This window comes from Nocardioides sp. NPDC051685, from assembly GCF_044453405.1.
In the GTDB taxonomy this organism is placed as follows: domain Bacteria; phylum Actinomycetota; class Actinomycetes; order Propionibacteriales; family Nocardioidaceae; genus Nocardioides.
Map to the genome: position 1 here is coordinate 349,162 of NZ_JBITCR010000001.1, position 166,290 is coordinate 515,451.

The 166,290-nt window shown below is 68.9% G+C and carries 165 protein-coding genes and 5 tRNA genes; 65 read left to right on the top strand and 105 right to left on the bottom strand.

The features are described 5' to 3' along the window. Positions 1-4 precede the first annotated feature (4 nt). From ACIA03_RS01720 to ACIA03_RS01735, 4 genes are all read right to left on the bottom strand, one after another. The gene (locus tag ACIA03_RS01720) at positions 5-1,378 is read right to left on the bottom strand and encodes an ABC transporter substrate-binding protein (RefSeq protein ID WP_396978624.1); all 1,374 of its coding nucleotides are present in this window, start codon (positions 1,376-1,378) and stop codon (positions 5-7) included. Between the two features lie 30 nt (positions 1,379-1,408). Next, positions 1,409-2,263 (bottom strand): carbohydrate ABC transporter permease, encoded by an 855-nt coding sequence (locus ACIA03_RS01725; protein ID WP_396978626.1) that lies wholly within the window; start codon positions 2,261-2,263, stop codon positions 1,409-1,411. A gap of 8 nt (positions 2,264-2,271) precedes the next feature. Further along, entirely contained in the window at positions 2,272-3,186 is a 915-nt protein-coding gene (locus ACIA03_RS01730) for a carbohydrate ABC transporter permease (RefSeq protein WP_396978628.1), read from the bottom strand. Positions 3,187-3,283: 97 nt separating this feature from the next. Next, positions 3,284-3,958 (bottom strand): dihydrofolate reductase family protein, encoded by a 675-nt coding sequence (locus ACIA03_RS01735; protein ID WP_396978630.1) that lies wholly within the window; start codon positions 3,956-3,958, stop codon positions 3,284-3,286. Between the two features lie 43 nt (positions 3,959-4,001). Between ACIA03_RS01735 and galE the strand changes: the two genes are divergently transcribed. Next, a complete protein-coding gene (gene galE, locus ACIA03_RS01740; protein WP_396978632.1) occupies positions 4,002-4,979 on the top strand; it encodes a UDP-glucose 4-epimerase GalE in 978 nt (325 codons plus the stop codon). Positions 4,980-5,116: 137 nt separating this feature from the next. On the opposite strand, the gene ACIA03_RS01745 is transcribed toward galE, so the two are convergent. From ACIA03_RS01745 to ACIA03_RS01755, 3 genes are all read right to left on the bottom strand, one after another. Next, complete coding sequence (locus ACIA03_RS01745) at positions 5,117-5,668, bottom strand: hypothetical protein (RefSeq protein ID WP_396978634.1); 552 nt, start codon at positions 5,666-5,668, stop codon at positions 5,117-5,119. After that, positions 5,646-6,089 carry a helix-turn-helix domain-containing protein gene (locus tag ACIA03_RS01750; RefSeq protein ID WP_045548440.1) on the bottom strand — a complete coding sequence of 148 codons (444 nt, stop codon included), beginning with the start codon at positions 6,087-6,089 and terminating at the stop codon, positions 5,646-5,648. The genes ACIA03_RS01745 and ACIA03_RS01750 overlap by 23 nt, the downstream gene beginning before the upstream one ends. A gap of 141 nt (positions 6,090-6,230) precedes the next feature. Beyond that, positions 6,231-7,187 carry an asparaginase gene (locus ACIA03_RS01755; protein WP_396978636.1) on the bottom strand — a complete coding sequence of 319 codons (957 nt, stop codon included), beginning with the start codon at positions 7,185-7,187 and terminating at the stop codon, positions 6,231-6,233. A gap of 28 nt (positions 7,188-7,215) precedes the next feature. Between ACIA03_RS01755 and ACIA03_RS01760 the strand changes: the two genes are divergently transcribed. Then, complete coding sequence (locus tag ACIA03_RS01760; protein WP_396978638.1) at positions 7,216-8,148, top strand: sulfite exporter TauE/SafE family protein; 933 nt, start codon at positions 7,216-7,218, stop codon at positions 8,146-8,148. Between the two features lie 157 nt (positions 8,149-8,305). Here the strand turns inward: ACIA03_RS01760 and ACIA03_RS01765 are convergent, their stop codons facing one another. Together ACIA03_RS01765 and rfbB are read right to left on the bottom strand one after the other, a co-directional pair. Beyond that, on the bottom strand, positions 8,306-9,688 hold the full coding sequence (locus tag ACIA03_RS01765) for a sugar nucleotide-binding protein (protein WP_396978640.1): 1,383 nt from the start codon (positions 9,686-9,688) through the stop codon (positions 8,306-8,308). Beyond that, positions 9,689-10,687, bottom strand: coding sequence for a dTDP-glucose 4,6-dehydratase (gene rfbB / locus ACIA03_RS01770; protein WP_396978642.1), 999 nt, complete (start codon positions 10,685-10,687; stop codon positions 9,689-9,691). A 94-nt stretch (positions 10,688-10,781) separates the two neighbouring features. Here rfbB and rfbA point away from each other — a divergent pair, with 94 nt between their 5' ends. Then, positions 10,782-11,654 carry a glucose-1-phosphate thymidylyltransferase RfbA gene (rfbA, locus tag ACIA03_RS01775; protein WP_141794967.1) on the top strand — a complete coding sequence of 291 codons (873 nt, stop codon included), beginning with the start codon at positions 10,782-10,784 and terminating at the stop codon, positions 11,652-11,654. A gap of 67 nt (positions 11,655-11,721) precedes the next feature. Here the strand turns inward: rfbA and ACIA03_RS01780 are convergent, their stop codons facing one another. Beyond that, on the bottom strand, positions 11,722-12,093 hold the full coding sequence (locus ACIA03_RS01780) for a phosphomannose isomerase type II C-terminal cupin domain (RefSeq protein WP_396978644.1): 372 nt from the start codon (positions 12,091-12,093) through the stop codon (positions 11,722-11,724). Positions 12,094-12,234: 141 nt separating this feature from the next. After that, the gene (locus tag ACIA03_RS01785; RefSeq protein WP_396978646.1) at positions 12,235-13,401 is read right to left on the bottom strand and encodes a nucleotide sugar dehydrogenase; all 1,167 of its coding nucleotides are present in this window, start codon (positions 13,399-13,401) and stop codon (positions 12,235-12,237) included. An 89-nt stretch (positions 13,402-13,490) separates the two neighbouring features. On the opposite strand from ACIA03_RS01785, the gene ACIA03_RS01790 reads away from it, so the two are divergent. The 5 genes from ACIA03_RS01790 to cysC all read left to right on the top strand — a co-directional run bounded on the left by ACIA03_RS01790 (position 13,491) and on the right by cysC (position 18,214). Further along, positions 13,491-13,769 (top strand): helix-turn-helix domain-containing protein, encoded by a 279-nt coding sequence (locus ACIA03_RS01790; RefSeq protein WP_396978648.1) that lies wholly within the window; start codon positions 13,491-13,493, stop codon positions 13,767-13,769. Next, the gene (locus ACIA03_RS01795) at positions 13,769-14,620 is read left to right on the top strand and encodes a HipA N-terminal domain-containing protein (protein WP_396978650.1); all 852 of its coding nucleotides are present in this window, start codon (positions 13,769-13,771) and stop codon (positions 14,618-14,620) included. Before ACIA03_RS01790 ends, ACIA03_RS01795 begins: the two co-directional genes overlap by 1 nt. Positions 14,621-14,775: 155 nt before the next feature. After that, the gene (gene cysD, locus ACIA03_RS01800) at positions 14,776-15,690 is read left to right on the top strand and encodes a sulfate adenylyltransferase subunit CysD (RefSeq protein ID WP_396978652.1); all 915 of its coding nucleotides are present in this window, start codon (positions 14,776-14,778) and stop codon (positions 15,688-15,690) included. Next, positions 15,690-16,940, top strand: a complete 1,251-nt coding sequence (locus ACIA03_RS01805; protein WP_396978654.1) for a sulfate adenylyltransferase subunit 1 — start codon at positions 15,690-15,692, stop codon at positions 16,938-16,940. Before cysD ends, ACIA03_RS01805 begins: the two co-directional genes overlap by 1 nt. An 83-nt stretch (positions 16,941-17,023) precedes the next feature. Continuing rightward, entirely contained in the window at positions 17,024-18,214 is a 1,191-nt protein-coding gene (cysC, locus tag ACIA03_RS01810; RefSeq protein WP_396978656.1) for an adenylyl-sulfate kinase, read from the top strand. 9 nt (positions 18,215-18,223) lie between these two features. Here cysC and ACIA03_RS01815 read toward each other — a convergent pair whose 3' ends face one another. Next, entirely contained in the window at positions 18,224-19,375 is a 1,152-nt protein-coding gene (locus ACIA03_RS01815) for an FAD-dependent oxidoreductase (RefSeq protein ID WP_396978658.1), read from the bottom strand. A 109-nt stretch (positions 19,376-19,484) separates the two neighbouring features. Here ACIA03_RS01815 and ACIA03_RS01820 point away from each other — a divergent pair, with 109 nt between their 5' ends. Continuing rightward, positions 19,485-20,063, top strand: a complete 579-nt coding sequence (locus ACIA03_RS01820; RefSeq protein ID WP_396978660.1) for a TetR family transcriptional regulator — start codon at positions 19,485-19,487, stop codon at positions 20,061-20,063. Between the two features lie 208 nt (positions 20,064-20,271). Here ACIA03_RS01820 and ACIA03_RS01825 read toward each other — a convergent pair whose 3' ends face one another. The 6 genes from ACIA03_RS01825 to ACIA03_RS01850 form a co-directional block, all read right to left on the bottom strand. Then, complete coding sequence (locus tag ACIA03_RS01825) at positions 20,272-21,096, bottom strand: 3-keto-5-aminohexanoate cleavage protein (protein WP_396978662.1); 825 nt, start codon at positions 21,094-21,096, stop codon at positions 20,272-20,274. Positions 21,097-21,214: 118 nt separating this feature from the next. Beyond that, on the bottom strand, positions 21,215-21,514 hold the full coding sequence (locus tag ACIA03_RS01830; RefSeq protein ID WP_008360673.1) for a DUF1416 domain-containing protein: 300 nt from the start codon (positions 21,512-21,514) through the stop codon (positions 21,215-21,217). Further along, on the bottom strand, positions 21,514-22,362 hold the full coding sequence (locus tag ACIA03_RS01835; protein WP_396978665.1) for a sulfurtransferase: 849 nt from the start codon (positions 22,360-22,362) through the stop codon (positions 21,514-21,516). The genes ACIA03_RS01830 and ACIA03_RS01835 overlap by 1 nt, the downstream gene beginning before the upstream one ends. Positions 22,363-22,398: 36 nt before the next feature. Further along, positions 22,399-22,860, bottom strand: coding sequence for a DUF4395 domain-containing protein (locus tag ACIA03_RS01840; protein ID WP_396978667.1), 462 nt, complete (start codon positions 22,858-22,860; stop codon positions 22,399-22,401). 242 nt (positions 22,861-23,102) lie between these two features. Continuing rightward, positions 23,103-23,564, bottom strand: coding sequence for a thioredoxin family protein (locus ACIA03_RS01845; RefSeq protein WP_396978669.1), 462 nt, complete (start codon positions 23,562-23,564; stop codon positions 23,103-23,105). A 29-nt stretch (positions 23,565-23,593) separates the two neighbouring features. After that, positions 23,594-23,884 (bottom strand): MerR family transcriptional regulator, encoded by a 291-nt coding sequence (locus ACIA03_RS01850; RefSeq protein WP_396978671.1) that lies wholly within the window; start codon positions 23,882-23,884, stop codon positions 23,594-23,596. Positions 23,885-23,980: 96 nt separating this feature from the next. Here ACIA03_RS01850 and ACIA03_RS01855 point away from each other — a divergent pair, with 96 nt between their 5' ends. Then, the gene (locus tag ACIA03_RS01855; RefSeq protein WP_396978673.1) at positions 23,981-24,415 is read left to right on the top strand and encodes an Hsp20/alpha crystallin family protein; all 435 of its coding nucleotides are present in this window, start codon (positions 23,981-23,983) and stop codon (positions 24,413-24,415) included. A 93-nt stretch (positions 24,416-24,508) separates the two neighbouring features. Here ACIA03_RS01855 and ACIA03_RS01860 read toward each other — a convergent pair whose 3' ends face one another. Then, complete coding sequence (locus ACIA03_RS01860) at positions 24,509-24,778, bottom strand: MoaD/ThiS family protein (RefSeq protein ID WP_396978675.1); 270 nt, start codon at positions 24,776-24,778, stop codon at positions 24,509-24,511. 120 nt (positions 24,779-24,898) lie between these two features. Here ACIA03_RS01860 and ACIA03_RS01865 point away from each other — a divergent pair, with 120 nt between their 5' ends. The 6 genes from ACIA03_RS01865 (at position 24,899) to ACIA03_RS01890 (ending at position 32,052) form a co-directional block, all read left to right on the top strand. Next, positions 24,899-25,645 carry a response regulator transcription factor gene (locus ACIA03_RS01865; RefSeq protein WP_045549627.1) on the top strand — a complete coding sequence of 249 codons (747 nt, stop codon included), beginning with the start codon at positions 24,899-24,901 and terminating at the stop codon, positions 25,643-25,645. Positions 25,646-25,654: 9 nt separating this feature from the next. Further along, the gene (gene mshD / locus ACIA03_RS01870; RefSeq protein ID WP_396978678.1) at positions 25,655-26,473 is read left to right on the top strand and encodes a mycothiol synthase; all 819 of its coding nucleotides are present in this window, start codon (positions 25,655-25,657) and stop codon (positions 26,471-26,473) included. A gap of 11 nt (positions 26,474-26,484) precedes the next feature. Further along, positions 26,485-27,471, top strand: a complete 987-nt coding sequence (locus ACIA03_RS01875) for an ADP-ribosylglycohydrolase family protein (RefSeq protein WP_396978680.1) — start codon at positions 26,485-26,487, stop codon at positions 27,469-27,471. Positions 27,472-27,551: 80 nt separating this feature from the next. Next, entirely contained in the window at positions 27,552-27,842 is a 291-nt protein-coding gene (locus ACIA03_RS01880) for a hypothetical protein (protein ID WP_396978682.1), read from the top strand. After that, positions 27,835-31,158 (top strand): putative T7SS-secreted protein, encoded by a 3,324-nt coding sequence (locus ACIA03_RS01885; protein WP_396978684.1) that lies wholly within the window; start codon positions 27,835-27,837, stop codon positions 31,156-31,158. The genes ACIA03_RS01880 and ACIA03_RS01885 overlap by 8 nt, the downstream gene beginning before the upstream one ends. A 3-nt stretch (positions 31,159-31,161) precedes the next feature. Further along, entirely contained in the window at positions 31,162-32,052 is an 891-nt protein-coding gene (locus tag ACIA03_RS01890; RefSeq protein ID WP_396978686.1) for a hypothetical protein, read from the top strand. A gap of 61 nt (positions 32,053-32,113) precedes the next feature. Here ACIA03_RS01890 and ACIA03_RS01895 read toward each other — a convergent pair whose 3' ends face one another. The 5 genes from ACIA03_RS01895 to ACIA03_RS01915 form a co-directional block, all read right to left on the bottom strand. Beyond that, the gene (locus ACIA03_RS01895) at positions 32,114-32,419 is read right to left on the bottom strand and encodes a WXG100 family type VII secretion target (protein WP_396978688.1); all 306 of its coding nucleotides are present in this window, start codon (positions 32,417-32,419) and stop codon (positions 32,114-32,116) included. Beyond that, on the bottom strand, positions 32,412-32,735 hold the full coding sequence (locus tag ACIA03_RS01900; protein ID WP_396978689.1) for a WXG100 family type VII secretion target: 324 nt from the start codon (positions 32,733-32,735) through the stop codon (positions 32,412-32,414). The genes ACIA03_RS01895 and ACIA03_RS01900 overlap by 8 nt, the downstream gene beginning before the upstream one ends. Positions 32,736-32,823: 88 nt before the next feature. Continuing rightward, positions 32,824-33,783, bottom strand: a complete 960-nt coding sequence (locus tag ACIA03_RS01905) for a YgfZ/GcvT domain-containing protein (protein ID WP_396978691.1) — start codon at positions 33,781-33,783, stop codon at positions 32,824-32,826. Positions 33,784-33,792: 9 nt separating this feature from the next. After that, complete coding sequence (locus tag ACIA03_RS01910) at positions 33,793-34,224, bottom strand: Fur family transcriptional regulator (RefSeq protein WP_396978693.1); 432 nt, start codon at positions 34,222-34,224, stop codon at positions 33,793-33,795. Positions 34,225-34,229: 5 nt separating this feature from the next. After that, complete coding sequence (locus ACIA03_RS01915) at positions 34,230-34,733, bottom strand: FABP family protein (protein ID WP_396978695.1); 504 nt, start codon at positions 34,731-34,733, stop codon at positions 34,230-34,232. Between the two features lie 60 nt (positions 34,734-34,793). Between ACIA03_RS01915 and ACIA03_RS01920 the strand changes: the two genes are divergently transcribed. Both ACIA03_RS01920 and ACIA03_RS01925 read left to right on the top strand, forming a co-directional pair. Then, the gene (locus tag ACIA03_RS01920; RefSeq protein WP_396978697.1) at positions 34,794-35,153 is read left to right on the top strand and encodes a DsrE family protein; all 360 of its coding nucleotides are present in this window, start codon (positions 34,794-34,796) and stop codon (positions 35,151-35,153) included. Between the two features lie 105 nt (positions 35,154-35,258). After that, a complete protein-coding gene (locus ACIA03_RS01925) occupies positions 35,259-37,883 on the top strand; it encodes a hypothetical protein (protein ID WP_396978699.1) in 2,625 nt (874 codons plus the stop codon). A gap of 109 nt (positions 37,884-37,992) precedes the next feature. On the opposite strand, the gene ACIA03_RS01930 is transcribed toward ACIA03_RS01925, so the two are convergent. Further along, entirely contained in the window at positions 37,993-39,039 is a 1,047-nt protein-coding gene (locus ACIA03_RS01930) for an alpha/beta hydrolase (protein WP_396978701.1), read from the bottom strand. Between the two features lie 122 nt (positions 39,040-39,161). Here ACIA03_RS01930 and ACIA03_RS01935 point away from each other — a divergent pair, with 122 nt between their 5' ends. From ACIA03_RS01935 to ACIA03_RS01945, 3 genes are all read left to right on the top strand, one after another. Beyond that, complete coding sequence (locus ACIA03_RS01935; RefSeq protein ID WP_396978703.1) at positions 39,162-41,357, top strand: RNA degradosome polyphosphate kinase; 2,196 nt, start codon at positions 39,162-39,164, stop codon at positions 41,355-41,357. 81 nt (positions 41,358-41,438) lie between these two features. Beyond that, positions 41,439-42,056 (top strand): DUF47 domain-containing protein, encoded by a 618-nt coding sequence (locus ACIA03_RS01940; protein ID WP_396978705.1) that lies wholly within the window; start codon positions 41,439-41,441, stop codon positions 42,054-42,056. A 9-nt stretch (positions 42,057-42,065) separates the two neighbouring features. Continuing rightward, the gene (locus ACIA03_RS01945) at positions 42,066-43,067 is read left to right on the top strand and encodes an anion permease (protein WP_396978707.1); all 1,002 of its coding nucleotides are present in this window, start codon (positions 42,066-42,068) and stop codon (positions 43,065-43,067) included. Positions 43,068-43,160: 93 nt separating this feature from the next. On the opposite strand, the gene pstB is transcribed toward ACIA03_RS01945, so the two are convergent. The 5 genes from pstB to ACIA03_RS01970 all read right to left on the bottom strand — a co-directional run bounded on the left by pstB (position 43,161) and on the right by ACIA03_RS01970 (position 48,193). Then, entirely contained in the window at positions 43,161-43,934 is a 774-nt protein-coding gene (gene pstB, locus ACIA03_RS01950; protein ID WP_396978709.1) for a phosphate ABC transporter ATP-binding protein PstB, read from the bottom strand. A 9-nt stretch (positions 43,935-43,943) separates the two neighbouring features. After that, positions 43,944-44,999 carry a phosphate ABC transporter permease PstA gene (gene pstA, locus ACIA03_RS01955; RefSeq protein ID WP_396978711.1) on the bottom strand — a complete coding sequence of 352 codons (1,056 nt, stop codon included), beginning with the start codon at positions 44,997-44,999 and terminating at the stop codon, positions 43,944-43,946. After that, on the bottom strand, positions 44,996-45,952 hold the full coding sequence (pstC, locus tag ACIA03_RS01960) for a phosphate ABC transporter permease subunit PstC (protein ID WP_396978713.1): 957 nt from the start codon (positions 45,950-45,952) through the stop codon (positions 44,996-44,998). Before pstC ends, pstA begins: the two co-directional genes overlap by 4 nt. A gap of 100 nt (positions 45,953-46,052) precedes the next feature. Next, a complete protein-coding gene (locus ACIA03_RS01965) occupies positions 46,053-47,150 on the bottom strand; it encodes a phosphate ABC transporter substrate-binding protein PstS (RefSeq protein ID WP_141794934.1) in 1,098 nt (365 codons plus the stop codon). 176 nt (positions 47,151-47,326) lie between these two features. Continuing rightward, a complete protein-coding gene (locus tag ACIA03_RS01970; protein ID WP_396978716.1) occupies positions 47,327-48,193 on the bottom strand; it encodes an NUDIX domain-containing protein in 867 nt (288 codons plus the stop codon). Positions 48,194-48,243: 50 nt separating this feature from the next. Between ACIA03_RS01970 and ACIA03_RS01975 the strand changes: the two genes are divergently transcribed. Next, a complete protein-coding gene (locus tag ACIA03_RS01975) occupies positions 48,244-49,377 on the top strand; it encodes a hypothetical protein (protein WP_396978718.1) in 1,134 nt (377 codons plus the stop codon). A 7-nt stretch (positions 49,378-49,384) separates the two neighbouring features. Here the strand turns inward: ACIA03_RS01975 and ACIA03_RS01980 are convergent, their stop codons facing one another. The 4 genes from ACIA03_RS01980 to ACIA03_RS01995 form a co-directional block, all read right to left on the bottom strand. Further along, the gene (locus tag ACIA03_RS01980) at positions 49,385-49,531 is read right to left on the bottom strand and encodes a hypothetical protein (RefSeq protein ID WP_165111317.1); all 147 of its coding nucleotides are present in this window, start codon (positions 49,529-49,531) and stop codon (positions 49,385-49,387) included. 224 nt (positions 49,532-49,755) lie between these two features. Further along, positions 49,756-49,959, bottom strand: a complete 204-nt coding sequence (locus ACIA03_RS01985; protein WP_045548871.1) for a cold-shock protein — start codon at positions 49,957-49,959, stop codon at positions 49,756-49,758. Between the two features lie 368 nt (positions 49,960-50,327). Beyond that, positions 50,328-50,403: transfer RNA gene (locus tag ACIA03_RS01990), tRNA-Lys, on the bottom strand. A 31-nt stretch (positions 50,404-50,434) separates the two neighbouring features. Continuing rightward, the gene (locus ACIA03_RS01995; protein WP_396978721.1) at positions 50,435-51,304 is read right to left on the bottom strand and encodes a helix-turn-helix domain-containing protein; all 870 of its coding nucleotides are present in this window, start codon (positions 51,302-51,304) and stop codon (positions 50,435-50,437) included. 148 nt (positions 51,305-51,452) lie between these two features. On the opposite strand from ACIA03_RS01995, the gene ACIA03_RS02000 reads away from it, so the two are divergent. Next, positions 51,453-52,142, top strand: a complete 690-nt coding sequence (locus ACIA03_RS02000; RefSeq protein ID WP_396978723.1) for a TetR/AcrR family transcriptional regulator — start codon at positions 51,453-51,455, stop codon at positions 52,140-52,142. A 67-nt stretch (positions 52,143-52,209) separates the two neighbouring features. On the opposite strand, the gene ACIA03_RS02005 is transcribed toward ACIA03_RS02000, so the two are convergent. The 7 genes from ACIA03_RS02005 to ACIA03_RS02035 form a co-directional block, all read right to left on the bottom strand. Further along, positions 52,210-54,060, bottom strand: coding sequence for a bifunctional metallophosphatase/5'-nucleotidase (locus tag ACIA03_RS02005; protein ID WP_396978725.1), 1,851 nt, complete (start codon positions 54,058-54,060; stop codon positions 52,210-52,212). 107 nt (positions 54,061-54,167) lie between these two features. Then, positions 54,168-55,487: a M20 family metallopeptidase gene (locus ACIA03_RS02010; protein WP_396978727.1), complete on the bottom strand. Its 1,320-nt coding sequence runs from the start codon at positions 55,485-55,487 to the stop codon at positions 54,168-54,170. A gap of 84 nt (positions 55,488-55,571) precedes the next feature. After that, the gene (locus ACIA03_RS02015) at positions 55,572-57,047 is read right to left on the bottom strand and encodes an amidase (RefSeq protein ID WP_396978729.1); all 1,476 of its coding nucleotides are present in this window, start codon (positions 57,045-57,047) and stop codon (positions 55,572-55,574) included. Between the two features lie 19 nt (positions 57,048-57,066). Continuing rightward, positions 57,067-58,677 (bottom strand): AbgT family transporter, encoded by a 1,611-nt coding sequence (locus ACIA03_RS02020; protein ID WP_396978731.1) that lies wholly within the window; start codon positions 58,675-58,677, stop codon positions 57,067-57,069. A gap of 106 nt (positions 58,678-58,783) precedes the next feature. Then, entirely contained in the window at positions 58,784-59,842 is a 1,059-nt protein-coding gene (gene mgrA / locus ACIA03_RS02025; protein WP_396978733.1) for an L-glyceraldehyde 3-phosphate reductase, read from the bottom strand. Continuing rightward, positions 59,839-60,246 (bottom strand): DoxX family protein, encoded by a 408-nt coding sequence (locus tag ACIA03_RS02030; protein WP_396978735.1) that lies wholly within the window; start codon positions 60,244-60,246, stop codon positions 59,839-59,841. Before ACIA03_RS02030 ends, mgrA begins: the two co-directional genes overlap by 4 nt. A gap of 475 nt (positions 60,247-60,721) precedes the next feature. Continuing rightward, on the bottom strand, positions 60,722-61,564 hold the full coding sequence (locus tag ACIA03_RS02035; protein ID WP_396978737.1) for an LLM class flavin-dependent oxidoreductase: 843 nt from the start codon (positions 61,562-61,564) through the stop codon (positions 60,722-60,724). A gap of 115 nt (positions 61,565-61,679) precedes the next feature. Between ACIA03_RS02035 and ACIA03_RS02040 the strand changes: the two genes are divergently transcribed. From ACIA03_RS02040 to ACIA03_RS02050, 3 genes are all read left to right on the top strand, one after another. Next, positions 61,680-62,000 (top strand): hypothetical protein, encoded by a 321-nt coding sequence (locus ACIA03_RS02040; protein ID WP_396978739.1) that lies wholly within the window; start codon positions 61,680-61,682, stop codon positions 61,998-62,000. Between the two features lie 13 nt (positions 62,001-62,013). Further along, positions 62,014-62,514, top strand: a complete 501-nt coding sequence (locus ACIA03_RS02045) for an AAA family ATPase (RefSeq protein WP_396978741.1) — start codon at positions 62,014-62,016, stop codon at positions 62,512-62,514. A 304-nt stretch (positions 62,515-62,818) separates the two neighbouring features. Continuing rightward, positions 62,819-62,891: transfer RNA gene (locus tag ACIA03_RS02050), tRNA-Arg, on the top strand. 81 nt (positions 62,892-62,972) lie between these two features. On the opposite strand, the gene ACIA03_RS02055 is transcribed toward ACIA03_RS02050, so the two are convergent. Continuing rightward, positions 62,973-63,512, bottom strand: coding sequence for a hypothetical protein (locus ACIA03_RS02055; protein ID WP_396978743.1), 540 nt, complete (start codon positions 63,510-63,512; stop codon positions 62,973-62,975). Positions 63,513-63,762: 250 nt separating this feature from the next. On the opposite strand from ACIA03_RS02055, the gene ACIA03_RS02060 reads away from it, so the two are divergent. Then, positions 63,763-63,975 carry a hypothetical protein gene (locus ACIA03_RS02060; protein ID WP_396978745.1) on the top strand — a complete coding sequence of 71 codons (213 nt, stop codon included), beginning with the start codon at positions 63,763-63,765 and terminating at the stop codon, positions 63,973-63,975. Between the two features lie 50 nt (positions 63,976-64,025). Here ACIA03_RS02060 and dmpG read toward each other — a convergent pair whose 3' ends face one another. Genes dmpG through ACIA03_RS02075 form a run of 3 tightly spaced genes read right to left on the bottom strand, consistent with a single transcriptional unit; the run spans position 64,026 to position 66,822 of the window. Further along, positions 64,026-65,045 (bottom strand): 4-hydroxy-2-oxovalerate aldolase, encoded by a 1,020-nt coding sequence (gene dmpG / locus ACIA03_RS02065; protein WP_396978747.1) that lies wholly within the window; start codon positions 65,043-65,045, stop codon positions 64,026-64,028. A gap of 2 nt (positions 65,046-65,047) precedes the next feature. Continuing rightward, entirely contained in the window at positions 65,048-66,001 is a 954-nt protein-coding gene (locus ACIA03_RS02070; protein ID WP_396978749.1) for an acetaldehyde dehydrogenase (acetylating), read from the bottom strand. 5 nt (positions 66,002-66,006) lie between these two features. Beyond that, entirely contained in the window at positions 66,007-66,822 is an 816-nt protein-coding gene (locus ACIA03_RS02075; protein WP_396978751.1) for a 2-keto-4-pentenoate hydratase, read from the bottom strand. Between ACIA03_RS02075 and ACIA03_RS02080 the strand changes: the two genes are divergently transcribed. After that, positions 66,821-67,663 (top strand): IclR family transcriptional regulator, encoded by an 843-nt coding sequence (locus ACIA03_RS02080; protein WP_396978752.1) that lies wholly within the window; start codon positions 66,821-66,823, stop codon positions 67,661-67,663. The two genes, ACIA03_RS02075 and ACIA03_RS02080, sit on opposite strands and share 2 nt — an antisense overlap. Before the next feature lie 16 nt (positions 67,664-67,679). Here ACIA03_RS02080 and ACIA03_RS02085 read toward each other — a convergent pair whose 3' ends face one another. From ACIA03_RS02085 to ACIA03_RS02110, 6 genes are all read right to left on the bottom strand, one after another. After that, the gene (locus ACIA03_RS02085) at positions 67,680-67,958 is read right to left on the bottom strand and encodes a hypothetical protein (protein ID WP_396978754.1); all 279 of its coding nucleotides are present in this window, start codon (positions 67,956-67,958) and stop codon (positions 67,680-67,682) included. Between the two features lie 79 nt (positions 67,959-68,037). Continuing rightward, a complete protein-coding gene (locus tag ACIA03_RS02090) occupies positions 68,038-68,571 on the bottom strand; it encodes a GNAT family N-acetyltransferase (RefSeq protein WP_396978756.1) in 534 nt (177 codons plus the stop codon). A 49-nt stretch (positions 68,572-68,620) separates the two neighbouring features. Further along, complete coding sequence (locus ACIA03_RS02095) at positions 68,621-69,697, bottom strand: PDR/VanB family oxidoreductase (RefSeq protein ID WP_396978758.1); 1,077 nt, start codon at positions 69,695-69,697, stop codon at positions 68,621-68,623. Continuing rightward, a complete protein-coding gene (locus ACIA03_RS02100) occupies positions 69,694-70,614 on the bottom strand; it encodes a metal-dependent hydrolase (protein WP_396978760.1) in 921 nt (306 codons plus the stop codon). Before ACIA03_RS02100 ends, ACIA03_RS02095 begins: the two co-directional genes overlap by 4 nt. After that, the gene (locus ACIA03_RS02105; protein WP_396978762.1) at positions 70,611-71,450 is read right to left on the bottom strand and encodes an alpha/beta fold hydrolase; all 840 of its coding nucleotides are present in this window, start codon (positions 71,448-71,450) and stop codon (positions 70,611-70,613) included. Before ACIA03_RS02105 ends, ACIA03_RS02100 begins: the two co-directional genes overlap by 4 nt. 146 nt (positions 71,451-71,596) lie before the next feature. Then, complete coding sequence (locus ACIA03_RS02110; protein WP_396978764.1) at positions 71,597-73,039, bottom strand: NAD(P)/FAD-dependent oxidoreductase; 1,443 nt, start codon at positions 73,037-73,039, stop codon at positions 71,597-71,599. A 313-nt stretch (positions 73,040-73,352) separates the two neighbouring features. Between ACIA03_RS02110 and ACIA03_RS02115 the strand changes: the two genes are divergently transcribed. From ACIA03_RS02115 to crcB, 3 genes are read left to right on the top strand one after another with little or no spacing between them, the layout of a single operon-like run. After that, positions 73,353-74,297, top strand: coding sequence for an ATP-binding protein (locus tag ACIA03_RS02115; RefSeq protein WP_396978766.1), 945 nt, complete (start codon positions 73,353-73,355; stop codon positions 74,295-74,297). 18 nt (positions 74,298-74,315) lie between these two features. Further along, complete coding sequence (locus ACIA03_RS02120; protein ID WP_396978768.1) at positions 74,316-74,792, top strand: fluoride efflux transporter FluC; 477 nt, start codon at positions 74,316-74,318, stop codon at positions 74,790-74,792. Next, positions 74,789-75,157 carry a fluoride efflux transporter CrcB gene (crcB, locus tag ACIA03_RS02125; protein WP_396978770.1) on the top strand — a complete coding sequence of 123 codons (369 nt, stop codon included), beginning with the start codon at positions 74,789-74,791 and terminating at the stop codon, positions 75,155-75,157. The genes ACIA03_RS02120 and crcB overlap by 4 nt, the downstream gene beginning before the upstream one ends. A gap of 7 nt (positions 75,158-75,164) precedes the next feature. Here crcB and ACIA03_RS02130 read toward each other — a convergent pair whose 3' ends face one another. Beyond that, a complete protein-coding gene (locus tag ACIA03_RS02130) occupies positions 75,165-75,521 on the bottom strand; it encodes a metallopeptidase family protein (RefSeq protein WP_396978772.1) in 357 nt (118 codons plus the stop codon). Positions 75,522-75,546: 25 nt separating this feature from the next. After that, positions 75,547-75,879 (bottom strand): WhiB family transcriptional regulator, encoded by a 333-nt coding sequence (locus ACIA03_RS02135; RefSeq protein WP_396978774.1) that lies wholly within the window; start codon positions 75,877-75,879, stop codon positions 75,547-75,549. A 297-nt stretch (positions 75,880-76,176) separates the two neighbouring features. Between ACIA03_RS02135 and ACIA03_RS02140 the strand changes: the two genes are divergently transcribed. Next, positions 76,177-77,223, top strand: coding sequence for a hypothetical protein (locus ACIA03_RS02140; protein WP_396978776.1), 1,047 nt, complete (start codon positions 76,177-76,179; stop codon positions 77,221-77,223). Between the two features lie 81 nt (positions 77,224-77,304). Here the strand turns inward: ACIA03_RS02140 and ACIA03_RS02145 are convergent, their stop codons facing one another. The 7 genes from ACIA03_RS02145 to ACIA03_RS02175 form a co-directional block, all read right to left on the bottom strand. Next, positions 77,305-78,039, bottom strand: coding sequence for a hypothetical protein (locus tag ACIA03_RS02145; protein ID WP_396978778.1), 735 nt, complete (start codon positions 78,037-78,039; stop codon positions 77,305-77,307). 657 nt (positions 78,040-78,696) lie between these two features. Further along, positions 78,697-78,770 (bottom strand) — tRNA-Asp (locus tag ACIA03_RS02150). Between the two features lie 76 nt (positions 78,771-78,846). After that, positions 78,847-80,640 (bottom strand): hypothetical protein, encoded by a 1,794-nt coding sequence (locus ACIA03_RS02155; protein WP_396978780.1) that lies wholly within the window; start codon positions 80,638-80,640, stop codon positions 78,847-78,849. 58 nt (positions 80,641-80,698) lie between these two features. Next, complete coding sequence (locus ACIA03_RS02160) at positions 80,699-81,514, bottom strand: ABC transporter ATP-binding protein (RefSeq protein WP_396978782.1); 816 nt, start codon at positions 81,512-81,514, stop codon at positions 80,699-80,701. Between the two features lie 41 nt (positions 81,515-81,555). Next, the gene (locus ACIA03_RS02165; protein ID WP_396978784.1) at positions 81,556-82,332 is read right to left on the bottom strand and encodes an ABC transporter permease; all 777 of its coding nucleotides are present in this window, start codon (positions 82,330-82,332) and stop codon (positions 81,556-81,558) included. Beyond that, complete coding sequence (locus tag ACIA03_RS02170) at positions 82,329-83,138, bottom strand: ABC transporter permease (protein ID WP_396978786.1); 810 nt, start codon at positions 83,136-83,138, stop codon at positions 82,329-82,331. Before ACIA03_RS02170 ends, ACIA03_RS02165 begins: the two co-directional genes overlap by 4 nt. Then, positions 83,135-84,106 (bottom strand): ABC transporter substrate-binding protein, encoded by a 972-nt coding sequence (locus ACIA03_RS02175; RefSeq protein WP_396978788.1) that lies wholly within the window; start codon positions 84,104-84,106, stop codon positions 83,135-83,137. The genes ACIA03_RS02170 and ACIA03_RS02175 overlap by 4 nt, the downstream gene beginning before the upstream one ends. A gap of 203 nt (positions 84,107-84,309) precedes the next feature. On the opposite strand from ACIA03_RS02175, the gene ACIA03_RS02180 reads away from it, so the two are divergent. Continuing rightward, positions 84,310-85,053 (top strand): IclR family transcriptional regulator, encoded by a 744-nt coding sequence (locus ACIA03_RS02180; RefSeq protein WP_396978790.1) that lies wholly within the window; start codon positions 84,310-84,312, stop codon positions 85,051-85,053. 46 nt (positions 85,054-85,099) lie between these two features. Here the strand turns inward: ACIA03_RS02180 and ACIA03_RS02185 are convergent, their stop codons facing one another. The 4 genes from ACIA03_RS02185 to ACIA03_RS02200 form a co-directional block, all read right to left on the bottom strand. Next, positions 85,100-86,188: an alpha/beta hydrolase fold domain-containing protein gene (locus ACIA03_RS02185; RefSeq protein WP_396978792.1), complete on the bottom strand. Its 1,089-nt coding sequence runs from the start codon at positions 86,186-86,188 to the stop codon at positions 85,100-85,102. Between the two features lie 133 nt (positions 86,189-86,321). Next, positions 86,322-86,960 (bottom strand): response regulator, encoded by a 639-nt coding sequence (locus ACIA03_RS02190; protein WP_396978794.1) that lies wholly within the window; start codon positions 86,958-86,960, stop codon positions 86,322-86,324. Next, positions 86,957-88,090: a MacS family sensor histidine kinase gene (gene macS / locus ACIA03_RS02195; protein ID WP_396978796.1), complete on the bottom strand. Its 1,134-nt coding sequence runs from the start codon at positions 88,088-88,090 to the stop codon at positions 86,957-86,959. Before macS ends, ACIA03_RS02190 begins: the two co-directional genes overlap by 4 nt. A 108-nt stretch (positions 88,091-88,198) precedes the next feature. Further along, positions 88,199-88,271 (bottom strand) — tRNA-Glu (locus ACIA03_RS02200). Positions 88,272-88,386: 115 nt separating this feature from the next. Here ACIA03_RS02200 and ACIA03_RS02205 point away from each other — a divergent pair. The 3 genes from ACIA03_RS02205 to ACIA03_RS02215 all read left to right on the top strand — a co-directional run bounded on the left by ACIA03_RS02205 (position 88,387) and on the right by ACIA03_RS02215 (position 93,349). Continuing rightward, positions 88,387-88,460 (top strand) — tRNA-Phe (locus tag ACIA03_RS02205). A 125-nt stretch (positions 88,461-88,585) separates the two neighbouring features. Next, positions 88,586-92,020: an SCO7613 C-terminal domain-containing membrane protein gene (locus tag ACIA03_RS02210; RefSeq protein WP_396978798.1), complete on the top strand. Its 3,435-nt coding sequence runs from the start codon at positions 88,586-88,588 to the stop codon at positions 92,018-92,020. 33 nt (positions 92,021-92,053) lie between these two features. After that, positions 92,054-93,349 (top strand): hypothetical protein, encoded by a 1,296-nt coding sequence (locus ACIA03_RS02215; RefSeq protein WP_396978800.1) that lies wholly within the window; start codon positions 92,054-92,056, stop codon positions 93,347-93,349. A gap of 40 nt (positions 93,350-93,389) precedes the next feature. On the opposite strand, the gene ACIA03_RS02220 is transcribed toward ACIA03_RS02215, so the two are convergent. Continuing rightward, positions 93,390-93,581: a DUF3073 family protein gene (locus tag ACIA03_RS02220; protein WP_141794898.1), complete on the bottom strand. Its 192-nt coding sequence runs from the start codon at positions 93,579-93,581 to the stop codon at positions 93,390-93,392. Positions 93,582-93,872: 291 nt separating this feature from the next. Here ACIA03_RS02220 and ACIA03_RS02225 point away from each other — a divergent pair, with 291 nt between their 5' ends. Further along, complete coding sequence (locus ACIA03_RS02225) at positions 93,873-96,005, top strand: PhoX family protein (RefSeq protein WP_396978802.1); 2,133 nt, start codon at positions 93,873-93,875, stop codon at positions 96,003-96,005. A 68-nt stretch (positions 96,006-96,073) separates the two neighbouring features. On the opposite strand, the gene purM is transcribed toward ACIA03_RS02225, so the two are convergent. After that, on the bottom strand, positions 96,074-97,141 hold the full coding sequence (purM, locus tag ACIA03_RS02230; RefSeq protein WP_396978804.1) for a phosphoribosylformylglycinamidine cyclo-ligase: 1,068 nt from the start codon (positions 97,139-97,141) through the stop codon (positions 96,074-96,076). A gap of 14 nt (positions 97,142-97,155) precedes the next feature. Then, positions 97,156-98,673, bottom strand: a complete 1,518-nt coding sequence (purF, locus tag ACIA03_RS02235; RefSeq protein WP_396978806.1) for an amidophosphoribosyltransferase — start codon at positions 98,671-98,673, stop codon at positions 97,156-97,158. A gap of 179 nt (positions 98,674-98,852) precedes the next feature. On the opposite strand from purF, the gene ACIA03_RS02240 reads away from it, so the two are divergent. The 3 genes from ACIA03_RS02240 (at position 98,853) to ACIA03_RS02250 (ending at position 104,616) form a co-directional block, all read left to right on the top strand. Further along, the gene (locus ACIA03_RS02240) at positions 98,853-100,745 is read left to right on the top strand and encodes an ATP-binding protein (RefSeq protein WP_396978808.1); all 1,893 of its coding nucleotides are present in this window, start codon (positions 98,853-98,855) and stop codon (positions 100,743-100,745) included. A 47-nt stretch (positions 100,746-100,792) separates the two neighbouring features. After that, the gene (locus ACIA03_RS02245; protein ID WP_396978810.1) at positions 100,793-102,637 is read left to right on the top strand and encodes a sensor histidine kinase; all 1,845 of its coding nucleotides are present in this window, start codon (positions 100,793-100,795) and stop codon (positions 102,635-102,637) included. 173 nt (positions 102,638-102,810) lie between these two features. Beyond that, the gene (locus ACIA03_RS02250) at positions 102,811-104,616 is read left to right on the top strand and encodes a sensor histidine kinase (RefSeq protein ID WP_396978812.1); all 1,806 of its coding nucleotides are present in this window, start codon (positions 102,811-102,813) and stop codon (positions 104,614-104,616) included. A 66-nt stretch (positions 104,617-104,682) separates the two neighbouring features. Here ACIA03_RS02250 and ACIA03_RS02255 read toward each other — a convergent pair whose 3' ends face one another. Together ACIA03_RS02255 and ACIA03_RS02260 are read right to left on the bottom strand one after the other, a co-directional pair. Further along, a complete protein-coding gene (locus ACIA03_RS02255) occupies positions 104,683-106,047 on the bottom strand; it encodes a dipeptidase (RefSeq protein ID WP_396978814.1) in 1,365 nt (454 codons plus the stop codon). Positions 106,048-106,056: 9 nt separating this feature from the next. Continuing rightward, on the bottom strand, positions 106,057-106,413 hold the full coding sequence (locus ACIA03_RS02260) for a sterol carrier family protein (protein ID WP_396978816.1): 357 nt from the start codon (positions 106,411-106,413) through the stop codon (positions 106,057-106,059). Positions 106,414-106,476: 63 nt separating this feature from the next. Here ACIA03_RS02260 and ACIA03_RS02265 point away from each other — a divergent pair, with 63 nt between their 5' ends. Genes ACIA03_RS02265 through ACIA03_RS02275 form a run of 3 tightly spaced genes read left to right on the top strand, consistent with a single transcriptional unit; the run spans position 106,477 to position 108,546 of the window. Continuing rightward, a complete protein-coding gene (locus ACIA03_RS02265) occupies positions 106,477-107,202 on the top strand; it encodes a hypothetical protein (protein ID WP_396978818.1) in 726 nt (241 codons plus the stop codon). A 10-nt stretch (positions 107,203-107,212) separates the two neighbouring features. Next, positions 107,213-107,989, top strand: coding sequence for a serine hydrolase (locus tag ACIA03_RS02270; protein WP_396978820.1), 777 nt, complete (start codon positions 107,213-107,215; stop codon positions 107,987-107,989). A gap of 8 nt (positions 107,990-107,997) precedes the next feature. Continuing rightward, on the top strand, positions 107,998-108,546 hold the full coding sequence (locus ACIA03_RS02275) for a GNAT family N-acetyltransferase (RefSeq protein WP_396978822.1): 549 nt from the start codon (positions 107,998-108,000) through the stop codon (positions 108,544-108,546). On the opposite strand, the gene ACIA03_RS02280 is transcribed toward ACIA03_RS02275, so the two are convergent. Continuing rightward, complete coding sequence (locus ACIA03_RS02280) at positions 108,529-109,482, bottom strand: helix-turn-helix transcriptional regulator (RefSeq protein WP_396978824.1); 954 nt, start codon at positions 109,480-109,482, stop codon at positions 108,529-108,531. The two genes, ACIA03_RS02275 and ACIA03_RS02280, sit on opposite strands and share 18 nt — an antisense overlap. A gap of 297 nt (positions 109,483-109,779) precedes the next feature. Between ACIA03_RS02280 and ACIA03_RS02285 the strand changes: the two genes are divergently transcribed. From ACIA03_RS02285 to ACIA03_RS02295, 3 genes are read left to right on the top strand one after another with little or no spacing between them, the layout of a single operon-like run. Then, positions 109,780-110,799 carry an ATP-binding cassette domain-containing protein gene (locus ACIA03_RS02285; RefSeq protein WP_396978826.1) on the top strand — a complete coding sequence of 340 codons (1,020 nt, stop codon included), beginning with the start codon at positions 109,780-109,782 and terminating at the stop codon, positions 110,797-110,799. Further along, positions 110,796-111,602: an ABC transporter permease gene (locus ACIA03_RS02290; protein WP_396978828.1), complete on the top strand. Its 807-nt coding sequence runs from the start codon at positions 110,796-110,798 to the stop codon at positions 111,600-111,602. The genes ACIA03_RS02285 and ACIA03_RS02290 overlap by 4 nt, the downstream gene beginning before the upstream one ends. 42 nt (positions 111,603-111,644) lie before the next feature. Next, positions 111,645-113,132, top strand: coding sequence for a DHA2 family efflux MFS transporter permease subunit (locus ACIA03_RS02295; RefSeq protein WP_396978830.1), 1,488 nt, complete (start codon positions 111,645-111,647; stop codon positions 113,130-113,132). A 4-nt stretch (positions 113,133-113,136) separates the two neighbouring features. Here the strand turns inward: ACIA03_RS02295 and ACIA03_RS02300 are convergent, their stop codons facing one another. Both ACIA03_RS02300 and ACIA03_RS02305 read right to left on the bottom strand, forming a co-directional pair. Beyond that, on the bottom strand, positions 113,137-114,138 hold the full coding sequence (locus tag ACIA03_RS02300) for a CAP domain-containing protein (protein ID WP_396978832.1): 1,002 nt from the start codon (positions 114,136-114,138) through the stop codon (positions 113,137-113,139). 44 nt (positions 114,139-114,182) lie between these two features. Continuing rightward, positions 114,183-114,917 (bottom strand): TetR/AcrR family transcriptional regulator, encoded by a 735-nt coding sequence (locus tag ACIA03_RS02305; RefSeq protein WP_396978834.1) that lies wholly within the window; start codon positions 114,915-114,917, stop codon positions 114,183-114,185. A 103-nt stretch (positions 114,918-115,020) separates the two neighbouring features. Between ACIA03_RS02305 and ACIA03_RS02310 the strand changes: the two genes are divergently transcribed. Further along, positions 115,021-115,770 carry a DUF2306 domain-containing protein gene (locus tag ACIA03_RS02310; protein ID WP_396978836.1) on the top strand — a complete coding sequence of 250 codons (750 nt, stop codon included), beginning with the start codon at positions 115,021-115,023 and terminating at the stop codon, positions 115,768-115,770. On the opposite strand, the gene purL is transcribed toward ACIA03_RS02310, so the two are convergent. Then, positions 115,689-117,977: a phosphoribosylformylglycinamidine synthase subunit PurL gene (gene purL, locus ACIA03_RS02315; protein WP_396978838.1), complete on the bottom strand. Its 2,289-nt coding sequence runs from the start codon at positions 117,975-117,977 to the stop codon at positions 115,689-115,691. The genes ACIA03_RS02310 and purL overlap by 82 nt on opposite strands. Positions 117,978-118,033: 56 nt before the next feature. Then, positions 118,034-118,678 (bottom strand): hypothetical protein, encoded by a 645-nt coding sequence (locus ACIA03_RS02320; RefSeq protein ID WP_396978840.1) that lies wholly within the window; start codon positions 118,676-118,678, stop codon positions 118,034-118,036. A gap of 183 nt (positions 118,679-118,861) precedes the next feature. Here ACIA03_RS02320 and ACIA03_RS02325 point away from each other — a divergent pair, with 183 nt between their 5' ends. After that, positions 118,862-120,253: a sulfatase-like hydrolase/transferase gene (locus tag ACIA03_RS02325; RefSeq protein ID WP_396978842.1), complete on the top strand. Its 1,392-nt coding sequence runs from the start codon at positions 118,862-118,864 to the stop codon at positions 120,251-120,253. 137 nt (positions 120,254-120,390) lie between these two features. Beyond that, the gene (locus tag ACIA03_RS02330; RefSeq protein ID WP_396978845.1) at positions 120,391-121,743 is read left to right on the top strand and encodes a glycoside hydrolase domain-containing protein; all 1,353 of its coding nucleotides are present in this window, start codon (positions 120,391-120,393) and stop codon (positions 121,741-121,743) included. A gap of 46 nt (positions 121,744-121,789) precedes the next feature. Here ACIA03_RS02330 and ACIA03_RS02335 read toward each other — a convergent pair whose 3' ends face one another. From ACIA03_RS02335 to ACIA03_RS02360, 6 genes are all read right to left on the bottom strand, one after another. Then, positions 121,790-122,410 carry a hypothetical protein gene (locus ACIA03_RS02335; protein WP_396978847.1) on the bottom strand — a complete coding sequence of 207 codons (621 nt, stop codon included), beginning with the start codon at positions 122,408-122,410 and terminating at the stop codon, positions 121,790-121,792. A 2-nt stretch (positions 122,411-122,412) separates the two neighbouring features. Then, on the bottom strand, positions 122,413-123,003 hold the full coding sequence (locus tag ACIA03_RS02340) for a hypothetical protein (RefSeq protein ID WP_396978849.1): 591 nt from the start codon (positions 123,001-123,003) through the stop codon (positions 122,413-122,415). A gap of 7 nt (positions 123,004-123,010) precedes the next feature. Beyond that, entirely contained in the window at positions 123,011-124,807 is a 1,797-nt protein-coding gene (locus tag ACIA03_RS02345) for a M91 family zinc metallopeptidase (protein WP_396978850.1), read from the bottom strand. Between the two features lie 10 nt (positions 124,808-124,817). Further along, on the bottom strand, positions 124,818-125,237 hold the full coding sequence (locus ACIA03_RS02350) for a hypothetical protein (RefSeq protein WP_396978852.1): 420 nt from the start codon (positions 125,235-125,237) through the stop codon (positions 124,818-124,820). A gap of 101 nt (positions 125,238-125,338) precedes the next feature. Further along, positions 125,339-125,845 carry a general stress protein gene (locus tag ACIA03_RS02355; protein ID WP_396978854.1) on the bottom strand — a complete coding sequence of 169 codons (507 nt, stop codon included), beginning with the start codon at positions 125,843-125,845 and terminating at the stop codon, positions 125,339-125,341. Between the two features lie 24 nt (positions 125,846-125,869). Continuing rightward, positions 125,870-126,421: a TetR/AcrR family transcriptional regulator gene (locus ACIA03_RS02360; protein ID WP_396978856.1), complete on the bottom strand. Its 552-nt coding sequence runs from the start codon at positions 126,419-126,421 to the stop codon at positions 125,870-125,872. A gap of 173 nt (positions 126,422-126,594) precedes the next feature. Here ACIA03_RS02360 and ACIA03_RS02365 point away from each other — a divergent pair, with 173 nt between their 5' ends. After that, positions 126,595-128,034, top strand: coding sequence for an MFS transporter (locus ACIA03_RS02365; protein ID WP_396978858.1), 1,440 nt, complete (start codon positions 126,595-126,597; stop codon positions 128,032-128,034). A gap of 91 nt (positions 128,035-128,125) precedes the next feature. After that, entirely contained in the window at positions 128,126-129,481 is a 1,356-nt protein-coding gene (locus tag ACIA03_RS02370) for a glycoside hydrolase domain-containing protein (protein ID WP_396978860.1), read from the top strand. A 124-nt stretch (positions 129,482-129,605) separates the two neighbouring features. On the opposite strand, the gene purQ is transcribed toward ACIA03_RS02370, so the two are convergent. Together purQ and purS are read right to left on the bottom strand one after the other, a co-directional pair. Next, complete coding sequence (gene purQ / locus ACIA03_RS02375) at positions 129,606-130,274, bottom strand: phosphoribosylformylglycinamidine synthase subunit PurQ (protein WP_141801401.1); 669 nt, start codon at positions 130,272-130,274, stop codon at positions 129,606-129,608. After that, the gene (purS, locus tag ACIA03_RS02380; protein WP_141794869.1) at positions 130,271-130,522 is read right to left on the bottom strand and encodes a phosphoribosylformylglycinamidine synthase subunit PurS; all 252 of its coding nucleotides are present in this window, start codon (positions 130,520-130,522) and stop codon (positions 130,271-130,273) included. The genes purQ and purS overlap by 4 nt, the downstream gene beginning before the upstream one ends. A 79-nt stretch (positions 130,523-130,601) precedes the next feature. Here purS and ACIA03_RS02385 point away from each other — a divergent pair, with 79 nt between their 5' ends. Together ACIA03_RS02385 and ACIA03_RS02390 are read left to right on the top strand one after the other, a co-directional pair. Then, on the top strand, positions 130,602-131,846 hold the full coding sequence (locus ACIA03_RS02385; protein ID WP_396978863.1) for an MFS transporter: 1,245 nt from the start codon (positions 130,602-130,604) through the stop codon (positions 131,844-131,846). Positions 131,847-131,951: 105 nt separating this feature from the next. Then, entirely contained in the window at positions 131,952-132,566 is a 615-nt protein-coding gene (locus tag ACIA03_RS02390; RefSeq protein WP_396978866.1) for a hypothetical protein, read from the top strand. Between the two features lie 43 nt (positions 132,567-132,609). Here the strand turns inward: ACIA03_RS02390 and ACIA03_RS02395 are convergent, their stop codons facing one another. The 3 genes from ACIA03_RS02395 to ACIA03_RS02405 all read right to left on the bottom strand — a co-directional run bounded on the left by ACIA03_RS02395 (position 132,610) and on the right by ACIA03_RS02405 (position 136,248). Further along, positions 132,610-133,581: a hypothetical protein gene (locus ACIA03_RS02395; RefSeq protein ID WP_396978868.1), complete on the bottom strand. Its 972-nt coding sequence runs from the start codon at positions 133,579-133,581 to the stop codon at positions 132,610-132,612. A 101-nt stretch (positions 133,582-133,682) separates the two neighbouring features. Next, positions 133,683-135,245, bottom strand: a complete 1,563-nt coding sequence (locus ACIA03_RS02400) for a long-chain fatty acid--CoA ligase (RefSeq protein WP_396978869.1) — start codon at positions 135,243-135,245, stop codon at positions 133,683-133,685. 94 nt (positions 135,246-135,339) lie between these two features. Further along, a complete protein-coding gene (locus tag ACIA03_RS02405; protein ID WP_396978871.1) occupies positions 135,340-136,248 on the bottom strand; it encodes a phosphoribosylaminoimidazolesuccinocarboxamide synthase in 909 nt (302 codons plus the stop codon). Between the two features lie 65 nt (positions 136,249-136,313). On the opposite strand from ACIA03_RS02405, the gene ACIA03_RS02410 reads away from it, so the two are divergent. Both ACIA03_RS02410 and ACIA03_RS02415 read left to right on the top strand, forming a co-directional pair. After that, entirely contained in the window at positions 136,314-136,910 is a 597-nt protein-coding gene (locus tag ACIA03_RS02410; protein WP_396978873.1) for a hypothetical protein, read from the top strand. Beyond that, positions 136,910-137,509: a nucleoside deaminase gene (locus tag ACIA03_RS02415; RefSeq protein WP_396978875.1), complete on the top strand. Its 600-nt coding sequence runs from the start codon at positions 136,910-136,912 to the stop codon at positions 137,507-137,509. Before ACIA03_RS02410 ends, ACIA03_RS02415 begins: the two co-directional genes overlap by 1 nt. A gap of 11 nt (positions 137,510-137,520) precedes the next feature. Here the strand turns inward: ACIA03_RS02415 and ACIA03_RS02420 are convergent, their stop codons facing one another. Continuing rightward, the gene (locus ACIA03_RS02420; RefSeq protein WP_396978877.1) at positions 137,521-138,729 is read right to left on the bottom strand and encodes an MFS transporter; all 1,209 of its coding nucleotides are present in this window, start codon (positions 138,727-138,729) and stop codon (positions 137,521-137,523) included. An 86-nt stretch (positions 138,730-138,815) separates the two neighbouring features. Here ACIA03_RS02420 and ACIA03_RS02425 point away from each other — a divergent pair, with 86 nt between their 5' ends. After that, entirely contained in the window at positions 138,816-139,148 is a 333-nt protein-coding gene (locus tag ACIA03_RS02425) for an ArsR/SmtB family transcription factor (protein WP_396978879.1), read from the top strand. Here the strand turns inward: ACIA03_RS02425 and ACIA03_RS02430 are convergent. Next, a complete protein-coding gene (locus tag ACIA03_RS02430) occupies positions 139,145-139,732 on the bottom strand; it encodes an antibiotic biosynthesis monooxygenase (protein WP_396978881.1) in 588 nt (195 codons plus the stop codon). The two genes, ACIA03_RS02425 and ACIA03_RS02430, sit on opposite strands and share 4 nt — an antisense overlap. 58 nt (positions 139,733-139,790) lie before the next feature. On the opposite strand from ACIA03_RS02430, the gene ACIA03_RS02435 reads away from it, so the two are divergent. Next, positions 139,791-140,108 (top strand): antibiotic biosynthesis monooxygenase family protein, encoded by a 318-nt coding sequence (locus ACIA03_RS02435; protein ID WP_396978883.1) that lies wholly within the window; start codon positions 139,791-139,793, stop codon positions 140,106-140,108. Here the strand turns inward: ACIA03_RS02435 and ACIA03_RS02440 are convergent. The 3 genes from ACIA03_RS02440 to purB are packed head-to-tail and all read right to left on the bottom strand — an operon-like array spanning position 140,095 to position 142,881. Beyond that, the gene (locus ACIA03_RS02440; RefSeq protein WP_396978885.1) at positions 140,095-141,012 is read right to left on the bottom strand and encodes an oxygenase MpaB family protein; all 918 of its coding nucleotides are present in this window, start codon (positions 141,010-141,012) and stop codon (positions 140,095-140,097) included. The two genes, ACIA03_RS02435 and ACIA03_RS02440, sit on opposite strands and share 14 nt — an antisense overlap. 40 nt (positions 141,013-141,052) lie before the next feature. Then, on the bottom strand, positions 141,053-141,445 hold the full coding sequence (locus ACIA03_RS02445) for an NUDIX domain-containing protein (RefSeq protein ID WP_396978887.1): 393 nt from the start codon (positions 141,443-141,445) through the stop codon (positions 141,053-141,055). 5 nt (positions 141,446-141,450) lie between these two features. Further along, positions 141,451-142,881, bottom strand: coding sequence for an adenylosuccinate lyase (gene purB / locus ACIA03_RS02450; protein WP_396978889.1), 1,431 nt, complete (start codon positions 142,879-142,881; stop codon positions 141,451-141,453). Positions 142,882-142,920: 39 nt separating this feature from the next. Here purB and ACIA03_RS02455 point away from each other — a divergent pair, with 39 nt between their 5' ends. After that, on the top strand, positions 142,921-144,135 hold the full coding sequence (locus ACIA03_RS02455) for a DUF4032 domain-containing protein (protein ID WP_396978891.1): 1,215 nt from the start codon (positions 142,921-142,923) through the stop codon (positions 144,133-144,135). Positions 144,136-144,161: 26 nt separating this feature from the next. Here the strand turns inward: ACIA03_RS02455 and ACIA03_RS02460 are convergent, their stop codons facing one another. From ACIA03_RS02460 to ACIA03_RS02485, 6 genes are all read right to left on the bottom strand, one after another. Continuing rightward, positions 144,162-144,440, bottom strand: coding sequence for a hypothetical protein (locus tag ACIA03_RS02460; RefSeq protein WP_396978893.1), 279 nt, complete (start codon positions 144,438-144,440; stop codon positions 144,162-144,164). A gap of 92 nt (positions 144,441-144,532) precedes the next feature. Then, a complete protein-coding gene (gene purD / locus ACIA03_RS02465; protein ID WP_396978895.1) occupies positions 144,533-145,843 on the bottom strand; it encodes a phosphoribosylamine--glycine ligase in 1,311 nt (436 codons plus the stop codon). A 9-nt stretch (positions 145,844-145,852) separates the two neighbouring features. Continuing rightward, entirely contained in the window at positions 145,853-147,136 is a 1,284-nt protein-coding gene (locus ACIA03_RS02470; RefSeq protein WP_396978897.1) for an adenylosuccinate synthase, read from the bottom strand. A 165-nt stretch (positions 147,137-147,301) separates the two neighbouring features. Then, positions 147,302-148,282, bottom strand: a complete 981-nt coding sequence (locus tag ACIA03_RS02475; RefSeq protein ID WP_396978899.1) for a helix-turn-helix domain-containing protein — start codon at positions 148,280-148,282, stop codon at positions 147,302-147,304. A 135-nt stretch (positions 148,283-148,417) separates the two neighbouring features. Next, on the bottom strand, positions 148,418-149,872 hold the full coding sequence (gene lysS / locus ACIA03_RS02480) for a lysine--tRNA ligase (protein ID WP_396979876.1): 1,455 nt from the start codon (positions 149,870-149,872) through the stop codon (positions 148,418-148,420). Positions 149,873-149,965: 93 nt separating this feature from the next. Further along, positions 149,966-150,379 carry a DUF3151 domain-containing protein gene (locus tag ACIA03_RS02485; RefSeq protein ID WP_141794848.1) on the bottom strand — a complete coding sequence of 138 codons (414 nt, stop codon included), beginning with the start codon at positions 150,377-150,379 and terminating at the stop codon, positions 149,966-149,968. A 62-nt stretch (positions 150,380-150,441) separates the two neighbouring features. Here ACIA03_RS02485 and ACIA03_RS02490 point away from each other — a divergent pair, with 62 nt between their 5' ends. Then, entirely contained in the window at positions 150,442-151,914 is a 1,473-nt protein-coding gene (locus ACIA03_RS02490) for an MFS transporter (protein ID WP_396978902.1), read from the top strand. On the opposite strand, the gene ACIA03_RS02495 is transcribed toward ACIA03_RS02490, so the two are convergent. The 4 genes from ACIA03_RS02495 to fbaA all read right to left on the bottom strand — a co-directional run bounded on the left by ACIA03_RS02495 (position 151,911) and on the right by fbaA (position 156,638). After that, complete coding sequence (locus ACIA03_RS02495) at positions 151,911-152,570, bottom strand: cache domain-containing protein (protein ID WP_396978904.1); 660 nt, start codon at positions 152,568-152,570, stop codon at positions 151,911-151,913. The genes ACIA03_RS02490 and ACIA03_RS02495 overlap by 4 nt on opposite strands. Beyond that, entirely contained in the window at positions 152,567-153,289 is a 723-nt protein-coding gene (locus tag ACIA03_RS02500; protein WP_396979878.1) for a FadR/GntR family transcriptional regulator, read from the bottom strand. The genes ACIA03_RS02495 and ACIA03_RS02500 overlap by 4 nt, the downstream gene beginning before the upstream one ends. A gap of 436 nt (positions 153,290-153,725) precedes the next feature. Beyond that, entirely contained in the window at positions 153,726-155,426 is a 1,701-nt protein-coding gene (locus ACIA03_RS02505; RefSeq protein WP_396978906.1) for a fibronectin type III domain-containing protein, read from the bottom strand. Positions 155,427-155,615: 189 nt separating this feature from the next. Further along, the gene (gene fbaA, locus ACIA03_RS02510) at positions 155,616-156,638 is read right to left on the bottom strand and encodes a class II fructose-bisphosphate aldolase (RefSeq protein ID WP_396978908.1); all 1,023 of its coding nucleotides are present in this window, start codon (positions 156,636-156,638) and stop codon (positions 155,616-155,618) included. Positions 156,639-156,800: 162 nt separating this feature from the next. On the opposite strand from fbaA, the gene ACIA03_RS02515 reads away from it, so the two are divergent. From ACIA03_RS02515 to ACIA03_RS02525, 3 genes are all read left to right on the top strand, one after another. Further along, entirely contained in the window at positions 156,801-157,940 is a 1,140-nt protein-coding gene (locus ACIA03_RS02515) for a hypothetical protein (RefSeq protein ID WP_396978910.1), read from the top strand. Continuing rightward, on the top strand, positions 157,937-158,428 hold the full coding sequence (locus ACIA03_RS02520; protein ID WP_396978912.1) for a SigE family RNA polymerase sigma factor: 492 nt from the start codon (positions 157,937-157,939) through the stop codon (positions 158,426-158,428). Before ACIA03_RS02515 ends, ACIA03_RS02520 begins: the two co-directional genes overlap by 4 nt. Positions 158,429-158,762: 334 nt before the next feature. Then, positions 158,763-159,539, top strand: a complete 777-nt coding sequence (locus tag ACIA03_RS02525) for a septum formation family protein (protein WP_396978915.1) — start codon at positions 158,763-158,765, stop codon at positions 159,537-159,539. 75 nt (positions 159,540-159,614) lie between these two features. Here the strand turns inward: ACIA03_RS02525 and ACIA03_RS02530 are convergent, their stop codons facing one another. Beyond that, positions 159,615-160,304, bottom strand: coding sequence for a TrmH family RNA methyltransferase (locus ACIA03_RS02530; protein WP_396978917.1), 690 nt, complete (start codon positions 160,302-160,304; stop codon positions 159,615-159,617). Positions 160,305-160,408: 104 nt separating this feature from the next. On the opposite strand from ACIA03_RS02530, the gene ACIA03_RS02535 reads away from it, so the two are divergent. Continuing rightward, positions 160,409-161,149, top strand: coding sequence for a DedA family protein (locus tag ACIA03_RS02535; protein ID WP_396978919.1), 741 nt, complete (start codon positions 160,409-160,411; stop codon positions 161,147-161,149). Here ACIA03_RS02535 and ACIA03_RS02540 read toward each other — a convergent pair. Beyond that, the gene (locus ACIA03_RS02540) at positions 161,146-162,312 is read right to left on the bottom strand and encodes an aminotransferase class I/II-fold pyridoxal phosphate-dependent enzyme (RefSeq protein ID WP_396978921.1); all 1,167 of its coding nucleotides are present in this window, start codon (positions 162,310-162,312) and stop codon (positions 161,146-161,148) included. The genes ACIA03_RS02535 and ACIA03_RS02540 overlap by 4 nt on opposite strands. A 99-nt stretch (positions 162,313-162,411) precedes the next feature. On the opposite strand from ACIA03_RS02540, the gene pyrE reads away from it, so the two are divergent. Together pyrE and ACIA03_RS02550 are read left to right on the top strand one after the other, a co-directional pair. Further along, a complete protein-coding gene (pyrE, locus tag ACIA03_RS02545; protein WP_396978922.1) occupies positions 162,412-162,948 on the top strand; it encodes an orotate phosphoribosyltransferase in 537 nt (178 codons plus the stop codon). Positions 162,949-163,013: 65 nt separating this feature from the next. Further along, positions 163,014-163,688: a DedA family protein gene (locus ACIA03_RS02550; protein WP_396978924.1), complete on the top strand. Its 675-nt coding sequence runs from the start codon at positions 163,014-163,016 to the stop codon at positions 163,686-163,688. Here the strand turns inward: ACIA03_RS02550 and ACIA03_RS02555 are convergent. From ACIA03_RS02555 to ACIA03_RS02565, 3 genes are all read right to left on the bottom strand, one after another. Beyond that, the gene (locus tag ACIA03_RS02555) at positions 163,685-164,344 is read right to left on the bottom strand and encodes a hypothetical protein (RefSeq protein WP_396978926.1); all 660 of its coding nucleotides are present in this window, start codon (positions 164,342-164,344) and stop codon (positions 163,685-163,687) included. The genes ACIA03_RS02550 and ACIA03_RS02555 overlap by 4 nt on opposite strands. A gap of 27 nt (positions 164,345-164,371) precedes the next feature. Further along, positions 164,372-165,427, bottom strand: a complete 1,056-nt coding sequence (locus ACIA03_RS02560) for a hypothetical protein (RefSeq protein ID WP_396978928.1) — start codon at positions 165,425-165,427, stop codon at positions 164,372-164,374. A gap of 142 nt (positions 165,428-165,569) precedes the next feature. Next, positions 165,570-166,115 (bottom strand): chloramphenicol phosphotransferase CPT family protein, encoded by a 546-nt coding sequence (locus ACIA03_RS02565; RefSeq protein ID WP_396978930.1) that lies wholly within the window; start codon positions 166,113-166,115, stop codon positions 165,570-165,572. Positions 166,116-166,290 lie beyond the last annotated feature (175 nt).

The window sequence follows — 166,290 nt, forward strand, 5'->3', positions numbered from 1 at the left end:
TTCATCAGACGTGCGGCTTGACCTGGTCGGTGTAGATCTTCTCCAGCGCCGTCTTCAGGCTGTCCATCTCGGTCTGGACGTCCTTGTTCTCGGTGAGGATCGAGGCCATGTGGTTGGCCATCTCCAGGTCGCCACCGGGCAGGAAGACGCGGGCGTAGTCCTGTGACCGGGTGTTGGGGAGCTGGTCGATCGCGACCTGCGCCTGCGGGGTCTTCTTCAGGATCGCGGCCGGGTCGGCGGACTTGCGGATCGGCACGTAGCCGGTCGCCTCGGAGAACTTGATCGCCTGCTCGGGCTCGGTGAGGAACTTGATGAAGGTGCCCGCCGCCAGCTGCCGCTCCGGGCTGATGTCCTTCGGGATGCCGACGCCCGAGCCGCCGGTCGGGCAGATCCGCTCCGTCTCCGCCGGGCCGGCGGGCAACGGGGCGACACCGACGTCGAACTTGGCCGAGGCGATCGCGGTGATCAGGTCACCGGTCGAACCCACGGTCGCGCTGGCGACACCGGCCGCGAAGTCCTGGATCTGGTCGACCCCTGCCACCCCGGCGACCTTGTCCTTGTAGACCCAGTCCTTGAGGAAGGAGAGCGCCTCGATCGCCTCGGACGAGTTGCAGGTGATGTCGAAGGACTCCTCCTTCGACCAGCACCCGCCCCAGCCCCACAGGTTGTTCTGCAGGGTCCAGCCGGCGTAGCCCGCCAGGGCCGGGAACTGGAAGGCGAACTTCGCGCCGCTGGCCTGGGCGAGCTTGGTCTTCCACTCGCCGAACTCCTCCCAGGTCTGCGGACCCTGGTCGGAGAGCCCGGCCTTCTTCCAGTGGTCCTTGTTGTAGTAGAAGAGCGGCGTCGAGCGGGCCCACGGCACCGCCCAGTGGGCGTCGTCGTAGAGGTAGTCGCCGAGCAGCGAGTCGACGTAGTCGTCGGTGTCGAACTCGAGCGCCTCGAAGAGGGAGTCGAGCGGGATGATCTGGTCGTTCATCTTGTAGCGGAACCACCACACGTCCGACAGGTTGATGATGTCGGGCAGGTCGCCACCGGTCTGCGCGGTCTGGAACTTCTGCGCGATCTCCTCGTAGTCGGCGCCGGCCGTGACCAGCTTGACGGTGATGTCGGACTGGGAGGCGTTGAAGGCGTTGACGATCTCGGTGCTGACCTTGATCGAGTCACCCGGGTTGGAGGTCCAGAAGGTGACCTCCTTGGCCGGCTTCACGCCGCTGAAGTCGATCTGCTCGACCTTGGTGGTGGCCCCTCCGCCGCTGGTCGAAGGCCCGCCACCACAGGCGGAGAGCGCCGCCGCGGAGATGCCCAGGGCGCTGAGGCCGAGGAACCGTCGCCGGTCCAGGATCAGACCCGAGCGATGCAGGTTGGACGAGGTGTTCATGGTGCATCCCTTCCCTGTCTTGGCGAGACGTCAGCCTTTGACGCCGCCTTGGGTGAAGCCGTTGACGATGTGGCGCTGCAGGAACGCGAAGACGGCGAGGATCGGCAGCAGCACCATCACGGTGCCGGCCATCAGGACCCCGAACGAGCTGGCCGCGGACTCGCTGTTCTGCAGCAGCGTCAGGCCGCGTGGGAGCGTCATCATCTCGGGCTCGGAGATGATGATCAGCGGCCACAGGTAGTCGTTCCACTCGTAGACCACGTTGACCAGCGCCACGGTCGCGATGCTGGGCAGAGCCATCGGGACGACGTGATGCCACAGCCGCTTCCAGTGGCCGGCGCCGTCGAGGTGAGCCGCCTCGATCACCTCGTAGGGCAGCTGCATGAAGGCCTGACGCAGCAGGAACGTACCGAAGCCGGTGCCGAGGCCCGGCAGGATGATGCCCCAGTAGGTGTTCTCGCCGCCGAGGCTGCTGATGAAGACGTAGTTGGGCAGCGCGGTGACCTGCGGGGGCACCATCATCGTGGCCAGCACGCCCCAGAAGACGTACTTCTTTGCGGGGAACTCGCAGAAGACCAGGCCGTACGCCGTCAGGATCGCGAGCAACACCTTCAGCCCGGCGCCGACGACCGTGACGATGCCGGAGTTGAGGAAGAGCCTCCCGAAGGCGACCTTCTGCGCGGCCTCGGAGTAGTTCTCCGGCTTCCAGACCTCCGGGAAGACGACCAGGTCGGTCGTCGCCAGGTCGCCCGGGCCCTTGAAGGAGGCCAGGATCATGTAGCCGAGCGGCAGCACCACGATGAGCACCGCGAGCAGCAGCACCAGGTAGTCGCGTACGGTCAGCGGCGTCAGCCGCACCTTGCGTGAGGGAGCAGTCGTGCTCATCGAGTGGCTCATCGGTAGTGGACCCGCCTCTCCACGACGACCAGCTGGACGAGCGTGAGGACCACGAGGATCGCGAAGAGCACCGTGGAGAGCATCGCGGAGTAGCCGGCCTGGCTCTGCTCCTTGAAGCCGGTCAGGTAGGCATCGAAGATCAGCGTGCGGGCACCGCGGCCGAGCTTGTCCATCGCGATCAGCAGGTCGAAGGCCTGCAGGCTGTTGAGGATCGTGGTGACCATCAGGAAGAACGTGGTCGGCGAGAGCAGCGGCAGGGTGACCTTGAAGAACCGCTTCGCCGGGCTGGCGCCGTCGAGCGCCGCCGCCTCCAGCAGGTCGCCAGGCACGGCCTGCAGGCCGGCGAGATAGACGACCGCGGCGTAGCCGAGGTTCTTCCAGACGTAGACGATGATCACCATCGTCAGCGTCCAGGGCGGCGAGTTGATCCACTCCGGGCTGTTCAGGCCGACGTCGCGCAGGATCGCGGAGAGCGCCCCGATGTTGGGGTCGAAGATGTAGAGCCAGGCGAGGCCGACGCCGTAGCCGGAGAGGATGTAGGGCGCGAAGACCGTGGCCTGCGCGAACCCGGCCCCGGGAAGCTTGCGGTTGAGCGCCAGCGCGACGCCCAGACCCAGCGCGAGCGTGAGGCCGACGGTCGCGACGGTGAAGATCCCGGTCGTGGTCAGCACCTTGCTCGCCTCACCGGAGGTGAAGAAGTCGCGGTAGTTGCCCAGCCCGACCGGCGTCGCGAACTTCGAGCCCAGCGTCCAGTTGAGCGTCGAGTAGTAGATGTTCTGGAAGAGCGGGCGATAGATGAAGACCGCGATCAGGGCGACGTTGGGCAGCACGAACGCCAGAAAGATCAGCCACTCCCGTACGCGTCTTCCCGAGAGTGCCTGACGTGGTCGCTTGGTGGTGACTGCCGTCATACCTGGCACGATCGGTGAGTCAAGCGGCTGGGTCAGACCTCGTCAAGAGTAAAACTCTCGGTCTCAAGATTTCGTTACCGGAAACTGATCGTGAACGTCATCGGTTTACGAGCCAACGTCCGAGCAACGTGCCGTCGTGCTCGATGAGGGACGCCAAGGACACCGGTACGTCGATGTGCGGCCCGGTCACGATCCGCCGGCCGTCGCCGGCGAGGAGCTTGGGTGTGATCGTGTGGCAGAGCTCGTCGACCAGGCCGGCCTCGAGCAGGGAGCCGAGCAGGGTCGGCCCGCCCTCGCAGAGCACGTGCCGCATGCCCTCCTCGCGCAGCCTGGCGAGGAGCGCGGCCAGGTCGACCTCCGAGGTGCCGGTGACGTAGACGTTCTCCTCGCCGATCTCCTCGCGCGCGGCGTCCAGGCCGGGCGCCTCGGCCACGGTCGCGAGCCGGACCGCGCCGGGCTCGCGGCCGCGGAGCTCGTCGGGAACCCGGCCGCGGCGGGAGACGACGACGATCGGCGCACCCTTGGCGGTGTAGGTCTCGGCGATGGCGGTCCCCGCCCCGACCAGGACCGCGTCGGCGAGATCGCGCAGGACGTGGAAGACGTCGACGTCGACGGCGTTGTTGACCGTGCCGGAACGGCCGTCCGAGCCCGTCGCCGCACCGTCCAGGGAGCTCACCATGTTGGCCCGCAGCCACGGCAGTCGAGGAGGTGTGTAGATGGCCCGCAGGCCTTCAGGGGTCGTCGGGTCACCGTCACCGTGCAGGAGGATCACCCTGCCAACGTTAGGCGCTGGGACCTGCCGCTATCTTCTTCGCATGAGTTGGTTGGTAACCGGAGGCGCGGGCTACATCGGATCGCACGTCGTGCAGGCGCTGCTCGACGCGGGCATGGAGCCGGTCGTCATCGACGACCTGTCCTCCGGTTTCGCGAAGTTCGTGCCCGACAACGTCACGTTCGTCGAGGCGACGCTGCTGGACAAGGCGGCGATCGAGCAGGCGATCACCGACAACGGGGTCGAGGGAGTCATCCACCTCGCCGGTTTCAAGTACGCAGGTGTCTCGGTGCAGCGGCCGCTGCACACGTACGCACAGAACGTCACCGGCACCGCCAACCTCCTCGAGGCCATGGTGGGCACGGGCGTCGACAAGCTGGTCTTCTCGTCCTCCGCCGCCTGTTTCGGCACCCCCGACGTCGACCTGGTCACCGAGACCACGCCGACCAACCCGGAGAGCCCCTACGGCGAGTCGAAGCTGATCGGCGAGTGGCTGATCGCCGACGTGGCGCGTGCCGAGGGCCTCTCGCACACGAGCCTGCGCTACTTCAACGTCGTCGGCTCGGGTTCGAAGGACCTGTACGACACCAGCCCCCACAACCTGTTCCCGCTCGTCTTCGACGCGCTGGCCAAGGGGAAGACGCCGCAGATCAACGGCGACGACTACCCCACCCCCGACGGCACCTGCGTACGCGACTACGTGCACGTCGCCGACCTCGCCCACTCCCACGTCGTCGCCGCCAAGCGGCTCGCCGAGGGCAAGGACCTCGAGCCGGTCTACAACCTCGGCTCGGGCGACGGCTCCTCGGTGCGGCAGATCATGGATGCCATCCGCGAGGTGACCGGCATCGACTTCGAGCCCGTCATCAAGCCGCGCCGTGCCGGCGACCCCGCCCGCATCGTCGCCACCGGTGAGCTCGCCCGGCGCGACCTGGAGTGGGAGATGCGCCACGACCTGCGCTCCATGGTCGCCACCGCGTGGGAGGCCCGCCAGACCGCGGGTGCCGACTACCCGAGCTGATCTCGGGGCGGTTCCTTCGTCAAGGTATGCAGCAAAACGCACACATCCCTCGCGGAACTCCGCGAGGGATGTGTGCTTTCGTCGGCATACCTTGCGACAGGCTCAGGACATCGCCATGACGAAGGAGCAGGCCGAGATCAGGCCTTCTTGGCAGCCGTCTTCTTGGCCGGGGCCTTCTTGGCGGGAGCCGGCTTCTCGGCCGGAGCGGCCTCGGCCTTCGGAGCCTCGGCCTTGGGGGCCTCGTCCTTGGGCGCCTCGGCCGGGGTCTCAGCGGTCTCGGACTTCTTGAACTTCGCGACGAAGGTCTCGCCCCGGGTGGCGAGCTTGTCGTAGGTGCCGGTGGCGGAGTCGGTGGTCTCGTCGAGCTTGGCCTTGACGGTGGTCTTCAGCTTCTCGGGAAGGACGGTGTACTGCTCCTTGGCCAGGGCCGGGAGGGTCTTCGGGTCGAAGCCGGTCACGGTGGCCTTCGCAGCGGTCGCCTTCTCGGTCGCCTGGGTGCGGTACGCGGTGGCCTTCTCGGTCGCCTTGGCGCGGGCGTCGGTCAGCTTGGTGGTCGCCTCGGAGCGGTAGCCGTCGACCTTCTTCTGCAGGTCGGTGGCGAGGTCCTTGACGGTCTCATAGGCCAGGTCGGCGACGCCGGCGACGGCGTTGAGGGGCTTGGTGGTCTCAATCTTGGGCAGCGTGGGCATCTGGGTTCTCCTCGTGATGGGGTTCTTCGTCGGTTTCATCGGCGGCCGGCGCATCGGCGGTGACACGACTGTTGAGAGCAAGGAACGAGTGGTAGACGTCGAGCAGCGAGTGCTTCTGCCGCTCGGTCAGGCTCGGATCGGCGAGCACCGCGAGCTCCACGGACCCTCCGACGTTGGAGTCGGGGCTGAGGATCCCGGCACGGACGTAGACCTGCTCCGCCGAGATCCGCAGCGCCTTGGCGATCTGCTGGAGGACCTCAGCCGATGGCTTGCGCAGACCACGCTCGATCTGGCTGAGGTAGGGGTTGGACACGCCTGCCTGGTCGGCGAGCTGACGCAGAGACATCTCGGCCGAGATCCTCTGTTCCTTCAGATACTCGCCGAGCGTGCCGACCGCACTCGTGACCTTGCTCTTGACCATGACTCCAGTGTGCTAACAATTGCTAGCAAACACAAGCCCTGAGCGACAGAAGTGACACACATCACCCACTAGTTGCTTCGTCAACCGGCGGAAACACACCTGAAACCGGAAGCGCGGCCTCGCTAGCGGGCCGCTAGCAGCTCACAGCAGCGCGCGGATCTCCCCCACCCGACGCCCACCGCCGAGGATCGCCGCTTCGCCGGTCGCCCGCAAGGCGTCCGCGTCGACCCCCTCCAGGTCACCGACCCCGTCCCGCAGCAGCGCGGCGGCCATCACCACCGGTCGCGCCCGGTCGCCACCGTCGTCGGCCTTCAGCGCCCAGGCACGGCCGTCGGGCAGCGCGACCACGTAGACCGCCTCGGCACCCAGCTTGCCGATCAGCCCGGGTACGGCCCGGTGCAGCGCCACCTCGTCGCGGGAGGTGCCCGAGACGTACTCGGGGTGTGAACGCATCGCCTCGGCGACCCGGGCCGCCGGGCCGTCGACCGCCGAGCCGATGGTCGAGAACGCCCGCGCCAGCCCGGTCAGCGACGTCGACAGGGCCGGGGCCCCGCAGCCGTCGACGGTGACGTACGCGGCCTCGCCGGTGCACGCCTCGAGCACCTCCTGGATCCCCTCCTGGAGGGGGTGCGTCGGGTCCAGATAGCCCTCCAGCGACCAGCCTGCGGCGACACAGGTGGCGAGCATCGCGGCGTGCTTGCCGGAGCAGTTCATCGCCAGCCGGGTCTTCGGCTCGCCGCGACGCAGTGCCTCCTCGCGCGCCTCGACGCCGAACGGGTAGTCCTCGATGTTGCCGAGCGCCGACTCGTCCAGGCCGACGGTGGCGAGGATGCGGCGTACGCCTTCTTGGTGGAACGCCTCGCCCGAGTGGGAGGCGCAGGCCAGGGCGAGCAGGTCGGGAGGCAGATCGAGGCCGAGGATCACCATCGCGAGGGCCTGGACCGGTTTGTTCGAGGAGCGCGGGAGGATCGGCGACTCGACATCGCCGAGCGACCACTCCACGCTGCCGTCGGCCGCCAGGGAGAGGGCGGATCCGTAATGGTGTCCCTCGACGAAGTCGGAGCGGACGATCTCGGCGAACGGCACGGGTGCTGGCATGGGGGCGAGACTATGTGAGAGTTGCCCCGTGTTCGCCGACCTACTCACCCAAGACGCGTTCAGCGTGCTCGTGGTCAGCTTCGGTATCGGCATCGTCGTCGGGCTGACCGGCATGGGCGGTGGCGCGCTGATGACGCCGGCGCTGATCTTCCTCGGCGTGCCTCCGACGACCGCCGTCGCCAACGACCTCGTCGCCGCCTCGGTCAACAAGTCGGTCGGGGCCGCGGTGCACTGGCGGCACGGCTCGCCCAACATCCGGCTGGCGACGTACCTGATCATCGGCTCGGTGCCGTGCGCGTTCCTGGGCACCTTCGTCCACAAGCTGGCGCCCGGCGACACCGATCACTTTCTCAAGATGATCCTCGGCGGTGCGCTGCTCTTCGCCGCCGCGTCCTACATGTTCCGGATGTATCTCCAGCTGCGCCAGGTCGCCGCCGGCAACGTGGCCCCCGAGGACGACCCCGACCTGAAGCCGCTGCTCACCATCTTGGTCGGCGCGCTCGGCGGCCTCCTCGTCGGCATCACCTCGGTCGGCTCCGGCTCGGTCATCATGATCGCGCTGCTGCTGATCTACCCGACGCTGTCCGCGGTCAAGCTCGTCGGCACCGACCTGCTCCAGGCGGTGCCTCTGGTCATGGCCGCCGCGATCGGCCAGGTGATCAACCACGGCGTCGACTGGGCGGTGCTGATCCCGCTCATCCTCGGCGGCACCCCCGGCACCTTCCTCGGCTCCCGGATGGCGCGCTGGGTCTCCCAGTCGGTCATCCGGCGCGGCATCGTCATCATGCTCACGCTCTCCGGGGCCAAGATGCTCGGCGCCGACGCCACCTTCCTGCTGCTCCTCGGCGGCGCGATGCTGCTCCTCGGCCCGCTCCTGTGGGGATTCATCCGCCAGTCGCGCGGCCTGGCCCCGTTCGACAACAACGCCGCCGCCTGGCGGCTGCCGGAGCGCTCCGAGTAGTACGCCCCGCCGAGTCGGCGCAACTGCCCCAGATTCAAGCGCCCACTCGGCGCATCTGTCTCACCATGAGTCGCCGAGTCGGCGCGTTTGTCCCACCGGTTGGGGCAGATGCGCCGACTCGGCGCTCCGTTGCGGGGCAGACGTGCCGACTCGGCGGTCAGGCCTTCAGGTAGCGGCGCAGCGCGTCGAGGTGGTCCTCGGGCTCGAAGCCGGTGGCGGTGAGCTTGTCGAGGGACATCACCGAGTTGAGGGGCCGCGGCGCGACGCCCTCCTTGCCCGCGAAGTAGGCCTCGGTCGAGGTGGCGCCGACGTCGGCCCCGTCCCGTCCCGACAGCGCGAACACCTCGGCGGCGATGTCGCGCCACGAGCACGGGTCACCGGCGTTGGTGCAGTTGTAGACCCCGTACGCAGCCCCGGACCGCAGCAGGTGAGCGGTGGCCGCGGCGAGCGTGTCGGTGAAGGTGAGCCGGCCGATCTGGTCGTCGACCACGGTGGGCGAGACGCCCTTCTCGGCGAGAGCCGCCATGGTGCGTACGAAGTTCTTGCCGTCGCCGACGACCCAGGATGTGCGCAGGATGTAGTGGCGGGAGGTGCCGGCGACGGCGATGTCGCCGGCAGCCTTCGACTGGGCGTAGACACCGAGGGGCGAGACCGGCTCGTCCTCGGTGTGCTCGGTGGCGGTGCCGTCGAAGACGTACTCGGTCGAGTAGTGCACCAGGGTCAGCCGGTGCTCGGTCGCGACCCGGGCGAGCAGCGCCGGCGCGGTCGCGTTGGCGGCCCAGGCGGTGCGGCGGCCGTCAGGGGTCTCGGCGACGTCGACGGCGGTGTAGGCGGCGGCGTTGAGGATGAGCTGGTAGTCGGCCCACGGCCAGGCCGCGACCGCCTTCTCGTCGGAGATGTCCAGCTCGTCGAGGTCGACCGCGTCCGCATCCGGGAAGACCGCGGTCAGGGCTCGGCCGAGCTGGCCGTTGGCGCCGATGATCAGCGTCTTCTTCGGCTTCATCGGGGTGATCTCGGCCAAGCGCGGGTTCACGAGGTCCTTCGCGGAGATCTCGGCCGACTCCAGCGGGATCGGCCACGAGATCGCGGCGGTCTCGTCGGCGAGGTTGAGCGCCGGGTAGGCGGACCCGGGCCGCCAGTGGTCGTTGACCAGGTAGGAGTAGACCGTGCGGTCCTCCAGCGCCTGGTAGGAGTTGCCGACGCCACGGGGCACGAAGACCGCGGTCTCCGGGCCGATCTCGACGGAGAAGGTCGTCCCGAAGGAGTCGCCCTCTCGCATGTCGACCCAGGCCGCGAAGACCCGTCCGCACGCCACCGAGACGAACTTGTCCCACGGCTCGGTGTGGATGCCGCGGGTCGCGCCACGCGCGGCGTTGAAGGACATGTTGTTCTGCACCGGCCCGAAGTCGGGGAGCCCCAGCTCCACCATCTTCTCGCGCTGCCAGTTCTCCTTGAACCAGCCGCGGGCGTCGCCGTGCACGGGCAGGTGGACTACCAGCAGACCCGGGATGGCCGTCTGCTCGACGAAGAGGTCAGACATTCACTGCCCCTTCGCGGCGTACTTGGCTTCGGTCTCGTGCTTGAGCGGCGACCACCAGGCCTCGTTCTCCTGGTACCAGGAGATCGTCGCGGCCAGGCCCTTGTCGAAGTCCTGGTACTTCGGCTCCCAGCCGAGCTCGTTGCGGAGCTTGCCGGACTCGATGGCGTAGCGGCGGTCGTGGCCGGCGCGGTCGGTGACCCACTCGATGTCGTCCTCGGGCTTGCCGAAGTGACGCAGGATCGCGCGGACGACGTCGACGTTGGACTTCTCGCCGTCGGCGCCGATCAGGTAGGTCTGCCCGATCCGGCCCTTCTCCAGGATCGTCCAGACCGCCGAGGAGTGGTCGTCGGTGTGGATCCAGTCGCGGACGTTGAGCCCGTCGCCGTAGACGCGCGGCCGGCGGCCCTCGATCACCTCGGTGATCTGGCGCGGGATGAACTTCTCGACGTGCTGCCAGGGACCGTAGTTGTTGGAGCAGTTGGAGATCGTCGCGCGCACGCCGAAGGAGCGCACCCAGGCGCGGACGAGGTGGTCGGAGCCGGCCTTGGTGGCCGAGTAGGGCGAGGACGGCTGGTAGGGCGTGTCCTCGGTGAAGCGTTTGGGGTCATCGAGGTCGAGGTCACCGTAGACCTCGTCGGTGGAGACGTGGTGGAAACGTACGTCGTGCTTCCGGACCGCCTCCAGCAGCTGATAGGTGCCGACGATGTTGGTCTGGACGAACGGCGCCGGGTCGGAGAGCGAGTTGTCGTTGTGCGACTCGGCCGCGTAGTGCACCACGGCGTCCGACTCCGCGACCAGCGGTTCGACCACCGCGGCGTCGGCGATGTCGCCAACCACGAGCCTCACCCGGTCCTCCGGGAGCCCGGCCAGGGATGCCTCCGAGGAGGCATAGGTCAGCTTGTCGAGCACCGTCACGTACGCATCGGTGTTGGCCACGAGGTGGTGCACGAAGTTGGAGCCGATGAACCCGGCCCCACCAGTCACAAGAATCCGTCTCACCGGTTCATCGTAGGCAGAATTAACCACCCGGTGGTCGCCTCGCCCCGGTGGGTTCCCTAGAACGTGGGGTGAACATCCGTAGGATCAAGGGACCATGAAGGGGATCATCCTGGCCGGCGGCACCGGCTCACGTCTGCACCCGATCACGCTCGCGATCAGCAAGCAGCTGATGCCGATCTACGACAAGCCGATGATCTACTACCCGCTGACCACGCTGATGCTGGCCGGGATCCGGGACATCCTGGTGATCACGACGCCCCACGAGGCCTCCGGGTTCCACCGGCTGCTGGGCGACGGCAGCCATCTCGGGGTCAACATCAGCTATGCCGAGCAGCCCTCACCCGACGGCCTCGCCCAGGCGTTCACGATCGGCGCCGACGTCGGCTTTCTCGACGAGTCCGAGGACGGCGTCGGGCTCGTCCTGGGCGACAACATCTTCTACGGCCCCGGCCTCGGCACCCAGCTGGCCCGGTTCAAGACGATCACCGGTGGCGCCGTCTTCGGCTACCGCGTCGCCGACCCGCGCGCTTACGGCGTCGTCGAGTTCGACGAGTCCTTCAAGGCCGTCTCCCTCGAGGAGAAGCCGGAGCGGCCGAAGAGCCCGTACGCCGTCCCCGGCCTCTACTTCTACGACAGCTCGGTCATCGAGCACGCCCGCAACCTCAAGCCGTCCGCGCGCGGGGAGCTCGAGATCACCGACCTCAACCGGATCTATCTCGAGGCCGGCACCCTCTCGGTCGAGGTGCTGCCCCGCGGCACCGCCTGGCTCGACACCGGCACCCTCGAGGACCTCAACGAGGCCGCCAACTTCATCCGCGCCATCGAGCACCGCCAGGGCACCAAGATCGGTGCTCCCGAGGAGGTCGCCTGGCGTCAGGGCTGGCTCTCCGACGAGGAGCTCGCCGAGCTCGCCCAGCCGCTGCTGAAGAGCGGCTACGGGAAGTATCTGCTCGGTCTGCTGGGCTGACCTCCACCGACCTCGAAATAGGACGTACGCGGCGGGGCACTGCCCCGCCGCGTACGTCTTTCGGGTCTCAGGCCGTCGCGGTCTTCTCGGCCTCGGCGCGGCCGAAGTCGTCCTCGAGCCGGACGATGTCGTCCTCGCCGGTGTAGCCGCCGCGCTGGACCTCGATGATCGAGAGCGGCTCGTCGGTCTCGTTGCAGATCCGGTGGGCCTGGCCGACGCCGACGTCGACGGACTCACCCGGGCCGGCGACGGTGGTCACGCCGTCGATGATGCAGGTCGCCTTGCCGTAGATGACCACCCAGTGCTCGGAGCGGTGGGTGTGGGTCTGGTAGGAGAGGCGGCTGTTGGGCAGCACCTCGATCCGCTTCACCTTGTAGCCCGGACCGATGTCGATGACGTGCCACGAACCCCAGGGGCGGGTCTCGGAGTCACCAGCCATGATGTTGCCTCATTCCTAGACACTGAACAGAAGACGCGACAATAACTGTACGCATCCGCGCACGGTTCATCGCGAGACGATGTTCACCGGTCCGTTACCCGTAGGTCGTCCACCGGTGCCGATCTCACCGCTCGGAGCGGCTCAGTCCCGCCCGTAGATGTCGCGGGTGTAGACCTTGTCGGCGACGTCGGCGAGCACCTCGGTGCGCCGGTTGGCGATGATCACGTCGGCGCGCTGCTTGAACTCGTCGAGGTCCTTGATGATCTCGGAGTTGAAGAACGCCGGCTCGTCGAGCTCGGGCTCGTAGATGACCACGTCGACGCCCTTGGCCTTGATCCGCTTCATCACGCCCTGGATCGAGGACTCCCGGAAGTTGTCCGAGCCGGACTTCATGATGAGCCGGTAGACGCCGACCACCTTCGGCTCGCGCCGCAGGATGTCGGTGGCGACGAAGTCCTTGCGGGTGGTGTTGGCCTCGACGATCGCCGAGATGAGGTTCTGCGGGACGTCTTGATAGTTGGCCTGCAGCTGCCTGGTGTCCTTGGGCAGGCAGTAGCCGCCGTAGCCGAAGCTCGGGTTGTTGTAGTGCGAACCGATCCGCGGGTCCAGGCCGACGCCCTCGATGATCTGGGTCGTGTTGAGGCCGTGGGTGGCGGCGTAGGTGTCGAGCTCGTTGAAGTAGGCGACCCGCAGCGCCAGGTAGGTGTTGGCGAAGAGCTTGATCGCCTCGGCCTCGGTGGCACCCGTCATCAGCACCGGTACGTCGGGCTCGAGGGAACCCTCGAGGAGCAGCTCGGCGAAGCCCTTCGCGGCTGCCGAGTCGTCGCCGACGACGATGCGGGAGGGGTGCAGGTTGTCGTGGAGCGCCTTGCCCTCACGCAGGAACTCGGGGCTGAAGAAGAGCGTCGCCTCGGGGTGCTGCTCACGCTTGGCCGCGATGTAGCCGACCGGGATGGTCGACTTCACCACGATCGCCGCCTCGGGCGCGTAGCTCACCGCGTCGGCGATCACGCCGTCGACGCTGGAGGTGTCGAAGTAGTTCGAGGCCTCGTCGTAGTTCGTCGGGGTGGCGACGATGACGTAGGCGGCGTCCGCGTAGGCGTCCTCCTTGTCGAGGGTCGCGCGCAGGTCGAGCTCCTTGGTGGCCAGGAAGCTGGTGATCTCGGCGTCCTCGATCGGCGTCCTGGCAGCGTTGACCAGGTCGACCCGCTCCTGGGAGATGTCCAGGACGACGACCTCGTGCTTCTGCGCGAGCAGGACGGCGAGCGACATCCCGACGTAGCCCACGCCGACAACGGTGATCTTCATGTTCGGACTGTAAGCAGCGGTTCGAGCGGGGTCACAGCGACTTCGGCCATCGATGTTCCCGTACGGGAACATCGCGTAGAGTGTTCACCGTGCCGTCGCCCTACCTGACCTCACCGGCCGCCTTCGGGTCGGCCGTGCGCGCGGCCCGGCGTCGCGCCGGTCTCACCCAGGAGGAGCTGGCGCACCGTGCCGGCGTGGGCCGGCGGTTCGTGGTCGACGTCGAGTCCGGTCACCCGCGCGCCGAGCTCGGCAAGGCCCTCGCGCTGCTGGAGGTCCTCGACGTCTACCTCGCGCCCGCACAGCTCTCCCCGATCGCCCCGCCCCTGGAGGACGTCGACCTCGACGCCGTCCTGGCCCACTGCCTCTGATGCGAGAGCTGTACGCCTTCGCCGGCCGCCGCCGGATGGGCACCTTCCGCCAGGTCGGCGACCAGGTCGACTTCACCTACGCCGAGACCGCCGGTCCCACGCCCATCTCGCTCTCCCTCCCCCGCACCGGCCCGGCCCTGTCTCCGGGAGCCGCCCGCGCCTGGCTGGACAACCTGCTCCCGGCCCGTGAGGACGTACGCCGCCGATGGGCGCGCGAGCGAGGCCTGCCCGACACCGAGCCGATGACGCTGCTCGCCTCCTACGGCGACGACCTCGCCGGCGCCGTCTCGCTCTCCGCCGACCCCGATCTGCCGTGGCGCCGGGCGCCTCATCCCGTCGAGGCGCCGCTGCCGGAGATCGCGACCCGGCTCGCGGCCCTGCGCAACGAGCCCACCTCGTGGCTCGACCAACGGGCCCGGCCACGGTTCTCCCTGGGTGGTCACCGGGGGAAGTTCGCGCTGCGCCGGGCCTCGGGGAAGTGGTTCTGGCCGACGTACGAGCATCCGTCGACGCACATCCTGCGGCCGACGACGGCCGAGGAGGCCACCGTGCGGATCGCGGACCTGGGGCGGGCCCGGGCCGCCGGGATCCCCGCCACCCGCACCGAGCTGATCACCTTCGGCGCCCAGGCAGCCCTCGTCGCCGAGCGCTGGGACCGGCTCGGCGGCCGGCGCATCCATGCCGAGACCCTCCGGCAGGCCCTCGGACTCCGGCCGGACGAGGACCCGGATCCCGGCGGCGTACGCGAGCTGTTCCTCCGTCTCGGGCTGACCCGGGAGCCGGCCGGCGACATCGACACGATCGCCTTCCTGCTGGCCGGAGACCGGGTCGTGGTGGCGCCGCGGTATTGAGGCATCTCACCGTGCGGGTGGCGTCACCGGATGGCCACCCGCTGCTGCGTACACTCGGATTCCAGCCCACGCGGGGATGGGACAGTTCGCCGTGCCGTGGAAGCCGCCACTAGCATGGGCGCCTCAACCTGACGGAGAGGTCCTCTGGTTCCGTAATGACTGCAACACACGCCGACTACCGGCTCAGCCAGCTCGACCAGCTGGAAGCCGAGTCGATCCACATCTTCCGCGAGGCCGCGGCAGAGTTCGAGAAGCCTGTCCTGATGTTCTCGGGCGGCAAGGACAGCATCGTGATGCTGCGACTTGCGGAGAAGGCCTTCTTCCCTGCCAAGATCCCGTTCCCGGTCCTCCAGATCGACAACGGCCTCGACTTCCCCGAGGTCGCCGAGACCCGTGACCGCTGGGTCAGCCGTCTGGGCGTACGCCTGGTGATCGCGAGCATCGATGACGCCATCGCGCGCGGCATCGTCGTCGACGACGGCAAGACCTCGCGCAACCGGCTCCAGACCCCCACGCTGCTGAACGCGATCGAGGAGAACGGCTTCACCGCCGCCTTCGGTGGCGGTCGCCGCGACGAGGAGAAGGCGCGCGCCAAGGAGCGCGTCTACTCCCACCGCGACGAGTTCGGCCAGTGGGACCCCAAGATGCAGCGCCCCGAGCTCTGGTCGCTCTACAACGGCCGCCTCCACGAGGGCGAGCACATGCGGGTCTTCCCGATCTCCAACTGGACCGAGCTGGACATCTGGGACTACATCGGCCGCGAGGGCATCGAGATCCCGTCGGTCTACTTCGCCCACCAGCGCCGGGTCTTCGAGCGCGACGGCATGCTGCTGGCCGAGACCCCGCTCAACCCTCTGCGCGAGGGCGAGGTCGTGACCGAGCGTACGGTCCGCTACCGCACCTGCGGCGACGTGACCCTGACCGGCTGCGTCGAGTCGACCGCCGCCACCATCCCCGAGATCATCGAGGAGGTCGCCGCCGCCCGGGTCACCGAGCGTGGCGCGACCCGCGGTGACGACCGGTTCTCCGAGGCCGCCATGGAGGACCGCAAGAAGGAAGGTTACTTCTGATGGCCATGGACCTTCTGCGGTTCGCCACCGCCGGCTCGGTCGACGACGGCAAGTCCACCCTCATCGGGCGGCTGTTGTTCGACTCGAAGTCGATCTTCACCGACCAGCTCGAGTCGGTCGAGAAGACCTCGCAGGACAAGGGCCACGGCTACGTCGACCTGTCGCTGCTGACCGACGGGCTGCGCTCCGAGCGCGAGCAGGGCATCACCATCGACGTGGCCTACCGCTACTTCGCGACGCCCAACCGCAAGTTCATCATCGCCGACACCCCGGGCCACGTGCAGTACACGCGCAACATGGTCACCGGTGCCTCGACGGCCGACCTCGGCCTGGTGCTCGTCGACGCTCGTCACGGCCTGACCGAGCAGTCACGCCGTCACGCGGTGCTGCTCTCGCTGCTGCGCGTGCCCCACCTGGTCCTGTGCATCAACAAGATGGACCTCGTGGACTACTCCCAGGAGGTCTACACCAAGATCTCGGCCGAGTTCACCGCGTTCGCGACCAAGCTCAACATCCCGGACCTCGAGGTCATCCCGATCTCGGCGCTCCAGGGCGACAACGTGGTCCAGCGCTCCGAGAACATGTCGTGGTACTCCGGTCCCACGCTCATGCACCACCTCGAGCACGTCCACGTCGCCTCCGACCGCGACCTGGTCGACGTGCGGCTGCCGGTGCAGTACGTCATCCGGCCGAAGTCCGACGACCACCACGACTACCGCGGCTACGCGGGCCAGGTTGCCGGTGGCGTGCTCAAGCCGGGCGACGAGGTCATGGTGCTTCCCTCCGGGATGACCAGCAAGATCGCCGGGATCGACCTGTTCGACAAGGAGATCCCCGAGGCGTTCCCGCCGATGTCGGTGACCGTCCGCCTCGAGGACGACGTCGACGTGAGCCGCGGCGACATGATCTCGCGGGTCAAGAACGCGCCCGAGCCGAGCCAGGACATCGACGCGATGATCTGCTGGATGACCAACGCCCCGCTGCGTCCGCGGCAGAAGCTGGCCATCAAGCACACCTCCAACTCGGCGCGAGCGCTGGTCAAGGACATCCAGTACCGCCTGGACGTCAACAGCCTCCACCGCGACCTGGAGACCAAGGAGCTCGGCCTCAACGAGATCGGCCGCGTGCAGCTGCGCACCACCAAGCCGCTGCTGTGCGACCCCTACTCGAAGAACCGCACCACCGGCTCCTTCATCCTCATCGACGAGGCGACCGGCGTCACCGTCGGCGCGGGCATGATCAACGACTGATCAGCCGGACGATCGACTCATCGGGCGGCGCACTCCGGCTTCGGGGTGCGCCGCTCGCCATCTCAACCCGACCAGGTGATCTTGTGCCTCAGCAGTTCTCTCCCACGCCGCGCGAGCTCGACGACATCGAGCTGATCGTCTCCGGCGCCCTCCCGGGTCCGCTGAACGAGCCCGGGTCGCCGTTGACCCTCTCCCTGCCGTCCGCGGTGGCCGCCGCCGCGGCCGAGGACGGCGCGGTGGAGATCGTCGACCCCGAGGGTCTTCCGCTGGCGCGCGTCACCTGGCCCGCCGGCGAGGTCACCGGCCTCTCCTCCCCCGCCTACGGTCCGTTCCGGCGGCTCCATCTCACCCCATCGCAGGCCCGCGAGGCGTACGCCGGGAGGACGGTCGTCCCGGTCACCGACGCACTCACCACCGCCGAGATCGAGGAAATCGCGACCCTCGGGCCGGTGCTGCTGCTCGCCCTCATCGGCCACGGCACCCCGTCGCTCTCCCCCGTCGCGCTGCTGCGCGCGTCGTTGCTGGCCGCGGAGGCCCTGCCCGACGCGGCCGTCGTCGCGGTGCCGCTGGCTGCTCACGACGACCCCGAGGCCGACCATGCGCTCGGCGTGGCGGTCGTGGCTGCGTACGCGGGTGGGGATGCGGTCCACGCGCTGGCCTCTCCGGCGTCGGACGACTATCCCGACGCCGTCGCCGCGATCATCGACGCCGACCAACCCACCCCTGAGGAGCAGGGCCTGGTCATCTTCTTCACCGGCCTGTCCGGCTCCGGCAAGTCGACTCTCGCCCGCGCCCTGATGGACAGGATCCTCGAGCAGGGAGCGCGCACCGTCACCTCGCTCGACGGCGACGTCGTGCGCCGCAACCTGTCGGCCGGGCTGACCTTCTCCAAGGAGGACCGGGAGACCAACATCCGCCGGATCGGCTGGGTCGCCGCCGAGATCTCCCGTCACGGCGGCCTCGCCGTCTGCTCCCCCATCGCCCCCTTCGACTCGACCCGCCAGGACGTCCGCGGGTTCGTCGCCGACGCCGGCGGCGCCTTCTTCCTGGTCCACGTCGCCACGCCGCTGGAGGAGTGCGAGCGACGCGACCGCAAGGGCCTCTACGCCAAGGCCCGGCGCGGCGAGATCCCCGAGTTCACCGGCATCTCCTCGCCCTACGAGGAGCCGGCCGACGCCGACGTACGCGTCGACACCACCGGCCGCTCGATCGACGAGGCCCTGGAGGACGTCATCACCGGACTGCGCGAGGCCGGCTACCTAGACCTCGCCTGAGCTCCACTCTCAGCGGTCGCGGTAGACGAGGCCGGACAGGCGCCAGGCGAGCATCGTGCGAAAGCGCGGGATCCTGGTCAGCGTCGACAGCACTGCGTTCCGTACGCTGCGCCGCAGTCCGTGCGCGATGCCGAACCGGGTCAGCCGGTCGGAGAGCGCGATGACCTCCTGGGCGACCGGCCGGCGGCGGGCAGCGTAGTCGTCGAGCGCCGTGTCGTCGCCGTGGGTGATCGTGGCGACGAGGGCGTCACCGAGGACGACCGCGTCCTGGAGGCCGGTGTTCATGCCCTGGCCGCCGGCGGGGCTGTGCACGTGGGCGGCGTCGCCGGCGATCAGCACCCGTCCGGCGCGGTAGGCGTCGGCGACCCGGTGGTGGACCCGGAAGCGGGATCCCCACACGATCTCGGTGACCTTCACCGGGCTCCTGGTGCCACCGCGCCGGTCGAGGAGGCCCTGGACGTAGGCGACGTCGGGCTCCTCCGGCGCTTCGGGGACCGGCGCCACGAACCGGAACGAGCCGTCGGGCAGGGGTGCGGAGACCAGCGTGCCTTCGGGTGAGAAGTAGAGGATGACCTCGTCGTGCGGCAGGTCGCCCTCGATGCGTACGTCGGCGAGGCTGAACGACTCGGCGTACTTCCCTCCCGGGAACCCGATCCCGGCCCGGTCGCGGACGGTGGAGTGCATGCCGTCGGCGCCGACGAGGTAGCGGGCCCGGATCTCGGTGCCGTCCTCGGTGATGGCGGTGACGCCTTCACCGTCTTGGCGGAGGTCGACGAGGGTGAGCGGGCGGCGTACGTGACCGCCGAGCTCGTTGAGGCGCTCGAGGAGGACGCGCTCGGTGACCGCCTGGGAGACCATCAGAGCGTAAGGGAAGTCGCTGGGCAGGTCGTCGAAGCGGATCGGCACCAGAACCTTGTCGCGGTCACGGATGGTGAAGCGGGGTGCCTCGACGCCCTCCTCGACCAGTCGCTCGGAGACGCCGAGGTCGGCGAGGACCTCCAGGGTGCGGGCGTGGACGACCGCGGCACGGGAGGTGTTGTCCCCGGAGGCCTGGTTGTCGATGACGGTGACGTCGATGCCGGCCGCGGCCAGCTTGGCCGCCGCCGCCAGCCCGGTGGGGCCGGCGCCGGCGACGAGGACATCAGTGGTGATGGTGGACATGATGCTCTCCTTGCTCTCGCTTGGTCAACACGTGTTGGCCAACTGGTGTTGACCACGGTAGCGCCGCGTCGTCATTGACGTCAACAGGCGTTGGCCTACACTTGTTGGCATGACCGACACGCGCCGATCCGGCGCCGAGAGCCGCGAACGCATCCTCGCTGTCGCCCGCGAGCACTTCGCGCGGCAGGGATACGACCGCACCACCATCCGCGCGATCGCCTCGGAGGCGCAGATCGACCCGTCGATGGTGATGCGCTACTTCGGCAGCAAGGAAGAGCTCTTCACCGCCGCCGCGGCGATCGACCTGGCGCTGCCCGACCTCACCGAGGTCCCCGTCGAAGACGTCGGCCGGACGATGGTCACCCACTTCGTACGCATGTGGGACTCCGACGGCACCCTGATGGCACTCCTGCGCCGTGCCGCCTCGGACCCGGCCGCGGCGGAGCAGATGCGGAGCATCTTCGCGGCCCAGGTCGCCCGCGCCGTGGCCCCCGTGTGCCCCGACCCGTCCCAGGTGCCGCGTCGCGCCGCCCTGGCCGCCTCCCAGCTCCTGGGCATCGCACTGACCCGCTACGTACTCGTGCTCCCACCCATCGTCGACATGGACGCGGACGAGATCGTCGAGTGGGTCGCCCCGACGATCGACCGCTACCTCACCGCCGACCCGGCGCAACTGCCCCGCCCCTAACAGCCGAGTCGGCGCAAATGTCCCGCAAGAACCCGCCGAGTCGGCGCAAGTGCCCCAGCCCGAAGAGCGTTCGCAGCGGAGACCGGAACAGATGCGCCGACTCGACAACCAGAACCGAGACAGACGCGCCGACTCGGCGGCTTGAAGCGAGACAGACGCGCCGACTCGGCGGCTTGAAGCGAGACAGACGCGCCGAGTCGGCGGGTGGTTACCGCTTCAAGCCGAGGAGGGCCCAGGCTTCGTCAGTGGTCATGGGGGTGCGCTGGGCGACCGCGGCGGCCTCGACGGCACGCTCGACGAGCTGCCGGTTGGCGTCGACGGGGACCCCCTTGGCGAGGGTGAGGACGTCCTCCATCCCGACCCGCAGGTGGCCACCCATGGCCAGCGAGGTGAGCATGACCGGGAGGGTCGAGCGGCCGATGCCGGTCGCCGACCACGAGGTCACCTCGGCCGGCAGCGCGGCGACAGCCGCCACCAGGGCCGCCGAGGTGCCCGGCATGCCGCCGGGAACGCCCATCACGAAGTCGACGTGGACCTTGCCGCCGGCGGGCAGCCCGTACTTCGCCAGCAGCCGCTGCAGCGCGGCGACGTGGCCAAGATCGAAGAGCTCGAACTCCGGCACCACACCGCGCTCCTGGGTGAGCTGATAGAGCTCGGTGATGAACGGCCACGGGTTGGAGAAGACGTCGTCGCCGAAGTTGGTGGTGCCCATGGTCAGCGAGCACGAGTCCGGCCCGGCGTCGAGCACCTTCAGCCGCATGTCCAGGGGATCGTGGACCGAGCCACCGGTGGAGAGCTGCACGATCAGCTCGGTCTTCTCGTGGAGCGCGTCGACCGTCTCGGTGAGCCGTCCGAGGTCGAGCGTCGGCGCGTGGTCGTCGTCGCGGATGTGGACGTGGATCATCCGCGCCCCCGCCTCCTCGCACTCGACGGCCGTCGCCACCAGCTCCTCCAGCGTCGTCGGCAGCTGCGGGTAATCTTCCTTCGCGGTTTCCGCCCCGGTCGGCGCCACGGTCACAAGAAGTCCAGTCACCCGAACAATCTAGCGCCATTCAAGCGATCCGCCGCAATATCTCCATCACCTGATGACGAAAACGACGTGGGAGCCCCGGCGTCAACCAGTGACACCGGGGCTCCCACGTCTGGGATCGTCAGCCGATCGGGATCGTCACCTCGGCGACGTTGCCGACCGCGGCGTGGACCTTCTTGTCCACGGGCTCGGCCTTCGGCGCGAGCGTACGCAGCGTCCACTCGCCGTCGCCGGCGAAGAACCGGAAGTGGCCGGTGGCCGAGGTGGGCACCTCGGCGGTGAACTCGCCGGTGCGGTCGAGCAGCCGGACGTACGCACCGTGGACCGGCTCGCCATCACGGGTCACCTGACCCTGGATGACCGCCTCCTTGGCGACGTCGACGCCGGCGAGCGAGAGCCCGCCCTCAGTCGCGCCGCACATCAGGCGACACCCGGCTCGTCGCCGGTCACGACCGGAACGCCGACGAGGGAGCCGTACTCGGTCCACGAGCCGTCGTAGTTCTTCACGTTCTCCTGGCCGAGGAGCTCCTTGAGCACGAACCAGGTGTGCGAGGAGCGCTCACCGATGCGGCAGTAGGCGATGGTGTCCTTGCTCCAGTCGACGCCGGCCTCGGTGTAGATCTCCTTGAGCTCCTCGTCGGAGCGGAAGGTGCCGTCGTCGTTGGCCGCCTTGGACCACGGGACGTTGGCGGCGGTCGGGATGTGACCGGCGCGCTGGGCCTGCTCCTGCGGGAGGTGGGCCGGGGCGAGGAGGCGGCCGGCGAACTCGTCGGGCGAGCGCACGTCGACCAGGTTCTGGGTGCCGATGGCCTCGACGACCTCGTCGCGGAAGGCGCGGATCGAGTGGTCCTGCTCCTGCGCGGCGTAGGTGGTCGCCTCGCGAGTGACGGCCTCGTCGGTCAGCTCACGGGAGTCGAGCTCCCACTTCTTGCGACCGCCGTCGAGCAGCTTGACGTCCTGGTGGCCGTAGAGCTTGAAGTACCAGAACGCGTACGCCGCGAACCAGTTGTTGTTGCCGCCGTAGAGCACCACGGTGTCGTCGTTGGCGACGCCGCGCTCGGAGAGCAGAGCGGAGAACTGGTCCTTGTTGACGAAGTCGCGACGGACCTGGTCCTGCAGGTCGGTGGTCCAGTCGAGCTTGATCGCACCCTTGATGTGGCCCTTGTCGTAGGCCGTGGTGTCTTCGTCGACCTCGATCAGCACCACCTTCGGGTCATCGAGGTGCTCCTCCACCCACTGGGCGGAGACGAGGGAGTTCTCGCGGGTCATCTAGGTACCTTTCGTTGTGTGTCTTGCGTTCAGGGGTCAGGCCGACGGGGAAAGACCCAGTCGCCTGATCAGCAGGTAGAGCTCGCAGCCGAGGCAGAACCGGAAGACGGCATTGAGCACGGCCGCGACGAGTGCGAGGCCGAGGGCGATCTGCGCCACGAGCGTGGCGCTGACGAGGTAGCCCACGAGCGCGACCAGGAGGAAGGCGAGGCCGACCCCCTGGGCGAATCGGGGCGGTGCCGGGTCCTCAAGCTCGTCCGGCGCACCGAGGCGGGGACGTACGAACTTCTTGAAGAGCCAGGCATGTGGGGTCCGCTGAACGCCGAGACCTGCCCCGATCGCGAAGAGCACGGTCTGGATGACCGTGACCACCAGAGCCCATGGCTGCGGGAGCAGCAGAGCCAGGAGGATCACGACCACGGTCAGCGCCGCGGTGAACTGCGGGCCACGAGGGTCGATTCCGGCCTGTGTCGCCGTCTTGCTCGAGGTCTCAGACATAGGTGTGCTCCTGCGAGAGTGAAGGGGAGGTCGTCAGGACGAGCCTGACAGGCGAAAGCGATCCCCGGTGTCGACTGGGTCGACAAATCTCAGGGAATCAGCGGCAGGAACGACACAGCGCCGAGCGCACGCGGCAGTGATCCACTGCGCGGCGCTTGGTCAGCATGGTCGAGAACATGCGATGACAGTAGCGCGATGCTCGACGGGCACGAAACGAATGTCTCAGAATACGGACCGACGTGTCACGATTCGAGATCGTAGGCCGGGATCGCGCTCAGCACCTGCTCCTTGCGCGGCGCACCGGAGGCCCGGGCGACCTCGTTGCCGGCACCGTCCAGCACCAGCGTCGTGGGAGTTCGCAGGACATCGAGGCGGCGAACCAGGTCGAGGTGGTGCTCGGCGTCGATCTCGATGTGAACGACCCCCGGAACGATCTCGGCGACCTCGCCCAGGATCCTCCGGGTCGCCCGGCAGGGTGCGCAGAAGGCGCTGGAGAACTGCACGAGCGTCGCGCGGTCACCGAGCTCGGCCTCGCCCAGCGCATCGGTGACCGCATCCCAGGCGTGCGGCTCGGGCGCGTGATCCTCGTGGCTCACATGGAGCTCCTTCGTGCCTCGGAAGCGGCCGTCGGTGAGCAGCCGGAACAGCCCGAAGGCGAGCGCGACAGCTATCGCGATGACGGCGATCCAGGCTCCGGTGCTCATAGACCTATTGAACCGGTAACCCGCCCCGCTCATTCCCCCGAGGCGCGCCGAAGCCTCTCGTTGACCGCTTTCAGGCGGCATACGTCCTCCTCCAGGGCCAGCACACGGGCGATGCCGGCGAGGTTGAGTCCGTCGGCGAGCAGGTCCCGGATGCGGACGAGCCGCTCGATGTCAGCGACCGAGTAGAGCCGGGTGCCGCCCGCGGTGCGCGCAGGGTCGACCAGTCCCCGGCGCTCGTAGACGCGGAGGTTCTGGATCTGCATCTCGGCCATCTCGGCGGCCACCGAGATGGCGTAGACAGCCCTGCTTCGCTCCGTCACAGGATCGATTCTGACATGTGGGGTTGAAATTCCCTAGACACTGGAATATATAAAAGGTGTATCCGCTGATATAGATCCCGTGAGGAGGGAATCATCATGCTGATCCGAAGCACGGACCCATTCCGCGAGTTCGACCGCATCACCCAGCAGCTGCTGGGCGGCGGCACCACCAACCGCCCTGCCGTGATGCCGATGGACGCCTGGCGCGAGGGCGACCGGTTCGTCATCGAGTTCGACCTTCCCGGTGTCAGCCCGGACACCATCGACCTCGACGTCGAGCGCAACGTGCTCACCGTCAGGGCCGAGCGGGTCGCCAAGAACGGCGACTGGCAGATGCTGGCCAGCGAGCGCGTGCGCGGCACCTTCAGCCGTCAGCTCGTGCTCGGCGACAACCTCGACCTCGAGCACATCGAGGCTGCGTACGACGCCGGCGTGCTGCGCCTGGTCGTGCCGGTCGCCGAGAAGGCCAAGCCGCGCAAGATCCAGATCGCCACGAGCTCCCAGCCGGAGCCCGCCGCGATCGAGAGCTGAGGAGCCAGGTCGAGCACCGGCTGAGTCGTGCCCGACCCGGCAGGCCCTTACGCAGGTGAGTCACCGGGCGCGGGCTCCCCAGCCACCTGTGAACTAGCCCCCCGCGAACGGGGGGAGGAACTCGACCGTCGACCCCGGTGGGATCTCGATCCCGCCGGGGTCTCCCGTACCCGCCGGGCGGTCACCGATCAGGGCCGAGCAGACCTTCAGCACCTCGGGGAGGCGGGTGTCGGCGTGCAGCTCCGCGGCGCGGCGTACGACCTCTTCCAGCGTCAACGGGCCGTCGACCTCGAACCGGTCCGACGGCGTGCCGGCCGCTGACTTGGCCGCAGCCCAGTAGCGGACCTCTATAACGTTCGTCACTTTCTCGTGGACAACCTTCCTATGTCACCGCAAGGTTTCGTTAATATGGTGCAACGATCACCTCACCGAGGCTCAATGTTGCGTTTCGGTGCTCCTCACATCCGGACCGAGAGGCACCCCATGAGCTCGCTTCTGTTGTTGACCAGTTCTCTCCAGCCCTCGGCAGACGTCCTTCCCGGGCTATCGCTCCTCGGCCATCAGGTGAAGATCCTTCCTGCTGAAGGTAGCGCGCTCCTCGAGGCGCCCGACTCCGACCTGCTGCTGGTGGACGGTCGGCAGGACCTCGCGCAGGCCCGTGACCTGTGTCGCCTGATCCGCACCACCGGCACCGACGTCCCCGTTCTGCTGATCGCCACCGAGGGTGGCCTCGCCGTCGTGTCCCACGACTGGGGCATGGACGACGTCGTGCTGCACACCTGCGGCCCGGCCGAGCTCGAGGCTCGGATCAAGCTCGCGATCGGCCGCATCTCGGCGGCTCGCGACGCCTCCGACCCCGAGGCCCACGTCATCCGCTCCGGCGAGGTCGTCGTCGACGACGCCACCTACACCGCCAAGATCGGCGGCCGCCCGCTCGACCTGACCTTCAAGGAGTTCGAGCTCCTGAAGTTCCTCGCCCAGCACCCGGGCCGCGTCTTCTCCCGCCAGCAGCTGCTGCAGGAGGTGTGGGGCTACGACTACTTCGGCGGCACCCGCACCGTCGACGTCCACGTACGTCGCCTGCGCGCCAAGCTCGGCCCGGAGAACGAGACCCTCATCGGCACCGTCCGCAACGTCGGCTACCGCTTCGTGCTGCCGTCGAAGAACAACGAGGCCGCCGCCGACGGCGCCCGGCTGACCCCGTCTCCTCGCCTGGGGGCCGACGCCTAGGCTGCACCCATGGCACTCACCGTCGAGCAGCTCCTGGCCATCGCGAAGGCGACCGAGGCGTACGACGGCGTGGCGCCGCTCGACGAGGCGACCCTCCTGACGCTGCGCAACCGACCTGAGGACGCCACGATCTGGGGTGACGTACGCGGGTTCGGGCTCTTGATCGGCACCGAGCTGTCGCTGGTGGTGCTGACCCAGCATCGCGGCGTCGGCCTGGGGCGACAGCTGCTGCTTCGCGCGCCGTCGCTTCCCGCCGGGACCACGGCGTGGTCGCACGGTGACAACCCCGCTGCAGCCCGGCTGGCCGCCGGCCAGGGTTGGGAGCGCACCCGTGAGCTGTGGGTGATGCGGCGTCCGGTCGCCGGTCTGCCGCCAGCTCCGGAGACCCCGGAAGAGATCCTCGTACGCGGCTTCGAGCCCGGCGACGAGGCCGAGCTGCTCCGGGTCAACGCCGCCGCCTTCGCACACCACCCCGAGCAGGGCTCGCTGGACGAGGCCGGGCTGCGGGAGCGGATGTCGGAGCCCTGGTTCGACGCATCGGGGCTGATCACCGCCTGGGAGGGCGAGAAGCTCCTGGCCTTCCACTGGACGAAGCGTCACAGCGAGACCGAGGGCGAGGTCTACGTCGTCGGCGTCGACCCCGCGGCCCAAGGTCGCGGCCTCGGCAAGCTGGCCACCCTCCTCGGGTTGCACCACCTGGCCACCACCGGGGTCGAGCGGATCCATCTCTACGTCGAGGGCGACAACACCCCGGCCGTACGTCTCTACGAAGGGCTCGGGTTCACCCGTGCCGCGGCGGACACACACGTCCAATACACGCGCAGCTAGTCTCTGGTCGCGTGGAGCTGACCCAATCTCATCTCACTCAGCCTCAGAGTGACCGGGCCGTCGGGGCCATCGTCGGGACCGCGGTCGCGGATGCGCTCGGGGCGCACTACGAGTTCGACCGGCCACCGCTCGGGGCGGACGAGAAGGCGCAGATGCTCGGTGGCGGGCTCGGCCCGTTCGCACCCGGGGAATGGACCGACGACACGACGATGGCGTGGTGCATCCTCGATGCGGCGGCCGCCGGCCACGATCTGCGCACCGACGAGGGGCTGACCGCCGTCGGCCGCAACTTCCGGGAGTGGTCGGAGTCGGAGCCCAAGGACATCGGCAACCAGACCGCCCGGGTGCTCAACACCGCCGGCCCGTCGCCGACCGCCGCGCAGCTGCGGCACGTCTCGGAGAAGCTGCACGAGATGACCCGGCACACGGGCGGCAACGGCTCGCTGATGCGTACCGCACCCGTCCCGCTCCGCTATCTCGGCGACCGCCCGGCCGTCGCCGAGGCGGCCGCGGCGGTGAGCGCCCTGACCCACTGGGACGAGCACGCGCAGTCGGGGTGTGCGCTGTGGTCCCTGGCGATCGAGCACGCGGTGATGCACGGCGAGCTCGACGTACGCTCCGGCCTCTCCCTCCTCTCCCCCGCCGAGGCCACCTTCTGGACCGAGAAGCTCGACGAGGCCGAGACCGAACCGCCGGCGACCTTCAACCCCAACGGCTGGGTCGTCACCGCGCTCCAGGCCGCCTGGTCCTCGATCGCACAGACCCCGGCCACCGGGCCCGAGCACTATGTCGAGGCCCTGAACACCGTCATCCGGATCGGCAACGACACCGACACCACCGCCGCCATCGCCGGCGGCCTCCTCGGCGCCCGCTGGGGCGCCTCCGCCATCCCCGCCGAGTGGCGCAAGCTCAGTCACGGCTACCCCGGCATCCCCGGCGACTTCCTGATCACCTTGACCCACGACGCGATCCGAGCAGGGCTGCGCGCACAGTCCTGACGGGTTATTCTCAACCACGTTTCGTTGTCATTCGGGGGGCAAGCGTGGCGTATGAGTTCGGGGTCGATTTCGAGTCTTTGATGACGGCCGCCACCGGGCTGAACGACACGATCGAGGCATTGAAGAAGAAGGACGTCGAGGACTTCGTGCCGACCTCGGACATGCTCGGCAGCGACGAGGTCTGGTCAGCCGTCGAGGAGTTCAAGGACCGCTGGGAAGAGGGCCTCAACAACCTCTCCGAGGACGTCACGAACATGGCAGGCACGCTCGGCAAGGTGGCCGCCAACTACGCTGAGCTCGATTCGAGCGGCGCAGACCTGATGAAGACCGCGCTCGCCGCTGCCCGCGATCTCGGCGGGCACGATGCCTGACTTCGAGATCAAGGGTGATCCCGGCGGCATCCGCTCCAGGGCCCGCACGATGGTCAAGAAGGCCGACCTGTTCAGCGGCACCGGCTCCGCACTACGTGACCTGGACACGAAGGAAGGCTGGTACGGCCGCTCTGCGGATCGCTTCGGTGACAAGAACGACCAGGAACCGTCTCGCTGGTGGGAGGCCGGCGGTGCATTCCGCTCCGGCGGCGCCGCGCTCAATGCGTACGCCGATGCCCTCGAGCACGCCCAGAACGAGGCCAGACGCGCGAAGGAGGAGTATCAGCGCGGCGAGGATGCCACCCGGGAGGCCAAGGCTGCGTACGCCGAATACGAGGGCCGCTACAACAAGCTGAAGTCGCAGGCGATCGCCGACGGCCTCGCGTATCCCTGGGCGAAGGAGGCGTTCACCGATCCCGGTGACGAGCTCCGCAAGAACGCCCTGGAGATCTTCGCCGCCGCCAAGCGCGGTCGCGAGGACGCCGCTCGCATCTGTGCCGTCGACGTACGCAGCGCCTGCCGCAACGCTCCCGAGAAGCGCAACTGGCTCGAGAACGCGCTGCATCATGGGGCCGAGGTGGCTACGGGTGCCGGCGAAGCTGTGCTCGACCTGGTGAAGATCGCCTTCTACGGAAGCGTCGCACCCGCCCTCCCGATGGTCTACTCGTTCGAAGGTGCTTTGACGGATCTCGGCCTGGTCGACGGTCGGACCACTGAGGAGATGCTCGCGAAGGCAGAGCTCACCGCCGAAGACGCAGAGAACATGTGGAAAGCCGCGAAGAAGGACCCGAAGGCGTTCGGGGAACAGCTCGGCAAGGGCCTCATCGACTGGGACACCTGGGCCGACAACCCAGCGCGCGCGATTGGCCACCTGGTCCCCGACATCGTCGCCGGTATCCTCACCGGTGGCACCGCCACCGCCGCCTCGCGGGGCCTGAGGATGGGCGCCGACGCCATCGACGCCGTCAATGACATGAGCCGTGCGGCCGGCGGTCTCAACCGCGCCGCTGACGCCGTCGACGCTCTTGGCGACTCGATGAACGTCACCAAGAAGCTCTTCGGCAGCGGCGTCCCGACGCCTGATGTTCCCGACCTCGAGGCTCCGAACGCGCGCGGGATCGACGCTCCAAGGACCCCCGACAACCCAGGGACGTCTGGCGTCTCCGAGGCTCTTCGTGCCCCGGCAGGCAGCGCTCCCGATGCGCCCGCCGTGCATGGTTCGACCCCAGAGTCACATGCAGCAACGCAGCCAACTCATGGATCTGCGCCGAATCCGGATTCCTCAGCGGCCCCGGACCTTCCCGGCCACGGGACGCCAGGCTCGGACTCGTCCAACAACCCGATGAACCATCTCGAGTCCCGGCTGGGCACGGTCTCGGACACGAGCCATAGCTTCCTGGAGAACAGGCTCGGCGGACTCGGTGACGTGACTCCAAGCCCCGCTCCCCACGACACGCCGCACTCACCGCTCGGGGACGACCCGACGCGACCTGTTCACGGGGCCGACCTCGACGACAAGTCCGCCTTAGGTGACGATTCTCAGGCCGACGATCGGTCACGTTCCGACCCCACCCACGATGGCGGCGGAGATGCGAGCGCCAACCACGACGTCGACTCACACGACGCGGCGGATGGGGGGCGAGTCCAGCCCGGCGAGGATCCGGTGCACGTCGATGACCACGTCAAGCCCGAGGAGAAACTCAACCGGGACGACTATCCCAACACCCAGGACTACGCCGGCGAGGCTTACAACAGGATCAACCCGTACCTGCGCGGTGAATACGACACGGCGCCGTTCATGGATGCCGACGACATGATCGTTGGCGTCAAACGCGAGCTCGACTCGCTGCCACCGACCCAAGAGGTCAGCCACCGCGGCATGTACATGGAACGCTCGGCGGTCGATCGCCTCTTCGGTGGAGAACGCTTCTCCGACCCGGCGTTCCTGAGCACGACCAAGTCGCCAGACGTCGCCAGCAATTGGGTCGACGAGCTGCACGACAACCGCAGCCCGGATGCCGCCCCGAGGGACAAGGTCCTGTTGCGGGTCGAGGGCCACTCCGGCCGGGACATCAGCGACATATCTCTGAACCCGGGCGAAAAGGAGATCCTCTTCAAGCCCGCCACGGAGTTCGACGTCGTCGGAAGACACTGGAACGACGCGGAGGGTCGCTGGGAGATCGACCTACGCGAGGTCGGCCACCCAGACCCCGGTGGCTCACATGCCGATGACCTCCTCGACGGCTCCCGCCCTGACAGTCACGCCGACGGTAGCCACACCGACCCCGACGCGGATTCACCCGAACATGCCGATTCCAACGACCCGGAGAGCTCCACGACCGATTGGCCCTCTGAATGGGGGACCGGCCAGTACGACCCACTGCTCGACGGCCACTTTCCACACCTTCAAACTCCAGAGCCGATGCTTGATAGCATCAAGAATGTCAATGAAGTTGGATATTGGGCAGACCCCGATCGATACGGAAACAATTGCCATAACGTCGTCGAGGCTCTGGAACTACGAGCGCGCGGGTACGATGTCACGGCCGCACCAACGGTTCAGAGCGTACGATTCGAACAACTTACCGAGGGACAACTCGGGCCCGTCAACATGGTTGACTCATTCGAAGGTAGACATCTCCCAAATATCGCGTCCGATTGGCGCGCGCCGGATGGCTCCGCGGGGAAATTCGAGTTCCTGAGCGATTACAGCAAAGAGAGTCCCGGGGAGGCTCTGTCAAAAATGACCGAGTCTTGGCCAGACGACGCGCGAGGTTTCATCTCGGGACAGTGGAAAGACGGAGGCGCCCACATCTTCTCGATCCACAAGGGACCCGACGGCATCGAACTCATTGACGGACAAATAGACAAGCCGGACGCCTCAGAATATCTAGACATGATGCGATTCAACGAACGATCTGTTGAACAGCCCTGGGCGGACCTGCGCGTGATGCGCATCGATAATCTCGAGCCGACCGAGCACGTTCTTGGGTCAGCTCGTCCTCGCACCATGGATGAGTACCATGAAGCCGTCGCGTGGGGCGAAGCGATTCATCACGGTGATCCTGCCGGCTTGCCAAGTGAGAGCGTTCAGCGAGAAATCACCGCGCATGCCACCTGGCGCGAACGCAACGAAGAACTCATCGAGCATTTCCGCGAGATCGCAAGCGACCCATCGAAGTCCATTTCCGAGCGAAATGAAGCAGCAGGAATGATACCTTCACTTCAGGATCAGATCCACAGAATGGAATGGGGGAAGTATCGATTCCTCACCGATCTTCACGAAGCCAAATTCAATCTTGGAGGGCCAGGTTAACAGATGCTGACATTCGACGAGGCGCGAGGAATTCTATTCGAGTTCCTGCAACGAAACCCTCCCGGAATCTCGGGGACTCTCTATGTCGCCCCAGATGGGTTTGAAGACTCGACCCATTACATGCCCGCATACGGCGCACGAGAGTATTTCGTCGATGGTATCGAGGCGCACGTCAGGCTCGACAACACGGTTTCCTTTGTCGATAAGGAAACCGGTGTGATCACTCAGAAGTACCGGTTCGACTGCTTGGACAAGATCCGTGCAATGACACCGATCCACGGGTCCGACACGATCGGTACAATAGACCCGGAGCGCTATACGGTGACGCCGCGAACCAGCCCCCGTTCCAAGGTGTCAACACCGCCACCGCCACCACCTGCCCCCACCCCGGCCCCCACACCGCCCGCTGACCCGATGTTGGAGAAGGCGCGGGCTCTGGTGGAGGAGCTCCGGCGGGTGCCATCCTGGTGGGGTGTGAGTTTCCGCGGCTTCACCCGGGAATCACAGTTCGGGCTCGGCACGCGGAGCACAGTTGCGAGAGGACTCGTGCCGGCGTCACGCAACCTCCGGATGGCGACCGAGAACTACACCTGCGCCGGGGCGTACGCGATCGTCGGCCCCGACGGCCGGGCGATCGAAAGTATCGCGATCAAGGACGAACAGGAAGTCGTGTTCCTGCCAGGCACGTTCTTCCAGTTCGTCGGCGACTTCGAAGTCGCCGGGTTCCCGATCCGGCTGGTCAACCAGACCACCATCAACCCGGCCGACCGGGCAGAGGTCGACTGGGACAACATCCGCGCCCGCGTCGCGACCCTCCACGAGTACGAGACCAAGAAAGTCAAAGGCAACTACCGCATCCACACGCCGGGCAAGTTCATCGGCGACATCCACTGACCACATCATTGCCAGGTGAAGGAAGATTCGTTCACCCGCGACGACGTCCCTGCCACATGGGTCAGCCGATGGCGGCGACGTTGCGGGCCTCGGTGTCGTGGACCTTTTCTACGTATTGCCCGATCGCCTTGCCGATCTCGCGCAGGGCTTCGGCCGAGCGGTGGCCGGCCACGACAAGATCCTTCTGGGCCTCGTCGTGAGCCTGGCGAGACCGGTCTTGACCCGTGGTCTCCCAGCCGCCGATCAAGGCGTTGACATCTTCGGCCATACGGTCGAAGAAGGCCTTCAGCTCATCGGCCTTCCCGATCAGCAGCTGATTGATCTCCATCAGGTCGGTCTCGTCCGCTTCCAGCGTCACCTCAGCCACGTGCGTCTCCCAACCTGGCATCCATGTCGGACGGGAGCGCCCGCTCCAGCGCCTGACCCGACGCGGCAACGCCTTCGTCGGCGCCCCGGAAGATCATGTCGACGGCATAGAGGCCGGCAGCGTACTCAGCCATCGACTCACCGAGCTTCGCTGTGTTCTCGAACCAGAGGTTGATGGCTTCCCCGAAGCCTTGCGCAGCGCTGCCCTTGAACCGCTCCGTGCTGCCCTCCAGCTTCCCGCCGAAGTCGGTCAGCAGCTCATGGAGCTCGCTGATGCGCGCCTCGACCAGCTTCGCCGCCTGGGTCTGTTGACCCACGACGATCCTCATCTCACCCATTCCGAACCCCCGAGCATGTTAGTGACCGCAGCCAAGCATCCCGGATGCGTAAGCGGGTTGGCCAGGCCTACCGCAGCGGGCGGATGTGGAGGCCGATCTCCGGGTCGACGAGGACCTCCTGAGCGACCGGCATCCCGTCCACGACGAGCTGCGCGTCCACTGGTACGTTCCGCTTGACCAGCCCCAACGCGATCGGGCCGAGCTCGTGGTGCCGAGCGGACGACCCGACGAACCCCACCGTCTTCTCCCCGAAGACGAGCTCAGAGCCAGCGACAGGCAGCCGGTTCTCGGAGCCGTCAAGGTGGAGCAGGACCAGGCGCCGCGGCGGACGGCCCAGGGTGTGGACGCGGGCGACCGTCTCCTGGCCGCGGTAGCAGCCCTTGTCGAGGTGGACCGCATACTCCGCGCCGACAACGTCCGCGGACCCCGGCACCCAGCCGACCTCGTTGGGGATCGTGCGCGCATCCGTGTCCACGCCGAACCGGGGCTCGCCACGCTCGATCCGGAGAGCCTCGAACGCCCAGAACCCGCAGGCGGGACCCGCGGCAGCGGCGTACGTCTCCAGGGACTCGCGCGGGACGAAGGAGTAGCCCTGCGCCGGACGCCACACGGACGCCTGCGACGTCTCGAGCGTCACCGTCACGTCGGACCAGAACTTCATCCGCTCCAGGTAGCCGACCAGCGCCGCACCGGCGCCCGGCTCGGTCCACGCCAGGAAGGCGGAGCCGTCGTCGACGCCGGAGAAGAAGTGCTCGACATGTCCCTGCGGGGACAGGATCAGGGCCGAGGTCCAGACTCCCGGGGCCAGGCCCTCGAACGCCTGCGAGGTGAGCGAGTGCAGCCAGGTCAACCGATCGGGCCCACCCACCCGCACCACGTCACGATGGGAGAGGTCGACGAAGCCCTCGCCCGAGGCCAACGTCCGCTGCTCCAGGTTGAACGATCCGTAGTGCGCGGCGACGGGTGCGTCGGCACCATCGCCGGCGACGGCGCCGGGCAGGGACAGAAGCGGGCTGGCAGTCATCATGCTGTGCTCCTACGTGGGCTCGGAAGAACAGTCGACGCACGCCCCGAAGACAGTCAGATGAGCGACGTCTGCCTCGAAGGCGTACTCCTCACGCAGCCGCTCGCAGATACCGTCGGCCACAGAGGGGTCAACACTGGTGACCTTCTGACACTTCCTGCAGACCGCATGAAAATGCGGACGCCCTGAGACCGAGTGGTAGGTCGAGGCGCGCTCACCCAGGTGGGCGTGGCGCACCAGGCCCAGCTCCTCGAGCACCTCGAGGTTGCGATAGACGGTGGAGAGGTTGATCGCGGAGGACGACTCGCGTACGACGGCGAGCACCTCCTCGGGGGTGGCGTGCCGCAGCCGCTCGATCGCACCGAGGACCAGCTCGCGCTGGGGCGTGAGGCGGTAGCCCTTCGCCCGAAGGGCCTCGCGCCAGTCCTCAGCGGCCTCGGTCATCGCGACTACTTGGTGACTCGCTTGAGCCGCGCCCACAGGTGCGGCTGCAGCGCCTGATCCATCGCGGCCATGTCGTACGCATAGAGCAGGTCGCCCTCGACGTTGCCGTAGAGACGCTTGCCGGCGGTGTATTCCTTCGCCGTCTCCGTGCGGGCGACCGCGTCGGTGGTGACTTCGAGCTTGCCGCCCTCGGCCTTGCCGTACCACACCTCGACGATGCCGGAGCTGTGCGTCATCACCCACTCGACCTCGCCCTCGGGGCGGAAGCGGACGAAGCCGGTCTCCAGGGCCGCGTCGCGCACCTTCTCCCCCGTCTCGGGGTCGATGATCCACGAGCGCGCGAAGTAGTGGAAGAACGGTCGCCCGTCGTGGGTGAAGATCAGCTCCTGCCCGAACTCGAACTTGTCGATCGTCGGATAGTCACCGTGCCCGTTGCCCTGCCAGGTGCCGAGCATCCACGCACAGGGACCGGCGTCGGGGTGAAGGTTCTCCGGAAGTTCGAAAGCCACACACTGAGTTTAGGCGGTACGTCGGCTACGACCCGAAACGCAGGCGCTAGTGTGCTCGGCATGCAAGAACTCGTGGTGAAGGTGACGGTGGGCGCCGAGGCGCCCGAGCGTACGAACCAGGCCTTCACGGTCGCCTCGGCGGCCGCGACGGCCGGCGCGAAGGTGTCGCTGTGGCTCACCGGTGAGGCGACGTGGTTCGCGGTGCCCGGGCGCGCGGAGGAGTTCACCCTGGAGCACGCGGCGCCGCTGCAGGAGCTGATCGGGCTGGTCATCGAGGCCGGCCAGGTGACCGTGTGCAGCCAGTGCGCCTCCCGTCGCGACCTCTCCGAGGAGGACCTGATCGACGGCATCACCATCAAGGGTGCGGTCGTGTTCGCCGAGGAGATCCTGCGCGACGGCGTCCAGGCGCTCGTCTACTGACCTCGCCGCCAAGGAGAACTACACTTATGTAGTTCCAGGTAGCGGGCGTGTTAAACCTTTCGGAGACTCCACACGCCGCCTACTTGGCCGTTAGCATTCACCCTCGTGAGCACGCAGACCCCCAGTGGCAAGTGGTGGAGCCGGGATTCGGCCGCCCAGCCGGGTGAAGACGAGGACCTGACGGCGCGCGCTGCGGAACTGGCCCGCGCGGCCGCCGCAGCCGAGTCGCTTCGCATCGCAGCCGAGCAGGCGGCAGCCGAGCAGGCGGCCGAGCGGCTGGTCGCCGAGGAGTCCGCCGCCCAGCACGCAACCGCCCGCGCCAAGGCAGACGAGACCGCCAAGCTCCACGCCGAGCTGGCCGCCGACGCCCACCAGGCTCGCGAGGTCGCGGAGAAGGCAGCCGAGGAGTACGCCCGCGCCAGGGTCGAGGCCGAGAAGCTCGCCGACACCCGTGCCAAGGAGCGCGCCGAGGCCGAGGAGGCCGCGGTCGCCAGGGGCAAGGAGCTGGAGGCGGCCGAGCGCCGCCTTCTCGAGGCGGCCCGCACCGCCGAGGAACAGACCCGCGCACGCACCGAGGCCGAGGAAGCCGCCCGAGCCAAGGCCGAGGAAGCCGCCTCCGCAGCCGCCTCCGCCGCCGAGGCGCACACGAAGGCAGCCGAGCACGCCGAGCTGGCCCAGGCCGCCTACGCCGCGCGCAGCGTCGCGGAGGCCGCCGCCGAGGACCGCCTCGAGGAGATGGACGAGCTCCGCGACGCGCTTGCCGCAGCCGAGAAGGCTGCCCGCAAGGCCGCCGACGAGGCCCGCAACGCCTACGAGGCACGCAGCGAGGCGGAGGCCGCCGCCGAGGCCGCCTACACCGCCCGCGCCGCGGCCGACACCCGTTCCGAGGAGCTCGCGCGGATGCGCGAGGAGGCCGACGCTGCCGCGGCCGGCCGAGCCGACGAGGCGCTGGCCGCGTTCACCGCGCGCCAGGCCGCCGAGCAGGCCGCCAACGACCGCGCGACCGAGGCCGAGAAGGCCGCCGCTGCCCGCATCACGGCCGAGGAGTCCGCGGTCGCGATGGCGACGCAGGCCGAGCGGGCCGAGCAGGCCCGTAAGGACGCCGAGGCTGCGGCCGAGGCCGCCTATGCCGCCGCCGAGGCCGCGGCCACCGCCCGCGCCGAGGCCGAGGAAGCAGCGAAGGAGGCCTTCGAGGAGCGCAAGGCCGCCGACGCCAACGCCGAGGACCACGCGATGACCCGGGCCGCGGCCGAGGCCGCGGCGGCCGATCAGTACGCCGTGGCAGCCGAGGCACTTGCCGCGCGCACCGAGGCGGAGGAGGCCGCGCTGCGCGCCTTCAAGGCCGCCGACGCCGCCAACGACGCCCGTCTCGAGGCCGAGAAGAGCGCGAAGCAGTACGCCGAGTTCGCCGCTGCCGCAGCACACGAGGCCAACGAGAACGAGGAGCGCTACCGGCAGCTCACCGAGCTCGCCTCCCAGGCCGAGCAGGCCGCCGAGTCCGCCAACCTCGCGCGGATGGCGGCCGACCAGCGCGCCTCCGAGCACGCCGATCTCGCGGTGCAGGCCCTGGAGGGCCGTCGCGCCGCCGAGCGTGCTGCGACCGAGGCCAACGAGGGTCGTCGCGCGGCGGAGTCTGCGCTGCGTGCCGCGCACGAGGCGATGACCGAGGTCGTCACCGCACAAGCCCGTGAGCGCGAAGAGGCCGAGCGCCGGATGACGGAGATGATGAACCGTCTCGCCGACGTCCAGGAGCAGGCCACCGAGGCCGTACGCCTGCGGGCCGAGGCGGAGGAGGTCGCCGGCCAGAAGGCGATCGACCGCCAGGCTGTCGAGGCCTCGATCCTGCACAACACCGAGCTCGTCGAGCAGGCCATCGTGGATCGACAGATCGCCGAGCGCCGCAGCGCCCAGCTGGCCAAGCAGCTCGCCGACCTGCGCGAGGCCGTCATGCTCGCGGTCAAGGGCGGCAGCACCAACAAGCGTGCGATGCAGGCCCTCGAGCTCACCCTCGCGGCGACCCCGGTCCCGCCCGAGGCGAGCCTCCCGATCCCGGACGCCCCGGACGAGCCACTCGTGGTCGAGCCCCTCGCGCCCGTCGAGACCGCCAAGGCCACCGCGCCCGCGCCGGTCGACTCATCCTCGCCGACCGCCGGTCCGCCGACCGCCCCTGTGACGCTGCCCGAGCGGCCGTCAGGCAAGAAGCAGACCACCAAGAAGCAGGGGTCGTCCAAGGAGCCGCTCCCGGAGCCGACGGCCCTGCCCGACACTCCCAGCGACTCGCTCCCCCAGCGCTCGAGCGGCTGGCTGGCCGCGGTCAAGCTCGCCGAGTCCGGCAGGTTCCCCGGCGCCAAGATCCCCGGCGCCGGCACCTCCGAGCCCATCCAGGCCGCCGAGGACGCCGCTGTCGGCGAGACGGAGGGCGACCCCGTCGGCACCAAGCAGCTGACCGTCCGCACCTTCCACCCCGAGGACGGCTCGCTCATGACCGAGAGCACCGTGACGGTCACCGAGGAGGGTGTGCTCGACGTACGCAAGGACGAGCAGACCCACACCTACGACCTCTACGACACCCACACCGACATCACCATCAAGGGCGAGCCGGCCACCGACGAGTGGGTCGTCGAGTTCAACACCGACGAGGCCGGGGCGGTCCAGGTCGACAAATCGATGGTCGACCCCGAGGCGTTCCAGCGGGAGGTACTCCGCTGGCGCCCCGACATGGCCGGCTGAGCGTCGTCCCAGCACGCACCCGGCGGCGTTGTCGTCGGTCGACGGCCAACCCCAGGCCGCCTTCCCTCCTCCGCCTTGCCGGGCACGCACTGGGACGACGCTCAGCTCCTTACAAGTTGTCCTTCAGCACTCGAGCGATCTCGAGGACTGCCGCGCGTGCCGTACGCCCGGCGCCGACCACGTTCAGGAACCCGTGGATCTGGTCGGCGAAGCGCCTGTGCGCGACCTTGACCCCGGCCTCCTCGAGCTTGGCGGCGTAGGCCTCGCCCTCGTCGCGCAGCGGGTCGAAACCCGCGGTCGCGACGTACGCCGGGGCGACCCCGCTCGTCGGGATCTCGGCGTGCAGCGGAGCGTGGCGCGGGTCGCGCCGGTCGGTGCCCTCGGGCAGGTAGTTGTCGGTCGCCGCCGCGATGAAGTCGGCGGTCAGGTAGAAGCCCTCGCTGAGATCCTCGCGGCTGCGGGTGGCCGCCTCCGACTGCGTCACCGGGTAGATGAGCAGCTGGAACGCACAGGCCTCGCCGACCGCGAGCGCGACCCCGGCCGCCAGGTTGCCGCCGGCCGAGTCGCCGCCCACCCCGATCCGGGCCGGGTCCGCACCGAGCTCGGCCGCATGCTCGACCGCCCAGCGGAAGGCCGCGACCGAGTCGTCGTACGCCGCCGGGAACGGTGACTCCGGCGCCAGCCGGTAGTCGACCGAGAGCACCTTGACCCCCGACTCGCTGGCCAGCAGCCGGCAGGGAGCGTCGTGGGTGTCGAGGTCGCCGAAGATGAAGCCACCGCCGTGCAGGAAGACCAGCAGCGGAGCGTTGCCCGAGACGCCCTCGGGGCTGTAGAGCCGCGCCTTGAGGCCCGCGACCCAGAGCTCACGCACCGACCCGATCTCCTGGTGACCACCGCCGAGCTGCGACTGCCGCAGCAGCGCCACCCGCCCCTTCGGGATCGGCAGCGTCGACGGGTCCGGCTCCCCCGACACCTTCAGCAGCGCGAGCATGATCTGCGTGTCCACCGCGAGCGTCTGCCCGTCGTACGTCACCGGCTTGCCGACGATCCGCCGCTGCACCGCAGCCGGCAGGTTCATCGCCGTCGTGAAGGCAGGCTTCTTCACCTGCACCAGCAACGGATCGATCAGGGACGACGCACGCGCGAGAATCGACATGCGCCCAAACTACCGGTTATCAGGGACATCGTGTAACAGGTAGTTCGCCAGATGACCGGACCAAAGGCCAGAGTTCGGATCATGTCTCCCGCTAGGTCACGCAAGTGAGTCACACTAGCCCCATGAGTCTCGACCCGCAGGCCCCCACCCGCTCGGCCGAGGACACCGTGAGCCTGACCGCGGTTCCCGACCAGCCGTTCGACGTCGAGCCCGAGTACATCCCGGACCACGAGGCGCTGGCCGAGGTCGAGAAGTACGAGGACCGGTTCCTCGACCGGGAGCTGTCCTGGCTGCGATTCAACGAGCGGGTGCTGGAGCTGGCGGAGGACGACACGCTGCCGCTGCTGGAGCGCGTACGCTTCCTGGCGATCTTCACCTCCAACCTGGACGAGTTCTTCATGGTCCGGGTGGCCGGGCTCAAGCGGCGGATCGCGGCAGGGGTGGCCGTGCGAGCCGCCTCCGGGCTGATGCCGCGCGAGGTCCTCGAGGTGATCTGGCGGACGACGCGGGAGCTCTCCGAGCGGCACGCCGCGGTCTTCCGCGACAAGATCAAGCCGGCGCTGCTCGAGGAAGGCATCCAGCTGCTGCACTGGGAGGACCTCACCCCCGAGGAGGTCAAGGCCTGCAAGAAGCTGTTCAAGGAACGGGTCTACCCGGTGCTGACGCCGCTCGCGGTGGACCCGGCGCACCCGTTCCCCTACATCTCCGGCCTCTCGCTCAACCTCGCGGTGCGCCTGCGCGACCCGAAGACCAAGAAGAAGCACTTCGCCCGGGTGAAGGTCCCGCCGATCTTCAGCCGCTTCGTGCCGCTGGGCAACGACCGCTTCGTGCCGCTGGAGGAGGTCATGCGGGAGCGACTGCAGAAGCTCTTCCCGGGCATGGAGATCATCGAGGTGCACACCTTCCGGGTCACCCGCAACGAGGATCTCGAGGTCGAGGAGGACGACACCGAGAACCTCCTCACCGCGCTGGAGAAGGAACTGCTCCGGCGGCGCTTCGGCCCTCCCGTACGTCTCGAGGTGCAGGAGTCGATGACCGACTCGACCCTCGACCTGCTGGTCTCCGAGCTCGGCATCTCCGACAAGGAGGTCTTCCGGCTGCCCGGCCCGCTCGACCTGCGCGGGCTGCACGGCATCGCCGACATCGACCGCGAGCAGCTGAAGTATCCCGCCTTCGTGCCGAGCACCCACCCGGCCCTGGCGCCCGTCGAGAGCGCCGCGCCGGTCGACGTCTTCAAGGCGGCCCGCCGTGACGACGTACTCCTCCAGCATCCCTACGACTCGTTCGCGACCAGCGTGCAGCGCTTCATCGAGCAGGCGGCGGCGGACCCGCGGGTGCTCGCGATCAAGCAAACCCTCTACCGGACCTCCGGCGACTCCCCGATCATCGACGCCCTGATCGACGCGGCCGAGGCCGGCAAGCAGGTGCTGGTGCTGGTCGAGATCAAGGCGCGCTTCGACGAGGTGGCCAACATCCGCTGGGCACGCAAGCTCGAGCAGGCCGGCTGCCACGTGGTCTACGGCCTCGTCGGCCTGAAGACCCACTGCAAGCTGGCGATGGTGGTGCGCGAGGAGCCCGACGGCACGATCCGCCGCTACACCCACATCGGCACCGGCAACTACAACCCGAAGACCTCCAGGCTCTACGAGGACATGGGGCTGATCACCACCAACGAGGAGATCGGCGAGGACGTCGCCCACCTGTTCAACAACCTCTCCGGCTGGAGCCGGGAGGCGACGTACGAACAGCTCCTGGTCGCCCCCGGCAACGTACGCAACGGCCTGATCGAGCAGATCCACGCCGAGATCGCCCACCATCTGGCGGGGCGTCCGGCAAGGATCCGACTCAAGGCCAACTCGGTGGTCGACGAGGCGATCATCGACGCGCTCTACCTGGCCTCCCAGGCCGGCGTGCCCGTGCAGCTGCTCGTGCGTGGCATCTGTGCGCTCCGTCCGGGCGTGGAGGGGCTCAGCGAGACCATCGAGGTGCGTTCGATCCTGGGCCGGTTCCTCGAGCACTCCCGGATCTTCTGGTTCGAGAACGGTGCCGCCGACGACGGGGACGGGCCGAACGCCTGGATCGGCTCGGCCGACATGATGCACCGCAACCTCGACCGCCGGGTCGAGGCCCTCGTACGCCTCCCCACCCCCGAGCTCGTGGCCGAGGTGGGCGCACTGTTCGACCTGGCATTCGAACCGACCACGGACGCCTGGGTCCTCGGGCCCGACGGAACCTGGACCCGAAACCACGCTCCTGACCATCTGCAGGCGATGCTGATCACACGACAGCGCCAGCGCAGGCGCGCCGCGGCAGGCTGAACACGCCCCTGGCTTTCGTCGTGTCAAGCGGACTCGCCTAACATGAGCCCGCAGGTCTGCCCATCCAGCCAGGAGCCCCCCGTGCGTTTCCGAATCCGACCGGTCGACACGTCGTTCTACGACCTGTTCGCCGAGTCTGCCAACCACCTCGTAGGCGGTGTGTCGCTGCTCGCCGAGATGCTCAGCGACAGCGCCGACCGTGAGGACGTCGCGCGACGCATGCGCGACGCGGAGCATGCCGCCGACGAGACCACCCACGAGCTGGTCAAGAAGGTGAACTCGACCTTCGTCACGCCGTTCGACCGCGAGGACATCTACGCCCTCGGCTCCGGTCTCGACGACGTGATGGACTCGATGGACGAGGTTGTCGACCAGATCTTCGTCTACGGCGTCAACATCCTGCCGCCGGAGCTCTCGGACCAGGTCACCGTGCTGCAGCGATGCGCCGAGCTGACCGCCACCGCGATGCCCAAGCTGCGCTCGATGAAGGAGCTCTCCGAGTACTGGATCGAGATCAACCGTCTCGAGAACCAGGGCGACAAGAACCACCGTCGCATCCTCGCCAAGCTCTTCTCCGGAGAGTACGAGGCGCTCGAGGTCCTGAAGCTCAAGGACATCGTCGAGTCTCTCGAGGACGCGATCGACGGCTTCGAGAAGGTCGCGAACATCGTCGAGCAGATCGCCGTCAAGGAATCCTGAGCCTGCTCAATGGAACTCGCCATTGTCATCGCGGTGGTCGTCGTCGCCCTGGTCTTCGACTACACCAACGGTTTCCACGACGCCGCCAACGCCATCGCGACCTCCGTGTCCACGCGCGCGCTCACGCCGCGCATCGCCCTCCTGCTCGCAGCGGTGATGAACTTCGTCGGCGCCTTCCTGGGCCAGAAGGTCGCCCACACCGTCTCCGACACCATCACGCCACCATCAGGCGCCCATGGTCTGACCGTCGTGATGGCAGGCCTGCTCGGCGCGATCGCCTGGAACCTGATCACCTGGTACTTCGGTCTGCCCTCGTCCTCGTCGCACGCGCTCATCGGTGGTCTGGCCGGCTCGGCGATCGCCGCCGGCGCGTTCGTCAACTGGATGACGGTGCTGGAGAAGGTCGTCATCCCCATGTTCGTGTCCCCGGTGGTCGCCTTCGGCCTCGGGTTCGGCGTGATGCTCGCGATCATGTGGATCTTCCGCCGCACCAACCAGCACCGGGCCCAGAAGGGCTTCCGGATCGCCCAGACGATCTCGGCGGCCGCGATGGCCCTCGGTCACGGCCTCCAGGACGCCCAGAAGACGATGGGCGTCATCTTCCTCGCCCTGGTCACCGGTGGCTTCCTCTCGGCCGACGCCGATCTCCCGTTCTGGGTGATCGCCGCCGCGGCGACCGCGATCTCCCTCGGCACCATGTCCGGCGGCTGGCGCATCATGCGCACCCTCGGCCGTCGGATCATCCACCTGGACCCGTCCCGCGGCTTCGCCGCCGAGTCGGTCGCCGCCTCGGTGCTCTACACCACGGCGTACGTCTGGGAGGCTCCGATCTCGACCACCCACACGATCACCTCGGCGATCATGGGTGTCGGGGCGACCAAGCGGTTCTCCGCGGTCCGCTGGGGCATCGCGAAGTCGATCGTCGCCGCCTGGGTCTTCACCTTCCCGGCGGCCGGTGGCGTGGCAGCCCTGACCTACCTGATCTGCCACTTCATCTTTCAGCTGCCGTAGACGACAACACGCCGAGTCGGCGCATCCGACCCCTCTCGCTCGCTTCGCTTCGCGAGACACGGGGTCAGATGCGCCGACTCGGCAGAGGCTGATTTACCCGAAACGACCCGAGATGTACGCCTCGGTGTCCGGGTTGTCGGGCTTGGTGAACATCTGCTTGGTGGGGTTGAACTCCACCAGGTGACCCGGCTGACCGGCGGCCTTCAGGTTGAAGAAGCCGGTGTCGTCGGAGACACGAGCGGCCTGCTGCATGTTGTGGGTGACGATCACGATCGTGTAGTCGGACTTCAGCTCGTGGATGAGGTCCTCGATCGCGGCGGTCGAGATCGGGTCGAGCGCCGAGCACGGCTCGTCCATGAGCAGCACCTCGGGCTGGACCGCGATCGCGCGGGCGATGCAGAGCCGCTGCTGCTGGCCGCCGGAGAGCCCCATGCCGGGCTTGCCGAGACGGTCCTTGACCTCGTTCCACAGGTTGGCGCCGCGCAGCGCCTTCTCCACGATCGCGTCCGCCTCGGACTTCTTGATCCGCTTGGAGTTGAGCTTGTTGCCGGCGAGCACGTTGTCGTAGATCGACATCGTCGGGAACGGGTTGGGCCGCTGGAAAACCATGCCGACCTTGCGGCGCACGGCCACCGGGTCGACGTTCGGACCGTAGATGTCCTGGCCGGCGATCGAGATCTTGCCCTCGACGTACGCGCCGGGGATGACCTCGTGCATCCGGTTGAGGGTGCGCAGGAAGGTCGACTTGCCGCAGCCGGAGGGCCCGATGAAGGCCGTCACCGACTTCGGCTTGATGGACATGGAGACGTCCTCGACGGCCTTGAAGTCGCCGTAGAAGATGCTGGCGTCCTTGACTTGGATGGACATGTGTTTCTCCTAGCGCCCGGTCTTGGGGGCGAAGATCGTGCCGACGATACGGGCGATGAGGTTGAGGACCATGACGAGGACGAAGAGCACCAGTGCTCCGCCCCAGGCGTACTCGACGCCCTTCGACGTGGCCTCCGACAGCTGGGTGTAGATGAAGACCGGCACGGTCATCATCGGGCTGTCGTCGAAGGCGTTGGTGTTCATGTTCGGGTTGAACCCGGAGGCGACCAGCAACGGCGCGGTCTCACCGATCACGCGCGAGATCGCGAGCACGACGCCGGTGACGATGCCGCCGATGGCGGTCGGGAGCACCATCCGGGTGATGGTGCGCCACTTCGGCACCCCGAGGGCGTACGCAGCCTCCCGCAGGTCGTCGGGGACCAGCTTGAGCATCTCCTCGGTCGAACGGACGACGGTCGGGATCATCAGCAGCGAGAGCGCGACACCCCCGCCGAAGCCGAAGCGCGTGCCCGGCCCGACGATCAGGGTGAAGAGCGCGAACGCGAACAGACCCGCGACGATCGATGGGATGCCGGTCATGACGTCGACCAGGAAGGTGATCGCCTTGGCGAGGCGGTTGCCCTTGCCGTACTCGATCAGGTAGATCGCGGTCATGATGCCGATCGGGATCGAGATCAGCGCGGCGATGCCGGTGACGATCAGGGTGCCCGTCAGCGCGTGGTAGAGACCGCCCTGCTCGTCGCCGGTGACCGAGCGCATCGAGTAGGTGAGGAACTCCGGGCTGATGGTCGCGGCACCGCGGGCGATGACCATGTAGACCAGCCAGATCAGCGGGATGACCGCGACGCCGAACGCCGTCCACACGAGCCCGGTGACGAGCTTGTCGGTGGCCGAGCGCCGGTTCTCCACCAGCAGCGCCCAGAGCGGGTAGCCGATCAGGAACCCGAGCACGCCGATGACGACGGCCCCCACGATGCCCATGCCGAGCACCAGCGCCAGGCCGCCGAGGGCGACCGCGGCGACGCCGACCAGCCACTGGGCGCCTCGCGGGAGCGTGGCGTGGGAGAGCTTCGTCTCCTCGTTCGAGAAGTCTGTGGTGCTCACTTGGCCCTCCCTCGGGCGACGATCCAGCGGGCGAAGGCGTTGACCAGGAACGTGAAGGCGAACAGCACGAGGCCGGTCGCGATCAGCACGGAGAGCCGGTCGGGCGTGCTCTCCTTGTAGCCCTGGGCGATGTGCGCCGCGATGGTCTGCGGGTTCTGGGTGCCGACGATGAACAGCGAGACGACGACCTTCGGGGAGGCGATCATCGCGATCGCCATCGTCTCACCGAGCGCACGACCGAGGCCGAGCATGACCGCGGAGACCATGCCGGAGCGGGCGTAGGGGAAGACCGCGTAGCGGACCATCTCCCAGCGGGTGGCGCCGAGCGCCAGCGCCGCCTCCTCGTGCAGTCGTGGCGTCTGCGCGAAGACCTCGCGGCAGATCGAGGTGATGATCGGCAGGATCATCACGGCGAGCACGATCGAGGCGGTGAACAGCGTGCGACCGTTGCCGGAGGGCTGACCGTCGAAGAACGGCAGCCAGGCGAGGTGCTCGGCGAGCCAGGCATGCGCCGGCACCAGGTAGGGGCCGAGCGCGACCGCGCCCCACAGGCCGAAGACGACCGACGGCACCGCGGCGAGCAGGTCGATGACGTACGCCACCGGGACCGCGATCCGACGCGGCGCGTAGTGGCTGATGAACAGGGCGATCGCCACGGAGAACGGCACCGCGATGATCAGGGCCAGGACGGCGGCGTACATGGTGGCGAACAGCAGCGGGACCACCAGGCCCAGGAACGAGCCCTGGCCGGCGTAGTGCTGTGCGTCCACGTTGAAGCCCGGGATGCCCTCGATCCCCAGGAAGATGAAGACGGCTGCCAGCGCGACCAGGATCAGGGCGGCAGCGGTCACGGCAAGGCCTCGGAAGACGACATCACCCACCGAGCCACGGCCGGACAGCTCCGACTTCGGGTCAACGCCAGGGTCGGCGCCGGGGTCAGCGGCGACAGTCACAAGGCATTCCTCGACTTTCTTGTTTCGGTTCTCAAGACAGCCGTACGGGCGGCGGCCGTAGCCACCGCCCGAACGGCGATCACGTCAAACTTAGCGGCACTTACTTGATGGCACCGACGAGGTCGAGAGCCTTGTCGGCGGTCTCGCGGTCGAGCGGCGCGGAGCCGGCCTCCTCGGCGGAGACCTTCTGGCCGTCCTCGGAGAGGATGTACTCGAGGTAGCCCTTCACGTTGGCGGCGTCCTCGGCGTTCTCGTAGGTCGGGCAGGCCAGCAGGTAAGAGACCAGCACGACCGGGTAGACGCCGGCCTCGGTGGTCGTGCGGGCGACCTCGACGGCCATGTCGTTGTCGCTCAGACCCGCCGGCTTGGAGGCGGCCAGGATCTTCGCCGCGGCCTCGGCGGTCGGCTCGACGTAGTCCTCGCCGACCTTGATGCTGGCGACGGTGAGGTCGTTCTCACGCGCGGCGGACTCGTCCATGAAGCCGATGTAGCCGGCACCCTGCATGGCGGTCACGACACCGGAGGTGCCGTCGGCACCCTCGCCGACCTTGATGCTGGCGGGCCACTCACCGTCGGGCTCCTCGGCCCAGCCGCCGGCCTTCGAGAGGTAGTCGGTGAAGTTCTCCTGGGTGCCCGAGTCGTCGGAGCGGTGGACCGGGGTGATCGCAGTGTCCGGAAGCTTGGCGTCCGGGTTGAGCGCGGTGATCGCGCTGTCGTTCCACTTGGTGATCTTGCCCGAGAAGATCCCGGAGAGGGTCGCGGCGTCGAGCTTCAGCTCGTCGACACCCTCGACGTTGAACGCAACGGCGATCGGCGAGACGTACGCCGGGACCTGGATCGGGTCGCCGCCACACTTCTTCTTGGCGCCGGAGAGCTCGCCCTCGTCGTCGTTGAGAGCCGAGTCGGTGCCGGCGAAGAGGTAGCCGCCGGAGATGAAGCCTTCACGACCCGAACCGGAACCCACGGGCTCGTAGACGACACTGAGGTCGGGGTTCGCGTCCTGGATGCCGGCGACCCACGCCGCCTGGCCCTTCTCCTGCGAGGAGGCTCCGCCACCCTTGATGGTGCCCGAGAGGGTGCCTTCCCCGTCGCTGTCACTGCCCTGCTCGTTGGCAGCGCCGCAGGCGCTGATCGCAAGGGCGAGGGCCGCAGCCGTGATGCCCGGGACGAGTGCCCGGCGCAGCGAGGTGGTGTTCACGCAAGTCTCCTGATGATGATGCAGTCGTTTCGGAGTTGTCGCGATGACCGTAAGGAGCCGAGGTGGACGGGAAACTCGGCGAAGGTGAACACAGGCTGAACGAGGAAAACAAAGTCGGTGGCAAATCGATGTCAGTTTCGGGCACAGGAGATGAACAGGTCGGCCTCAAGCCTCTGTCAGGCCTGAAATGCCTCGGCAGCCCGCACCTCACCCGCGCGCACGTGCAACACCATCAGCTCGCCCTTCGCCAGCTTCGGGTCCCGCACACCCAGCCCGTCGAAGACCCACGGCAGCACCGGCCGGTGCGTGCAGATCACCGTCGGAACCGCCAGGTCGCGCAAGGTGTCCGCGGCCAGGGCGGACACGCTACCTTCCTCCGCACCCTCCTCGCTGAGCAGTCTCATCTGCGCAGGAGCGAGGCCGGCGAGCCCGGCGTAGGGCGCGACGGACTGCACGCACCGGGCACTCGTCGAGGTGATCACCCGGCGGACGTCGTAGGCCATCAGCAGGCCGGCCAGCGTGACCGCCTGGGCCCGTCCGGTGTCGTCGAGCGGCCGCTCCTCGTCCGCACGGGACCAGGCCGAACGGCCGACGGCCGACCCGTGGCGGAGGATCACGAGGGGCGTGGTGGGGTGGCGTACGTCCTCGGCCTGCCGCAACGTGTCCCGGTCGTGCGGGTAGGTGAGCCGCTCGCGCGCCTTCTCCACCGATAGCCACTCGACGTCGTCGATCTCGTCGTTGATCTGGTAGCCGTCGACATCGTCGTCGGCACCGGCAGCGGTGCGGCCCACCCAGTAGTGGACCACCTTCTGGCCCGCCTCGACGGGATAGCGCTGCGGGCTGAGCGGGTGGCCGAGCGCGACCCGGAGGCCGGTCTCCTCCCGCACCTCGCGGATCGCGGCCACCGGCACCGTCTCACCGGGATCGACCTTCCCCTTGGGAAAGGACCAGTCGTCGTACTTGGGCCTGTGGACCAGCGCCACCTCCGGCAGGTCGTCGTGCTCGCGAAAAACCACTACGCCGGCGGCTGGGATCTCGGGCATGGGCACAGGGTATGTCGGATGGGTGGCCGGTTCGTCTAAGGTTCGTCGGGATGCTCCGCACCCCCCAGCTTCTCGACCGCCCCAGGATGTGGGCCGGCCGGTCATCCAGAGTCGTACGCGCCCACCCCCTGTTGACCATCGTGGTGGGCGTCGTCGTCGTTGCGCTCGTCGTCGTCCTGGCTCGCGCCTGGGCGACCCGCGGCGGCGACCTCGACGAGGCGCTGCGGCTGTCCCCCGCCGAGGCGACGCGGGTCTCGTTCACCGACTGGGCGGGCATCCGAGAGCGTGTCGGCGCCGACCTCGATGCCGACTCCACGCCGGAGGAGGTGCACGAGATGATCGACGACGCCTACACGAAGGACCTCACCTCGACCTCGGTGCTGCCCGACGCCTCGGGCCTGCTGCAGCAGCACTTCGGCTGGTCACCGGCGACCCTCGACTGGGAGCTCTACACCCAGTCGACCGAGGGCGCGCTGATGGTCGGGCACCTCACGGACATGGACACCGACCATCTCGTCGATCAGCTCACCTCGATGGGGTTCGCCGCCCCCGACGACGATCCCGCCGACGGCGGCGTCTGGGACGGCAGCCTGGTCCCCTTCTCCACCTTCACCGACTCCGGGATCGACTCGACGATCTCCCCGCAGCTCACCTACATCGCCTTCCTGCCCGAGCACGACCTGATCCTGGCCTCGGACGGCCGGCGCTACCTGAGCGACCAGGTCGAGGGGCTCGGCGACGGCGACCTGCACGAACCGATGACGGAGGCGGCCGACCGGCTCGGCGACCCCCTCTCGGCGTTCATCTACGACGGCGACTTCACCTGCAGTGAGATCGGGCTGAGCGGCGCCTCGGCGGCCGACCAGGACCAGGCTGACGGCCTCGTCGACGCCGCCGGCGACATCAACCCGATCGCGGGCTTCGCGATGGCGGCCGAGCCGAGTGGGGACGTACGCGTCGCGATGTCGTTCGAGAACGACGACCAGGCACGTACGAACGCCGACACCCGGGCCAAGCTCGCCGTCGGCCCGGCACCCGGTCAGGGCGGCACGTTCGACGAGCGGTTCAAGCTGGGGAAGGTCGCGGCCGAGGACGAGGTCGTCACCATGCAGCTTCAGCCGAAGAACGGCACCGCCGTGCTCTCCGACCTCGCAAACGGGCCACTGCTCTTCGCGACCTGCTGACGGGTCGTCAGGGGATGATCCCGAGGATCCGGTCGATCTCTTCCTGGGAGAGATGATCCTCGGACTCGCTGGCGGCGACGATGAGGTTGGTGGTGAGCTCGACCTCGAGGAGCAGCTCGGGATCTTCCAGCGTCACATCGAACTGGTCAGCCACGCCCGCCGCCTCCTCACGTCACTCAAAGCTCGTCTTCACATCATCGCCCAGTCTCGGTGGATCTGGGCGCTGATCCACTAATAACCATCAAAAGTTGTCACATCAAGCGTGACACAGAGGCCTGAGAGGGCCTCAATCAGACCACGAGGCCCCAGCCGTGCGGCTGGGGCCTCGTTGCAGATGATCAGTGTCGGCTCACGCCGAACCCGAGATCGTCTTGCTGATCAGAGAGGACGAACGTTCTCCGCCTGCGGGCCCTTCGGACCCTGGGTGACGTCGAACTCGACCTTCTGGTTCTCGTCCAGCGACTTGTAGCCGTTGGTCTGGATCGCAGAGTAGTGCACGAAGACGTCGTCGCCGCCGTCCTCCTGCGCAATGAAGCCGAAACCCTTCTCGGCGTTGAACCACTTAACGGTGCCCTGAGCCATCTGCTCGTTACTCCTTAGTCGGGGCGAGAGGCCACCAGGTTCGGTAGCCCCGCATCAGGGGCGGGTGACACGTCGCTCCGACCTGTGTTCCCGAACCGGGGTCCGGGCGGGCACAGAGCAGAAACGCCGTTGGATCACAAACTCCGCAGGCGTCAGACCTTCTGGAACTTGCACCTGTTGCGGGAGTGAGACTAGCAACTCACGAGCCTGTGCGAACCCCCCTTGACCGATCGTTTTACGCGCGAGGCGATGAAGGTTGTGCAACGGAGCCGTGAAACCGCCGGTCAGAGGGGAGGTACACCGACGGTTTCCGGACCTGTTTTCCGGACAGCAGAAGACCCCCGCCCGGCTCGGGCGGGGGTCTGGTCTGGTAGGCCGTGTCGGTCTCGAACCGACGACCCATGGATTAAAAGTCCACTGCTCTACCAACTGAGCTAACGGCCCGCCGGGAGTCTACCGGAGCAGCCGCCGTCTCCTATTCGTGGTCGCCCGGCGGCGTCGAGGATCTTCCGCGTTCGCTGATGATCTGTGCGCATCGCTCGGCGGCGACCGCTCCCGTCAGCGCATGCTCGAGCAGGAGCTGCGTCCAGCGCTCGTAGCGGGCGACCTCGACCGGATCGGCGATCTCGAGGTCGCCGGCGCTGGTCTCGAGGGTGACGATCCGGTCGCGCTGGTCCCAGCCGTGCTGGACCAGGACGGGGAAGCTCTCGAGGGGGACGATCCCGATCGTCGCCTGGGTGCTGGTCGCCAGCTTGGCGATGTGCTCGATCTGGGCACGCATGATGCCGGGCGAGCCCACCAGATGATGGAGAGCCGCCTCGCCGACCAGGATGGTGATCGACCGTCCGGCTTCGTAGAGGATCGCCGATCGGCGCAGTCTCGCCGCGATCACATGGGAGACCTCGCCAGGATCCTGGTCGCGCACACCACCCGCGAGCGCCAGCAGCGCTCGCGCGTAGTCCGGAGTCTGCAACAGCTCGGGGACACTGTGAGGCTGGTAGCTGGTCAGGAGCTTCGCGGCCACCTCGGTCGCTGCGTACGCCTCCTGGTGCTGCTCCGCGCCGCCGTCGGCCTGATGGGCGTGGCGGAACGCGGCGTGCTCGTGGTCGGCCCGCGCACGCAGCGCGAGCAGCATCTCCTTGTCGGCACCCACCGCGGCCGCCCAGGCACGGACCTCGGCCTCGGAGACGGACTGCCGGCCGGACTCGATCTTCGACACCTTCGGCTGGGACCAGCCCGAGCCCAGCGCCTCTGCCAGACCGGCTCCGGTCAGGCCCGCGGCGCGACGGGCATCCCGGAGCGCCTCGGTCAGTGCTTCACGGGCTCGACGGTTGGGGCGGGGCACGGCGACAGCCTCCTTCGACGGGTTCGTCCGAGCTTCCATCGTGCCTGATGGGCATACCTCGCGTCCAGATGCACATCACGATTGGCAGGATCGAAATATTATGCTCTACTGGATCCGGGGTCGACGTCGACAGGAAGGCAGGGCCTCGATGAGCATCCGACGAACCCATCCCGGACGACCGCGCCTCGTCCCCTCGAGCACGGCCGCCCCACCCCGCGAGCAGGTGCTCCACGCCGCGGCGCAGCTGTTCGTGACCAAGGGTTTCGCGGCCACCTCGACGCGGGAGATCGCCGACAGGGTCGGGATCAGGCAGGCATCGCTCTACTACCACTTCACCGGCAAGGACGAGATCCTCGCCGAGCTCCTGGAGCGATCTGTCCGACCCACCGTCGACCGGATCGAGCAGATCGAGCGGCTGACCGCGTCCGAGAGCCCCGAGACCGCGCTCTACCTGCTGGCCCTCATCGACGTCCACACACTCGCCGAGGCGCCGGACAACATCGGCATGCTCGCCACCCACCCCGACGTCACCAGCAGCGAGGCCTTCGACGCCTTTCGAAGCACTCGTGCCGAGCTCGCGGAGGCCTACAGGCGGATCGCCAGCCGGGCCGCTGGGCCCGCCATCGCCGCGGCAGCCGAGCCGATCGGCGAGATGCTCATGCATCTGGTCGAGGTCACCACCACCCTCCGCAGCAGCGGCGTGCCGATCGACGACGCGACCGCTGCCACCATCGCCGCGACCTGCCTGCGCGCCTGCGGAGTCCCCGAAGGTCGCATCGCTCCGGCTGCCTCGTCCGCGGCGACCCTCGCCGACGGACTGTCGAGGAGCCCGGACTGACGCAGGACAGCGGGCCCGACCGGCTCAGAGCTGGTCGGGCCCGCTGCGTACGAAAGGATGTGCTTTCTCAGTGGGTTCCGGTGATGCGGTCCAGCGCGCCCGGGGTGTAGGGCGAGTTGGCCTCCAGGTAGGCGGCGAAGGCGTCGATGTCGAGACCGCCGTAGTAGGGGTCGGTGCCCTTGGTGAAGGCTGCGAACGCGTCGCCGCCGCCCTGCAGGAAGTTGTTGGTCACGACCCGGTAGGACGCGGCCTTGTCGATCGGCTGGCCGTTGAGCGTGACCGAGCCGTCGACCGGACCCGAGGGGCTGATCTGGTAGGAGAAGCCCTTCGAGACCTGCAGGATCTTGTGGGAAGCGGCATTGGTGCCGGTGACCTGCTGGGTGAGCAGGTCGTAGATGTCCTGGCCGGTCATGGTCAGCGAGACCAGGTAGTTGTTGAACGGCTGGACCGTGAACGCCTCGTCGTAGGTGACGTCACCGACGGCCTCACCGTAGGGCGAGTTGGCTGCGGTCAGGTCGGCACGGATGCCGCCCGGGTTCATGAACGCGATCACCGGCGTCTGCCCGTTGACGACCGTCGACTGGTCGGCGAGCTGGGCGTCGGCGATCAGGTCACCGAGGGCGGACTCACCGGAGGCGTTGGTGGTACGGGTGACGTCACCGGAGATCGAACCGAGCACCCGGGAGGCGATCGGGGTGACCAGCTCCTTGTAGGTGTTGATCAGCGCGGTCTGGTCCGGGGCCTTGGCCACGTCGCGGGTGACGAGCAGGTTCGAGCCCTTGACCGACGAGCGGACGATGTCGCGCGACTTGAGGTTGTACTTCAGGTTGGTCTCGGTGTAGAGCCGGCCGAACGACGAGGCCGAGGTGATCAGGCGGGACTTGCCCTCGGGGTCCGGTACGTCGCAGACGTAGGGGTTGTGGGTGTGCCCGGTGACCACCATGTCGATCTCCGGGTCGAGGTTCTGCGCGATCGGCAGGATGGGCGAGCCGGCGACCATCTCGCCGCCGCCCTCGCAGGTGTAGTCGTACCTGGCGTTGACGTCGTAGACCGTCCCGGTGGCCGGGTCGGTCCACTTCTCCTTCGGCAGGTTGGCACCCTCGTGGATCAGGGTGACGATCGCCTTGACGCCCTTCTTCTTCAGCTTCGGCACGAGCGCGTTGGCGGTCTCGACCTCGTCCTTGAAGGTGAGGCCCTTGACCCCCTCCGCGGTGACGATGTCGGGAGTGCCCTCCAGGGTCATGCCGATGAAGCCGATCTTGACGCCGTCGACCTCCTTGATCGCGTACGCCGGCAGGATCGTCTTGCCGCTCGCGTCCTCGGTCACGTTGGCGGCCAGGATGTCGAAGTCGGCGCCGGCGTACTCGTGGGCGGCGCAGGAGTTCTGGTTGTCCTGGCCGTCGCCGTCCTCGATGCAGCCACCGTCGGCGATGCGCTGGAGCTCCTTGTAGCCCTCGTCGAACTCGTGGTTGCCGACGGAGGTCACGTCCAGGCCGAGCTTGTTGAGCGCCTCGATCGACGGCTCGTCATGGAAGGCGGCCGAGAGCAGCGGCGACGCCCCGATCAGGTCGCCGGCGGCGACGGTCAGCGAGCGGTCGTGGCCCTTGCGAGCCTCCTCCAGGTGGGAGGCGAGGTACTCCACGCCACCCACGTTGACGGTCTCATCGACCGGCTTTCCGGTGGCCGGGTCGATGTGGTGGCCGGTGACCAGGCGCCCGCTCGATCCCGACGGCGCCTCGAGGTTGCCGTGGAAGTCGTTGAACGAGAGCAGCTGGACATCGACCAGGTTCTTCCCCGACCTTTCAGAACTGGGCTGCGCCGAGGCAGAGTTCGCTATCGGGGTGGCGACCGCGACGGCCGCGAGAGCGACTGCGGCGACGGCCACAGCGGGGCGAAGTCTTCGGGTGTTACGAGGCATTGCGGGGCTCCCCATCTCAGTGTTCGACGAAGGGAACGATGCCCCTTCGGGTTCCGATTGTGAAGAGGTAATCGCGTTACCGCTGCCGAATCGTCATCAACCGTTCATCACCCGAAAAATTCGGTAACGTCGACCGCTCCCCCGGCTTCCTCGAACTCGTCACGGACGCGCTCCCGCAGGTTCGCGTCGGACAGGTAGTCGGCGGCCACCCCGGCGAGACCGTAGGCGGCGTCGACGAGCACCTCGTCGGCGTACGGAGTGACCGCGGCAGCGGCGAACTCGCGGCTGTGCAGCGACACGTCGGGCTCGGCGATCTTGACCATCGCATGCAGCCCCGGGACCCGGAAGGACACGTTGCCGAAGTCGGTGGACCCGGCGAGCAGGTCTGGGACGACGCCGGGCGCGAGGACGGTGTGGTTGCGCTCCTGGTAGCGGCGGTTCCAGGCCTGCGCGAGCCCGGTGTTGTTGCGGATCGGCAGGTAGACCGGCGAGTCGTCCCAGCTGAACTCGACGCCGCAGCCGGTCATCAGCGCCGCGCCCATGGCCATCTCCTCCAACCGCTGGGACAGGATCTTGAGCGTCTCGGGGTAGGCGGAGCGTACGTAGAACTCGATCGAGGCATGCTCCGGGATCACGTTGGGGCGCAGGCCGCCGTCGGTGATGATCGCGTGCACCCGGTCGGTGGGCGGCATCTGCTGCCGGTTGAGCGCGACCCCGGTGTAGAGCAGATTGGCCGCGTCCAGGGCGTTGCGCCCCATGAACGGCTGGATCGAGGCGTGCGCCGGCACCCCGACGTACGTCACCTTCAGCTGCCTGCGGCCGAGGAAGACCGGCTCGGAGCTGTCGTAGGTGAACGGGTGGACCATGATCGCCGCGTCGACGCCCTCGAACGCACCCTGCTGCGCCATCAGCTCCTTGCCGCCACCGCCCTCCTCGGCCGGGGTGCCGAGCCAGATCACGCGGCCGCCGAGCTTGTCGATCACGCTCGCGATGGCCAGGAACGCGCCCACGCCGACGGTGGCGATCAGGTTGTGGCCGCAGCCGTGACCGATGCCGGGGAGCGCGTCGTACTCGGAGAGCACCGCGATCGTCGGCCCGTCCTTGGCGCCGCCCGCCGAGGCGTAGAGGGCGGTCGGGAGGCCGTAGGCGCCCCGTGCCACCTCGATGCCGTGGGCCTCGACGAACTCCGCGAGCCCGGCCGCGCTGCGGTGCTCCTCGAAGCCGGTCTCCGGGTGCTCGGCGAGGTCATGGGAGACGGCGACGAGCTCGGGGCCGAGGTCGGCGAGCCGGTCGCGGATCGCGTCGAGGATGCCACGCGGGGCTCCGGCCGCGTCGGTCTCGACGGCCTTCGTGACGAGCGCCTTGGCGTCCGTCTCGTCGCGTAGCTGGTTGACCAGGAACGGGTTCGGCTGCTGCGGCTGCGTCATGCCGCCAGAGGCTATCGGTGACATGTCACCAACCCCGGCGCAGGCATCGCCCGGCAGACGAAACTTTCTTTCACCGCACCGGGATCAGAGGACCGGCCAGAGCTCCGCCCACGGCTTCGCCTGCTCCAGCTGGGCGGCGACCTGCAGCAGCAGCCCGTCGTCACCGAGCTGGCCGGAGAGCTGGACGCCCAGCGGCAGTCCGGCCGCGGTCCGGTGGGTCGGCACCGAGATCGCCGGCCGCCCGGTCATGTTGGCGAGCTGGGTGTAGGGCACCCAGCCGAGGTTCTCGTCAACCAGCTGGTCGATCATCCCGGTGGCCCGCATGATCCGCCCGCCGTGCACCTTGTGAAGCACTCGCGCTGCGGTCTGCAACGCCTTGGGCGTGGTCAGCTGCCCGACCTTCAGCGGCGGCTTCGCCAGCGTCGGCGTGAGCAGCAGGTCGTACGTCTCGTGGAACTCGCTCAGGCGGCGTACGTGGTTGCGGCGGTTGATGTGCGCGAGCTCGACGGCGACCACTCCCCCGGCCCGGCCGAGCTCGGCCACGGCGAGGGTGTCGGCCTCGAAGTCGGCATTCTTGGCACCGACCCGGAGCTTGGCCTCGGCGACCTCGGCGGCCGCCGAGGCGAACCAGATGGTGAGGAAGTCGCGACCGAGCTCGGCAGCGTCATAGGGCGCCTCGACCTCCTCGACCTGGTGGCCGAGCGCTTCGAGGGCCTTGGCCGCGTCCTCGACGGCCTCGATCGCCTCCGGGTCGGGTGCGGTGATCGAGGACGTCGAGGTGAATCCGATCCGGAGCTTGCGCGGCGCGGTCGCGATGGCCTCGGAGAAGGTCACACCGAGGTGCGGCGCGTGGATCATCGCCGTCGGCCGGTCGCCGACGAGCGCGTCGTAGAGCCCGGCCGCGTCGCGCACGGTGCGGGTCACCACGCCCTGGACGACGAAGCCGTTGGAGGCGTCCAGGTCGTGTGGGCCCAGCGGCAGCAGCCCGCGGGTCGTCTTCAGCCCGACCAGGCCGTTGCAGGCCGCCGGGATCCGGATCGACCCGCCGCCGTCGTTGGCGCCGGCCGCCGGCACGATCCCGGCGGCCACCGCGGCCCCGGAGCCGCCCGAGGAGCCGCCCGGCGTGTGGTCGGTGTTCCACGGGTTGCGCGCGGGCCCGAACAGCTCCGGCTCGGTGATCCCCTTCGACCCGAACTCCGGGGTGTTGGTCTTCCCGAAGATCACCAGACCGGCGTCCAGCGCGCTCTGGGTGAAGTAGGAGTGCTCCTCGGCGACGTCGTCGACGAGGGCACGCGAGCCGTAGGTCGTGGGATGCCCCTGATACTCCTGGGCCAGGTCCTTCACCAGGAACGGCACCCCGGCGAACGGCCCGGTCGGGCCGTCGCCGGCGACCTGGGCGTCGGCCTCCGGGATGTCCGCGACGATCGCGTTGATCCGCGGGTTCACCGCCTCGGCCCGCTCGCGCGCCGCGGCCAGCACCTCGGCCGCGGTCACCTCCTTGGCAGCGACCAGCTGCGCCAGCCCGGTGGCGTCGTACGTCAGATACTCATCGACCCGCATGAGCGCAGGCTAGGGCATTTCAGTCCATCCGTGGGCTGACTCCCGGTCCGACGTCGAGCCCGCCGAAGTAGAAGACCACCAGCACCAGCAGCCAGGCGACCCAGAACGGGACCACGAACGGGAGGGTGCGGGAGATCAGGGTGCCGAGACCTGCTGTCGGTTCGTACTTCCTGATCATCATCAGCACGACGAACATGTAGGGGTTCATCGGAGTGATCACCTGGGTCGCGCTGTCGCCGATGCGGAAGGCGGCCTGGGTGAAGCCGGGCTCGAAGCCGATCAGCGCGAACATCGGCACGAAGACCGCGCCCATGATCGTGTACATCGACGATCCGCTGATGATGAACAGGTTCAGGATCGAGCACAGGATGATGAAGCCGATGATCACCGGGAAACCGGTCAGGCCGGTGCCCTGCAGTCCGTCGGCGCCGACCTTGGCGAGCGCGGGGCCGACGTTGGACCAGTTGAACAGCGCGATGAACTGCCCGAGCATGAACGCCAGCACCAGGAACGGCGCCATCTCCTTGATGCCCTCGCCCATCACCTTCGGCACGTCGGCGGCGGTCCTGAGGGTGCCCGCGACGAACCCGTAGACGATGCCCGGGGCGAGGAAGAGCACGAAGGTGATGAAGACGATCGAGTCCATCAGCGCTGACTCCGGCAGGAAGTTCCCGTCGTCGTTGCGCCAGGGCGAGCCCTGCGGGACCACTGCCAGGATCATCGCGACCACCAGGACCGTGCCGGTCGCGATCGCGGCCCAGAACGCCTTGCGCTCCTGGGGCGTGAGCTGGGCCTCCAGCGGCTGGCGGTGGCTCCTCAGCGCCGCGGCGACCTCTTCGTCGTTGCTCTGGAAGCGGTCCTCGGCCTCGCCCTCGACCTCGTCGGTCGGTACGTTCTGGCGGACCATCCTCGGCTCGAGGACCCGGTCGATGATGAAGCCCGCGACCAGCGCGAGGACGATCGCCGAGGCGATGTTGAAGTAGTAGTTCGAGACCGGGGTCACCGCGGCGCCCGGATCGGGTAGCGTCGAGGTCACGGAGTTGGTGATCCCGGAGAAGAGCGCGTCCAGGCTGGTCACCACGAGGCTGGTCGAGTAACCGGCGCCAGTGGCGGCGAACCCGCCGACGAGCCCGGCCATCGGGTGCCTGCCGGCTGCTTTGAACACCGCGGCGGCCAGCGGCGGGATGACGATCATCGACGCGTCCGCCATCACGCTCGCGGTGACGCCGACGACCCCGAGGACGTACGGCAGCAGCCACCTCGGCGCGGAGGCCAGGGTGAGGCGGATGGCCGCCGCCAGCAGCCCCGTCCGCTCTGCGACCGTCACCGCGAGCAGGATCGTCACCACGGTCAGCAGCGGCGGGAACCCGATGAAGTTCGCGCCGATGTTGACCGTGAACCAGGTCAGCCCCTCCGCGGTGAAGAGCCCGTTGATCACGAGGGGCTCGTCGGCGCCCGGGAGGGTCACCTGGGCGTCCATCGCAGCCAGGAGCGTTGAGACGACTCCGACGACCAGGAACAGGATCAGGAACAGGATGAACGGGTCCGGCAACTTGTTGCCGGTCCTCTCGACCCAGGCGAGCACCCGGTCGCCTCGCGTCGACACGTGCGGTTCAGTGGTTGCGGACATACGGCTCTCCTACCGAGTCGGAGCGTGGGGTCGCCTGCAACAACGAAGGCCCCGCGACGGTAGCAAATCCGCATCCCGGACCAGCGCGGTTCAGCTGGTTCGTAGGTCAGTTGAAGATCTCGCGGTGATCACCATGAACCCGGTCGCGCTTCCACAGGTCGATCCCGGTCGCGGTGGCGTACTCGTCGATCCTGGCCAGCTCCTCGGTGGTGAGCTCGGGTCCGGCGAGCGCACCGAGGCAGTCGGTGACCTGCTCGGGGCGGGAGGCGCCGATGACGACCGAGGTCATCCGGGGGTCCCGCAGCGCCCAGGCGAGTGCCATCTGGGCGAGCGTCTGGCCGCGGTCTTCTGCGAGAGCGTTGAGCGACTCGATACCGGCCAGCGTCTCGGACGTGAGCGCCTCGGGAGTCAGGAACCGAGCCTTGGCCGCACGCGAGTCCTCGGGAACACTGCCGCCGAGATACTTGTTCGTCAGCAGTCCCTGCGCCAGCGGCGAGAACGAGATGGCACCCGCACCGACCTCGTCGAGGGTGTCCAGCAGGCCGTCGGTCTCGAGCCAGCGGTTGAGGATCGAGTAGGACGGCTGGTGGATCAGCAGCGGGGTGCCGAGGTCGCGCAGGATCGCCGCCGCCTCGCGGGTCAGCGTCGAGGAGTAGGAGCTCAGCCCGACGTAGAGCGCCTTGCCGGACCGCACGATCTGGTCGAGGGCGCCCATCGTCTCCTCCAGCGGCGTGCTGGGGTCGGGACGGTGGTGGTAGTAGATGTCGACGTAGTCGAGCCCCATCCGCTTCAGGGACTGGTCCAGGCTGGAGATCAGATACTTCCGCGAGCCGCCGATCTTCCCGTACGGCCCCGGCCACATGTCCCAGCCGGCCTTGGTCGAGATCACCAGCTCGTCCCGCAGCCCCGCGAAGTCGCCGCGCAGGTGGCGGCCGAAGTTCTCCTCCGCCGACCCGTAGGGCGGGCCGTAGTTGTTGGCCAGGTCGAAGTGGGTGATGCCCGCGTCGAAGGCCGTACGCAGGATCGCCCGCTGCCGCTCGAACGCCAGGTCGTCACCGAAGTTGTGCCACAGCCCGAGGCTGACCGCGGGCAGGTCCAGGCCGCTGTGCCCGGTCCGCCGATACTGCATCGCGTCGTAGCGCGACTCGGCAGGAACGTACGTCATGCGTCGCTCTTCTTTCCGGCGCGCAGCGCCACCTTGATCATCGGCAGCTGCAGCGGCAGCCGCGCGACCGTGCCCGCGAAGAAGGCGCCGGACTTGGGCGTGCGCTTCCGGTTCGCCCGCTTCCCCGCATCGACGCTCATCTGCACGTTGGCCGGGAACACACCGACCAGCAGCGCGGCACTCGCCAGCCCCGCGATCCTGCGGGTCTTCGGGTGCAGCAGCCCCAGCCCGCAGGCGATCTCCGCGATCCCGGAGATCTCGACCACCTTGCGCGCCTCCGGCAGCTGCGGCGGGACGATCGGCTCGAAGACCTGCGGTCTCACCAGATGCAGGGTCCCCGATCCCAGGAACAGCGCGGCCAGACCGACCAGCGGCAGGTCGAGAGAAGAAGTCTCATTGCTCACGGGACGACTCTGTCACGTTCGCCCAACCAGGGAGCCGTGGAGTCACCCAGTGACCTCAGGACTCCCGGGATCCGCTCAGCTCCGCTCCCACGGAATGCCCCGCCCTCAGATTGGCAGTGAAGGTGCGGATGTCGTCGACCAGACCCCGATGAGCACCATCGGCGGGAACCTCGCGCTCGACGATCTCAGCAATGTCCGCCAGAACGTCATCGACCAGCGACTCCGCACCGCGGAGCCGCCACGAGGCGACCCACCTCCGCTACTACGACATCGTATTCGTGAATCGCGACTACGGAATCGTCGTCAAACTACTGTGACTCCGATTCCGTAGTCGCGGTGGGTGTTACGAGGTCGTGATTCGGACGGTGCCGGAAGTAACGGCCCTGCGGGTCGATCCACTCACCGTCGACGTCGCTCCCCGATCAGGCCGAGCAGCGCAACCAGGGTGCCGCGGTGAACCTCATCGACCCCGACCTCAGCCATGACGCGGCGGACCCTGGCGCACCTTCTCCAGCAACGTCTCGGGGGTCGTGGTCTCCGGATCCCACCACGACTCGATCCACCAGGTGGCGCCGGCGTCGGCGCGTGCGCGCGCGAGGTCGGCGTCCTGCTCACGATCTCCGGAGAGCTGACCGGGCGTGACGATCTCGAACGGCTTCTCTGCCTCGGCGTGGGCGCTCAGCCACTGGCGCAGGGCCGCGATCTCGGCCGGCCCGGGCTCGTCCATCGAGCTGCGGATCTGGGCGACGATACCGTCCCAGCGCAGCGTACGTTGCAGGTTCTTGGCCGGGGGACGCTCGACGTCCCACACCCCGACCGGCCATACCGGGATCCGCCCGTTGACCGGCGGCTCGGGGAAGACCATCTCGCCGACGTGGGTGTGCGTGCCGTCGAAGGCGAACGGCTCGCCGCTCCACGACCGCTCCAGGAAACCGAGCAGGTCGTCGAGCAGCTCGGCCCGCTCCTTGAGCCCGGTCAGCTGCCCGTCGACCGAGGTGTAGCCCTGATCGTCGAGCACCCCGACGCCCACCGGCAGCACCAGCCGCCCACCCGAGAGATGGTCGATCGTCAGCGCCCGTTGCGCGAACTCCCACGGCCGATGCCGCGGCGCCGCGAACACCATCGCGCCGAGCGTGATCCGCTCGGTGACCGCGGCCACCGACGCAAGCACCGCGAACGGGTCCCAGGTCGGCCCGAACGGCCCCATGCTGATCGCGTCCCAAGTGAAGAAGCCGTCCCAGCCGTGGGCCTCCGCCTCGCGGGCGAGCTCGACATGCTGAGTGGGCGTACCGAAGCTTCCGACGAATCCGTACTTCATATCCCTCACGCTAGACGCGTCCGCCGACAGTCCGCTTGACCGTTCTTGCCGGCCACTCCCTGCCCAAGGACGCAAACCGGTCGAAACTCCGGGCACTGCCCGATACGTTCACAGCATGGCTTCCGCGGAGCGTCTCGAGATCTCGCAGGTCGCAGCAGGCCGGACACATCGGCTACGGGCTGTCGTGTTGCACGGCGGCACGTCCCCCGAGGTGGCGCGGATCCCGGGCGAGGACCATCCCGACGTGGCAACATACGCCGCCCAGGATGCCGCAGAGCGCCTCGCCCATGTCGCCGACCGTGGCGGTGGTGTCGCCTGGTGCAACGCCACACCTGGCGGTGCTGCTGTCTTCACGCACCTCGGGTTCGCCACGGTAGGCCTGCCGTGGGAAGACCCCGAGTTCGGTCCGAACGTCCGGATGCGGCGTACGGTGTGAGGCGGCGATCGCGATGGGCATCAGGAACTATCTCGTCGAGGGCGTCTCCGGCGCCGGGAAGACCGCGGTCTGCGACGAGCTGCGTCGGCGGGGACACCAGGCGATCCATGGTGATCGCGAGCTCGCCTACCGGGGCGACCCGGAAACGGGTCTGCCCGCCGAACGCGACGACGCCATCGGCGAGCACATCTGGGACGTCGCCCGGGTGCAGGAACTCGTGGCCGACCGGACCCATCCGGTGACCTTCTTCTGCGGTGGGAGCCGGAATCATTCGAAGTTCATCGGCCTCTTCGACGGCGTCTTCATCCTCGAGGTCGATCTCGAGACGATGCTGCGGCGGATCGACGAGCGGGTACGAATCGACCCGACCGACTGGGGCGGCCAGCCCGAGGAGCGGGCGCTGAGCATCCGGCTGCACGAGACGAAGGAGCAGGTGCCGGACGGCTGCGTCGTCGACGCCACCCGACCGCTCGTTGACGTGACAGACGAGATCCTCCGTCGGATCGGCGTGTAGGGATAAACCGTTGGCGACCTCACCGGGTTGCGGCCTAGCGTTGTCCCACAACCTCCGGCGCCCTGCCGGACCAGCGAGAGGAGAGGCCGTGAGAACCGACATGCATGTCGACGCTGCGCCTACCTCCTCCGCCCTGCGCCGCTGGCGACGACCGCTCTGACAGCCCGCCCGTCGGCGCGGAACGCTGCCACTTTCGTACGCCGCACCTGGGTCTGCCAGCGGATAGGCGTATCAACGCGGGTGTCCGGCGACGCCATGGGCTTCATAAGCCCAGAGGCCCTGGTTCGGCTCCAGGCCCCGCAACGCCCTCGTGGTCCAACGGATCACGACGCCGGTCTACGAAACCGGAGATGGAGGTTCGACTCCTCCCGAGGGCACACCGGCTCACCCGCCGCCAGGCATGTGTAGGCGTGCCCACTGGTAGTGGACGTTCTCCTCACCGCTGAAGAGATCCGTGGTCAGACGTCCTTCATGCGGCATTCCTCGCCGCAGGCCTTCATCGCGCCCGTCCAGCCGTTGCGTCTCAGGATCCTGGCGATCCGGGAGGCCGTCTGGCACGGGGTGTCGAAGACCTGGTGGAAGCGGAGGCGGGCGGTGCTCGAGCCGACCGACGCGAGATCGTCGAGAGCACGGTCGGCGTCACGGCCCTGGTCGCGCCACGAGTCGTGGCCCAGGGCGCCGTCGAGCTCGACGACGAGGTGGTACGCCACATAGTCCACGTCGCGGAACTGGGTCCCGGCCGGACCCGACCGGAGCGCCTGACGAGTGCCGACAGGCAGGCCGTGGGCGCGCTCGACCTTGGCGAGGTAGCCATGCTCGAGCACCGAGTGCGTGCCCGCCTCGAGGTCGTCTATCAGGCCGGCCAAGAGCGACCGGCGGCGGATCGACGGGTAGCGGTCGAGCGCGGCCCGGAGGGAGTCCGCGGTGACGTACGTCCTGCTCGCCACTCCTGCGAGCAGGGCGATCGCGTCGATCTCCTTGGTGGATTCGTGGGCCATCGCGAGCGCGTTGTCCTCGACCGCGAGCCGGGGCGGCGTACCGCCATAGGCTCGCTGCTCCAGCCCCCGTCATCCGGTGGATGACGATTCCGCTCTGAGGCCGGATCCGGCGGCTGTGGTCGATGGCGACGTGGATCGGGGAGCCGTCGTCGCGCCCCCGAGGTTCCTCGACGCTGGTCCAGCACAGGTAGGCCGGCTCGGCGTAGAGCACAGCAGCCCAGGCGCGCTGACGCCATGTCATTGGGCCGGCGTGATCGACGTAGACCCGCGGGTGGACGCGCCGGAGCTCCTTGCGACGCAACCGCCGCTCGATGTCGGTCTTCGTCACCCCACCGGCGGTCAGCTGGGCGTGGCTCGCGACCCCGTCCTGCATGAGCAGATGAGCCCGAAGCAGCCGAGCATCGTCCTCACGCTTCTCCCGCGCCTGCCGATCATCGAGACCCTCGCCCATGAGGCATGGTAGCCCTGGGAGCGTCAGGCGCACCACGTACGCCTGACACTCCCAGGGTTGCCTCAGACTGCTTCGCGTTCCGCCAGCTTTGTCAGGCAGATGTCTACGATCATGTCCTCCTGGCCGCCGACGAGGCCGCGGCGACCGCACTCCATGAGGATGTCGCGGGTGTCGACGCCGTAGCGGGCGCTCGCGTTCTCCGCGTGGCGGAGGAAGGACGAGTAGACGCCGGCGTAGCCCATGGTCAGGGTCTCGCGGTCGACGCGGACGGGGCGGTCCTGCAACGGCCGGACGATGTCGTCGGCGGCGTCCTGGAGCTTGAACAGGTCGCAGTTGTGCTTGAAGTCCGACAGGTTGGCGACGGCGATGAACGCCTCGATCGGGCAGTTGCCGGCACCGGCGCCATGACCGGCCAGGGACGCGTCGACCCGGTAGACACCGTTCTCGACCGCGACGACCGAGTTGGCCACCGACAGCGAGAGGTTCTCGTGGGCGTGGATGCCGATCTCGGTCTCGTCGTCGAGTACGTCGCGGTAGGCGCGGGCGCGGTCACGGACGTCGTTCATCGTCAGCCGGCCGCCGGAGTCGGTGATGTAGACGCAGTGCGCGCCGTAGGACTCCATCAGCTTGGCCTGCTCGGCGAGCTGCTCGGGCGGAGCCATGTGCGAGAGCATCAGGAAGCCGGAGACGTCCATCCCCATCTCCCGAGCGGCGGCGATGTGCTGAGCGCTCACGTCCGCCTCGGTGCAGTGGGTCGCGACCCGCACCGAGCGAACCCCCAGGTCGTAGGCGCGCTTCAGGTCGTGGATGGTGCCGACGCCGGGGAGCAGCAGAGTGGTCAGGCGGGCGTTCTTGATGACCGAGGCGGCCGCCTCGATCCACTCCCAGTCGCTGTTGGAGCCGGGACCGTAGTTGACCGAGCCGCCGGTCAGGCCGTCGCCGTGGGCGACCTCGATGGCATCGACGCCGGCCTCGTCGGCGGCGATGACGATCCGCTTGACGTCCTCGGGAGTGATCCGGTGGCGTACGGCGTGCATGCCGTCACGGAGCGAGACTTCCTGGATGTAGATGGGCGTGCTCATCGTCAGTTCTCCTTCGCGGCCGCGATGCGCTCGGCCATCTGCAGCGCGGCCGACGTCATGATGTCGAGGTTCCCGGCATAGGCCGGGAGGTAGTGCGCGGCGCCCTCGACCTCGAGGAACACCGACACCTGATGGGTCGGCCGGGCCTCGTCGGCCGAGGCGAGCAGTGTCTCCACCGGCTGGTCATCGGGGATCGGATGGACCTGGACCTTCTGCTTGAGCCGGTAGCCGGGCACGTACGCAGCGACGTCACCGACCATCTTCTCGACCGACTCGGTGATCTCCGCGGTCAGCTCCTCGAGGGAGCGGGATCCGCCCTCGACCAGCGCGAAGACGGTGTCGCGCATGATCAGCGGCGGCTCGGCGGGGTTGAGGATGATGATCGCCTTGCCGCGCTTGGCGCCACCGACCTGCACGATCGCACCCGAGGTGGTCTCGGTGAACTCGTCGATGTTGGCCCGGGTGCCGGGACCGGCGGAGCGGGAGGAGATCGAGGCGACGATCTCGCCGTAGGCGACCGGCACGACCCGCGCGACCGCGGCCACGATCGGGATCGTCGCCTGCCCGCCGCAGGTCACCATGTTCACGTTCGGTGCGTCGATGTGCTCGTCGATGTTGACGGCGGGGATGACGTAGGGCCCGATCGCGGCGGGGGTGAGGTCGATCAGCCGCTTGCCGTAGGGCTCCAGCGCGGCCGCGTTGGCGACGTGCGCCTTGGCCGAGGTCGCGTCGAAGACGATCTCGATGTCGTCGAACCCCGGCAGCCCGATCAGCCCCTCGACGCCGTCGGAGGTCGTCGCGAACCCGAAGCGTTCCGCGCGAGCCAGACCGTCGGAGGACGGGTCGATCCCGACCATCGCGCCCATCTCCAGGTGCTGGGACGTACGCATCACCTTGATCATCAGGTCGGTGCCGATGTTGCCCGATCCGATGATCGCCACTTTCGTCTTGCTCATTGAGGTCACTTCCCTACGCTGAAGGTCACCGAGCCGAGGCCCGACACGGTGGAACGAACGGTGTTGCTGGGGACAATCGGCCGCATCGGCCCGAGCGCTCCGGAGAGGATGAGCTGGCCGGCACGCAGCGGCTCACCGAAGTCACGCGCGTAGCGAGCCAGCCACTGGACCGCGTTGACCGGGTCGTCCAGGCACGCGGCCCCGGTGCCGGTCGAGACCTCCTCGTCGTCGATCGACATCGACATGGTCACGTCGCGGGGCTCGAACTCGTCCAGCCCTCGGCGCTCGGTCCCGAGCACGTAGGCGCCCGCGGAGGCGTTGTCGGCGACGGTGTCACCGAAGGAGATCTTCCAGTCGGCGATGCGCGAGCCGCAGATCTCGATCGCGGCGACGGCGTAGTCGATGGCCTCCCGGACCTGGTCGTAGGAGAGATCGCCGTCTGCCAGGTCGTCAGCGAGGACGAAGGCGATCTCGGCCTCGGCCCGCGGCTGCAGGATCGCGTCGGCCGGGATCACGTCACCAGCCCCGTACGCCATGTCGTCGAAGAGCACGCCGAAGTCCGGGGTGTCCACGCCGATCTGCTCCCGGACCGCCTGGGAGGTCAGTCCGATCTTGCGACCGACGATCGTGGCGCCGCCGGCGACCCGGGCGGCGGTGAGCCGCTCCTGGATCGCGTAGGCGGTCACGAGGTCGGTCGCGTCGAGCAAGTCCCGCATGGGCGGCACGGGGATGCCCGTGGCCGCGGCGGTCAGCAGCCGGTCGGCGGCGGCCACGACGGCAGCGTCATCGGCGACATCGGCCGGGGAGGTCACTTCGTTCATGCCCCCACGGTCTCAGCAGTCGGGCCGGATCAGGTGGGCCGCCGTCCCGCTGACCGGTACGGTGATCCACATGCCGCACCAGCCTGCCGACCTCGACACCGTGCTCGGCAAGGCGGTGACCATCCTGCGTGCCTTCACGGTCGACGACCAGGTGCTCTCCCTGGCCGAGCTCGTCCGCCGCACCGGACTCCCGAAGGCGACCGTCCATCGCGTCGCCGGCGACCTCGTCACCAACCGGCTCCTGGACCGCACCAACCTCGGCTACCGCCTCTCCGGCGGCCTCTTCGAGCTGGGCATGCGCGCTTCGGTCGAGCGCTCCCTCCTGGAGCTGGCGATGCCGTTCCTCCAGGATCTCTACGAGCGCACCCACGAGACCGTCCACCTGGGCGTCCGCGAGGGCCACGACGTCGTCTACGTCGCCAAGATCGGCGGCCACCGCCAGGCGAAGACACCTTCCCGGCCGGGCGGGCGGATGCCCGTCCACTGCACCGCGATCGGCAAGATCCTGCTCGCCTACTCCGACCCCGAGGTGCAGCAGGAGGTCCTCAGCGGACCCCTCGAGCGGCGTACGCCGCACACCATCGTCGCGGCCGGCCTGCTGGAGCGGCAGCTCACCGCCGCGCTCGAGAACGGCGTCGCCTTCGAGCGCGAGGAGTCGGCCGCCGGCCTCCAGTGCGTCGCAGCCCCGGTCCTCGCCGAGGGCGGCGACAGGGCCCTCGCGGCGATCAGCATCACCGGCCCCGTGGGCCGCTTCCGGCCCGAGGCTCATGTGACGCTCGTCCGCGCGGCCGCCCAGGGCCTCTCCAGCCTGGCGAGCCGCCGCCGCTCCCTGTCCAGCTGAGACTGTCCAGCTGAGGTCAGTCGGTGCGCGCCGGTGGCAGGTCGGCCAACCGGGCGTCCGGATGCGCCCGGACCGCGTCGAGGAGCTCCAGCCAGCCCCGGCCGACCTCGTCGAGCCTGTCCTCGGAGACGAGCCGGAAGGCCGCGGCCCGCAGCACCTCGACACCCACCTCGGGCGTACGCCCGGTGGAGCGCAGCCCGGTCAGCACCTCCTCGACCAGCTCGGTGGGCGCGGCTGACTCACCGGCCAGCGCCCACTCCAGCTCCCCCTCGGTGGCGACACCCGACTCGCTCACGCGGCCACCTCCGTAGCGCAGGCGCCAGAATACGAAGGAGGCCGCGTGATGGACTCGATGGTCGCTCGCTGACGCTCGCTCACAGCTTGATCCAGTAGCGCCGGGTGAGCCCGTAGCCGTACGCAGCCGCGTCGATGACGTCCTGGAGCTCCCCGCCCTGGGACTCGATCGTCCGTGCGGAGGCCGTGTTGTCGTCGTCGCAGGTCAGCAGCACCCTCTCCAGGCCGAGCCCGCGAGCCTCGTCGAGGACCAGCCCGAGGGCCCGCGCGGCGTGGCCCCGCCGCCGGGCCGAGGAGCGCACCGAGTAGCCGATGTGGCCACCGACGTTCTCGAGGAACTCGTTGAGCGCGTGCCGCAGCTGGATGAACCCGACGACCTCGGCGCCCTCGGTGATCCAGAACGACGAGGCGTGCACGCGCCCGGCGGGCGGCGGCACCGTCAGGTCCCGGTCGCGCGCCGTCTTCTCGACCAGCCGCTCGCACGCCTCCCGGCTCACGTCGGCGGCCTCCTCGTCGGGGATGGAGGCACCGTCGACGTGGGCCCCACCGAACTCGGCGACACACGCCGCCCAGGAGTCGTAGAGATCGATGGTGGGAACGGTGAGCGCAGTCATGTCGCACAGGACACCAGCCCGCGGCCCGCCGAGCAAACCGTTAACGGCCTCAGCCGTCGATCACCACGGTCCCCTTCGCGCGGGAGACGCACAGGATCATGTGGCCGTCGCGCTCGTACTCGGCCAGCGCGTGGTCGCGGTGCTCGACCTCACCCTCCAGGACCCGGACCCGGCAGGTGCCGCAGAACCCCTGCTGGCAGGAGTACGCCTGCGCCGGCCGCACCCGGCGGACCGCGGTCAGCGCCGACTCGGAAGCGCCGACCTCCACCTCGACGTCGGAGTCGCCGAGGCGTACCCGGAACGGGCGGCCGCCGAGGACCGGCGGCGGCGAGAACCGCTCGTAGTGGAGCGTGTCGATCTGCGGGTCGGGGATCTGCGCGCGGATCGCCTCGATCATCGGCATCGGCCCACAGCAGTAGAGCGCCGCGCCCTCGGGCGCCATCGAGATGATCTTGGCCGCGTCAGGAACGCCCATCTCGTCGTCGGGCCACAGCTGGATCTCGTGGTCACCGACGATCTCCCGGATCTCCTCCAGGAACGGCATCGTCTCGCGCGAGCGCCCGGTGTAGACGAACTCGTACGGCACACCCCGCCGCACCACGTCGCGCAGCATCGGCAGGATCGGAGTGATCCCGATACCGCCGGCGACGAAGAGGTAGCCGGCGGGCGAGTCGACGAACGGGAAGGCGTTGCGCGGCCCCTTCAGGACGAGCCTGTCACCGACGGCGAGGAAGTGGGCCTCCACCGACCCACCGCCTCCGCCCGCGGTCGGTTCGATCCGCCGCACGCTGATCCGGTAGGCGGAGAGGTCGTCGGGATCGGAGTTGAGCGAGTACTGCCGCAGCCGCCCGCTGGGCAGCACCACGTCGACGTGCGCACCCGGGTCCCAGGCCGGCAGGTCGCCGCCGTCCTCACGCTCGAACCAGATCGCCTTGACGTCGAGGCCCTCCTCATCGATCCGGCTGACGCGCACGTGCAGGTCCCGGTCGATCCGCCCGAGCGGTCTGCGGCGTCGCCAGGAGCGGTAGGCGGCCTTGGTCCAGTAGCCCCCGACGATCGCCTCGAAGCCCCGGTAGAGCTTCGAGGCGGGGATGTCCGGGACGCTGTAGTGCGCCGGCTTACTCACTGGCCCTCCGCGATGGCGTCGGCGCGCAGCGCCGCCGGCGACTTGGCCAGGTAGCTCACCGCCTGAGCGGTCGAGCCCTCCTTGGACGGGTCGTAGCCGGGCAGGAAGAACTTCCACGTCGCCCACCCGATCCGAACGATCCCGGGCACCAGCCCGCGACGCTCGGCGTCGATCAGCTTGAGCAGCCCGGCCCTGGGCCGCTTGGCGGGATCGGGCTCGGTCGGGTCGTTGTTCATCAGGAAGCTCGCGCCACGCCACCACAGGACGAGCAGCGCGGTGCCGCCGAGCAGGTAGGAGCGGATCCGACGGGAGTAGCGCCCGTCGACGTGCTGGAAGACGTCGTAGGCCACGTTGCGGTGCTCGACCTCCTCGGCACCGTGCCAGCGCAGCAGGTCGAGCATCGTCTTGTCGGCGCCGATCTCGTCGAGCGCGGGCGAGTTCAGCACCCAGTTGCCGAGCACGGCGGTGAGGTGCTCGAGTCCCGCGATGATCGCGGCGCGCTCGATCAGCCACTCCTCCTTGGCCCGGCCGGTCAGGTCGCGGTCACCCAGGATCTTGCGGAACAACGCCTCGATCTCGGCCGCGAACGGGCGTACGTCGAGGCCGTTGTCGGTGAAGTAGTCCTGCACCTCCTGGTGGGCGGCGGCGTGCACGCCCTCCTGACCGATGAAGCCGATCACGTCCTCGCGCAGCTGGTCGTCCTCGATCAACGGCAGGATCTCGGAGAACACCTTGACGAACCACCGTTCGCCCTCGGGCAGCAGCAGGTGCAGCACGTTGATGTAGTGGGAGGCGAAGACCTCGCCCGGGATCCACACCAGCGGCAGACGGCTCCAGTCGAACTTCACGTTCCGCGGGTGGAGAGCCACCTTGGCGGGCTCGTGTCCCCGCTTGCTCTCCTTCGTCTTCTCGCTCATCGCACACCCTCCTTCTCGATGAAGGCCACGATCTCGCCCGCGACCAGCTCAGGTTCCGTCGCCACCACCCAGTGTCCGCCCTCGATGACCTGGGTGACCAGGGACGACGCGAACGCCCGGGGCGCCTCGGTCTGCAGCGGCACGGTCACGTAGGCGTCGCCGCGCGGGGCGATCACCAGCACCGGCACCTTCGTCGGCCGCGGCTCCGGACGGAGCAGCTTGCCGAGGAAGTTGGCGCGGTAGAGCTCGACCCCGTTGACCTGGTCCTTCGTCGGCCGCGACCCGCCGCCGACGAACCGGGCGAGCAGCCCCGAGCGCACCATCGCCTCGGGCAGCAGCGGCAGCTGGAACGCGAAGACGTACCAGGAGTGGGCCAGCTGCCGCAGCGTGCTCCCGAGGTGTGTCCGCTCCCGCAGCCACGTGGTCGCCATCCCGAGGTCAGGCCCCGAGATCGAGACGTACGTCGCGATCCGGCTGCCCAGCGCCGGGTCGGTCACCGACTCCCAGGTCTGGATGGAGCCCCAGTCGTGCGCGACGACGTGCACCGGCGCATCGGGCGAGACGGCGTCGAGGACAGCCTTGAAGTCGGCGGAGAGCTGCGCCAGGCGGTAGCCGGCGGTCGAGTCGGGAACCCCCGACTCCCCCGTGCCGCGTACGTCATAGGCGACGACGTGGAAGCGCTCGGCGAGCACCTTCGCGACGCCGTCCCAGACGGTGTGGTTGTCGGGGTAGCCGTGAACCAGCACCACCGTCGGCGCGTCGGCCGGCCCCCGCTCGTAGACCGCGAGCGTCAGCCCGTCCGTCGTGTCGACCAGCCGTTTGGTCACCAGGGTCACGCGTCCTCCTACGTTCGCGGGTGTCTCATCAACAGATTAATGTGACACCGTGTCCGCAAACAATAGCAAGCATGGATCTTGGATCCCGGAAATGACCCCGGCCCGCCGCAGACCATGTCTGCGGCGGGCCGGTCAGGAAGCAGCGGCTACGAGGCGCTGTGGGAGTCGGCCAGGCGCGACTCCTCGGCGGCCTGCTCCTCGAGCTCCTTGCGGCGGCGCTCGACCTGCAGAGCGACCTCGGTCGGGTCGTCGATGAGGGCGGCCATACCGCCCGGGACGCGTTCCAGCGCCTCGCGGGCGAAGATCTGCTGCATGGTCGTGGTGCGCTCCGAACGGTCCTTGCCGATGAAGGACATCATCCAGTGCAGGGTCGCGGTGAGCCGGTTGCGGAACCCGGTCATGTAGGCCAGGTGCACCACGAGCCAGCCGAACCAGGCGAGGATGCCGGTGAGCCTGAAGTTGCCCATCATCAGCACCGCGTTGAAGCGGGAGATGGTGGCCATCGAGCCCTTGTCGAAGTACTTGAAGTCGCCGGGCTCCGGCTTGTCCTTCAGGCGGGCCTTGATGGTCTTGGCCGAGTGCTTGCCACCCTGGATCGCGACCTGGGCGACACCGGGCAGGTGGTTGAGGTTGATCATGTCGCCGACCACGAAGATCTCGGGGTGGCCCGGCAGGGTCAGGTCGGGGTTGACCGCGATCCGGCCCGCACGGTCGAGCTCGGCACCGGTCTGCTCGGAGAGCGTCTTGCCGAGGGAGGAGGCCTGCACGCCGGCGGCCCAGATCTTCGCGATCGAGCCGATCCGCTGGGTCTTGCCGTCCTTGAACTTCATCTCGATGCCGAACTCGTCGACGTGGGTGACCATCGCGCCGAGGACGACCTCGACACCGGCCTTCTCCAGCGCCTTCTCCGCCTTGGCACCGAGCTTCTCGCCGAACGGCGGGAGCACCTGCGGCGCGGCGTCGACCAGGACCACCCGGGCCTTCTCGGACTGGATGTGGGTGAAGTCCTTCTTCAGCACCCGGCGGGACAGCTCGGCGATCTGGCCGGCCATCTCCACACCGGTCGGACCGGCACCGACGACGACGAAGGTGAGCAGGTCACCGATCGGCTCACCGCGCGAGGCGGTCAGCTCGGCGATCTCGAAGGCGCCGAAGATACGGCCGCGCAGCTCGAGCGCGTCGTCGATCGACTTCATGCCGGGCGCGAACTCGGCGAAGTGGTCGTTGCCGAAGTAGGACTGCCCAGCGCCGGCGGCGACGATCAGCGAGTCATAGGGAACGTCGATCTCCTGGTTGAGAATGCTCGCCTTGACCGTCTTGGCCTCGGTGTCGATCTCGTCGACCTCGCCGAGCAGCACGGTGGCGTTCTTCTGCCGGTGCAGGATGTCGCGGGTCGGCGGAGCGATCTCGCCCTGCGACAGGATCCCGGTCGCCACCTGGTAGAGCAACGGCTGGAACAGGTGGTGGGTCGTCTTCGCGATCAAGGTCACCTCGACGTCGTCGCGGCCCTTGAACGCCTTCGCGGAGAAGAGCCCCCCGAAGCCGGAACCGATGATGACGACCCGGTGCTTTGCCTGGTCCGCTGACATTGCCTAATCCCCTACCTCAAACGAGATCTTTTGAACGTTCCACCTCATATTCTGAACCATCCCGGCGGATCTGTTCATTCCAGGGCGCGACTACTTCGTCACAGTCGCCGGACAGCCCCCGAGCATGCGTTCCTCCCGCGTGTCCGTTACCGAGTCGAAACCCGCTGACTTTAATCTGTGAGGGTGGCCGGGACCTTGTGCCCTAGTCGTCCATGGCCCGCATCAGACACCTTCAAGTGCGGAAAATTCTTGCAACGAACAGCACACAACGAGATCGTGTGTATGCCGACCCGCGAGATCGGAGGAGGAGACCATGCCGTTGAGCCGGCCGGCTCTCCTGCTCCGCACCGGTTCCCGCGCCGTCCAGGACGCCCGTGCCTGGGCCCGCGCGGCCTGCAGAGAGATCGACCGCACCGACCTCGTCGAGTGCGCTGAGTTCGGTGTCTCCGAGCTCGTCTCCAACGCGCTCTTCCACGGCACCGCGCCGGTCACGATCCGGATGCGCGGCACTGTCCACCACCCCCGCATCGAGATCCGCGACGCCTCGACCGAGCCGCCTCTCCTGCCTGTTCCGCTCGCCCTCGACGACGAGGACGAGGTGCTGCTGACGGTCGGCCGCGGCCTCTCGATCGTGGCCAGCGTCTCGGACGCCTGGGGCGCCGACATCGACGCGTCCGGCAAGACCGTCTGGTTCACCCCCGCGGCCGAGATCGACGAGGGCGACGGGGTCGAGGGCGTGATCACCGGGCCTGCGGGCGCACCGCCGAAGCCCGAGCGCCTCGGCACCGAGACCGTCGAGGTCAGCATCCTCGGCGTACCTCTCGCCCTCTACCGGGGCTTCCAGCACCACTTCCGGGAGTTGCGGCGGGAAGTGCGGCTCCTCTCGCTCGCCCACGCCAACGACTACCCGCTCGCCGCCAGCCTCTCGGCCCTCTTCGGCTCGCTGGAACGCCAGCTCCTCGACGGTCTCGGCCACGGCCAGCTCTCCGGGGTGATCGGGTCGAGCCCGGGCAGCGACCGGGAGACGGCTGACCTGCACGTACGCATGCCGCGGTCGGCGGCCGAGACGGTGCGCCGCTTCCTCGACATGCTCGACCTCATCGACGAGTTCTGCCGCCAGGAGCGCCTGCTCGTCCTGGCCCGTTCCCCCGAGCAGATCAGCTTTCAGCGCTGGTTCCTCGGCGAATACCTCACCCAGGCCGCCGGCGGCCGCCCCACCCGGTGGAGCGCGGCCCAGATGGCCGGCCCCCGTTTCTAGAAGCCGTACGCTGGCCGCGTGCTGCGTGACCATGGCGACCTGCTCGCCCCCATCGCCGCCGGCGGAGCGCTCGGCTCGCTCGCCCGCTGGGGCCTCGCGACCGCCCTCCCCCACAGCGATGGCGCCTGGCCGTGGGCGACGTTCCTCACCAACGTCACCGGCTGCCTGCTGCTGGGCGTGCTGATGGCGTTCGTCCTGGGCCCGTGGTCAAACACCCGCTACCTGCGCCCGTTCCTCGGCGTCGGCGTCCTCGGTGGCTACACCACCTTCTCGACCTACGAGCGGGAGACGTACGTCCTGGCCGGTCATGCGCCCGCGCTCACACTGATCTACCTGCTCGCCTCCGTGGTCGCCGGGATCGCCGCCGCCTGGCTCGGGCTGACGCTCGGCCGGGTCGTCGTGCTCGACAGCGGCCGCGAGGTGGTGGTCGACGGCATCGACCCCGATCTGTATCCGGACCCGGCCCCGAACCCGGGCCGAGGAGAGGACCGATGACCGCGCTCCTGGTCCTGCTCGGCGGCGCCATCGGCGCGCCGGCGCGCTACGTGACCGATCTCTACGTCCGGCAGTGGACGGGTGCCGACTTCCCCTGGGGGACGATGGCGGTCAACGCCGTCGGCTCCCTCCTGCTCGGCCTGCTCGCCGGGGCGGCCGCGGGCGGCGTACTTCCGGCGTGGGTGCTCACCCTGGCCGGCACCGGGTTCTGCGGGGCGCTGACGACGTTCTCGACCTTCTCGTACGAGACCGTCCGCCTGGCCGAGAGCGGACAGTGGCGATCGGCCGCCCTGAACGTCCTCGGCTCGCTCGCGATCGGGACCGCTGCGGTCAGCCTCGGCTGGGTGATCGGGTCGACGCTCTAGACCGCGCCTAGGCCCAGCCCAGCTCGTGGAGCTTCTCGTCGTCGATGCCGAAGTGGTGGGCGATCTCGTGGATGACGGTGATCCGGATCTCGGCGGCCAGCTCGGTTTCGTCGGCGCACATCTGCTGGAGCGGCTGGCGGAAGATGAAGATCCGGTCCGGCAACGTCAGGCCGTAGAGGTCGTTGCGGTCGGTCAGCGCCACTCCGTCGTAGAGACCGAGGGTGTCCTGAGGTTCGCCCTCGGGCGGCCACTCCTCGACGAGCACGACGAGGTTGTGCACCTGGGCGGCCAGCTCGTCCGGGATGGCGTCGAGCGCCTGGTCCACGAGTGCGTCGAAGCGCTCTGGGCTTATCTCAATCCCCACAGGAGCTATTCTGCCGGGTGACAGGCTACGCCGCACCCACCGAAGTGTTTTTCCGCAGGTTTGCGCGAGCCTGGCGCTCCAGGTCCCGCTGGTGGAGCTCTCCGTTGCGCGGGCGGCCGCGGGTGCGCTTGCGTGCGACGACGATTCCCTCGTAGAAGACCTCGCCGCCCCACACGCCGTGGGGTTCCTGCCGGGCGATCGCGCCCTGCAGACAGGAGCGCTGCAGCGGACACGTACGGCACAGCTCCTTGGCCCGGTCCGCATCCGCGCTGGTCGCGGCGAACCACAGGTCGCCGTCCTCGATCGCGCACGGCAGCTCGCTCCAGTGCACGCCGGTCGTCTCTCTTGCCGTCGCCACAGGCGAACCAGTCATCACAGCCCCATCCCCTCGCTGATCCCCGTCGTCAGGGATACCCACCGAAGAGGGTGGTCGGCTGGCCTGTCAGTTTTCTGTCAATAGGTAGGTGCTTGGAGCGATCCCGCAGAGTTGAGGTGTCATCTACATCAGGGGATTCCACAACTTCGCGACCCTGCTGGTACAAACTGTCCACACTAAGGGGAGGAAGGGCTAGGGTTTGCGACCATGCGCTCAATGAAAAGGGCCTCGGCGTCCATCACCGTGGGCCACCGACCGGTGGAGGATTTCCACCGACGGATGGCGCATGATCCCAACAGCCGAGCCACCGCCTCGGAGACCCGCGACTGGCTTCTGGTGAAGTCGCTGCTCCAGCCCGGTGAGGTCCAGTGGGCCCGGGTGGCGGTCAGGTTCCCCCATGAGGGCAATGCCTCGGGTCACGCATTCCTGACCGACCGCCGGGTCATGTTCGAGTTCCACGAGCGCGTGTTCTCGGTCAACCTGGCCGTGCTCACCTTCATCGGCGTTCCTCCGCCGCCCAGCCTGGGCGACTTCATCATCGAGGCGCTGGTCCCCGGCTCGTCCTACTCCACGACGATGAAGATCCGGGACAAGGACGCCTTCCACGACTTCTTCCCGACCCTCGACTACGCCGCGCGAGCCGCCGGCGCGCAGGTGACCGTCGACGCCAGCTGGGGCAGCGAACATGGCGCCGCGAACCCCTACGGTGCGCCCGCCCCCAACAACTACGGTGTCGCACCGGCCCCGGGGGCATACCCGCCGCCGGGCTCCTCCTACCCGAACACCGGCTCCTACTACCCCAACCAGGGCCCGTACGGCACCAACACCGGCGGCTACGGCCAAGCACCGAACACCGGCGCCCAGCGCGCCGTCGGCGGCGCTTACGGTGGTCAGATCGGAGCCCAGCAGCGGGCCCGCGAGGAGGCCGCGCTGATCGAGGCCAACCTCGCCCACGCGCTCCCCGCGTTCCTGCACGAGGGCGAGTCGATCCTCGCCGGGGCCGACATGATCCAGAACATGACCGACGTCGAGATGAAGGTGATGGCCACCGAGTCACGCCTGATCGTCGTCGAGGGCAACATCCTGTGGGCCTCTCCGCTGGAGCACACCCACGTCATCTACGCCGGTGGCGAGCGCAGTCACCTGCGTCTCCTCGCGGAGCGGGTCACCGAGACGATGGCGCTGACCCCCGGACCGCCGACGGCGAACCCGTCCGACCGGCGCCGCCTCGTGCTGCGTACGCTGCGCGACGCCGCTGCCGGCGAGCAGCTGCACAACCACCTGACCACCAACGGTGGCCAGGTCTTCGACGCCTGGCCCGAGTAGCCGGCCGCTGCGTACGGCCTTCTTCTTCGGATACGACGAGAGCCCCAGCCGATCGGCTGGGGCTCTCGTGTTGGTCGTAGATCAGTCCTGCGGGTTGAAGAACAGGCCGAGGGCGATCGACCAGACGACGTGCCACAGGTAGACCGCCAGCACGGTGCCCCACCCGAGGTTGATCGAGAAGAAGCCCGGGTCGATACCGATCATGGACTCCGGGTGCAGGGCCGGGATCCACCAGCCGCAGGAGGCGGTGGCAAGGAACATGCCCATGCCGAGCGAGCGCGCGAGGTTGCTCGAGGTGGTGTGGGTCTTGCCGAGCCACGGGAAGATGATCAGCGCGTACGCGAGCGCGAAGACCATGCCGTTGAAGTAGTGGAAGCCCATGCCGGACCACCACTGCATCGATGCGAAGTTGGCCTCGTTGGCGGTGGCCGACGGCGTCAGGATCATGCCGTTGAACATCGCGAAGTCCAGCGAGGTCTCCATGATGCCGAGGCCGTAGACCCAGTAGCCGAACATCGTGGCGAGCTGAGTGGCGGCGAAGCCGGCCACGAGCGCACCGATGAGGCGGTTGTTGTTGACGAACTGCGGCCAGTGCGTTCCGGTGGTCTGTGCCATCACGGCCGGCTGCTGGATCGCCGGCTCCTGATACTGCGGCTGGGCCTGGGACTGCTGCGGACGCTGGTCCCAACCGAGGGCGGAGGGCTGCTGCTGCGCGGGGGCGGCCGGGGTGCGGTAGGCACCGTTCGTCTGCATCCGCGACGCAAGCTCGTCCGCACTCGCCGCATGGGGCGGCCGATGCGGGTAGTACGACGACATGGTGGTGTTGCCTCCTGAATACCGAACGTCTTAGTCGTTCCCCCGTGCCATGCCGAGTTGCGACGTCGACACAAGCGGCAGAATCCTCTCACGAGAGCACAGCAGCCCGCACGTTACCGTCAAATCGGCTTATATCCCACAGGGTCGAACGGCCCGAACCGGGGGTGAGATCGAGGGGACCTCTGGCCCGAGACTCCTACCGAAGCAGGACGACCACCCTCCCACGCACACGGCCCCTCGCGCTCGCCACCGCCCGGCGTGTCCCGCCCTCCCGGAACAACACCCGACCCACAAGTCACACCAACGGAAACAAGACCCTCCAGCCACACCAAACAGGGTCAAACCGCGTACCCATCGACCGCGCCGAGAACTGTGTGGTCTCGACACGCCTCCGCCTAGCGGCTCCGGCGGCTCGACCAGCGAGCGAACGATCACCCCGCGCAGCCAGGGCGTGCAAAGAGCCCCCGTCCGACACACCACACCGCGGAACTAAGGGGGTGCGGGGGATATCCCCCGCCGCGGCCGAAGCTCTGCCGACACATCACCCCGAGCAACTAAGGGGTGCGGGGATATCCCCGCCGCGCGCGGAGCGCGCCATGTAAATGGCGAAGAGGACGCGGTCGCTATAAGCGACACACGTCCCCTCTGATTCGTCCGCGACCCTGACGAGACTTGAACTCGCGACCTCCGCCGTGACAGGGCGGCGCGCTAACCAACTGCGCTACAGGGCCTTGTTGTTTCCGCTCTCTGCGGCAACGGGAAAAACATAGCCCATGGGTGCGGGGGATTCACAATCGGGGACGCGTCCTACTCCTCGAAGGGCTCCTCGCCCTTGGGTTCCTCGTCGGTGAGACCCTCCACGAGGCGGTTCTTGACCATGTAGGCCATCGCCCGTTCGGCGGCGCGGGCCTTGCGCCGGAGGGCCTCGACGCCGGGGGCCTTGTCGTCGCTGTAGGCGGCGAGCCGGGCGACCTCGCGCCCGGTCTGCCGCTGGATCTCGGACATCGCGAGCCACACGCCGAGGTCCTGCTCGAGGCCTTCGCGGGACCGCAGGATCGCGGCGGTGAGGAGCTGGATGACGGTGACCTCGACGTCCTCGGCGGTGGACGAGCTGGAGACGAGGGTGGCGGCGATGGTGCCGGCGCCGGTGGTGGTGATCGCCCCGGCGGTGACGAGTCCGCCGACCATCCCGCCGGGCCCGAAGGCGGAGAGCGCGCCGATGATCGCCGCTCCCCCGGCCAGCCCGGCGGGGGCGGCCAGGGCGAGCCCGATCGGTCCGGCGACGAGCACCGCGGCGCCGATCCCGATGCCGACCCACAGCTTCCACTGGTCGACCGGGTAGACGGCCTTCGACGCCGACTGCATGGCGATGTGCAGGTTCTCGCCGAGCCCTCCTCCGAGTCCCATCCAGACCGTCAGGTCGTGGAATGCCTGGCGGCGTACGTCATCGGGGACGTCGATCTCGTAGGGCCGAACCGGGTTGGCGGTCGCCAGCGCCACCAGGGCGAGGACGGCCTCCTCCTTGGAGAGCTGGGTCAGCGGCTTGGGCCGGGGCAGGTCCCGGTCACCGGGAGTGTCTGGTGAGACACGCAGGTCGAGGAGCTGCTGAGGGATGCGTACGTCATCGGTCTGGTAGTTCTCGATCACCCTCTCCAGGACCTCGTGCTGGACGACGCGGAGGGCGGCGCCGAATCGCTCCTGGGTGGCACCCTTGAGGTGGTCGCGCAGGAACTGGGCGTAGGCGAGCCACAACGCCAGACGCACCTCGAGCGAGTTGAGGGCGACGTCGGGGGTGCCCTCGACGACGGCGACCTCCTTGCTGAGGGACCCGAACAGGGCGCGGCCGATCGCGGTGGCGACCGGCTTGGAACGCAGGTAGGTCGTGGTGCGGTGGTCGAGGCCGAGCCCGACCTGGAGGTCGAGGGCCCAGGGGAAGTGTCGCCAGATGCCGCGCAGGCCGGTCACCGCATCGCCGTTGCTCCAGACGTTGACCCACCAGCCGACGTGGTCGACCGGCGCCTTCATCTCCAGCCGGTCGGAGTCCTCGTGGAGGTTCGGGTGGGCGGCCGGGCTGCCGATCGTCACGAGCCCGGTGACCGTCAGCTTCGGCGGGAGCCGGCGCAGCAGGTCGATCGCGATGATCGAGCCGAGACTGTGGCCGACGATGACGATCTCCCCCTCCTCGGGGAGCTCGTCGAGGACCATCCGGAGCGTACGTGCCCGGATGCCCGGCTTGGTCACGTAGTTGTGGGCCTGGCGGAGCACCCGGAGCACGATCGGCGCCAACGAGTCGGTCACGCCGACCGGCGAGGCGGGTACGGGTTCGCCCAGGATCATCTCCAGCTCGGCGGTCGCGCGCTCGACGCGGCGGCGTACGTTCCGCTGCTCCTCGGCACTCAGTCTCGGGGTGGTGACCGGCGGGATCTTGATGGTCTTGTCGCCGTCGTCGGTGCGCAGCACGTCGGGATACTTCGGCGCGATCACCTCGACCTCGTCGAGCCCCGGGTAGCCGGCATCCCGCAGCGAACTGTCCAGAGCACGGCGCCAGGCGTCGCGGGGGTCGCCGTTGCCGACGCCGTGAAGGTAGAGAAGCGAGACCACGTAAGAATACTGCCAGGGCCGGCCCGTGATCCGTTGTCACGACGGGACTGCCCTGACGTCAGTCGACAGCTGAGGTCGTTGACCGCTCTCCCCGCTTGGCTGCCTGGACCAGCGAGTAGACCTCGGCCCGCAGCTCGGCGAACCGCGGAGAGGAGCGGGTGGTCAGCTGGTCGCGCTCGACCGGAAGGTCCACATCGACCACGTCGAGCACCACGGTGGGCCGCGCAGACAGCACGACGACGCGTTCGGCCAGGTAGACCGACTCCTCGATGTCATGGGTGACGAACAGCACCGTGATGCCCAGGCGCGACCACAGCGATCTGACCAGATCCTCGAGGTCAGCACGGGTCTGCGCGTCGACGGCTGCGAACGGCTCGTCCATCATCAGCACCTTGGGCTCGTACGCCACCGCCCGCGCGATCGCGACCCGCTGCTGCATGCCTCCGGAGAGCTCCCACGGGTGGGAGTCGGCGAAGTCGATCAGGCCGACAGCGTCCAAGGAATCCGTGACGAGCTTCGTTCGCAGATGCTTCGCCAAGCCCTTCTCCTTGAGCGGGAGCTCGACGTTCTGGGCGACGGTGAGCCACGGAAAGAGGCTGCGACCGTACTCTTGGAAGACCACCGCCATGTCCTTCGGGGGCCCGGTGACCTTGTTTCCGGCGAGGACCACCTGTCCCGACGTCGGCGCAAGCAGACCGCCGATGCAGCGCAGCAAGGTCGTCTTTCCCGCGCCGGAAGGCCCGACGATGCAGACGAACTCCCCCGGCTTCACTGCAAAGGTGAGTTCGGCGATCGCCTCCACGCCCCCCTGACGGGTCTGGTAGGTCTTCTTCAGCGCCTGCACGTCGAGCACCGGCTCGGTAGGGGTCGCCATCTGATCTTCCTCGGTGACGTCAGTAGTTGTGGACAACAGGATCAGCCTTTCCTCTCGGCTGCACGCAGCCCGTGGTACCACGCCAGCGCGCGACTCTCGACCAGGCGGAACACGAGCGAAAGGATCACGCCGATGACCCCGAGCAGCAGAATCCCACTCCACATCTGAGGCATCGCGAACGCGCGCTGGAACTGGATGGTGGTGAATCCGAGACCGTTGGTCGCGGCGAACATCTCGCTGATCACCATCAGGATCAGACCGATGGAGAGAGCCTGCCTGCACCCGGCAGCGATCTGGGGACTGGCGCCGCGCAGCACCACCGTGCGCAGCCTCGTCACCAGCCGGAGGCGGTAGGCCGCGGCAGTGTCGGAGTACACCGGGTCGATACTGCGTACGCCCTCGATGGTGTTGAGCAGGATCGGCCACACGCACCCGACGGCGATCACCAACACCTTCGTCAGATCGGTGGTGCCGGCGATCAGGACCAGCACGGGCACCAGCACCGGCGGCGGGATCGCCCGCAGAAACTCCAGCGGCGGCTCGGTGATCGAGCGGAACCCGGAAGAGGAGCCGGCCAGGATACCAAGACCGACACCGACCACTACGGCGACGGCGTAGCCCCCGAGCAGCCGCAGCAGGCTCGGCACGACGTCTGTGGTGATCCGGCCTTCGAGCCACGTCTCCGGGAAGACTCCGACGATCTCGCGCAGAGGCGGCCAGAAGAAGTTGGTGCTTGCATCGGTCACGACCCACCACAGGCTGATGAGCAGGACCGGGAGCGTGAGTAGGGCCGCGGCCCTCTGGAGCAAGGCCGTCATACCGCCGTCTCCCTTCGCTGAGAGGGATGCCAGCGCATCGTGCGACGCTCGATCCAGCGGGCACCCAGGTTGACCGTGACACCGAGGATCCCGGTCACGATGACGATCGCATAGAGCTTGTCCACCGCGCCGGAGGACTGAGCCACGGCCAGCCGGTTGCCGAGGCCCGGGCTGCCGATGATGAGCTCACCGGACACCTCCAGGACCAGTGCAACCGCAGCCGCCAGGCGGAACCCGGTCATCACGTACGGCAGCGCTGTGGGCCACAGCACCGAGCGAATCCGGCGTACCGCCGAGAACCGGAACGACCGGGCGGTGTCACGAGCGACCGGGTCGACGTCCTGAGTGCCGTAGAGCACCTGGACCAGCATCTGCCAGAAGCTCGCGTAGACGACGAGGATGAGCGTGGCCTGCATCTGGCTGCCGTAGAGCACGACGGCGAGCGGGATCAACGCCACCGACGGAATCGGCCGGAGGAACTCAATGGTCGAGGCCGTCATCGTACGAGCGATCCCGACGGTGCCGATCAGCAGACCGACCAGGATCGCAGCGCCGCAGGCGATCGCCAGACCGATCGCCCAACCCCGCAGGGTCTGGCCGAGTGCGACCCAGAACTCGACAGTGACGACCAGGTCGGCAAGGCCACCCATCATCGCGCTGAAGGGCGGGAAGAACCGGGGGTCCACGACCCCGATGCGAGGCACCAGCTCCAGGAGGAACACCAGGCCGGCGACCCCGGCAAGCCCGCGGGCGACGGGCGAGCTTCCGATGCTCGCCCGCCACCCGACCACTGAGGTGGCGCTCACTGCAGCAGTGCTCCGATGTCGGGCTTCGACTTCAGCGCGCCGTCGGTCACGGCGAGGTCGCCGAGCACCGTGAACGAGTTCTCGTCGATCGTGCTCGACCACTTCGGCAAGGTGATCTTCGCGGCCGCATCCGCGTCGAGCTCGGTGTACGTCTGGATGATCGCCCGCGCTTCGTCGGGGTTGTCCTGGGCATAGTCCAGCGACTTGTTCAGGGCGGCAGTGAAGCGCTTGACCAGATCCGGGTCCTCGGCGAGGACCTTCGGCGAGGTGAAGTACGCCGCGATCATCAGGTTCGGGTCGGTCTCGGCGAAGTTCCACACCACCGGCTTGGCCCCCTGCCCCTTCGTGATGGTCAAGAACGGCTCCACGACCCACGCCGCGTCGACCTGGCCGTTGGCCAGAGCACCCGGCATGTCGGGGAATGCGAGCTCGACGTACTTGACCTTGGTCGGGTCGCCACCGGCATCACGCACGGCCTTGTTGATCGTCGTGCTGCCGATGTTGTTGAGGGTGTTGACAGCGACGCTCTTGCCCTCCAGGGCAGCAGCGTCGGCAATCGTGCTGTCGCCCGGCACCACGACGGCGCCGAAGTCCTTGCCCACCTCACCGGTCGTGCTGTTTCCAGCGGCTACGACCTTGACTCCGAGGCCCTGCTCCGACGCCACCATCAACGAGGTCAGGTTCGAGAACCCGAACTGGAACTGGCCCGAGGCCACACCGGGAACGATCGCGGCGCCACCCTGACCTGTCTCCAGGGAGAGGTCGATGTCCTCGTCCTTGAAGAAGCCCTTGTCCTTGCCGAGATAGATCGGCGCCACGTCGACGATCGGAATCACCCCGACGTCGACCTTGTCCGGCCCCGAGCCACCGGTCTTGTCCTCACTCGCGCCACCGCCGCACGCGGCCAGCGCAGCCGCAGCGGTCGCCACAGCGATCAACGACCCCAGCGTCGTCTTCCAACGGGTCATCGTTCATCCCTCCCTCGGGCCGGGGCCCATTCGACGCGGTCGCTCTCGGCCACGTCTCCAACTTGGTCACATCGGACGAATGTGATTTGCATCTCACGAATCCGGGCGTCACCCTAGACGCACCAAGGACCTGGCAGGAGTTCTGGTTTCCACTGGGCGAGAAGGGCATCGCAAAATTGGCCGGCAACAGCTCCGTACGAGGAATGAGCGTGACGTCCCGGGCTCTCACCGTCCTCGGAGCCTTCGATGCCAAGCACCGTGCGCTCACCCTCAGCGAGATCGCTCGCCGGGCGGACCTGCCCGTCGCCACGGCGCACCGGCTCCTGGCCGACCTGACCGCCTGGGGAGCAGTCAGCAAGCGCGACTCCGGGGAGTACGTCATCGGCCGCAAGCTCTGGAGCATCGGGCTGCTGGCACCGGTCGAGACCGGACTGCGCGAACTTGCCTCTCCCTACCTTCACGACCTGTACGGAGCCACCTTCGCCACCGTTCACCTCGCGGTCCGCGACCGGCTCAGCGCCCTCTATCTCGACCGGCTCGGCGGCCATGCCTCGGTGCCCGTGGTCAGTGCCGTTGGGGCGCGGCTCCCGCTGCACACCACAGGCGTCGGCAAAGTGCTGCTCGCGCACGCGCCCGCCGACGTGCGGAACGACGCACTCGCCAGGCTGGAGCGGTTCACCCCCTACACGATCACCCATGCGGGCTTGTTGGCCAGCCAGCTCGACCAGGTCCTGGAACGCCACTACGCCACCACGAGCGAGGAGATGACGCTCGGCGCCTGCTCGATCGCGGTACCGATCGCCCGAGGCGACTCAGTGGTGGCTTCGTTGGGGGTCGTGGTTCCCAACCTCAACCAGGAGGCGCAGCTGGTCAGCGCCATGCAGGTAGCGGCACGCGGGATCGAACGCGAGCTGGCCACCCTTCCGACCAGTGGACACTCGACCTAGAACACGTCGTGGTGGCACCCGCTCACGCGGGCGCCACCACGTGGCATCACGGACGTGCCTTCGCCTCCACTCCCATGCTGCGGTAGAGGAACCGCGCCACGAGATCGACACTCGGGACGGTGCCCGGGCGCAGGCCATCAAATGACCTGGTCCGGCAGGAGTGCCGGTCGACCTGGTTCACAACCTGCCCGACCACCGGCGCCTCGCCCGGAGCGTCGATGTAGTCGTAGGTGTGGTCGGGGCCATCGACCAGGTGGAACTCCGCAGCCACACAGTTCTCAGCCAAGGCTTCGAAGAGCACCTCAGACTGCCCCGGCGGCAGGAGCTGGTCGTGCGTGCCGTGGAACATCAGGAACGGCGGGTCGTCCGGGGTGACGTAGTTCAGCGGGTTCGCCAGGTCGGCGCTGGTGCACGCGGGGTCGCCGATCCCGGTCGGGTAGCCAGTGCATCCGGTCAGTATGGACTCCGGGGAGGACGGCACACTGTGCTCGAGCACCGAGTACTCCGTCGCCTGTGAGTCCATCAGCCGAAACGCGGTCGGCGGCGCGAAGGTGACGACCGCCTGCACCTCGCTGGATACGCCGGTCACTCCGGTCGTTCCTTCCAGGTCGGGGCCGACGTTGTTCGCTGTTCCGGCGATCGCCGCGGTCCAGGCCCCAGAGGAGAAACCTCCGATGGCGAACCGGTCAGGGTCGAGCCCATAGGTGTCGGCGTTCGCCCGGAGATATCGGATCGCGGCCTTGATGTCATGGAGCTGACCGGGAAACTGCGTCTGCGAACTGGAACGGACGCTCACGCCTGCGACCGCAAAACCGTACGGGTTGAGTCGCTCGGCCCAGGCTGCTCCCGAGCTCTTCCCCGTGTCGGCGAACCAGGCGGAACCCTCGGTGTAGATGAACAGGGGCAGCGGCTTGTCGGCCCGCCGAGCAGGCAGGTAGATGTCGAGCAGGTTGCCCTGAGTCGTCTCCGGCACAGGTTCGGTGTAGGCGATGTCGGTATGGGCTTCCGGCGGCAGCAGAGCGCGATCCGCTCGCGCCGGGTCGGCCGACCCCGCGAACGTCGTGGCAGCGGCAAGCCCGACCGTGGCCAGGGACACCGCGACCCGTCTGGCCACCGCGGTCCTCGGGTTTCTCATCTCTTGACTCCATCCTCAGAGCGCAGCAACACACTGCGACAGCGCATGATCAGCGACACACTGACGCCGCGCGCGCGGATCCCACCAGGGACGTTTCTCGTTCAGTGGAAGGAGCAGGAGTTTCGAGCGACACCTATTCGTCGAGTCCCTGCTCGATGGCGTAGCGGGTGAGCTCGACGCGGTTGTGCATCTGCAGCTTGCGCAGGGTGTTCTGGACGTGGTTCTGGACCGTGCGGTGGGAGAGGACGAGGCGGTCGGCGATCTGGCGGTAGCTCAGGCCCTTGGCGACGAGCTTGAGGATCTCGGTCTCGCGGTCGGTGAGCGTCGGCTTGTCGCCGCACACCTCGGTGGCGGCGCTGTGCTGGAACTCGCCCAGGACCAGGCCGGCGAGGCCGGGGGTGAAGACCGGGTCGCCGGCGGCCACGCGGCGGACCGCCTCCAAGAGCTCGTCGCGGGAGGCGGACTTGACCAGATAGCCCGTGGCGCCCGCCTTGACCGCGGCGAGCACGTCGTTCTGCTCGCCCGAGGCGGAGAGGATCAGGACCTTGGTCGTCGGGCGCAGCGAGACGATCTCGGTGGTCACCTGGACGCCGTCGGGCTCGGGGATCTGCAGGTCGAGCACCACCACCTCCGGCCGGGTCGCGGCGAACCTGGTGATCGCCTCCCGGCCGGTGCTGGCGGTGGCGACGACCTCGTAGCCCGCACCTGCCAGGTCGCGCTCCACCGCGTCGCGCCACATCGGGTGGTCGTCGACGACCATCACTGTGCTCATCCATCCACTCCTGTTCGGGGGACCGTGAGCTCCCACTCGGTCCCGGTTGCTCCGGTGATCAGCTCTGCCTTGCCGCCGAGGTCCTCGATCCGGCCCCGGATCGAGCCGACGATGCCCAGCCTGCCGTCGTGCTCCGCCTCCACGATGCGGCCTTCGGGAATGCCCGGGCCCTCGTCACGCACCGAGACCTCGACACGGTCGGGAAAGGCCTGCAGGAGCACCCAGGCGCGGGCGTCCTCACCGACATGGCGACGTACGTTGTCCAGGGCTGCGCGGGTCGCGGCGACGATCTCCTCGGCCGGATGTGCCGGCATCTCGACGGCGGTCGCGGGTCCCGACACGGTCACGGAGCCGGTCTCGAGCTCGGCGAGCGTGGCGGCCAGGTCCGTCATCCCGGCGGCCGGGCCGCCGCCCGGCTGCTCGCCGCGGATCAGCGACCGCAGCTCTCGCTCCTGCTCCCCCGCCAGCCTGCCGAGCTCGGCGGCATCGCCACCCAGCTCACCGCCGCGGCGCTGGACGAGGGCCAAGACCTGCAGGACACCGTCGTGGACCACCCGGGCGAGCCGCGCCCGCTCCTCGGCCCGTGCAGCCGCGCGCTGCGCCTCGTCGCGCTCGAGGGCCATCCGCTGCACCGACTCGCACATGTAGCCGACCACCGGGCCCCCGATGACCAGCAGGAACGCGTTGCCGTAGATCGACTGGTCGATCTCCTGCCGTAGCCCGAGGTCGACGGCCGCCAGCGCCACCCCGGCCAGCAGACCCCCGATCCAGCGGTAGTGGATCGCGCACGCGAGCAGCGCCCCGCTCACCCAGAACCCCGGCACGCTCGCCTGGAACCCGGGCCCCTTCACCAGCGGGGTGACCAGCAGGAGCCCGAGCGCCATCACCAGGTCGGCACCGACGAGCAGCGCCGTGCGGCGGCTCGGCGCTGCGTACGCCCAGACGACGAAGGCGGTCCAGCCGACCATGACGAGCGCACAGACCAGCGCGGCCACGGGCGGGTCGAAGTTGGCGGCCCGGTAGATCGTCAGCCCGACCGCGTTGATGAGCACCACCACGCGCAGCACCGCGAGAGCACGGAAGAGCCGGCTCTCGACCTCGATCGCCGCAGGCGACGTCCACGCGCTCACGGTCGAAGTGTCGCACCAACTCTGCGGCGTACGCCCTCGGATCTGAGTATCTGTACGGATACCGGCGGTGCCGCGCGATATCCAGACTCGAGTCATGGAGAGACTGTGTACCCCCTACCGGATTCGAACCGGCGCTACCGCCGTGAAAGGGCGGGGTCCTGGGCCGCTAGACGAAGGGGGCCTGCCGGGACATCCTAGAGGGCTGCGTCCTAGGCCACCAAAGCGAGGCCGTACGTCCGTGTGCGGGTCCCGATTCGGAACGTCGCGGTCGCTTCCGGTAATGTTTCACCTCGCTTGGGCAGGTAGCTCAGTTGGTACGAGCGATCGCCTGAAAAGTGATAGGTCGGCGGTTCGACCCCGCCCCTGCCCACAAGCAGCAACCGGCTTCGACCTGCAACTATGGGTCGAAGCCGGTTGTCATTCTGGATCAAGTCTCAGCGCACACCCTGCGTTTCCCGCACACGCTGCGGCGGAACTACGCAAGGATGGTTGGCTGTGAAGTACGCCGATCCTGGTCGCTGCCCCGACTGCCGGGAGGCCTTCGAGCCCGGCACCAGCCCGTGCCCGCACTGTGGGCTGCCCCTGGAGAACGCCGTCGCCCAAGAGCTCTACGGGACGCTGCTGCGGGCCGACGTACTCATGACCCGGTTGCGCTCGATCCGCGAGGAGGCCAGCCGAGCCGCTCGACGGACCCCGCCGCCGGCCCCGGCGCCGCTGCCGGCCGCGCCGCCTGCGGCGCCGCCGCAGATCCAGCCCGAGCCCGTCGCCACACCGCTCGCGGCTCCGGCAGCTCCGGCCGCGACCGCCGTCGCGGGACCTGCGGCGTTCCCGGGGGCTCCGCTGGCCCGGCGGGCGCCGATCACGGTGCCGTTGATCCTGGTCGGTGTCGGTGTGCTCTTCCTGCTGGTCGCGGGCGTCATCTTCCTCGCCGTCGCCTGGGCCGCGATGGGTCTCGGCGGCCGCACCACGATGCTGCTGGTCTTCACCGCACTCTTCACGATCGGCGGCGCGCTGCTGATGCATCTCGAGCTGCGCGCCGGCACCGAAGGCGTGTGGACCCTGGCGCTGGGACTCCTCGCCCTGGACATAGCCGGGATGAAGTACGCCGGTTGGCTCGATGGGGCCGACTGGGACCGTGGCTTCCTGGTGATCGTCGGCATCGCCGTCTTCCTGGCAGGCACCGCGATGTCCCTGGTCGGCGCCCGCAGCGAGAAGCTCGACTCGGTGATCGGGCCACAGGTGGCGGCCGCGGCCGGTGTGCTCACCGCCCTGATCGGCCTCGAGCTCATCTCCGATCTCATCTGGTTCCCGCTGATCGCCGCCGTCATCGCGCTCGTCGTGGTGATCGTCGCCAGCAAGACCGACCTCCAGGCGCTGACCATCGGGTCGATGGTCGTGATGGCGGGCTTCTGGCTGCTGCTGATCGTCCGCGGCCTGGCCGACCCGGCCCTGACCGGCTCCGAGCTGCTGCGCGGCGGCACCCTGCCGCTGCTGCTCGGGGCCGCAGCCGTGCTGACGGTCGTGGCACTGCTGTTCCCGCTGCCCAAGGACGCGAAGGTGGCGATGGTCGGCGTCTCGTTCCTGATCACCGCCTACACCTTCACCCAGCCGGCCCTCGACGACGGCGCGATCACCCTGACCGTCGTGGCCGTGATCGTCACCTTGATCGCCGCCGGTGCCCTGATGACCCTCCCCCGGCCGTGGCGCTGGGCGGCCGCGGCGTTGACGCCGTACGCCGCCGGCCTGAGCATCACCGTGCTCATCCTGACGGTCTCGGCCGCCGTCCGGCTCGCGGCCGTGCCCTGGACCGAGTCCGCGTTCGACGCGGTCACCGGTCCCGAACCGTTGCTGCCGGGGTGGCTGACGCAGCCGGCGCAGCTCGCGATCCTCGCCCTCGGCACCGCCTGGTTCTACCGGGCCAACCCGCCCGCGTTCCGCACCTACCGACCCACGATCGGCTGGATCATCATCGCCGGCGGTCTCTCCGGGTTCGCGGTCACGGCCGCCTGCTACGGCGCCCCGCTGCTGGTCCCGGCGCTGCTGCTGCTCGGCGTCGCCGTCGCCCTCGCCTGGTGGGCGGAGCGGCGGCCACGGCTCGTCGCCGCCGGCATCTTCGGCGTGGTCGCGCTGGCCACCGCGCTGCCCAGCGACCTGCTGACCGTGGTCGTCGCGCTCGCGCTGGCGGGCGTGGCTGCGTACGCGGGGCAGGGTCTCGTCGGCGCCGACCGCGAGGTCACCGCCAGCTACTCCGCCGTGACGCTCACCCTCGGCCTGTGGTCGCTCGCGCCGCTGATCGACGTGGAGCGGCAGTGGGCCGCGTGCGTGATCGTCACGGTCCTCGGGCTGATCACGTTCTTCCGCTTCCGGGCGTCGGGCTGGTGGGCGACCGTGGCCTGCGCCGCGATCTCGATCGGGATCGGCGCGGTCGACGTCACCTGGGCTGCGGTCATGCTGACCCTCGCCACCATCCTCGCCGCGGCCATCGGCCTGCATCACCGCCAGCCTCCCGCGCTGGCCGTGGCGGGCACCGTCGGGATCGGCGCGGCCACGGCCGCGGTCCTCTCCGGAGACGTTCAGGCCCTGGTCGTGACCGTCATCCTCACCGCCCTCGCCGTCCTCGTCGACCGCATGCAGTCCGCCACGACCAGGGAGGTCGCGACCGCCTACTGGATCCTCGCCCTGACCGCCGCCGTCTGGCAGGCGGCCCGGCTGGCCGACGTCGATCGCCCCTACACCGCGGTGGTGGTCGTCGTCGCGATGGGCGTCATCGTGCTCGTACGCCGCAGCCCGGCCATCGAGGCCGCGGCCGCCACCGGTGCCGCCGTGTCGATCGGCCTGGGCGCCTTCGTCGACGGCTGGACATTCGACACCGACTGGCTGGCGATCCTGCTGCTGATCGCCGGGGTCATGTGCATCGCGACGATCCTGCGTCACGAGCCGCAGCAGTCCGGACCGCGGCTCACGATCGCCGGTCTGCTCGGGCTGGGCTCGCTCGGCGCCGCCTTCGGCAACGATCTGCTCGCGCTGGTGGTGGCCGGGGTGCTCACCGCCGCGGCGATCGCCGTGGACCGGCTCACCCCGGAACAGCAGGCCAAGGCCGTCACCGCTCCCTACTGGATCATCACGCTGACGGCCTTCTGCTGGATGTTCGCGAACCTCAACGACATCACGAAGCCGCACGCCGCGGCCGGGATCATCGTCATCCTGGCCGCCGTCACCGTCTTCCGGCTGCTGCCTTCGGCCGAGATCGCCGCCGCGGTCGCCGCGGTCGTCACGATCGTGGTCGGCACGGTCAGTTTCGGTCCGACGATCGTCCTGACCCCCGATGGCCCTGCCGTGACCGGGACGCGCGGCGTCGATCTCCCCTGGCTGAGCATCCTGCTGGTCCTGGCCGGCGCCGCCGTCTCGGCGCACGCGATCGCTCACCACGAGCGCCGCTGGCTCGGCTGGGTCGGCGCCTCGCTGGCCACCGTGGCGCTGTGGATCCGGCTGGCAGACACGTCGACCGCCACCTGGGAGGTCTACACCCTGCCGCCCGCGATCGCGCTGGTCGTCTTCGGCGTGGTCAAGCTCCGCCTCGACCGGGAGGTCGCCTCACTGCCGGTGCTCGGACCGGGTGTCTTCCTCGCGCTCATCCCGTCGGTCCCGGCAGCCCTCCAGGATCCCGTCTCGATGCGGACCGCCGTGCTCGGCATCGCCTGCCTGGCCTTCATCCTCGGCGGTGCCTGGCTGCGCTGGGCGGCACCGCTGGTCGGCGGCGCTCTGGTCGCCTCCGTCCTCGCCCTGGCGCAGATGCCCTCGGCGGAGTCGCTGCAGCAGTGGTGGGTCCTCGGTGCGGCCGGGCTCCTGCTGCTCTTCCTCGGCATCACCTGGGAGGCACGTCTCCACGACCTGCGGCGAGCGACGGCCTATGTCCGGGGGCTGCGTTAGGGCGGTGGCCACGCGCCCGGAAGACTGGAGCCGATGTTTCCCGAATTCGAGATCGTACGTCGCCAGCGCCCCGTCACGATCGCGGTCGAGTCCACCAGCCCCGCCCGGCCCGCGGCCAACGCCGCGATCGAGGCTGCCTGTGACGGCCCGGTCTCGCTGACCTTCACCTCGGGTGGGGATGTGCTCACCGGGAGCTACGACGGACGGCGGATCTCGTTGGAGGTGACGACCGGGTCGCGGCGTACGTCCCACGCGAGCCGGCGCCACGGCCGGGCCGGCCGCGGGGTCGCCCGGTTCGCGCTGACGCTGACCGGGACGATGCTGACCGCGCTGACCCAGGGGGACGGGGAGTGGGTGGCCAGAGCACGGGTCGACCTCTCCGAGCTCGGGATCGAGCCGCGTGAGCCGGCGTGGCTCGCCGGCCTGACCGCGAGCCACGAGGGCTCTGCCGAGGACGTGCGCACCGGCGCGTTCGGGCAGCTCGGCCTGCGCGACATCCGCGTCGTGACGTACGCCGAGGGCTCGCCGTTCCGCGACGACGACGGCACCCTGCTGCTCACCGCCACCAGTGCCGGGCCGGGCTTCTTCCCCACGGCGCACACGTCGGTGTGGGCGCTGGACCCGGTGACGTACGATTTCACCCATCGCGGCGCGCTCTACTTCCGCCGGGAGGGACTGGTCCAGGGCGACCACGCGACCCATCTCGTGCGCGACGGCGACGAATGGCTGGTCGCGACGAGCACGTGGGCCTCGTTCAAGGCACCGGACAAGACCGACCCGAGCAAGCCGTGGAACCCGGTCGGCGTCACCATCGCCCGCTCGCGCGAGGACCTGACCAGGGGCGAGCACGTTCTCGACGCGAGCCCGCTCACGCTGCCCACGGACGGGTCAGTCGGAGTCTGGGACCCCCACCTCGTCCGCCACGACGGCGAGTGGCTGGTCGGCTACGTGAGGGCGGAGAGGTACTTCGAGTTCCACCCCGTGCTCGCCGGCGGACCGAGTCTGGACGCACTCACCCTGCGGGCAGCACGAACCGACCGGAGAGCCACCGAGGGCACCACGCTCGTCCCGCTGGGCGGCACGTTCGTGGTCGGCGCCAGCGACGGACGCGACAATCCGCGTCGCGTCCGTGCTCGCTACCCGATCTTCGACCTGGACCTCAACGAGGTCGCAGAGCTCCGCTCGACCTACGTCTCGAACCTTCCGTGGCCCACGCTGATCCCGGTCGGGGACGAGTGGTTGCACGTCGCCTTCGACGGCACGCCTTACGGCGGCCGGCTACCCGGCTACGGCACCCACGGGGAGGTTGCGATCAGCCGATCGGTCTGAGGGATGTCGACCAAGACGTTGCCGCCGTGGCCGACCAACCCTAGTCGCGCGAGGATCCCGCGTCGTAGTCCGACCAGTCGTCGTAGTCGTCCGGCTGCTGATCGGACTTCTGACTGGTGTCTTCATCACCGTGAAGTTCGCGCGCAAGGGCCCCGAAGTCCGTCTCATAGGTCCGGTACTTCAGGTCGCGTGCGACCTTCGTCTGCTTGGCTTTCGCTCGGCCGCGCCCCATAGGGTCCAGCCCCCTCGTCGCACTTGGCCGGGATAGTCCCGGGCTGTTCACAGGTTTCTCGTAGGGATAACGCTACCGGTTCATCCCAAGAATCCGCACGCCGGGGTGTCGAAAATCCGTTCGCTGGCAGCGAATGTTACTGACGTCACACGATTCCGGGCCTGATGAGTCGTCATTCGCCGTTCACCTCGCCGACAGATTGCGGGGCCGGGCGGTTGACTCGCCGCACATAGCCTCCCTTCCGATTCTTGGGAGACCTGACACAACCCCCGCGTCTTGAACGGAACTGCAGTGACCGAACTGAGCGACATCCAGACCGACACCGCCTGCCCCTCGTGCAGCGACGAAGGTGCCCCCGCCGTGACGAACGGCCGCCGCACCATGCTGTCGCTGCTGCCCATGAGCGGCCACACGCGCGGCAAGCGCAGCGCCGTGACCTGCGCCCTCAAGTGCGACAGCGCGTGCGCCAAGCCCGCACCCAACACCTCCGACAACGGCTACTTCCGTGACATCGCCGGCAAGGCGCTCAGCCGCCGCCACGCACTGGGTCTCGCCGGTGCGGGCGCCGTCGCCCTCGCCGTCGGCAGCAGCGGCCTCGCGGCCGCCGCCAGCCCCGTCCAGGCGGGTCTCGCCGCCGGCCGCGGTTCGGGGGGACGTACGAACCTTCCGTTCAAGGCGATCACCCCCGTCGCGGCCACCGAGGACACCTTCGTGGTGCCGCAGGGCTACACCTGGGACCCGATCATCCGCTGGGGCGACCCGATCCTGCCCGGCGGCGTTCCCTTCGACGTCAACAGCCAGACGGCCGAGAAGCAGGCGCTCGCCTGGGGCTACAACAACGACTACACCGACGTCATCGTGACCAACAAGGCCGGCACCAAGGCCCTGCTGTGCTGCAACAACGAGTACGTCAACCCCAACATCATGTTCCCGCCGGACCTCGACGCCACCGAGCAGCTCGAGATCGCGATGGCCGCCCACGGCTTCGGGATCGTCGAGCTCGAGCGCTCCGCGCCGGGTGAGAAGTGGACGTACGTCCCCTCGGCTCCGAAGAACCGCCGCATCACCGCCTCCACCCCGTTCAAGATCACGGGCCCGGCCGCCGGCAGCGACCTGCTCAAGACCGCCGCCGACCCGACCGGCACCGTGGCGCTGGGCACGATCGGCAACTGCTCCGGCGGCACCACGCCGTGGGGCACGATCCTGTCGGGCGAGGAGAACTTCAACGGCTACTTCCACGCCACCGGCACCTCGGCGGAGGAGAAGCGCTACGGCCTGGCCGACAAGCCGTCGACGTACGGCTGGGAGGCCATCGAGCCGCGCTTCGACGCGCGGAGCGCCGACTACGCCAACGAGCCGAACCGCTTCGGCTACATCGTCGAGATCGACCCGACCGACCCGACCTCGACGCCGAAGAAGCACACCTCGATGGGCCGCCTCAAGCACGAGGGCGCGAACGTCATCGTCGCCAGGAACGGCCACGTGGTGGCGTACATGGGCGACGACGAGCGCTTCGACTACCTCTACAAGTTCGTCTCCAAGGGCCGCTACAACCCCAACGACCGGCGCCGGAACCTCACCCTGCTCGACGAGGGCGACCTCTACGTCGCGCGCTTCCACGGCGACTCGCCGGCGAGCGAGATCGACGGCACCGGCACGCTGCCGAGCGACGGCAAGTTCGACGGCTACGGCCAGTGGATCCCGCTGGTGAAGAACGGCCGCAGCCAGATCGCCGGGATGAGCGTCGAGCAGGTGCTCGTCTACACGCGCCTGGCCGCCGACCAGGCCGGCGCCACCAAGATGGACCGCTGCGAGGACGTCCAGCCCTCGCCGAAGACCGGCAAGGTGTACGTCGCCTGCACCAACAACTCCCAGCGCGGCACCACGGGCAAGGCCCCGGCCGACGAGCCCAACCCGCGCAACACCAACCGGGACGGTCACATCGTCGAGATAACCGAGGACGACGGCGACCACACCTCGCGCGTCTTCCGGTGGAACCTCGTGATCGTCGCCGGCGACCCGTCGGTGAACGGCTCGACCTACTTCGCGGGCTACCCGCAGGACAAGGTCTCGCCGATCTCCTGCCCGGACAACGTCGCCTTCGACTCCGAGGGCAACCTGTGGATCTCCACCGACGGCGCCCCGAGCTCGATCCAGAAGCTCGACGGGCTCTTCAAGGTCCCGCTCGCGGGACCCGAGCGCGGCCACGTCCAGCAGTTCCTCGCCGTCCCCCGCGACGCCGAGACCTGCGGGCCGGTCATCCACGACCGCGACGGCTCGGTCTTCGTCGCCGTCCAGCACCCGGGTGAGGAGGGGACCTGGGAGGCTCCGAACTCCCGCTTCCCCGACTACGTCGAGGGCACCGCCGGCGAGGGCGAGTTCGCCGGCCCGCGGCCGGCGGTCGTGCAGGTGCGCAAGGCCTGAGAAACGCCGAAGGGCGCCGGAGCTTCCCGCTCCGGCGCCCTACGTGCTTCGAGAGGTCCTGCGACGCCTCAGGCGTTCCAGCCCGCGTACGCCCCGGTGAGCTCGACCTTGCCACCCTGGGTGTCGGTGACCTCACCGGCGGCCCAGGCGCGGATGTCGTGGCCGGCGAGGATGCGTACGGCCTCGTCGACGTCCTCGGGGTCGATCAGCGCGACCATGCCGACGCCGCAGTTGAGGGTCATCTCCAGGTCCTGCAGGGCCACGGAGCCGGTGCGCCGGACGAGGTCGAAGACCGGGGCGGGGGTCCAGGTGGTGCGGTCGATGCGCGCGGAGAGCTCCGCGGGCATGACCCGCTCCAGGTTGGCGGCGAGGCCGCCACCGGTGACGTGGGACATGGCGTGGGTCTTGGTCCCACGGGCCAGCTCCAGGCAGGCCTTGGCGTAGACGCGGGTCGGGGTGAGGAGCTCCTCGCCGAGCGTACGGCCGAACTCGGCGATCTGCGCGTCCAGCGTGTAGGCGCCGGAGTTGAGCAGCACGTGGCGGACCAGGGAGAAGCCGTTGGAGTGCAGGCCGGAGGCCTCCATGGCGAGGACGACGTCGCCCGCCTTCACCAGATTGGCACCGAGCAGGTTGTCAGCCTCGACGACGCCCGTGGCCGCGCCGGCCACGTCGTACTCGTCGGCCGCCAGCAGACCCGGGTGCTCGGCGGTCTCGCCGCCGACCAGCGCGCAGCCGGCCTCGACACAGGCCTCCGCGATGCCCTTGACGATCGCCGCGACCCGCTCCGGGACGACCTTCCCGGTGGCGATGTAGTCGGTCATGAACAGCGGCTCGGCGCCGCAGACGACCAGGTCGTCGACGACCATGCCGACCAGGTCGAACCCGATCGTGTCGTGCTTGTCCAGCGCCTGCGCGATCGCGACCTTGGTGCCGACACCGTCGGTCGAGGTGGCCAGCAGCGGCCGCTCGTACGCCTTCAGCGCCGAGGCGTCGAAGAGACCGGCGAAACCGCCCACCCCACCGAGCACCTCGGGGCGCCGGGACTTCTCGATCCAGACCTTCATCAGATCCACGGCGCGGTCACCGGCATGGATGTCGACACCTGCGGCGGCGTACGCGTTCTGGCTCTGGGTCACTGGTGGATCTCCGATCACGGGTTGTTCAGGACCGGAAGGGCCTTGCCCTCGGTCGGGGACTGCAGCGAGACCTCGAGGAGGTGCTTGCCGAGCATGCTCTCGTCGGGCAGCTCTACGGGGTATTCGCCGGTGAAGCAGGCCGTGCAGAGCGCGCTGCGCTCCTGGCGGGTCGCCGAGATCATCCCGTCGAGGGAGATGTACCCGAGCGAGTCCGCACCGACCGAGGCGGCGATCTCGTCGACGGAGAGACCGTTGGCGATCAGCTCGGCGCGGGTGGCGAAGTCGATGCCGTAGAAGCACGGCCACTTGACCGGCGGCGACGAGATCCGCACGTGGACCTCCAGGGCGCCGGCCTCACGCAGCATCCGCACCTGGGCGCGCTGGGTGTTGCCGCGCACGATCGAGTCGTCGACCACCACGACCTTCTTGCCGCGCACCATGTGCTCGAGCACGTTCAGCTTGAGCCGGATGCCGAGCTGGCGCAGGGTCTGCGACGGCTGGATGAAGGTGCGTCCCACATAGCCGTTCTTCACGAACGCCTGACCGAAGGGCAGTCCGCTCTCCAGGGCGTAGCCGGTGGCCGCGGGGATCCCCGACTCGGGCACCGGGATGACCAGGTCGGCGTCGACCGGGAACTCGCGGGCCAGCTCACGGCCCATCTCGACGCGGGACTCGTGGACGTTGCGGCCGGCGATGTTGGCGTCCGGGCGGGCCAGGTAGACGTACTCGAAGACGCAGCCCTTGCGATCGGTCTCAGCGAACCGCACCGAGCGCAGACCGGACTCGTCGATGATGATCATCTCGCCGGGCTCGACCTCGCGGACCACGCTCGCGCCGACGGTGGCCAGGGCGGCGTCCTCGGACGCGATCACCCAGCCGCGGTCGAGGCGGCCGAGCACCAGCGGGCGGATCCCCTGCGGGTCACGCGCGGCGAAGAGGGTGTCCTCGTTCATCCACACCAGCGAGAAGGCGCCGCGGATGGTCGGCAGCACCTCCAGCGCACGCGCCTCCAGCGAGGAGTCGGGGTGGTAGGCGAGCAGCTCGGTCAGCAGCGAGGTGTCGTTGGTCGACACCGGTGCGTGGCGGCCTTCGGCGTGCTCGGGCAGCACCTCGACGGCGGCGCGCATGTCGGCGACGTTGATCAGGTTGCCGTTGTGGCCGAGGGCGACCGAGCCGTCCGGCGTCGGCTTGAAGATCGGCTGCGCGTTCTCCCAGACCGAGGCCCCGGTGGTGGAGTAGCGGGCGTGGCCGATGGCGACGTGGCCCTTGAGCGAGTCGAGGGTCGGCTCGTCGAAGACCTGGCTGACCAGACCCATGTCCTTGTAGACCAGGATCTGGCGTCCGTTGCTGACCGCGATACCCGCCGACTCCTGGCCACGGTGCTGCAGGGCGTACAGGCCGAAGTACGTCAGCTTCGCGACGTCCTCGCCCGGCGCCCACACACCGAAGACTCCGCAGTGGTCCTGAGGACCCTGATCGTGGGGGTCGAGGGCGGCGGTGAGCCGGCCGTCGCCACCCTTGCGTCGGGACACGTGCCTACCTGAGCTGGTGAGGTTGACCACGGCATCGAGTGTAAGGCCGCCCTCGGGCGATCACCGAACCCTTGACCGTCCTGTAAGAGTGGTCACATGAACGTCTCGGGATCATGATTGCAAAGAACTATCTACGTCCGCCCTACCGCCCGGGACGCTCTTCCCGGATAATCGCCCCGATGACTTCTTCAGCGCCCCCGCCCGCCGGTGGTCACCGACTGACGGTGCCGCCAGGATTTGCCCCACCGCCGTTGGGTGGCGGGAAGCGCGCCAGAAGCGACCTCACCACGACGATGACGACGATCACCACCGATCTGGCGGAGATCGGCGGCCTGCTCACCCCCGGCGAGGACCTCTCCGATCTCCAGCTGATCGCCGACAGCCTGACCGCGCTGGCGGGTTTCGAGATGGCCACGATCAGCGTGGCCCGGGCCGACGGCAACCTCCACATGGCGGTGGTCTCGGGCCAGGACTCCGCACGCGCCGACCTGCTCGGCATCGTCACCCCGATCGAGCGGCTCGAGGCCGAGCTCGCCCGGGCCGACGACTGGGGCATCTTCAAGTTCGTCCCGGCGGAGCGACTGGACCCGACCGACGACGTGTATGGCTGGATCCCGACGATGACGACGATCGATGCCGCCGGCGCCTGGAACCCGCTCGACCTGCTGGTCGCGCCGCTGCGCGATGACGCCGGCAGGCTCCGCGGGACCCTGATCGTCGACGTCCCGACCGACGGGCTACGTCCCAACCCTGAGAAGCGCGCCGTGCTCGGCCGCCACGCGATGCAGGCACAGCGCGCGATCCTGCTCGCCCTGGAGCGTGAGGAGCTCTCCGAGCAGGTGCGCCTCGCCGAGGCCGCCCGCGACGTGATCCGCCGCGCCGGCCGCGAGCTGGACCCCGACGGGATCCTCAACTCCCTGAGCACCGGGCTGGTCGACGTGCTCGACCTGACCGACTTCTGGCTGCACATGTCCAAGCCGGGCGGCCGGGGCATCCGCACCAAGGTCTACCGGGAGGACTTCAAGCTCCCGATCGAGGACCTGACCAGCCCGTTCATGGTCGACTACGGGCAATACCTCTGGGACCAGCGCAGCATCACCGTCCAGACCCCTGAGGGCGCCGAGCGGCTGCCCCACCCCGACCCGGTGGCGCAGCAGCGGATCACCGAATGGGTCCGCCGCTACAAGGTCGGCTCGATCGTCGGGGTCCCGATCGGGTCCGGCCAGACGTGGTACGGCGCGATGCTCCTCTGCCGCGGCCCCGACAAGCCGCACTGGAGCGAGCTCGAGCTGATCACCGCCGCCGACCTCGGCCGCGACTTCGGCCGTGTGGTGCACAACTCCAGGGCGTACCTGCGGCAGAAGGCGGCGGTCGACTCCCTGCGCGAGCTCGAGGCCCACAAGAGCCGACTGATCGCGACGGTCGCCCACGAGCTCAAGAACCCGCTCTCCGCGTTCCGGTGGAACATCGAGTCGCTGCCCTACGCGGAGTCCGAGGAGGAGTACGCCGAGGTGCTGACCGCGCTCACGCGCAACCGCGATCGCACCGAGAAGATCGTGGCCGACCTGGCGATGCTGTCGAAGGTCTCCGACCCCGACCACCTGCCGACCACGGTGCCGATCCAGGTCGCGCGCGTGCTCGAGGACGTCTACACGCATCTCAGCGCCGAGATGCCCCCCAGCGATGCCCACGAGCTCGTCTTCGAGATGCCGGCCGACGACGTCTACGTGACCCTGGCTCCCGGCGACCTGGACCGAGTGGTGATCAACCTGGTCACCAACGCGATCAAATACAGCCCCGAGGGCGGTCAGGTCATCGTGAGCACGCGCACCAGTCCGGGCTGGTTCGAGCTCCGGGTGACCGACCACGGCCTCGGGATCTCGCCGGAGGATCAGGACCGGCTCTTCACCGAATTCTTCCGTTCGACCAACCCGAAAGCGCTCAAACAGCCAGGCACCGGCCTCGGTCTGACCATCGTGTCTCGAATCGTCAGTCGCCGCGGCGGACTGATATCCGTCGACTCGACCCCTGGCGTGGGAAGCACATTCCGTGTGACGCTGCCCATTGTTTAACCTTACGCCCCGGGAACGGGTTGCATTTTCAGCTCGGCGGAGAACTCATGACCAGTACGCCCTCAGAGGGTCCGGACGTGCCAGACGGCGCCTCCGAGGCGTACCCGACCCCGGACCCCGGTCTGCAGCTGATCGCCGAGGGGGTCACCGAGCTCGTCGGCTTCGGCGCTGCCGTCATCAACATCCGCCGAGGTGACGAGTTCGAGATCGTCGCCGCCTACGGGGACGAGACCGGTCACACCGTCGACGGCGACATGACTGTCGCCGAGATGCTCGGCACCCGGTTCCCGGTCTCGGTAGTCACCGACCTGCTGGACATGTCGGTGGACTGGGGCGACATCAAGTTCGTCCCCCACGAGAAGAACACCATCGGCGAGGCGGAGGGCTACTGGGTCCCCGACACCGACGAGGACATCCTGAAGGACCCGCAGGACTGGCATCAGCTCGACGAGCTCCTGGCTCCCTTCTACGACGAGAACGGCGAGCTCGTCGGCGTCCTCTCGATCGATCGCCCGACCAACGGTCGCAGGCCCGGCCGGCGGCAGCAGCGGATCCTCAACCGGTTCGCCCGCCAGGCGAGGCGAGCGGTGCTGCTGACGCTGCAGCGCGAATACCTCGAGGAGCGGGCCAACAACCTGCTCGAGGCGCAGAGCTTCCTGCGCGAGGCCAACTCCCAGCTCGGTCTCACCGGGGTGCTCGAGGCCACGCAGGAGGCGATGAGCCGAGGTCTCGACGCGGACGGGCTCTATGTGCAGGCCCAGGACGGCGAGGGCGGGTCCGTGGTCTATGCCTCGCCCGGCCTCGGCTGGAACTCCACCGACAGCAGCAACATCGCCGCAGGCCAGGCCTACCAGGCCACCCGGCTGTGGCACGACGGCCAGCACGCCATCGTCAACCGCGACCTGCTTCGGCACTCACTGCAGCAGGGCGATGTGGAGCAGCGGAAGTACGCCAGGCTCGGCCTCGAGTTCCTCGACGCGGTCGACGCCGACTCGCTCCTGGTCGTACCGATCGGCGTCGAGACCACCGCACTGGGCCACCTCGTGCTGCTGCGTGGCTCGGGACGGCCGCGCTGGACGGACGCCGAGGGGCGGCTCGCGATGGAGTTCGGGCGCGACTTCGGGCGCATCGTGCTCACCTCCAACGCCTACACCCAGGAGCGTGACCTCGCCCAGCGGCTCGCGACCGCCGACAAGGTGCACAGCCGGCTCATCGAGTCCGTCGCCCAGGAGCTGCACAACCCGCTCACCGCCCTCACCACCGGCATCGACGCGATGCGCCACGAGGACCGCGGATCGACGACCTGGTTCCAGCAGGTCGGCAACCTGATCAGCCGGTCCGACCAGCTGGTCGCGATGGTCGACGACCTGCTGCTGTTCTCCCGCTTCTCCGACCCCTCCTCGCGGCCGACCCTGACCCACGTCGACCTGACCTCGCTCCTGCAGGAGATCTTCGAGCAGAGGACGTACGAGTCCGAGAAGCGTGGCATCGAGATGAGCATCGACGTGCCTTCTCGCAGTGTCTACGTGCTGGGCGACCGCAGCGAGATCAAGGCGGCGATCCTCCGCCTGGTCGACAACGCGCTCGTCTACACCCATCGCGGCGGCCATGTGCGGCTCTACATCGTGGAGAGCGCCAGCGAGGCGGCGATCTCGGTGACCGACAACGGGGTCGGCATCCCCGCGGCCGAGCAGATGCAGGTCTTCACCGAGTTCTACCGCGGGACCAGCCAGGCGATCGGCGGCCGGAAGGGCGTAGGCCTCGGTCTCAGCATCGTCGACCGGGTCGCGCGTCGCCACGACGGCCGCGTCACGCTCCGCTCGGAGCCGGGCACCGGCACCCGCGTCTCGCTGGTCCTGCCGTTGGCCCACGACGCGACCTCACTTGGTTAACCGAACGTCACAATCTGGTCGAGACAGCGACCGACGGCTGCACAGGGCGGGCGATTCGTGCAACACTCCGTGGTGCCCAGGTCCTCAGGACTGCCACGCCGTTGCAACACTCGCCGTGACCGACCTCACTGAGAGCAAGGATGCCCCCACCACAGCCAGTTGATGCCCTCGACGTGCCATCGCGCACGTCGAGCAGGATGGCGCTGCCGGTGGTCGATCCGGCCCTGCAGATGATCGCCGAAGGCATCTGCGAGCTGCTCGGTTTCGGCATCGCCGCGATCAACGTGGTCCGCGGCGATGAGCTCGAGGTGGTGGCGGTCCACGGCTTCATCAGCGGCCTGAACGCACACGGCCAGCGCGAGACGGCCGAGGAGATCCTCGGCACCCGATGGGCCCTCGCCGACCTGCGCGACAATCTCGCCCGCGGTGAGAACTGGGGCGCCTGGCGGTTCGTCCCGCACGAGCGCGTGCACCTTCACGAGGGCAGCTGGGTCTCCACCACCAACATGATCGACGCGGCGGACGCCTGGCATCCTCACGACATGCTGATCGCGCCGATCCTCGGCGACGACGGCTCCATCCAGGGCTGTCTCTCGGTCGACATGCCGGTCAGTGGTCGCCGGCCCGACTTCACCCAGCAACGCGTGCTCAATCGGTTCGCGAAGCGCGCCCAACGCGTCGTGCACGGCTACCTCGAGCGCGAGCGGCTCTACGAGCGCGCCGCGAACCTCGAGACCGCCAAGGAGTTCCTCCGCGACGCCAGCTCCAAGCTCAGCCTCGCCGACGTGCTCGACACCAGCCACGACGCACTCATCCGCGGCCTGGGCGCCGACGGCATCTGGATGGCGACCAAGGGCCCCCACAACGAGATGGTCGTGCACTCGACCCCGGGCCTCAACTGGGACCCCGACCCGGGCCTGGCGTCCCTCACCTCGAGGAACACCTCCCGATACTGGGCTGAGGGCACCTACTCGATCCTGTCCCGCGAGCGGATCACGAGCTCCCCGGAGTGGGGTGAGCAGGCCGCCGTCGCCGACAAGTTCTTCGAGACCCTGGGCGCGGACAGCGTCCTGGTCGTGCCGGTCGGGGCCGACCACGAGTGGCTGGGCCACATCGTTCTCCTCCGCGCGCCCGGGCGGCCCATCTGGTCCGACGCGGAGGGCCGGCTGGCCATGGAGCTGGGTCGCGACTTCGGACGCATCGTGCTCACCGCCAACGCCTACACGCAGGAGCGCGACCTGGCCCACCAGCTCGCCGACGCCGACCGCGAGCGCAACCAGCTGATCGAGGCGGTCGCCCGCGAGCTCAGGATCCCGGTCAACGCACTCGGCACGTCGCTGAACGCGCTGAGCGCTGAGCAGGCGAACACCCTGCCGTGGATCGTTCAGGTGGAGACGCTCACCGTACGCAGCGCCCAGATCGAGGGCATCGTCAGCGACCTGCTGCTCCTGTCCCGGATCCGCGACCCGGCCAACGCCCCCGGCGAGACCACGATCGAGATCTCCGAGATGCTCGACGACGTCCTCGACGAGCTCGATCCCGACGCCGCTCAGAAGGACATCGAGTGCGTCCTGACCACACCGACCGGACCGGCGTACGTCGTCGGCGACCCCCGCGAGCTGCGCGCCGCCTTCCTGCACCTGGTGAAGAACGCGCTGACCTACAGCTACCGGGGCTCGCGGGTGCAGGTGATGCTCTACAGCGCCGGCAACGAGGTCACGATCATCGTCGCCGACGCCGGTGTCGGCATCGCCTACGAGGAGCAGTCCGAGGTCTACAAGCCGTTCTACCGAGGCTCCAACTCCGCGCTCGGTGGTTCGCGCGGAGCTGGGCTCGGTCTGACGTTGGTCGATCAGATCACCAGCCGCCACCACGGGTTGGTCGAACTCGACTCCCGCCCCGGCGAGGGCACCCGGGTGGCGCTGACGCTGCCTGGTGTCCAGCTGGCGCGGCGGATGTTCACCGAGGTAACTCGGTGAACGCGCACTGCCTTCGCGGAGCTCCACGAAGGAAGTGCCACTCGACCGAGGTGACTCGGTGAACGGTCAGCGGCTCCCCAGCTTCTGGAGCAGCAGGGCCTCGGCGACGACGACCTTCTTGAACTCGGCGAGGTGGAGACCCTCGTTTGCGCCGTGGGCGCGGGTGTCGGGGTCCTCGACGCCGGTGACGAGCACGCTGGCCTGCGGGAAGGCCTCGAGGAACTCCGCGATGAACGGGATCGAGCCGCCCACACCCATGTCGATCGGGGCGGTGCCGTCCCAGGCCTCGGTGAAGGCGGCGCGGGCCGCGTCGTAGGCCGGGCCGGTCGCGTCCAGGGCGATCGGCTCACCGGTGTCGACGACCTTGGTGGTCAGCTCGGCGCCCCACGGGACGTGCTTCTCCAGGTGCTTGGTGAGGGCGGCGACGGCGTTCTCGCCGGAGTCGCCGGGGGCGATCCGGATGGTGACCTTGGCGCGCGCGCTCGGGGACAGCGTGTTCGAGGCACCGTCGACCTTGGGGGCGTCCAGACCGGTGATGGTGATCGCCGGCTGCGTCCACATCCGCTCGACGGCGCTGCCCTTGCCGACCCACTGCAGGCCCGCGATGGCACCGGACTCGGCACGGAGCCGCTCCTCGGGGTAGTCGACGTCGGCCGCCGGACCGGAGACGAGCCCCTCGACCGCGGGCGCGCCGTCCTCGTCCCAGAGGGTGTTGAGGAGGCGTACGAGGGCCATGATCGCGTCGGGGGCCAGACCGCCCCACATGCCGGAGTGGACGGCGTGACCCAGGGTGCGGAGCTCGACGTCGACACGGATCAGACCGCGCAGCGAGGTGGTCAGGGCCGGGACGCCGATGTCCCAGTTGCCGGAGTCGGCGATGACGATGACGTCGGCCTTCAGCTTGTCCTGGTACTTCTCGAGCAGCTGGGGCAGCGTGGCAGAAGCCACCTCCTCCTCACCCTCGATGAAGAGGCGGACGGTGACCGGGAGGCCACCGTTCTCATCGAGGCTGGCCAGGGCCCGGATGGCGCCGATGTGGGCGGCGATGCCGGCCTTGTCGTCGGCCGCACCGCGCCCGTAGAGGCGGTCGCCCACCTCGGTGGGCTCGAACGGCGGGGTGTCCCAGTCGGCGTGGTCGTTCTCGGGCTGGACGTCGTGGTGGGCGTAGAGCAGGACCGTCGGGGCGCCCTCGGGACCCTTCTTCTCACCGACGATGGCAGGCGGGGCGCCGTCGAAGGCGCGCACGATCTCCACCTCGAAGCCCTCGGCCGCGAAGAGGTCGCGGGTCTTCTCCGCGCTCTTCTCGACCTCGCTCAGGCGCGCGGGGTCCGCGCTCACGGACTCGATCCGCACCAGGTCCTCGAGGTCCTTGCGGATCCCGGGGAAGAGGTCTTCTACACGGGCCTTGATGTCTTCGGTGGAGAGGGTCATAGGGTGAGATTACAAGGGCAGGTAAGCCGACAGGTCGGTGCGTTCTCCCGAGGCCCTCACCCGGGCCTGATCGACGGCGTCGGACCAGGTCATCGCCCCGGTGGCGAGCGCGATCCAGGTGGCCGCGTCGGTCTCGATCACCGCCGGCGGAGTGCCACGGGTGTGCCTGACCCCTTCGACGCACTGCACCGCGGCGTACGGCGGGACCCGGACCTCGACGCTCCTGCCGGGCGCGCGCTGCTCGAGCACGGCGAGGAAGTGCTTGGTGAGGAGCCGTAGGTCGGCCTTGGCAGGCTCCTCGGCGCGTACGCGATCCAGAGCAGCGGCCACGTCGGCGGCGGCCGCGGGCTTGAGTCGAGCTGGCACGTCGCCACCCTATCTGCGGCAGTTGCCCACCGTGGCGGCGCGCGACCACTACGCTCCCGTGACGTGGGACTGGAGAGACTCGAGTCGGAGATGGTGCTGAAGACCGTCGAGACGCTGCACGGACGGATCGCGGCACGCTTCCCCGACCGGGGCCTGGTGAAGGTCGCCGAGGAGCTGTCCGGCCTGATCCGCGAGTCCTCCGGTGTCGGCGACCGGCTCCGGAGACGGTTGCTGTGGACGCGCGCGGTCTCTCGCGTGCTGATCCTGGCCGTCCTCGCGCTGACGCTGGTCGCCATCATCTGGGGCCTCGCGACGGCGTTCAGCGACGAGACGCTCACCGGTGTCCAGTGGCTGCCGCTGATGGAGAGCACCGTCAACGACCTGATCTTCGCCGCGGTCGCGATCTTCTTCCTCTACACGATCCCGGAGCGGCTGCTGCGGTCGCGGGCGCTGAGGCTGCTGCACCGGCTGCGCTCGCTGGCCCACATCATCGACATGCACCAGCTCACCAAGGACCCCGAGCGACTTCGTACGGGATTCACGCCGACCTCGGCCAGCGTCCGGCTCACCCTCGACGCCGACGAGCTGATCCACTACCTGGAGTACTGCTCGGAGCTGCTCAGCCTCGTCGGCAAGACCGCCGCGCTGTGCGCCGAGGACTCCCAGGACAACGTCGTCCTGGACACGGTCAGCACCGTCGAGGGCCTCACCGTCGATCTCTCCCGCAAGATCTGGCAGAAGATCCAGGTCGTCGGCGAGCTGCGCGAGGAGCAGTCGTCCTCCGCCTAGGCTCCGTTTCATGAGGTCACAGACGGATTGGTCGATCCTCGCGGTCGAGGCCGACTCCGGGGAGGTGCTCATCGAGTCCGACCCGGATCTGCTGCTGCCGACCGCCAGCGTCGGGAAGGTCTTCCTGCTGCACCACCTCGCCGAGCTGCTCGACGAGGACGACTCGCTGGGACAGCTGTTGCTGCGCAAGGACAGTGTCAAGCCGGTCGCCGACAGCGGGCTGTGGCAATACCTCGACATCCCCGCCCTGACCATGACCGACTGCGCCCGGCTGGTCGGCGCCGTCTCGGACAACCTGGCCACCAACGTGCTCCTCGACCACGTCGGTCTCGCTCCGGTCCAGGCGGTCGCCTCTCGGCTCGCCCCGGGTGGGTCGATGCTGAACGACTCGGTCCGGGACGTACGGACGCCGGCGGACCCGCCGACGCTCTCCCTCGGCTGTGCCGCCGACTGGGTCGCCTACTTCCGTACGCCGCACCCGACCGTCATGTCCTGGCTGGCGCCGGCCACCGACCTGTCGATGGTCTCCTCCGCCTTCGGCCTGGACCCGCTGGCCCACGCCGACCCGGCCCTGGGTCTGCGGGTGTGGAGCAAGACCGGCACCGACGACGGCGTCCGCGCCGAGGTCGGGCTGCTCGACGTGGCCGGCCGGCGGGCGGCGTACGCGGTCATCTGCCGCTTCGAGGGCGAGGTCGTCCCGGTGCTGGGTCAGATGCGGGCGTACGGCACGCTGCTCCTGGATGCGCTGCGGGACGGCTACCATCCAGGTTCCGGTCCGGCTCAGTAGGAGAACAGTTGTTCAGCATCGACCTCGGAAACGGCGCGGAGATGGTCCTGCGCGACCGATCGACCGACTTCGCCGTCCACAAGCTCATCAACGCCAACCTCGACCACCTCCGCGAGTGGGAGCCGTGGGCGCACGGCAACCAGACCATGCTGAGTGTCGCCGGGTTCGGCACCTACCTGCTGAACCAGTGGGTGAAGGGCGAGGCGATCCCGTGCGTCATCCGCCAGGACCGCGAGGTCGCCGGCGCCACCACGGCGCGGATCAACCTCTACGAGAAGTCGGCCACGATCGGCTACTGGCTGGGCGAGGCCTTCGAGGGTCGTGGCCTGGTCACCCGGGCCGTCTCGGCGATGCTGGACACGCTCTTCAACGAGTACGACATCGCCCGGGCGATCATCGACACCTCCGTCCACAACAAGCGCAGCCGCGCGGTCGCCGAACGTCTCGGCTTCACCCACGAGGGCACCATGCGCGGCGCTCAGGCCTATCCGGGCGAGCGCCGGGACCTGGTGGTCTACGGGCTGCTGCGCGAGGAGTGGCTAGGGCGTCGAGCCTGAGCGGACGAACCGCTCCCCCGCCTGCTTGACCATCTCGGCCAGCTCGGCGGGCTGCTCGACCGTGAAGTCGGCGTCGACGCCGGCGAGGATCATCATCGGCCAGCCCAGATCGTCGGCCTGCATCCGCAGCCGGCAGCCGCCCTCGGCGGGCTCGACCTCGCCCCAGCGGCCCACCCGCCGCGCGACCACGTCGGGCTCGACGCGGAGGTGGACGCAGATGTCGTGGGCAGCCGGACGGGAGCGGATCCCCGCCTGCACGTACGCCGCCGCGTCGCCACCGGGGATCTCCCGCGGGCGGAACGTCTGGCCGGTGGTCGTCGGGTCGCTGACCCGGTCGACGCGGAAGGAGCGCCAGTCCTGGCGGACCCGGTCGTAGGCGAGGAGATACCAGCGGTTGCCGAGCGACACCAGGCGGTGGGGCTCGACGCGGCGCCGGGTCGGCTCGGCCTCGGGCGCCTGATAGGTGAAGGTGAGCGCCTCGTCGTCGCGGCAGGCCTGCGCCAGGATCCCGAGCACGCCGGCGTCCAGCGGCACCCGGCCGCCCCAGGGGATCGAGTCGGTCTGCGAGGTGACCGCGTCCATCCGCCGCCGCAGCCGCGGCGGCATCAGTGCGACGACCTTCCCCAGCGCCTGGGCGGAGACGTCCCCCATCCCCGCGACCATGCCGGCGGCCGCGGTGCGCAGCCCGACGGCGATCGCGACCGCCTCCTCGTCATCGAGGAGCAACGGCGGCAGCGCGTTGCCGGCCCGGAGCTGGTAACCGCCGGCCACCCCTCGGGTGGCGTCCACGTCATAACCGAGATCGCGCAGCCGCTCGATGTCGCGCCGCAGCGTGCGATCGCTGACCTCGAGGCGTACGGACAGCTCCGTGCCGGGCCAGAAACGATGGGTCTGCAGCAGCGAGAGCAGCTGCAGCATCCGGGCGCTCGTGCTCATGCCGCCACCTCCGTAGCGCAAGCGCCATCATACGGACGCGGCGGCATGACAGATCGGATTGTCGCTCGCTGACGCTCGCTCATGCCGTCGACCTTAGGCCTCATTGCGGCCAGGTAGTGGCCTGATTCCGGAGGGAACCTGGCCCGAGCCCGCGCGACGGTCGGCTCGCCCCCTCCTCGAGCCGACCGTCGTCGCGCTACTCCCCTCTTACCCATTCGTCGGACTTCTAAACCGGTTCTCGCAAGAATTTTTCAAAAGCGGACAGAAACTGGCCGGATGACTTCAGAGGCTGGAGACATGACGAACCACACCAACCAGCGGCCGGTGATCCGCACCGAGGCTCTGACCAGGCACTTCACCAGAAGCAAGAAGACCGTCGAGGCCGTACGCGGGCTCGACCTCGAGATCCACCAGGGCGAGCTCGTCGCCTTCCTCGGCCCCAACGGAGCCGGCAAGTCGACCACCCTGCGGATGCTGACCACCCTGATCCCGCCGACCTCCGGCACCGCCGAGGTCGCCGGCCACGACGTCGTCCGCTCGCGGGCGTCCGTCAGGCGGTCGATCGGCTACGTCGGCCAAGGCAACGCGGCGGCCTTCGTCCAGCGCGGCCGCGACGAGCTGATGTCGCAGGCTCGCGCCCACGGCATCCCGCGCGTGGCTGCGAAGGCGCGCATCGAGGAGCTGCTCTCCGCCTTCGACCTCCAGGAGTACGCCGACCGGCCGGTCCAGACGCTGAGCGGCGGCCAGCGGCGGCGGCTCGACATCGCGATCGGGCTGCTCAACCATCCCGAGGTGCTGTTCCTCGACGAGCCCTCGACCGGCCTCGACCCGCAGAACCGCGCCAACCTGCAGGAGCAGATCCGCCGACTCCACCAGGACGGCACCACCATCGTGCTCACCACCCACTACCTCGAGGAGGCGGACGCGCTCGCCGGGCGCGTGATCGTCATCGACCACGGGGTGGTGATCGCCGACGACACCGCCACCCGCCTCAAGGAGAGGCTCGGCGACCTGATGCTCCTCGGCTTCGCCACCGAGGCCGACGCCACGACTGCCGCCGCCCGCGCCGAGTCGGCACTGACCGGCCCGACGCTCATCGAGCGGGACGGGACGCAGGTCTCGATCCGTACGCCGCGCGGCGCCGACAGCGCCCCGGCCCTGGCCATCGATCTGGCCGCCCACGGCACGCCAGCGATCCGGATGGAGGTCCACGCCCCCACCCTCGACGACGTCTTCCTCGACCTGACCGGCCGCAGCCTGCGCGAGTCGGCCGAGACCACCGAGTCCATCACCCAGACCGAAGGAGCAGCAGCATGACCACCCTCACCGTCCCGGCCGCACAGGTCCGACACACCACCCGGGTGCCGAGCAGGCCGACCGGATTCCTCACCGACACCTGGACCGTGCTGCTCCGAGAGCTCACACCCAAGCTTCGCCAGCCGGCCTCGATGCTCTTCGCGATGATGCAGCCGCTGGTCTTCCTGGGCCTCTTCGCGCCGCTCCTGCCCGACGTCGAGAACGGCAGCGCGCTGCAGTGGTTCGTGCCGGGCATCGTCGTCATGACCGCGCTGATGGGCGCCTCGATGACCGGCGCCGACCTGACCGCGGAGATCCGCTCCGGCTCCCACGAGCGGCTGCTGGTCTCGCCCCTGTCCCGGCCGTCCCTGCTGGTCGGACGGGCCCTGAAGGAGGTCGTGCCGGTGCTGTTCCAGACGGCCGTCATCCTCGCCGTGGTGACCCCGTTCAGCTTCGACCTCCACCTCGGCGGGGTCCTGGTCGGAGCCGTCATCGTCTCGCTCTTCGCGATCGGCCTGGGCGCGCTCAGCTTCGCTCTCGCCACCGCCGCGAAGGAGCAGGACTGGGTCTTCTGGACGGTCCAGCAGATGCTGATCTTCCCGCTGCTGCTCCTCTCCGGCGTCCTCCTCCCGCTCGACGGCGCACCCGGCTGGCTGCGGTTCCTCAGCGACATCAACCCGATGACGTACGTCGTGGAGGCGGAGCGGGCGCTCTTCGCCGGTGAGTTCCCGGCCGATGTCGTCATCGGCGGCTTCGTCGCGGCGGCAGCCGTCGCGGCGTTCGGGGTGCTGGTCGGCGTACGGACCATGGAGAAGTCGAGCTGAATCTCTTGACCTCAAGTCAACTTCAGGTTCGAGACTGAACGCATGACTCGACAGCCCAGCCCGACAACGATCGTGCTCACCGTCATCGCCGGCACGGTGATGATCCCGATCGACATCACGATCGTCGCGGTCGCGATCGCCCGTCTCTCCCAGGAGACGGGCGCTTCGCTGCCGGTGATCCAATGGGTCGCCACCGGCTACACGCTCGCGCTGGCGACGGTCATCCCGGCCGCGGCCTGGGCGATCAGCCGGTTCGGCGCCCGCCAGGTGTTCCTGACCGCGATCGGTGTCTTCACCCTCGGCTCCGGCCTGGTCGCGGCGTCGTGGAACGTCGAGTCGCTGATCGCGTTCCGGGTGCTGCAGGGGCTCGGCGGCGGCTTCGTGATGCCGGCCGCGATGACCCTGACGCTGCGCTCGGCACCACCCGAGGAGCGCGGCCGACTGATGGCCCTGATGGGCCTGCCGGTGCTGGTCGGTCCCGTCTTCGGACCGGTTCTCGGCGGCTGGCTGCTCGACACGATGTCGTGGCGGTGGATGTTCCTGATCAACCTGCCGCTGGGCCTGCTCGGTCTCGTCCTCGGGATGCGCAACCTCCCGCGGCTGGAGCGGGGACCGAGCGCCCGCCTGGACGTACGCGGCCTGCTCCTGCTCCCGCCCGCGATGGCGCTTCTGGTGCTGGGCACCTCCTTCGCCGAGGGCACCCTGCTCGACGCCCAGGTGCTGGTCCCGATCGGGGCCGGGATCGTCCTCGTGGCGCTCTTCGTCCGGCACGCGCTCCGCGCCGCGGCACCGCTCCTGGACATCCGGCTCCTCGGCCGCCGCCTCACGGGTGGCAGCGCCGCGCTGCTGGTCTGCTTCGCCGGCGGCTACTTCGGCTCGATGATCCTGGTGCCGCTCTACTGGCAGGTCGTCCGCGGCGAGTCCGCCACCACCGCAGGTCTGCTGATGGCTCCCGCAGGCGTCGCAGCCGGAATCATGATCCAGATCTCCGGGCGCCTCATCGACCGCTTCCCGCCGCTGCCGGTGATCGGCTCGGGCATCGTCGTCTCCACCCTGGGCTTCGGCGCCCTGGCCCTCCAGCTGAGTGCCGACGCCCCGATGCTCGCCCTGGCCCTCACCCACATGGTGGCGACCGCGGGCGCCGGGTTCGTGATGCTGCCGACGATGACCATCGCGACCCGCTATCTCGAGGACAGCGCCATCCCGGCCGGCTCGACGCTGATCAACGTGATGAACCAGGTCGCCACGGCGCTGTGCACCGCCGGCGTCTCCGTGCTCCTGGCCGCCGCCCTCTCGGCCCGTCTCCCCGGGCTGGGCGGCGACGGCATCGGAGCGCTCAGCGCGGTGTCGCCGGCCGAGCTCGATGCCGTCGCACCGCTGGCCGCCGAGGCTCTGCGCGTCGCCTTCTGGCTCCCGGTCACGATGATGGCGATCTCGGCGGCGGTCGCGTTCGTCGTCTTCCGGCGTACGTCCTCGGCTCGGACGGCACCGGCCGAGGACCGTCAGCCCGTGGCCGCGGTCGCCGACTAGGTCGCTACCACTGGCGTCGGGTGCCGGGATACGGGTGGGGGCGGCCCGGGACGGGACGGCCGGGAACGGGGTAGCCCGGGTAGCCGGGGTGGGGCCGAGCGGGAGGGACCGCACCCCGGTGGACCGGGCCGCCGCCGGGGTAGGGTCCAGCCGGCCTCCCCGGCCGAGTCGCCTCGAGGTCGCGCCGGCGTCGATCGCGACTCCGGCGCCGCGCCAGCAGGAACGCGCTGAGCAGCCCGAGCGCGGACAGCCCGAGCACCGCGACGGCCATCTCGACGTAGCCGATCCCGAACAGCCCGCTCGAGACAGCAGTCGGACCGTCGGAGGCGTCGGTGAAGGTCACCGGGCCGGCCGTCTCCGAGTCGTCCCCGGGCAGGGCCGCGCTCGACTCCGGCGAGGACGGTGACGCCGAGGCCGACGTCGAGGGCGATGCCGCAACGGACGGCGTACGCGACGGGGCCGGCGACGCCGTCGCCGACTTCTTGGGCTTCGAGGTCTGCCGAGGAGTCGGCGCCTCGGTCGTCGCGGGCGCGGTCGGCGCCTGCGCGGTGGCCTCCGGTGTCGCGGTCGGGCGCACGCCCCGCGGGTATTTCGCGAAGACCTGGACGCCCCAGCTGGTGCCGTCGACCACCACGAACGCGATCCCGATGTGGGTGTAGTCGCCCAGGATGTTGGCGCGATGCCCCTCGGAGCTCATCCAGCCACGGTGCATCTCGGCCCCGGTCGGGTAACCCATGGCGACGTTCTCGCCGATCCCCTGCCAGCCCTCCGGCACCTGCTCGGCGAGGTCGGGGTTGTGCGAGAGCTCCCCGTCGGCGGCGATCTTGTAGGCCCACTTCCGCGCCAGCCCGTCGAGGGCGGAGTCCCGCGTCAGCGGGTCCAGACCGGCATCGGCACGAGCGGCGTTCGCGAGCCGCTTGATCGTGCCGCCCTCCCCTGCGGAGGCCGGACCGGCACCGACGAGCAGCGCGGCTGCCGCCAGCAACAGGGCAAGGACAACGGACACGGGGCGATGCAGGTGGGGGAACATCCCCGCCAGGGTATCGACCTTTACTTGGGGGCGCCGCGCTCGATGTGGCGCTCGATGTGGGCCGCGATGCCGGCCATCAACAGGCTCTGCCCGAGGGCCGACGGATCGTCGGAGTCGGATCCCTCACCAGGCGAGGCCGGCCGCCAGGTGGCCATGGACGCCATCAGGTTCGGGAACCGCTCCGGATCGGCGTACGTCACGAGCATCTGCTCGAAGGAGGCATAGGGGTTGTCCGGTTCGGACAGCGCCGCCTCGACCTCGATCTTCGCCTCGCCCACGGCGTACTGCGCGACGATGCCCAGGATCGCCAGCTTCTCCTCCGCGGGCAGTGTGACGTCGCGCAGATAGTAGAAACCCAGGTCGATCCAGGCCAGGCGCTTCGGACCGGGGAGCGTGGCCGCGATCGGCAGGTCCAGGAACCATGGCTTGCGCACCGCCAGGTCGACCTGGGCGCGCATCCAGGCCGCCAGACCCTCGCGCCATTCCAGGTCACGGTCGGGCTCAGGCAGGTCGGCACAGAGCCGGTCGGCGAGCAGGATGAGCAGCTCGTCCTTGTTCTTCACGTGCCGGTAGAGCGCCATCGGCGAGCAGCCGACCGCCTCGGCGACCCGGGCCATCGAGACGGCGGCAAGGCCCTGCTCATCAGCGATGACATAGGCGGCCTCGACGATCTGGGCGACGCTCAGCGCCGGCTTCGGGCCACGCCGGCCGGCCGGAGGCTTGCCCCACAGACGAGGGATCAGGTCAGAACTCATCGCGTCCATCATGCCCTGCTCCTCCCCGAAACCGATTGACCGCCCATCCGATCTGCGTATTCTATAAACAGTTAACGTCATACGCTATTAGATCGGACGGCCCATGAGCACAACGACAAGACCTCTGACCCGCCCATGGTGGCTGTTCCCGCTGGGCGCGGCGACGGTGATCTTCCTGGTCTCGGCGCTGCCGCGATACGTGGGTCTGGACCCGTCACAGTCGCTGGTCGCCACCGACCGCGGGCCCGCCTTCTATCCCGCCCTGGTGACGCACATCTTCTTCGGCTCGGTGATGCTCTGCTGCGGCGTACTCCAGCTGTGGCCGTGGCTGCGCGCCCACCACCCGAAGGTGCACCGCTGGACGGGGCGGACCTATGTGGTCACCGGCATCCCGACGGGCGTGGCGGCGCTGGTCACCAGCCAGTTCCCCGCCGCCGGACCGGCGCAGCAGGTCGGCAACACCTTCCTGGGCGTGCTGTTCCTGCTGTTCACGGTGCTCGGCTACCGCGCCGCCCGGCAGCGGCGCTTCAAGGACCACCGCGAGTGGATGTACCGCAGCTACGCGATGGCGTTCTCGATCGTCGCCAACCGCTTCTGGGGCATGGTGCTGCTCATGATGTTCGTGCCCGAGGTCATGACCGGCGCCGACATCGGCACCGAGGACCCGACCCTCGCCAGTGCCGCCGCGGCGTCTGCCTGGGTCAGCTGGGTCGTGAACCTGCTGATCGCCGAGTGGATCATCCACCGGAAGCCGCGGCGGCGAGGGAACCGTCAGGCCAGCGCGTCCCGCAGCGTCGAGCGCCAGACGCCGGTGAGCTCCTCGAGCGGGATCTCGACGGCGCCGCCGTCGTAGGAGATCTGGTAGGCGGAACCACCGGTCACACCGAGCTTCGTCGCCGCGACCCCGTTGCGCTCGGCCAGCGAGGTGAGCCGCTCGACGTCGTCGGCCTTGACGGTGACGATCGCGCGGGCGACCGACTCCGAGAAGAGCGCGACGAACGGGTCGCCGGCGATCGTGACGGAGACGCCGATCCCCGACGACATCGCCGGCTCGGCCAGGGCCTGCATCAGGCCACCGTCGGAGAGGTCGTGGGCGGAGGTGACGAACCGTGCCTCCAGCAGCAGCTCGGCGAGCGCCTTCTCGGCCGCCAGGTTCACCTTGGGCGGCAGGCCACCGAGGTGACCGTGCACGACGTGGGCCCACTCCGAGCCGGAGAGCTCCTCGTGGGTCTCACCGAGCAGCACGACGACCTCGTCGGCTGCCTGGAAGTCCGAAGGCGTACGCGTGGTGACGTCCTCGATCACGCCGAGCGTCGCGACCACCGGCGTGGGGTGGATGGCGACCTCACCGGTCTGGTTGTAGAGGGAGACGTTGCCGCCGGTGACCGGGATGCCGAGCTCGAGGCAGGCGTCCTTCAGGCCGCGGGTGGCCTCGGCGAACTGCCACATCACGTCGGGGTCCTCCGGGGAGCCGAAGTTGAGGCAGTCGGAGATGGCCAGCGGCTTGGCGCCGACGGAGGCGACGTTGCGATAGGACTCCGACAGGGCGAGCTGGGCGCCGGCGTAGGGGTCCAGCTTGGCGAAGCGCCCGTTGGCGTCGGTCGCCAGGGCGACACCGAGGTTGGTCGACTCGTCGACGCGGATCATGCCGCCGTCGGACGGCTGGGACAGGACGGTGTTGCCGCGCACGTAGCGGTCGTACTGCTCGGTGATCCAGGACTTGTCGCACAGGTTCTCCGAGGCGACCAGCTTCAGGATCGTCTCGCGGAGCTCGTCGGCGGAGGCCGCACGCGGGAGCTTCTCGGCGACGTCGGCCTGCAGCGCGTCCTGCCACGACGGGCGGGCGTAGGGGCGCTCGTAGACCGGGCCGTCGTGGGCCACGGTGGTCGGGTCGACGTCGACGATGGTCTCGCCATGCCAGTCGACGCGCAGCCGGCCCTCGCCGGTGACGGTGCCGATCACGGCCGCCTCGACGTCCCACTTGGCACAGATGTCCATGAAGGTCGCCTCGTCCTCGGGCGCGATGACCGCCATCATCCGCTCCTGCGACTCGCTCATCAGGATCTCCTCCGGAGCGAGCGTCGAGTCACGCAGCGGCACCCGCTCGAGGTGCACGTGCATGCCGCCGTCACCGGCGGCGGCGAGCTCGGAGGTGGCACACGAGATGCCGGCCGCGCCGAAGTCCTGGATGCCGCGGACGATGCCGGCGGCGAAGAGCTCGAGGGTGCACTCGATCAGCAGCTTCTCCATGAACGGGTCGCCGACCTGGACGCTCGGCCGCTTCGCGGGGCCGTCCTCGTCGAACTCGACCGACGCCAGGATGGAGGCGCCGCCGATGCCGTCGCCGCCGGTGCGCGCGCCGTACATGATCACCAGGTTGCCGGCACCGCTTGCCTTCGCGAGGTGGAGGTCCTCGTGGCGCAGCACACCGACGCAGAGCGCGTTGACCAGCGGGTTGCCGAGGTAGGAGGCGTCGAAGACGGCCTCACCACCGATGTTGGGCAGACCGAGGCAGTTGCCGTAGTGACCGATGCCGGACACGATCCCGGGCAGCACCCGGTGGGTGTCCTCCTCGGAGAGCGGACCGAAGCGGAGCGGGTCCATCACGGCGACCGGTCGCGCGCCCATCGCGAGGATGTCGCGGACGATGCCGCCGACGCCGGTCGCGGCACCCTGGTGGGGCTCGACATAGCTCGGGTGGTTGTGGGACTCGACCTTGAAGGTGACCGCGTAGCCCTGCCCGACGTCGAGCACGCCCGCGTTCTCGCCGATGCCGGCGAGCATCTTGCCGGCCGGGGTCTCCTGCGGGATCTCGCCGAACTGCTTCAGGTGCACCTTGGACGACTTGTAGGAGCAGTGCTCGGACCACATCACCGAGTACATCGCCAGCTCGGCACCGGTCGGCCGGCGCCCGAGGATGCGGCGGATCTCGGCGTACTCGTCCTCCTTCAGGCCGAGCTCGGCCCAGGGCTGCTCGCGGTCGGGGTCACCGGCAGCGTGGTGCACGGTGTCCAGGAGCGGAAGATCGGACGCAACGGCAGCGGACGAAGTCTCGGTCACGGGCAGAAATCTACGTCAGAAGTGCCCAATCCCCCGAGTCGTCACCCGGGCGCCGATCATCTGGGCAGCCCGCGCCACTCCCGCAGGTCGCGGATCTCACCGAACTCCTCGAGCGCCTGCCGGGCGACCTCGCCGTCCCCGGCGTAGGCGGCGACGCCCCAGCCGTGTCCCTCCACCATCTCGGCGGTGACCCAGGACGCCTCGCCGTGCGGGGTGGGCAGCCGCCGCGGACGCCAGGAGAGCGACATGGCGCCGTCGGGGCGCTGCTCGATCCTCGGGGTCGAGCCGGTGGTGGCGTACTTCTTCTGGCCCGTCTGCCACGTGCTCCAGTAGGCGTAGTGGAGGTGGACCCGGCTGCCCCGCCAGGTCATCGAGCACTCGACGAAGAGGTCGCGCCGGCCGGTCTCGGCGCGGGTGCACTCGCCGCTCCGGGCGGCATCGTCGTAGCCGGGGAAGACCCACCTCATGCCGTCCTCGCCGCGTGGGTCCGGGCACCGGGTCAAGGATCCGGAGCCGTTGCCGTCCCAGCAGACGTAGGGCGTGTTGGGCTGCTTGGTGGTCGAGCTGACCTGGTCGGCGACCGCGAACGGCCCGCCCACCTGGCCGCCGTAGGCGACGTGGATGATCCCGGCGACCGTGAGCGCGAGCAAGACGGTGATCGCGAAGAGGACCGGCGTCACCCGATCACGTCGCTGCTGCACAGGTCCCCACCCCCTTTGCGATCCGTTCCTTTACCAAGTTAACGCCGCCGCACGGCTTTGGTTAGGGCCCATCAACCCGCCAGGACCAACGTCCCGGACGTCCGTCACCCGAGACTTCCGATCATCGACCGAGCCGCCCTCTAGTCTTCTATTCGTAGTTATTCACTAGAGAAAGGCCACACGGTGTCCTCCCCCAGCACGTTCAGTCGGCGCAGCCTCCTGGCAACCGGGGCCGGCGCGGTCGCCGCCACCGGCCTCGCCACCCCCACCAACGCCGCCGCCGAAGAGCCGTTCAAGGCCCGTAAGGTCAACCGGCCCCGGCGCAGGCCGAACCTCCTGATCATCCTGGGCGACGACCTCGGCTGGGCCGACCTGTCCGCCTACGGCTCCCCGGACATCAGGACGCCCAACCTGGACCGACTGGCAGCCTCGGGCGTGCGGTTCACCGATGCCTACTCCGCCTCCTCGGTCTGCTCCCCCACCCGCTTCGGGCTCTACACCGGGCGCTATCCCGGTCGCCTCGCCGGCGGGCTGCCCGAGCCCATCTCGTCGCCCAACAAGCTCCACGGCATCCCGCTCGATCATCCGACGCTCGCCTCGCTACTGAAGGAGCAGGGCTACGCGACGGCCCTCTTCGGCAAGTGGCACTGCGGCTACCTGCCCTGGTACAGCCCGACCCGGGTCGGCTGGGACGAGTTCTTCGGCAACTTCTCCGGCGGGCTCGACTACTTCTCCAAGATCAACCACAACGGCGACCACGACCTCTACGAGGACGAGGTGGAGGTCGAGGACCTCCGCTACTACACCGAGATCGTCACCGAGAAGGCCGTCAGCTTCCTCGAGCGCGACCACGACGCCCCGTGGCTCCTGAACCTCAACTTCACCACCCCGCACTGGCCCTGGGAGGGACCCGAGGACAAGGCGGTGAGCGATGAGCTGACCGCCCGGATCGAGGACGGCGAGAAGGGCGTGCTCTTCCACAACGACGGCGGCTCGCTGGCGACGTACAAGACCATGGTCGAGGACCTCGACCAGTCGATCGGCCAGGTCATCAAGGCCCTCGAGCGCACCGGCCAGCTCCGCGACACCGTGGTCTTCTTCGCCAGCGACAACGGCGGCGAGCGGTTCTCCAACGTGTGGCCGTTCACCGGCGCCAAGTCGGGGCTCAACGAGGGCGGCATCCGGGTGCCCACCATCCTGAGCTGGCCCGGCACCCTGCCCGGTCGCCAGGTCAGCGACGAGCCCGTGGTCACGACCGACTGGACCGCGACCTTCCTGGAGCTCGCCGGCGCGACGCCGGCGGCGGACTACCCGCTGGACGGCACCAGTCTGGTCCCGCTCCTCTTCGGTGGCCGGCCGCGCGAGACCCAGGACCTCTTCTGGCGGATGCGCGGTCAGCGGGCGCTGCGCCGCGGCTCGCTGAAGTATCTGCAGCTCGACGGCACCGACCACCTCTACGACCTGAGCGAGGACGTACGCGAGCAGGCCGATCTGGCTCGGAAGCGGCCCGAGGACCTGGCGGAGCTCAAGGCTGCCTGGGAGAAGATCAACGAGACCCTGCTGGCGTACTCCTGAGACGACCGGAGCGAGGTCGAGCGGCGAGCTTGCTCGTCCGCTCGCGCCGAGCGAGGGAGTAACCGAGCGAAGCTCGGACGTATGCCTGGGCGAGTCCCCTGGTAACTGAGTGACAGTTGTGACTACCGTGACGAAATATGCGGGACTCCACCAGGTTCAAGTACGTCAGACGGGCACTCGGCGCGAGCCTGATCTCCGGCGTCGTCGGCGTCGCGGGGCTGGCAACACCCAGCCCCGCGGCGGCCGCGAACCCGGTCACCCCGGGCAACTTCACCGGCTACGGCTTCGACCAGTGCCAGGCGCCGTCACAGGCGGCGATGGACCGCTGGTGGAAGCACTCCAACTTCGGCGCGGTCGGCATCTACATCGCCGGCAACTCCCGCGGCTGCCGCAACCAGACCAATCTCAGCGCGACCTGGGTGCGCACCCAGCAGGCCCGCGGGTGGCGACTCCTGCCGATCACGCTCGGTCCGCAGGCATCCTGCAACCCGCACTTCCCGCGCTACCGCGACGACCCGCGGATCAGCGCCAACTCGACCGACCAGTACGCGACCGCCAAGCGCCAGGGCGTCGCCCAGGCCAACGCGACCGTGGACGCCGCCAAGCGCTACGGCATCGCCGCCGGGAGCACGATGTTCTACGACCTCGAGGGCTTCGACATCGGCAACAAGCGCTGCCGTGAGTCGGCGATGTGGTTCGCCTCGGCCTGGAGCTACCGGATCAAGAGCCTCGGCTACCGCCCGGGTCTGTACTCGAGCGCGTCGTCCGGGATCAAGGCGATGTACGCCGTCTGGCACGCCCAGCCGCGCGGCTTCGTCTACCCCGCGGACCTGTGGATCGCCGACTGGGACGGCCGCGCCGGCACCTCGACCCGCTACATCCCCGACTCGCCCTGGAACCCTCACAAGCGCGTCAAGCAGTACCGCGGCCCGCACAAGGAGACCCACGGCGGCACCACCATCGAGATCGACTCCAACTTCGTCGACCTCGGCCGGGGCTCCTACGCGCGACCGGTGACCCACTGCGGCGGCGTGCCGGTCAGCTTCACCAGCTATCCCGCCCTCAAGCCGCGCACCAGCTCCTACACCCCCTCGCCGATCTACACCAAGGCGCTCGAGTGCATGCTCCGCGAGCGCGGGAACTTCGGCGGGCCGATCGACGGGACGTACGACCGCGGGTTGGTGAGCTCGATCAACGCCTGGCAGCGCTCGCACGGGCTGACCGTGCGCAAGACGTGGACCCAGGGTGCCTGGAAGACGCTGTGGGCGGCGAACAGCCGTCCGCTCCTCAAGCGTGGCTCCGCCGGCGAGAGCGTCCGCGACCTCCAGCGCGCCCTCAGCGCCACCTCCGCACCCGAGCGTCCGAAGATCACCGGCGTCATGGACTGGAACACCCAGGTCGCCCTCGTCGCCTACCAGAAGCGCCTCGGCCGCACCGCGACCGGCATGGCCACCGAGGTGACCTGGTACGACCTGGCCCACGGCCGCTGAGTTCGAGGTCGTGAAGCTGAGCGTGACCTATGAGCCACGCTCAGCTTCACAACTCCTCGGGCGCCGAGCAGAACAGGTGCTGCTCGGCGCTCGCGTGTCCGACGGTCTGCATTCCGTCCTCCTCGGTCCGCGGCGTCATCGATTCGGGGAAGGGTGAGGAGACCACGCCCAGGCAGAACCTGACCTCATCGACATCGCTAGGGATCGACAACGGCCCAGATCCGAAGTCGCTTCCGAACGGATGGAACCAGGTCAGCGGCACGGCAGACATCACATCGCCCTCGACAGTCTCACCCGGCGCCACCTCCGTGACTCCGACTCGCGGAACCGACTCCCAGGTCTGGTCGGTGTCGGGGAACCCGAAAAGCGCCTGCGACAACAGCACACCGCCACCGGCATCCTCGGTGACGTACGCCGCGTCCTCCCGGTAGCGGACGCCGGCCCCAGCCGCCACCCCCGGGCGGTTGACGAGCATCAACGGCTTGTCACCGCCGTTGGCGAACCGGTAGCTCACTTGGACCCCGGTCTCGCCGACTGTCACGTCGGCATCGAACGTCGCCTCCGGGGACGGCGCCGGGCCCGTAGGACCGAACTCGCCGTAGGGCGAGTCCTCAGCGCACCCGCCGAGTGACATCAGCAGTGCCACCACCAGTACGCCGGCGCGCATCATCAGTCCAGGGACGTCGGATCGGAGCAGAAGATCTGCTGGGCCTCGGCGGCCGAGTCGGAGTGGGCGAGACCCGTCACGTCGGCCGGCACACCGTCGGGGTAGAGGTCGCGGAGGTCGAGGACACCGACGCAGAAGATGACCTCCTCGACCGGGTCCGGAAGCCCCGGGACGGAGTCGTCGTCGAACGGTCGATACTCCTCGAGCGGCAACGGCACGCGTACGTCCCGCTTCAGCTCCTCACCCGCAGCGAGCTCGACCCAACCGACCGCCGGCATCTGGGCGAACGTCTTGTCGTCGGGCAACGCGAAGACCCGCTTGCTCACCTCGGCCCTGCTCCCACCGCTGCCCAGGACGTAGACGGTGTCGGCCGACTCCGGCTGCAGCGCCCCGTTGGCGTACGTCGGCACCGAGTCGATCACGTAGACATCGGTGTCCGCGTCGTTGACCACCCGATAGCTGATCTCGAGCGCATCGCCGGCCGTGGCGATCTCTGACTCGAACCGGACCCCGTCGATCTTCCGCTCCCCCTCGGGAGCCTTCGCGCAGCCACTCATCATCAGACCTCCCGCCGTCAGCAGTGATGCGAGCATCATCAACCTAGTAGTGGTCACGGTGCGGAGCTCCCATCTCGTCGCGGAGACCGTTCTCGGTGTAGACGTACGGGTGGTCCGGGTCGATCCGCTCGGGCGTGCTGGGGTCGTTGTCGTGATCGACGGGAAGACCGGCAGCCTCACGCTCGCGGTTGTTCGTCCCCTGGTTCTCGGGGTCGTCGCCGTGATATTCGCCGGGCTCGAGCGTGTCGTGCATGTAGTCGTAGACGTGCGCCATCTCGTGGTAGAGCACCGCGACCGGCGGGCCGTCGACGGGCGTCTGGGGCGCACGGTTGCCGGTGTTCATCGTGTCGATGTCCGGCATGTACTCGATCTCGTTGCCGCCCATCGGCCCGTCGGACGCCGAGCTGTTCGGTGTGTCACCGACGTACTCGCGGATGGTCAGGTTCTCCTGCCCGATCCCGAACACGCCCGAGTCGTCGTGCCTCCGGTCCAGCGCGGCGAGCATCTGCTGGCCGGTCGGCGACGCGGCCAGCATCTCGAGGTCGGCGCGGGTCCGGGCGACGAACTCCGGCGAACCCTCGATCTTGATCCACTCCGGGACCTCGGTGATCTGGACCGTCACGTGCTGCTCGACGTCCTCGTCGGTGTCTCCGGACTCGCTGTGGGCCTTGTCGTCACCCGAGCCCCCGTAGGTGGTGTCGGTCCCCCGCCCGGCGTACGTCACGTCATCGCCGGCGCCGCCGTGAATCCGGTCGTTGTCGTCACCACCGGAGGCGATGTCGTTGCCGTCGCCGCCGACGAGCAGGTCGTCGCCATCTGCCCCTTCGAGGTAGTCCTGGCCGCGACCACCGCTGATCCGGTCGTTTCCGGCCATGCCGTAGACGGTGTCGTCGCCGCCCGCTCCGGTGGCGAGGTCGTTGCCGCCCTGGGCGTCGATGTAGTCGCGATCGGTGCCGCCCGAGACGCGGTCGTCGCCGTCGCCGGCAAAGATGTGGTCGCGGTCCTGGCCACCGAGGATGCGGTCGCTCCCGCTGCCGCCGTTGAGCCGGTCGTCACCTCTGCCGCCGAGCAGCGTGAGGTTGACGTTGGTGCCCTGCGGGACGTTGATCTCGTCGTTGCCCTCGCCGGCGCGGATGACGATCTCGTTGCCGGGTGGCACCTCGTACATCTGACCGTTGACGGTGACGACCTGCTTCCCGGTCAACGGGTTGATCCCGACCGTGACCACGTCGTCGCCGCTGCCGGTGTTGATGTACGTCTTTCCGTCGACGTTGATCATGCCGACCGAGTCCACGTCGGCGGGGAGGTGGAACGGGTCCTGTCCGGACTCGGCGATCGCCGCCATGCTCGTCGACAGCCCCTGCCAGGCAGCGGTGGTGTCGATCAGCACCTGCCGATCGGCGTTGAGGTCGCGATCGAGGCCGGTCCGGAGCTCGGAGGCACGCGCGATGGCGTCGGTGACCAGCTTGCTGTCCTCGGGGGACTCGGGCTCGAACCGGATGTCGCCCGACGGGCTGCCCTGGTGCGGGATGTGGGCCACGGTGGCCCAGGACTGGTCGAGGTGGCCTTGGGCGATGCGTACGGTGCCGGCGATCCTGGCCATGGCCGCGGACGCCTTGTCGGCGAGCTCGCGCGCCTTGTCGAGGTCGGTCAGGAGCGTCTTGCGGTGCCCCTCGTAGGACTCGGCCGTCTGTCCCTCCCAGTCGGCGATGACGTCCTTGGAGCCGCTGATGAACGCCTCGGTGACGCCGTCGAGCGCCTTCGCGACGGAGCTCCAGCCACGCGACGCGTCGTCGATCGAGGCCGCGTCGTCCCACAACTTCCAGGTGCCTTCGGACATCTCGTGCTCCTCAGCGCGGGGTCGGGGTGGGGCCGGGCGACGGGCTCGGCGTGGGCGAAGGCGGCTTCGGACCCGGAGTCGGCTCCGGCGGTCGCGGAGTCGGCCCCGGGGGCAGCGAGTTGCTCGACCGGGCGGCCCGGGCGACCTCCTCGTCGGTCGCGGAGATGTCGAACGCGCACAGCATGAGGGCGTCGGCATCCGCCTCGAAGACGGCCGCGAACGACTCGAGCGCGCTGGACGCGGCCTCGACCAACGGCCCGTGGGCAGCCGTCGTGTCGTAGCCACCCTGGGTGTTGCCGGCGTCGCGCGCGGCGACCTGGAGCGCGCCGGCGTTGTCCGTGGTCGCACCGGTCAGGTCCATCGCCCAGTCGATGCAGCGGTCGGCGAGCTTGACGAGCTCGTCGGGACGTACGTTGATCTGAGATGACATCGGGGCCTCCCTCTTCAACGGAGTTCTTCCCCGGAACACGCGTGGCTACACACGAACGCCGCGCCCATCTCATCATCCGAGACAGGCGCGGGGGTGGGCGCTCAGGAGAAGGGGTTGGGGAGGGCGCCGGGGAGGCCGGCGAGGAGCTCGCGGGCACGGGCGGCGACCTTGTGCTCGACGAGGACCTCGTATTTGGCCGGCACGATCATCTTGACGCTGGAGAAGTCGCGGGTGCCGCGGGTGGCGGCGTAGCCGATCAGCGACCAGACGAGGCCGAAGACGACGCCGAGCAGGACGGTCGAGAGCAGGATGAAGAGGAAGTTGTCGCCGCCGAAGAGCGACATGATCAGGCCGACGAAGACACCGAGCCAGGCACCGGAGAGGACACCGGCGAGGGCGACCTTGCTCCAGGTCAGGCGGCCGGTGATCCGCTCGATCTGCTTCAGCTCGGTGCCGACGATCATGCAGTTCTCGACCGGGAACTCGTGGTCGGAGAGGAAGTCGACCGTCTTCTGCGCGGCCGCGTAGTCGTCATAGGTCGCGAGCGACTGGGGAAACTCCAGCTTCAGCGGGCTCTGCGGGCCGCCGACCGGCGAGGTGAAGGACATACGCCCAGTGTGCCCCAGGGAAGGTCAGTTCTTGAGGACGCCGTTCGCGATGACATCGAGCATGGGACGTACGTCCTTGGGGTCGAGCGAGGACTGGTCGGCCATGGTCGCGACGCCGCCCAGGAGACGGCACACGTCGAGGTTGTCGACACCTTCACGCAGCGCGCCTTGGTCGGCCATCTCCGTCAGGACGCTCTCGTTGGCGTCGGCGTAGGTCTGGCACTTGGTGCGCAGCGGGGAGTCAGCACAGCCCAAGGAGGCCGTGATCTTGGCGGCGGCGCCCTGGTGGCGGGTCAGCAGCGCGACGTACTCCTCGAACCAGGCGAGCAGCTTCTCCCGGCACCCGCCCTCGGTCGCCATCGCCTTCTCGACGTGGGCGGAGACCTCCTCGATCCAGGTGGCCATGATCGCCTCGTGGAGGGCCTCGCGCGTGGGGAAGTGACGGTAGAGGGTGCCCGGGCCGACGCCTGCGCGTCGAGCCACCTCGTCGAGGGGTGCGTCGAGACCACGCTCCTTGAAGACGGCGTGGGCGACCTCGATCAGCCGCTCGCGGTTGCGCTGCGCGTCGGCTCTCATCCAGACCTCCTCAGTGGCTCCCGCGGCTCTGCGGGGCCTCAAGTTAACAGCAAGCACCGCTCCCGCATCTAAATGCGTTGCTAACCGGAGACACTCTCCGGTAGTGTTCTGGTCAAGCGGAGACTTCCTCCGCTTCACTGTACTCCAATTCCGTCTCCAACAGGAGCTCTCGAATGACATCCACCGTGGCACCACCCAAGCCACCCGCGGCCGCCAAGGCCGCCGGCGCCGGGATCGCCCTGGTCCTGGTCGCTCAGCTGATGATCGTGCTCGACGCGGCGGTCGTGAACGTCGCGCTCCCCCGGATCGCCGACGACCTAGAGTTCACCCCCGCAGCACTCACCTGGGTGCTCAACGGCTACACCCTCGCCTTCGGCGGCCTGCTGCTGCTCGGCGGTCGTCTCGGCGACGTCTTCGGCAGGCGGCGTACGTTCGTCGCCGGTCTTTCCGTCTTCACCCTCTTCTCCCTGGCCGGCGGGCTCGCGCCGACCGACGACCTGCTGGTCATCGCCCGCGCGCTGCAGGGCTTCGGTGCCGCGATCGCCGCACCTCAGGTGCTGGCGCTGCTGACCACCTCGGCGAAGGACGAGGCCGGCCGGGCCCGGGCGATCGCGCTCTTCGCGGCCGTCTCCTCCAGCGGTGCCTCGATCGGGCTGATCCTCGGCGGCATCCTGACCGACATCGCGTCGTGGCGCTGGACGCTGTTCATCAACGTACCGATCGGGCTCGTCGTGCTCGCCCTCGTCGGCCGCCTCGTCTCCGAGACCGCCCGCCGCCCGGGACGCTTCGACGTCGTCGGCGCGGTGGCCGCCACCGGCGGTGCGGCCGCGATCGTCTGGTCGCTGATCGGCGCTCCCGAGCACGGCTGGACCTCCGTACGCACCATCGGCGGCATCGTCGTCGGCCTGCTCCTGCTGGTCGCCCTCGTGCTCACCGAGCGCCGGGTCGCCCACCCGCTGCTGCAGCTCCACCTCTTCAACAGCCACCGCCGGGTCGCGGCGTTCATCGCCGCGGTCGGGCTGGTCGGGGCTCAGTTCGCGACGTTCTACCTGACCGTGATCTACCTGCAGGGTGTGCTCGGCATGGGGCCGCTCGCCTCGGGGCTGGCGTTCCTTCCGCTCACCCTGATGATCTTCGCGATGTCCCGGATCGCACCTCGCATCGCAGCCCGGATCGGGATGCCGCGGGTGCTGGTCCTGGGTGCCACCGGCCTGACCGCGTCGTTCGTGTGGCTGAGCACGCTGTCGGAATCGAGCTCCTACGCCGGCGCCGTGCTGGCTCCGTTCCTCCTCAACGGTGCCTTCGCCTCGCTCGTCTTCACCTCCACCACGGCCCTCGGCTTGGAGGGTGTCGACCCCGCGCACGCCGGCTCGGCCTCGGGTCTGGTGCAGACGATGCAGCAGCTCGGCGGCTCGATCGGCCTGGCCGTGATCGCCTCGGTCTACGTCGCCAACGGCACCCCCGGCGAGGTCGTGCCGGGCATGCGTGAGGCCTTCTACGCCGCAGCCACTCTCGGCGCGCTCGGGATCATCGCGTCGCTGAGCGTCGTGCTCCGGCGGCCCGCCGGGACGCGTGCCTACGTCGCCGGGCCGGCGGCGGTCGAGGTCGACTGAGCCGTCACCTGTGGCATCGGGGACATTGGACCCTCGACACGAGTCGTTCGACCTCTGCCACTTCAGGTCACGGATCTGATAACTACACACCATGAGGGGCTTCACCAGACACGGGTACGCCCGGCGCATCCTTGCCGTCGGCGTCATCGCAAGCATCCTGACTGTCGCGGGGCTGGCTTCGGCCGGCCCCGCGACAGCCGCCAACCCGGTCACCCCGGGCAACTTCACCGGCTTCGGCTTCGACCAGTGCCAGGCACCGTCGCAGACCGCGATGGACCAGTGGTGGAAGGACTCGAACTTCACCGGCGTGGGCATCTACATCGCTGGCAAGTCGCGTGGCTGCCGCGTCCAGACCTACCTCTCGGCGACCTGGGTGCGCAACCAGCAGGCCCGGGGCTGGCGGCTGCTGCCGGTCACGCTCGGCCCGCAGGCATCGTGCAACCCGCGCTATCCCCGCTACGGCGACGACCCGAAGATCAACCCCGACCCTGCCGACGGTTACGCGGCGGCGAGGCGTCAGGCGATCAACGAGGCCAACGCGGCCGTGGCCGCGGCCCAGGCGTACGGGATCGCGGCGGGCAGCACGATGTTCTACGACCTGGAGGCCTTCGACATCACGAACCGGACGTGTCGTGAGTCGGCGATGTGGTTCATCTCGGCCTGGAGCTACCGGATCAAGGTGCTGGGCTACCGCTCGGCGATGTACTCCAGCGCGGCGTCGGGGATCAAGGCGATCTACGACGTCCTGCGCGCCCAGCCGGCGGGGTTCACCTATCCGGCGGATCTGTGGATCGCCGACTGGGACGGCAAGGCGAACACATCCACGACCTACATCCCCGACTCGGTGTGGAGCGACCACGACCGCGTCAAGCAGTATCGCGGCGGCCACGACGAGACCCATGGCGGTGTCACGATCAACATCGACACCGACTACCTCGACGTCGGCCGCGGCTCCTATGCCCCGGCGGTCGTCAGGTGTGGCGGCGTACGCGTCGACTTCGACTACTACCCCGACCTCCAGCCGGCGACCAGCAGCTACACCCCGCCGGCGGCGTACGTGAAGGCGCTCAAGTGCATGCTCAGCACCCGGGGCACCTTCGACGGCGTGATGAGTGGCTACTACGGCTCCGCGCTACGGGCCGCGGTCCACGACTGGCAGCGTACGCACGGGCTGGTCGTCCGGGACCTGTGGACCAGGGGCGCTTGGAAGACGCTGTGGGCCGCCAACCGGCACCCGATCCTCAAGCGCGGCTCCGCCGGGGACCAGGTCCGCGACCTCCAGCGCGCGCTCAACTCCACCACCCGGACCGAGGAGCGGGTCAAGGTCACCGGTGTCCTGGACTGGACCACCCACGTCGGCCTGACCAACTACCAGCGACGCCTCGGGCGCACCGTCAACGGCTTCGCGACGGACATCACCTGGTATGACCTCTCGCACGCCCGCTGAGGTGTTCCTTCGTCAAGGTATGCAGCCGAACGCACACATCCCGCGCGGAACTCCGCGCGGGATGTGTGCATTGACCTGCATACCCTTCGACAGGCCAGGACACCGCCTTGCTGGAGGAACCTCCTCAGGCGAAGGCCTTCTCGGCCAGCGAGGTGAAGAACCCGAGACCGTCGGTGCCGGATCCGGTGAGGGTCTCGACCGCGTGCTCGGGGTGGGGCATCAGGCCGACGACGTTGCCGGCCTCGTTGGTGATGCCGGCGATGTCGTTGACCGAGCCGTTGGGGTTCACGTCGAGGTAGCGAGCGACGACGCGGCCCTCGTCCTCGAGCCGCTTGATGGTGTCGGCGTCGGCGACGTACTGCCCCTCGCCGTTCTTCAGCGGGACCACGATCTCCTGGTCCTGGGTGAACGCGGAGGTCCAGGCGGTCGAGGTGTTCTCGATGCGCAGCTTCTGGTCGCGGCAGATGAACTTGAGGTGGTCGTTGCGCAGCAGGCCCCCGGGGAGCAGGTGGGACTCGACGAGCATCTGGAAGCCGTTGCAGATGCCGAGGACCGGAAGACCCTTCTGGGCCCCCTCGATGACCTCGGTCATGATCGGGGCGAAGCGGGAGATGGCACCGCAGCGCAGGTAGTCACCGTAGGAGAAACCGCCCGGCAGGATCACCGCGTCGACGCCCTGGAGGTCGTGGTCGCCGTGCCACAGCGCGACGGCCTCGTTGCCACCGACGCGGACGGCGCGCTGGGCGTCGACGTCGTCGAGCGTGCCCGGGAAGGTGATGACGCCGATCTTCACTTCGCCGGCTCTTCCACGCGGACGACGTAGTTCTCGATCACCGTGTTGGCCAGGAAGGTCTCGGCCAGCTTCTCGATCTGGGCGAGCGCGTCGTCGGTGACCTCGGGGATCTCCAGCTCGAACCGCTTGCCCTGACGGACCTCGGTGACCCCGGTGAACCCGAGCCGCGGCAGGGCGCCGAGCACGGCCTTCCCCTGCGGGTCGAGAATCTCGGGCTTGGGCATGACGTCGACGACAACGCGAGGCATGGCTGCAGTCTAGGTGGGCCATACGCCGCTCACCTAAACCGTTCGCCCCTGCCCCGCCCGCTCTTTACGATCGCTCCTCGTGCGCCATCTGCTGATCGACATCACGCCGTTGCGTACGTCACCCGCTTTCCGCCGGTTCTTCATCGGGCGGGCGGTCTCGGGGCTCGGTGGGCAGGTCTCGGTCGTCGCAGTGATGTACCAGGTCTGGGAGTCGACCCACAGCCCGTTCTGGTCAGGCAGCGTCGCCCTCGCCCAGCTGGTCCCGATGCTCACGATCGGGCTCTGGGGCGGCTCCGTGGCGGACCGCGCCGACCGGCGCTCGATCCTGATGGCCACGACCGTCGTCCAGCTCACGCTGGCCCTGCTGCTGGTCGCTCAGGCACTGTGGCTCGGCATTTCACCCGCATCGATCGGGCCCGTCCTGGCGCTGGTCGGGCTGATCGCCGCCACCGGCGCGGTCGCCGCCCCCGCGGGCATGGGCGTGATCCCGCGCCTGCTCCCGGCCGACCAGGTCGCCGCGGGGCTCGCCCTCAACCGGCTGAGCTTCCAGGGATCGATGCTCCTGGGTCCGGCGCTGGGCGGTGTGATCATCGGCTATGCGGGTCTCGAGATCGCGTACGCCGTCGACGCCGCCTCCTTCGCCGCCGGCTTCCTCGGGGTCCTCGGCCTCCCCGCCCTCGCTCCGGCCGCCGGCAAGAGCGGCGGCGGAGTCCTGGAAGGACTGCGCTTCGCCGCCACCCAGCCCGTCGTACGCGGCGTGCTCCTCGTCGATCTGGCGGCGACCGTCCTGGCCATGCCGGTGAGCCTGTTCCCCCTGATCAACGACGAGCGGTTCGGCGGCGACCCACGTACGCTCGGGCTGTTCCTGACCGCGATCGCGGTCGGTGGCGTCGCGGCCTCCCTCGTCTCGGGCTCGTTCACCCGACGCAGCCGTCCGGGCGTGATCACCATCACCGCCGCCGCCGTGTGGGGCCTCAGCCTCGGTGCGGTCGGACTGGCCACGTCGCCGTGGCTCTGCCTTGCTCTGCTCGCCGTCGCCGGAGCCGCCGACTCGGTCAGCGTGGTCACCCGCGGCACGCTCATCCAGCTCGCCGTCCCCGACGACCTGCGCGGCCGGACGGCCGCGATCGAGATGATCGTCGGCGTCGGCGGGCCCGAGGTCGGCAACCTCCGCGGCGGTGCCGTCGCTCAGCTGACCTCCGGCTCGTTCGCCCTGGTCAGCGGTGGCATCACCTGCCTGCTCGCGCTGGCCGCCGCCGGCGCCACCTCGCGCGAGATGCTCCGATTCCAAACACCGTCGCGGCGTGAGCGACCCGGCGGGTGACCGCCGGGCTTCACACCCCGTGCCGGCCGGCGGTCCCGCAATGACATGGCCCGCCACGTCCGGACACGCGATGATTCTGTGCTCGTGGAGACTGGAGATCCCGTGATGCGCACACCACGCATACGGCTCAACAAACGTGCAGAGCGTCGCAACCATCTTGTGAAGGTCACGCTCGGTGTCGCACCACTTGCTGCCTTACTGATGGCCCGGGCGTTCGGCGCCGAGGGCAGAGCCATCGAGGTCCTGATCACCGTGGTCGTGTCATGGGCTCTGATCGCGGTCGGGATCGCCCTGGTCACGGCGATGATGACCCGGCGCCGACGCGTCCTCGCCGGGCGCATTCTTGCAGCCCATCCCGATGCCGCCGTCGTCACGGGGTTCGCATCGAAGGGCACCAGGGGTCACGCACGGGCGCTGGGTGTGAACCTGGTCGGCCTCAACAACGGTGCGGCGATCGCTCTCGGCGTCCGTCCAGGTCTCATCGAGGTCTGGGGTATGGGCGACACGGAGCCGAGATGGATCCTCGACCGGAGAGCGCGAGCTTTCCAGGTGCGAGTCGAACGGCTCCCTCACGCCAACCGCACCCTCCTGGGCATCCGGATCGCCGACGGTCACGCTTCCGTCGAACTCATCCCAGCCGACCGAGCCGGGCGGATCGCCGCGGTCGAGGCGGCTCTCGACGCCCTCGGCGTGGATCGCAACGATCACATCGGGCCGTAGGTCGAAGATCGCAGTCACTCGGTGGCTGCGATCTTCGAGCTGGTCACGCAGTGTCCGCCGGACAGTCCGGGCACGAGCGAACCTGACCGTCCCAACCCCCGAGCCGAAGCAGCTCACCGATGCGAGCCGCCGTCCGGCAAGGGTCACCGAGCACCTGGCCGTAGGTCAGCCGAGCAGTCCGAACCTTGCGGGCGACGGCAGCATCCAGATCACGAGCGTGGTCGGCGTCTCGAGCTGCAGCGCTGCCGTGGAAGGCACGGCCGTCGAGCTCCACGACCAGCCCGTACGCCGCATAGACAACGTCACGCTCAACCGAGACGCCCTGGATCGAGTCGGCGACCTGGCGCTCGCCCGCCGGCAGACCATGGGCACACTCGACGCGGCGGAGGTACTCCCGTTCGAGGACCGAGCACGCGCCGGCCTTCAGGTCCTCGAGCAGCTCGGTCAGAAGGCTCCGGTCGGTCAACCGTTTGCGGTAGCCGAGAGCCTGAATCAGGGCCGATGCCGTCGCAGCCTTGGTCTGAACGAGGTCGGCAAGCATCGAGAACGCTTCACCCACATCACTCCCCTCGGCTGCTGCGTCGATCGCCGCCTCAGCGAGCAGCTGCCGGGGCGGGTAGGCGGCCCAGTCGACGTACCCATCGAACCGAGCGCGCCGCCGGACGATCACGCCATCGGGTGCGCGCACGGTGCGATTCATCGGAACCATCACCTCGATGGGACCTCGCTCCGGCGGCTTCGGCAGCGCCGAGCGACCCGTGAGAGCAGCTGGCCAGCACACCAGCACTGCCGCCCAGGCACGCTGGCCCCACGTCGGATTGCCGGTGTGATTGACGTAAACCCCGGGATGGATCGCGGCGAGCTCGCGATTGCGTACGAGGCGACGGATGTCATGGTCCTGGGCATGGAGCTCACGCAGCTGTCTCCTCGAGATGACCCCGCCCTGGACCTCGTCGCGCAGCCGCTCCATCCCGTCACGGTCGAACGGCTGCTTCGCATTCCCCGAGTGGTCCACACCGTCCGTTCTACCCCAACGCTTACCCGTAAACTCGAAGATCGCAGCCACCACGTGACTGCGATCTTCGAGCTACGGCACCTGCCGGCGTACGGAATGTCCTACTTGAGCTCGCGCTTGAGGATCTTGCCGGTGGCGGTCATGGGGAGGGCGTCGACGATCTCGACGATGCGCGGGTACTTGTAGGCCGCCATCTGCTCCTTCGACCAGGCGACGATCTCCTCGGAGGTCGCGGAGGCGCCGGGCTTGAGGACGAGGACGGCCTTGATCTCCTCACCGTGGGAGTCGTGCGGGACGCCGATCACGGCGGCCAGCGAGACCGCCGGGTGGGTCAGCAGGACCTCTTCGATCTCACGCGGGTAGACGTTGAAGCCGCCGCGGATGATGAGCTCCTTGGCTCGGTCGACGATGTAGTACCAGCCGTCCTCGTCACGCTTGGCGAGGTCGCCGGAGCGGAACCAGCCCTCCGAAGTGAGCACCTCGGCGGTGGCCTCGGGGCGGTTGTAGTAGCCCTTGAAGATGTTGTGGCCCTTGATCGCGATCTCGCCGATCGCGTCGGGGGTCCACTCGATGTCGTCCCACGACGCCGGATCGATCAGGCGCATCTCGACACCGGGGATCGGGACACCGATCGAGCCCGGACGTACCGGCTGGCCGTAGAGCGAGAACGACGCCACCGGCGAGGTCTCGGAGAGGCCGTAGCCCTCGAGGATGGTGACACCGAAGCGCTTCTCGAACTCCTTGTGGATCTCGACCGGGAGGGCCGAGCCACCGGCGGCGGCGACGCGCAGGTTCTTGGCGAGGGTGGCCACGTCGATGTCCTCGGAGAGGGCACCGAGGAGCCCCCAGTACATGGTCGGCACGCCCGCGAAGAAGCTCACGCTCTCCTTGAGCATCGTCGCCAGCGCGGCCGCGGCGTCGAAGCGGGGCAGCAGCACGACGGTGCCGCCGAAGGCGATCGCACCGTTCTGCACGACGGTCTGGCCGAACGCGTGGAAGAGCGGCAGCACGGCGAGGTAGGTGTCGGGCCGCTCGGCGTCGGCGCCGAAGAGCTCGGCACCGGCCAGTGCGTTGTCGCGCATGTTGCGGTGGCGCAGCTCGGCGCCCTTGGGCTGGCCGGTGGTGCCGGAGGTGTAGAGGATGACCGCGGTGTCGTCCTCGTCGGTGGCCACGGTGTCGAAGGTCGGCGGCTGGGCCCCGATGCCCTGGCCGAGGGTGGTCACACCCTCGATCGGCGACGCGGCGGTCGGGTCGGCGGTGATCAGGAAGAAGTTCTCGACCCCGGCCTCCTGCGCGCCGGCGTGCGCCTCCGCGCCGATGGCGAGCTCCGGCGTGCCCTCGAAGGCGAAGAGGGCCTTCGCGTCGGAGTCCTTGAGGTGGTAGGCCACCTCGCGTCCCTTGAGCAGCACGTTGAGCGGCACGACGGTGGCTCCGGCCTTGAGGATGCCGAAGTAGACCATCGTGAAGTAGGGCAGGTTCGGGCTCATCAGGGCGACCCGGTCACCCGCGCCGATGCCCTTGCTCGCCAGCAGGTTCGCGACCTGGTTGGCGGCGCCGTTGACCTGCGCATAGTTCAGACGGACGTCTCCCAGCACGATCGCGGTGCGCTCGGGATAGTTCGCCGCGGAGTCTTCGAGCAGCGAAGCAAGGTTGTACGTGGACACATGGCCTCCAGTCGTGTGCGTGTTACGCGTCACAAACCTACCCGCAAGTAGGCCCGCAGGAAACCGAGTCCAGGTTATTAGTGCGACACGCGTCTCAGAATCGGTGGCCGGTGAGCTTCTCGTACGCCTCCACGTACTTCGCCCGCGTGCGCGCGACGATCTCCTCGGGCAGGTCCGGCGGCGGACCGCCGGCGGCGCGGTCCCAACCGGACTCGGGCGAGAGCAGCCAGCGGCGGATGACGTCCTTGTCGAAGCTGGGGATCGCGGCGCCCGGGTGCCACTGGCTCGCGTCCCAGTAGCGAGAGGAGTCCGGGGTGAGCACCTCGTCGGCGAGCACGATCGTGCGGATGCCCAGGTCGTCCTGGCGTACGCCGAACTCGAACTTCGTGTCGGCCAGGATGAGGCCGCAGCCGCGGGCGATCTCGTCGGCACGCTGGTAGACCGCCAGGGTCAGCCGGCGCACCGCGGCGGCGTCGTCCTCGCCGATCAGCTTGGAGATGTATTCGTAGGTGACGTTCTCGTCATGGTCGCCGAGCTCGGCCTTGGTCGCCGGGGTGAAGATCGGCGGGGTGAGCCGGGAGCCGTCGACCAGACCGGCCGGGAGCCGGATGCCGCAGACCTCGCCGGTGCTCTCGTACTCACGCAGGCCCGAGCCGGTCAGGTAGCCGCGCGCGACGCACTCGACGGGAAGCATGTGGAGCTTCTGGGCGACCACCGCGCGGCCGGCCACCGACTCCGGCACGTCGGTCGAGAGGACATGGGTCGGCACCAGGTCCTCGAACTGCTCGAACCACCACAGCGACAGCTTCGTGAGGATCTCGCCCTTGTCCGGGATGACCGCGTCGAAGACGTGGTCGAAGGCCGAGATGCGGTCGCTGGCGACCATCAGGAGCTGGCCGGCGTAAGGACCCTCCTCCAGCTCGTAGAGGTCGCGCACCTTGCCGGAGTGGAGGTGCTTCGCGCCCGGGATCGCCGGCGCCGGGGGGATGTTGAGTTCAGCCACAGGATCAGCCTAAGAGACGACTAACTGCGTGCTACATCTCCGCCCGCTGTGGCATGGTTCGAACCATGGCCGAGACAGCTGATCAGATCTACGCCCGCGTCCAGGCCGGCGGCCACCTGCCCGCGCCGAGCGTGACCGAGTGGGACGTCTTCCCGTGGGTCGTACGCGACGGGCAGATCGCCCCCAAGCCCCTCGCTCCCCCGGCCCCCGAGGAGCCTCGCAGCGGCGAGGGCGGGGTGGACTGCAACCTGTGCGCCACCGACCGGCCCGACGTGATCTGGCAGGACGAGTCCTGGCGGGTGAAGCACCTGAAGCAGTCCGGACTGCCGGTGGTGCTGATCCTCGAGCCGCTCGAGCACTACGACCTGCCCGATCTCGACGAGCACCAGGCCGCCGAGTTCGGTGTCCTCACCGTGCGGCTCGTCCGGATCATCGAGAGCCTGCCCAACATCGCCCGCTGCCACGCGATGCGGATCGGCGACGGCGCCGAGCACCTGCACATGTGGTTCCTCGCCCGCCCGAAGGACCTGCTCTCGATACGTGGCAGCTTCTCGCCCGACTGGGACGACATCCTGCCGCCCGGCCCCGAGGAGATCTGGCGCGCCGACCTCGCCGAGGTCGCCCGCAAGCTCGCCACCCACGGCGGCGAGGCCCTGGTCTGATGGACCTGACCGACGAGTCGGACGTACGCCGCCTGCTGGACGTGATCGAGCAGGAGATCGTCCCGCTGACCCGTGCCGGGGTGGCCGCGGGCAACAAGATCTTCGGCGCCGCGATCCTGCGCCGCGCGGACCTGTCCCTCGTGGTGGCCGAGACCAACAACGAGACCGAGAACCCGCTGTGGCACGGCGAGATCCATGCCATCAAGCGCTTCTTCGAGCTGCCGGCCGAGGACCGGCCCGCGCCGGCCGACTGCCTGCTGCTGGCGACCCACGAGCCGTGCTCGCTGTGCCTGTCGGGGATCGCCTGGTCAGGGTTCCCCGAGTTCGCCTATCTCTTCAGCCACCAGGACTCGGCCGACTCCTTCGCGATCCCCTACGACCTGGCGATCCTCAAGGGCGTCTACGCCGTCCCCGATCCCGACCGCGACGAGGCCGACCCGGGGCGCGACCTCTACAACCGCACCAACGCCTACTTCACCAGCAGCGGCCTCGCCCCGCTCGCCGACCCCGAGCAGCTCGCCCGGCTCAGCCGGACCTACGACGAGCTCTCGGCGGCGTACCAGGAGCGGAAGGGTGGCGGCGCGATCGCCCACCCCTGAGGCGCACCCGCTCAGTCGCCGCTGCGCCAGCGCAGCAGCCCGGCGGCCACGGAGAGCACCGCCACGACGGTGCCGTAGACGTAGGTCGTGGCCGCGAGCCCGAGCTGTGGCGTGAGCACCCCGGCGATGACGGCGGGGATGCCGAAGGCCAGGTAGGACACGATGAAGATCACCGCGAAGACCTCCGCCCGCTCATGGGCGGGGAGGAGCGGCATGATCGAGCGCAGGATGCCGAAGAAGGCCGTGCCGAAGCCGGTGCCCGCGATGACCACCGCGACGAGGTACGCCGCCACCGAACCGGTCAGGAGGGCGAGCAGGCTGAGCACGGTGCCGGCGGCCAGCGCCGCGGTGCCGTAGAGCGTCGTCGTCCGCGCCGAGCGGTGCCGGAAGACGTACGACGCCAGCCCTCCCGCGCCGGCGAGGGCGCCGATCGCCAGCCCCTGCAGGATGTGGTTGGTCGCGCCCAGCTCGGAGCGCACGATCGCGGCGCCGAGGGAGAGGAACAGCCCACCAGTGGCCCAGCCGGCGAAGATCGCCGGGACACTGCGGGCGAGCAGGCCCCGGATCACCGGCGGCACCGCGATCCGCGGACGCAGCGAGGCCACCAGGCCCTCGTGGCGGGGCGCGGTCTCGGGCACGAGCCAGACACCTGCCGCGAGCAGCAGGGACAGCAGGACGAGGGCGTCGAAGACGATGGACCGGGCGTCGCCGGCCATCTCCATGGCCACGCCCGCCACGACGGCACCGACCGCCAGGCCGACCATCGGAGCGACGGCATTGGCCACCGCCGCGGAACCAGGTCGCGACGGCCGCTCGAAGTCGGTCACGGCGGCCGACAGGGTCGAGAGCAGCAGCCCGCTCGCGATCCCTTGCAGGATCCGTGCCTCGAAGAGGGCGGCGGCGGTATCGGCACCGCGGAAGATCAGGAAGCTGGCCGCCAGGAGGACGAACCCGACGGTCACCACCGGCCGCCGGCCGACATGGTCGGAGACCGAGCCGAACACGAGCAGCGTGCCGAGCAGGGCAACGGCGTAGACGGCGAAGACCGCCGTCATCACCCAGGGCTGGAGCCCGAGGCCCACCTGGAGGTCGGGATAGAACGGCGAGGGGGCGCTGGCCCCCGCCATCATCAGCACGACCGCCCCGAGAGCCACCCCGGCCCCGAGCCGCCGCCCCGAGACGGCGTCCGTCGTCACGCCGCTCACTACCTCTGCCGACATCACCACTCCATCCATCGTTCGAATTTTTTCGAACCTTTCGTTCGAGAGTACGTGCCTTCCGTCGACTGTGCAACTATTATCGAACCATGAGTTCTTCCCCGGACCTTCCGCATCCTGAGCGGTCGGAGATCTCACTGACGACCGTCCTCTTCGCGCTCAGCGACCCCGAGCGGCTGGCGATCGCCCGCCAGCTGGCCGACGGCCCGCTCGACATGGCGGAATGCCAGCTGAGCAGCCCGGACGTGCCGAAGTCAACCAAGTCGCACCTGATGAAGGTGCTGCGTACGTCCGGGGTGGTCCGCAACGAGGCCAACGGCCGTGGCCGGCGCCTCTCGCTGCGGCGCGAGGACCTCGACGCCCGGTTCCCGGGGCTCCTCGACGCCGTGCTCTCCGCCGAGGCGAGCGGCCCGCGGCCCTAGCGGTCGGCGCCTCGGCGCCAGGGAGCGGGCCGGCCGTGCAGGAACCACTCCATGTTGCGGGTGATCCACGGCAGCCCGGCGTACGTCATGAACGGCAGCGTCACGACCATCACGCCCAGCACCTTCAGCGGCAGCGCCCAGCCGGCCACGAGCGGCCCGAGCGCCCAGTTGGCGAGCAGGCTGACCGGGTAGAACATCAGGAAGATCGTGATCGTCTGCTTCCACCGCGGCGGCGCCGACGCGACCCCGGAGACCTGCTCGACGTCGTAGGTGCTCGGCGGGTCGAACCAGCCCTCGATGCCCGTACGCCGCTCGATCCGGGTCTCCTCGACGAACGGCTCGCCCGCGCCCAGCCACCAGCCGCGCTGGCGGCTGTTGTCCCACCGACCCAGGGTCTCGTGGGAGTCGAACCGGTAGAGCAGGTGCCACTGGTCGGAGTCGGGCGACGGCCGCACCCAGCCCGCGCCGAGGAAGCCGGGGAACTCGCTGGCCAGCCGGATCCCCGCCTGCATCCAGGCGACCATCTCGTCGCGGCGCTCCACGGAGACGCGGCGGGCGATGGTCACGGTTACCGGGTCGGACATGCCGTCCATCGTCGCAGGCACGTACGCCTCGTCCCCAGCCCTCGCATAGGTTTGCGGCATGTCTGTGGTGAAGATCAATGCAATCCAGGTTCCGGCCGGTGCGGGCGCCGAGCTCGAGAAGCGGTTCGCGGCTCGGGCCGGGACGGTCGACAAGTCGCCGGGCTTCCTCGGCTTCCAGCTGCTGCGCCCGGTCGCCGGCGACGACCGCTACTTCGTCGTCACCCACTGGGACTCGGAGGAGTCCTTCGCGGCCTGGCGTGACGGCGATGCCCGGGCCGCCCACGCGACCCCACCGGGCGAGGCGCCGCGCAAGCCGGTCTCCACCGGAGCCGACCTGCTGGAGTTCGAGGTCGTGCTGGACGTCAAGCCTGCCTGAGGTCGGGGGCGTCAGAGACGTCAGAGACGCCGGGGATGCTGACGCCGCCTCGACGCACCAAGGACTGTTCGCCGCGCTGGACGACCTTGTAGAAGTGCTCGCTCCTCCCCCGCAGCAGCGGCGTGGGAGCGAGGAGCGAGAGACGGCCGTGGGCGAGGCGGCTGGCGGTGCGTACGGCCCGCCATCTCGCCTCGGCCGCGGCCGACCACGGGATGCCATAGTGCTCGCGGACGATCGGCGGGAGGCTGCCCTGGACGACGGTCCGGAGCGTCTCGGAGGTCGGGGTGCCACCGGGGAGGTGGTAGCCGGCGGTGCCAGCGATGTGGCGTCCGACCAGGCGGGCCTCGTCGACGAGATGCGGCTCGTCCGACGACAGCCAGGCGTCGAACCGGCGACGGAAGTCGGGATAGGACGCCGGCGCGGCTTCGGCCGGCATGCCGAAGAGACCCGCCCAGGTCACGAATCCGTCGAAGAGCTCCTCGCGCTCGTGCGGGCGGAGCGGACGGACCAGGGCGTCGTACATGAACTCGACCGAGTCGAGCGCAAACGCCGCCGTCCACCACATCAGGCCGGGGTCTGCGGCCGAATAGTGCGCACCCACCGGGTGCGCGGGGCCGCCGTCGACCTCCATCGTCCCGTCGACGGGTACGTGGCGGCGCGCGGTGAACGCGAGCGCCCGGTCGGCGTCCTCGGTGGTGCCGAGGAAGACCGTCTCCATCAGCCGAGCGGTCAGCGCGAGCCGGGTGTAGGGCGTCGCTCGGTGGGCCGTGTGCTGGGCCGTGCCGACGAAGAGCCGCGGGTGCAGACCGCCGATCACCAGCGCCCGCTGTCCCCAGGTGAGGCCGACCGCCCGCTGACGCATCGCACGGACGACCATCGAGTTGGCGGCGAAGTACCCGGACATACCGACAGTCTGCCACCGGGCGCTGGCCGGCCGTCGGGGTTCAGGCGGGCTGGAGGGCCGGGACGACGTACTCCCTGGTCAGCGGGGCGAAGTCGGCGCCGTCAGTGATCTCGGCCAGGCTCGCCCAGCGCAGCTCCGCGATCTCGGCGGCCGCGTCCGGCGTCACCTCGCCGGCCCAGGTGAAGACCGTCGAACGCACCAGATGACCCGGCTCGTTGGCTGCATCCGCCTCGAACTCACCGAGCAGCGTGAGCTCCTCGACCCGGAGACGTACGCCGAGCTCCTCCGCCACCTCGCGGACGGCCGCCTGCGCGGCCGACTCCCCCGGCTCCAGCTTCCCGCCGGGCAGCATGAAGCTCACGGTGCCGTTCTTGCGGACGGTCAGCATCCGGCCGTCACCGTCGCGGAAGACGACCGCCGCGACGGTGATCACGGGACTCAGAGGATCTCCCCCGGCGCGTAGGCGGCGGCCTCGGGGTGGCGGGCGGTGACGGCCTCCACGCGGCGTACGACCTCCTGGACCTGCGCGACGGCGGCACCGGTGAACTCGATCGGCTCGGCGACCAGCGACTGGATCTGCTCCTCGGTCAGGCCGAGGCGGGGGTCGGCGCCGAGCTTGGCGAAGACGTCGTTCTCGGCCTGTCCCTTGCGCATCGACAGCGCGGTGCCGACGGCGGCCTCCTTGATCGCCTCGTGGGCCTCCTCGCGGCCGACGCCGTTGCGGACGGCGGCCATGAGCACCTTGGTGGTCGCCAGGAACGGTAGGTAGCGGTCGAGCTCGCGCTGGATCACGGCCGGGAAGGCGCCGAACTCGTCGAGCACCGTCAGGAAGGTCTGGAAGAGGCCGTCGGCGGCGAAGAAGGCGTCGGGGAGCGCGACGCGGCGCACGACCGAGTCGGAGACGTCGCCCTCGTTCCACTGGTCACCGGCAAGCTCGGAGATCATCGACAGGTAGCCGCGCAGCACGACCGACAGGCCGTTGACCCGCTCGGTGGAGCGCGAGTTCATCTTGTGCGGCATCGCGCTCGAGCCGACCTGGCCCTCCTTGAAGCCCTCAGTGACCAGCTCGTTGCCGGCCATCAGCCGGATCGTGGTCGAGAGGTTGGAGGGGCCTGAGACCAGCTGGACCAGCGCGGAGACGGCGTCGAAGTCGAGGGAGCGCGGGTAGACCTGGCCGACGCTGGTGAAGACGTTCTCGAAGCCGAGGTGGGCCGCGACCCGCTCCTCGAGCTGGGCGAGCTTCTCCGCGTCACCGTCGAGCAGGTCGAGCATGTCCTGCGCGGTGCCCATCGGGCCCTTGATCCCACGCAGCGGGTAGCGGGCGATGAGCTCCTCGACCCGCTGGAGCCCGACGAGCATCTCGTCGGCGACGGTCGCGAACCGCTTGCCGAGCGTGGTCGCCTGGGCTGCGACGTTGTGGCTGCGGCCGGCCATGACGGTGCTCTCGTGCTCGGTCGCCAGCCGCGCCAGGCGGGCCAGCGTCGCGACGGCACGGTCGCGGATCACCTTCAGGCTGGAGAGGACCTGGAGCTGCTCGACGTTCTCCGTCAGGTCCCGCGAGGTCATGCCCTTGTGGATGTGCTCATGGCCGGCCAGCGCGGCGAACTCCTCGATCCGCGCCTTCACGTCGTGGCGGGTCACCCGCTCCCGGGCCGCGATCGAGTCGAGGTCGACGTCCTCGACGACCTTCTCGTACGCCTCCACGACCCCGTCGGGGACGTCGATGCCGAGATCCTTCTGAGCCTTGAGCACCGCGATCCAGAGCTGGCGCTCCAGCACGATCTTGTGCTCGGGACTCCAGATCCCAGCGAGGTCGGCAGCGGCATAGCGGTTGGCGAGGACGTTGGGCACCACAGTCACGGTGGACATTCTCCCATGACCTGCGCGCCACCCCACTAACGTGGCGGTATGGCCCTGCGGATGCTCGCCAGCCGGCCCGATCCGGCCCTCTACACCTTGCCCTGGTCGCTCCCCCTGGAGGAGTGGCCGGACGACGTCGTCGTGCCGTTGGCGCGCGGCCTGAGCCGCCATGTCGTACGCATCGTGCGCGTGCGCGGCAACATCTACGCCGTCAAGGAGACCCAGGCCGACATCGCCCGGCGCGAATACAACATGCTGCGCGAACTGCAGCGCCTCGGGCTGCCGACAGTGGTCGCGAAGAGCGTCGTGACCGGCCGCAAGGACCGCGACGGCAACGACCTCGGCGCCGCGCTGATGACCGACCATCTCACCTACTCGCTCCCCTACCGCGCGCTGTTCGAGCGGGGGCTCGCAGCCGACCGGCTCCCGGCGCTCATCGACGCGCTGGTCGTCCTGCTCGTACGCCTCCACCTGGCCGGCTTCTACTGGGGCGACGTGTCCCTGTCGAACGTCCTCTTCGTCCGCGATGCGGCCGGATTCGCCGCCTACCTGGTCGATGCCGAGACCGGGGAGCTGAAGCCCGAGCTCTCCGACCGGCTGCGGGAGTACGACCTCGACGTCGCCTACCAGAACATCTACGGCGAGCTGCTCGACCTGCAGGCGAGCGAGTCCCTGCCGGAGGCCTTCCCGATCGACGCGATCGTCGAGCGGCTGCAGGACCGCTACGACGCGCTGTGGCGCGAGCTCACCGAGGAGCAGGTCTTCTCCGCGGAGGAGATGTGGCACATCGAGCAGCGCATCGAGCGCCTCCACGACCTCGGCTTCGACGTCGAGGAGCTCGACATCACCACCAGCGAGGACGGCGCCACGGTCGCACTCCGCCCGCGGGTGGTCGAGCTGGGCCACCACCGGCGCGAGCTGCGTACGCTGACCGGGCTCGACGTCCAGGACGCCCAGGCACGGCGGATCCTCAACGACATCTCCGCCTTCCGCGCCACCCGCGAGCTCGGCGACCTGCCGATCGAGGTCGCCGCCGGCCGCTGGCTGCGCGAGATCTACGAGCCCATCGTCGCCATGCGCCCACCCGGCGCCGCCGCCAAGCTCACCCCGGCGCAGATGTTCCACGAGATCCTCGAGCACCGCTGGGTGCTCTCCCAGTTCGCCGGCGAGTGGGTCAAGCTCATCAACGCCGCCGAGTCCTACTACGAGGACGTCATCGCCCACCGCCCCGACGAGGCAGTCACCCCGCCCGCCGAGGACTGAGCGCGCGGGCGGGCGGCTCGGGCGGGTCAGGTCCTCCGGATCGTCACCCGGCCGGCCTTCAGGTCGACCCCGTGGGGCGGGTCGTCGCCGTCGGGCGAGGGGATCACGTGGCCGATGTTGTCCTGCTCCTTGAGCTCGCGTGCGGCGCGGGCGTTGCCGGGGTCGAAGACGTCGATGAAGTTGCCGAGGCCGTCGCCGAGCCCGGCCGAGACGCCACGTCGGGAGGAGCGGAGCGCCTTGTTGCAGGCCGCCACCAGCAGTCCGAGCAGCAGCAGGAAGGCAGCGCCGAACACGACCCAGGTCATGCAGGAGAGCCTACTCAGCGACTGTGACAGAGGGTCCGACCTTGTGAACGATTCACAAGGTCGGACCCTCTGTCGTAGTCGGCCGAGATGCCTTAGAGCAGCGAGGCGCCCTCGACGACGCCGAGCGGCTCGGCGGCGATGTCGGAGCGCCGCTGGAGACCGTCGAAGGTGATCAGGTCGGCGGCTGCGTATGCCCGCGAGCGCGCGTCGTCGATGTCGTAGCCCTTCGCGCGGACCGCCAGCACGCGGCCGCCCGCCGTGACCAGGTGGCGGTGGTCGGGCTCCTCCGGCGTGGAGGCGTCCACGATCGCGGTGCCGGCGTGGATCACGTCGACGTCGTTGATCGAGTTGGCGTTGCCGACACCGGTGATGACGTCGCCCTTCGAGGACGACTCCGGGTAGCCGGCCGAGGCCAGCACGACGGTGACCGAGGCGCCGTCGGAGAAGGTCGGCGCCTCGACGGTGTCCAGCGCGCCGGTGGCCGCCGCGAACAGCAGGTCGCCGAGCGAGGACTCCAGGAGGGCGAGCACGGGCTGCGAGTCGGGGTCGCCGAAGCGGCAGTTGAACTCGATCACCTTCGGACCCTTGGCGGTCAGGGAGAGCCCGACATAGAGGCACCCGACGAACGGGGCGCCGCGCTTCTCCATCTCGGCCAGCGTCGGCTCCACGACGGTCGCCAGCACCACGTCGGCCAGGTCGGGCTGTGCCCACGGCAGCGGCGAGTAGGCGCCCATCCCGCCGGTGTTGTTGCCCTTGCCGCCGTCGAAGATCCGCTTGAAGTCCTGGGCCGGCTGCAGCGCGTAAGCCCGGGTCCCGTCGCAGATCGCGAACAGCGATACCTCGGGGCCGTCGAGGAACTCCTCGATCACGACCCGCTCGCAGCCGGCCGCGTGCGCGAGCGCCTCCTCGCGGTCACGCGTCACGACGACGCCCTTGCCGGCGGCAAGGGCGTCGTCCTTGACGACGTACGGAGCGCCGAACTCGTCCAGCGCGGCGGCCGCCTCCTCGGCTCCGGTGGTCGAGCCTGTCGAGACCACCCGCGAGCCCGCGGTCGGCACGCCGGCCGCGGACATCACGTCCTTGGAGAACGCCTTCGACCCCTCCAGCTGTGCGGCGTCGCCGGAGGGCCCGAAGACGGCGATCCCCGCGTCGCGCACGGCATCGGCGACCCCGGCCACCAGCGGCGCCTCGGGCCCGACGACGACCAGGTCGGCGCCCAGCTCGCCGGCCAGGGCAGCGATCGCGGGACCGGACATGATGTCCACGTCCCGGAGCGTGGCGAACTCCGCGATCCCGGGGTTACCGGGCGCGGCGTGCACCTCGTTCCCCTCCTGGGAGAGCTTCAGCGCGAGCGCGTGCTCACGACCACCGGTGCCGACGACGAGGATCTTGCGAGAAGTCACGCGCCAACCTTAGGTCAGCGAGTTGATGATGACCGTCTCGTCGCGGGCCGGGCCGACGCCGATGACCGACATCGGGCCGCCGGAGATCTCCTCGACGAACTTCACGTACGCCTGGGCGTTGGCCGGGAGGTCGCCGAACGACCGGGCGCCCGAGATGTCTTCCTTCCAGCCCGGAAGCGTCTCGTAGATCGGCTTGGCGTGGTGGAAGTCGGACTGGTTGACGGGCATCTCGTCGTGACGGACGCCGTCGACGTCGTACGCCACGCACACCGGGATCTCGTCGAGGCCGCCGAGCACATCCAGCTTGGTGAGGACGAAGTCGGTGACGCCGTTGACGCGGGCGGCGTAGCGGGCGATGACGGCGTCGTACCAGCCGCAGCGGCGCGGACGGCCGGTGGTCGTGCCGAACTCGTGGCCGTTCTGGGCCAGGTAGGCGCCGGACTCGTCGAAGAGCTCGGTCGGGAACGGCCCCTCGCCCACGCGCGTGGTGTAGGCCTTCACGATCCCGACCACCCGGTCGATCCGCGTCGGCGGGATCCCGGAGCCGGTGCAGGCGCCGCCCGAGGTGGCGTTGGAGGAGGTCACGAAGGGGTAGGTGCCGTGGTCGACGTCGAGCAGCGTCGCCTGGCCACCCTCGAGCAGGACGGTCTCGCCCCGGTCGAGCGCCTGGTTGAGCAGCAGCCCGGTGTCGCACACCATCGGGGCGATCCGGTCCGCGTAGGACAGCAGGTCGTCGACGATCGCCTCGACGGTGAAGCCGCGTCGGTTGTAGACCTTGCCGAGGAGCTGGTTCTTCAGCTCGAGCGCGCCCTCGACCTTGCCGCGCAGGATCGACTCGTCGAAGAGGTCCTGGACACGGATGCCGATGCGGTTGACCTTGTCGGCGTAGGTCGGTCCGATCCCGCGGCCGGTGGTGCCGATCTTGCGCGAGCCGAGGAAGCGCTCGGTGACCTTGTCGAGCTGGCGGTTGTAGTCGGCGATGACGTGGGCGCTGGCCGACAGCTTCAGCTTGGAGGTGTCGACGCCGCGCTCCTCCAGGGCGGTCAGCTCCTCGAAGAGGACCGCGAGGTCGACGACGACGCCGTTGCCGATCACCGGCGTCACGCCGGGGGTCAGGATGCCGCTGGGCAGCAGGTGGAGGGCGTACTTCTCCTTGCCGATCACGACAGTGTGACCGGCGTTGTTGCCGCCGTTGAACTTCACGACGTAGTCGACGTGCTCACCGAGAAGGTCGGTCGCCTTGCCCTTGCCTTCGTCGCCCCACTGGGCTCCGATGATCGTGATCGCGGGCATGTGTTGCTCCTTCGCTCAGGACGGAGTCCCTCCGCCGTGAGGCGGCTGCTCGACGCACCATTATCTAGTGTGTGCTGATCCATCACTGGATCCATCAAGAATGCGAAAAACCCTGGCAAGACCAGGGCTCTTGCGACCACACGCTAGCAAATCCGAAGCCGTACGTCACAGCCAGCCTCGCCGCGCGGCCTCGACACCCGCCTCGAACCGTGAGCTCGCGCCGAGCTCCACGAGCAGTTCGGCAACCCGCCGCCGGACCGTACGCAGCGAGACACCCAGCCTCCGGGCGATCTGCTCGTCCTGGGCCCCGCTGGCCAGCTCGGCGAGCAGCAGGCGGCGCTCCGCGCTCGGCAGATCCTCGAGCTCGGCCGCCGGAAGGGCACGGCGCCACAGCTCCTCGAAGTAGCCGGTGACCACCTCGACGACGCCCCGCTGGCGTACGTTGATCAACGGCTGCTCCACCGGGCCCAACGGGTCCGGGAACATCGCGTGCGTGCTGCCGACCACCATCAGGTGGGTGGCGACGTCCGGCAGGATCCGGATCTCCTCACCGATCTCGACCCGCATCCGCAGCACGTCGGGCGAGTGCTTCAGGGCCGCCACCGGGTAGATGCCGCGGCACCGGCGACCCGCCTTGGTCGCGCCCTCGATGACCGAGATGAACCGCATCTCCGAGGGATGAACGGTCACCGCCGGGCGCAGCCACATCATGTCGCCCGAGGTGGCCGAGACCAGCCGCTCGAAGGTCTCCGGCGTGAACTCGGTCGCGATCACCTCGCCGTCGATCGGACGTTCCTCGCCGATCGTGGCCGGGAGCCGTGCGGCGGTGCCCGCGACGTACGGAACCGACTGGGAGATCTTGAGCAGGTGGTCGTGGGCGTCCTGGGCCCTCGTCGCGGCCCGCTCCAGCATGTGGGCGACCACCGCGGTCGGGCTGAGCACGGTCAACGTCTCACCGCAGCTGATGACACCGCTCTCGATCAGGGGCGCGGCCTCCTCCTTCAGTTCGCCCTCGGAGGTGGACAGCGTCGCCGCCACTGCCATACACGGCCACCCGGTGAGCGGAAGGAGACGGCTGTAGAGCTGAGCCGCGCCCGGGTCGAACCCGAGCGCGGTCATCAGCGTCTCCGACCGGCCGTTCTCCATAACTGGAACTCTAGTGCCAGGTATGGAGTTGGACCTCGATCAAGGTACGCAGCCGAGGTCTCGCTTCCCCTGCGGAACTCCGCACGGGAAGCGTGCCTTCGCCTGCATACCTTGACGAAGGAACGGACTGCCGCCTCAGGCCTCGGGCTTCAGCAAGGGGAAGAGGATGGTTTCGCGGATCCCGGCACCGGTGAAGAGCATGATCGCCCGGTCCAGGCCGAGGCCGAGACCACCCATCGGCGGGGCGCCGTACTCCAGCGCCCGCAGGAAGTCCTCGTCGAGCTGCATCGCCTCGGGGTCGCCACCGGCCGCCAGGAGCGACTGCTGGGTGAGCACCTCGCGCTGCACGACCGGGTCGATCAGCTCGGTGAACCCGGTGCCGCGCTCGACACCGCCGATGATCAGGTCCCAGGCGAGCACCTTGCCGGGCTCCTCGTCGTTGATCCGCGCCAGCGGCTGGGCGATCGCCGGGAAGTCGCACAGGAAGGTCGGCTGGATCAGGTGGGGCTCCACCAGCTCGCCGCACAGCTCCATCACGATCTTGGCCGCGTCCCAGGCCGGGTCGAGCTCGACATCGTGCTTGTCGGCGAGCGCCTTGAGCGTGTCGACGTCGGTGTCGGGGGTGACCTCGACGCCGACGGCGTCGGAGACACCCTCGTAGACCGGCAGCCACTTCCACTCGCCGTCGAGGTCGATGACACCGGCCTCCGTCTCGACCTGGCGGGAGCCGACCGCGTCGGCGGCGGCGAGGTACATCTGCCGCATCTCCTCGGCGATCGTGAACTGGTCGCCGTAGGCCTGGTAAGCCTCGATCATCGTGAACTCGGGGCTGTGGGTGGAGTCGACGCCCTCGTTGCGGAAGATCCGGCCGATCTCGTAGACCTTGTCGACGCCGCCGACGACGGCCTTCTTGAGGTTGAGCTCGAGCGCGATGCGCAGCGTCATCGGCTGGTCGAACGCGTTCATGTGGGTGCTGAACGGTCGCGCGTGCGCGCCACCGTGGATGAGCTGCAGGACCGGCGTCTCGACCTCGAGGTAGCCGTCGTCCTCCAGACGGCGGCGGATCGCCTGGGTGATCTTCGCCCGCGTACGCACCATGTCGCGCGCCTCCTGGCGCACGACCAGGTCGGCGTAGCGCTGCCGCACCCGGGCCTCCTCGGACAGGTCCTTGTGGAGCACCGGCAGGGGCCGCAGCGCCTTGGAGGCCATCTCCCAGCTCGAGGCCATGATGGAGAGCTCGCCGCGCCGCGACGAGATCACCCGGCCGGTGACGGCGACGTGGTCACCGAGGTCGACCAGGCTCTTCCAGTCCGCGAGCGCCTCCTCGCCCACCTCGGCGAGCGAGAGCATCACCTGGAGCCGGGTGCCGATGCCCTCCTGCAGCGTCGCGAACGCGAGCTTGCCGGTGTTGCGGACGAACATGACCCGGCCGGCGACGGTGACCACGTCCTGGGTCTCGTCGCCGGCCTCGAGCTTGTCCTCGTAGGCCTCGCGCACCTCGGCGAGCGTGTGGGTGCGGCCGACGCCGATGGCGTACGCCTTCTTCCCCTGGGCCAGCAGGCGCTCGCGCTTCTCGCGCCGGACCAGCATCTGCTCGTTGAGGTCCGGTTCGGGGGCGTTGGTGGTCTGCTCAGTCACAGGGCAAGGCTAGGCGAAATCGCTGGTCCTACGCGATTCGGTAGATCAGCCGAGAAGCGTGTCGTACGCCGTCGGGCTGCTGTCGCGCAGGAACTCGCTGCAGCGCTCCCACTCGTCGGTCTCACCGATCGCCTTGGCCTGCTCGGCGAGGAGGGCGAGGCTGGTCAGGAAGCCACGGTTGGGCTCGTGCTCCCACGGCACCGGACCGTGGCCCTTCCAGCCGTTGCGGCGCAGCATGTCGAGCGAGCGGTGGTAGCCGACGCGGGCGTAGGCGTAGATGGTCACGTCCTCGGCGCCAGACTCCTTCGCCGCCGTGGCGAGCGCGGCCCAGGCCGCGGGCGAGGCCGGGTGGCGGCGTACGACCTCGGCGGGCTCGGTGCCGGCGGAGAGCTCGTCGGTCGCGGGGTCGGCGGGGAGGTGGGTCGGCGGCGGGCCGGCCATCAGGTCCTGGTGGGTCATGCCGACCATTGTGCCTGCGTACTCCGCCACCAAATGTCGGTGGTCGGGTGTTGACTGTGCTCATGACCGATACGACGTCGACGACGCCGGGCACCACCGTGGAACATCCCTGGCGCAGCCTGGCCGCGCTGTGCATCGGCTTCTTCATGATCCTCGTCGACATGACGATCGTGACCGTCGCGACGCCGGACATCATGAGGGACCTCGAGGCGAGCACCAACGACGTGCTGTGGGTGACCAGCGCCTACCTGCTGACCTATGCGGTCCCGGTGCTGATCATGGGGCGCCTCGGCGACCGGTTCGGGCCGAAGTGGCTCTATCTCGGCGGCCTGGCGATCTTCACGCTCGCGTCGCTGTGGTGCGGGCTCTCGGACAACATCACGATGCTGATCACGGCCCGCGCCGTGCAGGGTGTCGGCGCGTCGATGATGACGCCGCAGACGATGGCCGTGATCACCCGGATCTTCCCGGCGGACCGCCGCGGTGCGGCGATGGCGCTGTGGGGTGCCACGGCCGGCATCGCGACGCTGGTCGGCCCGATCCTCGGCGGTGTTCTCGTCGATCTCGGCGGCTGGGAGTGGATCTTCTTCATCAACATCCCGGTGGGCATCGCAGCGCTCGTCCTCAACTGGCGGCTGGTGCCGCTGCTGCCGACCCACCCGCACGTCTTCGACTGGCTGGGCGTCGCGCTCAGCGGGATCGGCATGTTCGGTCTGGTCTTCGGCCTGCAGGACGGGGAGCAGCGCGACTGGGACGCGGTGATCTGGGCGCTGGTCGTCGGCGGCGTGGTCGTGCTCGGCCTGTTCGTGCTGTGGGAGGCGCGCAACAAGCAGGAGCCGCTGCTTCCGCTGGGCCTCTTCGGCGACCGCAACTTCTCGGTCGCCAACATCGCGATCACCTGCATGGGGATGGCGGCCACGACGATGGGCTTCCCGCTGATGCTCTACGCCCAGATCGTGCGTGGCTACGACGCGCTCGAGGCCTCCCTCCTGTTTGTGCCGATGGCCGCGGTCTCGCTGGTGCTCGCGCCGGTGGTCGGCCGGATCAACGACAAGGTCCACCCCCGCTGGCTCACCAGCTTCGGCTTCCTCTGCTGCGCCACGGCGATCTTCTGGGTCACCCGGCCGATGACGCCGGGATCGGCGGTCTGGGAGATCCTCCTCCCGATGGGTCTGCTCGGGGTCGGGATGGCGTTCGTGTGGGCGCCGTTGGCGGCGGCCGCCACCCGCAACCTGCCACCGCTCCACGCCGGAGCAGGGGCGGGCGTCTACAACGCCACCCGGACGGTCGGCTCGGTGGTCGGCTCGGCCGCCATCGCGGTGCTCATGGACGCCCGCATCGGTGCCAACGGGCTGGACGCGAGCGCCGAGACCGCCGGCGGCGGCGCCGGTGGCGAGATGCCGGCGGAGATCGCCGACCGGTTCTCCCAGGCGATGGCCGAGGCGACGCTGCTGCCCGCGATCGCGCTGGCGGTGGGCTTCGTGGCGGTGCTCTTCTTCACCACCCCGCGCCACATGATGAAGCCGACGGCCTAGGAGAGCGCGACCGAGAGCGGCAGACCCCGGCACGGGATCATGTCGCGGGCGGTGGTGAGCGGGGCACCGGTGGCCAGCTGCGGGTCGGCCGAGACGATCACCTTGCCGTGACCGTTGACCAGCGTCGCACCGGCCTCGCGCAGCCCGGGCAGGAGCATCGTCTCGAGCGTCTCGACCAGGGTGTCGGCCCCGGCGACGCCGACCATGCGACCGCCGGCGTGGACCGGCATCGTCGTGGTCATGACGTACTCGTCGGTGCAGACGAAGTCGACGTACGGCCCGACGAGGGTCAGCTCCCCCGTGCGCTCCGGGGTGCGGTACCAGGGCTGGCGGGTGTAGTCGATCGCCTCGCCGGTCCCCGGCGCATCCGCGTCACCGAGGAAGTCACGCTCCTCGCCCTGCCACCACACCAGGTAGAGCCGGCGGTCGCTGAGCACACCCGGCGCGACGACGAAGCCACCGCCGACGAGGTTGGGGTTGCGCAGGAACTCCAGGGATCCGGGCTCGAGCCGCTCCCGTAGGGACGCGGTGGTCACCGGGCCGGACTCGAAGAGGGCGGCCACCTCGCTGCGTACGCGTTCGAGCTCGGTCACGATCGGGCCGAAATGCTGCTCGACCTGCGCCACACAGTCGATGGGGGTCATGGTCTCGGTCATCGTCGCACCGCCTCATGGATCTCGGCCAAGCGTTCGAGGGAGTGGGCGACGTGCTCACGTACGCTCTCCCGTGCCCTGACAGCATCCCCCGATGCGAGGGCTTCGACAAGCTCCTGATGGCGGGTCGCGGTCGCCTCCCGGAAGCCCGGCTCGTTGAGCGGAATCCGGAGCAGCGCGCCGAAGTCGGCCTCCTGGCGCACCACCTCGCGGGTCATCCGGGCCGACTGGGTGAGCGCGGCCACCGACAGGTAGAGCTCGCTGTCCGCGCTGCGCCAGCGGGCCACGTCGCTGACGTTGAGCGGGATCAGCAGGTCGCGCAGGTCCTCGACCTCGTCAGGGTCCGTACGTTCTGCCGCGATCTCCGCACACCCGGTGAGCACCACCAGGTAGACCGTGGCCCGGTCACGCAGCTCGACCCGCGACATCGACGCGAGCCGCTCCTCGACGATGTCCGCGCTCTTGGGGGCGCGCACGAACGAGCCGCCGCCCCGCCCCCGAGTCGTCACCACCAACCCCTTGGCCCGCAGTGCGACCAGCGCCTCCCGCGCGGTGACCGTCGCGACGCCGAGCATCTGGGCGAGCTCGGGCTCGCTCGGGAGCCGCTCGCCGTGTGCAAGTACGCCGGAACGGATCGCCTCCGCGAGCCGGTTCTCGACGCGCGCCGCCCGGCCCTCGTCGCCGATCGGGGCGAAGATTGCTGCGCGAGCTCGGGACGTCATCACACGCACAGCGAAATCCTAATGTATGGATCTAGATGATTCGGGGCCTCAGATCTGTTCGATTCTGTTCGAATCCGCACAGAACTTCATGAATTTCGTCTTAACCATCTGGATCCATGGGCGTTTCTATGCCTAACCTGAGCGCACGACTGACGCACACTTGTGTCGGTCACCCAAGATCGTCGGATGTCCAGGGCTTGTGGGGGGCGCTGGGCATCCGACTCCTTGGTTTTCGATCGTTTACACCCAGGCGAGCCTGGATGCTCACCGAGGTAGCTCGGTGAAGGGTCGGTTCTTTCGGTGAACTCCACGAAGTCAGTGTGAGTTCGCCGAGTCACCTCGGTGAGCGTTCGGCGTCCTCACGGCCGCCCGGACACGCAACAGGGCGGGGAGAGCCTCTCAGCCCTCCCCGCCCTGTTTCTCGGCGTGTGACCGACTAGAACACCGCGGCCACGGCGCTCGTCACCGAGTCGACGATGTCGCCCAGCAGGCCACCCTCGTCCTCCTCGGCGGGAGCTTCCTCGGTCGCCTCGTCGGTCGGCTCCTCGGTGGTCGGCCGCGCAGCCGGGCTCTCCGACTCGCTCGGCGTCGCCTCAGGCTCGGCCGGCTCATCCGACTCGGCCGACTCCGCTTCCGGCAACGGGAGGATATCGTCGAGCGAGGGCTCGTCCTTGGTGGCCGAGGAACCGTCGGCTGGCGCACTCGACTTCGGTGTGCTCAGCGTCGTTGACCGCGGAGCGACACCCTCGCGGGCTGCAGTGCCCATTGCCTTGGTGGTTCCCGTGACCGTAGCAGCACTCGACTGCTTGTCCACGACATCTACCGCGACCACCGTGAAGGTGTAGGTAGTCTCCGGACTCAACACATCGGCAGTGAAGGTCGTGTCATAGGTCTCCCCTGAGAAGGTCGGCCCGGTCTCGGTTGCCCACGTCACCTCATAGTGGTCGACGGCCGAGTCGTCGGTCGAAGCAGTCCAAGACAGGGTCGCCGTGGTGTCGGTGATGTCGCTGATCTTCAGACCGGCTGGAACTGTCGGGTTCTCCTCGTCGGCCGTCGTGGCGCAATCGACATCACTCGGCTCAGAGTCGTTGTCGCTCCAGTCGGTCGCGTAGACGCTGAAGTTGTACGTCTCACCCGGGGTCAGGCCATCGAACGTGGCGCTGTTCGCAGTCGAGTTCGATGCCTCGTGACCCTGCTCGTTCTCCACGGTGTATCCCTGGATCTCGCCGCTGTCATCCGTCGCGTCATCCCAGGTCAACTTGAGCTCGGTCGAACTGATGACCTCACATCCCACCGGCCCCATGACCGGAGCCTCGTTGTCGGTGAGCTTCACCCGACCGCACTTCGCAGTGTTGCCCGACGGATCGACCGCCTCGACGGAAAGCCTGTACTCCTTGGTGGGATCCAACTCCAGACCGCCCGACCTGTACGAAGTGTCAGACGTAGTGGCAACACGGTCGCCGTCAACGTAGACCCGGTATTCCACCGAGCCGCTGTCGTCGGTGGCCGCACCCCAAGAGACCTCGTACGAGATGAGCGTGACGAGGATCAGCTCAGTAATCGACTTCTCCACCACGACCGGGCGAGTGCCGCACGACGGGGCAGTCTTGTCACCAGGCGACGGCGGCGTCGTCGGCTCGTCGTCAGGCGGGCACAGCAGGCCGATGCCGAGTAGGCAGTCGTCGTCCGGCGGCGTGGTCGGCTCGCCATCACCCGGCGGGGTGGTCGGCGGCTCCGGCTCCTGGCACTGGTCCAGATCCGGGCGGATCTCGCAGATGTCCACACCGGCACCCGGCGGACGAGTGTCCTCACAGGCGCTCGGGTCGAGCTCACAGGTGGGCGTGCTGCCCGAGGGCACGTTGCCCGCGGGGATGAAGGTCACACCGGTGTTGGCAGCCGGGACGATGTCGTCGTCGACGATCTCCGGCTCGTCGGAGTCCTTCTCCGACGGCTTGTCGTCGGGCTCAATCGTGTCAGGATCGCTGGGGAGCGATGACTCCCCGGTGGTCGGATCCTTCTTCGGCGAGCTCTCCGGGTCGCTGTTTACGGTGCAGGAGAACAAGACGAGAAGCAGGATCAGGATGATCGCGCCTATGACGATTCCGCCGATTGTGCGGTTTCGCGCAGTGGTTTCCATTCCGAGGATGTCCCTCCCAAGATCAACGCCGAGGGGACGGTTCGACTGTCTTACCCGTGAGTCGCCGTCCAGCCAGGGCATTGAATCGCTTTACCAATGATCGGCACAACGACATAAGCCCGAGTTTGCTATGCCGTGTGCCACAACGTTTTCCGAATCGGGACCATCGGCCTATCCTCGGCGTGTTGCTCAGCCGATGGAGTTGCCCGCAGAACCGAGATGCTGGGCACCCTCGACGACCCGAGCGGCCATACCTGCCTCCGCGAGCTTGCCCCAGACGCGAGGATCGTACTGCTTCTTGTTGCCGACCTCGCCGTCGACCTTCAGAACACCGTCGTAGTTGGCAAGCATGTGGCCGGCGACCGGGCGGGTGAAGGCGTACTGGGTGTCGGTGTCGATGTTCATCTTCACCACACCGTAGGAGACCGCCTCGGCGATCTCCTCGGCGCTCGAGCCCGAGCCACCGTGGAAGACGAGGTCGAACGGCTTCGAGCCGGAGGGCAGGCCGAGCTTGGCGACGACCGCGTCCTGGGCGTCGCGCAGGATGGAGGGACGGAGCTTGACGTTGCCCGGCTTGTAGACGCCGTGCACGTTGCCGAAGGTGAGTGCGGTCAGGTAGCCCTCGACACCGAGCGCTTCGGCGGTCGCGATGGCGTCCTCGGGGGTCGAGTAGAGCTTGTCGTCGATCGCGCCGACGATGCCGTCCTCCTCGCCACCGACCACGCCGACCTCGATCTCGAGCACGATGTGGGCGGCCTTGGCCAGCGCGAGCAGCTCAGAGGCGATCTGCAGGTTCTCCTCCAGCGGCACCGCGGACCCGTCCCACATGTGGCTCTGGAACAGCGGCGTCTCGCCGCGCTGGACGCGCTCGGCGGAGAGCTCGAGCAGGGGACGTACGAAGCCGTCGAGCTTGTCCTTGGGGCAGTGGTCGGTGTGCAGCGCGATGTTGACGTCGTAGGACTTGGCGACCTCGGTCGCGTACGCCGCGAAGGCCACCGAGCCGGTCACCATGTTCTTGACCGTGGGGCCGGAGAGATATTCCGCGCCACCGGTGGAGACCTGGATGATGCCGTCCGAGCCGGCCTCCGCGAAGCCGGCCAGCGCCGCGTTGAGCGTCTGCGACGAGGAGACGTTGATCGCCGGGAAGGCGAACCCCTTCTCCTTCGCGGTCGCGAGCATCTCGGCGTACTTCTCGGGGGTGGCGATGGGCATCTGGGGGTCTCCTTGAAGATCCGTTGTCGACCGGTGCGCTGGTGGCCAGCGTAATGCGCCCCCGGGCCACCCCGCCCAACGCCCGCAGTTGGATCGATCAACCAGGACAACCGATCCGCCACGAGATCCGTATCCAGAGGTGAGACTGACCTTGGAGGCATCATGGACTGGCAGGAAACCCTGGAACGGGCGATCCCCCAACCCCCGCCCACACACCCCGACCCGGCCGCGCTCGTGGCGGACGGGAAGAGGCTCGTACGCCGCCGGCGGCTCGCCGTGGTCGCCGGCACCGCGGCCGCGGTGGCCGCCGTGATCGGGATCGGCGCGGTCGTCGTTCCCTCGCGCGACCATGCCGACCTGGAGCCGCCGATCGCGACGCGGTCGACGGCTGAGGACTGGCCACCCGAGGTCGACATCCCGTTGAGCGACCTGGCTCCGGTCGCGTACGACTTCGAGACCGGCGAGACCAGCTTGCAGGAAGGCTGGACGGAGGTCGACCGGGTCGGCGCGCTCACGAGCAATAGCTCGCTGGCAGTCGCGGTGACCGACGGGGAGAAGACGATCTACGCCTACTTCCCCGAAGCGGACGACGCTTCGTTCACCGATGCATCCCGCACCGCGAAGGACTTTCGGACGTGGGCGCGTGAGCTTCCCGACCACCAGCCGGACATCATGTGGGACGCCGGCGGCCGGCTCGCCGTCGGCAGGAGTGGCTGGAAGATCGTCCGCGAGATCTCCAACCCGTTCGGATACGACGCACCCTGGGACTCGGTCGGAGCGGTCATCGAGCGAGAAGGCCTCGAAGAGTGGCTCTTCCTCCGACAGAGCCGCGCGGCGCTGTCACTGGCCCCCGACGGCGGCTCGACCTATGCGATTCCCGGCCAGACCATCGACGACTGGCTGGCACGCATCGAGAAGTCGGATCGCACGGCCTACCGTCCCAACGACCGCAACCTCGGGGAACCGGCCATCACCCACGCGATCGAGTTCAGCGGCTCGACCGTGGTCCCCACCGAAGACGGAGTGAAGGTCCTCGAACAGGTCGCCGACCCGGACATCAACGAATCCTTCACCGCCGAGACATCGCAGACCGCAGCCGCCAGGATCAGCGTTGACGGCAAGGAGCAGTACGTCCTGGTCCAGGAGAAGGAAAGTGCTACGCGGACGAAGAACGTCTCATGGGCCTTCGCCTACGACCTGCTCCCGGCTCCGTACGCCGAGGACCGGGCACCATTCTCGCTCGACGAGTTCGCCGCGATCGTCAGGCGTAACTACGGTCCCGAATGGGGGCCGTGGGAATGAGCGCGCAGGACGAGGCTTTCACCGCGTTCGTCGCGGCCCGGCGACCACACCTGGTTCGGGTGGCGTACGCGCTGTGCGGCGACTGGCACCGGGCGGACGACCTGGTGCAGACGGCGCTGCTGAAGCTGTACGCCGCATGGCGACGGGTCGAGTCGGGCTCGGAGGAGGCGTACGTCCGGACGATCCTGGTCCGCGCCCACATCGACCAGACCCGGCGGCCGTGGTGGAAGCGGGAGCGGCCGGGCGACCTGCCGGAGCACCCCGGCCCCGCGGAGCAGGTCGAGGAGCGGTCCGAGCTCTTCGAGGCGCTCCAGTCGCTGCCGGAGATGCAGCGCAAGGTGGTCGTCCTGCGTCACTGGCTGCAGCTGTCGGTCGCCGAGACCGCGCGGGAGCTGCGGATCAGCGAGGGCACCGTCAAGAGCCACTCATCCCGTGGCCTGACCGCGCTGCGTACCTGCCTGGGGTCGGGGGACGCCTCCAGAACATAGGCAGACCAAGAGGCAGGGCAAGAACGGTCGGGCGGGCATGCCCAAGGTCACGACCCCGAGATGCTGACCGGGCCGGAGAAGTGGCGGGAGTTCTACGACGAGCGGCCGGCGTAGAGGCCCTGAAAAGGAGCCCCCGCTGCCGCCCGGCCCCGAGGCCACGCACCCACGAGGGGGGCACATCCGGGCGACCCAGAGGTTAACTTTAGCGGATCCAGTTCTCACCGTTGACACTGGGTCGTAACAGGGTTACAACCACCCGAATTGACTATGCCCTGCCGGGCATCTCGCTGCGATGATTCAGGCCGCCACATCCCTCTCATTCGAAAGCACGATCATGTCTCGTCTTCGTGCCGGCGCCGTCGCGCCCGCGCAGAAGCCGATGATGGTGGCCCTCGTTCTTGGGCTCATCGTCGGCGTCTTCTCCTTTATCGGCCTCACCGCCACCCAGGCCGACGCGGCTGTGCCGCCCAAGCCCACGGTCGGCACCTGCTACAACTACGGCTGGAGCGCCTACGGCTCCTGGTCGCAGACCGGCAAGAAGGTCGCGTGCAGCTCCGCCCACACCGCGAAGACCATCGCGTTGGGCACCCTCGTCTCGGGTACGACCCGCACCGAGGCGTCTCTCACCCGTGAGGCCAACTACTCTCACATGGTCAAGACGTGCGTCCGTGCGCTCCGGGACAAGCTGGGCAGCACCTACTCGAAGCGGAACCAGTCGGCGTACACCACTGCCTTCTTCGTCCCGAACGTCGAGCAGTTCGACGCCGGCCAGCGCTGGTTCCGTTGCGACGTCGTGCTTCCGGGCAAGGACACCCTCAAGAACCTGCCGACCAACCGGGCGAAGTTCCTCGAGGGCGTCTCGCTCACCCAGCGCACCCGCGGCTGCCTGAGCGGCACGTACGTCGGGCCCTACTCGTGCCTGAGCTCGCACACCTACAAGTCGATCTCGGCCTTCAAGAAGGCCGGTACGACCTACCCGACCACCGACTCGTTCGAGCGGGCCGTCGCCAACAACTGCCCGAGCCGGACCAGGGCCTACAGCAAGCCGAGCCGGTACGAGTGGCAGACCGGCGACCACTGGGTCGTCTGCTACGAGCGGAACACCAACTGATCCGCTGATCGGTCACGACGCGTCGGTCCCCCTGGGTGCGCCCAGGGGGACCGACGCGCTCTTGCGCTGATCCGTTCAGCCGCGCCAGGCGTCCTCGGAGGACAGGTCGGCATGCTGGACGACCCAGGAGTGCATGGCGATCGCCGCGGCGGCGGAGGCGTTGATCGACCGCGTGGACCCGAACTGGGCGATCGAGAAGGTGCCGTCGACGCTCTCGCGGGCCTGCTCGGACAGACCCGGACCCTCCTGCCCGAACAGGAAGCAGACGGACTTCGGCAGCGCCATCGTCTCCAGGTGGAGCGATCCGGGCAGGTTGTCGATGCCGAGGAGGCGTACGTCCCGTTCATGGAGGTACGCCGCGAGCGCGGGCACGTCGGGGTGGTGATGAACGTGCTGGTAACGGTCGGTGACCATCGCGCCGCGGCGGTTCCAGCGGCGGTTGCCGACGATGTGCACCTCGGCGGCGAGGAAGGCGTTGGCGGTGCGGACGATGGTGCCGATGTTGAAGTCGTGCTGCCAGTTCTCGATCGCGACGTGGAAGCCGTGACGGCGCTGGTCGAGGTCTTCGACGATCGCCTCGAGGGTCCAGTAACGGTAACGGTCGACCACGTTGCGGCGGTCACCGTTGGCCAGCAGATCCGGGTCCCAGTGCTCCCCCTCGGGCCACTCACCCTGCCACGGACCCAGCCCGACCTCCGGCTGCCCGTGGGGCATCGGGTCGTACGGAGCTCGGGAATCACCCTCGGACGGTCGTGTCTCGTTCATCGACGAGTCAGAATATTCGACAACAAGAGTTGTTACCTATGGGTACCGTAGGGCGGGTGACAGGTGCGGGGAATTTTGCGCCGCTGATGGCCGGTCTGGACTGGATGAGTCCGGACTTTCTGCTGGCCACTTTCGGCGAGCCGCTCTTCTGGATCAGCCTCATCATCATCTTCATCGAGTGCGGTCTCTTCTTCCCGTTCCTGCCCGGCGACAGCCTGCTGATCGCGCTCGGAATCTTCATCGCGACCGGCAAGATCGACATCTTCCCCGGGCCTGCCGGAGTCGAGATCGTGATCGCGATGCTCTTCTTCCTCGCGGCCGCATTCGCCGGCAACGTGACCGGCTATGAGATCGGCCGCAGGATCGGTCCTCGGCTCTATGAACGCGACGGCCGGTTCATCAAGAAGCGCCATTTCGACCAGACCCGTGAATTCTTCGACAAGCACGGCAACAAGGCGCTGGTGATCGGACGTTTCATCGCGTTCGTACGCACCTATGTCACCGTCGTCGCCGGGGTCACCCACATGGACCGGCGACGGTTCTACTTCTGGAGCTTCATAGGCGGCGTGCTGTGGGTGCTCGCCGTGACGTTGTTCGGGTTCTTCGTCGGGTCCCGCTGGCCCTGGCTGGCCGAAAACATCGACTATCTGATCCTGCTGCTCTTCGCGCTCGCGTTCGCGCCCGCGTTGGTCGAGTGGTGGCGCCGGCGGCGTACGGCCTCGCGACTGGCCGCCGCTCTCGACCGCGACGGTCGCCCGGACCGCGACATCGTCGGACTGGCCGTGCCACCGAGCGCACCGTCGGACGACGAGGCCGACACCCGGGCCGACCGGGCCGGCCACTAACGCGTCAGACGCCCGCCGGCGAGCCGCTCCAGCGCCTCCTCGATCACCTCGCGCTGCTTCGTGAAGGTCCACCTGACCAGATGCTTCCCGGCATCGGAGTCGTAGAACCCCTGCAGCGGGATCGCCACGACCCCAGCGCGCTCCGGCAGCGCCCGGCAGAACTCCAGCCCGTCGGCCCAGCCGAGAGCCTCGATGTCGGAGACGGCGAAGTAGGTGCCCTCCGGGATCGTCACGTCGAGGCCGATCTCCTTCAACCCGCCGCAGAGGAGATCGCGCCGCCCCTGCAGATCGAGGGCGAGCTCCTTGGGCCAGTGGTCGAGATGCTCGAGCGCGTACGCAGCGGCCGGCTGCAGCGGGGCACCGGAGGTGAACGTCAGCCACTGCTTGGCGCCCAGCAGCGCCTGGACCAGGTGTTCGGGTCCGGTCGCCCAGCCGACCTTCCAGCCGGTGAAGGAGAAGGACTTGCCGATGCTCGACAGGGTCAGGGTGCGCTCCCGCATCCCGGGGAACGTGGCGATCGGGAGGTGCGGGGTGCCGTCGAAGGTGAGGTGCTCGTAGACCTCGTCCGAGACCACCGTCAGGTCGTGGTCCCTCGCGAAGCCGGCGACCGTCTCCAGCTCCTCGCGGGTGAGCACGGTGCCGGTCGGGTTGTGCGGGGAGTTGAGCAGGAGCACCTTCGTCTTCGCCGAGACCGCCGCCTCGAGGGCGGCGCGGGGCAGTCTGCCGCCGGGCGCATCCGGGTCCAGGCTGAGCGTCACCGGGCGACGTACGCCGCCTGCGAACTGCACCATGGCCGGGTAGCTGTCGTAGTAGGGCTCCACGAGGATCACCTCGTCGCCCGGGTCGACCAGGGCGAGGATCGCCGCGGCGATCCCCTCGGTCGCGCCGGTGGTCACCGCGACCTCGCGCGCCGGGTCGAAGGTGAGGCCGTAGTGGCGTTGCTGGTGGGCCGCGACCGCCTCACGCAGCGCGGGGATGCCGGGGCCCGGGGCGTACTGGTTCCGGCCGCCCTCCAACGCGCTGACGGCTTCCTTGATGATCTCCGCGGGGCCGTCCACGTCGGGGAAGCCCTGGCCGAGGTTGACCGCGCCGGTGGCGACGGCCAGAGCGGACATCTCGGAGAAGATCGTCGGCGGGATGCCGTGGAGTCGTCGCGCAGTCATGCCGCCGCCTCCGTAGGGCAATGCGAAGAATACAGACGCGGCGGCCTGACCCTTGATGCCGTTCGCTGGCGCTCACTCATACGACTTAGGCTAGGGGCCGTGACCACGGACCAGACCCTTGCTGCCGACATCGACGCCACCTGCCGCCTGCACGGGGAGTTCACACTCCGCTCGGGGCAGGTCAGCGACACCTACTTCGACAAGTACCTCTTCGAGGCCGACCCGGCGCTCCTGGATCGTGTCGCGGCACGCATGGTCGAGCTGCTGCCGGAGGGCACCGAGCTGCTCGGCGGTCTCGAGCTCGGCGGCATCCCGATCGTGACCATGGTGTCGGCCAAGACCGGCATCCCGGCGATCTTCATCCGGAAGAAGGCGAAGGAGTACGGCACCGCCAAGCTCGCCGAGGGGCCGTCCTTCTCCGGGAAGCGGGTGACGCTGATCGAGGACGTGATCACCTCCGGTGGCGCCGTGCGCGACGCGGTCAACGCGCTGCGTCCGCTTGGTGCGGTCGTGGACACTGTGCTGTGTGCGATCGACCGGTCGCCCGAGCCCGGTGAGTCCCTGCGTGACGTCGAGCTGGAGATCCGCTCGGTGCTGACCCGGGCCGACCTGGACGCGGTCAACGCGGCCTCCTAGGGGATTCACATCTGGGGTCGCTAGGCTTCCGCCGCCCTTCCCAACCCGACATCGAAGAGAGCCTCATGATCCTCACCGCCACCCAGCCCGAGGAGCTCACCGGCGTCGCCGGCTGGGCGGTCGACCTGATGGACAAGCTCGGCCCCGTGGGTGCGGGGCTCGGCATCGCGCTGGAGAACCTCTTCCCGCCGCTGCCCTCGGAGATCATCCTGCCGCTGGCCGGTTTCACCGCCGCCCAGGGCCGCTTCACGATCGCCGAGGCGCTGATCTGGACCACCCTCGGCTCGGTCGTCGGCGCGCTCGCGCTCTACCTCATCGGTGCGCTGATCGGCCGTGAGCGGGTCTACTGGATCGGCGAGAAGCTGCCGCTGGTCAAGACCTCCGACCTCGAGAAGACCGAGGCATTCTTCGAGAAGTACGGCGCGTGGACGGTCTTCTTCGGCCGCTTCATCCCGATCTTCCGGTCGCTGATCTCGGTGCCGGCCGGGGTCACCCGGATGCCGATCTGGAAGTTCCTGATCCTGACCACCGTCGGCTCCGCGATCTGGAACACCATCTTCGTCGTCGCCGGCTACCAGCTCGGTGACAACTGGGAGAAGGTCGAGCCGATCGTCGGCCGCTTCCAGAACATCGTCATCCTGATCGTGGCCATCGCGGTCGTGACCTGGATCGGCCTGCGCATCTACAAGATCGTCCGTGGCTCCGACAACGGCGCCAAGGACGACTCGCTCGTCTCCTAGAACCGCTGGTGGGTCGGCGGTGTCATGCCCGGCACCGCCGCTGGCTGCAGCGGGTCGCCGGGCTCACGCCTGGCGAACCAGGTGCCTGCCCTGCCGGCGTACAGCATCACCAGCACCGCGATGATCAGCGCCGGATAGAGCACCGTGAAGAGCGCGAGCAGCGCGGCGATCGGACCGACGACGGTCAGCAGCACCCGGGCCACCTTGGACCGGAACAGCACCATGATCCCCAGCGGGATCGCGATCAGGCTGAGCACGCCGCACGTGGCGAACCAGATCACCATCGCCAACGTCACGCCCAAGTCCTGGGACGACGGGTCGTTGTAGTCGGCGATCCCCGCGGGCACCATGAACACCGAGATCAGCAGCGCGATCACCGATCCCACGATCGTCATGACCGCCGCCGCGACCACCGTCCCCGGACGGGCGTCGGGATCGGGTTGCGGGTAGTGCGGACGCAGGTACGCCGGGGGCTGTTGGCCCATCGCGTACTGGCCGTACGCCGGCGGCGCGTGGCCCCATCCCTGGGGCTGCTGCGGCTGGGTCGGCTGTTGCGGCTGGGGCGCGGCGTAGGGCGTCGGGGGCGGCGGCTCCTGCCCCTGGAACGGCGGCTTGCCGCCGTAGGGGTTGTCGAAGGAGCCGTACTGGTCTGACATGCCGCGGAGCCTATCCGGCCGACTGGGTCAGCGGTCGCGGAACCACGCGGCGACCTCGGGTCGCAGCAGGAACGCGAAGGTCGCGACCGCGGCACCGAAGAGGATCACCGCCGGCGGGAAGGCGAGGGCGAAGAGGAGCAGCGAGAGCGCCGAGATGGCGGCGGAGATCATCAGCGCAACGCGGGCCCACGAGTGGCGGCGGATCGCGAACGCTGCGAACACCCCGGCGGCGACGCACACGAGCGTCACCAGCACGGCCATGATCCAGGCCGAGGCGATGATGATGTCGGTGGTGTAGAGCCCCGCCACCTCACGCATCGCCGGGTCGCTCTCGGCCTGCTTGCGCACCTGCTCGAGGATCAGGTCGGGGTTGGCAGTAGCCGTCACCGCCGAGGCGAGCATCATCAGCGCGGTGAACCCGGACCCGATCCAGGTCAGCGCGGCTGCGGCCATCACGGCACCGGGGCGGCGCTTGGGTGCCACCTTCGTCGCGTGCGCGACCGCGCCGGTCCATGGCGGCGGCTGCTGCGCCGAGAGCCGGGCCGGGCCGGTGGTCGGTCCTGTCGGGGCCGTGGGCGGGGTCGCGGGAGCGGTCGGGGCCACGTACGACTCCTGGTCGGGGTCGCCGCTGTCGAGGGCTTCACGCTTGGTCGGCGCGATCCCGTCGAACCAGTCGCGGGTGGGCGACATCCACAGGAGGATGACGGCCACGGCGGCCAGCGTGGACCAGAACCCTCCGCCGAACATCCCGGCGAAGAAGAGCGGCGCCGCGATGACCGTGAGCGCGAGCCGGGCCTGCTTGCTGCGCTGCAGGACATGCCAGCCGAGGATCACGGCCGCGGCTGCCATGGCGCCGGTGACCAGCGCCATCACATGCATGAGGTCGAGGATGCTGTCGAGGCCGATCCCCGAGCCGGCCAGCGGCGGCTCGGCCAGCACCTCCTCCACCCGCTCCCGGGTGTCCAGGCTGCGCAGCCCGGCGATCTGGTCCCACGCCGCCACCACGGTGAGCAGCGACGCAAGCACGATGAGCCACCCGGCGAGGGTGGCCTGACCGGGGCGAGGAAGCTTCGTTTCAGACATGTCGGGAATCATTTTCTCATCCCGGCCAACTCCGCGTGCCGAGAGGTCACGCGCGTCGGCCGAGACGTCACGCGCGTCGATCGAGTGTGCACGATGATGACGGCTCGGCCGACCGGAGTGACGCTTCGGCCGACGTACGTGCCTATTCGGCCCGGAGGCGGTCGAAGGCCTTGGGGACGGCGAGGGCGGGCAGGGCCTCGGCGATCTCCTTCGCACACGCGGCCGGGGTGGCAGCGGTGGAGTCGACGCGGATGTCGTACGGGTGGGAGTAGACCAGGGTCTGTGACCGGGCGAGGCCGGCAGGCCGGTCGCCGCGGGCGGCCTCACGTCTCTCGAGCTCCTCGGGCGAGCACCAGACCTCGACGAGAGTGACGTCGTAGCCGTCGAGCACCTCGAGCAAGTCCTCGAGCCGCCAGCTCTCGCTGAGCGGGTAGTCCATGATCACGTCGTTGCCGACCGAGGCAAGGGCCGCGATCGCGCGGTGGTAGCCGAGCCGGGTACGCCGCAGCATCTCCGCGATCCCGGCATCGTCGAGCTCGCGCGTGTGCACCGTCGACCGCATCCCGCTGATCCCGTCGACCGGCACCAGGAACCACGGGTCCTCGAGCAGCGGCAACAGCTCCCGCCCGACGCTGCTCTTGCCCGAGCTCGATGCCCCGTTCAACAGGATGATCCGACCGTTGCGCATGCAAGGAGGGTAGGGGCCACCCGCTCGCCGAGGCGTCACGTACGTCGGGGGGGGGGGGGGGGGGGGGGGGCCCCCCCCCCCCCCGGGGGGGGCCCCCCCCCCCCGGGGGGGGCCCCCCCCCCCCGGGGGGGGGGGGGGGGGCGGCCCGGGGGGGGGGGGCGGGGGGGGGGCCCCG

Excerpts from the sequence above, each read along its gene's own strand:
- ACIA03_RS01720 (WP_396978624.1), bottom strand. The coding sequence starts at position 1,378 with ATGAACACCTCGTCCAACCTGCATCGCTCGGGTCTGATCCTGGACCGG.
- ACIA03_RS01725 (WP_396978626.1), bottom strand. The coding sequence starts at position 2,263 with ATGAGCACGACTGCTCCCTCACGCAAGGTGCGGCTGACGCCGCTGACC.
- ACIA03_RS01730 (WP_396978628.1), bottom strand. The coding sequence starts at position 3,186 with ATGACGGCAGTCACCACCAAGCGACCACGTCAGGCACTCTCGGGAAGA.
- galE (WP_396978632.1), top strand. The coding sequence starts at position 4,002 with ATGAGTTGGTTGGTAACCGGAGGCGCGGGCTACATCGGATCGCACGTC.
- ACIA03_RS01745 (WP_396978634.1), bottom strand. The coding sequence starts at position 5,668 with ATGCCCACGCTGCCCAAGATTGAGACCACCAAGCCCCTCAACGCCGTC.
- ACIA03_RS01750 (WP_045548440.1), bottom strand. The coding sequence starts at position 6,089 with ATGGTCAAGAGCAAGGTCACGAGTGCGGTCGGCACGCTCGGCGAGTAT.
- ACIA03_RS01755 (WP_396978636.1), bottom strand. The coding sequence starts at position 7,187 with ATGCCAGCACCCGTGCCGTTCGCCGAGATCGTCCGCTCCGACTTCGTC.
- ACIA03_RS01765 (WP_396978640.1), bottom strand. The coding sequence starts at position 9,688 with ATGTCTGACCTCTTCGTCGAGCAGACGGCCATCCCGGGTCTGCTGGTA.
- rfbA (WP_141794967.1), top strand. The coding sequence starts at position 10,782 with ATGAAGGGGATCATCCTGGCCGGCGGCACCGGCTCACGTCTGCACCCG.
- ACIA03_RS01780 (WP_396978644.1), bottom strand. The coding sequence starts at position 12,093 with ATGGCTGGTGACTCCGAGACCCGCCCCTGGGGTTCGTGGCACGTCATC.
- ACIA03_RS01785 (WP_396978646.1), bottom strand. The coding sequence starts at position 13,401 with ATGAAGATCACCGTTGTCGGCGTGGGCTACGTCGGGATGTCGCTCGCC.
- ACIA03_RS01795 (WP_396978650.1), top strand. The coding sequence starts at position 13,769 with ATGCGAGAGCTGTACGCCTTCGCCGGCCGCCGCCGGATGGGCACCTTC.
- cysD (WP_396978652.1), top strand. The coding sequence starts at position 14,776 with ATGACTGCAACACACGCCGACTACCGGCTCAGCCAGCTCGACCAGCTG.
- ACIA03_RS01805 (WP_396978654.1), top strand. The coding sequence starts at position 15,690 with ATGGCCATGGACCTTCTGCGGTTCGCCACCGCCGGCTCGGTCGACGAC.
- ACIA03_RS01815 (WP_396978658.1), bottom strand. The coding sequence starts at position 19,375 with ATGTCCACCATCACCACTGATGTCCTCGTCGCCGGCGCCGGCCCCACC.
- ACIA03_RS01820 (WP_396978660.1), top strand. The coding sequence starts at position 19,485 with ATGACCGACACGCGCCGATCCGGCGCCGAGAGCCGCGAACGCATCCTC.
- ACIA03_RS01830 (WP_008360673.1), bottom strand. The coding sequence starts at position 21,514 with ATGTGCGGCGCGACTGAGGGCGGGCTCTCGCTCGCCGGCGTCGACGTC.
- ACIA03_RS01835 (WP_396978665.1), bottom strand. The coding sequence starts at position 22,362 with ATGACCCGCGAGAACTCCCTCGTCTCCGCCCAGTGGGTGGAGGAGCAC.
- ACIA03_RS01840 (WP_396978667.1), bottom strand. The coding sequence starts at position 22,860 with ATGTCTGAGACCTCGAGCAAGACGGCGACACAGGCCGGAATCGACCCT.
- ACIA03_RS01845 (WP_396978669.1), bottom strand. The coding sequence starts at position 23,564 with ATGAGCACCGGAGCCTGGATCGCCGTCATCGCGATAGCTGTCGCGCTC.
- ACIA03_RS01855 (WP_396978673.1), top strand. The coding sequence starts at position 23,981 with ATGCTGATCCGAAGCACGGACCCATTCCGCGAGTTCGACCGCATCACC.
- ACIA03_RS01865 (WP_045549627.1), top strand. The coding sequence starts at position 24,899 with ATGAGCTCGCTTCTGTTGTTGACCAGTTCTCTCCAGCCCTCGGCAGAC.
- mshD (WP_396978678.1), top strand. The coding sequence starts at position 25,655 with ATGGCACTCACCGTCGAGCAGCTCCTGGCCATCGCGAAGGCGACCGAG.
- ACIA03_RS01880 (WP_396978682.1), top strand. The coding sequence starts at position 27,552 with ATGACGGCCGCCACCGGGCTGAACGACACGATCGAGGCATTGAAGAAG.
- ACIA03_RS01885 (WP_396978684.1), top strand. The coding sequence starts at position 27,835 with ATGCCTGACTTCGAGATCAAGGGTGATCCCGGCGGCATCCGCTCCAGG.
- ACIA03_RS01890 (WP_396978686.1), top strand. The coding sequence starts at position 31,162 with ATGCTGACATTCGACGAGGCGCGAGGAATTCTATTCGAGTTCCTGCAA.
- ACIA03_RS01905 (WP_396978691.1), bottom strand. The coding sequence starts at position 33,783 with ATGATGACTGCCAGCCCGCTTCTGTCCCTGCCCGGCGCCGTCGCCGGC.
- ACIA03_RS01910 (WP_396978693.1), bottom strand. The coding sequence starts at position 34,224 with ATGACCGAGGCCGCTGAGGACTGGCGCGAGGCCCTTCGGGCGAAGGGC.
- ACIA03_RS01920 (WP_396978697.1), top strand. The coding sequence starts at position 34,794 with ATGCAAGAACTCGTGGTGAAGGTGACGGTGGGCGCCGAGGCGCCCGAG.
- ACIA03_RS01930 (WP_396978701.1), bottom strand. The coding sequence starts at position 39,039 with ATGTCGATTCTCGCGCGTGCGTCGTCCCTGATCGATCCGTTGCTGGTG.
- ACIA03_RS01935 (WP_396978703.1), top strand. The coding sequence starts at position 39,162 with ATGAGTCTCGACCCGCAGGCCCCCACCCGCTCGGCCGAGGACACCGTG.
- ACIA03_RS01945 (WP_396978707.1), top strand. The coding sequence starts at position 42,066 with ATGGAACTCGCCATTGTCATCGCGGTGGTCGTCGTCGCCCTGGTCTTC.
- pstB (WP_396978709.1), bottom strand. The coding sequence starts at position 43,934 with ATGTCCATCCAAGTCAAGGACGCCAGCATCTTCTACGGCGACTTCAAG.
- ACIA03_RS01970 (WP_396978716.1), bottom strand. The coding sequence starts at position 48,193 with ATGCCCGAGATCCCAGCCGCCGGCGTAGTGGTTTTTCGCGAGCACGAC.
- ACIA03_RS01975 (WP_396978718.1), top strand. The coding sequence starts at position 48,244 with ATGCTCCGCACCCCCCAGCTTCTCGACCGCCCCAGGATGTGGGCCGGC.
- ACIA03_RS01985 (WP_045548871.1), bottom strand. The coding sequence starts at position 49,959 with ATGGCTCAGGGCACCGTTAAGTGGTTCAACGCCGAGAAGGGTTTCGGC.
- ACIA03_RS02000 (WP_396978723.1), top strand. The coding sequence starts at position 51,453 with ATGAGCATCCGACGAACCCATCCCGGACGACCGCGCCTCGTCCCCTCG.
- ACIA03_RS02005 (WP_396978725.1), bottom strand. The coding sequence starts at position 54,060 with ATGCCTCGTAACACCCGAAGACTTCGCCCCGCTGTGGCCGTCGCCGCA.
- ACIA03_RS02010 (WP_396978727.1), bottom strand. The coding sequence starts at position 55,487 with ATGACGCAGCCGCAGCAGCCGAACCCGTTCCTGGTCAACCAGCTACGC.
- ACIA03_RS02015 (WP_396978729.1), bottom strand. The coding sequence starts at position 57,047 with ATGCGGGTCGATGAGTATCTGACGTACGACGCCACCGGGCTGGCGCAG.
- ACIA03_RS02020 (WP_396978731.1), bottom strand. The coding sequence starts at position 58,677 with ATGTCCGCAACCACTGAACCGCACGTGTCGACGCGAGGCGACCGGGTG.
- mgrA (WP_396978733.1), bottom strand. The coding sequence starts at position 59,842 with ATGACGTACGTTCCTGCCGAGTCGCGCTACGACGCGATGCAGTATCGG.
- ACIA03_RS02035 (WP_396978737.1), bottom strand. The coding sequence starts at position 61,564 with ATGAAGTACGGATTCGTCGGAAGCTTCGGTACGCCCACTCAGCATGTC.
- ACIA03_RS02040 (WP_396978739.1), top strand. The coding sequence starts at position 61,680 with ATGGCTTCCGCGGAGCGTCTCGAGATCTCGCAGGTCGCAGCAGGCCGG.
- ACIA03_RS02045 (WP_396978741.1), top strand. The coding sequence starts at position 62,014 with ATGGGCATCAGGAACTATCTCGTCGAGGGCGTCTCCGGCGCCGGGAAG.
- ACIA03_RS02055 (WP_396978743.1), bottom strand. The coding sequence starts at position 63,512 with ATGGCCCACGAATCCACCAAGGAGATCGACGCGATCGCCCTGCTCGCA.
- dmpG (WP_396978747.1), bottom strand. The coding sequence starts at position 65,045 with ATGAGCACGCCCATCTACATCCAGGAAGTCTCGCTCCGTGACGGCATG.
- ACIA03_RS02070 (WP_396978749.1), bottom strand. The coding sequence starts at position 66,001 with ATGAGCAAGACGAAAGTGGCGATCATCGGATCGGGCAACATCGGCACC.
- ACIA03_RS02080 (WP_396978752.1), top strand. The coding sequence starts at position 66,821 with ATGCCCCCACGGTCTCAGCAGTCGGGCCGGATCAGGTGGGCCGCCGTC.
- ACIA03_RS02075 (WP_396978751.1), bottom strand. The coding sequence starts at position 66,822 with ATGAACGAAGTGACCTCCCCGGCCGATGTCGCCGATGACGCTGCCGTC.
- ACIA03_RS02090 (WP_396978756.1), bottom strand. The coding sequence starts at position 68,571 with ATGACTGCGCTCACCGTTCCCACCATCGATCTCTACGACTCCTGGGCG.
- ACIA03_RS02100 (WP_396978760.1), bottom strand. The coding sequence starts at position 70,614 with ATGAGCGAGAAGACGAAGGAGAGCAAGCGGGGACACGAGCCCGCCAAG.
- ACIA03_RS02110 (WP_396978764.1), bottom strand. The coding sequence starts at position 73,039 with ATGTCAGCGGACCAGGCAAAGCACCGGGTCGTCATCATCGGTTCCGGC.
- ACIA03_RS02115 (WP_396978766.1), top strand. The coding sequence starts at position 73,353 with ATGCCGTTGAGCCGGCCGGCTCTCCTGCTCCGCACCGGTTCCCGCGCC.
- crcB (WP_396978770.1), top strand. The coding sequence starts at position 74,789 with ATGACCGCGCTCCTGGTCCTGCTCGGCGGCGCCATCGGCGCGCCGGCG.
- ACIA03_RS02140 (WP_396978776.1), top strand. The coding sequence starts at position 76,177 with ATGGCGCATGATCCCAACAGCCGAGCCACCGCCTCGGAGACCCGCGAC.
- ACIA03_RS02145 (WP_396978778.1), bottom strand. The coding sequence starts at position 78,039 with ATGTCGTCGTACTACCCGCATCGGCCGCCCCATGCGGCGAGTGCGGAC.
- ACIA03_RS02160 (WP_396978782.1), bottom strand. The coding sequence starts at position 81,514 with ATGGCGACCCCTACCGAGCCGGTGCTCGACGTGCAGGCGCTGAAGAAG.
- ACIA03_RS02165 (WP_396978784.1), bottom strand. The coding sequence starts at position 82,332 with ATGACGGCCTTGCTCCAGAGGGCCGCGGCCCTACTCACGCTCCCGGTC.
- ACIA03_RS02175 (WP_396978788.1), bottom strand. The coding sequence starts at position 84,106 with ATGACCCGTTGGAAGACGACGCTGGGGTCGTTGATCGCTGTGGCGACC.
- ACIA03_RS02180 (WP_396978790.1), top strand. The coding sequence starts at position 84,310 with ATGAGCGTGACGTCCCGGGCTCTCACCGTCCTCGGAGCCTTCGATGCC.
- ACIA03_RS02185 (WP_396978792.1), bottom strand. The coding sequence starts at position 86,188 with ATGAGAAACCCGAGGACCGCGGTGGCCAGACGGGTCGCGGTGTCCCTG.
- ACIA03_RS02190 (WP_396978794.1), bottom strand. The coding sequence starts at position 86,960 with ATGAGCACAGTGATGGTCGTCGACGACCACCCGATGTGGCGCGACGCG.
- ACIA03_RS02215 (WP_396978800.1), top strand. The coding sequence starts at position 92,054 with ATGTTTCCCGAATTCGAGATCGTACGTCGCCAGCGCCCCGTCACGATC.
- ACIA03_RS02220 (WP_141794898.1), bottom strand. The coding sequence starts at position 93,581 with ATGGGGCGCGGCCGAGCGAAAGCCAAGCAGACGAAGGTCGCACGCGAC.
- ACIA03_RS02240 (WP_396978808.1), top strand. The coding sequence starts at position 98,853 with ATGACTTCTTCAGCGCCCCCGCCCGCCGGTGGTCACCGACTGACGGTG.
- ACIA03_RS02245 (WP_396978810.1), top strand. The coding sequence starts at position 100,793 with ATGACCAGTACGCCCTCAGAGGGTCCGGACGTGCCAGACGGCGCCTCC.
- ACIA03_RS02255 (WP_396978814.1), bottom strand. The coding sequence starts at position 106,047 with ATGACCCTCTCCACCGAAGACATCAAGGCCCGTGTAGAAGACCTCTTC.
- ACIA03_RS02270 (WP_396978820.1), top strand. The coding sequence starts at position 107,213 with ATGAGGTCACAGACGGATTGGTCGATCCTCGCGGTCGAGGCCGACTCC.
- ACIA03_RS02280 (WP_396978824.1), bottom strand. The coding sequence starts at position 109,482 with ATGAGCACGAGCGCCCGGATGCTGCAGCTGCTCTCGCTGCTGCAGACC.
- ACIA03_RS02285 (WP_396978826.1), top strand. The coding sequence starts at position 109,780 with ATGACGAACCACACCAACCAGCGGCCGGTGATCCGCACCGAGGCTCTG.
- ACIA03_RS02290 (WP_396978828.1), top strand. The coding sequence starts at position 110,796 with ATGACCACCCTCACCGTCCCGGCCGCACAGGTCCGACACACCACCCGG.
- ACIA03_RS02295 (WP_396978830.1), top strand. The coding sequence starts at position 111,645 with ATGACTCGACAGCCCAGCCCGACAACGATCGTGCTCACCGTCATCGCC.
- ACIA03_RS02305 (WP_396978834.1), bottom strand. The coding sequence starts at position 114,917 with ATGAGTTCTGACCTGATCCCTCGTCTGTGGGGCAAGCCTCCGGCCGGC.
- ACIA03_RS02310 (WP_396978836.1), top strand. The coding sequence starts at position 115,021 with ATGAGCACAACGACAAGACCTCTGACCCGCCCATGGTGGCTGTTCCCG.
- ACIA03_RS02330 (WP_396978845.1), top strand. The coding sequence starts at position 120,391 with ATGCGGGACTCCACCAGGTTCAAGTACGTCAGACGGGCACTCGGCGCG.
- ACIA03_RS02335 (WP_396978847.1), bottom strand. The coding sequence starts at position 122,410 with ATGCGCGCCGGCGTACTGGTGGTGGCACTGCTGATGTCACTCGGCGGG.
- ACIA03_RS02340 (WP_396978849.1), bottom strand. The coding sequence starts at position 123,003 with ATGCTCGCATCACTGCTGACGGCGGGAGGTCTGATGATGAGTGGCTGC.
- ACIA03_RS02345 (WP_396978850.1), bottom strand. The coding sequence starts at position 124,807 with ATGTCCGAAGGCACCTGGAAGTTGTGGGACGACGCGGCCTCGATCGAC.
- ACIA03_RS02350 (WP_396978852.1), bottom strand. The coding sequence starts at position 125,237 with ATGTCATCTCAGATCAACGTACGTCCCGACGAGCTCGTCAAGCTCGCC.
- ACIA03_RS02355 (WP_396978854.1), bottom strand. The coding sequence starts at position 125,845 with ATGTCCTTCACCTCGCCGGTCGGCGGCCCGCAGAGCCCGCTGAAGCTG.
- ACIA03_RS02360 (WP_396978856.1), bottom strand. The coding sequence starts at position 126,421 with ATGAGAGCCGACGCGCAGCGCAACCGCGAGCGGCTGATCGAGGTCGCC.
- ACIA03_RS02365 (WP_396978858.1), top strand. The coding sequence starts at position 126,595 with ATGACATCCACCGTGGCACCACCCAAGCCACCCGCGGCCGCCAAGGCC.
- ACIA03_RS02370 (WP_396978860.1), top strand. The coding sequence starts at position 128,126 with ATGAGGGGCTTCACCAGACACGGGTACGCCCGGCGCATCCTTGCCGTC.
- purS (WP_141794869.1), bottom strand. The coding sequence starts at position 130,522 with ATGCCTCGCGTTGTCGTCGACGTCATGCCCAAGCCCGAGATTCTCGAC.
- ACIA03_RS02390 (WP_396978866.1), top strand. The coding sequence starts at position 131,952 with ATGCGCACACCACGCATACGGCTCAACAAACGTGCAGAGCGTCGCAAC.
- ACIA03_RS02410 (WP_396978873.1), top strand. The coding sequence starts at position 136,314 with ATGGCCGAGACAGCTGATCAGATCTACGCCCGCGTCCAGGCCGGCGGC.
- ACIA03_RS02415 (WP_396978875.1), top strand. The coding sequence starts at position 136,910 with ATGGACCTGACCGACGAGTCGGACGTACGCCGCCTGCTGGACGTGATC.
- ACIA03_RS02420 (WP_396978877.1), bottom strand. The coding sequence starts at position 138,729 with ATGTCGGCAGAGGTAGTGAGCGGCGTGACGACGGACGCCGTCTCGGGG.
- ACIA03_RS02425 (WP_396978879.1), top strand. The coding sequence starts at position 138,816 with ATGAGTTCTTCCCCGGACCTTCCGCATCCTGAGCGGTCGGAGATCTCA.
- ACIA03_RS02430 (WP_396978881.1), bottom strand. The coding sequence starts at position 139,732 with ATGTCCGACCCGGTAACCGTGACCATCGCCCGCCGCGTCTCCGTGGAG.
- ACIA03_RS02435 (WP_396978883.1), top strand. The coding sequence starts at position 139,791 with ATGTCTGTGGTGAAGATCAATGCAATCCAGGTTCCGGCCGGTGCGGGC.
- ACIA03_RS02440 (WP_396978885.1), bottom strand. The coding sequence starts at position 141,012 with ATGTCCGGGTACTTCGCCGCCAACTCGATGGTCGTCCGTGCGATGCGT.
- purB (WP_396978889.1), bottom strand. The coding sequence starts at position 142,881 with ATGTCCACCGTGACTGTGGTGCCCAACGTCCTCGCCAACCGCTATGCC.
- ACIA03_RS02455 (WP_396978891.1), top strand. The coding sequence starts at position 142,921 with ATGGCCCTGCGGATGCTCGCCAGCCGGCCCGATCCGGCCCTCTACACC.
- ACIA03_RS02460 (WP_396978893.1), bottom strand. The coding sequence starts at position 144,440 with ATGACCTGGGTCGTGTTCGGCGCTGCCTTCCTGCTGCTGCTCGGACTG.
- ACIA03_RS02470 (WP_396978897.1), bottom strand. The coding sequence starts at position 147,136 with ATGCCCGCGATCACGATCATCGGAGCCCAGTGGGGCGACGAAGGCAAG.
- ACIA03_RS02475 (WP_396978899.1), bottom strand. The coding sequence starts at position 148,282 with ATGGAGAACGGCCGGTCGGAGACGCTGATGACCGCGCTCGGGTTCGAC.
- lysS (WP_396979876.1), bottom strand. The coding sequence starts at position 149,872 with ATGCTGGTCCGGCGCGAGAAGCGCGAGCGCCTGCTGGCCCAGGGGAAG.
- ACIA03_RS02485 (WP_141794848.1), bottom strand. The coding sequence starts at position 150,379 with ATGACCCACCAGGACCTGATGGCCGGCCCGCCGCCGACCCACCTCCCC.
- ACIA03_RS02490 (WP_396978902.1), top strand. The coding sequence starts at position 150,442 with ATGACCGATACGACGTCGACGACGCCGGGCACCACCGTGGAACATCCC.
- ACIA03_RS02495 (WP_396978904.1), bottom strand. The coding sequence starts at position 152,570 with ATGACCGAGACCATGACCCCCATCGACTGTGTGGCGCAGGTCGAGCAG.
- ACIA03_RS02500 (WP_396979878.1), bottom strand. The coding sequence starts at position 153,289 with ATGACGTCCCGAGCTCGCGCAGCAATCTTCGCCCCGATCGGCGACGAG.
- ACIA03_RS02505 (WP_396978906.1), bottom strand. The coding sequence starts at position 155,426 with ATGGAAACCACTGCGCGAAACCGCACAATCGGCGGAATCGTCATAGGC.
- fbaA (WP_396978908.1), bottom strand. The coding sequence starts at position 156,638 with ATGCCCATCGCCACCCCCGAGAAGTACGCCGAGATGCTCGCGACCGCG.
- ACIA03_RS02515 (WP_396978910.1), top strand. The coding sequence starts at position 156,801 with ATGGACTGGCAGGAAACCCTGGAACGGGCGATCCCCCAACCCCCGCCC.
- ACIA03_RS02520 (WP_396978912.1), top strand. The coding sequence starts at position 157,937 with ATGAGCGCGCAGGACGAGGCTTTCACCGCGTTCGTCGCGGCCCGGCGA.
- ACIA03_RS02525 (WP_396978915.1), top strand. The coding sequence starts at position 158,763 with ATGTCTCGTCTTCGTGCCGGCGCCGTCGCGCCCGCGCAGAAGCCGATG.
- ACIA03_RS02530 (WP_396978917.1), bottom strand. The coding sequence starts at position 160,304 with ATGAACGAGACACGACCGTCCGAGGGTGATTCCCGAGCTCCGTACGAC.
- ACIA03_RS02535 (WP_396978919.1), top strand. The coding sequence starts at position 160,409 with ATGAGTCCGGACTTTCTGCTGGCCACTTTCGGCGAGCCGCTCTTCTGG.
- ACIA03_RS02540 (WP_396978921.1), bottom strand. The coding sequence starts at position 162,312 with ATGACTGCGCGACGACTCCACGGCATCCCGCCGACGATCTTCTCCGAG.
- ACIA03_RS02550 (WP_396978924.1), top strand. The coding sequence starts at position 163,014 with ATGATCCTCACCGCCACCCAGCCCGAGGAGCTCACCGGCGTCGCCGGC.
- ACIA03_RS02555 (WP_396978926.1), bottom strand. The coding sequence starts at position 164,344 with ATGTCAGACCAGTACGGCTCCTTCGACAACCCCTACGGCGGCAAGCCG.
- ACIA03_RS02560 (WP_396978928.1), bottom strand. The coding sequence starts at position 165,427 with ATGTCTGAAACGAAGCTTCCTCGCCCCGGTCAGGCCACCCTCGCCGGG.
- ACIA03_RS02565 (WP_396978930.1), bottom strand. The coding sequence starts at position 166,115 with ATGCGCAACGGTCGGATCATCCTGTTGAACGGGGCATCGAGCTCGGGC.